211 protein-coding genes, 3 pseudogenes and 1 riboswitch (2 of these 215 only partly in view) are annotated in these 225404 nt (G+C 63.5%); of the genes and pseudogenes, 112 read left to right on the top strand and 102 right to left on the bottom strand.

What is annotated here, in order from left to right:
- The 4 genes from ACUXVH_RS02395 to ACUXVH_RS02410 all read left to right on the top strand — a co-directional run.
- On the top strand, window positions 1-658 hold the 3' portion of the coding sequence (locus ACUXVH_RS02395) for a metallophosphoesterase (protein WP_445493784.1). It extends 77 nt beyond the left edge of the window; 658 of the gene's 735 nt are visible here — the last part of the coding sequence; the start codon falls outside the window, past its left edge; it ends in the stop codon at window positions 656-658.
- Window positions 659-733: 75 nt separating this feature from the next.
- Complete coding sequence (locus ACUXVH_RS02400; RefSeq protein ID WP_445493786.1) at window positions 734-1051, top strand: hypothetical protein; 318 nt, start codon at window positions 734-736, stop codon at window positions 1049-1051.
- 97 nt (window positions 1052-1148) lie between these two features.
- The gene (locus tag ACUXVH_RS02405; RefSeq protein ID WP_445493788.1) at window positions 1149-1646 is read left to right on the top strand and encodes a hypothetical protein; all 498 of its coding nucleotides are present in this window, start codon (window positions 1149-1151) and stop codon (window positions 1644-1646) included.
- Window positions 1647-1725: 79 nt separating this feature from the next.
- Window positions 1726-2355 (top strand): HAD family hydrolase, encoded by a 630-nt coding sequence (locus ACUXVH_RS02410; RefSeq protein WP_445493790.1) that lies wholly within the window; start codon window positions 1726-1728, stop codon window positions 2353-2355.
- A 1028-nt stretch (window positions 2356-3383) separates the two neighbouring features.
- Here ACUXVH_RS02410 and ACUXVH_RS02415 read toward each other — a convergent pair.
- Window positions 3384-4679 (bottom strand): ImmA/IrrE family metallo-endopeptidase, encoded by a 1296-nt coding sequence (locus tag ACUXVH_RS02415; RefSeq protein ID WP_445493792.1) that lies wholly within the window; start codon window positions 4677-4679, stop codon window positions 3384-3386.
- Between the two features lie 337 nt (window positions 4680-5016).
- On the opposite strand from ACUXVH_RS02415, the gene ACUXVH_RS02420 reads away from it, so the two are divergent.
- From ACUXVH_RS02420 to ACUXVH_RS02430, 3 genes are read left to right on the top strand one after another with little or no spacing between them, the layout of a single operon-like run.
- Window positions 5017-5709 (top strand): HNH endonuclease, encoded by a 693-nt coding sequence (locus tag ACUXVH_RS02420; protein WP_445493794.1) that lies wholly within the window; start codon window positions 5017-5019, stop codon window positions 5707-5709.
- Window positions 5706-6347, top strand: coding sequence for a hypothetical protein (locus ACUXVH_RS02425; RefSeq protein ID WP_445493796.1), 642 nt, complete (start codon window positions 5706-5708; stop codon window positions 6345-6347). Before ACUXVH_RS02420 ends, ACUXVH_RS02425 begins: the two co-directional genes overlap by 4 nt.
- A complete protein-coding gene (locus ACUXVH_RS02430; RefSeq protein ID WP_445493798.1) occupies window positions 6347-6649 on the top strand; it encodes a hypothetical protein in 303 nt (100 codons plus the stop codon). The genes ACUXVH_RS02425 and ACUXVH_RS02430 overlap by 1 nt, the downstream gene beginning before the upstream one ends.
- 119 nt (window positions 6650-6768) lie before the next feature.
- Here ACUXVH_RS02430 and ACUXVH_RS02435 read toward each other — a convergent pair whose 3' ends face one another.
- The gene (locus ACUXVH_RS02435; protein ID WP_445493800.1) at window positions 6769-7860 is read right to left on the bottom strand and encodes a TauD/TfdA family dioxygenase; all 1092 of its coding nucleotides are present in this window, start codon (window positions 7858-7860) and stop codon (window positions 6769-6771) included.
- Between the two features lie 144 nt (window positions 7861-8004).
- Here ACUXVH_RS02435 and ACUXVH_RS02440 point away from each other — a divergent pair, with 144 nt between their 5' ends.
- The 5 genes from ACUXVH_RS02440 to ACUXVH_RS02460 all read left to right on the top strand — a co-directional run bounded on the left by ACUXVH_RS02440 (window position 8005) and on the right by ACUXVH_RS02460 (window position 15225).
- A complete protein-coding gene (locus ACUXVH_RS02440; RefSeq protein ID WP_445493802.1) occupies window positions 8005-8967 on the top strand; it encodes a hypothetical protein in 963 nt (320 codons plus the stop codon).
- 2 nt (window positions 8968-8969) lie between these two features.
- The gene (locus ACUXVH_RS02445) at window positions 8970-12275 is read left to right on the top strand and encodes a UvrD-helicase domain-containing protein (protein WP_445493804.1); all 3306 of its coding nucleotides are present in this window, start codon (window positions 8970-8972) and stop codon (window positions 12273-12275) included.
- 112 nt (window positions 12276-12387) lie between these two features.
- The gene (locus ACUXVH_RS02450) at window positions 12388-13101 is read left to right on the top strand and encodes a hypothetical protein (RefSeq protein ID WP_445493806.1); all 714 of its coding nucleotides are present in this window, start codon (window positions 12388-12390) and stop codon (window positions 13099-13101) included.
- A 100-nt stretch (window positions 13102-13201) separates the two neighbouring features.
- Window positions 13202-14416 (top strand): HNH endonuclease signature motif containing protein, encoded by a 1215-nt coding sequence (locus ACUXVH_RS02455; protein WP_445493808.1) that lies wholly within the window; start codon window positions 13202-13204, stop codon window positions 14414-14416.
- Window positions 14417-14679: 263 nt separating this feature from the next.
- Entirely contained in the window at window positions 14680-15225 is a 546-nt protein-coding gene (locus tag ACUXVH_RS02460; RefSeq protein ID WP_306407600.1) for a sce7726 family protein, read from the top strand.
- Here the strand turns inward: ACUXVH_RS02460 and ACUXVH_RS02465 are convergent.
- Together ACUXVH_RS02465 and ACUXVH_RS02470 are read right to left on the bottom strand one after the other, a co-directional pair.
- Window positions 15222-16286 (bottom strand): beta family protein, encoded by a 1065-nt coding sequence (locus tag ACUXVH_RS02465; protein WP_445493810.1) that lies wholly within the window; start codon window positions 16284-16286, stop codon window positions 15222-15224. The genes ACUXVH_RS02460 and ACUXVH_RS02465 overlap by 4 nt on opposite strands.
- 270 nt (window positions 16287-16556) lie before the next feature.
- Window positions 16557-17615: a hypothetical protein gene (locus tag ACUXVH_RS02470; protein WP_445493812.1), complete on the bottom strand. Its 1059-nt coding sequence runs from the start codon at window positions 17613-17615 to the stop codon at window positions 16557-16559.
- A 304-nt stretch (window positions 17616-17919) separates the two neighbouring features.
- On the opposite strand from ACUXVH_RS02470, the pseudogene ACUXVH_RS02475 reads away from it, so the two are divergent.
- Together ACUXVH_RS02475 and ACUXVH_RS02480 are read left to right on the top strand one after the other, a co-directional pair.
- Window positions 17920-18234 (top strand): annotated as a pseudogene (locus tag ACUXVH_RS02475) (thymidylate synthase); the annotation flags it as partial.
- Window positions 18235-18410: 176 nt separating this feature from the next.
- Entirely contained in the window at window positions 18411-18998 is a 588-nt protein-coding gene (locus ACUXVH_RS02480) for an undecaprenyl-diphosphatase (RefSeq protein WP_065365074.1), read from the top strand.
- Window positions 18999-19013: 15 nt separating this feature from the next.
- Here the strand turns inward: ACUXVH_RS02480 and cadR are convergent, their stop codons facing one another.
- Complete coding sequence (cadR, locus tag ACUXVH_RS02485; RefSeq protein ID WP_011064066.1) at window positions 19014-19463, bottom strand: Cd(II)/Pb(II)-responsive transcriptional regulator; 450 nt, start codon at window positions 19461-19463, stop codon at window positions 19014-19016.
- Between the two features lie 88 nt (window positions 19464-19551).
- On the opposite strand from cadR, the gene ACUXVH_RS02490 reads away from it, so the two are divergent.
- The 7 genes from ACUXVH_RS02490 to ACUXVH_RS02520 all read left to right on the top strand — a co-directional run bounded on the left by ACUXVH_RS02490 (window position 19552) and on the right by ACUXVH_RS02520 (window position 28620).
- Entirely contained in the window at window positions 19552-21885 is a 2334-nt protein-coding gene (locus ACUXVH_RS02490) for a heavy metal translocating P-type ATPase (RefSeq protein ID WP_065365075.1), read from the top strand.
- Between the two features lie 16 nt (window positions 21886-21901).
- Window positions 21902-22765: a LysR family transcriptional regulator gene (locus tag ACUXVH_RS02495; protein WP_047338070.1), complete on the top strand. Its 864-nt coding sequence runs from the start codon at window positions 21902-21904 to the stop codon at window positions 22763-22765.
- A gap of 232 nt (window positions 22766-22997) precedes the next feature.
- On the top strand, window positions 22998-24074 hold the full coding sequence (locus ACUXVH_RS02500) for a putative 2-aminoethylphosphonate ABC transporter ATP-binding protein (RefSeq protein WP_065365076.1): 1077 nt from the start codon (window positions 22998-23000) through the stop codon (window positions 24072-24074).
- Window position 24075: 1 nt separating this feature from the next.
- Complete coding sequence (locus ACUXVH_RS02505; protein ID WP_065365077.1) at window positions 24076-25800, top strand: putative 2-aminoethylphosphonate ABC transporter permease subunit; 1725 nt, start codon at window positions 24076-24078, stop codon at window positions 25798-25800.
- Between the two features lie 50 nt (window positions 25801-25850).
- Window positions 25851-26876, top strand: a complete 1026-nt coding sequence (locus tag ACUXVH_RS02510; protein WP_011064061.1) for a putative 2-aminoethylphosphonate ABC transporter substrate-binding protein — start codon at window positions 25851-25853, stop codon at window positions 26874-26876.
- Between the two features lie 59 nt (window positions 26877-26935).
- Window positions 26936-28069 (top strand): TIGR03364 family FAD-dependent oxidoreductase, encoded by a 1134-nt coding sequence (locus ACUXVH_RS02515; protein WP_011064060.1) that lies wholly within the window; start codon window positions 26936-26938, stop codon window positions 28067-28069.
- Complete coding sequence (locus tag ACUXVH_RS02520) at window positions 28069-28620, top strand: phosphonate degradation HD-domain oxygenase (protein WP_019095932.1); 552 nt, start codon at window positions 28069-28071, stop codon at window positions 28618-28620. Before ACUXVH_RS02515 ends, ACUXVH_RS02520 begins: the two co-directional genes overlap by 1 nt.
- Before the next feature lie 123 nt (window positions 28621-28743).
- Here ACUXVH_RS02520 and ACUXVH_RS02525 read toward each other — a convergent pair whose 3' ends face one another.
- Together ACUXVH_RS02525 and ACUXVH_RS02530 are read right to left on the bottom strand one after the other, a co-directional pair.
- On the bottom strand, window positions 28744-30123 hold the full coding sequence (locus ACUXVH_RS02525) for a GTPase/DUF3482 domain-containing protein (protein WP_019093440.1): 1380 nt from the start codon (window positions 30121-30123) through the stop codon (window positions 28744-28746).
- On the bottom strand, window positions 30116-31495 hold the full coding sequence (locus tag ACUXVH_RS02530) for a DUF2868 domain-containing protein (protein WP_041120280.1): 1380 nt from the start codon (window positions 31493-31495) through the stop codon (window positions 30116-30118). Before ACUXVH_RS02530 ends, ACUXVH_RS02525 begins: the two co-directional genes overlap by 8 nt.
- A 96-nt stretch (window positions 31496-31591) precedes the next feature.
- On the opposite strand from ACUXVH_RS02530, the gene ACUXVH_RS02535 reads away from it, so the two are divergent.
- On the top strand, window positions 31592-32104 hold the full coding sequence (locus tag ACUXVH_RS02535; RefSeq protein ID WP_015637388.1) for a dihydrofolate reductase: 513 nt from the start codon (window positions 31592-31594) through the stop codon (window positions 32102-32104).
- A 57-nt stretch (window positions 32105-32161) separates the two neighbouring features.
- On the opposite strand, the gene ACUXVH_RS02540 is transcribed toward ACUXVH_RS02535, so the two are convergent.
- Window positions 32162-33553, bottom strand: coding sequence for an L-cystine transporter (locus tag ACUXVH_RS02540; protein WP_065365078.1), 1392 nt, complete (start codon window positions 33551-33553; stop codon window positions 32162-32164).
- 242 nt (window positions 33554-33795) lie between these two features.
- On the opposite strand from ACUXVH_RS02540, the gene ACUXVH_RS02545 reads away from it, so the two are divergent.
- From ACUXVH_RS02545 to ACUXVH_RS02560, 4 genes are all read left to right on the top strand, one after another.
- Window positions 33796-34851, top strand: a complete 1056-nt coding sequence (locus tag ACUXVH_RS02545; RefSeq protein ID WP_011064054.1) for a hypothetical protein — start codon at window positions 33796-33798, stop codon at window positions 34849-34851.
- A gap of 272 nt (window positions 34852-35123) precedes the next feature.
- Window positions 35124-36524, top strand: a complete 1401-nt coding sequence (locus ACUXVH_RS02550) for an MBOAT family O-acyltransferase (RefSeq protein ID WP_065365079.1) — start codon at window positions 35124-35126, stop codon at window positions 36522-36524.
- Window positions 36511-37656, top strand: a complete 1146-nt coding sequence (locus ACUXVH_RS02555; RefSeq protein ID WP_065365080.1) for an SGNH/GDSL hydrolase family protein — start codon at window positions 36511-36513, stop codon at window positions 37654-37656. Before ACUXVH_RS02550 ends, ACUXVH_RS02555 begins: the two co-directional genes overlap by 14 nt.
- Before the next feature lie 2 nt (window positions 37657-37658).
- Complete coding sequence (locus tag ACUXVH_RS02560; RefSeq protein WP_011064051.1) at window positions 37659-38882, top strand: SGNH/GDSL hydrolase family protein; 1224 nt, start codon at window positions 37659-37661, stop codon at window positions 38880-38882.
- A 213-nt stretch (window positions 38883-39095) separates the two neighbouring features.
- Here ACUXVH_RS02560 and ilvD read toward each other — a convergent pair whose 3' ends face one another.
- On the bottom strand, window positions 39096-40937 hold the full coding sequence (gene ilvD / locus ACUXVH_RS02565) for a dihydroxy-acid dehydratase (RefSeq protein WP_019095304.1): 1842 nt from the start codon (window positions 40935-40937) through the stop codon (window positions 39096-39098).
- 301 nt (window positions 40938-41238) lie between these two features.
- Between ilvD and ACUXVH_RS02570 the strand changes: the two genes are divergently transcribed.
- Window positions 41239-41808, top strand: a complete 570-nt coding sequence (locus tag ACUXVH_RS02570; RefSeq protein WP_065365081.1) for a hypothetical protein — start codon at window positions 41239-41241, stop codon at window positions 41806-41808.
- A gap of 28 nt (window positions 41809-41836) precedes the next feature.
- On the opposite strand, the gene ACUXVH_RS02575 is transcribed toward ACUXVH_RS02570, so the two are convergent.
- From ACUXVH_RS02575 to ACUXVH_RS02590, 4 genes are all read right to left on the bottom strand, one after another.
- Window positions 41837-43048 carry a multidrug effflux MFS transporter gene (locus ACUXVH_RS02575; protein ID WP_065365082.1) on the bottom strand — a complete coding sequence of 404 codons (1212 nt, stop codon included), beginning with the start codon at window positions 43046-43048 and terminating at the stop codon, window positions 41837-41839.
- Entirely contained in the window at window positions 43041-44018 is a 978-nt protein-coding gene (locus tag ACUXVH_RS02580) for a diiron oxygenase (RefSeq protein WP_041120270.1), read from the bottom strand. Before ACUXVH_RS02580 ends, ACUXVH_RS02575 begins: the two co-directional genes overlap by 8 nt.
- On the bottom strand, window positions 44018-45097 hold the full coding sequence (locus ACUXVH_RS02585; protein ID WP_065365083.1) for a SagB family peptide dehydrogenase: 1080 nt from the start codon (window positions 45095-45097) through the stop codon (window positions 44018-44020). Before ACUXVH_RS02585 ends, ACUXVH_RS02580 begins: the two co-directional genes overlap by 1 nt.
- A 417-nt stretch (window positions 45098-45514) precedes the next feature.
- Window positions 45515-46711, bottom strand: a complete 1197-nt coding sequence (locus ACUXVH_RS02590) for a class I SAM-dependent rRNA methyltransferase (RefSeq protein ID WP_011064045.1) — start codon at window positions 46709-46711, stop codon at window positions 45515-45517.
- A gap of 227 nt (window positions 46712-46938) precedes the next feature.
- Between ACUXVH_RS02590 and ACUXVH_RS02595 the strand changes: the two genes are divergently transcribed.
- Window positions 46939-47751: an HDOD domain-containing protein gene (locus tag ACUXVH_RS02595; RefSeq protein WP_162865006.1), complete on the top strand. Its 813-nt coding sequence runs from the start codon at window positions 46939-46941 to the stop codon at window positions 47749-47751.
- 33 nt (window positions 47752-47784) lie between these two features.
- Window positions 47785-48597 carry a bifunctional DNA-formamidopyrimidine glycosylase/DNA-(apurinic or apyrimidinic site) lyase gene (gene mutM / locus ACUXVH_RS02600; RefSeq protein ID WP_011064043.1) on the top strand — a complete coding sequence of 271 codons (813 nt, stop codon included), beginning with the start codon at window positions 47785-47787 and terminating at the stop codon, window positions 48595-48597.
- 63 nt (window positions 48598-48660) lie between these two features.
- Here mutM and ACUXVH_RS02605 read toward each other — a convergent pair whose 3' ends face one another.
- The 5 genes from ACUXVH_RS02605 to ACUXVH_RS02625 form a co-directional block, all read right to left on the bottom strand.
- Entirely contained in the window at window positions 48661-48912 is a 252-nt protein-coding gene (locus ACUXVH_RS02605; protein ID WP_011064042.1) for a YfhL family 4Fe-4S dicluster ferredoxin, read from the bottom strand.
- 134 nt (window positions 48913-49046) lie between these two features.
- The gene (gene coaD, locus ACUXVH_RS02610) at window positions 49047-49526 is read right to left on the bottom strand and encodes a pantetheine-phosphate adenylyltransferase (protein ID WP_003176711.1); all 480 of its coding nucleotides are present in this window, start codon (window positions 49524-49526) and stop codon (window positions 49047-49049) included.
- A gap of 115 nt (window positions 49527-49641) precedes the next feature.
- A complete protein-coding gene (locus ACUXVH_RS02615) occupies window positions 49642-51237 on the bottom strand; it encodes a GMC family oxidoreductase (RefSeq protein WP_065365084.1) in 1596 nt (531 codons plus the stop codon).
- A 174-nt stretch (window positions 51238-51411) separates the two neighbouring features.
- Window positions 51412-51957, bottom strand: coding sequence for a hypothetical protein (locus ACUXVH_RS02620; RefSeq protein WP_011064040.1), 546 nt, complete (start codon window positions 51955-51957; stop codon window positions 51412-51414).
- A 27-nt stretch (window positions 51958-51984) separates the two neighbouring features.
- On the bottom strand, window positions 51985-53460 hold the full coding sequence (locus ACUXVH_RS02625) for a coniferyl aldehyde dehydrogenase (protein WP_255313388.1): 1476 nt from the start codon (window positions 53458-53460) through the stop codon (window positions 51985-51987).
- Window positions 53461-53559: 99 nt separating this feature from the next.
- Here ACUXVH_RS02625 and ACUXVH_RS02630 point away from each other — a divergent pair, with 99 nt between their 5' ends.
- Both ACUXVH_RS02630 and ACUXVH_RS02635 read left to right on the top strand, forming a co-directional pair.
- Window positions 53560-54231, top strand: a complete 672-nt coding sequence (locus ACUXVH_RS02630) for a TetR/AcrR family transcriptional regulator (RefSeq protein ID WP_011064038.1) — start codon at window positions 53560-53562, stop codon at window positions 54229-54231.
- 33 nt (window positions 54232-54264) lie between these two features.
- Window positions 54265-55119 carry a sulfurtransferase gene (locus ACUXVH_RS02635; protein WP_053160329.1) on the top strand — a complete coding sequence of 285 codons (855 nt, stop codon included), beginning with the start codon at window positions 54265-54267 and terminating at the stop codon, window positions 55117-55119.
- Window positions 55120-55220: 101 nt separating this feature from the next.
- Here ACUXVH_RS02635 and ACUXVH_RS02640 read toward each other — a convergent pair whose 3' ends face one another.
- The 5 genes from ACUXVH_RS02640 to ACUXVH_RS02660 form a co-directional block, all read right to left on the bottom strand.
- On the bottom strand, window positions 55221-56051 hold the full coding sequence (locus ACUXVH_RS02640) for an AraC family transcriptional regulator (protein ID WP_011064036.1): 831 nt from the start codon (window positions 56049-56051) through the stop codon (window positions 55221-55223).
- The gene (locus tag ACUXVH_RS02645; protein WP_019095297.1) at window positions 56044-57045 is read right to left on the bottom strand and encodes a hydrolase; all 1002 of its coding nucleotides are present in this window, start codon (window positions 57043-57045) and stop codon (window positions 56044-56046) included. The genes ACUXVH_RS02640 and ACUXVH_RS02645 overlap by 8 nt, the downstream gene beginning before the upstream one ends.
- 131 nt (window positions 57046-57176) lie before the next feature.
- Window positions 57177-57797, bottom strand: a complete 621-nt coding sequence (gene rsmD / locus ACUXVH_RS02650; protein ID WP_011064034.1) for a 16S rRNA (guanine(966)-N(2))-methyltransferase RsmD — start codon at window positions 57795-57797, stop codon at window positions 57177-57179.
- Window positions 57797-59287 (bottom strand): M16 family metallopeptidase, encoded by a 1491-nt coding sequence (locus ACUXVH_RS02655; protein WP_065365086.1) that lies wholly within the window; start codon window positions 59285-59287, stop codon window positions 57797-57799. The genes rsmD and ACUXVH_RS02655 overlap by 1 nt, the downstream gene beginning before the upstream one ends.
- Entirely contained in the window at window positions 59280-60635 is a 1356-nt protein-coding gene (locus ACUXVH_RS02660) for a M16 family metallopeptidase (RefSeq protein ID WP_011064032.1), read from the bottom strand. Before ACUXVH_RS02660 ends, ACUXVH_RS02655 begins: the two co-directional genes overlap by 8 nt.
- A gap of 355 nt (window positions 60636-60990) precedes the next feature.
- Here ACUXVH_RS02660 and ftsY point away from each other — a divergent pair, with 355 nt between their 5' ends.
- The 4 genes from ftsY (at window position 60991) to rpoH (ending at window position 65157) form a co-directional block, all read left to right on the top strand.
- Window positions 60991-62502 (top strand): signal recognition particle-docking protein FtsY, encoded by a 1512-nt coding sequence (gene ftsY, locus ACUXVH_RS02665; protein ID WP_445493829.1) that lies wholly within the window; start codon window positions 60991-60993, stop codon window positions 62500-62502.
- A complete protein-coding gene (ftsE, locus tag ACUXVH_RS02670; RefSeq protein ID WP_011064030.1) occupies window positions 62499-63170 on the top strand; it encodes a cell division ATP-binding protein FtsE in 672 nt (223 codons plus the stop codon). Before ftsY ends, ftsE begins: the two co-directional genes overlap by 4 nt.
- A complete protein-coding gene (ftsX, locus tag ACUXVH_RS02675; protein ID WP_015637373.1) occupies window positions 63167-64189 on the top strand; it encodes a permease-like cell division protein FtsX in 1023 nt (340 codons plus the stop codon). The genes ftsE and ftsX overlap by 4 nt, the downstream gene beginning before the upstream one ends.
- Before the next feature lie 113 nt (window positions 64190-64302).
- Window positions 64303-65157, top strand: a complete 855-nt coding sequence (gene rpoH / locus ACUXVH_RS02680) for an RNA polymerase sigma factor RpoH (RefSeq protein ID WP_011064028.1) — start codon at window positions 64303-64305, stop codon at window positions 65155-65157.
- Between the two features lie 146 nt (window positions 65158-65303).
- On the opposite strand, the gene mtgA is transcribed toward rpoH, so the two are convergent.
- On the bottom strand, window positions 65304-66026 hold the full coding sequence (mtgA, locus tag ACUXVH_RS02685; RefSeq protein ID WP_011064027.1) for a monofunctional biosynthetic peptidoglycan transglycosylase: 723 nt from the start codon (window positions 66024-66026) through the stop codon (window positions 65304-65306).
- Window positions 66027-66100: 74 nt separating this feature from the next.
- Here mtgA and ACUXVH_RS02690 point away from each other — a divergent pair, with 74 nt between their 5' ends.
- The 4 genes from ACUXVH_RS02690 (at window position 66101) to trmB (ending at window position 68445) form a co-directional block, all read left to right on the top strand.
- Entirely contained in the window at window positions 66101-66481 is a 381-nt protein-coding gene (locus ACUXVH_RS02690; protein ID WP_011064026.1) for a DUF423 domain-containing protein, read from the top strand.
- A 70-nt stretch (window positions 66482-66551) separates the two neighbouring features.
- Window positions 66552-66752 (top strand): sulfur carrier protein ThiS, encoded by a 201-nt coding sequence (gene thiS / locus ACUXVH_RS02695; RefSeq protein WP_011064025.1) that lies wholly within the window; start codon window positions 66552-66554, stop codon window positions 66750-66752.
- Window positions 66753-66915: 163 nt separating this feature from the next.
- Window positions 66916-67710: a thiazole synthase gene (locus ACUXVH_RS02700; protein WP_011064024.1), complete on the top strand. Its 795-nt coding sequence runs from the start codon at window positions 66916-66918 to the stop codon at window positions 67708-67710.
- 9 nt (window positions 67711-67719) lie between these two features.
- Window positions 67720-68445 carry a tRNA (guanosine(46)-N7)-methyltransferase TrmB gene (gene trmB / locus ACUXVH_RS02705; protein WP_011064023.1) on the top strand — a complete coding sequence of 242 codons (726 nt, stop codon included), beginning with the start codon at window positions 67720-67722 and terminating at the stop codon, window positions 68443-68445.
- A gap of 93 nt (window positions 68446-68538) precedes the next feature.
- On the opposite strand, the gene ACUXVH_RS02710 is transcribed toward trmB, so the two are convergent.
- From ACUXVH_RS02710 to ACUXVH_RS02760, 11 genes are all read right to left on the bottom strand, one after another.
- Window positions 68539-69087 (bottom strand): RNA 2'-phosphotransferase, encoded by a 549-nt coding sequence (locus ACUXVH_RS02710; RefSeq protein WP_011064022.1) that lies wholly within the window; start codon window positions 69085-69087, stop codon window positions 68539-68541.
- Between the two features lie 87 nt (window positions 69088-69174).
- Complete coding sequence (locus ACUXVH_RS02715) at window positions 69175-69498, bottom strand: DUF3392 domain-containing protein (protein ID WP_011064021.1); 324 nt, start codon at window positions 69496-69498, stop codon at window positions 69175-69177.
- Between the two features lie 9 nt (window positions 69499-69507).
- Window positions 69508-70710 carry a radical SAM family heme chaperone HemW gene (gene hemW / locus ACUXVH_RS02720; protein ID WP_011064020.1) on the bottom strand — a complete coding sequence of 401 codons (1203 nt, stop codon included), beginning with the start codon at window positions 70708-70710 and terminating at the stop codon, window positions 69508-69510.
- Window positions 70707-71303, bottom strand: coding sequence for an RdgB/HAM1 family non-canonical purine NTP pyrophosphatase (gene rdgB, locus ACUXVH_RS02725; protein WP_026020234.1), 597 nt, complete (start codon window positions 71301-71303; stop codon window positions 70707-70709). The genes hemW and rdgB overlap by 4 nt, the downstream gene beginning before the upstream one ends.
- Window positions 71300-71734 carry a DUF4426 domain-containing protein gene (locus ACUXVH_RS02730; protein WP_011064018.1) on the bottom strand — a complete coding sequence of 145 codons (435 nt, stop codon included), beginning with the start codon at window positions 71732-71734 and terminating at the stop codon, window positions 71300-71302. Before ACUXVH_RS02730 ends, rdgB begins: the two co-directional genes overlap by 4 nt.
- Window positions 71735-71760: 26 nt before the next feature.
- The gene (gene metW, locus ACUXVH_RS02735) at window positions 71761-72381 is read right to left on the bottom strand and encodes a methionine biosynthesis protein MetW (protein ID WP_011064017.1); all 621 of its coding nucleotides are present in this window, start codon (window positions 72379-72381) and stop codon (window positions 71761-71763) included.
- Between the two features lie 7 nt (window positions 72382-72388).
- Window positions 72389-73528 (bottom strand): homoserine O-succinyltransferase MetX, encoded by a 1140-nt coding sequence (gene metX, locus ACUXVH_RS02740; RefSeq protein ID WP_011064016.1) that lies wholly within the window; start codon window positions 73526-73528, stop codon window positions 72389-72391.
- 163 nt (window positions 73529-73691) lie between these two features.
- Window positions 73692-73985, bottom strand: a complete 294-nt coding sequence (locus ACUXVH_RS02745; protein ID WP_047289741.1) for a DUF167 domain-containing protein — start codon at window positions 73983-73985, stop codon at window positions 73692-73694.
- Between the two features lie 14 nt (window positions 73986-73999).
- Window positions 74000-74590 carry a YggT family protein gene (locus tag ACUXVH_RS02750; RefSeq protein WP_011064014.1) on the bottom strand — a complete coding sequence of 197 codons (591 nt, stop codon included), beginning with the start codon at window positions 74588-74590 and terminating at the stop codon, window positions 74000-74002.
- 10 nt (window positions 74591-74600) lie between these two features.
- Window positions 74601-75419 (bottom strand): pyrroline-5-carboxylate reductase, encoded by an 819-nt coding sequence (proC, locus tag ACUXVH_RS02755; protein ID WP_011064013.1) that lies wholly within the window; start codon window positions 75417-75419, stop codon window positions 74601-74603.
- A 34-nt stretch (window positions 75420-75453) separates the two neighbouring features.
- Window positions 75454-76152, bottom strand: a complete 699-nt coding sequence (locus ACUXVH_RS02760) for a YggS family pyridoxal phosphate-dependent enzyme (protein ID WP_065365088.1) — start codon at window positions 76150-76152, stop codon at window positions 75454-75456.
- A 190-nt stretch (window positions 76153-76342) separates the two neighbouring features.
- On the opposite strand from ACUXVH_RS02760, the gene ACUXVH_RS02765 reads away from it, so the two are divergent.
- Window positions 76343-77377: a type IV pilus twitching motility protein PilT gene (locus ACUXVH_RS02765; protein ID WP_065365089.1), complete on the top strand. Its 1035-nt coding sequence runs from the start codon at window positions 76343-76345 to the stop codon at window positions 77375-77377.
- 78 nt (window positions 77378-77455) lie between these two features.
- On the opposite strand, the gene ACUXVH_RS02770 is transcribed toward ACUXVH_RS02765, so the two are convergent.
- Window positions 77456-78079, bottom strand: a complete 624-nt coding sequence (locus ACUXVH_RS02770; protein WP_011064010.1) for a C40 family peptidase — start codon at window positions 78077-78079, stop codon at window positions 77456-77458.
- 250 nt (window positions 78080-78329) lie between these two features.
- On the opposite strand from ACUXVH_RS02770, the gene ACUXVH_RS02775 reads away from it, so the two are divergent.
- The gene (locus ACUXVH_RS02775; RefSeq protein ID WP_011064009.1) at window positions 78330-78749 is read left to right on the top strand and encodes an NINE protein; all 420 of its coding nucleotides are present in this window, start codon (window positions 78330-78332) and stop codon (window positions 78747-78749) included.
- Window positions 78750-78876: 127 nt separating this feature from the next.
- Here the strand turns inward: ACUXVH_RS02775 and ACUXVH_RS02780 are convergent, their stop codons facing one another.
- The 7 genes from ACUXVH_RS02780 to gshB form a co-directional block, all read right to left on the bottom strand.
- Window positions 78877-80148 carry a dihydroorotase gene (locus ACUXVH_RS02780; RefSeq protein ID WP_065365090.1) on the bottom strand — a complete coding sequence of 424 codons (1272 nt, stop codon included), beginning with the start codon at window positions 80146-80148 and terminating at the stop codon, window positions 78877-78879.
- Entirely contained in the window at window positions 80145-81149 is a 1005-nt protein-coding gene (locus ACUXVH_RS02785; RefSeq protein WP_011064007.1) for an aspartate carbamoyltransferase catalytic subunit, read from the bottom strand. Before ACUXVH_RS02785 ends, ACUXVH_RS02780 begins: the two co-directional genes overlap by 4 nt.
- A 25-nt stretch (window positions 81150-81174) precedes the next feature.
- Window positions 81175-81681 (bottom strand): bifunctional pyr operon transcriptional regulator/uracil phosphoribosyltransferase PyrR, encoded by a 507-nt coding sequence (pyrR, locus tag ACUXVH_RS02790; protein ID WP_445493840.1) that lies wholly within the window; start codon window positions 81679-81681, stop codon window positions 81175-81177.
- A gap of 115 nt (window positions 81682-81796) precedes the next feature.
- Window positions 81797-82234 carry a Holliday junction resolvase RuvX gene (gene ruvX, locus ACUXVH_RS02795; RefSeq protein ID WP_011064005.1) on the bottom strand — a complete coding sequence of 146 codons (438 nt, stop codon included), beginning with the start codon at window positions 82232-82234 and terminating at the stop codon, window positions 81797-81799.
- The gene (locus ACUXVH_RS02800; protein ID WP_011064004.1) at window positions 82234-82803 is read right to left on the bottom strand and encodes a YqgE/AlgH family protein; all 570 of its coding nucleotides are present in this window, start codon (window positions 82801-82803) and stop codon (window positions 82234-82236) included. Before ACUXVH_RS02800 ends, ruvX begins: the two co-directional genes overlap by 1 nt.
- An 85-nt stretch (window positions 82804-82888) precedes the next feature.
- Window positions 82889-83788, bottom strand: coding sequence for an energy transducer TonB (locus tag ACUXVH_RS02805; RefSeq protein WP_011064003.1), 900 nt, complete (start codon window positions 83786-83788; stop codon window positions 82889-82891).
- A 99-nt stretch (window positions 83789-83887) separates the two neighbouring features.
- Entirely contained in the window at window positions 83888-84841 is a 954-nt protein-coding gene (gshB, locus tag ACUXVH_RS02810; protein WP_015637364.1) for a glutathione synthase, read from the bottom strand.
- 236 nt (window positions 84842-85077) lie between these two features.
- Between gshB and pilG the strand changes: the two genes are divergently transcribed.
- From pilG to ACUXVH_RS02840, 6 genes are all read left to right on the top strand, one after another.
- Window positions 85078-85482, top strand: coding sequence for a twitching motility response regulator PilG (gene pilG, locus ACUXVH_RS02815; RefSeq protein WP_011064001.1), 405 nt, complete (start codon window positions 85078-85080; stop codon window positions 85480-85482).
- A 57-nt stretch (window positions 85483-85539) separates the two neighbouring features.
- Entirely contained in the window at window positions 85540-85905 is a 366-nt protein-coding gene (gene pilH, locus ACUXVH_RS02820) for a twitching motility response regulator PilH (RefSeq protein ID WP_011064000.1), read from the top strand.
- A gap of 10 nt (window positions 85906-85915) precedes the next feature.
- The gene (locus tag ACUXVH_RS02825; RefSeq protein ID WP_011063999.1) at window positions 85916-86455 is read left to right on the top strand and encodes a chemotaxis protein CheW; all 540 of its coding nucleotides are present in this window, start codon (window positions 85916-85918) and stop codon (window positions 86453-86455) included.
- A gap of 140 nt (window positions 86456-86595) precedes the next feature.
- The gene (locus tag ACUXVH_RS02830; protein ID WP_011063998.1) at window positions 86596-88659 is read left to right on the top strand and encodes a methyl-accepting chemotaxis protein; all 2064 of its coding nucleotides are present in this window, start codon (window positions 86596-86598) and stop codon (window positions 88657-88659) included.
- A gap of 24 nt (window positions 88660-88683) precedes the next feature.
- The gene (locus tag ACUXVH_RS02835) at window positions 88684-94593 is read left to right on the top strand and encodes an Hpt domain-containing protein (protein WP_445493846.1); all 5910 of its coding nucleotides are present in this window, start codon (window positions 88684-88686) and stop codon (window positions 94591-94593) included.
- Window positions 94586-95035 carry a chemotaxis protein CheW gene (locus ACUXVH_RS02840; protein WP_065365092.1) on the top strand — a complete coding sequence of 150 codons (450 nt, stop codon included), beginning with the start codon at window positions 94586-94588 and terminating at the stop codon, window positions 95033-95035. Before ACUXVH_RS02835 ends, ACUXVH_RS02840 begins: the two co-directional genes overlap by 8 nt.
- A 72-nt stretch (window positions 95036-95107) precedes the next feature.
- On the opposite strand, the gene ACUXVH_RS02845 is transcribed toward ACUXVH_RS02840, so the two are convergent.
- Window positions 95108-95668 (bottom strand): NADAR family protein, encoded by a 561-nt coding sequence (locus ACUXVH_RS02845; RefSeq protein ID WP_072451795.1) that lies wholly within the window; start codon window positions 95666-95668, stop codon window positions 95108-95110.
- 193 nt (window positions 95669-95861) lie between these two features.
- Here ACUXVH_RS02845 and mdcA point away from each other — a divergent pair, with 193 nt between their 5' ends.
- The 9 genes from mdcA to madM all read left to right on the top strand — a co-directional run bounded on the left by mdcA (window position 95862) and on the right by madM (window position 103161).
- Entirely contained in the window at window positions 95862-97538 is a 1677-nt protein-coding gene (gene mdcA, locus ACUXVH_RS02850) for a malonate decarboxylase subunit alpha (protein WP_041120237.1), read from the top strand.
- Window positions 97538-98413, top strand: a complete 876-nt coding sequence (locus ACUXVH_RS02855) for a triphosphoribosyl-dephospho-CoA synthase (protein WP_065365093.1) — start codon at window positions 97538-97540, stop codon at window positions 98411-98413. The genes mdcA and ACUXVH_RS02855 overlap by 1 nt, the downstream gene beginning before the upstream one ends.
- Window positions 98413-98712, top strand: coding sequence for a malonate decarboxylase subunit delta (locus tag ACUXVH_RS02860; protein WP_015637356.1), 300 nt, complete (start codon window positions 98413-98415; stop codon window positions 98710-98712). Before ACUXVH_RS02855 ends, ACUXVH_RS02860 begins: the two co-directional genes overlap by 1 nt.
- Entirely contained in the window at window positions 98705-99556 is an 852-nt protein-coding gene (locus ACUXVH_RS02865; RefSeq protein WP_011063991.1) for a biotin-independent malonate decarboxylase subunit beta, read from the top strand. Before ACUXVH_RS02860 ends, ACUXVH_RS02865 begins: the two co-directional genes overlap by 8 nt.
- A complete protein-coding gene (gene mdcE, locus ACUXVH_RS02870) occupies window positions 99553-100356 on the top strand; it encodes a biotin-independent malonate decarboxylase subunit gamma (protein WP_445493851.1) in 804 nt (267 codons plus the stop codon). The genes ACUXVH_RS02865 and mdcE overlap by 4 nt, the downstream gene beginning before the upstream one ends.
- Complete coding sequence (locus tag ACUXVH_RS02875) at window positions 100353-100979, top strand: malonate decarboxylase holo-ACP synthase (RefSeq protein WP_445493853.1); 627 nt, start codon at window positions 100353-100355, stop codon at window positions 100977-100979. The genes mdcE and ACUXVH_RS02875 overlap by 4 nt, the downstream gene beginning before the upstream one ends.
- Window positions 100976-101911, top strand: coding sequence for a malonate decarboxylase subunit epsilon (mdcH, locus tag ACUXVH_RS02880; protein ID WP_445493855.1), 936 nt, complete (start codon window positions 100976-100978; stop codon window positions 101909-101911). Before ACUXVH_RS02875 ends, mdcH begins: the two co-directional genes overlap by 4 nt.
- Window positions 101912-101978: 67 nt before the next feature.
- Window positions 101979-102395, top strand: a complete 417-nt coding sequence (gene madL, locus ACUXVH_RS02885; RefSeq protein WP_015637351.1) for a malonate transporter subunit MadL — start codon at window positions 101979-101981, stop codon at window positions 102393-102395.
- Window position 102396: 1 nt separating this feature from the next.
- Complete coding sequence (madM, locus tag ACUXVH_RS02890; protein ID WP_011063986.1) at window positions 102397-103161, top strand: malonate transporter subunit MadM; 765 nt, start codon at window positions 102397-102399, stop codon at window positions 103159-103161.
- Between the two features lie 109 nt (window positions 103162-103270).
- Here madM and ACUXVH_RS02895 read toward each other — a convergent pair whose 3' ends face one another.
- Entirely contained in the window at window positions 103271-104188 is a 918-nt protein-coding gene (locus ACUXVH_RS02895) for a LysR family transcriptional regulator (RefSeq protein WP_015637350.1), read from the bottom strand.
- A gap of 155 nt (window positions 104189-104343) precedes the next feature.
- Here ACUXVH_RS02895 and trhA point away from each other — a divergent pair, with 155 nt between their 5' ends.
- Window positions 104344-104961 carry a PAQR family membrane homeostasis protein TrhA gene (gene trhA, locus ACUXVH_RS02900; protein ID WP_011063984.1) on the top strand — a complete coding sequence of 206 codons (618 nt, stop codon included), beginning with the start codon at window positions 104344-104346 and terminating at the stop codon, window positions 104959-104961.
- 180 nt (window positions 104962-105141) lie between these two features.
- Here trhA and ACUXVH_RS02905 read toward each other — a convergent pair whose 3' ends face one another.
- Complete coding sequence (locus ACUXVH_RS02905; RefSeq protein ID WP_011063983.1) at window positions 105142-106047, bottom strand: LysR family transcriptional regulator; 906 nt, start codon at window positions 106045-106047, stop codon at window positions 105142-105144.
- 107 nt (window positions 106048-106154) lie between these two features.
- Between ACUXVH_RS02905 and ACUXVH_RS02910 the strand changes: the two genes are divergently transcribed.
- From ACUXVH_RS02910 to ACUXVH_RS02920, 3 genes are read left to right on the top strand one after another with little or no spacing between them, the layout of a single operon-like run.
- Entirely contained in the window at window positions 106155-107396 is a 1242-nt protein-coding gene (locus tag ACUXVH_RS02910) for a D-amino acid dehydrogenase (protein ID WP_445493859.1), read from the top strand.
- A 20-nt stretch (window positions 107397-107416) separates the two neighbouring features.
- Window positions 107417-107767 (top strand): RidA family protein, encoded by a 351-nt coding sequence (locus ACUXVH_RS02915; RefSeq protein WP_011063981.1) that lies wholly within the window; start codon window positions 107417-107419, stop codon window positions 107765-107767.
- 28 nt (window positions 107768-107795) lie between these two features.
- Window positions 107796-108698: a transporter substrate-binding domain-containing protein gene (locus ACUXVH_RS02920; protein ID WP_125062315.1), complete on the top strand. Its 903-nt coding sequence runs from the start codon at window positions 107796-107798 to the stop codon at window positions 108696-108698.
- Window positions 108699-108714: 16 nt separating this feature from the next.
- On the opposite strand, the gene ACUXVH_RS02925 is transcribed toward ACUXVH_RS02920, so the two are convergent.
- Together ACUXVH_RS02925 and ACUXVH_RS02930 are read right to left on the bottom strand one after the other, a co-directional pair.
- Window positions 108715-109434: a 16S rRNA (uracil(1498)-N(3))-methyltransferase gene (locus ACUXVH_RS02925; RefSeq protein ID WP_053160304.1), complete on the bottom strand. Its 720-nt coding sequence runs from the start codon at window positions 109432-109434 to the stop codon at window positions 108715-108717.
- Window positions 109435-109517: 83 nt separating this feature from the next.
- Window positions 109518-110924 carry an adenosylmethionine--8-amino-7-oxononanoate transaminase gene (locus ACUXVH_RS02930; RefSeq protein ID WP_401333054.1) on the bottom strand — a complete coding sequence of 469 codons (1407 nt, stop codon included), beginning with the start codon at window positions 110922-110924 and terminating at the stop codon, window positions 109518-109520.
- Window positions 110925-111241: 317 nt separating this feature from the next.
- Between ACUXVH_RS02930 and ACUXVH_RS02935 the strand changes: the two genes are divergently transcribed.
- Entirely contained in the window at window positions 111242-111793 is a 552-nt protein-coding gene (locus tag ACUXVH_RS02935) for a cytochrome b (protein WP_011063977.1), read from the top strand.
- Window positions 111794-111825: 32 nt separating this feature from the next.
- Window positions 111826-112422, top strand: a complete 597-nt coding sequence (locus ACUXVH_RS02940; RefSeq protein ID WP_011063976.1) for a YceI family protein — start codon at window positions 111826-111828, stop codon at window positions 112420-112422.
- Window positions 112423-112839: 417 nt separating this feature from the next.
- On the opposite strand, the gene ACUXVH_RS02945 is transcribed toward ACUXVH_RS02940, so the two are convergent.
- The 4 genes from ACUXVH_RS02945 to ahcY all read right to left on the bottom strand — a co-directional run bounded on the left by ACUXVH_RS02945 (window position 112840) and on the right by ahcY (window position 118316).
- Window positions 112840-114708, bottom strand: coding sequence for a DEAD/DEAH box helicase (locus ACUXVH_RS02945; RefSeq protein WP_011063975.1), 1869 nt, complete (start codon window positions 114706-114708; stop codon window positions 112840-112842).
- A 223-nt stretch (window positions 114709-114931) separates the two neighbouring features.
- On the bottom strand, window positions 114932-115747 hold the full coding sequence (locus ACUXVH_RS02950) for a substrate-binding periplasmic protein (RefSeq protein ID WP_011063974.1): 816 nt from the start codon (window positions 115745-115747) through the stop codon (window positions 114932-114934).
- Window positions 115748-115871: 124 nt separating this feature from the next.
- Window positions 115872-116717, bottom strand: a complete 846-nt coding sequence (metF, locus tag ACUXVH_RS02955) for a methylenetetrahydrofolate reductase [NAD(P)H] (RefSeq protein ID WP_053160300.1) — start codon at window positions 116715-116717, stop codon at window positions 115872-115874.
- A gap of 189 nt (window positions 116718-116906) precedes the next feature.
- Window positions 116907-118316 (bottom strand): adenosylhomocysteinase, encoded by a 1410-nt coding sequence (ahcY, locus tag ACUXVH_RS02960; RefSeq protein ID WP_445493865.1) that lies wholly within the window; start codon window positions 118314-118316, stop codon window positions 116907-116909.
- 21 nt (window positions 118317-118337) lie between these two features.
- Window positions 118338-118444, bottom strand: a riboswitch (S-adenosyl-L-homocysteine riboswitch).
- A 199-nt stretch (window positions 118445-118643) separates the two neighbouring features.
- On the opposite strand from ahcY, the gene ACUXVH_RS02965 reads away from it, so the two are divergent.
- Together ACUXVH_RS02965 and ACUXVH_RS02970 are read left to right on the top strand one after the other, a co-directional pair.
- Window positions 118644-119048: an acyl-CoA thioesterase gene (locus ACUXVH_RS02965; protein WP_011063971.1), complete on the top strand. Its 405-nt coding sequence runs from the start codon at window positions 118644-118646 to the stop codon at window positions 119046-119048.
- Window positions 119049-119121: 73 nt separating this feature from the next.
- Entirely contained in the window at window positions 119122-120009 is an 888-nt protein-coding gene (locus ACUXVH_RS02970) for a formate/nitrite transporter family protein (protein WP_125062316.1), read from the top strand.
- On the opposite strand, the gene ACUXVH_RS02975 is transcribed toward ACUXVH_RS02970, so the two are convergent.
- Window positions 120010-121269, bottom strand: coding sequence for a cation:proton antiporter (locus ACUXVH_RS02975; protein ID WP_011063969.1), 1260 nt, complete (start codon window positions 121267-121269; stop codon window positions 120010-120012).
- A 311-nt stretch (window positions 121270-121580) separates the two neighbouring features.
- Between ACUXVH_RS02975 and ACUXVH_RS02980 the strand changes: the two genes are divergently transcribed.
- Complete coding sequence (locus ACUXVH_RS02980; protein ID WP_011063968.1) at window positions 121581-122414, top strand: EamA family transporter; 834 nt, start codon at window positions 121581-121583, stop codon at window positions 122412-122414.
- A gap of 35 nt (window positions 122415-122449) precedes the next feature.
- Window positions 122450-122833, top strand: coding sequence for an MAPEG family protein (locus ACUXVH_RS02985; RefSeq protein ID WP_011063967.1), 384 nt, complete (start codon window positions 122450-122452; stop codon window positions 122831-122833).
- A 43-nt stretch (window positions 122834-122876) separates the two neighbouring features.
- Here the strand turns inward: ACUXVH_RS02985 and mltA are convergent, their stop codons facing one another.
- Entirely contained in the window at window positions 122877-124052 is a 1176-nt protein-coding gene (gene mltA, locus ACUXVH_RS02990; RefSeq protein ID WP_445493869.1) for a murein transglycosylase A, read from the bottom strand.
- Window positions 124053-124184: 132 nt separating this feature from the next.
- On the opposite strand from mltA, the gene ACUXVH_RS02995 reads away from it, so the two are divergent.
- On the top strand, window positions 124185-124634 hold the full coding sequence (locus ACUXVH_RS02995) for a c-type cytochrome (protein ID WP_011063965.1): 450 nt from the start codon (window positions 124185-124187) through the stop codon (window positions 124632-124634).
- A 39-nt stretch (window positions 124635-124673) separates the two neighbouring features.
- Here ACUXVH_RS02995 and ACUXVH_RS03000 read toward each other — a convergent pair whose 3' ends face one another.
- The 4 genes from ACUXVH_RS03000 to ACUXVH_RS03015 form a co-directional block, all read right to left on the bottom strand.
- Entirely contained in the window at window positions 124674-125069 is a 396-nt protein-coding gene (locus ACUXVH_RS03000; protein WP_011063964.1) for a DUF1090 domain-containing protein, read from the bottom strand.
- 113 nt (window positions 125070-125182) lie between these two features.
- Window positions 125183-126853 carry an NAD-dependent DNA ligase LigB gene (gene ligB / locus ACUXVH_RS03005; protein WP_443692391.1) on the bottom strand — a complete coding sequence of 557 codons (1671 nt, stop codon included), beginning with the start codon at window positions 126851-126853 and terminating at the stop codon, window positions 125183-125185.
- A gap of 224 nt (window positions 126854-127077) precedes the next feature.
- Window positions 127078-128268 carry a methionine adenosyltransferase gene (gene metK, locus ACUXVH_RS03010; RefSeq protein WP_015637335.1) on the bottom strand — a complete coding sequence of 397 codons (1191 nt, stop codon included), beginning with the start codon at window positions 128266-128268 and terminating at the stop codon, window positions 127078-127080.
- An 18-nt stretch (window positions 128269-128286) separates the two neighbouring features.
- Window positions 128287-129282, bottom strand: a complete 996-nt coding sequence (locus ACUXVH_RS03015; RefSeq protein WP_445493873.1) for an ArsR/SmtB family transcription factor — start codon at window positions 129280-129282, stop codon at window positions 128287-128289.
- A gap of 258 nt (window positions 129283-129540) precedes the next feature.
- Between ACUXVH_RS03015 and tkt the strand changes: the two genes are divergently transcribed.
- The 6 genes from tkt to fba all read left to right on the top strand — a co-directional run bounded on the left by tkt (window position 129541) and on the right by fba (window position 135871).
- Window positions 129541-131538: a transketolase gene (gene tkt / locus ACUXVH_RS03020; RefSeq protein WP_011063960.1), complete on the top strand. Its 1998-nt coding sequence runs from the start codon at window positions 129541-129543 to the stop codon at window positions 131536-131538.
- 153 nt (window positions 131539-131691) lie between these two features.
- Window positions 131692-132771, top strand: coding sequence for an erythrose-4-phosphate dehydrogenase (gene epd, locus ACUXVH_RS03025; RefSeq protein WP_011063959.1), 1080 nt, complete (start codon window positions 131692-131694; stop codon window positions 132769-132771).
- 17 nt (window positions 132772-132788) lie between these two features.
- Window positions 132789-133952 carry a phosphoglycerate kinase gene (locus tag ACUXVH_RS03030; protein ID WP_194238017.1) on the top strand — a complete coding sequence of 388 codons (1164 nt, stop codon included), beginning with the start codon at window positions 132789-132791 and terminating at the stop codon, window positions 133950-133952.
- 32 nt (window positions 133953-133984) lie between these two features.
- Window positions 133985-134206, top strand: a complete 222-nt coding sequence (locus ACUXVH_RS03035) for a hypothetical protein (protein WP_011063957.1) — start codon at window positions 133985-133987, stop codon at window positions 134204-134206.
- Window positions 134207-134266: 60 nt separating this feature from the next.
- Window positions 134267-134596, top strand: coding sequence for an MliC family protein (locus ACUXVH_RS03040; protein ID WP_011063956.1), 330 nt, complete (start codon window positions 134267-134269; stop codon window positions 134594-134596).
- Between the two features lie 210 nt (window positions 134597-134806).
- Window positions 134807-135871 (top strand): class II fructose-bisphosphate aldolase, encoded by a 1065-nt coding sequence (gene fba, locus ACUXVH_RS03045; RefSeq protein ID WP_003229012.1) that lies wholly within the window; start codon window positions 134807-134809, stop codon window positions 135869-135871.
- Between the two features lie 161 nt (window positions 135872-136032).
- Here the strand turns inward: fba and ACUXVH_RS03050 are convergent, their stop codons facing one another.
- Window positions 136033-136704: a polysaccharide lyase family 7 protein gene (locus ACUXVH_RS03050; protein WP_011063955.1), complete on the bottom strand. Its 672-nt coding sequence runs from the start codon at window positions 136702-136704 to the stop codon at window positions 136033-136035.
- 316 nt (window positions 136705-137020) lie between these two features.
- On the opposite strand from ACUXVH_RS03050, the gene ACUXVH_RS03055 reads away from it, so the two are divergent.
- The 3 genes from ACUXVH_RS03055 to ACUXVH_RS03065 are packed head-to-tail and all read left to right on the top strand — an operon-like array spanning window position 137021 to window position 140019.
- Window positions 137021-139144, top strand: coding sequence for a putative bifunctional diguanylate cyclase/phosphodiesterase (locus tag ACUXVH_RS03055; protein ID WP_011063954.1), 2124 nt, complete (start codon window positions 137021-137023; stop codon window positions 139142-139144).
- Between the two features lie 42 nt (window positions 139145-139186).
- Window positions 139187-139699, top strand: coding sequence for a M48 metallopeptidase family protein (locus ACUXVH_RS03060; RefSeq protein WP_011063953.1), 513 nt, complete (start codon window positions 139187-139189; stop codon window positions 139697-139699).
- A gap of 23 nt (window positions 139700-139722) precedes the next feature.
- Window positions 139723-140019 carry a winged helix-turn-helix domain-containing protein gene (locus tag ACUXVH_RS03065; protein ID WP_011063952.1) on the top strand — a complete coding sequence of 99 codons (297 nt, stop codon included), beginning with the start codon at window positions 139723-139725 and terminating at the stop codon, window positions 140017-140019.
- Between the two features lie 3 nt (window positions 140020-140022).
- On the opposite strand, the gene ACUXVH_RS03070 is transcribed toward ACUXVH_RS03065, so the two are convergent.
- Complete coding sequence (locus ACUXVH_RS03070; RefSeq protein WP_011063951.1) at window positions 140023-140475, bottom strand: GNAT family N-acetyltransferase; 453 nt, start codon at window positions 140473-140475, stop codon at window positions 140023-140025.
- 277 nt (window positions 140476-140752) lie between these two features.
- On the opposite strand from ACUXVH_RS03070, the gene ACUXVH_RS03075 reads away from it, so the two are divergent.
- Window positions 140753-141490 carry a substrate-binding periplasmic protein gene (locus ACUXVH_RS03075; protein WP_011063950.1) on the top strand — a complete coding sequence of 246 codons (738 nt, stop codon included), beginning with the start codon at window positions 140753-140755 and terminating at the stop codon, window positions 141488-141490.
- An 86-nt stretch (window positions 141491-141576) separates the two neighbouring features.
- On the opposite strand, the gene yccS is transcribed toward ACUXVH_RS03075, so the two are convergent.
- The 9 genes from yccS to betI form a co-directional block, all read right to left on the bottom strand.
- On the bottom strand, window positions 141577-143769 hold the full coding sequence (gene yccS, locus ACUXVH_RS03080; RefSeq protein WP_445493881.1) for a YccS family putative transporter: 2193 nt from the start codon (window positions 143767-143769) through the stop codon (window positions 141577-141579).
- Window positions 143770-143893: 124 nt separating this feature from the next.
- Entirely contained in the window at window positions 143894-145072 is a 1179-nt protein-coding gene (locus ACUXVH_RS03085; RefSeq protein WP_445493883.1) for an NAD(P)/FAD-dependent oxidoreductase, read from the bottom strand.
- Between the two features lie 63 nt (window positions 145073-145135).
- The gene (gene dbpA / locus ACUXVH_RS03090; RefSeq protein ID WP_230493580.1) at window positions 145136-146473 is read right to left on the bottom strand and encodes an ATP-dependent RNA helicase DbpA; all 1338 of its coding nucleotides are present in this window, start codon (window positions 146471-146473) and stop codon (window positions 145136-145138) included.
- Window positions 146474-146717: 244 nt separating this feature from the next.
- Complete coding sequence (gene mdtD / locus ACUXVH_RS03095; RefSeq protein WP_015637327.1) at window positions 146718-148148, bottom strand: multidrug transporter subunit MdtD; 1431 nt, start codon at window positions 148146-148148, stop codon at window positions 146718-146720.
- A gap of 36 nt (window positions 148149-148184) precedes the next feature.
- Window positions 148185-149522, bottom strand: coding sequence for a TldD/PmbA family protein (locus ACUXVH_RS03100; RefSeq protein ID WP_053154309.1), 1338 nt, complete (start codon window positions 149520-149522; stop codon window positions 148185-148187).
- A complete protein-coding gene (locus ACUXVH_RS03105; RefSeq protein ID WP_053154306.1) occupies window positions 149522-150964 on the bottom strand; it encodes a TldD/PmbA family protein in 1443 nt (480 codons plus the stop codon). Before ACUXVH_RS03105 ends, ACUXVH_RS03100 begins: the two co-directional genes overlap by 1 nt.
- Window positions 150965-151193: 229 nt before the next feature.
- Window positions 151194-152897 (bottom strand): choline dehydrogenase, encoded by a 1704-nt coding sequence (gene betA, locus ACUXVH_RS03110; protein WP_041120189.1) that lies wholly within the window; start codon window positions 152895-152897, stop codon window positions 151194-151196.
- A 143-nt stretch (window positions 152898-153040) separates the two neighbouring features.
- On the bottom strand, window positions 153041-154513 hold the full coding sequence (gene betB, locus ACUXVH_RS03115) for a betaine-aldehyde dehydrogenase (RefSeq protein WP_011063942.1): 1473 nt from the start codon (window positions 154511-154513) through the stop codon (window positions 153041-153043).
- A 108-nt stretch (window positions 154514-154621) separates the two neighbouring features.
- The gene (betI, locus tag ACUXVH_RS03120) at window positions 154622-155215 is read right to left on the bottom strand and encodes a transcriptional regulator BetI (RefSeq protein ID WP_011063941.1); all 594 of its coding nucleotides are present in this window, start codon (window positions 155213-155215) and stop codon (window positions 154622-154624) included.
- A 486-nt stretch (window positions 155216-155701) separates the two neighbouring features.
- Between betI and ACUXVH_RS03125 the strand changes: the two genes are divergently transcribed.
- Window positions 155702-157654: a BCCT family transporter gene (locus tag ACUXVH_RS03125; protein ID WP_225368821.1), complete on the top strand. Its 1953-nt coding sequence runs from the start codon at window positions 155702-155704 to the stop codon at window positions 157652-157654.
- A 165-nt stretch (window positions 157655-157819) separates the two neighbouring features.
- Here the strand turns inward: ACUXVH_RS03125 and choV are convergent, their stop codons facing one another.
- From choV to ACUXVH_RS03140, 3 genes are all read right to left on the bottom strand, one after another.
- Window positions 157820-158998, bottom strand: a complete 1179-nt coding sequence (gene choV, locus ACUXVH_RS03130; RefSeq protein WP_011063939.1) for a choline ABC transporter ATP-binding protein — start codon at window positions 158996-158998, stop codon at window positions 157820-157822.
- Window positions 158995-159840: a choline ABC transporter permease subunit gene (choW, locus tag ACUXVH_RS03135; RefSeq protein ID WP_019095263.1), complete on the bottom strand. Its 846-nt coding sequence runs from the start codon at window positions 159838-159840 to the stop codon at window positions 158995-158997. Before choW ends, choV begins: the two co-directional genes overlap by 4 nt.
- Window positions 159841-159910: 70 nt before the next feature.
- Window positions 159911-160867, bottom strand: a complete 957-nt coding sequence (locus ACUXVH_RS03140) for a choline ABC transporter substrate-binding protein (RefSeq protein WP_011063937.1) — start codon at window positions 160865-160867, stop codon at window positions 159911-159913.
- A gap of 427 nt (window positions 160868-161294) precedes the next feature.
- Between ACUXVH_RS03140 and ACUXVH_RS03145 the strand changes: the two genes are divergently transcribed.
- Window positions 161295-162671 (top strand): L-serine ammonia-lyase, encoded by a 1377-nt coding sequence (locus ACUXVH_RS03145; protein ID WP_011063936.1) that lies wholly within the window; start codon window positions 161295-161297, stop codon window positions 162669-162671.
- Between the two features lie 412 nt (window positions 162672-163083).
- Window positions 163084-164187, top strand: a complete 1104-nt coding sequence (locus tag ACUXVH_RS03150; RefSeq protein ID WP_011063935.1) for a choline metabolism transcriptional regulator GbdR — start codon at window positions 163084-163086, stop codon at window positions 164185-164187.
- On the opposite strand, the pseudogene aac(6') reads toward ACUXVH_RS03150, so the two are convergent.
- Window positions 164188-164634 (bottom strand): annotated as a pseudogene (aac(6'), locus tag ACUXVH_RS03155) (aminoglycoside 6'-N-acetyltransferase).
- Between the two features lie 62 nt (window positions 164635-164696).
- Entirely contained in the window at window positions 164697-164960 is a 264-nt protein-coding gene (locus ACUXVH_RS03160; RefSeq protein WP_015637320.1) for a hypothetical protein, read from the bottom strand.
- Window positions 164961-165274: 314 nt separating this feature from the next.
- Between ACUXVH_RS03160 and ACUXVH_RS03165 the strand changes: the two genes are divergently transcribed.
- On the top strand, window positions 165275-165520 hold the full coding sequence (locus ACUXVH_RS03165; RefSeq protein WP_445493891.1) for a DUF4952 domain-containing protein: 246 nt from the start codon (window positions 165275-165277) through the stop codon (window positions 165518-165520).
- A 437-nt stretch (window positions 165521-165957) separates the two neighbouring features.
- Here the strand turns inward: ACUXVH_RS03165 and ACUXVH_RS03170 are convergent, their stop codons facing one another.
- The 5 genes from ACUXVH_RS03170 to ACUXVH_RS03190 form a co-directional block, all read right to left on the bottom strand.
- Window positions 165958-167118 (bottom strand): gamma-butyrobetaine dioxygenase, encoded by a 1161-nt coding sequence (locus tag ACUXVH_RS03170; protein ID WP_445493893.1) that lies wholly within the window; start codon window positions 167116-167118, stop codon window positions 165958-165960.
- Window positions 167119-167142: 24 nt separating this feature from the next.
- A complete protein-coding gene (locus ACUXVH_RS03175) occupies window positions 167143-167619 on the bottom strand; it encodes a thioesterase family protein (RefSeq protein ID WP_210457961.1) in 477 nt (158 codons plus the stop codon).
- A gap of 108 nt (window positions 167620-167727) precedes the next feature.
- Window positions 167728-168693 (bottom strand): L-carnitine dehydrogenase, encoded by a 966-nt coding sequence (locus ACUXVH_RS03180; RefSeq protein ID WP_019095258.1) that lies wholly within the window; start codon window positions 168691-168693, stop codon window positions 167728-167730.
- 159 nt (window positions 168694-168852) lie between these two features.
- Window positions 168853-169740, bottom strand: coding sequence for a BKACE family enzyme (locus ACUXVH_RS03185; protein ID WP_019095257.1), 888 nt, complete (start codon window positions 169738-169740; stop codon window positions 168853-168855).
- 88 nt (window positions 169741-169828) lie between these two features.
- Complete coding sequence (locus tag ACUXVH_RS03190; RefSeq protein ID WP_445493896.1) at window positions 169829-170773, bottom strand: choline ABC transporter substrate-binding protein; 945 nt, start codon at window positions 170771-170773, stop codon at window positions 169829-169831.
- A 194-nt stretch (window positions 170774-170967) separates the two neighbouring features.
- Between ACUXVH_RS03190 and ACUXVH_RS03195 the strand changes: the two genes are divergently transcribed.
- Entirely contained in the window at window positions 170968-171912 is a 945-nt protein-coding gene (locus ACUXVH_RS03195; protein ID WP_262213793.1) for a GlxA family transcriptional regulator, read from the top strand.
- An 81-nt stretch (window positions 171913-171993) separates the two neighbouring features.
- On the opposite strand, the gene ACUXVH_RS03200 is transcribed toward ACUXVH_RS03195, so the two are convergent.
- From ACUXVH_RS03200 to ACUXVH_RS03220, 5 genes are all read right to left on the bottom strand, one after another.
- Entirely contained in the window at window positions 171994-172632 is a 639-nt protein-coding gene (locus ACUXVH_RS03200; RefSeq protein WP_262213794.1) for a hypothetical protein, read from the bottom strand.
- 48 nt (window positions 172633-172680) lie between these two features.
- Window positions 172681-173094: a DUF3010 family protein gene (locus tag ACUXVH_RS03205; protein WP_262213795.1), complete on the bottom strand. Its 414-nt coding sequence runs from the start codon at window positions 173092-173094 to the stop codon at window positions 172681-172683.
- A gap of 34 nt (window positions 173095-173128) precedes the next feature.
- Complete coding sequence (locus ACUXVH_RS03210) at window positions 173129-173452, bottom strand: helix-turn-helix domain-containing protein (protein WP_015637312.1); 324 nt, start codon at window positions 173450-173452, stop codon at window positions 173129-173131.
- Complete coding sequence (locus ACUXVH_RS03215; RefSeq protein ID WP_011063923.1) at window positions 173436-173690, bottom strand: type II toxin-antitoxin system RelE family toxin; 255 nt, start codon at window positions 173688-173690, stop codon at window positions 173436-173438. Before ACUXVH_RS03215 ends, ACUXVH_RS03210 begins: the two co-directional genes overlap by 17 nt.
- A 99-nt stretch (window positions 173691-173789) precedes the next feature.
- Window positions 173790-174704: a LysR family transcriptional regulator gene (locus ACUXVH_RS03220; RefSeq protein WP_011063922.1), complete on the bottom strand. Its 915-nt coding sequence runs from the start codon at window positions 174702-174704 to the stop codon at window positions 173790-173792.
- 181 nt (window positions 174705-174885) lie between these two features.
- Here ACUXVH_RS03220 and ACUXVH_RS03225 point away from each other — a divergent pair, with 181 nt between their 5' ends.
- Genes ACUXVH_RS03225 through ACUXVH_RS03235 form a run of 3 tightly spaced genes read left to right on the top strand, consistent with a single transcriptional unit; the run spans window position 174886 to window position 177135 of the window.
- A complete protein-coding gene (locus ACUXVH_RS03225) occupies window positions 174886-176223 on the top strand; it encodes a nucleobase:cation symporter-2 family protein (protein ID WP_011063921.1) in 1338 nt (445 codons plus the stop codon).
- Window positions 176224-176278: 55 nt separating this feature from the next.
- The gene (locus tag ACUXVH_RS03230) at window positions 176279-176788 is read left to right on the top strand and encodes a nucleoside deaminase (protein WP_041120175.1); all 510 of its coding nucleotides are present in this window, start codon (window positions 176279-176281) and stop codon (window positions 176786-176788) included.
- Window positions 176785-177135 carry a hydroxyisourate hydrolase gene (locus tag ACUXVH_RS03235; RefSeq protein WP_220223383.1) on the top strand — a complete coding sequence of 117 codons (351 nt, stop codon included), beginning with the start codon at window positions 176785-176787 and terminating at the stop codon, window positions 177133-177135. Before ACUXVH_RS03230 ends, ACUXVH_RS03235 begins: the two co-directional genes overlap by 4 nt.
- Before the next feature lie 108 nt (window positions 177136-177243).
- Here the strand turns inward: ACUXVH_RS03235 and ACUXVH_RS03240 are convergent, their stop codons facing one another.
- Entirely contained in the window at window positions 177244-177645 is a 402-nt protein-coding gene (locus ACUXVH_RS03240; protein ID WP_019095253.1) for a lysozyme inhibitor LprI family protein, read from the bottom strand.
- A 235-nt stretch (window positions 177646-177880) separates the two neighbouring features.
- On the opposite strand from ACUXVH_RS03240, the gene ACUXVH_RS03245 reads away from it, so the two are divergent.
- From ACUXVH_RS03245 to ACUXVH_RS03275, 7 genes and pseudogenes are all read left to right on the top strand, one after another.
- Window positions 177881-178858 carry a dipeptidase gene (locus ACUXVH_RS03245; protein ID WP_445493901.1) on the top strand — a complete coding sequence of 326 codons (978 nt, stop codon included), beginning with the start codon at window positions 177881-177883 and terminating at the stop codon, window positions 178856-178858.
- Window positions 178859-179019: 161 nt separating this feature from the next.
- Window positions 179020-179550 (top strand): 4-vinyl reductase, encoded by a 531-nt coding sequence (locus ACUXVH_RS03250; protein ID WP_011063916.1) that lies wholly within the window; start codon window positions 179020-179022, stop codon window positions 179548-179550.
- A gap of 15 nt (window positions 179551-179565) precedes the next feature.
- Complete coding sequence (dgcA, locus tag ACUXVH_RS03255; RefSeq protein WP_065365108.1) at window positions 179566-181626, top strand: dimethylglycine demethylation protein DgcA; 2061 nt, start codon at window positions 179566-179568, stop codon at window positions 181624-181626.
- 114 nt (window positions 181627-181740) lie between these two features.
- Window positions 181741-183690 (top strand): dimethylglycine demethylation protein DgcB, encoded by a 1950-nt coding sequence (dgcB, locus tag ACUXVH_RS03260; RefSeq protein ID WP_194238011.1) that lies wholly within the window; start codon window positions 181741-181743, stop codon window positions 183688-183690.
- Window positions 183690-184910, top strand: coding sequence for an electron transfer flavoprotein subunit alpha (gene etfA / locus ACUXVH_RS03265; protein WP_445493905.1), 1221 nt, complete (start codon window positions 183690-183692; stop codon window positions 184908-184910). The genes dgcB and etfA overlap by 1 nt, the downstream gene beginning before the upstream one ends.
- Window positions 184911-184919: 9 nt before the next feature.
- Window positions 184920-185690 (top strand): electron transfer flavoprotein subunit beta, encoded by a 771-nt coding sequence (gene etfB / locus ACUXVH_RS03270; RefSeq protein WP_342402937.1) that lies wholly within the window; start codon window positions 184920-184922, stop codon window positions 185688-185690.
- Window positions 185691-186847: 1157 nt separating this feature from the next.
- A pseudogene (locus ACUXVH_RS03275) lies at window positions 186848-187143 on the top strand (hypothetical protein); the annotation flags it as partial.
- 414 nt (window positions 187144-187557) lie between these two features.
- On the opposite strand, the gene gbcA reads toward ACUXVH_RS03275, so the two are convergent.
- Window positions 187558-188853, bottom strand: a complete 1296-nt coding sequence (gbcA, locus tag ACUXVH_RS03280; protein ID WP_011063910.1) for a glycine-betaine demethylase subunit GbcA — start codon at window positions 188851-188853, stop codon at window positions 187558-187560.
- A 291-nt stretch (window positions 188854-189144) separates the two neighbouring features.
- Here gbcA and gbcB point away from each other — a divergent pair, with 291 nt between their 5' ends.
- Window positions 189145-190245 carry a glycine-betaine demethylase subunit GbcB gene (gbcB, locus tag ACUXVH_RS03285; RefSeq protein ID WP_011063909.1) on the top strand — a complete coding sequence of 367 codons (1101 nt, stop codon included), beginning with the start codon at window positions 189145-189147 and terminating at the stop codon, window positions 190243-190245.
- A gap of 78 nt (window positions 190246-190323) precedes the next feature.
- Here gbcB and ACUXVH_RS03290 read toward each other — a convergent pair whose 3' ends face one another.
- The 3 genes from ACUXVH_RS03290 to ACUXVH_RS03300 form a co-directional block, all read right to left on the bottom strand.
- Window positions 190324-191151, bottom strand: coding sequence for a nitrilase-related carbon-nitrogen hydrolase (locus tag ACUXVH_RS03290; RefSeq protein ID WP_445493908.1), 828 nt, complete (start codon window positions 191149-191151; stop codon window positions 190324-190326).
- Window positions 191148-192593 carry a purine-cytosine permease family protein gene (locus tag ACUXVH_RS03295; RefSeq protein ID WP_370058171.1) on the bottom strand — a complete coding sequence of 482 codons (1446 nt, stop codon included), beginning with the start codon at window positions 192591-192593 and terminating at the stop codon, window positions 191148-191150. The genes ACUXVH_RS03290 and ACUXVH_RS03295 overlap by 4 nt, the downstream gene beginning before the upstream one ends.
- A 273-nt stretch (window positions 192594-192866) precedes the next feature.
- On the bottom strand, window positions 192867-193907 hold the full coding sequence (locus ACUXVH_RS03300) for a threonine aldolase family protein (RefSeq protein ID WP_445493911.1): 1041 nt from the start codon (window positions 193905-193907) through the stop codon (window positions 192867-192869).
- 100 nt (window positions 193908-194007) lie between these two features.
- Here ACUXVH_RS03300 and ACUXVH_RS03305 point away from each other — a divergent pair, with 100 nt between their 5' ends.
- The 8 genes from ACUXVH_RS03305 to fdhA all read left to right on the top strand — a co-directional run bounded on the left by ACUXVH_RS03305 (window position 194008) and on the right by fdhA (window position 204069).
- Complete coding sequence (locus ACUXVH_RS03305; protein ID WP_053160268.1) at window positions 194008-194748, top strand: TraX family protein; 741 nt, start codon at window positions 194008-194010, stop codon at window positions 194746-194748.
- Window positions 194749-195060: 312 nt separating this feature from the next.
- Entirely contained in the window at window positions 195061-196314 is a 1254-nt protein-coding gene (locus ACUXVH_RS03310) for a serine hydroxymethyltransferase (RefSeq protein WP_011063904.1), read from the top strand.
- Window positions 196315-196337: 23 nt separating this feature from the next.
- The gene (locus tag ACUXVH_RS03315) at window positions 196338-197588 is read left to right on the top strand and encodes a sarcosine oxidase subunit beta family protein (RefSeq protein WP_011063903.1); all 1251 of its coding nucleotides are present in this window, start codon (window positions 196338-196340) and stop codon (window positions 197586-197588) included.
- Window positions 197589-197602: 14 nt separating this feature from the next.
- Complete coding sequence (locus ACUXVH_RS03320; protein WP_011063902.1) at window positions 197603-197905, top strand: sarcosine oxidase subunit delta; 303 nt, start codon at window positions 197603-197605, stop codon at window positions 197903-197905.
- The gene (locus ACUXVH_RS03325; protein ID WP_445493915.1) at window positions 197902-200919 is read left to right on the top strand and encodes a sarcosine oxidase subunit alpha; all 3018 of its coding nucleotides are present in this window, start codon (window positions 197902-197904) and stop codon (window positions 200917-200919) included. Before ACUXVH_RS03320 ends, ACUXVH_RS03325 begins: the two co-directional genes overlap by 4 nt.
- A gap of 133 nt (window positions 200920-201052) precedes the next feature.
- Window positions 201053-201685 carry a sarcosine oxidase subunit gamma gene (locus tag ACUXVH_RS03330; RefSeq protein ID WP_011063900.1) on the top strand — a complete coding sequence of 211 codons (633 nt, stop codon included), beginning with the start codon at window positions 201053-201055 and terminating at the stop codon, window positions 201683-201685.
- Between the two features lie 156 nt (window positions 201686-201841).
- Window positions 201842-202699 carry a formyltetrahydrofolate deformylase gene (gene purU, locus ACUXVH_RS03335; RefSeq protein ID WP_011063899.1) on the top strand — a complete coding sequence of 286 codons (858 nt, stop codon included), beginning with the start codon at window positions 201842-201844 and terminating at the stop codon, window positions 202697-202699.
- Between the two features lie 170 nt (window positions 202700-202869).
- Window positions 202870-204069, top strand: a complete 1200-nt coding sequence (fdhA, locus tag ACUXVH_RS03340) for a formaldehyde dehydrogenase, glutathione-independent (protein WP_011063898.1) — start codon at window positions 202870-202872, stop codon at window positions 204067-204069.
- Window positions 204070-204266: 197 nt separating this feature from the next.
- Here the strand turns inward: fdhA and ACUXVH_RS03345 are convergent, their stop codons facing one another.
- The 3 genes from ACUXVH_RS03345 to ACUXVH_RS03355 all read right to left on the bottom strand — a co-directional run bounded on the left by ACUXVH_RS03345 (window position 204267) and on the right by ACUXVH_RS03355 (window position 206324).
- Window positions 204267-204851 carry a hypothetical protein gene (locus tag ACUXVH_RS03345; protein ID WP_401260484.1) on the bottom strand — a complete coding sequence of 195 codons (585 nt, stop codon included), beginning with the start codon at window positions 204849-204851 and terminating at the stop codon, window positions 204267-204269.
- A 157-nt stretch (window positions 204852-205008) separates the two neighbouring features.
- Window positions 205009-205683 carry an anti-sigma factor gene (locus ACUXVH_RS03350; protein WP_401025787.1) on the bottom strand — a complete coding sequence of 225 codons (675 nt, stop codon included), beginning with the start codon at window positions 205681-205683 and terminating at the stop codon, window positions 205009-205011.
- Complete coding sequence (locus ACUXVH_RS03355; RefSeq protein ID WP_011063895.1) at window positions 205680-206324, bottom strand: sigma-70 family RNA polymerase sigma factor; 645 nt, start codon at window positions 206322-206324, stop codon at window positions 205680-205682. The genes ACUXVH_RS03350 and ACUXVH_RS03355 overlap by 4 nt, the downstream gene beginning before the upstream one ends.
- A gap of 223 nt (window positions 206325-206547) precedes the next feature.
- Between ACUXVH_RS03355 and ACUXVH_RS03360 the strand changes: the two genes are divergently transcribed.
- From ACUXVH_RS03360 to ACUXVH_RS03375, 4 genes are all read left to right on the top strand, one after another.
- A complete protein-coding gene (locus ACUXVH_RS03360; RefSeq protein ID WP_011063894.1) occupies window positions 206548-207114 on the top strand; it encodes a DUF2780 domain-containing protein in 567 nt (188 codons plus the stop codon).
- 138 nt (window positions 207115-207252) lie between these two features.
- Entirely contained in the window at window positions 207253-207681 is a 429-nt protein-coding gene (locus ACUXVH_RS03365; RefSeq protein WP_123431061.1) for a DUF350 domain-containing protein, read from the top strand.
- A 10-nt stretch (window positions 207682-207691) separates the two neighbouring features.
- Complete coding sequence (locus tag ACUXVH_RS03370) at window positions 207692-208387, top strand: DUF1190 domain-containing protein (protein WP_123397713.1); 696 nt, start codon at window positions 207692-207694, stop codon at window positions 208385-208387.
- Window positions 208384-209541 carry a glutathionylspermidine synthase family protein gene (locus tag ACUXVH_RS03375; RefSeq protein WP_015637287.1) on the top strand — a complete coding sequence of 386 codons (1158 nt, stop codon included), beginning with the start codon at window positions 208384-208386 and terminating at the stop codon, window positions 209539-209541. Before ACUXVH_RS03370 ends, ACUXVH_RS03375 begins: the two co-directional genes overlap by 4 nt.
- Here ACUXVH_RS03375 and ACUXVH_RS03380 read toward each other — a convergent pair whose 3' ends face one another.
- The gene (locus ACUXVH_RS03380; RefSeq protein ID WP_011063890.1) at window positions 209542-210429 is read right to left on the bottom strand and encodes an acyltransferase; all 888 of its coding nucleotides are present in this window, start codon (window positions 210427-210429) and stop codon (window positions 209542-209544) included.
- Between the two features lie 237 nt (window positions 210430-210666).
- Here ACUXVH_RS03380 and rloA2 point away from each other — a divergent pair, with 237 nt between their 5' ends.
- From rloA2 to ACUXVH_RS03405, 5 genes are all read left to right on the top strand, one after another.
- Entirely contained in the window at window positions 210667-211167 is a 501-nt protein-coding gene (gene rloA2 / locus ACUXVH_RS03385; protein WP_011063889.1) for a retropepsin-like aspartic peptidase RloA2, read from the top strand.
- A gap of 59 nt (window positions 211168-211226) precedes the next feature.
- Window positions 211227-211907 carry a two-component system response regulator CreB gene (gene creB, locus ACUXVH_RS03390; RefSeq protein ID WP_011063888.1) on the top strand — a complete coding sequence of 227 codons (681 nt, stop codon included), beginning with the start codon at window positions 211227-211229 and terminating at the stop codon, window positions 211905-211907.
- Window positions 211907-213325: a two-component system sensor histidine kinase CreC gene (gene creC, locus ACUXVH_RS03395; protein ID WP_019094051.1), complete on the top strand. Its 1419-nt coding sequence runs from the start codon at window positions 211907-211909 to the stop codon at window positions 213323-213325. Before creB ends, creC begins: the two co-directional genes overlap by 1 nt.
- Before the next feature lie 91 nt (window positions 213326-213416).
- Complete coding sequence (gene creD, locus ACUXVH_RS03400; protein ID WP_011063886.1) at window positions 213417-214793, top strand: cell envelope integrity protein CreD; 1377 nt, start codon at window positions 213417-213419, stop codon at window positions 214791-214793.
- Window positions 214786-214956, top strand: a complete 171-nt coding sequence (locus ACUXVH_RS03405) for a hypothetical protein (RefSeq protein WP_158267418.1) — start codon at window positions 214786-214788, stop codon at window positions 214954-214956. Before creD ends, ACUXVH_RS03405 begins: the two co-directional genes overlap by 8 nt.
- Here ACUXVH_RS03405 and ACUXVH_RS03410 read toward each other — a convergent pair.
- Window positions 214953-215582 carry a glutathione S-transferase gene (locus ACUXVH_RS03410; protein WP_011063885.1) on the bottom strand — a complete coding sequence of 210 codons (630 nt, stop codon included), beginning with the start codon at window positions 215580-215582 and terminating at the stop codon, window positions 214953-214955. The genes ACUXVH_RS03405 and ACUXVH_RS03410 overlap by 4 nt on opposite strands.
- Window positions 215583-215682: 100 nt before the next feature.
- Here ACUXVH_RS03410 and ACUXVH_RS03415 point away from each other — a divergent pair, with 100 nt between their 5' ends.
- On the top strand, window positions 215683-216135 hold the full coding sequence (locus tag ACUXVH_RS03415) for a hypothetical protein (RefSeq protein ID WP_401401788.1): 453 nt from the start codon (window positions 215683-215685) through the stop codon (window positions 216133-216135).
- On the opposite strand, the gene ACUXVH_RS03420 is transcribed toward ACUXVH_RS03415, so the two are convergent.
- The 7 genes from ACUXVH_RS03420 to ACUXVH_RS03450 form a co-directional block, all read right to left on the bottom strand.
- Window positions 216082-216270 (bottom strand): hypothetical protein, encoded by a 189-nt coding sequence (locus ACUXVH_RS03420; RefSeq protein ID WP_011063883.1) that lies wholly within the window; start codon window positions 216268-216270, stop codon window positions 216082-216084. The genes ACUXVH_RS03415 and ACUXVH_RS03420 overlap by 54 nt on opposite strands.
- Entirely contained in the window at window positions 216267-217388 is a 1122-nt protein-coding gene (locus tag ACUXVH_RS03425) for a PepSY-associated TM helix domain-containing protein (RefSeq protein ID WP_053154262.1), read from the bottom strand. The genes ACUXVH_RS03420 and ACUXVH_RS03425 overlap by 4 nt, the downstream gene beginning before the upstream one ends.
- Before the next feature lie 63 nt (window positions 217389-217451).
- Window positions 217452-219881, bottom strand: coding sequence for a TonB-dependent siderophore receptor (locus ACUXVH_RS03430; protein ID WP_019095940.1), 2430 nt, complete (start codon window positions 219879-219881; stop codon window positions 217452-217454).
- A 181-nt stretch (window positions 219882-220062) separates the two neighbouring features.
- Complete coding sequence (locus tag ACUXVH_RS03435) at window positions 220063-221040, bottom strand: FecR domain-containing protein (protein WP_445493926.1); 978 nt, start codon at window positions 221038-221040, stop codon at window positions 220063-220065.
- Window positions 221037-221555, bottom strand: a complete 519-nt coding sequence (locus ACUXVH_RS03440) for an RNA polymerase sigma factor (protein WP_011063879.1) — start codon at window positions 221553-221555, stop codon at window positions 221037-221039. Before ACUXVH_RS03440 ends, ACUXVH_RS03435 begins: the two co-directional genes overlap by 4 nt.
- 269 nt (window positions 221556-221824) lie before the next feature.
- Complete coding sequence (locus ACUXVH_RS03445; RefSeq protein ID WP_011063878.1) at window positions 221825-222532, bottom strand: 3'-5' exonuclease; 708 nt, start codon at window positions 222530-222532, stop codon at window positions 221825-221827.
- Window positions 222529-224463 (bottom strand): putative nucleotidyltransferase substrate binding domain-containing protein, encoded by a 1935-nt coding sequence (locus tag ACUXVH_RS03450; protein WP_015637279.1) that lies wholly within the window; start codon window positions 224461-224463, stop codon window positions 222529-222531. The genes ACUXVH_RS03445 and ACUXVH_RS03450 overlap by 4 nt, the downstream gene beginning before the upstream one ends.
- 258 nt (window positions 224464-224721) lie before the next feature.
- Between ACUXVH_RS03450 and ACUXVH_RS03455 the strand changes: the two genes are divergently transcribed.
- Window positions 224722-225168 (top strand): response regulator, encoded by a 447-nt coding sequence (locus ACUXVH_RS03455; RefSeq protein ID WP_015637278.1) that lies wholly within the window; start codon window positions 224722-224724, stop codon window positions 225166-225168.
- 79 nt (window positions 225169-225247) lie between these two features.
- On the opposite strand, the gene ACUXVH_RS03460 is transcribed toward ACUXVH_RS03455, so the two are convergent.
- Window positions 225248-225404, bottom strand: partial view of a malate synthase G gene (locus ACUXVH_RS03460; RefSeq protein ID WP_445493929.1) — the end only. The gene runs 2021 nt beyond the window's last position; only the last 157 of its 2178 coding nucleotides appear in the window; its start codon lies beyond the right edge, outside the window — the gene reads right to left on this strand; it ends in the stop codon at window positions 225248-225250.

The raw sequence follows: 225404 nt of genomic DNA on the forward strand, positions 1-225404 counted from the left end.
CGTACTAGCCGGCGACATCCACGTGAAGTCCAGGGGGGCTAGATGGGCCAGCCTGACCTTCAGCACGCCTGTCATATATGCCATGGGCAATCATGAGCACTACAGCGGGAATATAGATCGAACCCACAGCAAGCTGCTTGACGCTGCTGAGGCGCACGTCCACGTCTTGGAAAATCAGGTTTTAGAACACCGTGACGTGCAGTTTCTCTGCGCTACGGGTTGGACGAGCCTGGCCGCGACCGGAGACCCTGTAGCTGCTTCTTGGTGCGCTCGTAAGTCACTGAATGACTTTCGCGCTATCCGTGTCGGTGAACAGTATCGTCGTTTGCGCCCTGATGACCTGATCGCGAGAAATCGAGAGACGAAGGAGTGGTTAGAGGCTCAGCTGTCGCTGCCATTCAACGGTAAGCGCGTAGTTGTGACTCACCATCCGCCCCTTATGAAGTTCGTGAGTGACCAAGGAGCCGATCCTCACTTGCGAGCAGCCTATGGAAACAATTGGGATGGCCTGATGGATTTCAAGATCGATCTATGGATCTTTGGCCATACCCACGAAGCTGTGGATGAGGTTGTTAATGGCGTCCGGTTTGTGAGTAATCCTCGTGGTTATCCCACTGAAGAAACTGGCTTTCGGCCAGACCTAGTTGTCAGTGTATGAAGACTGATAGGGCTGCTGGCGTTTAGCTTTTTCAGTAAGTGAGTAGGTTTCAAATTCGAACGTGATGGAGAATCCATGAGTTGTCTGAATTCCCAGGACTGGATGGCTGAGGGCGGAATACGATTGCCCAGTTTGGTGTCAGCTAAGTTGGCGGTTGCGCAGGCCCATGATTGGGGTGCGCTAGTGGACGCGTATCTGGTAGATGCGGCTGAAGTTGGTGATCGTTTCGTTGCGTACGTGTATGGCGATCTTTCAGGGCACCTGGTTGATGGGATGACAATTGTCACACCCCCTAGTGAGGTGATAGCGGAGGTCGAGGGCATGGCGTTATTGCGGACAGTGTCAGGCAACGATCATTACGTCATGGTCAGCCGATTGCCTGTCGCTGCTTGAGTGCCCTCGCGTCGTCAAGGACGCTATCTCAGCCTGCTTCATCGATCCGGGCGTCATCAAATTCGCTAATGGTTAATGTGTGTTTAAGGGAAGAAGCATGTCCGATTTAAAAAAGTTGACATTGACTGTTAAGAACTATGATGCTCAGGCGAGCGGTGATCTAGACGCTCTCTATCGACGTGTTAGATATGAAGATGAGCACGGCGCTACGCTCTATTTCAAAGAGGTTGTGATGCTGAAGTATCTAGCGAAACATGGTGCTTTGGCGACTGATGTTCCGCGAACTTGGTACTATAAGCATGCCTCAAAAAAATCGATAATTGTTGTCGCTTTCGAGAAGGCTGGTGGGAAAGTTGAGTGCGACTTAGATGATCTGAGAATTATTGCAAGGTCGACTTTGATAAAGGGTGTGGTTGTATCGCTAGCAGCGGTTCCAGCTGGGCTTATTGCCGCAACAGCCACCTTTGGAGTTGGGCTTGTCATTATTCCTATGTTTTTGTGGTATGGGTACAGGAACGTCTTCAAGCTTCCGAAAATGCTGCGTAGAAAAAGGCTGGTGGATGATTTTTCAAAATTTGGCGTTACCCTTCGATAGCTTGGGTTCTGGTTGTTGAACTAGATTCTCGTCAGAGTGGCTTGGTGTCTTGTGGACGCTGGCCAGCGAAGGAACTCAGATGAAGACCAGTGCCGTAATTTTTGACGCCTTCGGAACGCTGGTCGAGATACAGCAGCCGACACATCCGTTTCGACAGTTGCTTCGAGAGGGGAGACGTCAAGGCCGCTTGCCTCTCGCTGATGACATTCGAACGATCATGACTCGTTGCCTTTCTTTAAGCGAGGCTGCGCTGCACTTTGGTATCAAGATCTCGCCCTCCCAACTTGCATTTCTCGATCAATGCCTGGAGGAAGAGCTGGCAAGCATTCGGCCATATCCAGACGCGGTTGAGGCCGTTGGGCTGCTGCAAGCTGCAGGGTTGAGACTGGCCGTATGTTCCAACCTGGCCATGGCCTACGGCCCCGTAGTTGAAAGAATTTTCCCGCACCTTGGGGCCTATGGTTTTAGCTATCGCATCGGCGTTATGAAGCCGCAAGCCGGCATCTACCTGCACACCTGCGATCTACTTAATGTCCGGCCAGAAAATGAGCTCAGCGGTCAGAGAAGGATCGTCATGATTGGCGACTCAGAAAGGTGTGATCGGGATGGGCCTCGCCAGGTGGGTATCAACGGTTACCTGTTGCGCAGGAATGGAGACGGCGCTTCCAATCTCTCCCATTTTGCACGATCAGTGCTGAGCGATATGTAGCCACGAGCCGATCTTCGATTCGATGGTAAGCGTTGCGTCTGAGCCGAAGGGCCGCGCTAGGAGGCGGCACTGTCCATACGTACGAACGGTGTCAGTGCGTGGGAAGGCTAAGTGCCTAGAACGAAGCTTGGAAGCGCGCTGGTAGCCCCAGGCGTGGATCAGGGCCGCTAGGATGCACACCACTATGACTTCAACGAACAGCGAAAACAGGACAGTGAGTGTGTCTAGACCGCATGCGTGCAGATCATGGCTGTCCGGCACAATCGCTGCAGGTTTGAAGGCGTTGGATAGGGTGCCGGGATTCCCCTGCACAGAGTACGAGAGACGACCAGACCATTATCACAAGAGGCTGAAGCATGAATGAGCTTAAGGTTGTCGGACGATGCTTTCGCTCCCCAATCGGCTGCTGGAGTGCTAGGTATCGCTGTTTTCAGGGGCGTTACGAGCATATTTTCTCGATCGCGTTTGAAGTGTTTGGAAGTCGAAAGAAGGCCCAGCGATGGCTTTTAAGATCTGTAGTAGGTGTAGGCCGTCAGGCGCCCTGCAGGGTGCTGTGCACACCTATAGGATACGCAGATGCCTATGGCGCGCTATTACGGATGGATCACGGTATGTATGCCTAAGCAGGTCTGCCTGTTGCAGACTTGGAACGCTGAGTCAGCGATGGCGCAGGTTTGGGGCACCCAGGTCAGGAGCAGGGGGATTGCCTCACGTGAACAAAGGCCGAACCGCACGGTGCAAAGCTCGGAACCTGGGCGATTTGCAGTTGGCCCAGGTCTTCAGTTAGCCCAGGCGCCTCACCAGATCGTGAAGAATATTTTCCCCAACGCTGCATGGAGGCTGAACAGGCGCGCTTTGAAGGCAACATCATTGGCTAGAACACAGACACCTAGCCCCCAGACAAACCCGTTCACTTGTTGATCGGTCATCAGAGCGGTCGAATGCTGTCCTGGATAACTTGCGCCACCGCGAGAGTGATCGTAGCCGGGAGCATTGCGGGCGATCCTCTAAGTACCCGACCGGCGAAGTCAACTTTCCGTTTCGACTAGCAAGCCTAGTGCCCGCATTCTCAAGCGGATCGCTGTCTTGGAGACTTTGAAGTATCTGCTGAGTGTGGCACACACGGTCTCGAACTGGCTGATGTTGTCGGGCTGGCTATCGAGGTACAGGGGGCCGTGTCCTCGATTACGAATACCCAGCTGCCGCAGTAATAGTCCAAAAGCTATCTGAAAGTCTTCGCCAGGCATCAATAAACAGGAGGCGAACGTATTGGCTTGCCACTCCAACCGCTCGACTTCTCCTTTTGGGATTGTGATGAATTGGGCCTGGTCAATCTCTTGAGCCCGGATGCTTTCCCGGATCATGTAGCGACCGTGGTTGAGAAAGTGGTGTCCCAATTCATGGGCGAGGGTGAAACGTGCCAGTTGGGATTGGCTGTCTTCAGCAAAGACTTTTATTTCCAGAGGGTAGAACGTAATGCTGCCCAACGCAGAAGTTGAGGACTCCAAGTAGCTCACAATTAGTCCACTGGCGGTTGCCTCCTTCTTCACTAGTGCGTCCAGATCCACCGCGCCGTGGACATACGAGATTGATCTCAACGCCTGCGTCGCCGCGCTCTCGATCCTTTCCCGTGAGATGAACGCCACCCTCGGTGCGCTAACAGCTGCTGGTAATCGAATGAGAGGCAAGTCAGCCTCCCGAAACGCGCTCTCTAGGCCCAACCCGCTCCATATACCATCCCAACCGTTGGTGAAGCCCGAGGGAGTCACGGCATACGCGTTGTGTACCGTAGGCTTAAAGCCGGGCTGGGTCAGGGCGTATTCAATCTCGGCGCGCTTGCGGGCTCGCACGTTGCTAGTGCCAGTCAGGAGCGTGCGGGGAAGCTCCCAGCGGAATTCAGACTGATCGAAAAACCGCAGCACACCGAAGCCACGATTGCGAGCAATGTTGAATGTGCCGGATTGGAACGCGCTGGCAGATGCGAAAACTCCCTTGGCATTGAAGCCGGTGACCTGGCTGATCTTCGAGCCGAACTCCTCAATATCACCAACCGGCACGGTGCCGCTGTAATTCTTGCATTCAATGAGCACCAGCAAAGAAGGTGTCTCAAAGCCAGGAAGGAAAATTTCCACCGACACATCAAAAATGATGAAGTCTTCCCGATCGCGAGAGTAATACCCCTTTTTTCTGAAAATATTGCAGCACTCAGGTCGGAAGGCATAAAACCGGCCTTCGCTAATTTCCCTCGAAAGAAAATCAAATACCTGTTCCTCAAAACGATCACCTTTTGCATAGGTGCTTAGTCTTCCGGCATCAGATTTCATCAGTGACGTGTTCCAAGCGTTACGTGTGAGTAGAAGACCCAAACAAGGGCCGCCATCCAAAGGCTAAGCGTTCTTTGCGGGGCAAAGAGATAGCCGCCACACTTGCTCGATCTGTCAGATTCTACGGACGTGGACACGGTGAAGGAAGCCGCTTGTGGAGCACCAGGGAGCTGGAGACGGGGTCGAGCACTGGTTCCGGGTGCATGCCTCCCGAATCATCTGTATACGAAGAACTGGGTCGGGACAATTAAGTAGACTCGAAGGCCACACCTTAGTAGATCTATGAGCCTGTACGTTCGCCGGCTATTCTATGAGCCCGGCCCGTAGACTCAAGAACATGGCAGAACGTAAGCACATCCCCTCCCATACGAAGCTTCGCCTGTTTTCGGCAGCCGCAGGCCACTGCCAGCGTCCTGCGTGCTTGGAAACACTCTTCCCCGATGAGATGGGTGGAGAAAAACACATCGCCGAGATGGCTCATGTAATCCCACACGGTGAAAAAGGCCCCCGTGAAGATGAGCGGCCTGCCGGCGATTTTGAGGTAGACGGTTTCGAGAACCTGCTTCTCCTATGCCCTACCTGCCATACGATTATCGATAAGAATCCTGAGGCGTATAGCCGCAGCACCCTATTAGGATGGAAAAATAACCACCTTTCAGCCTTGGCTCAAAAACAGGGAATTTGCGCTTATGATGACCGCGCAGGCGGTAGACTCGCGATTGTCGGCGCAATGGCTGAAAACAAGGCAATATGGAACGAACTCGCCCCTTTCGAGGGCGCTAACTCCGACCTCGACCCTGAATCCGAAGCTGCGAAGGCCTGGTCACACAGGATGCGCAACGTCATCCTTCCCAATCACTTCCGCATCCAGGCTATCGTCAAAGCGAATTTGCACCACATGACGGATGCGGAATTGGCCACATTTGCGCGTTATCAGGAACACGTCCGTGGGCTCGCGGAGCGTCATGTTTGCGGTATCGCTGGTCGAGCTATTCGATACCCCACGAAAATGGACGAAATACTCGCATGAAGTGGCAAGTGAAGTATGCATTGGAAAACCTTAGCCGTGACCAAGATGTAGCGTCGGCTGCTCATGTTGGCGGCGACGCTATACAAATCGCGGTACATGGGCATCCTGACGTTTTAGCGATAATCTCAGACGCACACATAATAGATAGAGAACTCATTCGGAAATATTTCCTCGAATTCCCCGTTATGGATTTCATGTGCGGCTATCGAAAGGAGTGTATCTGGGAAGGTGGGGCCATCCGATTCCTGAAGGAAAAAAATATCGGATGGGGAAGCGCTGGCACCTTGAGCTCTGCGCTGGGCAAAGATGACATCAGGACAGCTACCCACAAGGAATACCGCTTTGCCTACCGACTGATCGAGCAGTCTCGGTCTATCAGTGATCTGAATCGAGAGTTTGATCGGATCTTCAGCCTCAAGCTTTGGAACGGCAAACCCCTTCGGGTAGGCATGGTGCGGGAGTACGAGCCCACGGCTGATGCCATCCGTACGCTGTGGGAGCGTTTTGGCCCAGTTGATATCGTGTGGTCAATTAATCCCAACGGATTCCCTAGGGCCGATGCGATAGAAGCTGGACGTGAACTTGGATGCGATGTGTTGCAATGGGACGAACTGAAGAGTGTTCTGAAAGGTCGCTAATGAGCGCTGCTCAAGTGGCTATGTACCTCCTTGAGGCCTGCCCATCGCTGGTTGACTTCCAGCCTTTTATGTTTGGCTCATCCCTTTATGGCATCGGATATGACTACGATATTTTGATCGTTGGCCCAGCCGGGGAGCCCTTATCCCGGCTGAAACTGGAGCTGCAGGCTGCAGGCGCAGAACTTCCTCTCGACATCTTGTTCATGCTTCCTACCGAAGCAAGCGATACAAACTTCGTGAACCGTGAAAAATGCACTTCGTTTGTACAGCTCGCAACCGGCCTGAAAAGCCGTGCTCGCTGATTGACATAGCCAATCCACGTCCCAAGGCGCCTGACGCTGATTGTTTACTCTTATCAGCTCCCTAGACGAAATGTGCAGCGAAAGCCTCCTGTGCACATCTGCTGCGAGCGCCTAACCTCTTACGGATACAGCTTGAAAGCGCTGCCTTCATGCCACTGGCTAGGATCTATATCCGTGGTGTCCAGCCCATAGGTACGTAGGAGCCAACGTGTTTGCTCGCCGTATTCACTTCCAGGTTCACTGCGACCGTGCAGCGCAATGCGATTGTTCACCAGGGCGATATCACCTGGCTGCAAAGGTACAGCGATCGCGCAGTCAGCACATGCATGCTTCAGAGCGTCCATCGCCTCCTGCGCGGATTTGTGGCCGACGTCAGCAATCTGGGTGGTGCTATGGCTGAAGCGTATCCACCAGCTTCCATTCATTTGGAAAAGGAGCTGCGCATCATCCACATCGAGCTCGTCGCCCAGGATGTCGACCATTCCATCGCGGAAAGTCAGCTGCGAGCCAATGATGTACTGGGGCTTCTGAAGCTCATCGATATGTTCTTGGCTCAAGCGCGCCATGAGGTGGTCGAGAGGCATCACCGTAGTCGGAACTTGCTTCGGGTTGCGCAGTGCCGATAAACACACAAAGTCTGGAGAGGGTGCGATGCGGTCATTCAGGGGGTCGCGGTACCCCCGCAACGGGAAGGTCACGCCATCCGTGTGCCCGCTCATCTTGTCCGCCGATTTGATTGTGAATTTACCTCGGCCAGGCGGGAATACCACTAAGTTCACGAACAGGTCGCCTCCGTTCTCGGAGCCGTAGGAAACCGTGGCGGAATTGATAGCGGCAAGACACGCGATCGCAGTTACTCGGGCAATGACTGTGCCTTCTGCTTCAGGCACCGGGCAAAAATCAATGGGGGTGTCGGGTAGGTCATCTGGCTGGAAGATACCCTCCAGGGTCAGGCAAGGCTGCGCCCACGCAAAGGCTTGCACCTCTGCACAGGTACTACCCCGGCTATTGAGCTCGCGTTCGATCGCAGGCTGCAGCTCACGCCCCAGATCGCTAGGGCGCTCCAAGTACTCAAGCACTTGCTCAAAGGTCATGTTCGCTCGCCATTCGCTGACTGCGACACGCACTGATTCTGAAAAGATTGCCTGGATCAATTGTGTCCCTACACGCGCGAGTGATATAAAAGTGATGTATGCCAGCGTGATTCTCACGCACGATCTCACCAGCGACCAAATCTGTCTATGAAAATGCCTAAGCTTCAGCCTGCCGATTATCTCCAAGGGTGCGCTAGTTTCCTAGCCTGCCTTAAGCCATTCATGCACCTGCGGGAGACCTCCCAGGGGATTGAGTGCGAGATGACCCTGGCTAATGGCCAGCCTGTGGTGGTCACTGGCAAGGACGAGCCGCATCTGCTGCTTGGCTTGATGTCCGTGCTCGTAGAACTGATTCCTCAAGTTCCTGCTGACGAACGGTCAGCGATGTCACCTGTCTCACGCACAGCGCCTGCGGTTAAGCAGACTTTGGAGACGACCATGCAACCTACCGCTACTACCAAAAATATCGATGAACGAACCCAAGCCCGCTTGCAAATTGGTTTAACAACCAAGGTCTCGCTTCACGAGTTGGTAAGAGACGTAGCTAAACGCCGTGGGGTATCGCTGTCGACCGCTGCGCGAGATCTGGTGCAGGACGGGCTGACTCGGTTCGATAAGGAATCAAGGACAGTAGACCCTTCGGAGCTGCTGACCGATTACGAGCGTACTGCCAATGATTACGCAGGTGCCGACTCGGAGAGTTGGATCATTCGGGCTGACAGGCGTCTGGTGATGAGAACGCGTTTACGCGCAGGCGAATATGAGCGCTCGTTGTCATCATTTGCCAACTTCCTTCTCGCCAACGCGTTGAGCCATTGCCCTCACGCTGCCGCCGTGCGTGAGGAAATGGCTAGTTCGTTTACCAGTGATGAGGCTGTCGAAGAGGCTATCAAGGCGATCGAGCAGGTCAGTGGGGTTAAAGCTCGTGCTCTCGCCCCTCAGATCGATCTAGGTGATCAACGCGGCCTGACCAACATGATCCTCGGTGGTTCGGTACTCGCGCCTACGCGTGTCTTGGCGAAGCTGGCCGTCGTTTTGAAGAAGCCGTTGGACGTTGTGTCGGTAGCCTTGGAGCGGCGGTTCGCCACCCAATGCGTTCCAGCGTTCAAAGCGACTGACGGAAAACCCACTGTGCAAGCGGAACGCAAGACGTGGAGTGTTGCAGTCAAAGAGCTTCAGCTGCCGGCTGAGGAGCAAGAGCGTCTCCTGAACCTAGAGGGCTAACTGTGAATCCATTCGACCGGGCACGTCGGCAAGCATTCGAAACCCGAGAAGCCCTGGTCGGATTGGCCGCCTCTCTAGGTGGGGTTAGCTCCTCTGAGCTCCTGGCTCATGTTGAGGACACGCTCGAAATCGCAATTGAGCGCTTACCTTTCGGGCACCCAGAGCTGGGTGGCGGAAGCGGGGTGCTCAAGCGAGAAATCCAAACCATCTACATCCGCAACGACGTGTCTCCAGGAGAAACGGCCTATCTCATCGCTCATGAGTTGGGTCACTGGTACCTCGACGGCGATCGTCCTGCACAGACGGTCGCTCATCTGACCAGCATGACGGATTCCTATGGGAGTCAGGCTACGGTGGCGGTGGAAGCATACGGTGCTCGTGAGCGCTTGGAGCTTCAAGCCAACGTGTTTGCCCGTGAGCTTCTGTTACCCCGTGGTGTCGCAAGCCAACTGTTCCATGGCGGTAGTGGTGCCACGGTCATCGCGGCCACTCTGGAGGTACCGCTGGAGATCGTTCGCCTTCAGCTCTTCGACGGCATTTTGCTCCCCATATTGCCTCCTGCTCCACCTCCTCCTCTGCCGCTTATGACGCAGGGACAGCAAGATGCTGCTACCGCACCCGAAACCTTCGTCAACGTTGTTGCCGGGCCAGGTACTGGTAAAACGACGACACTGATTCATCGCATCAAACACCTGGTCGAGCGGGGTATACCTCCCAGCCAAATCTTGGTGCTGACCTTCACGAACAAGGCGGCTCATGAATTGGTGGAGCGCCTGAAGGTATCTGGTATCGCCGGAGCCGCCGACGTGTGGGCCGGTACTTTCCATGCATTCGGGCTCGAATTCCTTCGCAAATATCATCAGATTTTCGGCTTGGAGTCCGATGTTCGGCTCGCAGATCCGCTGATGCAAGTTCGCCTGATGGTGAGCACGCTGCCCAAGGTGCGGCTCAAGTACTATCTGAGGCTACAGAACCCGTACGATTGGTTACCTGGCGTCCTGGGCCATATCAAGCGACTCAAGGAAGAATGCCTTACTGTTGCTGACTACCGAGCACGCCTGGCTGCACTGCCGGCCTGCGAGCCGGATGTAGCCAATGAACGCGAAGACATCGCCACCCTGTTTGAAGCCTATGAAGCCGCAATGCGGGCTGAGCATTTGGTCGACTACGTTGACCTTATTGCCCTCCCTGCATCCCAGGCCAAGCGGGATCGAACGAGCGTTGCTCAGTACATCGACCATTTCTCGCACGTGCTAGTGGACGAGTATCAGGATGTCACCGAGGTCATGGTCGACCTCCTTCGGCAATTGGCTCTCAATGCTCAGTCATTCTGGGTCGTTGGTGACGTGCGCCAGGCCATCCACCACTGGCGAGGCGCATCGATCCGTAGCTTGATGAACTTCGGCGCCACCTTCCTGAGCACCATTCCCGGAGCCACGGTGCGCCGTTACGCTCTCGACCTGAACAGGCGAAGCACCCCTGAGATCCTGGAGCTATTCTCCTGCGCTGGCATCCATCATGCACTCAACGACCGGATGCCTCTGGAGCCAGTCGCAGCGTTTCGTCCCTCGATCGGGGTTATACCAACCCTGTATGAATGCGACTCGAAGCCCTCCCAAGCCGTCACGATCGCTCAGCGCATTGATGGGCTGGTGCAGAGGGGTGTCCCGTACAGGGATCAAGTCGTGATCAGCCGTAAATCGGCAAACGTTGAGCAAATTGTTGAAGCACTTGAAAACCTGAATGTGCCGGTGCTGCACATCGGCGATGTCTGTCAGCGCCCTGAGATCAAGAAGCTGCTGTGCCTGATGGAATTGCTGTGCATGCGACAGCCGCGCTCCTTGGTCGGGCTGATCTCTGAGCCAGCATTTCGGATGCCACCCCAAGACATCGAGCACCTCATATTCCTGACCCGCAAAGGCGCGGGATTGAGCATGCAGCGAGGCCGTTGGCTGTGGCTGCCTACGCCAGGCCTATCGCCCGCTGGCCAGCAAGCCAAGTCAAATTTGGCGTCGCTGTTGAAAGGGCTCAAGCGCAATTCAAGGCCTTGGGATTTTGTCTCCAAAGTACTGCTCGATCAGCGCTACGGTCTTCCAAACCCTGCTGATCAGACCATACAAGCCCATACTCAGCGCTTGGCAACATGGCTGTTCGTCTACGCCGTACGCAATGGTGACGGCGATGTCCGCCAGGCACGGCTTTCCCAGTTCCTGCTTCGCGAGGAGCTACGCCGTAGGATCGGAGAAAAGCTAGGGGATCGTGGTTTACCGCCTGAAGCGCGAGTCCTGGATGCGGTGAGCGTCATGACCGTGCATTCCAGCAAGGGGCTTGAGTACCCAGCAGTTCACGTCACCGATGTTGACGACGCGTCATACGGCGCCAATCGACCCTATGCATACGATGTGCGGGGATTAGATCTCATCCCCCCGGAAGTGCTTAACAGCAACGGGGCAGAGTTCATGTTCGAAGAACGGGTGGAGCGCAATAACCTGCTCTATGTCGCTCTGTCTCGGGCCCGTGATTACCTATATCTCTATGAGATCAGCGGGTGGCCACGTCCAGTTCCGCTCAATCGCGCTGCTGCCACGAGTCTGGTTAAGCGCTCGGGGGTGAAGGTACCGCCCGCACCCATCATACCTCTGCCGTTGGCTAGCAGCACCGTGATACCCACTCTGAGCTATGAGGCCTTCCAGGCCTACATGAGCTGTCCCCTCCAGTACCACTATCGCTATGAGCTAGCGCTCACTGCCGAGCAGGAAATCGACGTCTCGATCCGTGCTCGTTGGGCGATTATGGACATGCTGTTGGCCGTGGCGAGGGACGGCACTGATCCCAACACGGCATTTCAAGCCGCATGGGCGTTACAAGGTCTACCAGATAGGGCAGAAGATCCTGGCTTGATGGATGATGCGATTGCCGCCGCCAAACGTGGGCTGGTGGTGGTAAACAGCGTCGGCGGTTCCGTTGAAGAAGGGATGGTTTCCGAAGTCAACGGTGTGCGCATTGAGCTCCCTTGGATGATCGCCGATAAAGGGCAACTGCACTGGATTCGAGCTCAGACGGGGATCCAGTACACCCTTAGTCACCTCCGGCCCATGATGCTTGATATCAATGGCTCTCGAAGGCCGAGTGCGAAGATCTATTCCATTATCACTGACCAGCACGTGATGGATGGCCCTTCCAGGCAGGTCGCAAGTACGTCCGTATACAAGATGGCTCAACGTTTTGCTGCAGGTGATCGCTCTGCTTCCAGAGGTCGCCATTGTGGGCGCTGCGCCTATCTGAGCATCTGTGCCAACATCCCCTGATTAACCTCGTACTCCAGCGCTGTATCGCTGGGCTATCTCTCAAAAGCGCGGAAAGGCGTGTGCTGAGATGAGGCGATTGCTTGGCCACCATTACACAAGGACAGTTTTGGGTATGACCTACATTAACCTGCCGAGTAATCAGCAAGCTGCAATCAGCGACGTCGACGAGACAGCGCTTCGGACAGCAGTGCGCAAGTGCCTGGATGAAGAGCGCATAGGGCCGATTCATGGCCTTGGGCTCAGTGACTGCGGCCCTTACGTGGCTACTAGGCTTCATGGGTTCCAACAAGCGATCGCTGAGTACAGCAAAGCCAAGGCCCATGCCAAGCGCGAACGCACTCGGCAGGATGCGCTGTATGCCGGCGATGACCTCATTCACGCTTTGCAGCAGATGAAAGGGCGGCTCGAAACTGAGCGTAAAGAAGGTGAGCTGTTCTTCATTGATGATCAGATCAGGCCGCCTTTCCATCTCAGCAAGCGGCTATCGGTGTCTGTGTCGTTTCGCTGGCGAGCGTCGCCCTCTGCGGACTGGAAGCACGGGCACCTGACGTTCGTCTACGATTTCTCCCCTCAGCCGAATTACACCTTGCCGCTGCCCAAGCGCAAACCCAGCGCCGCTCAGGTAGAGAGGGAACTAGAAGACAGGCGTTACCGAGAATGGGAGCGCTTGAAGGCCCAGGCGCTCTTTTCTATGAGAGAGTTCTTCCGCGATGGCGGCGATGGGGATGCTGTACCAGAAGTGTTCGCGGTGAGGCCTAGTCCCTACGGCGGTGGCTTGAATAACTTCAGCTGCAATTTTTGGCAGCCCGAGAAGCCGGCACCATAAATTCGAGCAAGCAGCAGCCTCAGTAATGGCGGCTTGCGTAGTTCTCCATCAAGCTAAGAACGGAAGTGAGTATGTGACCCGAAATCGAGTAGAGCTCGCCTTGATTGCGAGAGGTGTAGACAGTGCATTGGCCGAGAAGCTCAGGAAGGAGAAGTGGACGCTTGCGAAGCTTCAATCGCTACCCCCGGAGAAACTGTTGGATCTGGGCATTGGTGAAGTCGCCGTGCCCGTAATCCTTGGGAGTGGAAGGCCACCGATCCCACCTGAGCACTTAATCCGGACGCTTTATGACAATCGCTGGCTTTGCTGTGTTTGTCGAGATGCTAGCCGTCCCATCATCGTTCATCACATCAAACCATGGGCGGAAAGTCGCGACCACTCTCAAGCTAACCTAGCCGTCCTCTGCTCAATCCATCACGGCGAGGCCCACTCCACGCACGCATTGGAGCTTACGCTTACGCCTGACCGGCTTAAGGCTGCAAAAGCCACCTGGGAGCAAGAGGTCAGTCGATTAGACCCTCTTGCCATACTCCAGGCCACTCAGCTGATCAGTTGTCAGTGGTGGTATTTTAACCACCTCAGGGTTTTTGAAATCGCGGAACAGCTTGGGGTGAACGTCTCCGAGCTTGAGGGATTTCAGGACGCCCTGCTCAATGGCGCTTGTGACGAACAAGGCCAGCTTCGCCCCAGGAAAGGCCCTCTGTACGTCGGTTATGCGCTCTCGCATGCTTTGAAGCGATACATGAGCAGCATGCTTGAGGCCGCTATGGGGCATGCCTCTGTGAGGAATATCTCAGATGATTTGGATCGAGGAACACTCGACCGTCTGATCATTGAGGGTGACTTAGTGTTCGTCCAGGGATTGTACAGTTTCACCAATTTGGCTCCTGACGGCTCGGGGGCAGATTTAGTCCGGGGGCGACGGCGCGTCAACAAAGTCGAGGTCACGTTCGTCTTCGATAGGAACGAAGGAACATCTGGCTCAGCACGTTACGAATGGCTTCTTCGCACGCGCGCCTTGGGCTGTCTCCTGCGCGTGAACGGGCTACGAAAAGATGGAAAGGGGGTTTTGCGCATCGAGGCCACAGTCCTGGCAATTCGTAGCGCTAATCAAGAGCTAAAGCTGAGGAGTTACGAGGCTCGGCTGCAGAAAAGCGGTCTGCTTGGGGAGGAGTATGAAGATGAAGATGAAGAGTTCGACGTCGGTGATTACGACGACGATGTGAGTAATGAGTCGGGTGAGAGGTCTGGAACGTTTCGTAGGCTTTTCTTGAAGAGCCAGGGAGTCTGGCGAAAGCTAATAGCGCGGTCTTGACCAATCTGAAGAACCGTCGAGCTCTCCCGATGGGTAGGTGAATGTTCGTCCGCTCACTATGTATGCGCGGACGTCGCTTACCTTGCGTATTAACCACCGTTAGGAGCTGAGGTCGGCCAGGAACGACCAGGCCCCCACATGGCCTTGCGTCAGCTTCTCCACTCGTGCCGGACAGGTATCACACACATGCGGGCCCTGTGGTGATCGACGACTGGGCGCTTTTTTAGCGTGAGAAGCCTCAACTGTCTGTCTATAATCCGCGCATGTTGAATCCAACCGAAATCCGCCCAATCCTCAAGCAGTGGGTCGCGAAAGCGATGTCCCATGAAGAGAGTGACGTCTTCATCGAGGAGCTGTGCTTCATCGATAAGGCCAGACGCGCCGATCTCGTTCATGCCAATGGGAAGCTAACCGCTTTCGAAATCAAGTCCCATGCCGACACCTTGACACGCTGGGAGGGCCAGCAGCAGGCCTATATGGCGTGCTTTGACGAAGTCTGGCTATGCTGTCATTCGAAGCACTTGGTGAAGGCTCTTGAGTCTTGTCTGCCGCATGTTGGCGTACTCGTCGTCGATGACTATTCCGGCATGGCGATGATTCGAAAGGCGAAGCCCAACAAGCTTCAGGATAAATTCCACCTTACAGGATTTTTGTGGCGTAGTGAGTTGGATGCACTCGCCAACCAGCATGGGGTGCCCACGAAAAGTCGCGACCTCATAAAAGAAGTGCGCCGCCAGCTCAGCGACGCCCTTCCCATGGATGTGATCAGGTCACATGTATTGGTCAGCCTGAAACAACGTTATCGTTAGAGTAAGTCATCGGCATCGAGGTCATCGAAGCCGTCAGTATCTAGGATGGACTGGATCATGGCGCAGATATGCTGATTGATCCTGTATCCATTCCATGTTCCGTTGTTCCCGTAGCCGGTAGATGTGGCGACAATTCTGCTGTACTCACGAGTGGCCCAGCAGAAGTCGTCGCCGTGATAACCCGGTAAGCCTCTAATCTCCTGGGCGATTTCAACGTATCGCACAAATTCCTTATCCGAGCCTTTGCGTCGCTGCCACCATTCCGTTGGCGTGTAATAGCAGGCAAAAGGAAGCACAGGCATGCCTCGTATGTATTCCATCGAGGCAGTTGGGTTAGTGGCGGCGTAATCCCCGTAGACAATATCCGACTCTATGCCACTGGTATCGACCCTTGCTTGCCACGCAACGTCGTAACAGGCGGAGGAACGTGAGGTGTTTGAGGCCGGCTTATCGATAGGGAAGGAGGTGCTCATCAGAACCAGATTCCGTATCTGATAGCTGTTGAGTTGACGCAGGGATACATTGAAATCCGACCCTGAGGCAGTATTGGCCGGAGCTGTGGCACCGAAGTCCAAAATCACCGTCGCGGTGTCCGGGCTTTCCAGAGCATCCAGGATCGATAGCAATCTATTCCACGAAGTCGTGGTGGGGTTTTCCGGACAGGTAACCCTGATGGCTATATGGGGGAAGTCGCCCTGGAGAGCGAGTGCACTTTGGATGACTGCTCGTTGGGGGTCGTCATCAACCCAGGAAACCACTGGTATAACGTTCTGGTTGATGCCTGCCACATCGGAGAAAAATCGACGTTTGTTCTCAAACGCGCCATGAGGATTGTGCAGGTCGTTGGTAGTAATGAACTCTTCACCAACGTCCTTCGTTATTCTTGAAACGTCTAGGAAAAAAGGATGCTCAGTCCAACTCGCTAGGAATGTTTGAAGGTGTCTGTCGTCGTCACCTCGCATGTCCAACAGCGGAGCCACGACTTCCCGCCTGTGGTCTTCCAGATTTATCAGCGCCTTAACGTCATTCTGACCAACTCGTAAACAAGCCACGTACTGCATCTTGCACTCCTTGCATGTTGTGAAAACCGGTTTCCCCGTAATGCTGAAGGCATGGCGAGTCACAGGCCCCGGCAATCAGCGAGCGTCGACATACGGAACATGTCGGTTTTGCCCACTGCCACTGGCCGACGTCATGCTTCCAGCGAGACGGCAGATCGAGATTGGCAGGATAGCACTTGGCCACTCAATAGAAGCCTTAATGCGTTGTTTTCTGGGATGCGTTGTTTTTTGGGGGATATGGGGTGCGCCTATGTCTGATTAGTCGGTGGGTTACTCATAGTGGAGTTCACCAAACAGTCCGATCATGAGGTCACCATCCAGGATCTCGAAAGGGAGGGTGACGTACTGGTCAGGATGCCGAGGCAGCGCTTTTCCATCGTGCGGTGCATTCTTCGTGTGCCCTTGAACCTTTTCCCCGCTCTCCTTGATGTAAGGAAGCACGACGATCCGGCCATGGTTCTTAGATAAAATCGTCCCCTCGTGCCACAAGGTGTTTCCTTCATCGCCGCTGGACTCGCCACCCGTGTTTTTCACCACCCACCGTGGCACCCCGTCGTCCTCATACCAGAACACGAAGCCACCGCAGACCAGTACCCTTTGGCCGCGCATCCTGGCCTCGGCGAGCATTTGCTTGAAGCTCGCTAGCTGCAGCAGCTGGTTGGCTCGGGGGAGTAAGAGTGCGCGTATCTGCGCTTTGGTTCTTCCCCAGTGGTCAGCTCCCGAAAGACCAAACCCTTTGGCTGTCACTTCGCGCAGGCAGCTCTGCGAGCGTTTGGGAGACAAGGCTCCGATCTGTTCCCATGTCTGGTCATCAACACGGCGAAGGCACATGTTGAATCTCGGTATGGCAACTATTTCCAGGTAAGGCGCACGCTCAAGTTCCTCGTGGAGCGGTTGCCGCAAGCTCTCCATCGTATTGTGCAGTTTCAGCTCTTGCGCGGAGAGCCGGGGCAGATGGGCGTTCCGCTTGATCGCCTCGCGCTCCATGAGCTCCTCTTCTCCCTGGATGCGGCGCGCCGCCGTCAGTGCTTTCTCGACTTTCAGGGTGGTCGAGCTCTGCAGCACAGGATCTGGTACCGCCTGGACGACCAGTTCACTGGTGCGGCTGTTGAACTCGTCTGCCGCTTCCATGGCCTCCTCGTAGGAGGCGAAAACAGCCACCCTCGCATGGCCACTGCCGTTATCGTAGAAGTAACGCTTCCAGGACAGCTGGGAGTCGGGGAAGAGCTTGAGCGCCCGCAGCTGCCACGTCCATCCGATGCGGAACTGCCGGAACGGAAGGACGGCCAAGGTGGGCATTGAGTGGTATGGCATCTGATCTAGGCGCATCGATTCTCCCTGCTGGTTGCGTCTTAGCGGCTGCGGAAGCGCTGGAGTTGATCCTAGGGAGATTGATTTCCCCGACACCATGGATAGCACATTGCCAGGATGAGTCAATTTCTTGGCTGAAGGCCTCGTATCTCGGGGGGATAAGGAGAAGATGAGCTTTGGAAAGGGCTTTAAAAAACTGGTGGTTTATCCAGTATTAAGGGTTGCGCAGGTAATGTGCAAAAGCTATAATGCACATATACCAAGTTGCTCGGAAGGCATTACAAGTCAACGTAATGTGCAGTAAAGGTGGGGGGTGAAATTGCTGGGCACGCCGTTCAACCTCACCGAGGGTGCTGCGCTGCTGAGCCTGATCGGCCGCCTGACTGGCTACACGCCGCGCTGGTTCACCTATTTCATCGGTGATGCCCACGTCTATGAAAACCATCTGGACATGCTCAACGAACAGCTCAAGCGCGAGCCGTTCCCGATGCCCAAGCTGGTGATTTCCGAGCGTGTGCCGGAGTTCGCCAAAACCGGCGTCTACCAGCCGGAGTGGCTGGAGCTGATCGAACCGAGCGACTTCTCCCTGGAAGGCTATGAGCACCACGCGCCCATGACGGCGCCGATGGCGGTCTGAGCATCCAGCTACTGCAGCAAGGGCCGCGCGGCCCTTGTCGATTGATCCTGTTGCCCTTATCGACCTGTGCCCGGAGCCGTTCCGGGCATTGCTGTGCCCGGCGGCCAGCTACGCTCTGAGTAGCGGCCCTGCCAGGTGCGGGGTGTGGTCCTTGTGACATTCAACGTGAGCCCCGAATGGAAGAACTCAATCACAGCCTGTTCCTGGCCATCAACGCCAGTGCCGGGGCGTCCATGCCGATGCGTGCACTGGCGGTTTTCCTCGCGCAATGGGTGGTACTCAGCGTGCCGCTGCTGCTGGTGGTGTTCTGGGTTTTCGGCGAGCGCCGCCAGCGCATGATCGTGTTGCTCGCCGGCCTGAGCATTGTCCTGGCCCTGGTCTGCAACCTGCTGATCCGTGAGCTGTGGTTCCATCCGCGGCCGTTCATGATCGGCCTGGGGCAGAACTTCCTCGCCCACGCGCCTGGGGCGTCTTTCCCCAGCGACCACGCCAGTGGCATGTTCGCCATGGCTTTCGCGCTGATCCTGGCCAGCCTGCGCAAGACCGGGCTGGTGATGCTGAGCCTGGCGATCCTGGTGAGTTGGGCACGGGTCTACCTGGGCGTGCATTTCCCTTTCGACATTCTGGGTGGCTGCCTGGTGGGGGGGCTCAGCGCCTGGCTGGTGCGCCAGGGGCTGGCCTGGCAGCAACTGGACCAGCGGCTACTGGCAATCCTCGAAGGGGCTTATCTGCGGCTGACGGCCAGCGTTCGGCGCGGCGCCTGAAACCGCGCCAGGGGTTCAATGCCCGTGGCTGCGCCCGACATGGGAGGGCTCGCTCTCATTGGGGGCCACCGAGCCGCTGACTTCCAGGCGCTGGAGAATTCCGCAGTGCTCAAGGTCCGGGCCCTCGCTGCAGCGCTGGCGCAGGTCCAGCAGTTGTTCCTGCAGGGCCAACAAGCCGTCAATGCGCGCCTTGACGTGATGGATATGCTCGTCGATCAGGGCGTTGACGCTGGCGCACTGGTCCTGGGGGCTGTCGCGCAGGTTGAGCAGGCTGCGGATCTCCTCGAGGGTCATGTCCAGGCTGCGGCAATTGCGGATAAAGGTCAGGCGCTCGGTGTGGGCCTGGGTGTAGAGGCGATAGTTGCCTTCACTGCGGGCCGGTTCCGGCAGCAGCCCTTCGCGCTCGTAGTAACGGATGGTCTCGACCTGACAGTCGGTGAGTTTCGCCAGTTCGCCAATCTTCATTGCCGTCGTCTCCGAATGGGTGCTTGACCCTATAGTGGCTACAGGGTGTTCACTTGGCAACAAGCACCTTAATTCGGAAGGGACCCTAATGAGCGATTCTCTCCACAGCCCGCGCAAAACCGCGGATCAGCAGCCCCAGGCTGATCACGATCACGATCACGATCACGATTACAGCCATGGCCACAGCCATTCCCATGCGCCCGCGGGCAAGTTGCAGCCGGTCAAGGCACACGATCATGCCGCCCACGGCGCATCCTGCTGCGGTTCCGCCGACCTGGCGCCGTCCAGGGTCACCCTGAGCGAGACCCCGACCGCCGGCGCGCGCTTGAGCAGCTTTCGCATCGAAGCCATGGACTGCCCCACCGAACAGACCCTGATCCAGAACAAGCTGGGCAAGCTGGCCGGGGTCCAGGCGCTGGAGTTCAACCTGATGAACCGCGTGCTGGGGGTGACCCACGACCTGCCGAGCACCGCGCCTATCATCGAGGCGGTCAAGTCACTGGGCATGCACGCCGAACCCCTGGAACAGGAGGGTGACCAAGCCGCGCCTGCCGCAGCGCCCGTGAAGAAGCCCTGGTGGCCGCTGGCCCTGTCCGGTATCGGCGCGCTGGCTGCCGAGGTCATCCATTTCACCAATGCCGCGCCCGACTGGGTGATTGCCCTGGTGGCCCTGGTGTCGATCCTCAGTGGTGGCCTGACCACCTACAAGAAGGGCTGGATCGCCCTGAAGAACCGCAACCTCAACATCAATGCCCTGATGAGCATCGCCGTGACCGGCGCCGTGCTGATCGGCCAATGGCCGGAAGCGGCGATGGTGATGTTCCTGTTCACCGTGGCGGAATTGATCGAGGCCCGTTCTCTGGATCGGGCGCGCAACGCCATCAGCGGCCTGATGCAGATGACCCCGGAACGGGTCACGGTGCAGCAGGCAGACGGCAACTGGAGCGAACAGGAAGCGAAAAGCGTCGAACTTGGCGCACTGGTGCGGGTGCGTCCCGGCGAGCGCATCGGCCTCGACGGCGAGGTCGTGTCCGGCAACTCCACCATCGACCAGGCGCCGATCACCGGTGAAAGCCTGCCGGTGGAAAAGACTGTGGGCGACAAGGTTTTCGCCGGCACCATCAACCAGGCCGGCTCCCTGGAATACCGAGTGACTGCCGCCGCCAACAACTCGACCCTGGCGCGGATCATCCACGCTGTGGAACAGGCCCAGGGCGCCCGGGCTCCGACCCAGCGCTTCGTTGACAGCTTCTCGAAAATCTACACCCCGGCGGTATTCGCCTTCGCCCTGGCGGTGGCGCTGATTCCGCCGCTATTCATGGGCGGCGTCTGGTTCGACTGGATCTACCGCGCCCTGGTGCTGCTGGTAGTGGCTTGCCCCTGCGCCCTGGTGATCTCCACCCCGGTGAGCATTGTCAGCGGCCTGGCGGCTGCCGCGCGCAAGGGCATCCTGGTCAAGGGCGGGGTCTACCTGGAGGGCGGCTACAAGCTCGACTACCTAGCCCTGGACAAGACCGGCACCATCACCCACGGCAAGCCGGTGCAGACCGACTTCCTGTCCCTGGACCCGCTGGCCCAGGACACCGCCCCGGCCCTGGCCGCAAGCCTGGCAGGGCGTTCCGACCACCCGGTGTCCCTGGCCATTGCCCAGGCGGCTGTGGATAAGCAGTTGGCCATGCACCCTGTGGATAACTTCGAGGCCCTGACCGGCCGAGGCGTACGCGGCGAGATCAACGGCGAGCTGTACCACCTGGGCAACCATCGTCTGGTGGAAGAGCTGGGCCTGTGCTCCCCGGCTTTGGAAGAAAAACTCTTCGCCCTGGAGAAGCAGGGCAAGACCGTGGTCCTGCTGCTGGACCGCAATGGCCCGCTGGCGCTGTTCGCCGTGGCCGATACGGTGAAGGAATCCAGCCGCGAAGCCATCCAGCAATTGCATGAGCTGGGGATCAAGACCCTGATGCTTACCGGTGACAACCCGCATACCGCCCAGGCCATTGCGGCCCAGGTGGGTATCGACCAGGCCCGGGGCGACCTGCTGCCCACCGACAAGCTGCAGGCCATCGAAGACCTGTACGCCCAGGGCCACCGGGTGGGCATGGTGGGCGACGGGATCAACGACGCCCCGGCCCTGGCCCGTGCCGAAATCGGTTTCGCCATGGCTGCGGCGGGCACCGACACCGCCATCGAGACCGCGGATGTGGCCCTGATGGACGATGATCTGCGCAAGATCCCGGCGTTTATCCGCCTGTCGCGCCAGACCTCGGTGGTGCTCAAGCAAAATATCGTCCTGGCCCTGGTCATCAAGGCGATCTTTCTTGGGGTAACCTTTGCCGGGCTGGCCACCATGTGGATGGCAGTATTCGCCGACATGGGCGTGAGCCTGTTGGTGGTGTTCAACGGTCTGCGCCTGCTGCGCAAATAAGCAACGAGAGAACCCTGTGCTGAGTGCCGAGCTGAAGGCTTTTTACATGGTCGCCCGCCTGGGCAGCATCACCCTGGCGGCGAAGAAGCTCGGCCTCAGCCAGCCCACGGTGACTACCCAGGTCCGCAACCTGGAGAGCCAGTACGCGGTGGAGCTGTTCTACCGAGGCGGTCGCCGCCTGAGCCTGAGCGATGAGGGCGCGCGCTTGCTGCCGATGGTCAAGGAGCTGCTGCAGAAAGAGTCGGACATCGAATTCTTCCTGCGCAACTGCGGGCAGGTGCAGGGCACGCTGCGCATCGCCGCCACCGCGCCGTACTACATCCTCGATCTGGTGAAGACTTTCCGCCAGCGCCTGCCCCAGGTGGAGGTCTCGGTGGAAATCGGCAACTCCCAGCAGGTCCTGGAGGCGCTGGAAGACTACCGGGTGGATGTGGCCGCTTCCTCGCAACTGCTGGAGGATTCGCGGTTGGTCCGCCGGGTGCTGGGCAGCGATCCGCTGGTGCTGGCGGTGCATCGCAATCACCCCCTGGCGGCGCTGGATCACGTGCCCCTCAATGCCCTGGCCGGGCATACGCTGCTGATGCGCGAACCCGGCTCCACCACCCGCAGCCTCACCGAAGGTCTGCTGAAGAACGCCAACGTCAGTTTTGGTCCGCTGCTGGAGATCGGCAGCCGTGAATCGATCCGCGAGGCGGTGCTGCGCAATATCGGCATCAGCATCATTGCCCGCCAGGAAGTGCCCCACGACCCGCAGCTGCGGGTACTGACCATCGAAAACGCGCCGCAGATCGCCGAGTACCTGTATTGCCTCAAGGAGCGCAAGAACGCGCGCCTGCCCGCCGCCTTTCTCGGCCTGGCCCAGGAAATGGCTCCCGCCTGAAAGATCTGCATCGGCCATGCCTATGCCTTCGCGAGCAAGCTCGCTCCTGCGTTGAAATGCATTGCCCCTTGGGGGAGCGAGCTTGCTCGCGAAGGCGCCAGATCAGCCAGCACATGATTTACACGTGAACCCAAATCCCTGAATACCACTATCGGTCGTTTTTGCCTTACTGCCATATGACCGACGCATTGCAACTCTAGGATTTGCCTTATCTGCTAGATGAGGTGCGTCCATGAACAACTCCGCTGCAACTGCCCTGAGCAACCCCGGTGCGCCGATGAAGGTGCGCGGTATCCACAAGCGCTTCGGTGCCTTCAACGCGCTGGATAACGTGTCCCTGGACGTCGCCGCCGGGGAGCTGGTGTGCCTGCTGGGGCCGTCCGGCTGCGGCAAGACCACCTTGCTGCGCTGCATCGCCGGCCTGGAACGCCAGGACCAGGGCGAGTTGTACCTCGGGGATCGGGACGTGTCGCTGCTGGCGCCCCAGGCCCGGGACTACGGGATCCTGTTCCAGTCCTACGCGCTGTTCCCCAACCTCACGGTAGAAGCCAACATCGCCTACGGCCTGTCCGGCAGTGGCCGCGAAGAAGCGCGCAAGCGCGTGGCGCAGATGCTGGAACTGGTGGGGCTGACCGGCAGCGAGAAGAAGTACCCCGGCCAGCTGTCCGGCGGCCAGCAGCAGCGCGTGGCCCTGGCCCGTGCCCTGGCACCGGCGCCGTCGTTGCTGCTGCTGGACGAGCCGATGTCGGCGCTGGACGCCCGGGTCCGCGAGCACCTGTGCACCGAGCTGCGCCAGCTGCAGCGGCGTCTGGGGATCACCACCCTGATGGTTACCCACAACCAGGACGAAGCCATGCTGATGGCCGACCGCATTGCCGTGATGAATAACGGCAAGGTCGAGCAGTACGCCACGCCCCAGGAAATCTACGACCGTCCGGCCACGCCGTTCGTCGCCGAATTCGTCGGCCAGGGCAACTGGCTACCCTTCAGCCGCAACAGCGACAGCCATGCCCAGGTTGGCGGCATGAATGTGCGCCTGGCCGACGGCTCGGCCAAGACCGCCTCGGGCCGGCTGTTCTGCCGTCCGGAAGCCATCAGCGTGAATCCGCCGGTGCACGAGGAAAACCTGTTCCCGGCCAAGGTCCGCGAGATCACCTTCCTCGGCAATCGCTGCCGCATGAGCTTCGAACTCAATCAACTGCCGGGGCATGCGCTGCTGGCCGAGCTGGCACCGGAAGCCATGCCGCGCCTGGGGGCCCAGGATATCTGGGTCGCCTTGCCGCCGCGCAGCCTCCAGGTGTTTGCCTAAGATGACTGCGCACATGTCCCTGCCGCTACCCGCCAAGCGGGCGCGCCAGGCTTCTCGTGCCGAGATCGGCGACCGCATTTTTGTCGTCGGCGGCAAGGTCCTGCTCCTGGTCCTGCTGGGTGTAGCGGTGCTGTTGCCCCTGTTGGCGATCTTCTGGCGCGGCTTCAGCGCCGAGGCCGGGCAGGGCGGAGGCTGGCTGGCGGCTCGCGAGCTGGTGGCCAGCGAAAACTTCCACTGGTTGCTGGGCAACAGCCTGAAAGTCTCCCTCAGCGTGGCCGCCATCGTCGTGCCCCTGGCCTACCTGTTCGCCTACGCCCTGCAACGCACGCTGATTCCCGGCAAGGGCATCTGGCGCGGCCTGTCGCTGTTGCCGCTGATGGCGCCGTCGATGCTCCCGGGCATTGCCCTGGTCTATCTGTTTGGCAATCAGGGGATGCTGCGTGGCCTGTTCGCCGAGAACATCTACGGCTTCTGGGGCATCGTCCTCGGCGAGGTCATCTACACCTTTCCCCACGCCCTGATGATCCTGCTCTCGGCGCTGTCCCTGGCGGACGCGCGGCTGTTCGACGCCGCGTCGAGCATGGGCGCCAGCCCCGCCAAGGCCTTTCGCAGCATCACCTGGCCGGCGACCCGGCAGGCGGTGTTCGCCGCCTTCTGCCTGGTGTTCACCCTGACCATCACCGACTTTGGTGTGCCGGTGGTAGTGGGTGGCGACTATCAGGTGCTGGCCCTGGAAGCCTACAAGGCGGTGGTGGGGCAGCAGCAGTTCGGCCGCGGCGCGTTGATCGGCATGGTCCTGCTGTTGCCGGCCCTGTTCAGCTTCGGTGTCGACGCCTGGCTGCGCCGGCGCCATGGCGACTCCATGAGCGGCCGTGCCCAGGTATTCAAGCCTGCGCCGTCGCCACTGCGCGATGGCTGCTACCTGGCCATTGTGCTGCTGATCTGCGCGGCCCTGCTGCTGGTGTTCGGCATGGCGGTGTTTTCGTCGCTGGTGAAATTCTGGCCCTACAACCTGTCGCTGTCGCTGAACCACTACCAGTTCAACGACACCGCCGGCGGTGGCTGGCTGGCCTACCGCAACAGCTTGATCATGGCACTGTGCACGGCGCTGATCGGCAGCGTGGTGATCTTTACCGGCGCCTACCTGATGGAGAAGACCAACGGCCAGCGCGGCTTGAACCTGGCGCTGCGCATGCTCAGTTTCGTGCCCATGGCGGTGCCCGGGCTGGTGCTGGGCCTGGGCTACGTCTTCTTCTTCAACCTCAATGGCAACCCGCTGCATGTGTTCTACGGCACCATGACCCTGCTGGTGGTGTGCACCATCGCCCACTACCTGACCACCGCGCAGATGACCGCCACCACCGCCCTGCGCCAGCTGGATGCCGAGTTCGAGGCCGCCGCGCTGTCGCTCAAGGCGCCGCTGTACCGGCACTACCTGCGGGTTACCGTGCCGATCTGCCTGCCGGCGCTGCTGGACATCGTGCGCTACCTGTTCGTCTCGGCCATGACCACGGTGTCGGCGGCCATCTTTCTCTACAGCCCGGACACCATCCTTGCCGCCGTCGCCGTGCTGAACATGGACGACGCCGGCAACGTCGGCGGCGCCGCGGCCATGTCGACCCTGATCCTGTTCACTTCGGCCGGCGTCTCGCTGCTCCTGGCCTGGGCTTCGCGCGGCCTGCTGCGCCGTTCCCAGGCCTGGCGCCAGGGCACGCCGGGCCACTGATGCGCTTCACCCACCCCCACTTTGATCTGCACTCACTAAGGAACCGCACCATGTTCAAGCCCCTGGCTCTTGCCGCTGCCGTCCTCTCTGCTGTCAGCCTGAACGCCTTTGCTGCGAAGACCGAACTGACGGTCTACACCGCCCTTGAAGCCGAGCAACTGAAGTCCTACAAGCAAGCCTTCGAAAAGGCCAATCCGGACGTGGAGATCAAGTGGGTACGTGATTCCACCGGGATCATCACCGCCAAACTGCTGGCGGAAAAAGCCCGCCCGCAGGCCGATGCGGTCTGGGGCCTGGCCGCGTCCAGCCTGGCGATCCTCGACCAGCAGGGCATGCTGCAAAGCTACGCGCCCAAGGATCTGGGCAAGATCGGCCCGAACTACCGCGACGCCGCCAACCCACCGGCCTGGGTCGGCATGGACGTCTGGGCCGCCACCATCTGCTTCAACACCGTGGAGGCCGAAAAGCAGGGCCTGACCAAGCCGGTGAGCTGGCAGGACCTGACCAAGCCCGAGTACAAGGGCAAGATCGTCATGCCCAACCCGGCCTCCTCGGGCACCGGCTTCCTCGACGTCAGCGCCTGGCTGCAGACCTTCGGCGAGAAGCAGGGCTGGCAGTACATGGATGAGCTGCACCAGAACATCGGCCAGTACGTCCACTCCGGTTCCAAGCCCTGCAAGCTGGCCGCCGCCGGTGAATTCCCGATTGGCATCTCCTTCGAGTACCCGGCCGTGCAGCTCAAGCGCCAGGGCGCGCCGCTGGACATTGTCCTGCCGAAGGAAGGCCTGGGCTGGGAAATCGAAGCCACCGCGGTGATCAAGGGCACGCCTCATGAAGAGGCGGCGAAGAAACTCGCCGACTTCTCCGCCAGCCCCGAGGCCATGGAGCTGTACAAGGAAAACTTCGCCGTGCTGGCCCAGCCGGGCATCGCCAAGCCGCAGACCGAACTGCCGGCCGACTACGAGCAGCGCCTGATCAAGAACGACTTTGCCTGGGCCTCGAAGAACCGCGACGAGATCCTCGCCGAATGGCGCAAGCGCTATGACGGCAAGTCGGAAAAGGTTGCCAAGCAGTAGCCGATCAATCGCCTTCGCCGGCTTGCCGGCGAAGGCGCTCCCCATCCAGGAAACAACTCATGACCAATCACAGCGATCTGCTGATCGTCGGCGCCGGCATCCTGGGCCTGTCCCATGCCTATGCCGCCGCCAAACGCGGTCTGCGGGTGCACGTTTTCGAGCGCAGCGCCACGCCCCTGGGCGCTTCGGTGCGCAACTTCGGCCAGGCCCTGGTCACCGGCCAGCCGCCGGGCACCATGCTGGAGCTGGCCAGGGCCAGCCGCGAGATCTGGGCCGACTGGCAACAGTTGGCGGGCCTGCAACTCAAGCGCAACGGCTCTTTCCTGTTCGCCCGCAGTGAAGCCGAGGAGCAGTTGCTCGAAGCCTTCTGCGCCGGGCGTGCGCTGGAGCACGGCTACCGCGTCGAGCTGCTCCAGGGCGCGGCGCTGAATGATCTGTACGGCGGTCAGTTCCGCCATCACCGGGCGGCCTTGCACGGCCTGGACGACCAGCAGCTGTATTCCCGTGAAGCGATCCCGCAGTTGATCGACTACCTGCGCCGGGACCTGGGGGTGCAGTTTCACTTCTCGACCCTGGTGCGGGATATCCAGCCGGGCCAGTTGCGCAGCACCGCCGGCAACTTCCACGCGCCGCGGATCGTGCTGTGTTCGGGGCACGATTATCAGACCCTGCTGGCGGATCAGATCGCTGCCTTGCAGCCGCAGATCTGCCGCTTGCAGATGCTCCGGGCGCGGCCCGAGGCCAATCTCAACCTGCAACATGCCTTGCTGACCGGTCTGAGTTGCGTGCACTACGGGGCCTTCGCCGACCTGCCGGAAGCCGCCGCGGTGCAAGCGCAGATTCTGCGCGAGGCACCCCATCTGCATGAGCATGGTATCCACCTGTTGATCAGCCCGACTCCCTACGGTGAACTGATCATCGGTGATTCCCACGATTACGGTAGCGATCCTTCACCGTTCAATGCTGAACAGGTGGACAACTGGCTGCTCGAACTGGCCGAGCAGACCCTGGGTTGCAGGGTCCGGGTGGTGGAGCGCTGGCAGGGTGTCTACGGCGCGCGCGGCCCGGCGCCGTTCTCCTTCCTGGAGGCGGCCCCCGGGGTCCATGTGGCCCTGATGCACACCGGGGTCGGCATGAGCGTTGGCCCGGCCATGGCCGAGGGCAATATCGCCCGACTGCTGGAGGAAGCGTGATGGAGCGGCGACAGCAGGTGGTCGACGAGGTCTTCGGCCTGTACGAGCGTTTCGGCGACTGCGACTACATCGGCGAGCCGGTGTCGCAGATCGAGCACATGTCCCAGGCCGCGCAGTTGGCCCTGGCGGAAGGTTATGACGACGAGGTGGTGCTGGCGGCGTTCTTCCACGATATCGGGCATATCTGCCAGCAGGATGCCGAGAACATGGGCGGCTTCGGCGTGGTCAGCCATGAGCGCCTGGGGGCGGACTACCTGCGCCGGGCGGGTTTCAGCGAACGCCTGGCGCGGCTGGTGGAATACCACGTCCAGGCCAAGCGCTACCTGACCTTCAAGGACCCCGGTTATTACCAGCGTCTGAGCGAAGCCAGCCGGCGCACCCTGGAGTACCAGGGTGGGGTGATGAGCGCGGCAGAGGCGGCAGCCTTCGAACTCGACCCGTTGTGGGCGGTGAGTTTGCGCATGCGCCACTGGGACGAGCAGGCCAAGGAAATGTGGGTGCCGGTGATGGATTTGCAGGTGCTCAAGGACAAGGCGCTGGCATTGCTTTAGCGGGTACAGGCTTGGTTTTTGTAGCCGCTGCCGTAGGCTGCGAACGGCTCCGAAGGAGGCGCCGCTTTTGGGGTTGTTGAAGGTCCTGCGGCCCTTTGCGCAGCCTCGCGGGCTCGGCAGCGGCTACAGCAGATGTTGAGCCAGCCCCTCGATCTGCTCCTGGCGCTCGGCCTGGCTCAGGCGCTTCTGCGGATTGAGCGATGACCACTGCGGGTGCGCCCGGGCCTTGTTCAGGGCCTCTGGCAACTTGCCTTCGCGCCAGCTCTTGTCCTCCGGCGTGGCCAGGCGAATGCTGTCCATGGCCGCATGCCCGCGCAGGTTCAGGGCCTGTACCAGCTGGCGCTGACGCAGGGCCAGCAGGCGCAGCACGCTGTCGTCCACGGTCAGCTCGCGCTGGCCCTTGAGTTTGCCCAGCAGGCGGCTGCCATAGCTGCGGGCGGTTTGCAGGGCGCCGCCGGCAATAGCCCCGGCCAGCGCCGCGGCCCCCAGGGTTAAACCACCCACCAGCAAATCCACCCCTGCGCCGGCCGCGGCTCCGGCGGCGATGCCGCTGCCCACCCGCACCCCCAGTTGCTTGAGGGTTTCCGGGTTGAACAGGTCGTCGCCCCAGCGCCCGTCCAGTAGCGGCAGGTCGCTGGCCGACGCATCCTCGGGGCGGAAGGCGTAGAGCTTGAGCAAGGCCTCGACGCAGCGCTGCTCGCGCTGGCGGATGGCCTGGCGCAGTTCGCCTATGGCCTGTTGTTCCTGTTGGGCGTCGCTGGCTACGCTGCGGCGGCAGGCGGCGCAGTCCACCAGCAGCTCGGCAATCAGCCGCGCTGCGCTGTGCTGGCGGGCCAGGCGCTGGGCCTCTTGGTCGTCGATCAAGCGTTGCAGGGCCGGGCGTGCGTGCTCCAGCAGCAGCGCCAGGCTTTCATACAGGCGCCGTTCGCCGTCCTCCGGTGGCGCCACGCTGTCGAAGCGCACCAGGGCGTGCAGCCCCAGGCGGGCCAGGGCATCGCGCCAGTCGCCTTCGCGCTGCTCGGCGCTGCTGACGAAGTTCAGCACTGGCAGCAGCGGCTTGCCGCAACCGGTGAGCACTTCAAGCTCATCGCGGTACTTGGCCAGCACCGGCTCGCGGGCGTCGATCACATACAGGCCGGCGTCCGAGGCCAGCAGCTGGCGCAGGACCTTGGCTTCCTGTTCGAAGCGCTGGCGGGCCTCGCTGCCGTCGAGAAACCGCGCCATCCGCGCCGGGCCGTCCAGGCGTTCGCCCGGGCGCTCCAGGCGCTCCAGGTAATCCAGCAGGGCGATGGCATCTTCCAGGCCGGGGGTGTCGTAGAGCTCCAGCAGGGCTTGGCCATCCACCGAAAGGCGGGCGCCTTCCACGTGCCGGGTGGTGCTGGGGCGATGGGAGACCTCGCCAAAACCCACGTCCCGGGTCAGGGTGCGCAGCAGCGAGGTCTTGCCGACGTTGGTGTGGCCGACCACGGCGAGTTTCAGTGGCTTGTGGCGGGTATCAGTCATGACCGTTCTCCAGCCAGTCGAGGGGGGCGCAATCGGCGAAGGGCAACTGCAGCTGGTGCAGGGCGCTGTGCCAGTCGCCCAGGCGATCGGCGTCCAGGGCCTGGCCGGGCGGGGCTTGCAGCAGCCAGACCCGGGTGGCGCTGGCGTTGCGCGCCAGTTCGGCGATCAGCCCCAGGCTGCCGCGGTCCGGCGAGCGCCGCGGGTCGCAGGCGATCACCAGGCGCGCCGGGGGGAAACGGCTCATCTGCTCCAGCAGGCGGCTGCGCGACTCGCGACTGTCGAGGATGCCGGCGTCCTTGACGCTCTCCGGCAGTTGCGGCGGCCAGGGGCGCTGGTTGTCCAGTTCGATGGCCACCAGCAGGGCGCCGCTGCTGTCCTGGGCACTGACGCCGCCTTCGACCCGGTGCAACTGCTCGGGGGCCGCATCGTTGACCCCCAGGCGCTCGCTGCTGGGCATCAGGCGCTCACGCAATTGGGCGTAGCCCGGCAGGTTGAGGTCCAGTTGCAGGCGCGCCTGCCCGTGTTTCCAGCGCCAGCGGCAGAACAGCATCAGCAGCAGGCGCGGCAGCACGCCGTAGATCGTCACCAGCACCACCAGCCAGATGGCCCAGGACTGGCGGATCAGTTCGGTGTTGTAGACATCCCGGGTGCTGGCCTGGATGCTCGCTACGCTCGGCGCGCCAAAGCCCAGGCCACGGGGCAGGGCACTCAAGGTGTTGGTAATGGCCACGAAGGCATCGCTGCCCAGCAGGGTGCTTTCCCAGACAAAGCTGTAGCGGTGGGTGGTCAGCAGCAACAGCAACATGACCACGGCGCTGAACAGGGCCAGGCACCACAGGCCGTTGATCAGGCTGCCCAGGGCCCAGCGGTTGAGCTTGCGCCGTTGCAGCAACAGCAGCAGGGCCGGCGGCAACTGCGCGGCCTTGGCATCGCGGGAGAATTTCTCGCTGAGCCACAGCCACAGGCGGCCCAGGCTGGCGCCGTGCTCGCCGGCGAACAGTAGGCCTGCCAGCCAGCTCAGCAGCAGGATCAGGTTGATTCCCAGCAGGCTGCCCAGGGCCCAGAACACGTTCACCGGTTGCTGGGTGCTGCCCAGGGCGCTGAATGCCAGGCCGGCACCGCTGATCACCGCCAGAACCGAGAGCGCCAGCAGGGCCAGGCGTGCGCCCTGGTGCCAGTGCAGCAGGGCGCTGTGCAGGCCGTCACGCTGGGCCAGCCACAGGGCGCGGTTCTGGATCCGGGTCGCCAGGTCGCCGCCCTGGTTGCGGGCCAGGCGATTGGCTTCCTGATCTTCCAGCGGGCCGGCGTGTTCCTCGCGCAGGCGCACGGTTTCGGTCAGCCACAGGCGTTGCAGGGGAGTCAGTGCAGTCACGCGTCATTCCATCGCTCAAAAGTGCGCTGAGCATAACTGCTGCAGCGCGGATCGGGGTACGTTGCCAGGTCCTGGTCCTCTGGTATCCTCGCCGGCATGAAAAAATCTCTCCCTCTCAGCCTGATCGCGGCCCTCGCACAAAACCGCGTGATCGGCGTCGACAACAGCATGCCCTGGCATTTGCCGGGGGATTTCAAATTCTTCAAGGCCACTACCCTGGGCAAGCCCATCATCATGGGGCGCAAGACCTGGGACTCTCTCGGCCGGCCGTTGCCGGGGCGGTTGAATATCGTGGTCAGTCGTCAGACCGGCCTGGTGCTCGAAGGTGCCGAGGTCTACCCCTCCCTGGAGGCGGCAGTGGCCCGGGCCGAGGAGTGGGCACTGGAGCAGGGCGCCAGCGAGCTGATGCTGATCGGTGGCGCACAGCTTTACAGCCAGGGGCTGGAGCAGGCGGATCGCCTGTACCTGACGCGGGTAGCCTTGAGCCCGGAAGGCGATGCCTGGTTTCCGGAATTCGATGAGCAACAGTGGAAGCGGGTGTCAGAGGTGCCGAACCCGGCGGAAGGGGACAAGCCGGCGTACAGCTTCGAGGTGTGGGAGAAGCGCTGAGCGCTCCGCCAGCCAGCCGGGCTCCCGAAGGAACCGGCGGGCCGGCGAAGAGATCAATCAGGCCTGAGCCAGTTCTTCGTGCTCATCGGCGTCCAGCAGCGCCTTGTCGGTTTGCTGCATCACCTGGCTGGTGATCGCGCCTGCGGTCATCGAACCGCTGACGTTGAGCGCGGTGCGGCCCATGTCGATCAGCGGCTCCACGGAAATCAGCAGCGCCACCAGCGACACCGGCAGGCCCATGGCCGGCAGCACGATCAGCGCGGCGAAGGTCGCGCCGCCGCCCACGCCTGCAACGCCGGCGGAACTCAGGGTGACGATGGCCACCAGGGTGGCGATCCACAGCGGGTCCAGCGGGTTGATGCCCACGGTCGGGGCAACCATCACCGCCAGCATGGCCGGGTACAGGCCGGCGCAGCCGTTCTGGCCGATGGTGGCGCCGAACGAGGCGGCAAAGCTGGCGATGGACTGGGGAATGCCCAGGCGCCGGGTCTGGGCCTCGATGCTCAGGGGAATGCTGGCGGCGCTGGAGCGGCTGGTGAAGGCGAAGGTCAGCACTGGCCAGACCTTGCGGAAGAAGCGCAGCGGGTTGATCCCGGCCAGTGCCACCAGCAGGCCGTGGACCACGAACATCAGCCCCAGGCCGATATAGGACACCACCACGAAACTGCCCAGCTTGATGATGTCCTGCAGGTTGGAACCGGCCACCACCTTGGTCATCAGCGCCAGCACACCGTAGGGCGTGAGCTTCATCACCAGGTGCACCAGGCGCATCACCCAGGCTTGCAGGGTGTCGATGGCGTTGAGCACTTTCTGGCCCTTGTCGGCGTCATCCTTGAGCAGTTGCAGGGCCGCGACACCGAGGAAGGCGGCGAAGATCACCACGCTGATGATCGAGGTCGGCTTGGCCCGGGCCAGGTCGGCGAAAGGATTCTGCGGGATGAACGACAGCAGCAGCTGCGGCACGTTGAGGTCGGCGACCTTGCCCGCGTAATCGCTCTGGATCACTTGCAGGCGGGCCATTTCCTGGGTGCCGGCCACCAGTCCTTCGGCCGTCAGGCCGAACAGGTTGGTCAGGCCGATGCCCACCAGCGCGGCGATGGCGGTGGTGAACAGCAGGGTGCCGATGGTCAGGAAGCTGATCTTGCCCAGGGACGAAGCATTGTGCAGGCGGGCCACGGCGCTGAGGATCGAGGCGAACACCAGGGGGATGACGATCATCTGCAGCAATTGCACGTAGCCGTTGCCCACCAGGTCGAACCAGGCGATGGAGGCCTTGAGCACCGGGTTGCCGGCGCCGTAGAGGCTGTGCAGGGCGATGCCGAAGACCACGCCCAGCACCAGGGCCAGCAGGACTTTCTTGGCCAGGCTCCAGGTGGTATGGCGGGTTTGTGCCAGGCCCAGCAGCAAGGCCAGGAACACCAGCAGGTTGAGGAACAGCGGCAGATTCATTGGGGCTCCGATAAGGCTTGTGCCAATCGCGGCTCAGGGCGATTGCGAACCGGCAAGCCTAACAGCTTGAAATCTATTGAATTAATAACGATATCGCATGGCAACTGTCGTTTTTGGAATAAGCGATTGACGTTCAGGCGCATGTGGCTGGCGCTTACGGGACGCAAGCGGTCGCGTGGAGACGAGAACTGTCACAGGGATTTGTTAGCGTCGAAGGCTTTCACTCAGGGAGAAAACCGCCGATGAAACTCGCTCCGAAATTGCTCGCAGTCGCACTCTGCCTGGGCCTCGCCGGCCAGGCCCTGGCCACCGAGTTGAAGCACTGGCCCGCGGAACAGGCCAAGCAGCTGGACGCGATGATCGCGGCCAATGCCAACAAGGGTAACTACGCGGTGTTCGACATGGACAACACCAGTTACCGCTACGACCTGGAAGAATCCCTGCTGCCCTTCATGGAAAACAAGGGCCTGATTACCCGCGACACGCTTGACCCGTCGCTCAAGCTGATCCCGTTCAAGGACACCGCCGAGCACAAGGAAAGCCTGTTCAGCTACTACTACCGCCTCTGTGAAATCGACGACATGGTCTGCTACCCCTGGGTCGCCCAGGTGTTCTCCGGCTTTACCCTCAAGGAGCTCAAGGGCTATGTCGATGAGCTGATGGCTTCCGGAAAGCCGGTGCCGAGCACCTATTACGACGGTGATGTGGTCAAGACCATCGAGGTCAACCCGCCCAAGGTCTTCACCGGCCAGGCCGAGCTGTACAACAAGCTGATGGAGAACGGTATCGAGGTCTATGTGATGACCGCCGCCTCCGAAGAGCTGGTGCGCATGGTCGCCGCCGATCCCAAGTACGGCTACAACGTCAAGCCGCAGAACGTCATCGGCGTGACCACCCTGCTCAAGGATCGCAAGACTGGCGCCCTGACCACCGCGCGCAAGCAGATCAGCGAAGGCAAATATGACGAGAAGGCCAACCTCGGCCTTGAACTGACCCCCTACCTGTGGACCCCGGCCACCTGGATGGCGGGCAAGCATGCGGCGATCCTGACCTACATCGACGAGTGGAAGAAACCGGTGCTGGTGGGCGGCGACACCCCCACCAGCGACGGCTACATGCTGTTCCACGATGTTGACGTGGCCAAGGGCGGCATCCACCTGTGGATCAACCGCAAGGACAAGTACATGACCCAGCTCAACGGCATGATCGCCAAGCACGCCGCGGCCCAGGCCAAGGAAGGGTTGCCGGTGACCGCCGACAAGAACTGGGTGATCGTCAAGCCCGAAGACATCCAGTAAGCCTGCCCGCTACACCGCCCCTCTGTAGGAGCCGGCTTGCCGGCGAAGAGGCCTTTGGGCCGGGCGTCGCCCTCGCGGACGCCTTCGCTGGCAAGCCAGCTCCTGCAAGGGGTGTCTGTCGTTCGATGCGGAGCCGGCGTCCGCTATAGGCGGAGAATGTTTCAACTTGTGACTGCCAAACCCCCTCTGCCATAATCGCGTCCGTTTCCCATCCCCCCGCCTGCTCTCCCTTGTGCCGGGTTTGTCCCCGACTGCACGTAATGGACTACGTTGTGAGCTATCTCTCGATCGAATTCGGCCTCTGCTTCATCCTGTTCTTCGTTCTGTACTGGGGCCTGGGCTTCAGCCTGCGCTTGCAGAACGTCCTGCTGCTGGTCGCCAGTTACGCGATCCTTGCCAGCTTCAGCCTGAACTTCCTCTGCATCCTGCTGGGCTACACGGCCCTGGTGTACCTGCTCGGCCTGTTGAGCCAGCGTTACCCCGGGCGCGGCTGGGTCAACGGACTGATGCTGCTGCTGGTGCTCGGGGCGTTCTACCTGTTCAAGTATCAGGATTTCTTCACCAGTACGGTGCAGAACGCCTTCGCCCAGTTCGGTGTCGAGGTGTCGCTGCCGCTGCTGGAGGTGCTGCTGCCGGTGGGGCTGTCGTTCTATGCCTTCCACTCGGTCAGTTACCTGGTGTCGATCAACCGCCGTGAGCTGACCCCCGGCTCGCCCTTCGACCTGGCGCTGTACCTGGCCTTCTTCCCCAGCCTGATCGCCGGTCCGGTGAACCGGGCGATTCCCATGCTGGCGCAGATCAACCCGCCGCAGTTGCGCGAGGTGCTGGAGCCGCAGCGCGCCCTGGGCCTGATCGCGGTGGCGGTGGTCAAGCTGTTCTTCCTCAGTTCCTGGCTGGCCAACGAATGGGTCGACCCGGTATTCGACAGCCCGGTGGCCTATTCTGCCGAGCAGATCCTGCGTGCGGTCTACGGTTATTCGTTCCTGATCTACTTCAACTTCAGCGGCTACACCGACCTGGTGACGGGCATCGCCCTGCTGCTGGGCTTCCGCCTGCCGCAGAACTTCAACTACCCCTACGCGGCGCGCAACCTCAAGGAATTCTGGGGCCGCTGGCACATCAGCCTGTCGACCTTCATCCGGGACTATGTGTACATCCCCCTGGGGGGCAACCGTGGCCCGGTGTGGCGCGGCAACCTGAACATGCTGCTGGCGATGCTGATTTCCGGCCTGTGGCACGGCGCCAGCGCCAACTTCATCATCTGGGGCGCGCTGCACGGTATCGGCCTGGCCCTGTACAAGCTGTGCAGCCCGCTGCTGGCCCGGGGCCCGAGCTGGATCGGCGCCGACCTCATGGCGCGGCTGCTGACCTTCCACTATGTGGCGTTCGCCTGGATCTTCTTCCGCTGCGCGACCCTGTCCGATGCCATGGACATGCTCAAGGGCCTGGGCGAGCTGTCCTTGGGCGGCCTGCTCGGCGGCGGCGCCAGCCTGCTGGGCTGCCTTCTGTTCGTGGCCTTCTACCCACGGATCGTGGCGCTGCTGCGCCGCCTGTTCGATGCTGCCACCGGTTTGCCGTGGCTGTTCTATCCAGTGCCGCTGGGGCTGTTTATCTGCGTGGTCATCTTCGCCTCTCCGTCGGGCGTGCCGGGGTTCATCTATGCCAGTTTCTAACCGTTCGCCCTTGTCGATCAGCCTCGGTAGCGCGGCCAAGGTCTTCTACGCCCTGGTGGTCACCAGCCTGCTGCTGGTGTGGTTCAACCAGCAGTCGATCCGCCTCTACTGCCAGCAGAAGTACCACGACGACTGCGAGGTCCCCGGGTTGTCGCAGAACCCGCAGTGGCGCTTTGGCGCGCAACTCAACCAGGCCCTGGAAAATGCCCGGGTGGCCTTTGTCGGCAGCTTTACCGGCCAGGTGATGGTGGCCGAGGCCGCCGCGGAGCAAGAGCTGCCTCCTTTGCCGACGCTGGCCGAGGAGCCTGCGCCCGTACCTGCGCCGGTTGCGACCGCCCATGCTGCGCCGGTGCATCCGGCCCCCGTGCATCCCGCTCCGCAGGCGTCGGCTGCAGTGCACCCGCAGCCGGTGGCCGTGGCCCCGGTGGTCAGCCATCCGCCCAAGGTCGAGCCGGGGGCAACCACGCCGCTGATGGCCAGCCTGGCCACCGGGGATGAAGTGTTCTTCGTCGGTGATTCCCTGATGCAGGGCGTGGCGCCACACATGGCCAACACCTTGCGCAAACGCTACAACGTCAAGAGCCTGAACCTCAGCAAGCAGAGCACCGGCCTTGCCTACCCGAGCTTCTTCAACTGGCCCAAGACGGTTGAAAGCACCCTGGCCAGCAACCCCAACATTCGCCTGATGGTGATTTTCCTCGGCCCCAACGACCCCTGGGACATGCCGGTGGTCAAGGGCAAGCCGTTCCTGCGCTTCAAGACCCCGGACTGGGAAGAAGCCTATCGCCAGCGCATCGATTCGATCCTCGACACCGCCCAGGCGCATAATGTGCAGGTGATCTGGGTCGGGCCGCCGAACATGGAGAAGCCCAAGCTGTCTACAGCCATGGCCTACCTGAGCCAGCTGTACAAGGGCCAGATCGAGCAGTACCACCAGCACTACGTCTCGGCCAACGAGATTCTCGGTTACCAGAGCGACGAATTCTCCTATTACCGCACCACCGGCGATGGCAAGAAGGTCAAGACCCGGGTCGACGACGGTATCCATTTCACCACTACTGGGCAGAAGCTGATCGCTGAGCGTGTGATCTCGCTGATCAACTTTCCCAGCCAACAATTGACGGAGCACTGACTATGGGGCGACTGCAAGGCATTGCGCTGTTGCTGGGCATCACCTTGCTGAGCAGTTGCAGCCCGACCACCGAGGTCCAGGCCACTCCCGCTTCGGCGCTGGCCAAGTCCGGGATGACGGCGAAAAAAGTCCTGACCACCGGGACCGACCCGAACCTGGCGCTGCTGGCACGCAAATTCAGCACTTCCAACCGCACCCCCATCACCATTGTGCAACTGGGCGACTCCCACACCGCCGCCGACCTGTTCAGCGGTGAGGTGCGGCGCCTGCTGCAGGCGCAATACGGCGATGGCGGCATCGGTTTCGTGGCAGCCACGCCAGTGCCCGGCACCCGCTATGAGCGGGTGATTCTCGGTGCCGCCAAGCGCCAGTGGTCCCTGGTATCGGCACGCAACCAGCAGAGCAACCAGTTTCCCCTGGGCGGCTACCTGTCGCTGCCCCTGACCCCAGGCGCGCGGGTGCATATCGCCGAACGCCAGCCGAGCAACCAGCAGTACCGGATTTCCGCGCTGTACCAGGCGTCCAGCAACAGCACCCTGACCGCCCGGGACAACCTCAACAAAAGCAGCCGCATGCTGGCCGCTACGGGGGGGCAATGGCGCTTCAGCCCGCCGTTCAACAACCTGACCCTGCCCCTGGACCTGAACGTGGCCAATAACCAGGGCCTGGCCCTGGGCGGCTGGAACATCCTCGGGCAGAAGAGTGCCGGGGTGATCTATTCCGCCCTGGGGATCAACGGCGCGCGCCTGGACGTGCTGGACAAGTGGCAGCCCGGCTGGCTGGAAGCCCTCAAGGCCCTGCGCCCGGACATGGTGGTGCTGGCCTACGGCACCAACGAAGCCTTCGACGACGACCTGGATCTGCAGCTGTACCGCAGCCAGTTGCAGGAGAAGGTCGCGCTGTTGCGCAAGAACCTGCCCAAGACCGTGATTTTGCTGGTGGGGCCGCCGGATTCCATCAAGCGTCGCAATGCTGGCAGTTGCGCGGCCTCCCAGCCCCAGCCGTTGCGGCAGATCATCCAGATCCAGAAGGACGTGGCGAAGAACAGTCGCACCCTGTTCTGGGACTGGCAGGCGTTCATGGGGGGGGACTGCTCCATCAGCAAATGGCAGGGCAGCGACCTGGCCCGCAACGACCTGATCCACCTGACCGCCGATGGTTATCGCAAGAGCGCCGATGGCTTGTATCGCTTCCTGCGCGGGCAATTGGGCGAACGCATGCCTTGAGCTCCCGGCGCCGCTTCAGCGGCGGCGCCACCACCTTGAATGCTGCTGTAGGAGCTGGCTTGCCAGCGAAGGCGCGGTCGAGGGCGATGCAAGGTTCAACGCCGCCTTCGCCGGCAAGCCGGCTCCTACGGGGCCAGGCTGCCAGCGCAAGCGCCGGCAAGGTCAAAAAAAATGCCCCGCACTTGGCGGGGCATTTTCATTGGCGGGCTACGATCACAGGCCGTCGAGCATGGCCTTGTTGCGCACCGCACCCTTGTCGGCGCTGGTGGCCAGCAGGGCGTAGGCCTTCAGCGCGGTGGTCACCTTGCGCGGGCGTGCTTCCACCGGTTTCCAGCCTTTCTTGTCCTGCTCGACACGGCGGGCCGCCAGTTCCTCGTCGCTGACCAACAGGTTGATCGAGCGGTTGGGAATGTCGATCAGTACCTTGTCGCCGTCCTGCACCAGGCCGATGGCGCCGCCGGCTGCCGCTTCTGGCGAGGCGTGGCCGATGGACAGGCCCGAAGTACCGCCGGAGAAGCGGCCGTCGGTGAGCAGGGCGCAGGCTTTGCCCAGGCCCTTGGACTTCAGGTAGGAGGTCGGATAGAGCATTTCCTGCATGCCCGGGCCGCCTTTCGGGCCTTCGTAACGGATGATCACGATATCGCCTTCCTTCACTTCGTCGGCGAGGATGCCGCGCACCGCGCTGTCCTGGCTCTCGAAGATCTTGGCGTTGCCTTCGAAGACATGGATCGACTCGTCGACACCGGCGGTCTTCACCACGCAGCCGTCCAGGGCGATGTTGCCGTAGAGCACGGCCAGGCCGCCTTCTTTCGAGTAGGCATGCTCGACACTGCGGATGCAGCCGTTTTCACGGTCATCGTCGAGGCTGTCCCAACGGGTCGACTGGCTGAACGCCGTCTGGGTCGGGATGCCTGCCGGGCCGGCCTTGAAGAAGTGATGCACGGCTTCGTCGCTGGTCTGGGTGATGTCCCACTGGGCGATGCCTTCGGCCATGCTCTTGCTGTGCACGGTGGGCAGGTCGGTGTGCAGCAGGCCGCCACGGGCCAGTTCGCCGAGGATGCTGAAGATGCCGCCGGCGCGGTGCACGTCTTCCATGTGGTACTTCTGGATGTTCGGCGCCACTTTGCACAGCTGCGGCACGTGGCGCGACAGGCGATCGATGTCCCGCAGGTCGAAGTCGATCTCGGCTTCCTGGGCGGCGGCCAGCAGGTGCAGGATGGTGTTGGTGGAACCGCCCATGGCGATATCCAGGGTCATGGCGTTCTCGAACGCCTTGAAGTTGGCGATGTTGCGCGGCAGGACCGACTCGTCGTTGTCGCCGTAGTAGCGCTGGCACAGCTCGACGATGGTGCGCCCGGCCCGCAGGAACAGCTCTTCGCGATCGCTGTGGGTGGCCAGGGTCGAACCGTTGCCCGGCAGGGCGAGCCCCAGGGCTTCGGTCAGGCAGTTCATGGAGTTGGCGGTGAACATGCCGGAGCACGAACCGCAGGTCGGGCAGGCGCTGCGCTCGTACTCGGCAACCTTCTCGTCAGAAGCGCTGGAGTCGGCGGCGATGACCATGGCGTCCACCAGGTCCAGGCCGTGGCTGGCGAGCTTGGTCTTGCCGGCTTCCATCGGGCCGCCGGAAACGAAGATCACCGGGATGTTCAGGCGCAGGGCGGCCATCAGCATGCCGGGGGTGATCTTGTCGCAGTTGGAAATGCACACGATGGCGTCGGCACAGTGGGCGTTGACCATGTATTCCACGGAGTCGGCGATGATCTCGCGGCTCGGCAGGGAATACAGCATGCCGTCGTGGCCCATGGCGATGCCGTCGTCCACGGCGATGGTGTTGAATTCCTTGGCCACGCCACCGGCGCGTTCGATCTCGCGAGCCACCAGCTGGCCCAGGTCCTTCAGGTGCACGTGCCCCGGGACGAACTGGGTGAAGGAGTTGGCAATGGCGATGATCGGCTTCTTGAAGTCGTCATCTTTCATCCCCGTGGCGCGCCACAGGGCGCGAGCACCGGCCATGTTGCGGCCATGGGTGGATGTTTTCGAGCGGTAATCAGGCATGGAGCACTCCGGGCGGCTAATCAGGTAACAAATGGGGAGTGAGCTTCTATTGACCTCGGGAACACTCAGAAATGGCCGTGTGTCCGAAAGCTGCCGATGACGCCGCGGGATCGCCGCGCGCCTCAGCCTGAGCTCATAAACCCGCCGGGGGATGACTGGCGATGAATTCGCCGATTCTACACCGCTGGCGTCAGGAAGGAATGCCGGGGCCGCTCTGTGGCATTGATTGCCTGGATATCACCGGACGCTGCCATCCTGGTTTAGACTCGCCGCCCTTCGATTACCTTCCAATGGAGCTGGAATGTCCGCGACTCTGCAATCCTTCAAGTTCTGCCTGGGCGTCGGCCTGCTGCAGGGGCTGCTGCTGATGTGGCTGTTGTTGTACAGCGATTGGTCCGGCCTGGGCATCGTCGCAACGGGCGCTGCGCTACTGGTGGGCGGCGGGGGGTTGCAAATGCTGGCCGGGCAGCAGCGCCAGTGGCGCACCTGGGGGCTCATGTTGCTGCTGGGCCTGGGGGCGGCGGGGCTGGTACGGCTGTATGACGAGCTACCCTCCAGCCCGCGGATGGAGTACTGCGTGGCGGCCGGGCTGCTGGTCGCCGTGGCCGTGGTGAGCCGGGTGCAAGGGCGGGCACGATTGGGCCGGCGCCTGCTGGGCAATGTGTTCTGGCTGGTGCTGGCCTTGCCATGGCCCTGGCTGGTGCTGAAGCTGTTCGAGCTGTGGCTTGCTTACCGTCATCTCGACCCTTTCAAGAGTGGGTGGATGTCCCTGCTGTTCTTTGCCGGCCCGACCCTGGCCTTCTCCCTTGGCCTGTGCCTGACTGGCCGCGGGCTGGCCCGTTTCAGCGAGGGAGCTGCCACAACCGCCTGATGGCCACCAGGACCCGGGCATCCGGGCTTCAGGCCAGGCGCAGGTTCCGGGCGCGGCGGCTGATGCGCTGGTTGACCAGCAGGCCGACGCTGCTCAGGGCGATGAAACTCAGGGCCAGGGTGGTCTGCAGGTCGCTGGCGCTGAGGTTGATCACGGCGCTGATCAGCCCGCCCATGACGAAAATCAGCGTGTTGCCGGCCGAGGCCGAGGCGCCGGCATTGTCCGGGAACAGTTCCATGGCCCTGGACGTGGCGGCGGGCCGGGTGATGGTGGTGCCGGCGGTGCAGATGATCATCGGCACCAGCACCGTGCTGATGGACAGGCCGAACTGGCTGGCCAACAGCAGCATGACCAGCCCGGCGAGGAAGATCAGGCACAACCCGGTAATGATCTGGGTGCCGGGCTCCAGGTATTTGTTGAGCACCCCGGCTACCACCCCGCCAATCACGTAGGCCGCGCCGTAGAGCAGCAGGGTCAGGGAAAACTCGTAGTTGCTGAGCTGCAGTTGCTCCAGGAAGATCAGCGGCGACACCACGATGAACGAGAAGTGGCAAGCGAAGACGATGGCCGAGATCAGCCAGTAGGCGACGAAACTGAAGTTGCTGCAGACCCGTCGGTAGGCCTGGAGGATGCCGGTGCGCGGGCCGCTCCTGACGATCGGCGGGTTTTCCAGGGTGGCCAGCGCCTTCAGAAACACCAGGACGGCAATCGCGCTGAACACATAGAAGCTGCCTGGCCAGCCCATCAGGCTTTGCAGCAGGGTCCCGGCCAGGGGCGAGAGGGAAATGCACAGGCCGCTGGCGGTGACCATGAGGATCCGCAGGCGGTCGCGCTCCTGGCCGACGAACAGGTCCTGGACCAGCGCCTGGGACAGCACGAAGCAGCCACAGCCCAGTGCCTGGACCACGCGAAACACCAGAAACCAGTTGTAGTCCCTGGCCCAGACGCAGCCCAGAGCGCCGCCGACCGATACGGCCATGCCGGCCAGCAGCAGGGTCTTGCGGCCCAGGGCATCCGACAGCGGGCCGATCAGCAATTGGGAGATCGAGATGCCGATGGCGAACAGGCTGACGGACAGGGCGATGTCGGCGGCGCTGGTAGCAAAGTGTTGGGACAGTGCAGGAAAAGAAGGCAAGAGCACGTCGATCGGGAACACCCCGAGCATGACCATGGCCATGAGCAAGACAATGGCGCCGACCTTCCTGGTCGTGGAGGCAGAGTCATCCCTGATTTCAGGCATCGATCAGTCCTGTCTGGGTGAAGAGTCGGCGGTTGTCATCGTGCTCGAAGAAACCTGCGCGCTTCATGGCTTGCAGGGTGGCGCCGGCGATCGAGCGGGCGCGCAGCACTTCTGCACTCGGCTGAATCAGGCTGTGGATGGCGGCATGTGCCGCGGCGAGGGGAATGCCGGCCTCGTTCAGGCTTGCGCTCAGCCACTCCTGGTCCACGGCAGCGAAGATGAAAATGATATCGATCAGTTGGCTGGCGGAAAAAACCTGCTGCTGCGGCGACAGTCGTGCCCAGACATAGTCGAACACTTCGCTGAAATAACGACTGTGCCGGGCCTCGTCTTCCAGGTGCTCCCTGAACATCTGGTAGACCGTGGACACCAGCCCATCACCGGTGATGCTCAGCAACTCCTTGGCAATGATGGTTTCGGAGACGAAACCCAGCAGGAACCAGACCAGGGGCCGTTGAGAATCGGCGCAGCGGGCCAGCAGGTCGTGCATCAGGCGGATGCGCCTGGGCAGTGGCTGCCAGGCTGGCATGGCGTAACCATTCGCCACCTGCTCCGCCAGCTTGAAGGAGAACAGGGCGTGATAGCCCTCGTCGGTATACAACTGCAGGGCCGCGATTTTCATCGTCTCCGGCAGCTCGATCGCCAGTTCCCCGTGGATCAGGGTTTCCACCGAGCGGTTGACGATCTTGTGCTCCAGGATCGTCGTGTAGTGCAGGAAGTACACCAGGTGGTTGGCCGCCAGGCGCTGCTGTACCGTCCTCCCGGCGTGCTGGATGGCCGGGTCGGCGAAGTAGGGGATGAAGGCCGGCGGAAACCAGTCACGGGTCTGCAGTTCCTGTTCGAGCTCGCTGTGGGGCGGTAGCTGGTAGCTGCTCTTGCGCGAGCGCACCGCGGAGCGGTTGTCCCAGTCGCCGAGGGAGTAGGGACGCCGGCCTGCCGGGGCCTCTTTGGACGATGCGGCGGGGTGCATTACTGTTCGCGCTCCCGCTGTTCGATCAGGGCCTTGAGTTCCTTGCATTGCACCTGGCCATCACCTTGGCCGCAGCCGACAAAGAACAGCGGCTGCTCCGCGGCGTCCTGCAGCCCCAGCAATTGCTCCACGCGCTCGTCGCTCAGGGCTCCCGTCAGCCAGGTGTCCAGGCCCAGGGCAGTGGCCGCGAGCTGGAAGGTTTGCGAGATATGCCCGGCCTCGACATAGGCCATGCGGTAGGCCCGGGAGTGTTCGTATTTCCACCACAGCTTGTCGAAGCGGCAGGTCAGGAACAGGCCCAGGGGCAGTTCGTTGACGAAGTGCTGGCCAGCCAGCAGCAGGCCCAGGGGTTCTTCTGGAAGCGGGTGCACGGGCCGCAAGGCGTGCAGCTCCGGGTGGTAGTAATAGAGGCCCGGCTCCAGGCCGCGGACCCTGGCGGCATAGACATAGCCCTCGCAGGCGTTCAGGCCACCGCCGGAAGGGCTGCTGCGCCTTGGCCGCAGGGCTTCGGGGACGGTCTCGTCCGTGTCGGCTTCCCGTTCCTTGAGGTAGCCCAGGGACAGGTAGAGCAGGGTGCTGAGCTCTTCCAGGGCCACGGCCTGCTGGGAAAAGGAGCGTGAAGTCTTGCGCTGCAGCAGCACCTGGTTCAGGGAGCTGGCGGTTTCCAGTACCGGCGCGGGCAGGCGGATCAGACCATCGTGGGAGGTTTCGGCAAAGCGGGCTGAGGGGGCCGGGGTGTCCAGTACCTGATCGCAATGCTCGAGGTATTGGGCGGACCACTCATGAATATCCTGGGGCACTTGCTCGAAGGGCAGGTTCTTGGTGCCGATGTGGAAGATCCGCGACAGTTCATCCCAGCCCCATTCAAGTGGCTCGAAAGTCTCGTTGGACAGGAGCCCGGCGGCGGCGAATGCACTATCTATTTCATTCTTGTCGTCATACTGCGAAAGGTCTTCGACAAGTTGTATGAGGCGTGTGGAATAGATCGAGTCCAGTTCGAACTGAGTGTGATCTTTATAGTTCCAGATAACAGTGAAGGGCGGGCGGGCAAGTATGAAAAAGTTCGGGTTTATTTGCATGTTCTTTTAAAACTCTGAACTTGACCAAAGATGAAGCTGGGTAGCCGGCACTCCCCAGTTCATCAATTACTTAGCGGGATTTAGCCGCTGCGAGGCAAGCCAGGTTGGCGATCTTTTTCGATTCGAGGGAGATAGCTTTCATTGTTATTGCTCCTAAACGATTTGAATGAATGTCGCTTCCTAAGCGACTTCCGAAGAGTAGACAGCAATAGAGAGGAATCAAGTAGTTATTAGGTAAGTGATTGCCTAGAGCACTGTAGGATATTGGCTAGTTACTTTGATGGATCATAGGTATATAAGCGCGGGTTTCCCTGGGTTATCCAATGGCCCGGGCGGCGAGAGGGGAGAAGCGAGAGGGGAGCGAGGCGCTCGAGCGGTTGCCCAGGGATGCTGTGGCGTCCCTGGGCAGGCAGTGGCTCAGCTGTTGGGCAGCAGGCGGCAGGTGATGCTCTTGATGTAGCGGGTTTCCGGAATGGCCGGGTGCACCGGGTGGTCCGGGCCCTGGCCGCCGCGCTCCAGCAGCTGGATGTTGCGGTCCAGGTGGCGGGCGCTGGTCAGGAGGATGTTCTGCAGGTCGTCCTCGGGCAGGTGCATCGAGCACGAAGCGCTGACCAGGATGCCGTCCTTGTTGAGCAGGCGCATGGCTTGCTCGTTAAGGCGGCGGTAGGCGCCTTCGCCGTTCTTCAGGTCTTTCTTGCGCTTGATGAAGGCGGGCGGGTCGGCAACGATCACGTCGAAGCGCTCTTCGCTGGCCTTGAGTTCCTTCAGGGCTTCGAAGACGTCGCCTTCGATGCAGGTCATTTTCTCGGCAAAGCCGTTCAGCGCGGCGTTGCGCTCCACGCCGTCGAGGGCGAAGGCCGAGGCGTCGACGCAGAACACTTCGCTGGCGCCGAAAGCCGCGGCCTGCACGCCCCAGCCGCCGATGTAGCTGTACAGGTCCAGCACGCGCTTGCCCTTGGCATAAGGCGCCAGGCGGGCACGGTTCATGCGGTGGTCGTAGAACCAGCCGGTTTTCTGGCCCTGGATCACCGGGGCTTCGAACTTCACGCCGTTCTCTTCCAGGGCGACCCACTCCGGCACCAGGCCGAACACGGTTTCGACGTAGCGGCCCAGGCCTTCGGCGTCACGGGCGGCGGAGTCGTTCTTGAACAGGATGCCGCTGGGCTTGAGCACCTGGGTCAGGGCGGCAATGATGTCGTCCTTGTGGGTTTCCATGGTCGCGGAGGCGATCTGTACCACCAGGATGTCGCCGAAACGATCGACCACCAGGCCCGGCAGCAGGTCGGAGTCGCCGTACACCAGGCGGTAGAACGGTTTGTCGAACAGGCGCTCGCGCAGGGACAGGGCCACGTTCAGGCGGTGCACCAGCAGCGACTTGTCCAGGGCCAGCTTGGCATCGCGCGACAGCAGGCGGGCGCAGATCAGGTTGTTCGGGCTCATGGCGACCACGCCCAGGGGCTTGCCGCCGGCGGCTTCCAGCACTGCCTGGTCGCCTGCCTTGAAGCCGTGCAGAGGGGTGGCGGCTACATCGATTTCGTTGCTGTAGACCCACAGGTGGCCGGCGCGCAGGCGGCGATCGGCGTTGGCTTTGAGGCGCAGGCTTGGCAGGGACATGACGTCGCTCCGGAAAAAAGGGCGCGATTATACCCCGTCGCGGGGCGCAAGCGATGGCCAATGGACCTGCGGCGGGAGCCCTTTGCCGCAACCATTGGGTAAAGTTCCTGTCCGGTCGCCCAACATTCCCGTGTTAGAGGTTAGAATCCCCGGCTCACCCAGAGCGTGTACTTATGTCCCAAGAGCTATCAGCCGAACAGATTCAACAGGCCCTGCAAGGCATCAGCGTGCCGCCCCAACCGCAAATCATGGTGGATTTGCAGATGGAGCAGTACATGCCCGATCCCGATCTGGAGGTGATCGCCAAGCTGATCTCCCAGGACCCGGGCCTGTCCGGCGCGTTGCTGAAGATCGTCAATTCACCGTATTACGGGCTGAGCAACAAGATTGCTTCGATCCAGCGGGCGGTGAATCTCCTGGGCAGCCGTTCGATCATCAACCTGATCAATGCGCAGTCGATCAAGGGCGAGATGAGCGATGAAACCATCGTCACCCTCAACCGCTTCTGGGACACCGCCCAGGACGTGGCCATGACCTGCCTGACCCTGGCCAAGCGCACCGGCTCCCAGGCCGTGGACGAGGCCTATGCCCTGGGCCTGTTCCATGACTGCGGCGTGCCGCTGATGCTCAAGCGCTTCCCCGACTACATGACTGTGCTGGAAGAGGCCTACGGCAGCGCCGGCCCGGAGCAGCGGGTGGTGGACACGGAAAACCGTGCCTTCAATACCAACCACGCGGTGGTCGGCTACTACACGGCCAAATCCTGGCGCCTGCCGGAGCACGTGACCAACGCCATTGCCAACCACCACAACGCCCTGGCGATCTTCAGCGACGAATCCTCGCGCAACAGCCAGCTGAAGAACCTGCTGGCGATCCTCAAGATGGCCGAGCACATCTGCGCGTCCTACCGGGTGCTGGGCAACCAGGTGGAAGACCACGAGTGGAACAGCATCGGCCACCTGATTCTCGATTACGTCGGCCTGTCGGACTACGACTTCGAGAACCTCAAGGAAACCGTGCGCGAGCTGGGCGCACACTGATCGTTCATTTCGCGATGAGTACCAGGGGCGCATATGCCTGAATTACCGGAAGTCGAAACCACCCGGCGCGGAATCGCGCCGCATCTGGAAGGCCAGAAGGTCAGCCGGGTCATCGTCCGTGACCGGCGCTTGCGCTGGCCGATCCCCGAAGATCTGGACGTGCGCTTGTCCGGGCAGCGCATTGTGCTGGTGGAGCGGCGGGCCAAATACCTTTTGATCAATGCCGAAGTCGGCACCCTGATCAGCCACCTGGGCATGTCCGGCAACCTGCGTCTGGTGGAGGTTGGGCTGCCGGCGGCCAAGCACGAACATGTGGATATCGAGCTGGAGTCCGGCCTGGCCCTGCGCTACACCGATCCGCGGCGCTTTGGCGCCATGCTCTGGAGCCACGACCCGCTGAATCACGAATTGCTGGTGCGCCTGGGGCCCGAGCCGCTGACCGACCTGTTCGACGGCGAGCGCCTGTATCAGCTGTCCCGCGGACGTTCCATGGCGGTCAAGCCGTTCATCATGGACAACGCGGTGGTGGTGGGGGTGGGCAATATCTATGCGACCGAGGCGCTGTTCGCCGCGGGCATCGACCCGCGCCGCGAAGCCAAGGGGATTTCCCGAGCGCGCTACCTGAAGCTGGCGATCGAGATCAAACGCATCCTGGCGGCCGCCATCGAGCGCGGCGGCACCACCTTGCGCGACTTTATCGGTGGCGATGGCCAGCCGGGCTACTTCCAGCAGGAACTGTTCGTCTACGGGCGTGGCGGGGAGAACTGCAAGGTCTGCGGCACCGGGCTGCGGGAAATCAAGCTGGGCCAGCGGGCCAGTGTCTATTGCCCGCGTTGCCAGAGCTGAGAAGCTTCGCCGGCAAGCCGGCTCCTACAGGTGTTTGTGGGAGCCGAAAGGGCGCCATATCACTCAAGCCTTGCCGGTGATCTTCCGGTACTTGGCCATCAACTCTTCTTCGGTTTCCGGGCGGGCTTCGTCCAGCGGAATGCAATCCACCGGGCACACCTGCTGGCACTGCGGCTCGTCGTAGTGGCCGACGCACTGGGTGCACAGGTTCGGATCGATGACGTAGATCTCTTCGCCTTGGGAAATCGCCGCGTTAGGGCACTCGGGTTCGCAGACGTCGCAGTTGATGCAATCGTCGGTGATGATCAGGGACATGGGGTACTCCGGCCTGGGCGGCAGGCCCGGGCATGTAAAAACGAATGCGCGCAATTGTGCCGTATTGACGCCCACAGTGCACGCGGGCGCGATGGCTGACGTCAGGCGAGGGCCCCGGTGCGGGGCCGCGCGGCTTATTTCTTGAAGCGCAGGGTCAGCGCGTCGGCGACCGCCGGGTGTACGAACTTGGTGATATCACCGCCCAGGGCAGCGATTTCACGGACCAGGGTCGAGGAAATGAACGAGTAGCGCTCCGACGGAGTGAGAAACAGGCTTTCCACGTCCGGGGCCAACTGGCGGTTCATGTTGGCCAGCTGGAATTCGTATTCGAAGTCCGAAACCGCCCGCAGGCCGCGCAGGAAGACATTGGCGTTCTGCTCCTTGGCAAAATGCGCCAGCAGGGTGGAGAAGCCGACGACTTCAACGTTGGGCAGATGCTTGGTCACCTCGCGCGCCAGTTCCACGCGCTGTTCCAGGGGGAACAGCGGGTTTTTCTTGGGGCTGGCGGCAACGGCGATGATCACATGGTCGAACAGGCGCGAGGCGCGTTCGACCAGATCGCCATGGCCCTTGGTAATAGGGTCGAAGGTACCTGGGTACAACACTCGGTTCATCGCGTCGTCCTGGCGGGAATCCGTTGGGGAGTCGGATGGTATCGCAGCCTTCCCGGTCGGCCAAGTCGCCTTTTAGGGAAGAAAGCACTATAGACGACGAGAATATCCCGCTTTTTCACACTGATTTCAGGCGCTCCGCCAAGGCGCTGGCCAATTGCGCCGTGAGCCCATAGACCGACAGCTGCGGGTTGGCGCCGATGCTGGTGGGAAACAGCGAGCCGTCGTGGACCGACAGGTTGTGCAGTTGATGGTGGCGCCCGAGGCTGTCGGTGACCGCGGTTTTCGGATCTTCGCCCATGGCGCAACCGCCCATCACGTGGGCACTGCCCAGGCGGGTGCGGTACAGGGCCAGGTCCAGGCCGTCGATCTGCGCCCGCACTTCGTCGAGGTTCTTGGCGAAGCGTGCATCGCTGTGCAGCGGCTTGACCGCCTTGGCGCCGCCGGCGAACTGGATCTCCGCCATGCTGTGGAAGGCCCGGCGCAGTCCGTCCCAGGCGTAGGGTGAAACCTGATAGTCGAGGACCGGGGTGCCGTCACCCCGCAGTTCGACGTTGCCGCCGGTGCTGTCGGGGTGAAAGCCGTCCCGCAGCAGGGCAAGCATGGCGTGGGTGTGGGGCAGTTGCTCCATGGACAGCCCGCTCTGCGGCCCGAACCCGCCCAGCAGGGTGCTGGCCAGGGCCGGCTGCAGGGGCGGCACTTCAAGTTTGTAGGACATCTTGCCGGTGGTGCCGTCCTGCCACTGGAAGTGGTCGGAATAGATCGACTGCGGCGCGCCGTAGAACGGATTGATCACCTCGTCGAACTGCCCGGCGGAGAAGTTGACCAGGTGCAGGAAGGTGCGTTTGCCCAGCCGCGAATGCGGGTCCGGCGCATCGGAACGCAACAGCAGGGCCGGGCTGTTGATGCCGCCACCGGCCAGCACGTAATGCTTGGCCTTGACCGTGATGGTGCGCCCGGTGGGGGCCACGCAGCGGGCGTCCAGGGCCTGGCATTGCAGGCTGGTGACCTTGTCGTCCTTGATCTGCAGGCGCTCCGCCCGGGCCAGGTACAGCAGCTCGCCACCTTTCTCCAGGGTCGCCGGAATGGTGGTCACCAGCATCGACTGCTTGGCGTTGGTCGGGCAGCCCAGGCCGCAGTAGCCCAGGTTCCAGCAGCCGCGCACGTTGCGCGGAATCACGTGCCAGCTGTAGCCCAGGGCTTCGCAGCCCTTGCGGATCACGTCGTTGTTGGCGTTGGGCGGCATGACCCAGGGCGCGACGCCCAGGCGCTGTTCCATTTTCTCGAACCAGGGCGCCATTTCGGCCGAGCTGTGGCCCACCACCCCGTGCTCACGGGCCCAGTGCTCCAGGGTCGGGTCAGGCGTGCGGAAGCTCGACGTCCAGTTGATCAAGGTAGTGCCGCCCACGGCGCGGCCCTGGAGGATGGTGATGGCGCCATCCTTGCTCATGCGCCCGATGCCCTCCTGATAGAGGCTGGTGTAGGCCTGGTCTTCGAGCATCTTGAAGTCGTCGCTGGTCTTGAGCGGGCCTTCTTCGATCAGCAGCACCTTGTAGCCGGCGGCGCTGAGGATCTCGGCAGTGGTGCCGCCCCCGGCGCCGCTGCCGATGATGGCGACATCGGCTTCCAGGGTCAGGTCCTGCTCCAGCTGCGAGCCGTTGTAGGTTTTCCAGCCACGATTCAGGCCTTCGCGGAACAGATCAGGTACAGGCATATCGGGTGCTCTCTTATTATTGATGGCTCGGCGCGCATCCACTGTAGACGCTGCTGAGCCTGCGAAGCTGCGAAAAGGCCCCCAGGGCCTTGCTTGACGATCTGCAGCCGAACCCCCAGTGCCCCGCGAGCGCCTCGCTCGTTCGCAGCCTGTGGCAGCGGCTACAAAGGCCGGTCAGACCTTCGGTGGCCCGGGATAACCGCAATGTGCCCAGGACTCGGGCCGGGTGTACCAAGCCATCATCACCAATTGCAGCAACGAGGCATGGCCCATGCGCAGCAAGGCCAGGAAGCTGTTTTCCCAGCGGCTGAGGAAATTGCGGATGTCATCCGCGCTGGCGTTTTCCCAACTGCCCCAGATCCCCGTCAGCGGACCGCGGGTGACCGCCATGCCCAGTACATCGAACAGCTGCTGGGTGAGCTTGAACATCTCGGTCGACAGGTGATTGAGGGCGTTGTCCAGGTTGGCCAGGGTGCCTTCGATGGCGGCGGGCATCTTGTCCGCCGGTACGGCGCCTTCGAGCATCACCGGGATCAGCGCCCGCAGGAACGGCAGGTCATTGCTGCGCAGCATGGTGAAACCGCTGGCGGGCGTGCTGGCGGAGCAACCGCTGAGGCTGGCGCCGAGCCCGGCAGTGGCCAGGAAAGCGCTGGCGCAGAGGCCGATTTTCAGCAGGCCGCGCCGTGACAGCGCGGGTGTTTCAGACAGGCTAGGGGTCATTGTTGTTATTACCCGGCGTTGTACTGGTTAACGAATGAACAGCTTCTGGATGAGCTTCTGGATCGATTTGCCATACGGCGGGTAGATCAGGCGGGCGGCGTTGAACCGCTGCTTGATGAACACCCCCTTGGCCTTGCTGAAGGTCAGGAAGCCTTCATGCCCGTGGTAGTGGCCCATGCCGGAAGGGCCGATGCCGCCGAACGGCAGGTCGTCCTGGGCCACATGCAGCAGGGTGTCGTTGAGGCACACGCCGCCGGAGTGGGTTTCGTTGAGCACCCGTTGCTGCTCGGCCTTGTCGTAGCCGAAGTAGTACAGCGCCAGCGGGCGCGGACGCTGGGTGATATAGGCGAAGGCCTGGTCCAGGGTCCGGTAGGGCACGATGGGCAGGATCGGGCCGAAGATCTCGTCCTGCATCACGGTCATGTCATCGCTGACATTGAGCAGCAGGCTGTGGCCCAGGCGGCGTTCCTGGCTCTGCTCGAACAGGGGCACCAGCAGCGCGCCCTTGCTGGTGGCGTCGCTCAGGTAACCGTTGAGCCGTGTCAGTTGGCGCTGGTTGATGATGGCGGTGTAGTCGGGGTTGTCTGCCAGGGTCGGGAAGAAACCGCGTACCACCTGGCGATAGGCGTCGACAAAGGCGCCGACGCGCTCTTCCGGTACCAGTACGTAGTCCGGGGCGACGCAGGTCTGCCCGGCGTTGAGGGTCTTGCCGAAGGCGATGCGTTCGGCAGCGTCCTTGAGGGGCACGGTGCTGGAGACGATGGCCGGGGATTTGCCGCCCAGTTCCAGGGTCACCGGGGTCAGGTTTTCCGCGGCGGCGCGCATCACGTGCTTGCCGATGCTGGTGGCGCCGGTGAACAGCAGGTGGTCGAAGCGCAGCTTGGAAAACGCCATGCCCACCTCGGCCTCGCCCAGCACCACGCACACCAGGTCCTCGGGGAAGACCCGGGCCAGCAGTTGCTTGAGCAGTTGCCCGGTGGCGGGTGTGGACTCACTGAGCTTGAGCATCACTCGGTTGCCGGCGGCCAGCGCCCCCACCAGCGGGCCCATGCACAGGTACAGCGGGTAGTTCCACGGCACTATGATCCCGACCACCCCCAGGGGCTGGTAGACCACCTTGGCCGAGGCCGGCTGGAAGGCCAGGCCCACGGCGCGGCGGGACGGCTTCATCCATTTCTTCAGGTGTTTGCTGGCGTAGTGGATGCCGTGCAGGCTGGGCATCAGCTCGGCCAGCAGGGTTTCGTCGGCGCTGCGGTTGCTGAAGTCCTGGCTGATGGCATCGATCAGGGCCTGGCGCTCGTTGTTAAGCAGCTCCTGCAGTGCCTTCAGCCATTGCTGGCGTTGCGCTGCGGGGGGCATCGGGTTGGCGGCAAAGGCCCGGCGCTGGGCTTCGAACAGCTCAAGCAGCTCGTCCTGTTGCTGAAGGGAATCCTGCAGGTAAGCGATTTCGGCAGACATGGACGGGCTCCGTCTTTGTAAGGTGGCTAGTTTTTTAGAGCTTATGCTCTAAAATGTCAATTGCCCTCCTGCGCCGGTGGCGATTTATCCCCGGGGGGATAGAACGTAAGATGCACGCCAGCCTTCTGATTAAAGCCCACGCCCATGGCCCCACGCATAAAAACCCGCGAACGCATCGTCCAGTTCAGCCTCGAACTCTTCAACCAGCAGGGCGAGCGTAACGTCAGCACCAACCATATTGCGGCGCACATGGAGATTTCCCCGGGCAACCTGTACTACCACTTCCCCAACAAGCAGGCGATCATCGCCGTGCTGTTTGCCGAGTACGAAAGCCTGGTGGACAGCTTCCTTCGACCGCCCCCCGGGCGCGCGGTCACCGTGCAAGACAAGCGCTACTACCTGCAGGCTCTGCTGGCGGCCATGTGGCGCTATCGCTTCCTGCACCGCGACCTGGAGCACCTGCTGGACAGCGACCCCGAGCTGGCTGCGCGCTACCGACGCTTTTCCCAGCGCTGCCTGATCCAGGGCATGGCCATCTACGGGCGTTTCGTCGACGCCGGGATCGTCGCCATGGACAAGGTGCAGATCGAATCCCTGACCCTCAATGCCTGGATCATCCTCACCTCCTGGGTGCGTTTTCTGTGCACGACCCGGGAAAACTCCACGCACCTGAGCGAAGAAGCCATCAAGCGCGGGGTGTACCAGGTGCTGGTGCTGGAGGCCGGTTTCGTCACCGATCAGGCCCGGGAAGCGGTCAACGGCCTGTTCGAAGAGTTTTATGTGCCCTTGGCCCAAGCCTTGGAAGAAGTGCAGTAGGATCAACCTCCAACTTATTCACAGGAGCCCGCCATGCCCCTCGCGCAGTTGATCAGCCCGCTTGCCCTGGACCAGAAGAAACAGCAGCCCGGCCTGGTGATTCTGGATTGTCGCTTTGCTCTGGAAGACCCGGATTACGGCCAGCGCAGTTACGCCGACGGGCATATCGCCGGGGCGCATTTCGCGGACCTGAACCGGGATCTGAGCGCGCCGGTGATCAAGGGCGTGACCGGTCGGCATCCGTTGCCGGAGCCCGCGCAGTTGGTGGCGCGCCTGCAGGCCTGGGGCATCGATAACGACAGCGAGATCGTGCTCTATGACGATGGTCCCGGTGCCTACGCCGCTCGTGCCTGGTGGTTGCTGGCCTGGCTGGGCAAGCGTGATGGCGTTTTCATTCTCGATGGTGGCCTGAAAGCCTGGCACGCCGCTGGCCTGCCGCTGAGCCTGGATGCCCCGGAAAACGCGCCGGGGCAGTTCGTCGGGCACCCTGATCACAGCCTGCTGCTGGATGCCGAGCACCTGGGCAAGCGCCTGGGCCAGGCGGACCTGACCCTGCTGGATGCCCGTGGCCTGCCGCGCTTTCGTGGCGAAGTGGAACCCATCGACCCGGTGGCCGGGCATATTCCCGGGGCGCAATGCGCGGCGTTCACCGACAACCTGGGGGAGGATGGGCGCTTTCTACCGGCCGATCAGCTCAAGCAGCGTTTCGCGCAGAAACTGGCCGGGCGTGACCCGCAGCAACTGGTGGCCTATTGCGGTTCTGGCGTCACCGCCTGCCACAACCTGTTTGCCCTGAGCCTGGCCGGCTACCCCCTGGGGCGGCTGTATGCCGGTTCGTGGAGCGAGTGGATCACCGATGCGCAGCGGCCTGTCGCCACCGGTGACTGACGGCCTTTACCCGTAGCCCCTTCGCTGGCAAGCCAGCTTCTACGGGCGGCAGGGCCGCGCGGACCTGTAGGAGCGAGCTTGCTCGCGAAAGCCGCACCGCCCTACTGCAGAACGGCACTGCGATAAGCCGCCGGCGCTACCCCATACACCTGCTTGAACTGCCGACTGAGGTGACTCTGGTCGGCAAACCCCAGTTGTGTCGCCACTTCCAGGGGCAGGCAGCCATCACGCAGCAAGGCCCGGGCCTTGGCGATGCGCTGTTGCATCAACCAGGTGTGGGGCGGAATCCCTGTAGCCCGGCGAAACACCCGGGCGAAATGGAACGGTGACAGGTTCACCGCTGCTGCCAGTTCCTCCAGTGAAGGCGGCGCCGCCAGCTGCGAGCGCAGCAACTCCTTGGCCTGGACGATGGCACGGTGTTCCTGCCCGGGTTCACCTGGTGCCCGCACTCCGGCGTGCCGTTGCAACAGCAACAGCAGCATTTCTCGCCATTGGGTCTGTTGTTGCAGGGCCGTGGCCGGGCTTTCCAGCAGGTGGTGCAGCCGGGCAAAACCCTGTACCAGGTCCGGATCGCGGTACAAGGTGGCGCCGAAGGCCGGCAGGCTGCCGCTGGGCAGTTCCAGTTCATCCAGCAGGCCGAATATCTGCTGGTTCTCCGGGTAGAAGGCGCGGTACAGCCAGCCGTCTTCCACGCCCTTGGCCCCGGTGTGCAGCTCGTCCGGGTTGATCAGCACCAGGGTGCCACTGCCCGCCAAATGCTCGGCTCCGCGATAGCGGTAGCGCTGGGCACCGGCCATGATCATGCCGATCACATAGCCCTCATGCACATGGGGCACGAAACGCTGCTCGATGTAACGCGCGGCCAGCAACTCGACCCCGGCCAGGGGCGCACTCTGCCAGAAGCGGATCGATTCCCGGGCTGGCTTATCCATGGCGATCCAGGCCAGCCAACCACTGCGGGATCCGCCGCTCCAGGTAATAGCCGGGGTGTTTCAGGCTGCCGTCGACAAAACCCACATGGCCACCCTTGGCCTGCAGCTCGAACTGGGTGCTGGCGGATAGCTCGCTGGCTTCGGGCAGGCTGTGACGGAATACGAAGGGGTCGTCCGCGGCCTGGATGATCAGGGTTGGGGTGCGGATTTGCCCCAGGAAATAGCGGCTGGAGGCGCGGCGGTAATAGTCCTGGGCATCGGCAAAGCCGTGCAGCGGCGCGGTGACCCGGCCGTCGAAGTCCCAGAAGGTGCGCATCTTGGTCAGCGGCCCCAGTTGCGCCAGGGTGGCCAGGCCTTCGTGGCGGCCGTCGTGCTGGAACTGGCGCTGCTTGTCCTTGATGTAGGCCAGCATCTCGCGCATGAAGTGCGCCTGGTAGACCTTGGAAAAACCCTGGCCTATGCGATCGGCGCACTGGTCCAGGCGAAACGGCACCGACACCGCCGTGGCGCCTTGCAACGGGCTGTCGCTGCCGCTTTCCCCTAGGTATTTGAGCAGCACATTGCCCCCCAGGGAGTAGCCCACCGCATAGAGCGGCGCCTGGGGGCGCTTGGCCCGCAGGTGAGCGATGGCTGCAGCCAGGTCTTCGCTGGCCCCGGAGTGGTAGCTGCGGGGCAGCAGGTTGGGCTCGCCGGAACAGCCGCGCCAGTTCAGCGCCGCGCTGGCCCAGCCCCGGGTTGCCAGGGCCTGCTGCAGGCCGGCCACGTAAGGCGAGTTGGAGGAACCGGTCAAACCATGCAGCACCAGCACCAGGGGCGCGTCGGCGCTATGGGGGCCGTGCCAGTCCAGGTCGAGAAAGTCGCCGTCGTCCAGCCACAAGCGTTCGCGCTGGCGCTCAAGATGAGTGGTCGGGCGCCACAGCGGGCCCCACAGGGTCTGCAGGTGCGGGTTGCCAAGGCCGAAGGCGGGGGTGAAGCGATCAGGCGAGTCGGGCACGGGGAGGGTCTCGATGCAGCGGCGCGCAGCCCGGGCGGGCTGCGTACCTTGTTCCGGTCGGCTTGAGAGCCTGACTACGATCTGCTGCGCGGCTCGGGCCTGAGCGTTGCTCGCGAGGTCGTGATCAGGTTCTAGGCGACGTTGTCTGCCATACGTTGCCACAACGAGTAATACACCTGCCCGGATTTTTGTTCACGGTGCAGGCGCCAGCTTCCGGGTAGCCCCAGGGTCGATGGCGCGGTTTCGCTTTCGGTGTAGATCCAGGCGTCGTCCGCCAGCCAGCCGCGCTCTTCCAGCAGGGCGCAGGCGGCGGGCAGCAGGTTCTGATTGAACGGCGGGTCGAGGAAGGCCAGGTCGAACGGCGTGGCCGGCTGGGTTTCCAGGTAGCGCAGGGCGTCGGCGGTCTGGGCCTGGCCGACGGTGCAGCGCAGGGTCCCCAGGTGCTCGCGCAGGCTGGAAATGGCCACGCTGCTGCTGTCCAGGGCCAGGCCCGTGGCGGCGCCACGGGACAGGGCTTCGAGAAACACCGCGCCGCTGCCGGCGAACAGGTCGATGACCTTGGCCCCGGCCACATAGGGCGCCAACCAGTTGAACAGGGTTTCGCGCACCCGGTCCGGGGTCGGCCGTAGCCCCGGCAGGTCGGGGAAGCTCAGCTTGCGGCTGCGCCATTCGCCGCCAATGATGCGCAACTGGCCCACGCCATTGTGCTGGTTGTGGACGGGTTTCTTGCTGGGACGGGCTGGACGGGCCATTAATGCTCCGGAACCCCGAGCGGCTGCTCGGCGGGTTTGTCAGTGGGGGGCGGCAACGGCTTTTGCGCGACGGTGGGGCCGGCGCTGACGATGACCATCTTGTCGACATTCAGGTGCTTGTTCATGGCGGCCTTGACCTGCTCCACCGTCAGCTCCTGGGATTGACGCATGAAGTCTTCCAGGTAGCTCAACGGCAGGTTGTAGAAACCCATGGCGCCCAGCTGGCCGACGATATCGGCGTTGCTGGCGGTGGACAGCGGGAAGCTGCCAGCCAGTTCACGCTTGGCGTCGTCCAGTTCTTTCTGGGTCGGGCCGTTCTTCAGGTACTCGGCGAACACGTCCTGCACCAGCTTCAGGGTGCCTTCGCTCATTTCCGCGCGGGTCTGCAGGTTGATCATGAACGGGCCGCGGGCCTGCATCGGGGTGAAACCCGAGTAGACGCCGTAGGTCAGGCCGCGCTTCTCGCGCACTTCGCTCATCAGCCGGGTGCCGAAGCCGCCACCGCCGAGAATCTGGTTGCCCAGGGAGACAGCGGCGTAGTCCGGGTCGTCACGGTCGATGCCCAGTTGCGCCAGCATCAGGCTGGTCTGGCTCGACGGGAACTCGATATGGCCGATGCTGGCCTTGGGTTCGGCAGGTTGCTCGATCTTCGCCAGCGCCGGGCCTTTTGGCAGGGCGGCGGAGACTTGCGCGGCAATCGCCTCGGCGTCGCTGCGGGACAGGTCGCCGACCAGGGCGATCACCACGTTGCCTGCGGCATAGGCCTTGGCGTGGAAAGCCTTGAGCTGGGCCAGGGTGATCGGCGGGATGCTCTTGGCATCGCCGTCGCTGGCATGGGCGTAAGGGTGGGTGCCATACAGGCGCTTCATCAGCTCCAGGCTGGCCAGCTTGCCGGGGTTCTGCTTCTGGTATTCGAAGCCGGCGAGCATCTGGTTCTTGATCCGCGCCAGGGAGTCGGCGGGGAAGGTCGGCTTGCCCACCACTTCGGCGAACAGCTTCAGCGCCGGTTCGCGCTTATCCACAGCGCTCAGGCTGCGCAGCGAGGCCACGGCCATGTCCTTGTAGGCGCCGTTGCCGAAATCCGCACCCAGGCCTTCGAAGCCCTGGGCGATGGCGCCTACATCCTTGCCGGCCACGCCTTCGTTGAGCATGGCGTTGGTCAGCAGGGCCACGCCCGGCGCGTTGCCGTCCTGGCTGCTGCCGGCGGCGAAGATCAGGCGCAGGTCGAACATCGGCAGCTCGCGGGCTTCGACGAACAGCACCTTGGCGCCTTCGGCGGTGTTCCAGGTCTGCACATTGAGGTTGCGGTGGCTGGGGGCCTTGCCATCCAGCTCGGCCAGGGATTGGAGCTTCTGGCTGGTCTTGGCGTTGTCCAGGGCCTGGCTGGCATTGGATTCGCCGGAACGCGACAGGTACAGGCCGCCGGCGGTGAGCAGGGCCACCAGGGCCAGGCCCAGCAGGACCGGCGAGGCATTCTTGCGCTTACTCATGAGCGGACTCCTCAGGCAGTACATGGGCCACGCTCATACGTTCCCGGGTGAAATAGGTGCGGGCGGCCTTCTGGATGTCTTCCGGGGTCACGCTTTGCAGTTCCGCAAGCTCGGTGTCCATCAGCTTCCACGACAGGCCGACGGTTTCCAGCTGGCCGATGGCGGTGGCCTGGCTGGTGATGGAGTCACGTTCGTAGACCAGCCCGGCGATCACCTGGGCTCGCACCCGCTCCAGTTCCTCGGCGGATGGCGGGGTGGTCTTCAACTGGTCCAGCAGGCGCCACAGCCCGGCTTCGGCCTGGGCGATGGTTTTCTTCTTCTGGCTGTTGGGGGTGGCCGAAAGCATGAACAGGCTGTCGCCCCGGGTGTAGGCGTCGTAGCTGGTGGAGCCGCCGGACAACAACTCTTCGCCGCGCTCCAGCTGGGTCGGGATGCGGGCGCTGTAGCCGCCGTCCAGCAGGGCCGCGGCCAGGCGCAGGGCGTTCACCGCGCGTTTGTCTTCGGCGGTGGCGATGCTCGGCACGTTGAAGGCCAGCATCAGGCTCGGCAGTTGGGTCTTGACGTGCAAGGTGATCAGGCGCTCGCCGGGCTCGGCCAGCTCCATGGGGATCTTCGCCGGTGGCACGTCACGCTTGGGGATCGCGCCGAAGTAGCGTTGGGCCAGGGTTTTCACCTCGTCCGGGGTGACGTCGCCGACTACCACCAGGGTGGCATTGTTCGGCACGTACCAGGCCTGGTACCAGTGGCGCAGTTCCTCGACCTTCATCCGGTTCAGGTCGGCCATCCAGCCGATGGTCGGCGTGTGGTAGCCGCTGGCCGGGTAGGCCATGGCCTTGAAGCGTTCGTAGGCCTTGGACATCGGCTTGTCGTCGGTGCGCAGGCGGCGCTCTTCCTTGATGACCTCGATTTCGCGGCTGAACTCGTCGGCCGGCAGGCGCAGGCTGGCCATGCGGTCGGCTTCCAGCTCCAGGGCCACGCCCAGGCGGTCGCGGGCCAGGACCTGGTAATAGGCCGTGAAGTCGTCGCTGGTGAAGGCGTTCTCTTCGGCGCCCAGGTCCCGCAGGATCAGGGAGGCCTCGCCGGGGCCGACTTTCTCGCTGCCCTTGAACATCATGTGTTCCAGGGCGTGGGACAAACCGGTCTGGCCCGGGGTTTCGTAGCTGGAGCCGACCTTGTACCAGACCTGGGACACCACCACCGGCGCGCGATGATCTTCGCGGACCACGACCTTGAGGCCGTTGTCGAGGGTGAATTCATGGGTGGGTTGAGGGTCGGCAGCCAGGGCTGCAAGGGGCAGACAAACTGTGCTGAGCAGCAGGCCTGCGGCGCGGCGGGCTAGAGCATTCATTCGTTTTTAAACCTGTTGGGCTGCCCGCTTGGTCTTAGCCTGTGCGGGCGAGGAGGTGCTAGGATACTGATCCGTTTTACTGGCGGCCACGCCTATCAGGTCTTCGCGGATCAGCATGTACTTGAGCAGGTTGTATGAGTTACCGGCAAGAAGCCCTGATTTACCAGCTAGACTTCGACTTTTCGCCGATTTTGCCGTTCCAGTCCTTTAGTAAAATCGCTCCTTGAAGTGCTTTTGGGCATTTCGACAACATGTTGCGCGTGAACAAGCTGGATGAAACACAGTCTGTTCTGCATCGAATATTTATTTACCGAGGCGCCCAGTGGCGCATCGCTACCTTGAGATAGCCGTCTCCATGTTTGGTTCCAACGACGACAAAAAGACCCCAGCCGCGGCTGGCGAGAAGAAAGGCCTGTTCGGATGGCTGCGCAAAAAGCCGCAGGAACCCGTCGTCGAACAGCCGCAAGTGCCTGCCGAGCCGGCACCGACCCCGGTCATCGAACCTGCCGCCAGCGTAGCCCCGGCCGAGCCGGTGGTGCTGCCAATGGCCGAGCCGGTGCTGCAACCGCACATCGCGCCTGAACCGGCGGCCCCCGCGGCGCCCGACCTGCCGCTGGCGGCAAGCGCCGAGCACAAGCCCTGGTTGACCCTGCCGGTGGCGGAAGAACCCGTGGCCCTGGTGGAAGACGCCCAGGCCGAGCATGTGGCTCCGCCGATTCCGGCTGTTGCCGTGCACCCTGAGCCGGTGGTCGAAGCCCCGGTGGTTAGCCCGGCCCCCGTGGTCGAGGTGCAAGCCCCGGTTGCCCCGGTATTCGTCGCCCCTGAACCTGTTGCTCCTGCTCCTGCTCCTGCTCCTGCTCCTGTAGCCGAGCCGGTTGTGGCGGCGGCAGAGCCCGAGCCTGTGACCGAGCCCGTCCGTCCCGCCGAAGAGAGCAAGATCGGCTTCTTCGCTCGCCTCAAGCAGGGCCTGTCCAAGACCAGCGCCAGCATTGGCGAAGGCATGGCCAGCCTGTTCCTGGGCAAGAAGGCCATCGATGACGAATTGCTGGAAGACCTGGAAACCCGCCTGCTGACCGCAGACGTCGGGGTCGAGGCGACTTCGGTGATCATCCAGAACCTGACCCAGAAGGTGGCACGCAAGCAGCTCACCGACTCCGATGCGCTGTATGCCTCGCTGCAGGCCGAACTCACCAGCATGCTCAAGCCGGTGGAACAACCACTGCAGATCGTCGCCCAGAACAAGCCGTTCGTGATCCTGGTGGTGGGCGTCAACGGCGCCGGCAAGACCACCACCATCGGCAAGCTGGCGAAGAAGCTGCAGTTGGAAGGCAAGAAAGTCATGCTGGCCGCTGGCGACACCTTCCGCGCCGCGGCAGTGGAGCAGCTGCAAGTCTGGGGCGAGCGCAACAAGATCCCGGTCATCGCCCAGCACACCGGTGCCGATTCGGCCTCGGTGATCTTCGATGCGGTGCAAGCGGCCAAGGCCCGTGGCATTGACGTGCTGATCGCCGACACGGCGGGGCGCCTGCACACCAAAGACAACCTGATGGAAGAGCTGAAGAAAGTCCGTCGGGTCATCGGCAAGCTCGATGCCGACGCGCCCCATGAGGTGCTGCTGGTGCTGGACGCCGGTACTGGCCAGAACGCCATCAACCAGGCCAAGCAGTTCAACCAGACGGTGCAGTTGTCCGGCCTGGCCCTGACCAAGCTCGACGGTACCGCCAAGGGGGGAGTGATCTTCGCCCTGGCCAAGCAGTTCGGCCTGCCGATCCGTTATATCGGCGTCGGTGAAGGCATCGACGACTTGCGTACCTTTGAAGCCGAACCCTTTGTCCAGGCATTGTTTGCCGAGCGGGAGCGTTCATGATTCGTTTCGAACAGGTCGGTAAGCGCTACCCCAACGGTCACGTTGGCCTGCATGAGCTGAGCTTTCGCGTGCGTCGCGGCGAATTCCTGTTTGTCACCGGCCATTCCGGCGCTGGTAAGAGCACCTTGCTGCGCCTGCTGCTGGCCATGGAGCGTCCCACCACCGGCAAGCTGCTGCTGGCCGGGCAGGACCTGGGGCAGATCAGCAATGCGCAGATCCCGTTCCTGCGGCGGCAGATCGGCGTGGTGTTCCAGAACCACCAGTTGCTGTTCGACCGCACCGTATTCAACAACGTCGCCCTGCCGCTGCAGATCCTCGGCCTGTCCAAGGCGGAAATCGCCAAGCGGGTGGACTCGGCCCTGGAGCGCGTAGCGCTGTCGGACAAGACCGATCTGTACCCCGGCGACCTGTCCACCGGTCAGCAGCAGCGCGTGGGCATCGCCCGGGCCATCGTCCACCGCCCGGCTCTGCTGCTGGCGGACGAACCCACCGGTAACCTCGACCCGCGTCTTGCGGCGGAAATCATGGGCGTGTTCGAAGACATCAACCGCCTGGGCACCAGCGTGCTGATCGCCAGCCACGACCTGGCACTGATCGCCCGCATGCGCCACCGCATGCTGACCTTGCAACGCGGACGCTTGATCGGCGACGGGGAGGCCGGCGTATGAGTGCTACACGTACCCCTAAAGTGGCGGAGCGCGTAGCGCCCAAGGCTTCCGAAGCACCACCGCCGAAGAAAAAGCGTGACGAGGACGACGGCCCGGATTTCGGCACCCTGCTACACGCCTGGATCGAAAGCCATCGCGCCAGCCTGCTGGACAGCCTGCGGCGCCTGGGCAAACAGCCCATCGGCAGCTTCTTTACCTGCCTGGTGATGGCCGTGGCCTTGAGCCTGCCCATGGGCTTGTCGCTGTTGCTCAATAATGTCGAGCGCCTGGGCGGTTCCTGGCAGCGCGCGGCGCAGATCTCGCTGTACCTGGATCTGGGGGCTTCTGCCACCGAGGGCGAGAAGCTCAGTGAAGAGATCAAGGGCCTGCCCGGTGTGGCGGATGCCGAGTTCATCAGCAAGGAAAAGGCCCTGGAGGAGTTCCAGCAGCAGTCCGGGCTGGGCGAGGCCTTGCGCGAACTGCCCCATAACCCGCTGCCGGGTGTAGTGCTGGTCACACCGAACGAAGTGGACAAGGCGACCCTGGAAGCCCTGCGCCAGCGGTTGTCGGAAATGCCCAAGGTGCAACTGGCGCAACTGGACCTGGTATGGGTCGAGCGGCTGGCGGCGATCCTCAAGCTGGGGGACCGCTTTGTCTTCGGCCTGACGGTGCTGCTGGTTTCTGCATTACTTTTGGTGATAGGCAATACCATTCGTCTTCATATTGAAAACCGCCGCACCGAGATAGAAGTGATTAAACTCGTCGGCGGCACGGACAGTTATGTTCGTCGGCCCTTCCTCTATATGGGGGCGCTGTATGGTTTCGGCGCGGGGATCCTGTCCTGGGGTGTATTGGCGTTTGGCCTGAACTGGCTGAACGATGCGGTAATCGGTCTGGCTGGCTTGTATGGCAGCGATTTTGCCCTCGCGGGGGTGCCGGTTGCCGATGGTCTGTCGCTCTTGCTAGGGGCGGTGCTGTTGGGTTATATCGGTGCGTGGATTGCGGTGGCCCGTCACCTGAGGGAACTGGCACCGAAGTAATATCTTTTTGCTTGTATTGACCTTTCAGCATTTTTGGGAACTTGTTTCGCGGTTTCCGGTCAATTTTCGCAGTGCTGAACGGCACGAGTTATGTGAGTCGGAGGTTTTTTCGTATGACCACTTCTTTGCAACCTGCTTACGCATTGGTTCCAGGCGCAAACCTGGAGGCTTATGTGCACACGGTGAACAGCATTCCATTGCTGACACCCGAGCAGGAGCGTGAACTGGCCGAGAGTCTCTACTATGAGCAGGATCTTGAGGCGGCTCGGCAGATGGTGCTCGCCCACCTGCGTTTTGTCGTACATATCGCCCGTAGCTATTCCGGCTACGGGTTGGCCCAGGCTGACCTGATCCAGGAAGGCAACGTTGGCCTGATGAAAGCCGTGAAGCGCTTCAACCCTGAAATGGGTGTGCGCCTGGTGTCCTTTGCCGTGCACTGGATCAAGGCGGAAATTCACGAGTTCATCCTGCGTAACTGGCGGATTGTGAAGGTTGCTACCACCAAGGCGCAGCGCAAGCTGTTCTTCAACCTGCGCAGCCAGAAGAAGCGTCTGGCCTGGCTGAACAACGAAGAAGTTCACCGCGTGGCGGAAAGCCTGGGCGTGGAGCCTCGTGAAGTGCGGGAAATGGAAAGCCGGCTGACCGGCCAGGACATGGCGTTCGATCCGGCTGCGGAAGCGGACGACGACAGCGCCTTCCAGTCGCCAGCCAACTACCTGGAAGACCACCGCTACGACCCGGCGCTGCAACTTGAGGATGCCGACTGGAGCGACAACTCCACCAGCAACCTGCACGAAGCCCTGGAAGTGCTGGACGAACGCAGCCGTGACATCCTCTACCAGCGCTGGCTGGCCGAAGAGAAAGCCACGCTGCACGACCTGGCGCAGAAGTACAACGTTTCGGCCGAGCGGATTCGCCAGCTGGAAAAAAGCGCGATGAACAAGCTGAAACTGTCCATCGCCGCTTAAGCCTGAAGCGTCATGCAAAACGCCCCGATTACCTCGGGGCGTTTTTGTTTGTGCGGTTGGCGTAGGAGCCGGCTTGCCGGCGAATCCCCAGCCCAGCACCCATCTCGAACATGCTCAAGAAGAACCGGCGCAAAGCCAAATCCGGGTTACTCCGCCCAGGGCGCCCTGCGCGACTCGTTCAGCCGATTCAAGTAATCGGCTCCACCCAACTGGCTCATCTGCCGCCGAACCCAGCCCGCCCGCTGCATCACATAAGTGCTGGGACGTGCTGCGCTCCACACCCTTGGATTGGGCAGGACAGCGGCTAGCAGGCTGGCTTGCTGGCGTGACAGATTGGCCGCGCTGACGCCGAAGTGATGGCGCGCCGCGGCTTCTGCCCCGAACACCCCTTCATCCCATTCGACACTGTTGAGGTAGACCTCAAGAATCCGCTGCTTGGGCCAGAACACTTCGATCAGCGCGGTGAACCAGGCTTCCAGTCCCTTGCGCAGGTAGCTGCGGCCGGACCACAGGAACAGGTTTTTCGACACTTGCTGGCTCAGGGTACTGGCGCCACGGATCGAGCCGCCCCTTTCGTTGTGGATCAACGCTGCCTGGATTGCATCGATATCGAAGCCCCAGTGCTCGGGGAATTTCTGATCCTCGCCGGCGATCACCGCCACCTTGAGGTTGTCGGAGATTTCATCCCAAGGCTTCCAGGTGCGCTGCAGGTCGATGGGGTCGTTGTCGACCCAGGACTCGATCTTGCGCTCTACCATCAGGGCGGTGCCCGGTGGCGGTACGAAACGCAACAGCAGCACCAGCAGGACGCTGCCGACCATGAACCACATCAAGGCTTTTACAAGACGACGAAACAGATAACGCAGCATAGAGATGGCTTGGCCGAACCCGTTGAGCGCGCCATTATACAGACCCTTTGTGCTGAATCTGACTGGAGTTCCTCATGTTGCGTGGCTTCCTGATGCTGGCCGCCTTTTTCGGTTTCACCGGGGTTGCCCTTGGCGCTTTCGCCGCCCACGGTCTTAAAAACCGCCTGAGCACGGACTACCTGGCTATTTTTCATACAGGTGTTACCTATCAACTGGTGCATGCCCTGGCGTTGTTCGGCGTCGCTTTGCTGGCGGCTCATATTCCCGGGCGGCTGGTGACCTGGGCCGGCGCTGCCTTCACCCTGGGCATCCTGCTGTTCTCCGGTAGCCTGTACCTGCTGACCCTGACTGGCACCAGCAAGCTGGGGATCATCACCCCCTTCGGCGGTGTGGCCTTCCTGGTCGGCTGGTTCCTGCTGGGGCTTGCCGCCTGGCGCCTGCAAGTTGCCGGCTGACGCTTGTAGCTGACCTTTAGGTCATGATCGGGCTAGAATGCTGGCCCCTAAAAATGATGGCGGCCTTGGCATGCGCATTCAGTTGAACGGTGAATCCTTTGAACTGCCCGACGGCTCGACCGTTGCGGCCCTGCTGAGCCATCTGGAACTCACCGGACGGCGGATCGCGGTGGAACTCAACCTGGATATCGTTCCGCGCAGCCAGCACGCCGAAACCGCCCTCAACGAAGGTGACCAGGTTGAAGTGGTCCACGCCATCGGCGGCGGCTAGTCACTGGCTTCAACCGCGCTGCTGTCCATCTGCGCAGCGCCCTGGCCCGGCTCCGGGCCCTCTCATGGACGACATGCTTTCACCGGCCCCGGATCGAGGGTCACCAGCGCCCCGGGCCTGATAAAGAATTCTGCAAGAACCTCACCCCAACAGAGGATTTCCGATGAGCAACGTTCGTAGTGACAAGCCTTTCGTCCTGGCCGGTCGGACGTACCAGTCGCGTTTGCTGGTAGGCACCGGCAAGTACCGCGACATGGAAGAAACCCGCCTGGCCATCGAGGCCTCGGGTGCCGAGATCGTGACCGTTGCCGTGCGCCGGACCAATATCGGCCAGAACCCGGGCGAACCGAACCTGCTGGATATCCTGCCGCCGGATCGCTACACCATCCTGCCCAACACCGCCGGCTGCTATGACGCGGTCGAGGCCGTGCGCACCTGCCGCCTGGCCCGTGAGCTGCTCGATGGCCACAACCTGGTGAAGCTGGAAGTCCTGGCCGACCAGAAGACCCTGTTCCCCAACGTGCTGGAAACCCTCAAGGCCGCCGAAGTGCTGGTCAAGGAAGGTTTCGACGTGATGGTCTACACCAGCGATGATCCGATCATCGCCCGCCAGCTGGCGGAAATGGGCTGCATCGCGGTCATGCCCCTGGCGGGCCTGATTGGCACCGGGCTGGGGATCTGCAACCCGTACAACCTGCAGATCATCCTTGAAGAAGCCAAGGTTCCGGTACTGGTGGATGCCGGTGTCGGTACCGCTTCCGACGCCACCATCGCCATGGAACTGGGGTGTGAGGCGGTGCTGATGAACTCGGCCATCGCCCACGCGCAGCAGCCGGTGATGATGGCCGAAGCCATGAAACACGCAATTGTCGCGGGCCGCCTGGCGTACCTCGCCGGTCGCATGCCGAAGAAACTCTATGCCAGCGCCTCTTCGCCGCTGGATGGTCTGATCAAGTAAGAGCCATTGATGACTGAATCAAACGACACGCCAATCCAGCCGGAAGCCGGCGACGAGCGCCAACACCGCCGCATCAAGAGTTTCGTGATGCGCGCCGGGCGCATGACCGAAGGCCAGCAACGCGGCCTGGACCAGGGCGCGCCGCTGTACGTGCTGCCCTTGGCCGACGCCCCGGTGGATTACGACCAGGTGTTCGGCCGTTCGGCACCACGCTCCCTGGAAATCGGCTTCGGCATGGGTCACTCGCTGCTGGAAATGGCGGCGGCGGCTCCGGAACAGGATTTCATCGGCGTTGAGGTTCACCGCCCGGGTGTCGGCGCGCTGCTCAATGGCGTGCTGACCCAGGGCCTGACCAACCTGCGGGTCTACGATTGCGATGCCATCGAGGTGCTCAACCGCTGCATCGCCGACAACAGCCTGGACCGGCTGATGCTGTTCTTCCCCGATCCGTGGCACAAGAGCCGGCACCACAAGCGCCGCATCGTCCAGGCCTCCTTCGCCGAACTGGTGCGCAGCAAGCTCAAGGTTGGCGGCATTCTGCACATGGCCACCGACTGGGAGCCCTATGCCGAATACATGCTGGAGGTGATGAACGTCGCCCCGGGTTATCGCAACCTGGCCGAAGACGGCAAGTGTGTACCGCGCCCGGCCGAACGCCCGATCACCAAGTTCGAGCGTCGCGGCGAGCGCCTGGGCCACGGCGTGTGGGATTTGAAGTTCGAAAAGCTCGCCTGAGCCCCGCGGACACGCTGCTGTAGGAGCTGCCGGGCGGCGTTCCGCTTGCCAGCGAAGAGGCCTTCAAGGTCGCCTTCGCCAACCAGCTGGCTCCTACAGGGCTTTGATGAAGCCGACCGGCACCTGGTCGGTCAGCCACACCCCATTCTCTGCCTGATAGAAGGTGAAACCCTGGGCCTGCATGGCCTGGGCGTCGATCTGCAGGATCACCACCTTGCCATAGCGCTGGCCCACGGCCCGGGCGGTGTCGATTTCCTGGGACAGGTGCACGTGGTGCCGTGAACCCGGGATCAGCCCCTTTTCGTTGATCGAATCCATGAAGCGCGTGGCGGTGCCGTGGAAGAGCACGGCGGGCGGTTGCTTTGCCTCAAGCTGCAATTGCACGGCCTTGTTGGAATGCCCCTGAACGGCACGAATCCGCCGGCTGTCAGCCGAGAGGGCGAAGCGCTTCTTGTCGTTGCCTTCGACCACCAGCTCGATCAGTTCCCGGCTCAGTTGCCGGCCGTTCTTGGCCGCACCGCTGATCAGCGCGTCGATATCGCCCCAGCCTTCGCTGTCCAGTTCCAGGCCGATGGCCTGGGGCTCGTGGCGCAGCACATAGCTGAGGAACTTGCTGGTGTCCTCGATGACTTTCTTGCTCATGTTCTTCCTTGATAACGGGGGCAGCCGTTGGATTGCGTTCGCCGGCTTGGTGTAGGAGCCGGCTTGCCGGCGAAGGGGCCCTGCGAATTAACGACGATCAGCGACCACGCCAATCAGCACCAGCACCACCAACAGCACTGGCGCCAGGCTGTAGTTGTTGAACTGGCTCAGGCCGCGGACGATCCACGGTGTGGCGTAGATCAGCGCCAGGCCGCTGCCGACCATGCACAGCAGGGCCATCAGCGGCACCCGCAGGGCGCCGGCGATGCCGCCCAGGCGCTGTTCGACCCAGCCCTTGATGTCCGCGCCGAACAGCACCAGCAGGCAGCCCACCAGTGCCAGGGCGATTTCCGAGAGGTTGCTGCGACTCCAGCGGGACACGGTGGCGAGCAGGTCGAGTACCAGATCCATGTGATTTCCTTAGATCAGAAAGTATTGCAGCAGGTCATTGAGAAACAGTTGCCCGCGGGCCGTGGCCGCCAGGCGTGACGGTTCGACCTGCAACAAGCCGCTTTGTTCGGCCTGGCGCCGACCTTCGGCGAGGCTGACCAGGTCCAGGCCGGTGCGTTGGGCGAACAGCGCAGCGTCCACGCCATCGGTGAGGCGCAGGGCGTTCATCAGGAACTCGAACGGCAGCTCTTCGTTGCCCAGGGCCTTCTCGCCCGCCTTGAACTGCTTGGCCGGGTTCAGGTAGTCCTTGGGCAGGCGGGTCTTCCAGGTGCGCAGGATGCGCCCGTCCGGGTGGCTGAGTTTGCCGTGGGCACCGGCGCCGATCCCGATGAAGTCGCCAAAGCTCCAGTAGTTCAGGTTGTGCCGCGCCGCGCGCCCGGGCTGGGCGTAGGCCGAGACTTCGTACTGGGCATAGCCGTGTTCGGCCAGCAGGGCCTGTCCGGCTTCCTGGATGTCCCACAGGGTGTCGTCTTCCGGCAGTACCGGTGGCTGGTTCCAGAACACCGTATTGGGCTCCAGGGTCAGCTGGTACCAGGACAGGTGGGTCGGCTTCATCGCAATGGCCTGGCGCAGGTCGCCCAGGGCATCGTCCAGGGACTGGTCCGGCAGGCCGTGCATCAGGTCCAGGTTGAAGTTGTCGAACCCGGCCTGGCGCGCCATGCCAGCGGCGCGAATCGCTTCATCGCCGTTGTGGATGCGGCCCAGGGCCTTGAGCTTCTGTTCCTGGAAACTCTGGATGCCGATGGACAGGCGGTTGATGCCCAGGGCGCGGTAGGCGGTGAATTTTTCCTGCTCGAAGGTCCCGGGGTTGGCTTCCAGGGTGATTTCGATGTCGGGGGCAAACCGGATGCGCTGTTCCACGCCCTTGAGCAGCCGACCCAGGGCCTGGGCGCTGAACAGGCTCGGGGTGCCGCCGCCGAAGAAGATCGAGCTCAGCTCGCGACCGTGCACGGCGTGCAGGTCCTGGTCGAGGTCGGCCAGCAGGGCGTCGACGTACTCCTCTTCCGGTAGCGTCGGGCTGGCCGCGTGGGAGTTGAAGTCGCAGTAGGGGCATTTGCGTACACACCACGGGATGTGGATGTACAGCGCCAGGGGCGGCAACTGGGGCAGCGCCGCCCGGGGCGTATGCGCGCCGCCGAGAATCAGCGGCGACGCGGAGGGCTCGTGGCTCATTTCAGGCCCAGGCGTTGCCGCAGAATGGCCATGGCGCGGGCGCGGTGGCTGAGCTGGTTTTTCTCCTCGGGGCCCAGTTCGGCGCTGGAGCAGTTGCGTTCCGGCACCCAGAACAGCGGGTCGTAGCCGAAGCCGTGCTCGCCGCTGGCGGCGGTAAGGATGCGCCCGTGCCACAGGCCTTCGCAGAGGATCGGCAGCGGATCGTCGGCGTGCCGTACCAGTGCCAGGACGCAGACGAACTGCGCACCGCGCTCGGCTTGCGGGACATCCTTGAGGGCTTCGAGCAGCTTGGCGTTGTTCGCCGCGTCGCCCTGGCCGTCGGCGTAGCGGGCCGAGTAGATGCCCGGGGCGCCACCGAGGAAGTCCACTGCCAGGCCGGAGTCGTCGGCCAGTGCCGGCAAGCCGGAAATGCGTGCGGCATTGCGCGCCTTGAGGATGGCGTTTTCGACGAACGACAGGCCGGTTTCTTCCGGCTCGACGCTGCTGAACTCGCCGATCGAGCGCAATTGCACCGAAGCGCCGAGCATGGCCTGGAGTTCTTTGAGTTTGCCGGCGTTATGGCTGGCCAGTACGAGTTGCGTGAGGTTCATTATTCGCCCGGGAATAGCTCTTGGTTGAAGCTGAAGCTGTTGGTGTCACCGCCAGTCTGCACATTGATGGTGAACGTACGGTTTTCCTGCTGCTCCACCGGGAACTGGGCGATGTAGTAGATCGCGCCCTGCTCGGTGATCTGGCGGAATTTCAGCGGGATGCTCTTGCTGGTCAGGTCCTTGACCGTGCCACTGACCTGGCCGACCAGCGGCTTGCCGTCCTTGATCAGGGAAACGTTGATCACGCCCTGGTTCTTGCTGCGGACCAGCTCCGCCGCCCTGGCGATATCAGGCTGCAGGTAGGTGGAGTTGAAGGTGTTGTAGTGCACGGTGATGTCACCGAACACTTCCTGGCGTTCGCCCTTGATCGGGTCCGCCGCCAGGGCGCTGACGCTCAGGCAGGCAGCCAGTAGAAATGTAACCAGACGTCCCATGATGGTTCTCCTCGATGCAACGTGGTTTATACCGCGACCTTGTGATCTTGCAGGCCGGGACTGCTGACGCGGTAGATGCCGATCTCTCCTAAGAGATTAGGCCATAGCTTACTGGCCCACCCATGGCGGTGTTGTTGATCGACGGCAAGGCGGTTGATCACCCGGGCTTGCCGCTCGCGGCACAGTTCTTCGAAGTCCTCGAAGGTGCAGAAGTGGATGTTCGGCGTGTTGTACCAGGTGTACGGGAGGAACTCCGAGACCGGCATCCGCCCCTTGCTGGCCAGGTACCAGCGGCAGCGCCAGTGACCGAAATTGGGGAAGGTGATGATGCACTGGCGGCCGACCCGGAGCATTTCGTCGAGGATCTTGTCCGGGTAGTGCACGGCTTGCAGGGCCTGGGTCATGACCACGATGTCGAAGCTGTTGCTGGCAAAGTTGCCCAGGCCCTTGTCCAGGTCCTGCTCGATCACGTTGATGCCCTTGGCCACGCACTCGGCGATGTTGTCCGGGTCGTTTTCCAGGCCATAGCCGGTGACCTGCTTGTGCTCCTGCAGCCAGCTCAGCAGCTCGCCGTTACCGCAGCCCAGGTCGAGGACGCGGCTGCCGGCGGGGATCCATTCCTGGATGATTTCCAGATCGGCTCTCATCGTGTCCTCACAAGGTAATGCGGTTCATGTAATGGCTGAACGCCTGCAGGTAGCGCGGGATCGGGATCAGGAAGGCGTCATGCCCCTGCGGTGCGTCGATCTCCAGGTAGCAGACGTCCTTGCGCGCGGCCATCAATGCATCCACCAGTTCCCGGGAGCGGGCCGGGGAGAAGCGCCAGTCGGTGGTGAAGGACATCACGCAGAACTTGGCGGTGGCATGGGCGAAGGTCTTGGCCAGGTCGTCGTCGCAGTTGGCCGCCGGGTCGAAGTAGTCCAGGGCCTTGGTCATCAGCAGGTAGGTGTTGGCATCGAAACGCCCGGAGAACTCCTCGCCCTGGTAGCGCAGGTAGCTTTCCACCTGGAACTCGACGCTGTGGAAGTCGTAGTTGAGCTTCTCGCTCTTGAGCCCACGGCCGAATTTCTCGCCCATGGAGTCATCGGACAGGTAAGTGATATGGCCCACCATTCGCGCCAGCATCAGCCCGCGCTTGGGGATCACCCCCTGTTCCTGGAACGAGCCGCCGTGGAATTCCGGGTCGGTGAGGATCGCCTGGCGCGCCACTTCGTTGAAGGCAATGTTCTGCGCCGAGAGCTTGGGCGCCGAGGCGATGGCCAGGCAGTGCCGTACACGGTCCGGGTAGGTGATGGTCCATTGCAGGGCCTGCATGCCGCCGAGGCTGCCGCCGATCACTGCAGCCCACTGGCTGATGCCCAGGCGATCCGCCAGGCGCGCCTGGCTGTGTACCCAGTCTTCCACGGTGAGCACCGGGAAGTCGGCGCCGAACGGCTTGCCGGTGTCCGGGTTGAGGCTGCTGGGGCCGGTGGAGCCGTTGCAACCGCCGAGGTTGTTGAGGCTGACCACGAAGAACCTGTTGGTGTCGATCGGCTTGCCCGGGCCGATGCAGCTGTCCCACCAACCGGGCTTGCGGTCGTCGACGCTGTGGTAACCGGCGGCGTGATGATGGCCGGACAGGGCGTGGCAGATCAGCACCGCGTTGCTGGCGCTGGCGTTGAGCTGACCGTAGGTTTCGTAGATCAGGTCGTAGGCCGGCAGCGCGCGCCCGCAGGCCAGGGCCAGGGGTTCGCTGAAGTGCGCTATTTGTGGCGTGACCAGACCAACAGAATCGGGGGGAAAGGCAGTTGGCATCGACCCTGCTCTCATTTAAATGAGGCGTAAGTCTAAAGACCGCTGCCCCCAGCGGCAAGCAAAGCCCGGGGCTGTGTTTCGTTGCGGGAAATGATGTGGGAGGTTCGCTGGCAAGCCAGCTCCTGCAGTGAACATGGCGCGCAGGAGCCGGCTTGCCGGCGAATCAGGCGGGGCGAGCCAGCCCCGGCAGGTCCGGCAGCTTCTTCGGCGCTTGCAGGCGCACGCGCTTCTGCCGGTTCAGCTCGCCGCTGACCAGGCTGACGTTGCTCTTGGGAATGCCAAAGGCCTTGGCCAGGAACGCCATCAGGTGCGCATTGGCCTTGCCTTCCACCGGTGGCGCGGTGAGGCGGATCTTCAACCGCTCGCCGTGCAGGCCAGCGAACTCGTCGCTGCTGGCCTTGGGTTGCAGGTGGCAATCGAGGATCAGATCGTCACCGTCCCAGCGGAAATAACTCATGCAGGCCGCCCGGGTCAGATCAGCAGGCGCAGGATGTCCGGCATCATGGTCATGGCCGCCAGGTTGTTGATCACCAGCATGTCCAGCAGCTTGAGCACCATGAATGCCAGGATCGGCGAGATATCCAGGCCGCCCATGCTCGGCAGGATGCGACGGAACGGGGCCAGGGCGGGTTCGCAGATCTGGTTCACCAGTTCGGCGCCGGGGTTGTGGCTGCCAGGGGCGACCCAGGACAGGATCACGCTGATGATCAGGGCGAAGAAGAAGATCTTCAGGAACAGCGCGGTGACGCCGATGATCGACCAGATCAGCAGTTGCAGCGGGTTGCCGGTGGTGCCGTAGGTCAGCAGCAGGGTCAGGGCCATCAGGGCCAGTTGCACCAGGATCGCCAGCAGCAGCGAGGACATGTCCAGGCCGCCGATGCTCGGGATGACCCGGCGCATCGGCTTGAGCAGCGGCTGGGTGGCCCGCACGATGAACTGGCACAGCGGGTTGTAGAAGTTGGCGCGCACCAGTTGCAGGACGAAACGCATCAGCACGATCAGCAGGTACAGGCTGCCCAGGGTTTGCAGCACATACACCGCAGCGGTGTTCAATCCAATCATCATTGGCTCCTTATTGGCCCAGTTGTTCGGCCATTTCGGCCGAGCGGTGCGCAGCGGCACCCAATGCTTTTTCCACCAGGGCTTCAAAGCCACCGGCCTGGAATGACTTGATGGCCGCTTCCGTGGTGCCTGCCGGTGAAGTCACGCGGCGGCGCAGCTCGGCGGCGTCAACGTCACTGGAGACCGCCATGTGGGCGGCGCCCAGGGCGGTCTGCAGAGTCAGCTGGGCGGCGGTTTCCCGGGGCAGGCCGAGCTTCTCGCCGGCGGCGGTCATGGCTTCGATCAGCAGGAAGAAATACGCCGGACCACTGCCGGAGACGGCAGTCACTGCGTCCAGTTGCTGCTCCTGGTCCAGCCACAGGGCGATACCCACGGCGGACAGCAGTTCCTCGGCCTGCTGGCGTTGCTGGGCGCTGACTTCGGCGGTGGCGTACAGGCCGCTGACACCCTGGCGCAGCAGTGCCGGGGTATTGGGCATGCAGCGCACGATGGGCTGGGCGCCGAGCCAGCTGTTCATGCTCGAACAGGTGATGCCGGCGGCGATGGACACCACCAGCTGTTGCGGCTTCAGGCTCGGGCGCAGGGCTTGGCACACGGCTTTCATGGCCTGGGGCTTGACCGCCAGGACGATCACGTCGACGCCTTCGATGGCCTCGGCGTTATCGGCAAATACCTGGATGCCATGTTCGGCCGCGACTTTCGCTCGGGTCTGCTCGCCCGGGTCGCTGGCGCGGATCTGCGAGGCCTCCAGGCCTTTGGCCCGCAGGCCGCCGATGAGACTGGCCGCCATGTTGCCGGCACCGATAAAAGCGATACGAGTCGTGTTCATGACAGGTCCTTACAAGAGGTCGGGGTCAGTCGCATCAGGACTGACTGTAGTCGCGGGCACCAAACAGCGCGGTACCGATCCGCACCCAGGTGGCGCCTTGGGCAATGGCCGCTTCGAGGTCGTGGCTCATGCCCATGGAAAGGGTATCCAGGGGCAGCTTGAGGCTGTCCCGCAGGTCGTTGTTCAGGCGTTGTACCGCGGCGAAGGCGGCGTCCTGGGCAGCGCGGTCCTCGGTAGGCTCGGGAATCGCCATCAACCCCCGTAGTTGCAGGCGTGGCAAGGCACCGATGGCGCAGGCCAGGGCCGGCAGGTCGGCCGGGGCGCAGCCGGACTTGCTGGCTTCGCCACTGACGTTCACCTGGATGCAGATGTTCAGTGGCGGCAACTCGGCCGGGCGTTGTTCGGACAGGCGTTGGGCGATTTTCAAGCGATCCACGGAGTGCACCCAGTCAAAATGCTCGGCAATGGCACGAGTCTTGTTCGACTGAATGGGGCCGATGAAGTGCCAACTCAAGGGCAGGTCGGCCAGTTCCTGCTGTTTGCCCAGGGCTTCCTGCAGGTAGTTCTCGCCGAAATCCCGCAGGCCGGCGGCATGGGCCTCGCGCAGGGCGGCGGCGGGCTTGGTCTTGCTCACGGCCAGCAGCTGGACGCTGTGCGGGTCGCGCTGTACGGCCTGGCAGGCGTTGCGGATGCGCTCGGCTACCTGGGCAATGTTGTCTGCTATCGTGGACATTCGATTTCGTCTCAAAAGTACCGGCGGCCCTGGCCACCGGCTGCCGCGTGAATCCACCAGACCTCGATTCTCCGCCGGCCCGAGCCACGCTCAAGGGTCGCGCCGGGCATCGTCCGCGGCCTGGCCATTGAATCTGCCAGGCGCGGGCGGGTCTGAAGCTCGCGGCATTCTACTGGAATTGGGGGGCACTATGGACATCACCGAACTCTTGCGCTTGAGCGCTTCCCGGGGCGCTTCGGACCTGCATCTGTCCGCCGGGCTGGCGCCGATGTTGCGCATCGATGGCGATATTCGCCCGCTGCCGGGCCCGGCCCTGGAAGGGCCACAGGTGCAGGCGCTGATCCATGAACTGATGAGCGAAGCACAGCGCCAGGCGTTCGCCGCCTGCAATGACCTGGATTTCGCCCATGAACTGCCGGGTGTGGCGCGATTTCGGGTCAATGCCTTCCGGCACGCCCGGGGCGTCGGTGCGGTGCTGCGCCTGATTCCCGCGCGGGTACAGAGCCTGGAGGAGCTGGGGCTGGGGGAAGTGTTTCGGCAGATTACCGAGGCGCCCCGCGGGCTGGTGCTGGTGACCGGGCCCACCGGCAGCGGCAAGTCCACCACACTGGCGGCGATGATCGATCACCTGAACCAGCACCGCCAGCAGCACATCCTGACCATCGAAGACCCTATCGAATTCGTGCATCCGCAGAAGAACTGTCTGGTGCACCAGCGCGAAGTGCAGCGCGATACCCGGAGCTTCGCCACGGCCTTGCGTGCGGCGCTGCGGGAAGATCCCGACGTGATCCTGCTGGGCGAACTGCGGGACCTGGAAACCATCCGCCTGGCCCTGACCGCCGCGGAAACCGGGCACCTGGTACTGGCCACCCTGCACACCTCGTCGGCGGCCAAGACCATCGACCGGCTGGTGGACGTGTTTCCGGGGGAGGAAAAGGCCCTGGTGCGCTCGATGCTGGCCGAGTCGCTGCAGGCAGTGGTCGCGCAAGTGCTGGTGAAGAAGGTGGGCGGTGGCCGGGTAGCGGCGCACGAGATCATGCTGGGCAGCCCGGCGATCCGTAACCTGATCCGCGAGGACAAGGTGGCGCAGATGTATTCGGCGATCCAGACGGGCGGCGCCCAAGGCATGCGCACCCTGGACATGAGCCTCAAGGCATTGCTCGCTCAAGGGTTGATCAGCCGCGATCAGGCCCGGGAGCAGGCGCGGATGCCGGAGAGCTTTTGACGGGGCTGGAAATGCATTCGCCGGCAAGCCGGTTCCTACAGGTGGGTGTAGGAGCCGGCTTGCCGGCGAAGCGGCGTATCAGCGTTGCACGACCCGCAGGGGCGCGTGCTCCTTGGGCAGGACCCGCTTGGCAACCACGTAGTGGCTCTGCCAGTAGGGCTTCTTCAGGGTGTCGATGGTCACTGCCTTGCCGCGCCGCGGGGCGTGGATAAAGCGGTCTTCGCCCAGGTAGATGGCGACGTGGTTGACCTTGCGGCTCTTGATGTTGAAGAACAGCAGGTCGCCCGGCTTCAGGTCCTTGCGCTCGACCTTCTGCCCGTGGCCGCTGGCCATGGCGTTGGAGGTGCGTGGCAGGTCCACGGCGGCGACATCGTTGAAGGCGTAGCGCACCAGGCCGCTGCAGTCGAAGCCTTTGCTTGGGCTGCTGCCGCCCCAACGATAGGGTGTCCCGAGGACATTGACCGCGCGGCTGAGAACCGTGGTGCTCGGCCGGCCGGCGTTGTTGGCCACCAGCTTGCTGTCGGCCTTGCTCAGGCGGGTGGGGTGCTTGATGGTGCTCTTGTTCTTGGCGGTGACCGTCGAAACGTGCGGTTTCGGGGTGTAGCCATTAACGTTGGGAAGTCGTTGCTCACGGTTGGTGGCGTGGGCGGCCAGTGGCATTAATAGGCAAATGGTTAGCCATGTCTTGAAAAATGGACGCATTAGGCAAGGCTCTTATTGGTTAGCGCGCAACTTTATAACAGCTTTCAGGTCACTTCCGTGGCCGTTTGTCGATTCAACCTTGGGGTCAACTTCGGCAAAGAGGTGGCAACTTGACGCAGAAAACCGTCAGAAGTCAGGCAGTACAAGGCTTTGGCGGAACAGAAGGTAACATTGCCCGCACGTCGAATGCCTGTAAAAAAGTCACAAAGTTTTTAAGAATATTTATCTATCACCTGCAAAGAGGCACTTAATGAACACCTATCGTCAGGATGCATCCACCCATGACACCCACAGCAAGGTGATCGGTTACCTGTTGTGGATTTTCGGTTTTACCGGGGCCCACCGCTTCTATTACGGCAAGCCGGTGACCGGGACTATCTGGTTCTTCACCTTCGGTCTGCTGGGCATTGGCTGGCTGATCGACTTGTTCCTGATCCCGTCCATGGACCGGGAAGCGGACCTTCGCTTTACCGCAGGTCCGGTGGAATACAGCGTGGCCTGGATTCTGCTGACCTTCCTCGGGGTTTTCGGCGTGCACCGCATGTACCAGGGTAAATGGCTGAGCGGGGTGATCTACCTGTTCACCGGCGGCCTGTTCTTCCTGGGGGTGCTGTACGACTTCTGGACCCTGAACGATCAGGTATCGCTGGAGAACGCCAAGCGCCGTTGATCCCGTCATCGGCGCAGGCGGTGATGGCGCAGCCTGTAGCCACTGCCGCAGGGCGCCATCAGGAGCGGCGGCTCCTTCGGCGCCGTTCGCAGCCTGCGGCAGTGGCTACAGGGTGTTTGCCAGGCGATCAGCCCTGATAGCTGATATGCCCGTCCACCAGGGTGTAGCGCACCGCGCCCGGCAGGCTATGGCCGAGGAACGGGCAGTTTTCGCCCTTGGACAGCCAGCGCTCGCCGGCCACGGTGGAACTGGCCGGGTCGAACAGCACCAGGTCCGCCGCACCACCGGCTGCCAGCTTGCCTGCCGGCAGGCGCAAGGCCGCGGCGGGGCCGGCACTCAGGCGTGCCAGCAGGGTCGGCAGGTCCAGCAGGCCGTCCTGCACCAGGGTCAGGGCCAGGGGCAGCAACAGCTCGACGCTGCTGATGCCCGGCTCGGTGGCGCCGAACGGCGCCAGCTTGGCGTCCCGCTCATGGGGCTGGTGATGGCTGGAAATGGCTTGCACCACCCCGGACTTCACCGCTTCGCGCAGGGCATCGCGGTCGGCCCGCGAGCGCAGCGGCGGCTGCACGTGGTACAGGCTGGAGAAGTCGATCAGCGCCTCGTCGGTCAGGATCAGCTGGTACAGCGCCACATCGGCGGTGACCGGCAGGCCGCGGGCCTGGGCCTGGGCGATCAGCTCCACGCCGCGGGCGCTGGTCAGCTGGCTGAAGTGGGCGCGCACGCCGCTCTGTTCCACCAGCAGCAGGTCCCGGGCCAGGGCCACGGTCTCCGCGCTTTCCGGGATACCCGGCAGGCCGAGGAAGCTGGCGGTGGCGCCTTCGTGGGCCAGGCCGCCTTCGGCCAGGTCGCGGTCCTGGGAGTGGAAGAGCACCGTCAGGTCGAAGGTGGCGGCGTATTCCAGGGCGCGGCACAGGGTGCGGGTGCTGCGGAAACCTTCCAGGCCGTTGCCGAAGGCCACGCAACCGGCGTCACGCAATGCGATCAGCTCCGCAAGCTGCTCGCCTTCCAGGCCCTTGCTCAAGGCGCCAATGGGGAACACTTTGCTGTTGCCGGCCTCGCGGGCGCGGTCGAGGATCAGTTCGGCCACCGCCGAGGTGTCCAGTACTGGCTTGGTGCGCGGCGGGCAGCACAGGCTGGTGACGCCCCCGGCGGCTGCGGCGCGGGTTTCGCTGGCAATGCTGCCCTTGCGGCTGTAGCCCGGCTCGCGCAGGGCGACGCTCAGGTCCACCAGGCCGGGTGCGGCCACCAGGCCCTTGGCGTCGATGGTGGTAACGGCATTGAAGCCGCCAGGCGCGGCGCCGATGGCGACGATCTTGCCGGCTTCCAGGTGCAGATCGGTGGTTTGATCCAGGCCGCTGCTTGGATCGATGACGCGGGCGCCGAGAATGCTGAGCTTCACTGGGCGTTCTCCTGCTCGAATTGTCGCTGGGCGGTCTGCCCGCTCATGGCCATGGACAGTACCGCCATGCGCACTGCAATGCCGTAGGTCACCTGGTTGAGGATCACCGAGTGCGGGCCGTCGGCTACCGCCGATTCGATCTCCACGCCGCGGTTGATCGGGCCCGGGTGCATGACGATGGCGTCGGGCTTGGCCCCGGCCAGGCGCGCGGTGGTCAGGCCGAACAGGCGGTAGAACTCGCCTTCGCTGGGCAACAGGCCGCCCTGCATGCGTTCACGCTGCAGGCGCAGCATGATCACCACGTCCACGTCCTTCAGGCCTTCGGTCATGTCGGTGTAGACCTTGACCCCGTACTGCTCGATGCCGATGGGCAGCAGGGTTTTCGGTGCAATCACGCGAATGTCCGGGCAGCCGAGGGTCTTGAGTGCCAGCATGTTGGAGCGCGCCACCCGCGAGTGCAGGATGTCGCCGACGATGGCTACCGAGAGGTTCTCGAAGCCGCCCTTGTGCCGGCGAATGGTCAGCATGTCGAGCATGCCCTGGGTCGGGTGGGCGTGACGGCCGTCGCCGCCGTTGATGATCGCCACTTGCGGGCACACGTGTTCGGCGATGAAGTGCGCGGCGCCGGAATCGCCGTGGCGCACCACGAACATGTCGGCGGCCATGGCTTCCAGGTTGCGCAGGGTGTCCAGCAGGGTTTCACCCTTGCTCGCCGAAGAGGTCGAGACATTCAGGGTGATCACGTCCGCCGACAGCCGCTGGGCGGCCAGTTCGAAGGTGGTGCGGGTTCGGGTGGAGTTCTCGAAGAACACATTGCACACGGTCTTGCCGCGCAGCAGCGGGACTTTCTTCACCGCCCGGGCGCCGACTTCGAGGAACGAGTCGGCGGTGTCGAGGATTTCCGTCAGCAGCTCGCGGTTCAGGCCGTCGAGGGACAGGAAGTGGCGCAGCTGGCCCTGATCGTTGAGCTGCAGCGGGCGCTTGGCGTCTAGAGGCGTCATCGCAATGGACTCTTAAAAGGGCGAGTTAGAGGGCGAGGTCTTGGAGCTCGAGTTGAAGCGGCGCAGGACCGGACAATTTTACCCGCTCGTGGGCGGCCAGCGACAGGGTCGCGCCCACCACATTCGGACGGATCGGCAGTTCAGCGGCGTTCAGGTCCAGCAGGCAGACCAGGGTCACGCTGGCCGGCCGGCCGTAGTCGAACAGTTCGTTGAGGGCGGCGCGGATGGTCCGGCCGCTCATCAGCACGTCGTCGATCAGCACCAGGTGCTGGCCTTCGATCTCGAACGGCAGCTCCGAAGGACGCACCTGCGGGTGCAGGCCGTTCTGGCTGAAGTCGTCGCGGTAGAAGGACACGTCCAGGGTACCCAGGGGCGAATCGCTGCCCAGGGCTTCCAGCAGGGCCTGGGCCATCCAGACGCCGCCGGTACGGATACCGATGAAACGTGGCTCGCTGATGGCGCGCTGGGCCAGGTGGGCGTTGAGATCAGCGGCCATCTGGCTGATCAGGGCGGCGGGATTGGGCAGGCTCATGGTGGCTCCTTCGTGGGCTCGCGCCTGCTGCCGGGCAGCTGGGCGCGGGAACTTACGGCTGGTGTTGGGCCAGGAGGCGCGCAGCCCCGGGGCCGCGCATCTTCAGGATGTGGTCTCAGGTGTTCAACAGGCCGGCGTTTTCATCGAGCCAGCCTTGCAGCAGCAGGGCGGCGGCGATGGCGTCCACCGGGTTGTCGCGGTAACTGCCTTTCTGGCCGCCCCGGGCCAGGCGTTCACCCTTGGCCTCGAAGGTGGTCAGGCGTTCGTCGTGGGTATAGAAGGGCACATTGAAGCGGCCGTTCAGGCGCCGGGCGAACTTTTCGGCGCGCACGCACATGTCGCTGGGGCTGCCGTCCATGTTCAGGGGCAGGCCCACCACCACGGCGTCGGGCTTCCATTCCTTGATGAGGGCTTCCACCTGGTTCCAGTCGGGCACCCCGTTTTGCGCCTTGAGGGTGCACAGCTCCCGGGCCTGGCCGGTGATGGCCTGGCCCACGGCAACGCCGATCTGCTTGGTGCCGTAGTCGAAGCCGAGGATCAGTCGCAGGGCCATCAGGCGTGGCCCGCCTGGCTGGTGAGCAGGCTGAGGTTGACCCCCAGGTGCCGGGCGGCGGCTTCCAGGCGCAGTTCGCTGCTGGTGTTGAACAGGATGTCGGCGTCGAAGGGGCAGGTCAGCCAGGCGTTGTCCGCCAGTTCGGCTTCCAGCTGCCCGGCTTCCCAGCCGGCATAGCCCAGGGCGATCAGGCTCTTGGCCGGGCCCACGCCATCGGCGATGGCGAACAGCACGTCCTGGGACGTGGACAGGGACAGCCCCTCGAGTTCCACCGTGGCCTGGTAGACCGGGCCGTTGGGGTGCAGGACGAAGCCGCGATCGGTTTGCACCGGGCCACCGCTGAAAATGGGCACGTGCTGGCACAGCAGGGACGGCTCTTGGTCAGGGCGCAATTGTTCGAGGATATCGGCCAGGTTCAGGTCCTGGGGGCGGTTGACCACCAGGCCCATGGCGCCACTGGCGTTGTGCTCGACGATGTAGGTCAAGGTCTGCGCAAAGTTCGGGTCGGCCATATGGGGCATGGCGATCAGGAAATGATGCTTGAGATAGCTTGGGCTGACATTTTTCATGAGCGCTAGTGTGGCGGTGGCGGGCCCGGCTGACAAGCTGGCGATGTGCGGCCATGGCGCTGTTGCGCGGACGATTGCCGGCCGATCAGTTGCTGGAAAGCTTGTCGCCCCGGGCGAAGCGCCAGGTGCGGATGATTTCCAGGCGATCGATGTCCGACAGGTCGCCGGTAAAGGGGGCGAACGGCGCCGCCAGGCGCACGATGCGCTGGGCCGCCTGGTCCAGCAGCGGTTGACCGGAGGACTCCAGCACCAGCACTTCATACAGCGAGCCGTCACGGTTGATCGAGACCATCAGCCGCAAGTTGCCGTAGATCTGCTTGCGCCGGGCTTCCTCGGGGTAGTTGAGGTTGCCGATGCGCTCGACCTTCTTGCGCCATTCGTCCTTATACCAGGCGCCCTTGTCGCGCATGGTAGAGGCGGCGCTGAGGCGGTGGATGCGCGGGCGTTTGGCATACAACTGCTGTTCGTTGGCCAGCTCGGCTTCCAGGCTGGAAATCTCGCTGGACAGTTGCGAGCTGTCGAACGTCGGAGTGGGGGCCTTGGGCGTCGGGTCTTTCTTGACCTCTTCACGCTGGGTGACGGTCTTTTTCGGCTTGGGCGCGGTGGTGGCCACGGCGGCCTTGGGCGCGGTGTCCTTGACCTCGGGCTTGACCGAGGGCGGCGGCGTGACCTTCTTCACCGAGTTGTCCTGGAACGGTGCGACTTCGGTGGTTTTCGGAATGGCCTTTTTGTCCAGGGTGCCGCTGCCCTGCTGGTTGTCCTGGGCGAGGAAGTCGGCCTTCTTCGGCTTGGTCTCGCTCTTGAAGGTGGCCAGGGTGATTTCCAGGGTCTTGCTGATGGCCTTGGGCTCGGCGAAGGAAAAGCCCAGGCCGAGGATCAGTGCCAGGTGCAGGAGCGCCGCCAGGAACAGGGTAAAACCCAGGCGATCGGCCGCACGCACGCCGCTATGGGCAAGCTCGGGGGGCAGATCGGACGGGAGGCTCATCGGCAGTTCGACATCACAGGAGGCATCACACAACCAACATCACGGTTTCACAGGCGGCGCATGATAACGCAATGTTGGTTTGTGCTTGGTTGTTCTACATCACTTGGCCTTGAGCTTCTGATCGATGGCATCCATCAGCATCGCGCCGATGTTGGTGCCGAAGGCGTTGTCGATTTCACGGATGCAGGTGGGGCTGGTGACGTTGATTTCCGTCAGGTGTTCGCCGATCACGTCGAGGCCGACGAACAGCAGGCCCTTGGCCCGCAGGGTCGGGCCGACCTGGGCGGCGATCCAGCGGTCCTTGTCGCTCAGCGGGCGGGCTTCGCCACGACCGCCGGCCGCCAGGTTGCCGCGGGTTTCACCGGCGGCGGGGATGCGCGCCAGGCAGTAATCCACCGGTTCGCCGTCGATCATCAGGATGCGCTTGTCACCGTCCTTGATCGCCGGCAGGTAGGCCTGGGCCATGATCTGCTGGCTGCCGAGCACGGTCAGGGTTTCCAGGATCACCGACAGGTTCGGATCACCCGCGCGGTGGCGGAAGATCGAGGTGCCGCCCATGCCATCCAAGGGCTTGAGGATCACATCGCCATGCTGGGCCGCGAACTCGCGCAGCACGTCGGCGCGGCGGCTGACCACGGTGGGCGGGGTGCACTGGGGGAACAGCGTGGCAAACAGCTTTTCGTTGCAGTCACGCAGGCTCTGGGGCTTGTTGACCACCAGCACGCCAGCGCTTTCGGCCTGTTCCAGCAGGTAGGTGGAGTAGACGAACTCCATGTCGAAGGGCGGGTCCTTGCGCATCAGGATCACGTCCAGATCGCTCAGCGGGCAGTCGATCTCGGCGTCCAGCTCGAACCACTTCTGCGGGTTGGCGAACACCTGCAGCGGGCGCATGCGGGCCCGGGCCACGCCGTCGCCCTGGTACAGGTCGCGCTGCTCCATATAGAAGAGGGTCCAGCCGCGCTCCTGGGCGGCCAGCAGCATGGCCAGCGAGCTGTCCTTCTTGTAGGAGATGCTGGCGATAGGGTCCATGACAATCCCGACGCGAACGCTCATGGGTGGATTCCTTTAAGAAAATGAGTGGGAGCGAGGCAAAAAAAGTGGCGTCAGAGTGGCGCTGACAGGGGCCTGGGTCAAGGAAAAACCACTGCCTGGCGTGGTCCATAGATTGCAGGGGGGAGAGTGTGCTAAAAAGGCTCGCAGGCCGGGCCCAAGCCTTGAAGTTCAAGGGTTTCACCCATTGCCCGGCGGTACCGGACCAAATCATTCGCTGGGGCGATGGCAGAGCAGATATGGAACAGCATTCCAACGCCTTGAAGGTGATGGTGATCGATGATTCGAAGACGATTCGCCGCACGGCCGAAATGCTGCTGAAGAACGTCGGTTGCGAGGTTATCACCGCAGTGGACGGCTTCGAAGCCCTGTCGAAGATCGTCGACCATCACCCCGGCATCATCTTCGTCGACATCATGATGCCGCGGCTCGACGGCTATCAGACCTGTGCGCTGGTGAAGAACAACAGCGCGTTCAAGTCCATCCCGGTGATCATGCTGTCTTCCAAGGATGGCCTGTTCGACAAGGCCAAGGGGCGCATCGTCGGCTCCGACCAGTTTTTGACCAAACCCTTCAGCAAGGAAGAACTGCTGAGCGCGATCAAGGCCCATGTCCCGGACTTTGTCGCGCTTGCGCCACAGTAGACACGCACAGCGACGCCCGGCCAGCAGGCCGCGCGCCTATACCGTATGGGGAAGACCATGGCTCGTATTCTGATCGTCGATGACTCGCCGACTGAAATGTACAAACTCACCGGCATGCTGGAAAAGCACGGCCATGAAGTGCTCAAGGCCGAGAACGGTGCCGACGGCGTGGCCCTGGCCCGGGAAGAAAAGCCCGACGCGGTGCTGATGGACATCGTCATGCCCGGCCTCAACGGTTTCCAGGCGACCCGCCAGTTGACCAAGGATGCCGAGACCAGCCATATCCCGGTGATCATCATCACCACCAAGGATCAGGAAACCGACAAGGTCTGGGGCACCCGCCAGGGCGCCAAGGACTACCTGACCAAACCGGTGGACGAAGAGACCCTGATCAAGACCCTGAACAACGTCCTGGCCGGCTGACAGCCGCGCCATGAGCCAATCCCAGACCGCCTTCGAGCTGCTGCTGGAGATCGACCAGCGCTGCCGCTTGCTGGCCGCCGACCTGCCGTCCCAGGAAACCCGCCAGCACAGCTGGAGCGGCATCGGCTTTCGCCTGGGCGAGCATTGGTACGTGGCCGCCATGGGCGAGATCAGCGAAGTCCTGCACGAGCCGCGCTACACCCTGCTGCCCGGGGTCAAGCCCTGGGTCAAGGGCGTAGCCAACCTGCGCGGGCGGCTGCTGCCGATCATGGACCTGTGCGGTTTCTTCGGCCATGAGCTGTCGCCCCTGCGCAAGCAGCGGCGGGTCCTGGTGGTGGAGTACAAGGAGCTGTTCGCCGGCCTGCTGGTGGACGAGGTGGCCGGGCTGCAGCACTTTGCCCAGGACAGCCTGGAGCCCGGCATCACCGACTTTGCCGACGCCGCGGTCAACCCCTACCTGCAGGGCCAGTTCCGCCGCGATCAGGTCTGGCAGGTCTTCAGCCCCTTCGCCCTGGCCCGTTCGCCGGGGTTCCTGGAGGTGGCAGCGTGAAGGGCGCCCCGGCGCCTGGGCAACCCGTTGGCCGTGCCACGGGAAGCGCGTGTTTCCCGGGATCAACCCATGCTGCCCCGGCGTTGCGCGCGCCCCGGGCACTCGAATGCGGGACCGCCCGCTCGCCACAGGCCTGATCGATGACCAAAGCCAAAACCGGCAAGCCCCTGGAAGGCTCCCGCAGTCGCTCGCAGATCATCGTGCTGTTCATCGCACTGATCGTGTTCATCATGCTGTTGTTCGCCAACTTCGCTTACCTCAATACCCAGGCCACCTACGACAAACAGTACATCGGCCATGCCGGCGAGCTGCGGGTGCTGTCCCAGCGCATTGCCAAGAACGCCACCGAAGCGGCGGCGGGCAAGGCTGCGGCGTTCAAGCTGCTGGGGGATGCGCGCAACGATTTCGCCCGGCGCTGGGGCTACCTGAAAAAGGGTGACCCGGACACCGGGCTGCCCGGGGCCCCGGTGGCCTTGCGCCAGGAAATGCGCGCGGTGCAGCTGGACTGGGAAAAACTGCTGAAAAACACCGACGCGATTCTCGCCAGCGAGCAGACCGTGCTGTCCCTGCACCAGGTGGCGGCAACCCTGGCGGAAACCGTGCCGCAATTGCAGGTGGAGTATGAAAAGGTCGTCGAGATCCTGCTCCAGCGTGGCGCCCCGGCGGCCCAGGTGGCCATGGCCCAGCGCCAGTCGCTGCTGGCCGAGCGGATTCTCGGCGCGGTCAACACGGTGCTGGCCGGGGACGAAAACGCGGTCCAGGCCGCCGATGCCTTCGGTCGCGATGCCGCGCGCTTCGGCCAGGTGCTCAACGGCATGTTGCAGGGCAACCCGGGGCTGAAGATCAGCCAGGTGGAAGACCCGGATGCCCGGGGGCGGCTGGCGGAGATTTCCGAATTGTTCGAGTTCGTCTCCGGCTCCGTGGACGAGATCCTCGAAACCTCCCCCGAGCTGTTCCAGGTCCGCGAGTCGGCGAGCAACATCTTCAGCCTGTCCCAGACCCTGCTGGACGAAGCTTCGCTGCTGGCCAGCGGCTTCGAGAACCTGGCCGGCAGCCGCAAGCTGGACACCATCGGCGGCTACGTCCTGGGCCTGCTGGCCCTGGCCTCGATCATCCTCATCGGCCTGGTGATGGTGCGCGAGACCAACCGCCAGTTACGCGAGACCGCAGAGAAGAACGAGCGCAATCAGAACGCGATCATGCGTTTGCTGGACGAGATCGAGGACCTGGCCGACGGCGACCTCACGGTCACCGCTTCGGTGACCGAGGACTTCACCGGCACCATTGCCGACTCCATCAATTATTCCGTCGACCAGCTGCGTGACCTGGTGGCCACCATCAACCTCACCGCCGGCCAGGTGGCCGGCGCAGTGCAGGAAACCCAGGCCACCGCCATGCAACTGGCCGAAGCCTCGGAGCATCAGGCCCAGCAGATTTCCGAAGCCTCCACGGCGATCAACGAAATGGCCCAGTCCATCGACCAGGTATCGGCCAACGCCGCGGAATCCTCGGCGGTGGCCGAGCGCTCGGTGGAAATCGCCAACAAGGGTAACGAGGTGGTGCACAACACCATTCACGGCATGGACAACATCCGTGAGCAGATCCAGGACACCGCCAAGCGGATCAAGCGTCTGGGCGAGTCTTCCCAGGAGATCGGCGATATCGTCAGCCTGATCGACGACATTGCCGACCAGACCAACATCCTCGCCCTCAACGCGGCGATCCAGGCCTCCATGGCCGGTGACGCCGGGCGCGGCTTTGCCGTGGTGGCCGACGAGGTGCAGCGGCTGGCGGAGCGTTCCTCGGCGGCCACGCGGCAGATCGAGACCCTGGTGCGGGCGATCCAGACCGACACCAACGAGGCGGTGATCTCCATGGAGCAGACCACCACCGAAGTGGTGCGCGGCGCGCGCCTGGCCCAGGACGCCGGGGTGGCCCTGGAAGAGATCGAAGGGGTGTCCAAGACCCTGGCGGCGCTGATCCAGAGCATCTCCAACGCGGCCCAGCAGCAGACCTCTTCGGCCGGGCAGATTTCCCTGACCATGAACGTGATCCAGCAGATCACCTCGCAGACTTCGTCCGGTTCCACCGCCACCGCCGAGAGCATCGGCAACCTGGCGAAGATGGCCAGCCAGCTGCGCCGCTCGGTGTCCGGCTTCACCCTGCCGGCCACCCGGGGCCCGGCCCCGAATGACAACCGCTGACACAAGGCTTTGACTGGAGTGGTTATGGTTGATCGGCACGACTATGTAGCCCTGGAGTGGGTCAAGGGCGAAATTGCCGAGACCCTGAAGCAGGCGCATCAGGCGCTGGAGCATCTGGCGGACGATCCCCAGGCCCTGGAGGCCATCGACCAGTGCCTGGAAGGCATTCACCTGGTCCATGGCAGCCTGCAGATGGTGGAGTTCTACGGCGCCGCGCTGCTGGCTGAAGAAATGGAAAAGCTCGCCCTGGCCCTGCAGCAGGGGCGCGTGGCCCAGCGCGACGAAGCCCTGCGCCTGCTGCGCCAGGCCATCGGCCAGTTGCCCCAGTACCTGGACCGGGTGCAGAGCGCGCGGCGCGACCTGCCGCTGGTGGTGCTGCCGCTGCTCAACGACCTGCGCAGTGCCCGGGGCGAGAGCCTGCTCTCGGAAACCAGCTTGTTCAGCCCGCAACTGCCCAGCCTGCCGCCCCTGAGCGACAAGGCCCTGGCGGCTTTGGAACCCCTGGAATTGCCCAACCAGTTGCGCAAGCTGCGACACATGTTGCAGACCGCCCTGGTGGATCTGCTGCGCGAGCAGGATGACGAGCAGAGCCTGGGCTACATGGCCAAGGTCTTCGAACGCCTGGAAGCCTTGTGCCAGGACGCCCCGCTGGCGCCCTTGTGGCATATCGCCTCGGCCCTGGTGGAAGGCATGCGCCACGACGAGATCGCCAACAGCCCGGCGGTGCGCAGCCTGCTCAAGGATGCCGACAAGGAGCTCAAGCGCCTGCTGGAACAGGGCATGGCCGGGATCAACCGGCCGGCCCCCGATGAATTGCTCAAGAGCCTGCTGTTCTATATCGCCAAGGCGCGCCATCCCACCCCATTGATGCTGACCATGAAAGAACGTTACGGACTGGATGACGCCTTGCCCGACAGCGCAGTGGTGGACGAGGAGCGGGCCCGCCTGGCCGGCCCCGACCGGGATGCCATGCGTTCGGTGCTGACTGCGGTGTGCGATGGCCTGGTGCGGGTCAAGGAACGCCTCGACCTGTTCGTGCGCAGCGACCGCCAGCACACCGACGACCTCGAAGGGCTGCTGTCGCCCCTGCGGCAGATCGCCGACACCCTGGCGGTGCTGGGCTTCGGCCAGCCGCGCAAGGTCATCATCGATCAGTTGGCGGTGGTCCAGAGCCTGGCCCAGGGCCAGCGCGCGCCGGACGACGCGGTGCTGATGGATGTGGCGGGGGCCCTGCTGTACGTGGAAGCGACCCTGGCCGGCATGGCCGGCACCGTGGAGCCCGAAAGCCGTGAGGAAAGCCGCCTGCCCACCACCGACCTGACCCAGATCCACCAGTTGGTGATCCAGGAGGCGCGGGTTTGCCTGCACCAGGCCAAGGACTTGATCGCCGAGTGCATCGAGGCCGACTGGGACGCCGAACACCTGCAGGCGCTGCCCGAGCTGCTGACCCAGGTGCGCGGCGCCCTGGCGATGATCCCGCTGCCCCGCGCGGCGGGGCTGATGCAGGCCTGCCAGCAGTTTGTCGTCGAACACCTGCTGGCGGCCCGTTCCCGGCCCGACTGGCAGCAACTGGACCACCTGGCGGATGTGCTCACCAGCCTGGAGTACTACCTGGAACGCCTGAGCGAGGACCACGAGGCGCCGGGGGAGAAGATCCTCGATGTGGCCCAGCAGGGCCTGCTCGCCCTGGGTTATGTGCCGGTGGAGCAGGTGCCGTTGCTCGATCAGCCCCTGAGCCCCAGCGAAGCCCTGGTGATGCAGGACCTGCAAGAGCTGGACGATCCCCGGGTGGCGCAGTCCCTGGCGGATGTCCTGGCGGTGCCGGTCTCGGCCCTCAACCCGCCGGCCCTGATCACCCCGGGCAGCCTGTTGCCGCCGCCAGGGGACGAGGAGCCGGTGGACGATGAACTGCGGGAAGTCTTCCTCGAAGAAACCGAGGAAGTGCTGGAGATGCTGCGCGAGTACCTGCCGCGCTGGGCCGCGGACCCCCATGGCACATCTGCCCTGAGCGAACTGCGCCGGGCCTTCCACACCCTCAAGGGCAGCGGGCGCATGGTGCGCGCGCTGGTGCTGGGGGAGCTGGCCTGGGCGGTGGAAAACCTCCTCAACCGGGTGCTGGAGCACAGCGTGGAGCCCGGTGTCGAAGCCCGGCAACTGGTGGCCGACACCCTGCAACTGTTGCCGGAACTGATCGCCGAGTTCGCCCAGCAGGCCCAGCGCCAGCGCGACGATGTCGACCGCCTGGCCGCCCGGGCCCATGCCCTGGCCAATGGTGCGCAAGGCTCGGCGCCAGTGCCGGCCGAGGCCTTGGACCCGCAGTTGCTGGAGATCTTCCGCACCGAGGCCCAGACCCACCTGGACAGCATCAACCGCTTTCTCGAGCAGGCCGCCGAACACGTACCGCTGCAGGCCAGCGACGAACTGCAACGGGCCCTGCACACCCTCAAGGGCAGCGCCTCCATGGCCGGAGTGCTGCCGATTGCCGAGCTGGCCGGCCCTCTGGACCAATTGGCCCGGGAATACCGGGCGCACTTGATCCCCCTGGACCTGGACGAGGTGGAGCTGCTGCTGGAAGCCGAAGGCCTGCTGCGCCGGGGCCTGCGGCAGCTTGACAGCGACCCGCTGGCGCCTATCGATGGCGCCCGCTCCCTGGTGGGGCGCGCCCTGGCCCTGCTGGGGGAGCGCCTGGAAACCCTGCTCAGCGCCCCGGACAGCGCGCCCCGGGCCAAGCGCGACCCGCAGTTGATCAACAACTTCCTGGCCCAGGGCATGGACATCCTGCTGGATGCCGAAAGCCTGCTGCGCCGTTGGCAGCAGCACCCGGGCGAGCGTCAGGAACTCAGCGCCCTGCTGGATGAGTTGACCACCCTGGGCGAGGGCGCGCACCTGGCCGACCTGTACCCGGTGGACGAGCTGTGCGAAGCCTTGCTCGATCTCTATGGCGCGGTGGAAGAGAGCAGCCTGGCCGTCAGCGAGCGTTTCTTCCACGAAGCCGAAAGCGCCCATGATGCCTTGATCAACATGCTCGACGAGCTGGCCGCAGGCCAGGAAGTCAGCCCGCGCCCGGAACGGGTGCAGGCCTTGCGCGAGCTGCTGGATGAAGGTCTGGACCCTTCTGCCACGGGCCTGATCAAGAGCGATGGCAGCCGCGCCCTGAGCATCAGCGAACTGGGCGCGGCCACGGCTCGCCTGGAGCAGGCCGAGGCCCCGTTGCAGGCGGACGACGAAATTGTCGAGATCTTCCTCGAAGAAGCGGTGGATATCCTCGAAAGCGCCGACCAGGCCCTGCAGCGCTGGCTGGCCGACCCGGACAATGGCGCGCCACTGTCTTCCCTCCAGCGAGACCTGCACACCCTCAAGGGCGGCGCACGGATGGCCGAAGTGGCACCGGTGGCGGAACTGGCCCAGGAGCTGGAGTCGCTGTACGAGGGGCTGGTGGACCGGCGCTACAGCCACAGCCAGCACCTGGGCCTGCTGTTGCGCAGCAGCCACGAGCAACTGGCACTGCTGCTGGAACAGTTGCAGGGGCAGCATCCCCTGGACGAATCCCGGGCGCAGATCGAGGCCGTGCGGTCGTACCGGCAGCAGGCCGCCAGCACCGGCGAAGTGGCCCAGGGCACGGTCGAGGCAGACCGCGCGGCCCAGGACCCGGAGCTGCTGGAAATCTTCCTCGAAGAAGGTTTCGACATCATCGACAGCTCTGCCGCGGCCCTGGCCCGCTGGCAGGCCGAGCCCCAGGGTCGCCAGGAAGTAGAAACCCTGCTGCGCGACCTGCACACCCTCAAGGGCGGTGCGCGCATGGTGGAAATCGCCCCCATCGGCGATCTGGCCCATGAACTGGAATTTCTCTTCGAAGGCCTGTCCGCCGGCCTGCTGCAACCCAGCTCGGTGCTGTTCACCCTGTTGCAGAAGAGCCACGACCGCCTGGCCCAGATGCTCGATGCGGCCCGTGCCGGCCAGCCCATCGAGCCGGCCCAGAAGCTCATCGATGCGATCCACGACCTGAGCCATCCGCGGGTAGCGACCGGCGTTGCCGCAGAAGCAGCACTGCCCAGCACCAAGCCCGAGCCCGCTGCGCCCGCGGTGGAAGCGGCAGTGGCGGGGGACATGGTCAAGGTCTCGGCAGAGCTGCTGGACGACCTGGTGAACCTGGCCGGGGAAACCTCGATCTTCCGTGGCCGTATCGAACAGCAGGTCAACGATGCGCGCACGGCATTGGGCGAGATGGAAACCACCATCGAGCGCATGCGCGACCAGTTGCGCCGCCTGGACACCGAAACCCAGGGGCGGATTCTCAGCCGCCAGCAGGTGGAGGCCGAGCGCCTGGGCTACGAAGAGTTCGACCCCCTGGAAATGGACCGCCACTCGCAGTTGCAGCAGCTGTCCCGGGCCCTGTTCGAATCGGCTTCGGACCTGCTGGATCTCAAGGAAACCCTGGACCGGCGCAACCACGACGCCGAGAACCTGTTGCAGCAGCAGGGCCGGATCAACACCGAATTGCAGGAAGGCCTGATGCGCACGCGCATGGTGCCGTTCGAGCGCATGGTGCCCAGGCTCAAGCGCATCGTCCGCCAGGTGGCCGAAGAGCTGGGCAAGGACGTGGAGTTCGTGGTCGGCAACGCCGAAGGGGAAATGGACCGCAACGTTCTCGAACGCATGGTCGCGCCCCTGGAACACATGCTGCGCAACGCCGTGGACCACGGCCTGGAATCGGCCGAGGCGCGCCTTGCGGCAGGCAAGCCGGCACAGGGGCGGATCAGCCTGGACCTGTCCCGCGAGGGCGGCGACATGATTTTCGACATGCGCGACGACGGCGCCGGGGTGCCCCTGGAAGCCGTGCGCAAAAAAGCCATCAAGCGCGGCCTGCTGGACCCCGAGGCGCAGCTCAGCGACCGCGAAGTGTTGCAATTCATCATGCAGCCGGGGTTTTCCACTGCCGAGAAGATCACCCAGATTTCCGGGCGCGGGGTGGGCATGGACGTGGTCCATGAAGAGGTGCGCCAGTTGGGCGGCAGCATGAGCATCGACTCGGTTGCCGGCCAGGGCGTGCATTTTCGCATTCGCCTGCCGTTCACCGTGTCGGTCAACCGCGCGCTGATGGTGCAGTGCGCCGACGAGCAGTACGCGATTCCGCTGAATACCGTGGAGGGCATTGTCCGGGTGCTGCCCGCAGAGCTGGACGGCTACTACCAGCTCGACCCACCGCGCTATGAGTACGCCGGCCAGTCTTATCAGCTGTGCTACCTGGGGGAGCTGCTGCACACCGTGCCACGGCCGAAGCTGCTGGGCCAGGTGCAGCCGCTGCCGGTGCTGCTGGTGCACTGCAACGAGCAGCGCATCGCGGTGCAGGTGGATGCCACCGCCGGCACCCGGGAAATCGTGGTCAAGAGCCTGGGGCCGCAGTTCGCCGCGGTCCAGGGGCTGTCCGGGGCGACGATTCTCGGCGATGGTCGGGTGGTGCTGATTCTCGATTTGCTGGCGCATATCCGCGCCTTGCAGGCCCAGGCACCGCTGCCGCGCCTGGCGGGCGACGAGCCGGCCAGCGAGGTGCAACCGCCGCGGCCGATGCTGGTGCTGGTGGTGGACGACTCGGTCACGGTGCGCAAGGTCACCAGCCGCCTGCTGGAGCGCCACGGCATGAATGTGCTCACCGCCAAGGATGGGGTCGACGCCATGGCGCTGCTGGCCGAGCACACCCCGGACCTGATGCTGCTGGACATCGAAATGCCGCGCATGGATGGCTTCGAGGTAGCGATCCAGGTACGCAACGACCCGCGCCTGCAACACCTGCCGATCATCATGATCACCTCCCGCACCGGCCAGAAACACCGCGACCGGGCCATGGCCATCGGCGTCAACGACTACCTCGGCAAGCCCTATCAAGAGTCGGTGCTGCTGGAAAGCATCGCCCTGTGGAGCAAGACCCATGCTTGATCACCGCGCCAGCACTCTCACCGGGCTGCTGCTGCCCCTGGCCGACCGTACCCTGATCCTGCCCAACGTGGCCGTGGCCGAGCTGATCGACTATCAGCAGGGCACCTTCGACCTGGATTCACCGCCCTGGTACCTGGGCCGGGTGCTGTGGCGCGAGCGGCGGATTCCGCTGATCAGCTTCGAGTCGGCCTGCGGTGGCAGGACCGTGATTGGCGAGCGGGCGCGGATCGTCGTGCTCAATGCCCTGGGCGGGCGCCCGGAGCTGAAGTTCATGGCCCTGCTGGTGCAGGGCATTCCCCGCTCCTGCAAGCTCGACAGCCAGTTGAGCTATGTCGACGTGCCCCTGGCTGCGCTGGAAAAGGCCGCGGTGCAGGTGGCCGAGCAGGTGGCCAAGGTGCCGGACCTGCTGGCCCTGGAAGAGCTGCTGGTGACGGGGCTCTAGGCCTCTTGGCCGGCAAGCCGGCCGCTACACAACACCGCCGGTAGGAGCTGGCTTGCCAGCGAAGGCAGCCCCTCAGCCAATGCGCAACCTGTCCCGCACCTCCATCAGCGCATAGCCCAGCAGATTCAGGCCGCGCCACTGCTCCGGCTGGCTGGCCCTGGCATCCTCGGCGGCCAGGCCGATGCCCCAGATCCGGTCCACCGGGCTGGCTTCCACCAGTACCTGGTCGCCTGTGGACAGCAGGTATTCACCCAGCGCCTGATGTTGGCTGAACTTGGCCAGGTTGCCCTGCACCACGATATCCAGGCGTGCTTCGGTCCAGCGGGCGTCATCGAAGCCGCGCACCTCGCGACCCAGTTGCTTCACGTCGGCGGGCGTCACGGCCTTGAGGATCCGCCCGTGGGTTTCCTGGTCGCCGAACAGCAGGGCCTTGCCGGCCATCATGAAATGCTCGGCGCTGGGGTATTGAATGCCATCGAGTTCCAGACCTGCGTCGAACCACTGGCTGAAACAGCTCTGGGAGATGCGTCCGTCCCGGGTGGGCTGGTGCCCCCAGAACATCAGGTAGTCGGGCTTCAGGCCATGCTTGAGCTGCTCCAGCAGCGCCTGGTTCGAGCGAATCGGTGTGTCCATGCTGACTCTCATCTTGGTCTGCCCAGGCCGCTCATGGGCCGGTACGGCGGGCATTGTGTACCGAGAGAACATGAGAGTGCCATTGCTCCGCAAATCATTACGCTGAGCGTAACGATCCAACGCCGTGCTTGATTGATGCTCCTTGTTTTCACTCCTAAGGTGACTGCCACGACAGCGAACCCGTGGAGTGAGCATGACAACAATAATTTCCCCCGACGCGCGCTGGTCGCGGCGGCGCAGCGAAAAGCAGCGGCGCCTCGAGCAGGTGCGGGCCATCGCCGATGGCGTGGTGTTGCCGACCGACAAGATCGTCGCGGCCCTGGAAGCGCTGATCCTGCCCGGCGACCGGGTGGTTCTGGAAGGCAACAACCAGAAACAGGCGGACTTTCTCTCCCGCTCCCTGGCCAAGGCCGACCCGGCCAGGCTGCATGACCTGCACATGATCATGCCCAGCGTCGGCCGTTCCGAGCACCTGGACCTGTTCGAGCGCGGCATCGCCCGCAAGCTGGACTTTTCCTTTGCCGGCACCCAGAGCCTGCGCATCAGCCAGTTGCTGGAAGACGGGCTGCTGGAAATCGGCGCCATCCATACCTACATCGAACTCTATGCGCGGCTGGTGGTGGACCTGATCCCCAATGTGGTGCTCTCTGCCGGGTTCATGGCCGACCGCGCCGGCAACATCTACACCGGCCCCAGTACCGAGGACACGCCCGCGCTGATCGAGCCGGCGGCCTTCAGCGACGGCATTGTCATCGTCCAGGTCAACCAGCTGGTGGACGATGTCAGCGAGCTGCCCCGGGTCGACATTCCCGCGTCCTGGGTGGATTTCGTGGTGGTGGCCGACAAGCCGTTCTATATCGAGCCGCTGTTCACCCGCGACCCGCGCCATATCAAGCCGGTGCACGTGCTGATGGCGATGATGGCGATTCGCGGCATCTACGAAAAACACAACGTGCAGTCGCTGAACCATGGCATCGGTTTCAACACTGCGGCCATCGAGCTGATCCTGCCCACCTACGGCCAATCCCTGGGGCTCAAGGGCAAGATCTGCCGCAACTGGACCCTCAATCCTCACCCAACCCTGATTCCGGCCATTGAAAGTGGCTGGGTGGACAGCGTGCATTGCTTCGGCACCGAACTGGGCATGGAAAACTACATCGCCGCGCGTCCGGACGTGTTCTTCACCGGTCGCGACGGTTCCCTGCGTTCCAACCGGATGTTCTGCCAGTTGGCCGGGCAGTACGCGGTGGACCTGTTTATCGGCGCCACCTTGCAGGTGGATGGCGACGGCCATTCCTCCACCGTGACCCGTGGCCGCCTGGCCGGTTTCGGCGGGGCGCCGAACATGGGTCACGACCCCCGCGGGCGCCGCCACGGCACCCCGGCCTGGCTCGATATGCGCCAGGATCAGAGCGATGCACCCCAGGCCATGCTCGAACGCGGCAAGAAGCTGGTGGTGCAGATGGTGGAAACCTTCCAGGAAGGCGGCAAACCGACCTTCGTCGAAACCCTCGACGCGGTGGACGTGGCGCGCAAGAGCGGCATGCCCCTGGCGCCGATCATGATCTACGGCGACGACGTCACCCACCTGCTGACCGAGGAAGGCATCGCCTACCTGTACAAGGCCCGTTCCCTGGAAGAGCGCCAGGCGATGATCGCCGCCGTGGCCGGGGTTACCGCCATCGGCTTGCGCCACAACCCCAAGGACACCGCGCGCATGCGCCGTGAAGGCCTGATTGCCCTGCCGGAAGACCTGGGCATCCGCCGCACCGACGCCAGCCGCGAGCTGCTGGCGGCGAAAAGCGTGGCCGACCTGGTGGAGTGGTCCGGTGGCCTGTACAACCCGCCCGCCAAGTTCAGGAGCTGGTAATGCACGCATTCAACCTGCAATCACCCACCCCGAGCCTGGCCGAGCGCCTGGCGGACCTGGCGGTGGACGCGCTGATCGACGAGGCCGACCTGTCGCCCAAGCCGGCCCTGGTGGACCACCGTGGCAATGGCGCCCACACCGACCTGCACCTGGGCCTGATGCATGCCTCGGCGCTGTCGCTGTGGCCGGCCTTCAAGGAAATGGCCGACGCTGCCCTGCTGCTCGGGGAAGTGGGCCTGCCCCTGCGTGAAGCCCTGGGGCGCATTGGCCGAGAAGGCGAGCAGGCCATGCTCGCCACCACTGGTGGGGTGAATACCCATCGCGGGGCGATCTGGGCCCTGGGGCTGCTGGTGGCCGCCGCCGCGCTGGAACCTCAAGCCACGAGTGCCGGCAGTGTCGCGCTGCGGGCCGCGCGCCTGGCCTTGCTCGAAGACCGTTATGCACCACGCCCCTTGAGCCATGGCGCCCAGGTGGCGCTGCGCTACGGCGTGCGCGGTGCCCGCGAAGAAGCCCAGCAAGGCTTTCCCGCCGTGCTGCAACTGGGGCTGCCGCAGCTCAAGCGCAGCCGCGCCCAGGGCCATGGCGAACAGAATGCCCGGCTCGATGCCTTGCTGGCGATCATGAGCCGGCTGGCGGACACCTGCGTGCTCTATCGCGCCGGTGAGCTTGGCCTGCAGGCCATGCAGCAGGGGGCCCGGGCGGTGCTCGATGCTGGTGGCAGCGCCACCCTGGCCGGGCGTCGTCGCCTGCATGAACTGGATCTGCAACTACTGACCTTGAATGCCTCGCCCGGCGGCGCTGCCGACTTGCTGGCGGCCAGCCTGCTGCTGGACCGGATCGAATCCGGCGATGCTGTTAACCAGGGAGCGAACTGATGGAAACCTTGTCCTTTGAATTCCCCGCCGGCCAGCCCGGCCGTGGCCGCGCCCTGGTGGGCTGTGTCGGCTCCGGCGACCTGGAAGTGCTGCTGGAGCCGGGGCAGCCCGGCAAATTGAGCATCCAGGTACAGACCTCGGTAAACGGCAGCGCATCGCGCTGGCAGCACCTGTTCGAGCGCATGTTCGACGGCCAGACGCCGCCGGCGCTGTTGATCGACATCCATGATTTCGGCGCCACCCCCGGGGTGGTGCGCCTGCGCCTGGAACAGGGCTTCGAGGAGATCGGCCATGACTGACAGCGCACGCTTGTTGAACAAGCACAGCTTCGTCGAGCTGGGTGCTCGGCAGCGGGCCCGGGCACTCCTGGATGCCGGCAGCTTTCGTGAGTTGCTGGACCCGTTCCAGCGGGTCATGTCGCCCTGGCTGGAGCGCCAGGGCGTAGTGCCCCAGGCTGATGACGGGGTGGTGATCGCCAAGGGCAGCATCGCGGGTTCGCCGGTGGTGATTGCTGCCATCGAAGGCGCTTTCCAGGGCGGCAGCCTCGGTGAAGTGGGCGGGGCGAAGATTGCCGGCGCCCTGGAGCTGGCCGCCGAGGACAACCGCAACGGCATCCCGACCCGCGCCGTGTTGCTGCTGGAAACCGGCGGCGTGCGCCTGCAGGAAGCCAACCTCGGGCTGGCGGCGATTGCCGACATTCATGCGGCGATTGTCGACCTGCGCCAGTATCAGCCGGTGGTCGGCGTGGTGGCCGGCAGCGTCGGCTGCTTTGGCGGCATGTCGATTGCCGCCGGTTTGTGCAGTTATCTGCTGGTCACCCAGGAAGCGCGCCTGGGGCTCAACGGCCCGCAGGTGATCGAGCAGGAAGCGGGCCTTGAGGAATACGACTCCCGGGACCGGCCTTTCATCTGGAGCCTGACCGGCGGCGAGCAGCGTTTCGCCAGTGGCCTGGTGGACCGCTACGTGGCTGACGATGTGGCACTGATCCAGGCCCAGGTCCGTGAGCTGCTGGCCCTGGGCTTGCCGTCGCGGCAACGCAGCCGCGAGGCCGAGCTGTACCTGCAACGTCTGTCCCGCCTGGACACGACGCCGCAAATCGATGCGGCGACGGTTCGCGACCTGTATCAAGGAGACCGCCCATGACTGCTAGTTCCCTGCGGGGCCTGAACTGGTTCGACGCCTTGAGTGGCGATGCGACCCCCGTGAGCGGCCTGCCACCTTCCTTGAAAGTGGCCGACTGCCAGTTGGACGGGCAGCCGGCGCGCTTCATTGCGGTAGTGCCTGACCCCGACAACCGTTTTCCCCGCGCCCGCCAGGGCGAGGTCGGCCTGCTGGAAGGCTGGGGGCTGGCCAAGGCAGTGGATGAGGTGATCCGCGCCGATCAGGACCAGGAGCACAAGCGGGCGCTGATCGCCATTGTCGATGTGCCGAGCCAGGCCTATGGCCGGCGCGAAGAGGCGCTGGGCATTCATCAGGCCTTGGCGAGCGCCGCCGACAGCTATGCCCGGGCCCGCCTGGCCGGGCACCCGGTGATCGCCCTGCTGGTGGGCAAGGCCATGTCCGGGGCCTTTCTGGCCCATGGGTATCAGGCCAACCGCTTGATCGCCCTGCGTGACCCGGGGGTGATGGTGCACGCCATGGGCAAGGCCTCGGCGGCGCGGGTGACCCTGCGCAGCGTCGAGGAGCTGGAAGCCCTGGCCGCCAGCGTGCCGCCCATGGCCTATGACATCGACAGCTACGCGGGCCTGGGCCTGCTGTGGGAAACCCTGTCGGTGCGGCAGATCGAACAACCGACGGCGGAGGATCTGGCCCGGGTCAATCAATGCCTGTTGGCGGCGATTGCCGATGTGCGGGCCAAGGGCGTCGACCTCGGTAGCCGTCTGGGCGCGGTGAACCGGGCGGCGTCGAGCCGAGTCCGGCAGTTGCTGCGGGAGCAGTGGTGAGCGGGTGCGGCCCCTGGCTGCCCCACGACCTGCTGTGGGGCATGACCCCGGCGCAGTTGCCGGGCGATGCGCCGGCCTGGGCCCATGCGGTGCTGGAGGCCGGGCAGCCGGTGGTGGTGCGCCGGGCCCTGACTGCACCGGGGCAGGTTGCGGTGGGTTTGCGCGGTATTTCCCGGGAACAGCGCTATCCGGCGCTGCTGGATCTGCAAGCCGTGCAGCGCGGGGTGCGCCCCGAGCAGCTGTGTCATGTACCGCCCCAGGGCCCATGGCCGGCGTTGCAGGCGTTGCAGCATTTGCGCGATGAGCTGGATGCCCTGGAGTGGATCTGGGGCGTGAGTGGCAGTGCCGGTTTCGAGCTGGCCAGCGGCGTGGCGGCCTTGCATCAGCACAGCGACCTGGACCTGATCCTGCGTACCCCGGAGCTTCTGCCACGGGCCCGGGCCCGTGAATTGCTGGCGCTGCTGGACGGCGCCGGTTGCCAGGTGGATATGCAATTGCAGGTGCCCGGCGGCGCCCTGGCCCTGCGCGAATGGGCCGGGCCGGCTGCCCGGGTTCTGCTCAAGAGCGCCAGTGGCGCGCGCCTGGTCAGCGACCCCTGGAACCCTCAGGAGCAGGCGGCATGAGCAGCCTGCTGGTGTTTCCGGGCCAGGGCGCGCAGCAGCCGGGGATGCTCCAGCATCTGCCGCAAAGCCCGCAAGCGCGGGCCTGCCTGCAAGAGGCCAGCGATGTGTTGGGGCAGGACGTACTGACGCTGGATTCACCCCAAGCCCTGGCCAGCACCCGGGCGGTGCAGCTGTGCCTGCTGATCGCCGGCGTGGCGGCGGCGCGCACTCTGTTGCAGCCCGATACTCGGGTGAACTACGTGGCGGGCCTGTCCATCGGCGCCTATCCGGCGGCGGTGGTGGCCGGGGCCCTGGAGTTTGCCGACGCCTTGCGCCTGGTGAGCCTGCGGGGTGAGTTGATGCAGCAGGCTTATCCACAGGGCTATGGCATGACCGCATTGATCGGCCTGGAACTGGCGGCGGTGGAAGGGCTGCTGGCCCAGGTCCACAGCCCGCAGAGGCCGGTGTACCTGGCCAATATCAACGCCGACAACCAGGTGGTGATCGCCGGCAGCGATGCCGCGATGCATGCCGTGGCCGAGTTGGCCCGGGGTTGCGGGGTCGGCGTGGCCAAGCGCCTGGCGGTCAGCGTGCCGTCCCATTGCCCACTGCTGGAACAACCGGCCCAGGCCCTGGCTGCCGCCTTTGCCGAGGTACCCCTGCAACTGCCGAAGCTGGCCTACCTCAGTGGCAGCCGAGCGCGGCCCATGCGCTCCGTGGAAGCGTTGCGCGACGACCTGGCCTTCAACATGTGCCGCGTCGTCGATTGGCGCGGCACGGTGCAAAGCGCCTACGAGCGCGGGGTGCGCCTGCAGATCGAATTGCCTCCCGGCGCGGTACTGACCGGGCTGGCCCGCCGGGTGTTTGCCCAAGGGACGGTGATCGCCTTCGACGGCGCGCGCCTGGACACCCTGCAAGCCCTGTTGAGTGAGGAGGGAAGCCGCGACCGATAGAGCACCGACTCAGGCTGACGAAGCACAAGAACAACAACTTCGACGATGCACTTTGAGGACTACGACAATGATTATCTACGGTGTGGCATTGCTGGCGATCTGTACGCTAGCGGGTGTGATTATCGGCGACATGCTCGGCGTGTTGCTGGGGGTGAAATCCAATGTCGGCGGAGTCGGCATCGCCATGATCCTGCTGATCTGCGCCCGTTTGTGGATGCACAGGCACGGCGGCATGACCAAGGATTGCGAGATGGGCGTGGGTTTCTGGGGCGCCATGTACATTCCGGTGGTGGTGGCCATGGCCGCCCAGCAGAACGTGGTGACGGCGCTGCACGGCGGGCCGGTGGCGGTGCTGGCGGCCATCGGTTCGGTGGTGCTCTGCGGATGCACCATCGCCCTTATCAGCCGCACCCACAAGGGCGAGCCACTGCCGGCCGAGCCGCTGGAGCCGGGTGTGAAAGCCGCACCGGCAGGAGGGCGCTGAGATGTGGGATCTGATCGAGAAAGGCCTGGAGCACAACGGTCTGGTCACCGCCTTCGCCTTCGTCGGAGTGATCATGTGGGTCTCGGTGCTGCTGTCCAAGCGCCTGACGTTCGGCCGGGTACACGGATCGGCCATTGCCATTGTCATCGGCCTGGTCCTGGCCTGGGTTGGCGGCACCCTGACCGGTGGTCAGAAGGGCCTGGCGGACCTGGCGCTGTTTTCCGGCATCGGCCTGATGGGGGGCGCCATGCTGCGGGACTTCGCCATCGTCGCCACGGCCTTTGAAGTACAAGCCACCGAGGCGCGCAAGGCCGGGATGATCGGTGCCGTGGCGCTGCTGCTGGGTACGGTACTGCCGTTCATTGTCGGCGCGAGCATCGCCTGGGCCTTCGGCTATCGCGATGCGGTGAGCATGACCACCATTGGTGCCGGCGCGGTGACTTATATCGTCGGCCCGGTGACCGGCGCAGCCATTGGTGCCAGCTCCGACGTGGTGGCCCTGTCGATTGCCACGGGCCTGATCAAGGCGATCCTGGTGATGGTGGGTACGCCCATGGCCGCGCGCTGGATGGGCCTGGACAATCCGCGTTCGGCGATGGTCTTCGGTGGCCTGGCCGGCACCGTCAGCGGCGTGACCGCGGGGCTGGCAGCCACGGACCGGCGGCTGGTGCCCTACGGCGCCCTGACCGCCACCTTCCACACCGGGCTGGGCTGCCTGCTGGGGCCATCGCTGCTGTTCTTCATCGTCCGCGGCCTGGTGGGCTAACCCCTGCAGGAGCCGGCTTGCCGGCGAAGAGGCCCGTGAGGCATGCGCTGTTCTTGCGCACGCCCTCGCTGGCAAGCCAGCTCCTACAAAAGGCCGGGCCGGCCGGCTTCTAGGGGGTTTGGCGGTTGGCGTACATCCGGCATTCGGCCAGCAGCGCCAACAGGTTCGGGTCGCGCTCCTTGGCTTTGAGAAACACCACGCCGATATGCTGCTGCAGGCGGTAGCGCGCCTGCAGCGGTATCAGTTTCACGCGGTTCTCATACACCGCCGCGATCCTCCCCGGCAGCAACGCATAACCGACCCCGGAGCTGACCATGCTCAGCAGGGTGAAGATGTCGTTGACCTGCATCGCCACCTTGGGTTCGAACCCCGCCTGCTTGAACACTCGCACCCCGTCCTGATGGGTGGCAAAGCCCTGGGTCAGGGTGATGAAGGTGGCGTCGCGCACGTCGGCCAGGTCCACTTCGCTCTGCTGGGCAAAGGGCGAATCGGCGGGGGTGGCGAGAAAAATGTCATCGGAAAACAACGGCAGTTGCTCGCAGTCCGGGTCATGGGCGCTGTCGTCCAGGGAAATCAGGATGGCGTCCACTTCCATGTTCTTGAGCTTGTACAGCAAGTCGATGTTGGAGCCCAGGATCAGGTCGATGTTCAGCTCGCTGCGGCGCAGCTTGAGGCCCATGATCAGCTGCGGCACGGTTTTCACCGTCAGCGAGTAAAGTGCGCCGAGCTTGAAGCGTTCTGCTGAAAAGCCCGCCGCTTCGCGGGTCAGGCGCACGCTCTCGACCACGTCCTGCACCAGCTTCTGTGCCCGTTCCTCCAGGACGAAGGCGCTTTCCAGGGGCGTCAGGTTGCGCCCTTCATGCTTGAACAGCGGGCAGCGCAGGGCATTTTCCAGGGAGTGAATGGCCCGGTGCACGCTGACATTGCTGGTCTGCAACTCGGCGGCGGCGCGGGCCAGGTTGCCGGTGCGCATGAAGGCCAGAAACACTTCGAGCTTTTTCAGGGTCAACTCTTCGTCGATGAGCATGGTCCGGACTCTGCTGAGGAGGGGCTGATGATGCCCGATCGGTCAGGACGTGGCCGCTGGTTTTTTCTCGGCCGCGCCCCAATAGACATATTGCGCTTTCAAGCTGCAGGCCTGAGCCTTGCGTGTTTTTTCAATGTTTCAAGGGTGAGCGACTGATGTATCACGGAGAAAGATTCAACGCCTGGACCCACCTGCTGGGGGCAATCGCGGCGTTTATCGGCGGCATCTGGCTGGTGGTGTTGGCCAGCCTGGATGGCAGCCCGTGGAAGATCGTCAGCGTGGCGATCTATTCCTTCACCTTGCTGGTGCTCTACAGCGTGTCCACGGTCTACCACAGCGTGCGCGGACGGGCGAAGAACATCATGCAGAAGGTTGATCATTTTTCGATCTACCTGCTGATTGCCGGCAGTTACACGCCGTTCTGTCTGGTGACCCTGCGCGGGCCCTGGGGCTGGACCCTGTTCGGCATCGTCTGGGGGCTGGCGCTGATCGGCATCCTCCAGGAGATCAAGCCGCGCTCCGAGGCGCGGATTCTCTCCATCGTGATCTACGCGGTGATGGGCTGGATCGTCCTGGTGGCGGTCAAGCCGCTGCTGGCGGCCCTGGGGCCAGCCGGCTTCGCCTGGCTGGCCACGGGCGGGGTGCTGTACACCGTGGGCATCATCTTCTTTGCCCTCGACAGCCGCCTGCGCCATGCCCACGGCATCTGGCACCTGTTCGTGATCGCCGGCAGCCTGCTGCATTTCGTCGCGATCCTGTTCTACGTCCTGTAGGGGCCGGCTGGCCGGCGCAGCGGGTCCTCTGGATTAGCACCGTGCTGGCGGACGCCTTCGCTGGCAAGCCAGCTCCTACGGGGCGGGGCGTTGTGGATTGGTTCAGGAGCCGGCTTGCCGGCGAAGGGGCCCTCTGGATTTGCGCCGGGCTGGCGGACGCTTTCGCTGGCAAGCCAGCTCCTACAAGGGGCGGTCGAGCTGGGCCTGGGCCTGGTGGGCGAAGATTTCCAGCAGGCTGGCCAGGGTGTGGGGCGGCGGTTCTGCGGCGCGGGTCACGGCGTACAGGGTGATCGGCAGCGGCGGGCTCAAGGGGCGGATGGCGGTGTTGGCCGTTGAGGCGCCCAGGGCGGTGAAGGGGTCGATCAGGGCCAGCCCGGCGCCGGACTCGACCATGGCCCGGGCCAGGGAATAGGTCTGCACGGCAATGCTCACCCGCGGCGGCGGCTCCACCGACTTGAGGTAGCTGTCGAGCCGGGCCGACAACGGGTCGGCGCTGCTCAGGCCAATCAGTGGCGCGTCCGCCAGCTCCTGCAGCGCCAGGGGCTGGCCGCGGCTGTGCTCGGGCCAGAAGCCCAGCGGCGCCATGGCCACCAGCACACCCTGGGCCAGGGGTTGGGCGCTCAGGCCCGGGTGATCCGGGGGTTGCAGGGTCAGCGCCAGGTCGATTTCGCGCATCAGCAGGTTCTGTACCAGCTCGCGGCTATGGGCGCTGGACAGTTCGCACAGGCTGTCCGGGTAAAGGCGGGTCCATTCACTGATGGCGGGCGGCAGCAAGGCCAGGGCCAGGGCCGGTGTGGCGCCGATGCGCAGGCTGTGGCCCGGCGCCCGGCGCAGGTTCTGGGCCAGGCGCCGTACCCCTTGCAGGCTCTCGCTAACCTTGTCCACTTCGCGCTCCAGCTCCAGGGCTTCCGGGGTTGGCTGCAACTTGCCCCGCACCCGCAGGAACAACGGGAAACCCAGCTGCAGTTCGGCGTGCTGCAAAACCTTGGTCACTGCCGGCTGGGAGACATGCAGCAACTGCGCTGCGCCGCTGATGGAGCCGGTCTGGCGGATGGCCTGGAAAATCTCGATATGACGAAGGCGCATGGGGCAGTCCATAACCTTTGTTTATGGGAGGTCCATCTTTATTCATTGTCCGGCGCCTGTCACCTGCCCCTAACCTTGGGCCATCGACCAACAGGCCAGGGGCAGTCATGAGTCAGCGGGTTTGCATCATTGGAGGGGGCGTCATCGGCTTGGCCAGTGCCTACGCCCTGGTCCGCCAGGGCTTTGAGGTGACCCTGGTGGAGGCTCAGGAGTCCCTGGGCAGCCAGACCAGTTTCGCCAACGGCGGGCAGTTGTCCTATCGCTATGTGGCGCCTCTGGCCGATGCCGGGGTGCCCTGGCAGGCCCTGGGCTGGATGCTCAAGGGCGACTCTCCGCTCAAGCTGCGGCCACGCCTGGACCCGGCGCAGTGGCGCTGGCTGGCGGGGTTCCTCGGTGCTTGCCGGCACTCGGTGAACCGGCGCAATGGCGCGCACCTGCTGCGCCTGGCGCTGCTCAGCCAGAGCACCCTGCAAAGCTGGCGCGAAGAGGATGGCCTACAAGGCTTCGACTGGCGGCGCAACGGCAAGCTGGTGACTTTCCGCGAGCAAAAAAGCTTCGAGCACGCCCGCCACAACCTGGCGGACAGCGGCCAGCAACAGGTGCTTTCCGCTGTCGAATGCACGGCCCTGGAACCGGCCCTGGGGGATACGCCCTTCGTCGGCGGTATCTATACCCCGGATGAAGAAGTGGCCGACTGCCACGCCTTCTGCCAGCAACTGGCCACGCGGCTGCGCGCTTCCGGGCGCTGCGAAATCCTACTGGGCCAGCGGGTGCGGGGCATTCACCATGGGGGGGATAAGGTCCAGGCCATCGACCTGGGGGAGCGCGTGTTGCCGGTGGACCAACTGGTGCTGGCGGCCGGGCACCGCAGCGCCGAACTGCGCCTGCCCGGGCTCCAACTGCCGCTGTATCCGCTCAAGGGCTACAGCCTCAGCGTGCCCATCGGCCCGCAGCACCGGGCGCCGGACATCAGCATCACCGACTACAACCGCAAGATCGTCTATGCGCGTATCGGCCAGCAACTGCGGGTGGCGGCCATGGTCGACATCGTCGGTTTCGACCCGGCGCCAGACCCCGGCCGCCTGGCCCTGATGCGCCGTCAAGCGGCCCAGACCTTCGCCGAGGCCGGTGACTATCAGGCAGCCGTGGAATGGGCCGGCATGCGTCCGGCTACCCCCAGCGGCGTGCCGCTGATCGGGGCCACCGCCTACCGCAACCTGTGGCTCAACCTTGGCCACGGCGCGCTGGGGTTCACCCTGGCCTGTGGCAGCGGCCAGTTGCTGGGCGAACTGATCGGCCAGCGTTGCACCAGTATCGACATGCAGGGCCTGACGCCCCGCGTTGCCTGAACGTTAAAAGGAGTCTTCAGATGAGTATCCAGCGTATCCACAGCAACGAGCGCCTGAGTGGCGCGGTGAGCTTTGCCGGACTGGTGTTTCTTTCCGGGCAGGTGCCGGGGGCCAGCAGCGATATCGGCGGCCAGACCCGCGAGGTGCTGGAGAAGATCGACGCCTTGCTGGCCGAGGCCGGCAGCGACAAGGAGCACCTGCTCAGCGCGACGATCTACCTCAAGGACATCCAGGCCGATTTTGCGGTGATGAACGAAGTCTGGTCGGCCTGGCTGTCCCCCGGCCAGGCGCCGGCGCGCACCACCTTGCAGGCGGCCCTGGCGCGCCCGCAGATCCTTGTCGAAATCAGCATCATCGCGGCCCGCCGCTAACTGCCCTTACCCACAACGGAGAATAACAATGCATAAGATCACGTTGCTCGGCTGCACCTTGGGGCTGCTGTTCAGCGCCCTGTCCCAGGCCAATGAAGCGCCTCTGCAGGGCACCCTGGCGAAGATCGCCAACAGCGCCAGTATTACCTTGGGTTATCGCGATGCCTCGGTGCCCTTTTCCTACGTGGGGGATAACAGCGGCAAGCCCATGGGCTATTCCGTGGAGCTGGCGAGCAAGGTGGTGGAGCGCATCCAGCAGCAGTTGCACCTGCCCGACCTGAAGGTGAAATACAACCTGGTGACCTCGCAGACCCGCATTCCCCTGGTGCAGAACGGCACCGTGGACCTGGAGTGCGGTTCCACCGGGGTGACGGCCGAGCGGCAGAAGCAGGTGGCGTTTTCCTACGGTTTCATCTACGTCAAAGGCCAGTTGCTGACCGCCAAGGACAGCGGGATCAAGAGCTTCGCCGACCTGCGGGGCAAGAACGTGGTGACCACGGCGGGGACCACCAACGAGCGCTTTCTCAAGAGCTACAACGTCGAGCACAAGATCGACATGTTCGTGATCAGCGCCAAGGACCACGGCGAGGCCTTCCAGATGCTCCAGTCGGGGCGTGCGGCGGCGTTCTACATGGACGATGCGTTGCTGTACGGCGAGCGGGCCAAGGCCCGGGATCCGCACAACTGGGTGGTGGTGGGGGAAGAACAGTCGCGGGAGATCTACAGCTGCATGGTGCGCAAGGATGACCCCCAGTTCTTGGCCCTGGTCAATGGCGCCCTGGCGGACCTGTACCGCTCCGGGGAGATCAACGGCATTTACCAGCGCTGGTTCCAGCAGCCGATTCCGCCCAAGGGCCTGAACCTGGAATTCCCCATGACCAGTGAACTCAAAGCGATCATCGCCCAGCCCACCAGCGATCCGGTGCAATAGCCACCACCAGGAGGGGTTAGAAGTCGCCCCACAGTTGCTGGGCCACGGCCAGGGCCACCACCGGGGCGGTTTCGGTACGCAGCACCCGCGGCCCCAGGCGTGCGGGGAGGAAACCGGCGCTGTGGGACAACTCCACTTCGGCGTCTGTCAGGCCGCCTTCAGGGCCAATGAGGAACGCCAGGCTGGCAGGCTTGGCGTGGCTTTCCAGGGGCTGGGCCACGGGGTGCAGCACCAGCTTCAGGTCGGCCCGGGCCTGCGTGATCCAGTCCGCCAGCAGCACGGGTGGGTGGATCACCGGGACCTGTGAGCGGCCGCACTGTTCGCAGGCGCTGATGGCCACCTGGCGCCAGTGCAGCAGGCGCTTGTCGGCGCGCTCGTCCTTGAGCCGCACTTCGCAGCGCTCGCTGAAGATCGGGGTGATTTCGCTGACCCCAAGCTCCGTGGCCTTCTGGATCGCCCAGTCCATGCGCTCGCCCCGGGACAGGCCCTGGCCCAGGTGAATCCGCAGCGGTGATTCTGCCTGGCCGGCGAAGCTTTCATTCAGCTGGACCCGAACCCGCTTCTTGCCCACTTCCACCAGAGCCCCGCGAAACTCGGTGCCCGAGCCATCGAACACCTGCAGGGCAGCACCTTCGGCCATGCGCAGTACGCGCCCGATGTAGTGTGCCTGGGCTTCCGGCAACTCGTGTTCGCCTAGGCTCAGGGGGGCGTCGATAAAGAAGCGGGACAATCTCATCTGGGTTCTCTGTTGAATGTGAATCGGTGGAAAGCGTTCTGTGGCGAGGGAGCAAGCTCCCTCGCCACAACTAACGACCTGCTCTAGCCCGGATCGCGAAAGCCGGGGTGGAAGTCCTTGGGCACCGCCACGCTGACCTGGTCGCGGGTGGCGATATCGATGCCTTCACTGGCGACTTCGGCGAGGAAGTCGATCTGTTCCGGGGTGATCACGTACGGCGGCAGGAAATACACCACGCTGCCCAGGGGACGCAACAGGGCGCCGCGTTCCAGGGCGTGCTGGAAGACTTTCAGGCCGCGGCGTTCCTGCCAGGGGTAGGCGGTCTTGCTGGCCTTGTCCTGGACCATCTCGATGGCCAGGACCATGCCGGTCTGGCGTACTTCGGCAACGTGGGGGTGGTCCACCAGGTGCGCGGTGGCGCTGGCCATGCGCCGGGCAAGCGCGTGGTTGTTCTCCACCACATTGTCCTGCTCGAAGATATCCAGGGTCGCCAGGGCCGCGGCACAGGCCAGCGGGTTACCGGTGTAGCTGTGGGAGTGGAGGAAGGCGCGCAGGGTCGGGTAGTCGTCGTAGAAGGCGCTGTAGACATCGTCGGTGGTCATGCACGCGGCCAGGGGCAGGTAGCCGCCGGTCAGGGCTTTGGACAGGCACAGGAAATCCGGGCGGATGTCGGCCTGCTCGCAGGCGAACATCGTGCCGGTGCGGCCGAAACCCACGGCGATCTCGTCATGGATCAGGTGCACGCCATAGCGGTCGCAGGCTTCGCGCAGCAACTTGAGGTACACCGGGTGATACATGCGCATGCCGCCGGCGCCCTGGATCAGCGGCTCGACTATGACCGCGGCCACTGTTTCGTGGTGCTCGGCCAGGGTCTGCTCCATGGCGGCGAACATGTTCCGCGAGTGTTCTTCCCAGCTCATGCCTTCGGGCCGCAGGTAGCAGTCCGGGCTCGGCACCTTGAGGGTGTCCAGCAGCAGGGCCTTGTAGGTCTCGGTGAACAGCGGCACATCGCCCACTGACATGGCGGCGATGGTTTCGCCGTGGTAGCTGTTGCTCAGGGTGACGAAGCGCTTCTTGTTCGGTTGGCCGCGGTTGATCCAGTAGTGAAAGCTCATCTTCATCGCCACTTCGATGCATGACGAACCGTTGTCGGCGTAGAAGCAGCGGGTCAGGCCTTCGGGGGTGATCTTGACCAGGCGCTCGGACAACTCGATCACCGGCTGGTGGCTGAAGCCGGCGAGGATCACGTGTTCCAGCTGGTCCACCTGGTCCTTGATGCGCTGGTTGATGCGCGGGTTGGCGTGGCCGAACACATTGACCCACCAGGAGCTGACCGCATCCAGGTAGCGTTTGCCTTCGAAGTCTTCCAGCCAGACGCCTTCGCCTCGCTTGATGGGGATCAACGGCAGCTGTTCGTGGTCTTTCATCTGGGTGCAGGGATGCCACAGCACCGCAAGATCGCGTTGCATCCACTGGTTATTCAGGCCCATGTACAGTCTCCTGGAAGCGGCCCGCCAACGGCGCGGGCGAACAATCGGGCAAGCCTATGCAATGCATGGCCGCGGGACAACCTATTGTGCAAGACGCGCCACGGCGTGATGCGTCAGGTGCAAAGACGCCGCCTGCAAGACCCAGGGCACGGCACGAGGGAGCAAGGAGGCTGGCTTGGCGTGAGGCTTAATCTTTTCTTAACGCGCTCGGTCCAGACTACTGATCGTATTTCTCGATATTTCAAAGCAAAAAATTCCGCTTTAATTCGATAGGTAAATCGCTAGTCTTGATCTGCGTTTCTTACAGGATGCAACTGATGCAGTTACGTAATTCTTCTTCTCGCTATGGTTGGGTCAGCATTGTTCTGCACTGGGGCGTGGCCCTGGCGGTGTTTGGTCTGTTCGCCCTGGGCCTGTGGATGGTCGGCCTCGACTACTACAGCACCTGGCGCAAAGACGCGCCGGACCTGCACAAGAGTATCGGCCTGACACTGTTTGCAATCATGCTGCTGCGGGTGTTGTGGCGGTGGGTCAGCCCACCGCCGCCGGCCCCGGCCAACCATGGGCCGCTGACCCGCCTGGGGGCCAAGCTGGGGCATGCGTTCCTCTACCTCGGCCTGTTCGCGGTCATGATTGCCGGTTACCTGATCTCCACCGCCGACGGCGTGGGTATCCCGGTGTTCGGCTTGTTTGAAGTTCCTGCCCTGATCTCCGGACTACCGGACCAGGCAGATGTAGCAGGTGTGGTGCATCTGTACCTGGCCTGGGCACTGGTGATCTTTGCCGGTATCCATGGCCTGGCTGCGCTGAAGCACCACTTTATCGATCGTGATGCGACCCTTACCCGTATGCTGGGTCGCAAAGCCTGATGTTCAACCTTGACTCAAAAGGAATAGAAAGCATGTTGAAAAAGACTCTCGCCGCTCTGGCAATCGGATCTGCTGTATTGGCGGCCGGTCAAGTGATGGCAGCGGACTACGTGATCGACAAGGAAGGCCAGCACGCCTTCGTCGACTTCAAGATCAGCCACCTGGGCTACAGCTTCATCACCGGTACCTTCAAGGACCTGGACGGCAAGTTCAGCTTTGACGCGGCCAAGCCGGAAGACGCCAAGATCGAAGTCAACGTGCGCACCGCCAGCGTGTTCACCAACCACGCCGAACGTGACAAGCACATCACCAGCAAGGACTTCCTGGACGCTGGCAAGTTTGCCGACGCCAAGTTCGTCTCCACCAGCGTCAAGCCCACCGGCAAGAACGCCGACGGCAAGCTGACCGCTGACGTGGCCGGCGACCTGACCCTGCACGGCGTGACCAAGCCGGTCGTGGTCAAGGCCACCTTCCTGGGTGAAGGCAAGGACCCATGGGGCGGCTACCGTGCCGGCTTCGAAGGTACCACCAGCATCAATCGCCAGGATTTCGGCAAGATGATGGACCTGGGCCCGGCCTCCAACAATGTTGACCTGTACATCAGCTTCGAAGGCGTGAAAGCGAAGTAATGCTTCGTCTGTAGCCGCTGCCGCAGGCTGCGACAAGGCCCGCAGGGCCTTCGCGATCTCCCCCGCACAGCCCTTATAGGACTGATCGCAACCTGCGAAAGCAAAAAAACGCCCCCGACCACAAACCGGGGGCGTTTTTTATTGCCCGTCATGAAATGCGGTAAACCGGTCAGATCCTGGCGCCGGGTTCCCCGTCGTTCGCAGCCTTCGGCAGCGGCTACAGAGAGCGTTCTCGGCCACAAACCGGGGGCGTTTTTTATTGCCCGTCATGAAATGCGGTAAACCGGTCAGGTCCTGGCGCCGGGTTCCCCGTCGTTCGCAGCCTTCGGCAGCGGCTACAGAAACGCCCTCGACCAGCCACCATGAAAAACGCCCCGGGCCTTGCGGCCAGGGGCGTTTTTCATTTCAGCGCGAGGCTCAGCGGTTGCGGGTCAGCAGCGCCGGCTTTTCGCCCCGTGGACGGCTTGGCAACTGATCCAGCTGCTCAGGCGTCGGGAAACGATCGGCCTTGGATTCCTTGTGCATGATCTTCGGCTGGTTGCCCCGAGGATTCTGCACGGCCGGTTCCTGGCGTGGCTGATCGTCACGGTTCGGGCGGCGATTGCGCGGCTCGTCGCGACGGCCCTGGCTGTCACGAGGGGCGCCGTTGCGCGGGCCGCCACTGCGCTTGGCCGGCGCGGTGCCGGTGGTGCTGCCGTTGCTGTTGCGCGGGTTGCCGGAACGACCCTGGCCACCACCGGCACCGCCGCGTGGCGGATTGCCAGCGCCCGCACCCTGGGCCGGAGCCCCTGGACGGCGGCCGCGGCCCTGGTTGTTCTTGTTCTGGTACGGGCTGACGTAGTCAGCGCGGTTACCGAAGTTGTCCACGTCGTCGTCGAGGAACTCGTCCGGTGCGCGATCGGCACGGGGCGTCGGTTGACGCTGTTCGCGGGCCGGGGTGCCTTCACGAGGCTTCTGCTCGCGGGCCGGGCGTTCGCCACGGGCGGGTTTTTCCTTGCCGCCCTTGTCCTTGCCCTTGTCCTTGCGACCGCCACCACCGCCACCACCGTTCGGGCCATCGCCGCGTGGGCCACGGGGATTGCGCGGGTTGCGCACATCCGGACGCTCGCGCACTTCCGGCTTCTCGGCTTCCACTGCGCTGGCATCGAAGCCCATCAGGTCACCGTCGGCGATCTTCTGCTTGGTCATGCGCTCGATGCTTTTCAGCAGTTTCTCTTCGTCCGGAGCCACCAGGGAGATGGCTTCGCCGGAGCGACCGGCACGGCCGGTACGGCCAATACGGTGCACGTAGTCTTCGTCGACGTTAGGCAGTTCGAAGTTGACCACGTGAGGCAGTTGGTCGATATCCAGGCCGCGAGCGGCGATATCGGTGGCGACCAGGATCCGCACTTCGCCAGCCTTGAAGTCGGCCAGCGCTTTGGTACGGGCGTTCTGGCTCTTGTTGCCGTGGATCGCCACAGCGCTCAGGCCGTGCTTGTCCAGGTACTCGGCCAGGCGGTTGGCGCCGTGCTTGGTCCGGGTGAACACCAGGACCTGTTCCCAGGCGCCGGCGGTGATCAGGTGCGCCAGCAGGGCACGCTTGTGGCTGGCCGGCAGGCGGAAGACCCGCTGCTCGATACGCTCCACCGTGGTGTTCGGCGGGGTCACTTCGATGCGCTCGGGGTTGTGCAGCAGCTTGCCGGCCAGGTCCGTGATGTCCTTGGAGAAGGTCGCGGAGAACAGCAGGTTCTGGCGCTTGGCCGGCAGGCGGGCGAGGACTTTCTTGACGTCATGGACGAAGCCCATGTCGAGCATGCGGTCGGCTTCGTCGAGAACCAGGATTTCCACGTGGGACAGGTCGACGCTGCCCTGGCCAGCCAGGTCCAGCAGACGGCCGGGGCACGCCACCAGCACATCGACGCCACGGGCCATGGCCTGAACCTGCGGGTTCATGCCGACGCCGCCGAAGATGCAGGCGCTGACGAACTTCAGGTCGCGGGCGTACAGCTTGAAGCTGTCATGCACTTGCGCGGCCAGCTCGCGAGTGGGGGTCAGGACCAGTACGCGGGGTTGGCGCGGGCCATGACGCTGGGATTTGTCCGGATGACCGTTGGGAAACAACCGTTCCAGGATCGGAAGGGCGAAACCGCCGGTTTTACCAGTACCTGTCTGTGCCGCGACCATCAGATCGCGACCTTGCAACACGGCGGGAATGGCCCGCTGTTGCACCGGAGTAGGCTGGGTGTAGCCGGCGGCTTCGATGGCGCCGACTAAAGCCTCGGAGAGACCGAGGGAAGCAAAGGACATGAGTAATCCTGTTTTAGTGAGGGCTTGGCCCAAAGGGATAATCTTGCCGGGCGTGAATGGCGTTTAAGAGGACGCAATCCCGTCCGGTCCTGCTGGCCTGAAGGGTCATTCACCGGCGGCTCGCGCGGGCCGGTTGGCTGCGCCGTAGCGGGGTGGAGAGGCCTTGAACAGGGTCCAGCGTCCGGGCGTGAGCCTGGCGGGAGGCCGGAGTATAACAGAGCAATCAGTGTGCGCTGCTTTCCTGCTGCTCAACGGTTTTTTCTGACTCGCGGGTTGATGAAGACCTGACCGGCGGCAGGGCAGGTTCAGCACCGTACTTGGCGCTCAGTTGGGCGTAGGCCGGTTCGCGCTTGAAGCGCTTCAGTTCGGCGCCGAAGCGCTGTACCAGCAGGTCCATACCGGCATTGCGGCGCACGGCCAGGTATTGGCTCTGGCGGCTGATGACAGTGGGGTTCTGGCTGACCTGGTCACGCAGCCCCAGGCTGTCCAACAGGTGCTGGCCGACCCGTTTGTCGGTAATCAGCAGGTCGATCCGCCCCAGCAGCAGCTTGCCGAAATTGGCTTCGTGGGTGGGGGCCGGCTCGCGGTTGAACAGGGTCGAGTTGCTGAAATCGTCGCTGTACAGATAGCCGGGGGAAGTGCCGATGGTCAGGCCCTTGAGTTCGTTCAGGCGCTTGAACGGGTGCGGGCGCTGGTTGGCATAGAACATCACGAACTCCACGTCCGAGAGCGGCTCGTTGGGGTAGAGCAGGGTGCCGTCGCGCTGGTCGCTGTGGAAGATGTCCAGGGCGCCATCGGCCTGGCCGGTTTCCAGCATCGCCAGGCAGCGTTTCCAGGGCAGGAACTGCCACTGCACCTCTATGCCCAGGCGCTGGAAGACAATGGCGGTGGTTTCGTAGTCCAGGCCCTTGGCCGTGCCATTTTCCTCATAGACATAGGGCGCCCAGGGTTCGGTGACAATGCGCAGCTTCTCGCCATGGGCGGCAAGGCTCAGGCAAGTGCAGAGAAAGGTGGTCAGCAACCGGGCTATGACGGACATTGCTGGAGATTACGACGAGAGATCATGCAATTGCTAGAGGCAGTTCCGGACGCTCTAGCTCAAGGCTGCTGCAAACAAAAAGGCCCCGGTTTTCACCAGGGCCCGGAGCTTGGGTTGCAGCCTGTCAGCGTGGCAGCTGGAGGTTGTTCCAGATCGCCAGGCTCGGGTCGGCCTGGTTCAAGGTATAGAAGTGCAGCCCGGGTGCGCCGCCCTGGAGCAGGCGTTCGCACATGTCACTGATTACCTGTTCACCGAAGGCCTGGATGCTGGCGCTGTCATCGCCATAGGCTTCCAGCTGCTTGCGGATCCAGCGCGGAATCTCTGCGCCGCAGGCGTCGGAGAAGCGCGCCAGCTTGCTGTAGTTGGTGATGGGCATGATGCCCGGCACGATCGGGATGTTCACGCCCATCTTGCGCACGCGCTCGACGAAGTAGAAGTAGCTGTCGGCGTTGAAGAAGTACTGGGTGATCGCACTGTCGGCACCGGCATTGGCCTTGCGCACGAAGTTGACCAGGTCTTCCTCGAAGTTGCGCGCTTGCGGGTGCATTTCCGGGTAGGCGGCGACTTCGATATGGAAGTGGCTGCCGGTTTCCTCGCGGATGAAGCTCACCAGGTCATTGGCGTAGCGCAGTTCACCGCTGGCCATGCCCATGCCCGAAGGCAGGTCGCCACGCAGGGCGACGATGCGCTTGATGCCGGCTGCCTGGTACTGCTGCAGCAGGCCGCGCAGGTCGTCCTTGCTGTCGCCGACGCAGGACAGGTGCGGCGCCGCAGGGACTTTAACTTCGCTCTCCAGTTGTAGCACGGTGTTGACCGTGCGATCACGGGTCGAGCCGCCGGCACCGTAGGTGCAGGAAAAGAAATCGGGGTTGTAGCCGGCCAGCTGACGGGCAGTGGCGAGCAGTTTTTCATGCCCAGCATCGGTCTTGGTGGGGAAGAACTCGAAGCTGTAGCGACGATCTTTGGACATGGAGGGGACCTCCAGTTGCAAGTAACAGGCGGCAAGCGCCAAGAAAAAGCGGAGGTGCGCTGGTTTCTCGTGCCTGCAGCCTGCTGCTTGAAACTGCTATAGCGATTAGGGCAAGCACCAGGTCAGTTGCAGCAAGCAGAGCTTTTGGCTCTTTGCTTGCCGCTGATGACTTGCCGCCTGCAGCTGCTCTTAGTAGCGGTAGGCGTCTGGCTTGAACGGGCCTTCGACGGTTACGCCGATGTATTCAGCCTGTTGCTTGGTCAGTTGAGTGACCACGCCGCCGAAGCCGCGAACCATTTCCAGGGCCACTTCTTCGTCGAGTTTCTTCGGCAGTACTTCAACAGTCAGGCGCTCGGCTTTCTGGGCCGGCGACAGGTCGGCGTACTTCTGGCCGAACAGGAAGATCTGTGCCAGGACCTGGTTGGCGAACGAACCGTCCATGATGCGGCTTGGGTGACCGGTGGCGTTGCCCAGGTTCACCAGGCGGCCTTCGGCCAGCAGGATCAGGTAGTCGTCGTTCTGTGCATCGAAATCGCCAGGGCCGGTGCGGTGGATCTTGTGCACCTGTGGCTTCACTTCTTCCCATGCCCAGTTCTTGCGCATGAAAGCGGTGTCGATTTCGTTGTCGAAGTGGCCGATGTTGCAGACCACGGCACGCTTTTTCAGGGCCTTGAGCATGTTTGCGTCGCAAACATTGACGTTACCGGTGGTGGTCACGATCAGGTCGATCTTGCCCAGCAGGGCTTTGTCGATGCTGGCTTCGGTGCCGTGGTTGATACCCTCGATGAACGGCGAAACCAGCTCGAAACCGTCCATGCAGGCTTGCATGGCGCAGATCGGGTCCACTTCCGAAACCTTGACGATCATGCCTTCCTGACGCAGGGACTGGGCCGAGCCCTTGCCCACGTCACCGTAGCCGATGACCAGCGCTTGCTTGCCGGACAGCAGGTGGTCGGTGCCGCGCTTGATGGCGTCGTTCAGGCTGTGACGGCAGCCGTACTTGTTGTCGTTCTTGCTCTTGGTCACCGAGTCGTTGACGTTGATCGCAGGAACCTTCAGCTCGCCCTTGGCCAGCATGTCCAGCAGGCGGTGCACGCCGGTGGTGGTTTCTTCGGTCACGCCGTGAACGCGGTCCAGTACCTGTGGGTACTTGTCGTGCAGCAGCTGGGTCAGGTCGCCGCCGTCGTCGAGGACCATGTTGGCGTCCCAAGGCTTGCCATCCTTGAGGATGGTCTGCTCCAGGCACCACTCGTACTCTTCTTCGGTCTCGCCTTTCCAGGCGAACACAGGAATGCCGGCAGCGGCGATGGAGGCTGCGGCCTGGTCTTGAGTCGAGAAAATGTTGCAGGACGACCAGCGTACTTCGGCACCCAGGGCAACCAGGGTTTCGATCAGCACGGCGGTCTGGATGGTCATGTGGATGCAGCCGAGGATCTTGGCGCCCTTGAGTGGCTGTTCAGCCAGGTACTTGCGGCGCAGACCCATCAGGGCCGGCATTTCCGATTCGGCGATGATGGTTTCGCGACGACCCCAGGCAGCCAGGGAGATGTCGGCGACTTTGTAGTCGGTAAAACCTGCAGGCGTGTTTACAGCGCTCATCAAGAGCCTCCATTCGTAGTGTGCGAATGGGCGCCGTTGTGCGTTTAGTGTCCATACAGGGAGCCCTGTACCAACAACGCCCCATCCGAGCCTGACAGGTCATGCCTGCTGCAGCGCCCCTCGGACAGGTGGCGGGAAAACGGTATCAAATGCAGATGACCGTTTTGAAACGGTGGCGATTATAGCCGCCTGAGCCAGACTTCCAAAAGTGTTTATGTCACCTGGATGAAGATCGTTAATCGCGACCATAGTCGATGTTGCATAGAGCATGACTGCCCGGTCTGCCATTATGCCGGGCATCAATTGGCAGGACGGTCAGGAGTGCATATGAATTTCCACACCCGCAAGTGGGTAAAACCCGAAGACCTCAACCCCAACGGCACGCTGTTCGGCGGCAGCCTGTTGCGCTGGATCGACGAAGAAGCGGCGATCTACGCCATTGTCCAGCTGGGCAACCAGCGAGTCGTGACCAAGTACATCTCGGAAATCAACTTCGTCAGCGCCTCGCGCCAGGGCGACATCATCGAGCTGGGTATCACCGCCACCGAGTTCGGTCGCACCTCGATCACCCTGACGTGCGAAGTGCGCAACAAGATCACTCGCAAATCCATTCTCACGGTGGAGAAGATGGTCTTCGTCAACCTGGGGGAAGACGGCCTGCCGGCGCCTCACGGCCGCACCGAAATCAAATACGTCAAAGACCAGTTCAAGGATGACGCTTCCGACGCCTGATGCCTTGCGCAGAAAGGAACAGCCCTGAGCCCAGCGTGTCGTAGCTAAATGACCCGCCTGGTTCAGGAGCCTTATGGACGCGCAAAAAGATGGCAAGACCCCCGGCCTCTCTGCTCAAGAGCAGCATGAGGTCGACCAGAACCAGCCGCCCCGCGCGGCGGTCCTGCATGAAATCATCCGCACCCAGGGCGACCAGGAACTGGAGCGCAGTGTCGCAGCCCTCTGGTGGTCGGCCCTGGCTGCCGGCCTGACCATGGGCCTGTCGCTGATGGGCATGGGCCTGCTCAACTCCCGCCTGCCCGACGGCGAGGCCTTCAAGGTCATTGCCAGCTTTGGCTACTGCGCGGGCTTTCTGGCGGTGATTCTGGCGCGCCAGCAACTGTTCACGGAAAACACCCTGACTGCCGTGCTGCCGGTGATGAGCAAGCCGAGCCTGAACAACTTCGGGCGCTTGCTGCGCTTGTGGGGCGTGGTGCTGGTGGGCAACCTGTGCGGCACCCTGCTGGTGGCCTATGTGATGCTGCACTTGCCGATTTTCGACGGCAAGACCGATCAGGCCTTTCTGGAAATCGGCCGCAAGGTCATGGAGAACGACAGAGCGCAGATGTTCGCCAAGGGCATCATCTCCGGCTGGATGATTGCCACCATGGTCTGGATGATCCCGTCCATGGAGAGCGCCAAGCTGTGGATCATCATCCTGATCACCTATCTGATGGCGCTGGGGGATTTCACTCACATCGTGGTGGGCTCGGCGGAAGTGTCCTACCTGGTATTTGCCGGCGAGTTGCCGTGGCGGGATTTCTGGATGGTGTTCGCCGGGCCGACCCTGGCCGGGAATATCATTGGAGGCAGTTTCATCTTCGCCCTGATCAGCCATGCCCAGGTGCGTAGTGAAAGTGGCAAGCCGAACAGGAACGCGGACCGGGCACCGGCGCCCGATCCGCGGCAGATCAAGAAATGATCAGTGGGCCTCGGCCTTGGCCGCCGGGGCATCCTGGGTGACATGGCGCACCAGTTTGCCGATGGTCAGACCCTGCAGCAGGATCGACGACAACACCACGATGTAGGTGATGCTCAGCACCAGGTCACGCTCCGGCCCCAGGGGCAGGGCCAGCGCCAGCGCCACCGAGACGCCACCGCGCAAGCCGCCCCAGGTCAGCACGCGGATAGTGCCCCGGGGCACGCTGCGCCAGCGCCGCAACAGGAGGATTGCCGGGGCCACGGTGAGCACGCGAGAGAGCACGATGGCCACGGCCAGCAGGCTGGCGGCCGCCAGGTGCAGCCAGTTGAATGGCAGCAGCAACAGCTCCAGGCCGATCAGGGCGAACAGCAGGGCATTGAGCATGTCGTCGAGCAACTCCCAGAAACCGTCCAGGTAGCGCCGGGTCATGTCGTTCATCGCCAGGTTGCGTCCCAGGTTGCCGATGATCAGGCCGGCCACCACCATGGCAATCGGCGCCGAGACGTGCAGCTCGCTGGCCATCGCCGAACCACCGATGACCAGGGCCAGGGTCAGCATCACTTCGATCTGGTGCTGCTCGATGCTCTTGATCATCAGATACACCAGGTAGCCGATCAGCCCGCCGAACAGTACGCCGCCAATGGCCTCATGCACGAACAGCCAGGCCGTGGCAGCCACGGTCGGGGTTTCCCCCAGTTGAGCGATGCCCAGCAGCACGGTGAACACCACTACCGCGGTGCCGTCGTTGAACAGCGATTCGCCGACGATGGTGGTCTTCAGTGGCTTGGAAGCGTTGGCGGTACGCAGCACGCCCAGCACGGCAATCGGGTCGGTGGGGGAAATCAGCGCGCCGAACAGCAGGCAGTAGAGAAAGCTCACGTGCCAGCCGAACAGGCCGAAGATCCAGTAGGCCAGGCTGCCGATGACGAAGGTGGCGATCAGCACGCCGACCGTGGCCAGCAGGCCGATGGGCCAGCGGTAGCTGCGCAGGTCGTTGAGGTTGACGTGCAGGGCGCCGGCGAACAGCAGGAACGACAGCATCCAGTTCATCAGCAGATCGCCGAAGTCGATCTTGCCAATCAATTCTTCCACATGTTCTTCCAGGCCGGGGTAGCCCAGGTAGCTCAGGCCTTGCAGCAGCAGCGAGAACAGCAGGGCGGTGACCATCACGCCGATGGTCGGTGGCAGGCCGATAAAGCGGAAGTTGACGTAGGTGAGCAGCGTCGTCAGGCAGATAAAGGCAGCGACAAGTTCAAGCATCCGGACTCCTTTGGATGATTACAGAAAAAGCGACCTGAATGCTTTCAGGCTAAGGGTTTGATGTACCGGCGTCGGCGAGGGACACAGTTTTCGCCATCGTCGCCTGACCGCAGCCATTGACCACAGCCTCGACCCGACGTTGCAGGCACTTGGGGAAAAGTACCTCGAACATGCCCATGTTGCCGAATTGGCTGCTGGCACTGCCAAATGCGCCGGTAGCCCGTGCAAGCAGGGCCGCAGGCATGCGAGGATTCCCGGCTTCTGCCCGGATGTGCGGTATCCGGCTTTTTCAGGCAACCAGGGAGTGCAAGGTGCTGGCGACAAGTCTGGTTTTGGTGGCGGCGTTGTTGCACGCAGCCTGGAACACCCTGATCAAGTTCAGTGGCGAGCGCTTGCTGGTGGTGGCCTGCATGGACACCGTGGCCCTGCTGTTCGTGGCCATCATGCTGTTTTTTCTCGAATCCCCACCACTGGAGATCTGGCCCTGGATCATCGCCTCGGCGGCATTCGAGCTCTTGTATCGCTATCTGCTGATCCAGGCCTATCGCGTGGGGGATCTCGGGCTGGTGTACCCGTTGATGCGCGGACTTTCGCCATTGGTGGTGCTGGCGTTGACCCTGGTCTTCGCCGGCGAGGCGCTGAGCACTCAGCAGGTCCTAGGCATTCTGCTGATTCCCTTCGGCATGCTCTGCCTGCTCTGGCAGGGCGGCGGTGGGGCGCGGTTGCCCTGGTCGATGCTGCCGGTGGTGGCGCTGATCGGCCTGTGCATCGGTTGCTACACCTATATTGACGGCCAGGCGCTGCGCCGCTGGTCGCACCCGCTGGATTATCTGACCTGGGTCACGCTGCTCAGCGCCTGGCCCTTTCCGCTGGTGGCGGTGGTCTGGAAGCGCCCGGCCTTTGCCCTGTTCTGGCGCGAGCAGTGGCGCCTGGGGCTGAGCGTCGGGTTTTGCGTGTTGTTCAGCTACGCTCTGGTGCTTTGGGCCATGCAACTGGGATCGATCGCCGAAGCGGCTGCGTTGCGTGAAATCAGTGTGATCCTGGTGGTGCTGTTCGGCATGCGCTACCTGAAAGAACCTTTCGGCCGGCCACGGCTCTTAGCCTGTGGACTGGTGCTGATTGGCATGTTGGTGATGAAGTTCTGAAGGCTCCCTAAAAACTCTAAAAAAGGATTTGCTCCATGACTGTCGCTTTCTGGTGTGTGTTGATTGCAATCATCCTGCCCTATCTCTGTACTGCCATCGCCAAGGGCGCCGGCAAATACGGGCTTCGCTACAACCATGACCCACGGGCGTTCCTGAGTACTCTGGAGGGTTTGCCCAAGCGTGCCCACAACGCGCAGCTCAACGGTTTCGAGGTGACCCCGGCATTCGCTGCGGCGGTGATCATCGCCCATGTAGCAGGTAACGCCGAGCTGGTGACGATCAACGTGCTGGCGGTGCTGTTTATCACCAGCCGCCTGCTGTACATGATCTGCTACCTGGCGGACTGGGCGATCCTGCGGTCCCTGGTGTGGTTCGTGGGCATGGGCCTGATCGCCAGTTTCTTCTTCGTTTCAGTCTGAGACACCCTTTTGCAGGAGCCGGCAAGCCGGCTCCCGCAGGGGCTCAAGGGGCGTCGGGCACTTCCGGCACCTTGGGCAGCGCTACGCCCTTGGGCCAGAGCATCCAGATCTGGCCCTGCTGCTTCATGTCTCCGGCCAGCTGCCCCGCCGCATCGCCCGTGCCCCAGAACAGATCGGCGCGCACCTCACCGGTGATTGCGCCGCCCGTGTCCTGGGCGGCTACCGGCCGTATCAGGCTGCTGCCATCCGGGCGGGTGGTGGACAACCACAGCAGGCTGCCCAGCGGGATCACCTTGCGGTCCACGGCCACGCTATAGCCTGACGTCAGCGGTACGTTCAACGAGCCCCGCGGGCCTTCATTGCTATCCGGGTTGCGGTTGAAGAACACGTAGCTGGGGTTGCTGCCCAGCAGCTCGGGAATCCGTGCCGGGTGGGCCTTGGCCCAGGCGGCAATGGTGCCCATGGTCACGTCCTCTTTCTTCAGCTCGCCCTGATCCACCAGCCAGCGGCCGATGGGACGGTAGGGGTGGCCGTTCTGGTCGGCATAGCCGATCCGCAATTGGCGCCCGTCATCCAGCTGGATTCGCCCGGAACCCTGGATCTGCAGGAATTGCAGGTCCATGGCGTCGGTCAGCCAGGCAATCACCGGGGCCTTGGTTCCCTTGCTTTCGATGGTCGCCGCATCGTCATAGGGCTTGAGTACCCGGCCTTCGAGCCGGCCACGCAGGCGCTTGCCCTTGAGCTCCGGGTAGAGGCTGTCCAGGGCGACGATGATCATGTCCTCCGGCACGCCGTATACCGGCACATTGGCCACCTGGGTCTGGGTCAGGCTGCCGGGATAGACCGGTTCGTAGTAGCCGGTGATCAGGCCGGTACTGCTGCCGTTGCCCGAGCGCAGGCCGTAGACCTGCAGGTGCTCCTTAAGAAAGCCGCGGATGGCCTCGGGGGTTTGCGGCACCGTCGCGGCTGCGGCGCAGGTGGCGCCCCACACCGGGTCGGCCTTGAGGCGGGTGCAGGCGCTGCGCCAGGAGCCGAAACCGGCCAGCAGGTCGTTGTCGGCGACGTTGGGCAGGGCGTCCCAGGTGGCGCTGTTGTAGGTGGCCAGGGCGTGGGTGGGGGCTGGCTTGGTATTGTCGCCGCCGTTGCAGCCAGCGAGCAGCGCCAGGGCCGGCAGGGCCCAGAGCAGATGGCGAGGCCAGCGGAGCGGGCTCGGGTTCATGCTGTATTTCCTTGAGAGGCTGCCCGCCGCATTGGTGATGGGGGACAACCCATATTATTAATAGGGCTATTGGTCTTTGCCGGGGAGGCGAGGATACTGGCCGCCGTTTCCGTGACCAGACCTGAAGCCACCATGACGCTAAAAAGACTTTCTGTTGTATTGCTGGCCTGCCTGACGCTTTCCGCCTGTGGCGGTGTCGATCCCAATTCTCCCCTGGGCCAGCGCAAGGCGATCTTCAAGCAGATGCTCAAGACCGGCGAGGACCTGGGGGGCATGCTGCGTGGGCGGATTCCTTTCGACGGCGCGCGCTTTGCCGAAGGCGCGGTGAAACTCGACAGCCTGTCCCATGAGCCGTGGAAGCACTTCCCCGAGGTCAAGGAAGAGGATCACAGCAGCGCCACCGATGACGTCTGGCGCAAGCAGGCGCGTTTCCAGGAGTTGGCCCGCACCCTGGAAGCCGCCACCGGTGAGCTGGTGACGATCAGCCAGGTCCAGCCCTACAAGGCCAGCAATCTGGGGCCGGCGGTGCAGAAGGTCGAGGATGCTTGCAGCGCCTGCCACAAAGAGTTCCGCAATCACTGATTGGCGGCTCTGCTGAGCAGGGCCGCGGCATCAGGTTGCTTACTTGTCCAGTTCGTCCAGGGCTTGCTGCAGTTCCTTGCGCGACTCGGCAAGCTTGTCCTTGCGCTTGTTGATCTTCTCCGAGTCACCTTTCTTCATGGCTTTTTCCAGGTCGGCCTGGCGTCGGCTGACCTCATGCTTGGCCTCAAGCACTTTGTTTTCCCGCTCTTTCTTCAGCGAGGCGTCGGTGCAGTGGGCGGTCACTTCGCTCAGGGCGCGCTCCAGGCCGGCCTGCTGATTGCTGTTGCCGTGGGCCTTGGCCTGTTCGATCTGGTTCATGATGGCCTGGCGCTTGGCGGCGCAGCCGGTCAGCTCGGGGGCCTGCTCGGCGGCCAGCAGTGGCGCGCTCATCAGGCTGCAGAGGGTCAGGGTGGCGAGCGATGGAAAAAGTTTCATTGAAGGCTCCAGGTGAAAAAGATCAAGAAATAAACAATAAAAATACTGACTGTTGTACCGGGAATGGGCTGTTGGAGCGTATTCCGGCTTGGGTGGTTCCACGTGCCATCGGGCTAAAAACCTTCGATACCGGCGCTGTTCAGGGCGCCTTGCAAGGCCAGGACCTCTGGCGCGCGAAAAAACGCCACCAGTTGTGCGGCCCGCTCCGCTCCGATACCGGCTTCATTCTGCCAGTCCAGGCTGCTTTTCATGGCCAGGGCCTGCCATGGCCCGCTCAGGTCGGCCGAGCCACTGGGCGGGATGCCGAGGGCTTTGAGCCAGCGAGGGAAGGGCTGTTGCCTGGCGCTGTGCAGACTCTCGAGCAAACGCTTGCTGCTGCGATCACCAAAGCCGGCAATGTTAGCAAGCTCTGCCTGATCCAGGGTCAGCCAATCCAGCAGGCCTTTGATACGGCCTGTTTCAACCAGCCGGGCCCAGGTCCGGCTGCCGATATTCTGCAGGTTCAGGCCTTGTTTGCTGCTGAGCCAGGTCAGTCGGGCCAGAAATTGTTCCTCGCAGCCGGGTGATGGCTGCCAGCAACTCAGGAAGTGAAAGTCGGCTTCTCGCGGGGGCTGGATGCTCTGGCGCAGGGTGCTTCTGAGTACCACTTCATCCAGGTGCGGGATGCTCAACCCGGCGAGACTGATGGCTACCTGATCGCCGGGAACTATATCCAGGGATCGCCAGCGTTGCAGCGAGCCGAGACTGACACGGCGGATCTGCCGGTCGTCCAGGGTCACCGGCTCGATCTCCAGCAGGGGCGTGATGCGCCCCGTGCGGCCGATACGAAAATCGACTTGACGAACGCTGGCCAGCACCTGGGCGTAGGGGTACTTCCAGGCGGCAATCCAGTATGGGGCCTTGGCCTGCCAGCGTTCGGCGGCGGGACGCCGGCTTTGCCGCAGGATGATGCCGTCACTGGCAAAGGGCAGTGGCGAGCGATACCAGCGGGCCCGCCACTGTTGTGCATCGGCGAAGCCGCCTACGGGCCGGCTGTACTCGCGGGGTTCGACAAAGCCCAGGTCTGCCAGTTGCTCCAGGCGTTCGCTCAACGTAGCCGGGCCCTGGGGCCAGTCCCAGACAAACAGCCCGATCTGCGCCGCCTCCGCCGCCGTCAGCTGTTTGCGCGCCATCCAGCCTGCCACCCGGTTGCGCGCCTTGAGGCTGCCGGAGCGAGCCTGGACATGCTGCTCCAGGCGCAGATAGAGCTCTCCTTGCAGCAACAGGTCGACGGGCCGTGGCAGTCGTTTGGGTATGGCCTCGATTTGCCAGGCTGCACGGGTCCAGTCATGGCCATGCACGCCGTCGCCACGGCTGAGTGCTTGCTGGAACTGCCCCTGGTGGTAGATCAGGGTCACCGCTACGCCGTCGACCTTGGGTTGCGCCCAGATGTCGTCGCGGCCCTTGAACCACCCCGTCACGGCATTGGCATCGGCGAGTTTTTCCACTCCTGTGTGGGGGATGGGGTGGCGGATGCTGCCCCCGGCGCCGAGCAGGGGCTGGTCCATTGCACGGGGAGCCTGGGGGAAGCACTGGCGCCAGGTGAGCAGGCGCTGGCGGGCCTGATCGTAGAGCTCATCCGCCACCAGTGATCGGCCGTCACGGTAATAGCTGCTATCCCAGCGCTGCAGTTGCTGCTGCAGGGCGGTGATTTCATCGGTGGCACGGGGAACCGGCCAGTCGGGGCAGGCGGCCTGGGCGAAGAATGGAGTGAGGCTCAGCAGCACAACGGCTCTTGGCAGCATGGGGAGCATCCTTGCTCTGTGGGTCATGCGCTAAAGGCTAGAGGGGATTGGCTGAAGGCCGGGACGAAGGTGGTTGCGAGGTGTTTCCCCGTCAGCGAGCACCTGTGTCCTTGCTCGCTCGGCCCCGTACCAGCGCCGGTTTGCGGGATGTGCAAGAAACTTCAGGCGACAAAAAAGCCCCGCCGGGCGAGCCGGGCGGGGCTTTGGATGTTGCCAGGTGAAGCTTACAGGCCGGCAGCGGCGCGCAGGGTGTCGGCGCGGTCGGTCTTTTCCCAAGTGAAGGTGGTGAAGGTGTCGTCACCCACGGTCTTGGTTTGCGGAGCCCGGCCGAAGTGACCGTAGGCAGCGGTTTCCTGGTACATCGGGTGCAGCAGGTCGAGCATGGTGGTGATTGCGTAGGGGCGAAGGTCGAACACTTCGCGTACCAGCTTGATGATCTTGTCGTCGCTGATCTTGCCGGTGCCGAAGGTGTTCAGCGAGATCGAGGTCGGTTGGGCCACGCCGATGGCGTAGGACACCTGGATCTCGCAGCGCTCGGCCAGGCCGGCGGCAACGATGTTCTTGGCCACGTAGCGACCGGCGTAAGCGGCGGAACGGTCGACCTTGGATGGATCCTTGCCGGAGAACGCGCCACCGCCGTGACGGGCCATGCCGCCGTAGCTGTCGACGATGATCTTGCGGCCGGTCAGGCCGCAGTCACCTACCGGGCCACCGATGATGAACTGGCCGGTCGGGTTGATGTGGAACTGGGTGTCCTTGCTCAGCAACTCGGCAGGCAGCACGTGCTTGACGATCAGCTCCATCACGCCTTCGCGCAGGTCGTTGTAGGACACCTCGGGGTTGTGCTGGGTCGACAGCACCACGGCATCGATACCGACCACCTTGCCGCCTTCGTAGCGGCAGGTGACCTGGGATTTGGCGTCCGGGCGCAGCCAAGGCAGCAGGCCCGATTTGCGGGCTTCGGCCTGGCGCTGGACCAGTTGGTGCGAGAAGGTGATCGGCGCCGGCATCAGCACCTCGGTTTCGTTGCTGGCGTAGCCGAACATCAGGCCCTGGTCGCCAGCGCCCTGATCTTCCGGCTTGGCGCGGTCGACGCCCTGGTTGATGTCGGGGGACTGCTTGCCAATGATGTTCATCACGCCGCAGGTAGCACCGTCGAAGCCGACGTCGGAGCTGGTGTAGCCGATATCGCAGATCACATCGCGAACGATCTGTTCCAGGTCGACCCAGGCGCTGGTGGTGACTTCGCCGGCAACAATGGCCACGCCAGTCTTGACCAGGGTCTCGACCGCTACGCGGGCGTGCTTGTCCTGGGCAATGATGGCGTCCAGCACCGCATCGGAAATCTGGTCAGCGATTTTATCCGGATGCCCTTCAGACACGGACTCGGAGGTGAAAAGGGAGTATTCGCTCATCTTGAAGGTTTCCTAAATTTACCGATGGTGAGTGTCGCCAGCCGGTCGCTGAAAATGGCGAACCTGGATCTGGAAACCATTACGTAAGCCTACATACAGGCTTTCCCCGGGAGTCAGTCCCGCAGCGGTGGCCCAACGGGCCAAATCATCTTGTTCGAACCCTAGCCAGAGATCGCCGCAAGCCTCTTTGGCCCAACTCTGGTTGTGGCTGCACAAGTCTGTCACTAACAGGCTGCCGCCTGGTTGCAGCAATTGGGCCATCTGCTTGAGGGCCTCGGCCGGCGCGGCGAAATGGTGCAGGACCATGTTCAGCACCACGCAATCGGCCTGCAGCTGTACACCGTTCAGTGCATCGGCCAATTGCAGGCTGACGTTAGCCAATGTATCGCGTTCGCACAGCTGGCGTGCCAGCTCCAGCATCGCCGGGCTGTTGTCCAGCGCGGTAACCCGGGCAAAGCGTCGGGCCAGCTCGGGGAGAAATCCACCGTCGCCGGGGCCGACTTCAATGGCCGTGGCCACTGGGTCGAAACTCAGTTTGTCCAGCAGCGCCAGCACACTGTCGCGATACTGGGGCAGTCCTGCGATCAGGTCCTGCTGGGCGCGGAATTTTTCCGCCACCCGGGAAAAGAAGTCCTGGCTGGCTGCAGCCCGCTGCCGGTGCACCAGGCTGATCCGGGCCTGTACCTCGCCCGGCAGGTTCAGCTGGTCGACCTCTTCCAGCAAGGCTGCGTGTAGTTTGCCGCCCAGGAGCCCGGTATGGGGCAGGGCGCGGCGATAGAAAATCGCATTGCCTTCACGGCGGGTTGCCACCAGGCTGGCCTGGGCCAGGACCTTCAGGTGGTGGCTCATGCCCGACTGGCCGATGGCGAAGATCTGCGCCAGCTCCAGCACACCAAACGAATCGTTGCTCAGCGCGCGCAATACATTCAGCCGCAGGGGGTCGCCGCCGGCCTTGCACAGGGCCGCCAGTTCGTCGCAATCGTCATGGCTGATGGCAGGCGCGGGCAGGTTCATGGGGCAGCAGTCTAGAGATGCCCGCAAATGCTCGCAAGGCCAATATCAAAAAGTTTTGATATTGGAGTCTGCAGGGGCTTTTCCAGAGCCTCTGCTTCTACAGTCAACGAGTGGCGAAGGGGTTTCATCAATGGATTGTGTCTTCAGCAGGGGAAAAACATGCCTGAGTGACTATCTGTCATTGCCCCCGCCTGACGCCTGAGGGAAAATGCAGGCCTTTTTTCCGTTTCGTTTTATTCAATCCCCAGGAGATCAGCGATGCCAAGCCGTCGTGAGCGTGCCAACGCCATTCGTGCCCTCAGCATGGATGCCGTGCAAAAAGCCAACAGCGGCCATCCAGGTGCCCCTATGGGTATGGCGGATATCGCCGAAGTACTTTGGCGTGACTACCTGAAGCACAACCCGAGCAACCCATCCTTCGCCGACCGCGACCGCTTCGTGCTGTCCAATGGCCACGGCTCGATGTTGATCTACTCGCTGCTGCACCTGACCGGCTACGACCTGTCGATCGATGACCTGAAGAACTTCCGCCAACTGCACAGCCGCACCCCGGGCCACCCGGAGTTCGGTTACACCCCAGGCGTGGAAACCACCACCGGCCCGCTGGGCCAGGGCCTGGCCAACGCTGTGGGCTTTGCCCTGGCGGAGAAAGTCCTGGCGGCGCAGTTCAACCGTCCAGGCCACAACATCGTCGACCATCACACTTACGTGTTCCTGGGTGATGGCTGCATGATGGAAGGCATTTCCCACGAAGTCGCTTCCCTGGCCGGCACCCTGGGCCTGGGCAAGCTGATCGCCTTCTACGATGACAACGGCATCTCCATCGACGGCGAAGTCGAAGGCTGGTTCACCGACGACACGCCCAAGCGTTTCGAAGCCTATAACTGGCAAGTGATCCGCAACGTCGACGGCCACGATCCGGAAGAGATCAAGACCGCCATCGACACCGCGCGCAAGAGCCCGCTGCCGACCCTGATCTGCTGCAAGACCACCATCGGTTTCGGTTCGCCGAACAAGCAGGGCAAGGAAGATTGCCACGGCGCGCCACTGGGCGACGCGGAAATCGCCCTGACCCGCCAGGCGCTGAACTGGAACTATGGCCCGTTCGAAATCCCGGCCGACATTTATGCCGAGTGGGATGCCAAGGAAAAAGGTCGCGCTGCCGAAGCCGAGTGGGACCAGCGTTTCGCGGCCTATTCCGCTGCCTTCCCAACCGAAGCCAACGAACTGGTACGTCGCCTGAGCGGTGACCTGCCTGCCGACTTCGCCGAGAAGGCCGACGCCTACATCGCCGAAGTAGCCGCCAAGGGCGAAACCATCGCCAGCCGCAAGGCCAGCCAGAACACCCTGAATGCTTTCGGCCCCCTGCTGCCGGAAGTGCTCGGTGGGTCGGCCGACCTGGCCGGTTCCAACCTGACCCTGTGGAAAGGTTGCAAGGGTGTCAGCGCTGAAGATGCCAGCGGCAACTACATGTACTACGGCGTGCGCGAGTTCGGCATGACCGCCATCATGAACGGCGTTGCCCTGCACGGCGGCCTGGTGCCTTACGGCGCGACCTTCCTGATGTTCATGGAATACGCCCGCAACGCAGTGCGCATGTCGGCGCTGATGAAGAAGCGTGTGATCCATGTCTACACCCACGACTCCATCGGTCTGGGCGAAGACGGCCCGACGCACCAGCCGATCGAGCAACTGACCAGCCTGCGTACCACGCCGAACCTCGACACCTGGCGTCCAGCCGATGCCGTTGAATCGGCGGTGGCCTGGAAAAACGCGCTGGAGCGTAAAGACGGCCCTTCGGCGCTGATCTTCTCGCGCCAGAACCTGCAGCACCAAACCCGCGATGCCGGCCAGATCGCCGACATCAGCCGCGGTGGCTATGTGTTGAAGGACTGCGCAGGCGAGCCTGAACTGATCCTGATCTCCACCGGTTCGGAAGTCGGCCTGGCCGTTCAGGCCTACGACAAACTGACCGAGCAAGGCCGCAAGGTGCGCGTGGTTTCCATGCCTTGCACCAGCGTGTTCGATGCTCAGGACGCTGGCTACAAGCAATCGGTTCTGCCGCTGCAGGTCAGCGCACGTATCGCGATCGAAGCGGCTCATGCCGACTTCTGGTTCAAGTACGTGGGTCTGGAAGGTCGCGTGATCGGCATGACCACCTACGGCGAATCGGCTCCGGCTTCGGCACTGTTCGAAGAGTTCGGCTTCACCCTGGACAACATCCTGGGCCAGGCTGAAGAGTTGCTGGAAGACTAAACCCGGAAGCCGGGTTGTCTGTACTGACGCAATCGCGAGCAAGCTCGCTCCTGCAGGGATGTATACCGTCCTTGTGGGGGCGAGCTTGCTCGCGATGACGATGGCGCAGGCAGCACGAAGCTGATGGTTTCACCACCGGTCATTGAGAACCCCATGCCTCAACCGCGTCCCTACAAAGTTGCACTCAACGGCTACGGCCGGATTGGTCGTTGCGTCTTGCGTGCTCTGTTCGAGCGAGGGGCTGCGGCCGGGTTCGAGATCGTTGCCATCAACGATCTGGCCGACATGGCCAGCGTTGAATACCTGACACGCTTCGATTCCACCCACGGGCGTTTTCCCGGTGAGGTGAAGGTCGATGGCGATTGTCTGCATATCAATGGCAACTGCGTGAAAGTGTTGCGCAGTGCCACCCCCGAAGGCATCGATTGGGCGTCCCTGGGCGTCGATCTGGTGCTGGAATGCTCCGGTGCCTACCACACCCGCGAAGACGGCCAGCGTTTTCTCGACGCCGGCGCGCCGCGGGTGCTGTTCTCCCAGCCGATGGCCAGCGAGGCGGATGTCGACGCCACCATCGTCTATGGGGTGAACCAGGACTGCCTGAGCGGCGACGAACGGCTGGTGTCCAACGCCTCCTGCACCACCAACTGCGGCGTGCCGCTGTTGCGCCTGCTGGATCAGGCCATTGGCCTGGAGTACGTATCGATCACCACCATTCACTCGGCGATGAACGACCAGCCGGTGATCGACGCCTATCACCATGAAGACCTGCGGCGTACCCGTTCGGCCTTCCAGTCGGTGATCCCGGTGTCCACCGGTCTGGCGCGGGGTATCGAGCGCCTGTTGCCGGAACTTGCCGGGCGAATTCAGGCCAAAGCAGTGCGGGTGCCGACGGTGAACGTGTCCTGCCTGGACATCACCATGCAGACCGTGAGCGATACCGACGCCACCGAGGTCAACCGGATCCTGCGCGAGGCCGCCACCAGCGGTCCGCTCAAGGGCCTGCTGGCCTACACCGAGCTGCCGCATGCCAGCTGTGATTTCAATCATGATCCCCATTCGGCGATCGTCGATGCCAGTCAGACCCGTGTTTCCGGCCCCCGGCTGGTGAACATCCTGGCCTGGTTCGACAACGAATGGGGCTTTGCCAACCGAATGCTGGACGTAGCTGGGCACTACCTGCACACAGCCGCTCCACGCACTGACACTCAACTCTCTGTTTCTGAAGAACAGTAACCCAGGAATTGCGACCCATGACCGTGTTGAAGATGACCGACCTCGATCTGCAAGGTAAGCGCGTGCTGATCCGTGAAGACCTCAACGTCCCAGTCAAGGACGGTGTTGTCACCAGCGATGCGCGAATCCTGGCTTCGCTGCCGACCATCAAGCTGGCCCTGGAAAAAGGCGCGGCAGTGATGGTCTGCTCGCACCTGGGCCGCCCGACCGAAGGCGAGTTTTCCGCCGAGAACAGCCTCAAGCCGGTGGCCGACTACCTGAGCCGCGCCCTGGGTCGCGAAGTACCGCTGGTGGCCGATTACCTGGGTGGTGTCGAGGTCAAGGCCGGCGACATCGTGCTGTTCGAGAACGTGCGCTTCAACAAGGGCGAGAAAAAGAACGCCGACGAGCTGGCCCAGCAATACGCTGCCCTGTGCGACGTGTTCGTGATGGACGCCTTCGGCACCGCGCACCGCGCCGAGGGTTCGACCCATGGCGTGGCCAAGTTCGCCAAAGTGGCTGCTGCTGGTCCTTTGCTGGCCGCTGAGCTGGACGCGCTGGGCAAGGCCCTGGGCGACCCGGCCAAGCCGATGGCGGCCATCGTTGCCGGCTCCAAGGTGTCGACCAAGCTGGACGTGCTCAATAGCCTGAGCCAGATCTGCGACCAGTTGATCGTCGGTGGCGGCATCGCCAATACCTTCCTCGCCGCTGCCGGGCATCCGGTGGGCAAGTCGCTGTACGAGCCGGACCTGCTGGACACCGCTCGCGCCATCGCCGCCAAGGTCAGCGTACCGCTGCCGGTGGACGTGGTGGTGGCCAAGGAATTTGCCGAGAGCGCTGCGGCCACCGTCAAGCTGATCGCCGATGTGGCCGATGACGACATGATTCTCGACATCGGCCCGCAGACTGCCGCGCAGTTCGCCGAACTGCTGAAATCCTCCAGGACCATCCTCTGGAACGGTCCGGTGGGCGTGTTCGAATTCGACCAGTTCGGCAATGGCACCAAGGTCCTGGCCCAGGCCATCGCTGACAGCGCCGCGTTCTCCATTGCCGGCGGCGGCGATACCCTGGCAGCCATCGACAAATATGGCGTAGCCCAGCAGATCTCCTACATTTCTACCGGTGGCGGCGCCTTCCTCGAGTTCGTCGAGGGCAAGGTGCTGCCGGCGGTTGAAGTCCTGGAAGCCCGGGCCAAGGCCTGAGGCCTCGATTGGCCGGGCAAAGGAGTGTTCTGATGGTCAAGACGTTGCCACTGTTGATCGCCGTGGCGTTGCTGGCGGGCTGTTCCAGTGCCCCCAAGGCAACGCCTGCGGAGGATGCCGGCGAGGTGCAGAAAGGCTGCTACCAGGCTGACTGGCAGGCCGAGACGGCTCCGGTGATCAACAAGCGCCTGGGCCCTGAGGGCCTGGAGAAGTACGAGACGCCGTCAAAGGCCAGGGAACAGGGTTGCCCTTGACGGGTCAGATGGGTTAACGCAACGCGCCGGGGCCTGTTGGCCGCCCGCCGAGGAACATTGATGAAAGGTTTGATCGCCGTGGCGATGCTGGGCTTGTTGGCAGGTTGTGCCAACCTGAACCTGCTCAAGTCGCCGACCACTGACAACTGGACCACCTGGACCTGCGACAGCCAGGCCCAGGTGCTCTGGCGCTACACCGACGACAGCCGCAAGGCCGTCGACGTGCGCCTGGGGGGCGACGACCAGGTACGCCGCCTGAAGCTTGAGCCCAGCGGTTCGGGCTCGCTGTACAGCGACGACATGCTGGCGTTTCACGTCAAGGGCGAGGAGGGCCTGGTCTACTGGGTCGCCACCAATGACCTGATCGGCCGCGGCTGCAAGGCCATGTAGGGGCAGGCTTGCCAGCGGAGGCGGCCTCCAGACCTGTGCAAGGTTCAAGGCCCCTTTCACTGGCGAGCCGGCTCCTGCGTGGCTGTAGAGATTTGGTTTTAACGAATGGAACAGAGCGGGTTGACCCCCGATCTGCAATCACTTGAATAGCAGTCGCCGCTACGGCAGGCTTGCACGATTAACGACCCTCGACCGGGAGAGACACACACAATGGCACTCATCAGCATGCGCCAGATGCTGGACCACGCAGCCGAGTTCGGCTACGGCGTTCCAGCCTTCAACGTCAACAACCTTGAGCAGATGCGCGCCATCATGGAAGCCGCTGACAAGACTGACTCCCCGGTGATCGTCCAGGCTTCGGCCGGCGCCCGCAAATACGCCGGCGCGCCTTTCCTGCGTCACCTGATTCTGGCTGCCATCGAAGAGTTTCCGCATATCCCGGTGTGCATGCACCAGGACCACGGCACCAGCCCTGACGTCTGCCAGCGCTCCATCCAACTGGGCTTTTCCTCGGTGATGATGGACGGCTCCCTTGGTGAAGACGGCAAGACCCCGACCGACTACGAATACAACGTCCGTGTTACCCAGCAAACCGTAGCCATGGCCCACGCCTGCGGCGTGTCGGTAGAAGGCGAACTGGGCTGCCTGGGTTCGTTGGAAACCGGCATGGCCGGTGAAGAAGACGGTATTGGCGCCGAAGGCGTGCTGGACCACAGTCAGATGCTGACCGACCCGGAAGAAGCCGCGGACTTCGTCAAGAAGACCCAGGTGGATGCCCTGGCCATCGCCATCGGTACCAGCCACGGCGCCTACAAGTTCACCAAGCCGCCTACCGGCGACGTACTGGCCATCGACCGCATCAAGGAAATCCACAAACGCATCCCCAACACTCACCTGGTGATGCACGGTTCCTCTTCGGTGCCGCAAGAGTGGCTGGCGATCATCAACCAGTACGGTGGCGACATCAAGGAAACCTACGGCGTGCCGGTTGAAGAAATCGTCGAAGGCATCAAGTACGGCGTGCGCAAGGTCAACATCGACACCGACCTGCGCCTGGCGTCCACCGGTGCCATGCGCCGCCTGATGGCCACCAACCCCAGCGAGTTCGACCCGCGCAAGTTCTTCGGCGCCACCGTGACCGCCATGCGCGATGTCTGCATCGCCCGTTACGAAGCCTTCGGCACCGCCGGCAACGCCTCGAAGATCAAGCCGATCTCCCTGGAAGCCATGTTCCAGCGTTACCTCAAGGGTGAGCTGAACGCCAAGGTCAACTGAGCCTAAGCGTCGAACGAAGAAGCCCGCAGCGATGCGGGCTTTTTTGTATCCGGAACTCTTGCCTTCGTAGGCGCTGGCTTGCCAGCGAAGAGCGCCTTTGGGCGGATGCCGGGCTCAAGGGCGCCTTCGCCGGCAAGCCGGTTCTCACGCAGGGCGGGGTGTCAGGTCTTGTTGTGGTCGATGTCCAGCTTTGAAAAGGTCACCTTGCCGCCTTCGCTGGTATAGCCGGTGTTGTCCTGCACATAAACCCCGGCCTTGAAGTACAGCGGCTTGTCGCGCCAGGTCGCGCTCAACTGGCTGTCCCACTGATAGCCGGCAGCGCTGACGCCCAGGGCGCCGCCCGGGCTCAGGTGGATCAGGTAGGAAAACTCCCGGTCCATGGGCACGTTCTCGGCGATGGTGATGACACGGCCTTCCTCGTCGTCCGGGTGCAGGCGCACCTTGGCCACGATGTTGCCGCTGCCCTTGCTGGTCTTGTACTGGTACTCGACCTTCACCAGCGGCTTGGTGCTGTTGTAGGCGTGGATCTGGCCGATGACGATCTTGCCCGAGGAGGGCACCTGGTTCACCGCCAGGGTCGCGTACAGCAGGTTGTCCGCTTCGGGGTAGGTCCAGTTGCGCAAGGTGCCGTTGGAGTAGGTCTCGCGCAGCTCGGTGCGCGGGTAGATGGCGTTCTCGGTTTTCGAGCCGGTCACCGGCGACCAGAAGAACAGGGTGCCGGTATCGGAGTGGAAATACTGGTCCTTGAACCCCTTGACCAGTGTCGGGGTGTCGATGGTCGCCGGCGGGCTGCCGACGGGAACGCTGAGGTTCCAGGTTGCCAGGTCGATCATGGTGGTTTTCCGCAAGGCATGACTGATGCAGGTGGCCGAAGGCTTTAGCCTGCGCTTCTTAGGGGGTCTTTATAGCGCAGAAGCGGTGCTTGGCGAGGCCCGTATGGCGGATATATGGCGTCAGCAAAATGTCGAAATGCCATCTATCCCGGTTTTTATGCGGCAACTCTGTGACCGTTAGTCGGGAGTCGTGCCCATTGGCGAAGTGATGGCGTGTTGGCAGCTTCTGCTTTTGAGGATCCGGGTCTAGAGTGAAACCTTAGGTTTTACCGGGTTTTTACACCCGTTCAGTCTTATTACAGACAAGAGAAGCAGCATGGAATGCGTGCAACCAGAGCCAGCCGAAGGCCACTCCACTCTTCTGATCGTCGATGACTATCCTGAAAACCTCCTCAGCATGCGTGCTCTGTTGCAGCGCCAGGACTGGCAGGTGATGACCGCCGCCTCGGGGGTCGAGGCCCTGGGCCTGCTGCTCGAACATGAAGTGGACCTGGTGTTGCTGGATGTACAGATGCCCGGCATGGATGGCTTCGAAGTCGCCCGCCTGATGCGTGGCAGCCAACGTACCCGGCTGACCCCGATCATCTTTCTCACCGCCAACGAACAGTCTCAGGACGCTGTGATCAAGGGCTATGCCAGTGGCGCCGTGGACTACCTGTTCAAGCCGTTCGACCCACAGATTCTCAAGCCCAAGGTCCAGGCCCTGCTGGAGCATCAGCGCAACCGCCGGGCCCTGCAGCACCTCAGCCACGACCTGGAGGTGGCACGGGCCTTCAATGCCTCGGTGCTGGACAACGCTGCCGAGGGCATCCTGGTGGTGGACGAGGGCGGGTGCGTGCGTTTCGCCAATCCGGCGGTCTCGCGCCTGCTCAATGCCCAGGTCAAGGAGCTGGAAGGCTCGCCCTTTCTCGACTACCTGCAAAAGCCCCACGTTCCCGACTGGAGCGGCTCCGAGCTCTACGCCTGTTATCGCCGGGGCGAAACCTATCGCCTGCACGACGCTCAGATGCGCACCGTGCCCGGCCAGTTGATCAGCGTGGCCTTGTCCTGTGCGCCCTTGCCCAGTGACCAGAAGGCAATGGTGGTCACCCTGCTGGACATGTCCGAAGTGCGTCACCTGCACCAGCAACTGGAATACCAGGCCGTGACCGACCCGCTGACCGGCCTGCTCAACCGCCGCGGCTTCTATCAGACGGTGGAAAACATCCTGCTGCGCAGCGACCGCTCGGGAAAGTCCCTGGTCCTGCTCTACCTGGACCTCGACGGCTTCAAGCGGGTCAACGACTCCCTGGGGCACGACGCCGGCGACCGGGTGCTGCGCTGGGTTTCCGAGCAATTGAAGGACTGCCTGCACTCCTTCGACATTCTCGGGCGCATGGGCGGCGACGAATTCACCGCGCTGCTGGAACTGAGCTTCCCCGAGCAGGCGGCGAAGATCGCCGAGAAGCTGATCGAACGCCTGTCCATCAACCAGCAGATCGATGGCCTGGAGGTGGTGCTGGGGGCGAGTATCGGCATCGCCATCTACCCCGACTGCGGCTCCAACCTGGACGGCCTGTTGCGGGCGGCGGACATCGCCATGTACGAAGCCAAGCGCGCCGGCCGCCAGCAGTACCGCTACTACGATCATGAGATGAATGGCCGCGCCCGTTCGCGGCTGATGCTCGAGGAAAGCGTGCGCAGCGCCGTGGAGCGCAAGGAATTCACCCTGGTGTACCAGCCCCAGGTGGCCATTGCCGACGGGCGCCTGCGCGGTTTCGAAGCCTTGCTGCGCTGGCGTCATCCGAGTGTGGGCGACGTGCCTCCGGGGCTGTTCCTGCCCCTGCTTGAGGAGGCACGGCTGATCAGCCGCCTGGGCAGTTGGATCTATCAACAGGGCGCGGCCCAGCGCAAGGACTGGGAGCAGGTGTTCAGCCCCGACCTGGTGCTGGGCGTCAGCCTCAGTGCCACCCAGTTCAACATGCCCAACCTGGTGGCCGAGCTGCGCCAGGTGCTGTCGCGCCATGGCCTGCAACCGCGCCAACTGGAGGTGGAGGTTACCGAGGCCGCCTTGACCCAGAACCTGGATGACACCCGCAAACAGTTGCAGCTCCTGCGTCAGCTGGGGGTGCGGGTGGCCCTGGATGACTTCGGCTCGGGCAGTTGTTGCCTGGCCTACCTGCGTGACCTGCAACTGGACACCCTCAAGCTCGATCGCCACCTGATTGCCCGCCTACTGACCTCGCCAAGGGATGCCGCCATTGCCCGCTGCGTGATCGACCTGTGCAAGCAGTTCGACCTGCTGGTGATCGCCGAGGGCGTGGAAACCCTCGAGCAATACCAGTGGCTCAAGGCCAATGGCTGCGAGTATGTGCAAGGTTTCCTGGTGGCTCGGCCGCTGACCGCCAGTATCGCCAGCCAGTTTGCCCAGCCCTTTGACTGGAGCGCGCTACAGGCCTGAATTCGCTACACTGGCGCCTTTTATGCCCTGCGTTGCCCCTTCATGACCGCACTCAAATACCTCCAGGCCTATCCCGTTGCCTTGCAGCAGCAAGTGCGCCAGTTGATCGATGAACAGCGCCTGGGCGACTACCTGAGCCAGCGTTACCCGGGCCGGCACGCCGTACAGAGCGACAAGGCGCTGTACAGCTACGCTCTGGAGCTCAAGCAGGAATACCTGCGCAATGCGCCGGCCATCGACAAGGTGCTGTTCGACAACCGTCTGGACCTGACCCACCGTGCCCTGGGCCTGCATACCACGGTTTCCCGGGTGCAGGGCGGCAAGCTCAAGGCCAAGAAAGAGATCCGCATCGCTTCGCTGTTCAAGGAGGCGGCGCCGGAATTCCTGCGGATGATCGTGGTGCACGAGCTGGCCCACTTCAAGGAATCGGATCACAACAAGGCGTTCTACAAGCTCTGCGAGCATATGCTGCCGGGCTATCACCAGCTGGAGTTCGACCTGCGGGTCTACCTGACCTGGCGCGACCTGCAAGGCAAGGCGGGAGCGCCGGATTAACCCCTGAAGGCAAGGAGTGGGCGATGGATGTGAGCAAGACCAAGAGCAGTTTCTACCGCCGCCTGTATGTGGCGTACCTGATCGACAGCGGCCTGGCCAGCAGCGTGCCGGCGCTGACCGAGGTCACCGGCATGCCGCGGCGCACCGCCCAGGACACCATCGCGGCCCTGGCGGACCTGGACATCCTCTGCGAGTTCGAGCAGCAGGACGGCGCGCGCAACCATGCCGGGCGTTACCGGATCCACAACTGGGGCGCCATCGACAAGGGCTGGATCGAGCCCAACCTGCGGCAGATCAAGGCCGTGCTGGGCTATCCCTGAGGCTCAGGAGCGACGCATGCCGATGTGAGGAATACCGTCCTCCAGGTATGCTTCGCCCGCCACCACGAAACCGTAGCGGCCGTAATAGGCCTGCAGATGAGCCTGGGCCGAGAGGTAGATCGGCGTTTGCGGCCAGTGCCGCTCGGCCTGCTTCAGCGCCTGCTCCATCAGGGTGTGGCCCAGGCCCTGGCCACGGGCCTGTTCAGCGATGACCACGCGGCCGATGACCACGTCGCCGCCCTGGGAAGTCGGGTCCAGCAGGCGCAGGTAGGCCAGCAACCGGTCGCCGTCCCAGGCCATCAGGTGGCAGGTATCGCCTTCAAGGTCGCGGCCGTCGACTTCCTGATAAGGGCATTTCTGTTCCACCACGAAGACTTCGGTGCGCAATTGCAGAATCGCGTACAACTGTTCCTTGCCCAGGTCGGTGTGGTGTTTGCAGACCCATTCGATGGTCATCTTCATATCCTGTATTGAGTGCTGCGCGAAATAGTAAGCACATCGCCACGGGATGTCTTGCCGGTTGTCACGCAGAAATTGTTTCTGTGAGATGGGTCAAAATGCCACTACTGAGATCACTGGTATTTGTCTTCTTTGTGTAATCTGTTTTCAAGACCTGTGCATGGGTTCTGATGAGCTAATGTTAGGAGCTGGGCCGACCTGTGCCGCACAGGCCGCGACCCTGGAGTATGGGCTGGAACGCGCTGGGCCCAGGGCCCGCTAAGGATCTATTAGCATGCTGCGACTGCATCGAGCTTTGGCTTTGATCGGATTGCTGTTGCTGGGCCAGAGCGCTTTTGCCGAAAGGCTGCGGCTGGTCGCCGATGCCTGGCCACCCTTTACCGACGCGACCCTGGTCAATGGCGGCGTGGCCACCGACATTGTCAGCACCGCCCTGTCCCGCGCCGGCTATTCCAGCGAATTCGAGCAGGTGCCCTGGGCCCGGGCCCTGCTGGGCATCGGCGAGGGGCGCTACGACGTGCTGGTGAATGCCTGGTACAACGAAGAGCGCACCCAGTTGGGGCAGTTCTCCGCGGAATACATGGTCAACCGCGTGCGCTTCATCAAGCGCAAGGACGCGCCGCTGGAATACAGCAACCTCAAGCAGCTGCATGAGTACCCGGTGGCAGTGGTGCGTGGCTACGCCTATTCCCCCGAATTCGACAATGACCCCGACCTGCAGAAGGTGCCGGTGCACAACTTCGCCATGGCGGTGCGCATGCTGGCGGCGGATCGGGTCAAGCTGACCCTGGAGGACGAATACGTGGCCCGCTACTACTTGGCCCGGGAGTCACCGCGGGTACGCAATGCGGTGGAGTTCCTGCCCAAGCCCCTGAGCGAGAACAGCCTGCATATCCTGGTCAGCCTGAAGAACCCCGAGCATGCGCAGATCGTGGCCAGGTTCGACAAGGAAATCGCTGCCATGAAAGCTGACGGCAGCTACGACCGCCTGCTGCGCCAGCACGGCATGTAACCGAAGGTGCAGGAGCTGGCTTGCCAGCGAAAGCGACTCCGGACCGTGCATGAGTCTTGCGGCCCCTTTCGCCGGCAAGCCGGCTCCTACGGTTTTGCGTTGTCGCTGGTGTCCTTGATCAGATGCGCCGCCAGGGTCCGCAACGGGCCCAGCTGACGGCAGATCAGCGCCAGTTGGGTCTGCACCAGGCGCTGGCCTTCGTCGACCTCGTCGGGCATTTGCTCCAGCTCATTGGCCAGGGCTTCTTCGGCATCGCTCTGGATATCGATCGGGGTCTTGTTGGCCAGACCCTGGGCAATCTCGTCGATGCTGGCCGCCAGGCTGACCCCGGCGCCTTCGATCAAGTGCTCGCGAACCTCGTCCGGCAGCCGGGTTTCGCGGTGTGCGCCCAGGCCCGAGAGGTAGCTGAGCAAGGTGTGGGACAGCACCAGGAAGCGGAAGCCCACGTCCGCTTCCTTACGGAAATGCCCGGGTTCCATGAGCATGTTGGCCAGGGTGGTGGACAGCGCGGCGTCGGCGTTGTGGGCGTTGCGCCGGGCCAGGCGGTAGGCCAGGTCGTCGCTCTTGCCGGCGGCGTACTGCTGCATGATCTGGCGCAGGTAGATGCTGTTGCAGGTCAGGGTGTTGGCCAGCACCTTGTTCAGGCGCCGGCCCTGCCAGTCCGGCAGGAACAGGAACACCGCCAGCCCGGCGATCAGGCTGCCCAGCAGCGTATCGAACAGCCGCGGCAGGAACAGCCCATAACCGTCGCCCACCTGGTTGAAGCAGAACAGCACCATCAGGGTGATGGCCGCCGTGGCCAGGGTGTAGCGGGTGGTGCGGTTGGTGAAGAACACCACCCCGGCGGCAATGGCGAACAGCGACTGCACCAAGGGGCTGGGGAACAGGTCGAACAGCGCCCAGGCAATGGTCAGGCCGATAGCGGTGCCGATGATCCGCTGGCCCAGCTTGCGCCGGGTAGCGCCGTAGTTGGGCTGGCAGACGAACAGGGTGGTGAGGATGATCCAGTAACCCTGGGAAGGGTGGATCAAATGCACCATGCCGTAGCCGATGCTCAGCGCCAGGGGCAGGCGCAGGGCATGGCGGAACAGCAGCGAGGTTGGCGTCAGCTGGGTGCGCAGGCGGGTCCAGACATCCTTGAAGTTGCGTGGCGAACGGTCCAGCAGGCTGCTGTCGGTGGCGTCCGCCAGGGCGTCGGGGTTGCTGGCGTCGCTGAGCAGGCGGTCGAGGGTGCCGAGGTTGGCCGCCAGGGCTCGCAATGAGCGCAACAGCCCGCGCCAGGCCGGGTTGCTCTGGATCCGCAGGTGTTCCAGGGAAGCGTGCAGGTCGCCCAGGGCCTCGGCGAAGGTGGCGTCATAGACGAACGGCTGGCGCAACTGGATGGATTCGGCCAGGGCACGGCAGGCCTTGCCCTGCTGGCGCAGCAGGCGCTGGCAGCGGAACAGCACGTCGCTGTGGAAAAACGCCTCGGTCAGGGCGTTGTACGGGTAGTGGGAAGAGCTGGCACGCTCGTGAATGTCCTGGGCCAGGAAGTACAGCTTCAGGTAGCGGCTGACCTTCGACCCCGGCCGGCCGTTGCCCACCCGGTGCAGGATGATTTCCTTGGCGACGTTGAGGGCCGCCACCACCTTGCCGTTCTGCTTGGCCAGTTCCAGGCGCCGGGCCTCCACGTCCAGCTGGCGGATGGGCTCGAACAGCGAGGACTTGAGCTTGAGGTAGTAACCCAGTTCGCGAAACAGCCGGGCCAGGCTCTGCTGCACCGGCTGGTTGGAAAACAGCGCTTGCCACAGCACCGACAGCAGGCCGTACCAGGTGGCGCCGGCCACCAGCAGCAGCGGCTCGTGCCAGAAATCGATCACCGCGCCGCCGCGCTGGTCGACGCCGATCATGGTGTAGACCGAGAGGATCAGGGTCGCCGAGGCGATGGCGCCATAGCGTTCGCCCAGCGCCCCCAGCATGGTCAGGCCGAAGCTGGCCAGGGCCAGGGCGATGGCGAAGATCCAGGGGTAGGGGAACAGCAGTTCCACCGACAGCGCGGCAATGCTGAAGCACACCAGGGTCACGGCCAGGGAATTGAGCCGGCCTTGCCAGCTGTCATCGGTTTCCGCCAGGGCGCTGGCGATGATGCCGAGGAACAGCGGGATCAGCAGGGCCATTTCATCCTGATACCAGCACAGCGCCATGCTGCCGGTCAGGGCGATGAACACCCGCACGCTGTAGCTGAATTTATCCAGCGCCCAGAGGCGGCGCAGGGATTGGCGAAAAGAGGTCGAGGACATGGAGTAGGGCAGGCCTTCCGGGGCGATGCAGCTAAATTGAGCCAGTATTGACGACGGCGCAATGCCGTCGTCACATCCTTGAGCAAAATCTGTTCCTCTTTCCTACGGCGCCCTGGCCACAGGCTCAGACGTACTGCGCCGCCGCGTAGCCCGAGGCCCAGGCCCACTGGAAGTTGAAGCCGCCCAAGTGGCCGGTGACGTCCAGCACTTCACCGATGAAATACAGCCCCGGGCTCTTCAGCGATTCCATGGTCTTGGACGAAACTTCCCGGGTGTCGACGCCGCCCAGGGTCACTTCGGCGGTGCGGTAGCCCTCGGTGCCCGCCGGTACCAGTTGCCAGCTGCCGAGTTTCTGCGCCACTTCCGCCAGCTCCGCCGGGGTGTACTGCTTCATCGGCTTGGAGACGAACCAGTGGTCGGCCAGCAGGCCGGCCATCTTCTTGGTGAAAATCTCCCCCAGGAGGGTCTTGAGCTCGCTGTTGGGGCGCTCGGCCTGCTGCTGTTGCAGCCAGCCCAGGGCGTCGTGGTCCGGCAGCAGGTTGATCTCGACGCTGTCGCCGGGCTGCCAGTAGGAGGAAATCTGCAGGATCGCCGGGCCGCTGAGGCCGCGGTGGGTGAACAGGATGTTCTCGCGAAAGCTCTGGTCGTTGCAGCTCACCAGGCAATCCACCGAGGTCCCCGACAGCTCGCTGCACAGTTCCTTGAGCTGGTCGGTGATGGTGAACGGCACCAGGCCGGCACGGGTCGGCAGCAGTTCGTGGCCGAACTGTTTGGCCACCTGATAACCGAAGCCGGTGGCGCCCAGCGTCGGGATCGACAGCCCGCCGGTGGCGATCACCAGCGATTGGCACTGAACCTGGCCGAGGGTGGTGTCGAGCAGGTAGCCGCTTTCGACCTTTTCGATGGTCTGGATCGAGGTGTCCAGGCGCAGCTCCACGCCGACCTGATCGCACTCGTCGAGCAGCATGCCGAGGATGTCGCTGGACTTGTTATCGCAGAACAGCTGGCCGAGTTTCTTCTCGTGGTAGGGCACGCCGTGCTTGGCCACCAGGCCGATGAAATCCCACTGGGTGTAGCGCGCCAGGGCCGATTTGCAGAAATGCGGGTTCTGCGACAGGAAGTTGGCCGGTTCGGTGTACATGTTGGTGAAATTACAGCGGCCACCGCCGGACATCAGGATTTTCTTGCCGGCCTTGTTGGCGTGGTCCAGCAGCAACACCTGGCGGCCCCGGCCGGCCGCGGTCAGGGCGCACATCAGGCCGGCGGCGCCGGCGCCAATGATCACGACTTCGGTAGAACGCAAAACGGTGTCCTCGCACAAAATTCTGTAGGAGCGAGCTTGCTCGCTCCTACAGGGACGGTGGGGTTAGAGGACGCGCACGCGCAGCGAACGGCCCTTGATCTTGCCGTTGTTCAGGCGCTGCAGCGCCTGCATGACCACGGTGCGTTCAACCGCCACATACGACTGGAAGTCGAAGATCGCGATCTTGCCGACCTGGGCGCCCGGGATGCCGGCGTCGCCGGTCAGTGCGCCGAGAATATCCCCCGGACGTACCTTGTCCTTGCGCCCGCCGGCGATGCACAACGTGCTCATCGGTGGCTGCAGCGGGGCGCCGCCCTGGGACTTGAGGTTATCGACCTGATCCCAGTTCAACGGGGCTTTCTGCAGTTGTTCGATGGCTTGCGCGCGATGGGCTTCGGACGGTGCGACGAGGCTGACCGCGATGCCTTTCTCGCCAGCGCGACCGGTACGGCCAACGCGGTGAATGTGGATTTCCGAATCGCGGGCCAGCTCGACGTTGATCACCATGTCCAGCGCATCGATGTCCAGACCACGGGCGGCGACGTCGGTGGCGACCAGTACCGATGTGCTGCGGTTGGCAAACATCGCCAGCACCTGATCGCGGTCACGCTGCTCCAGGTCGCCGTGCAGGCCGACGGCGGAGATGCCTTTGGCGGTCAGGTGATCGACGGTTTCCTGCACTTGCTGCTTGGTGAAGCAGAACGCCACACAGGAGGCCGGGCGGAAGTGGTGCAGGACTTTGGTCACTGCGCTCATGCGCTCTTCCGGTGAAATCTCGTAGAAGCGCTGCTCGATCTGCGTATCGTCGTGGAACGCTTCGGCTTTCACCGTTTGCGGATCGCGCATGAATTTCGACGCCAGTTGCTTGATGCCCACCGGATACGTGGCGGAGAACAGCAGGGTCTGGCGGCGCGACGGGGTCTTTTCGATGATGTCTTCGATGGCGTCGTAGAAGCCCATGTCGAGCATGCGGTCGGCTTCGTCGAGCACCAGCGTGTTCAGGCCGTCGAGCACCAGCGAACCCTTGCGCAGATGCTGCTGGATACGCCCTGGGGTGCCGACGATGATATGCGCACCGTGCTCCAGGGAGGCGATCTGTGGCCCGAACGACACGCCGCCGCACAGGGTCAGGACCTTGATGTTGTCTTCGGCGCGAGCCAGCCGGCGCACTTCCTTGGCCACCTGGTCGGCCAGCTCGCGAGTCGGGCAGATCACCAGGGCCTGGCAGCCGAAGTAGCGCGGGTTGATCGGGTTCAGCAGGCCGATGCCAAAGGCCGCGGTCTTGCCGCTGCCGGTCTTGGCCTGGGCGATCAGGTCCATGCCCTTGAGGATCACCGGTAAGCTCTGCGCCTGGATCGGCGTCATCTGGGCATAACCGAGGGAGTCGAGGTTAGCCAGCATGGCGGGAGACAGGGGCAAAGTATTAAAAGCGGTGGCAATGGTGGTCACGGGACTGGCCTGCAAAACAAAATGTCGCGCAGTGTATCAGTCCCGCTCCCACAACCTGCAAATTCTGGACGAGCAGCCTTGCAGGGGCGGTTTTGTGTAGGCGCTGGCTTGCCAGCGAAAGCGGCCGCGAGGTTGGCGTAGGGCTCGGGGGCCTCTTCGCCGGCAAGCCTGCTTCTACGGGGTGAGGTGCGTGGGTTCAGTGTTCGATGTGCTGCTCCTCGAGCTTGCGCGCGCGCCGGCCATCGGTGGGCGACAGCTGGAGGAAGATCGCCGCCGCCAGCATCGCCATGATGCCTACCGTGAGGAAGGTCAGTTGGAAGGCGCCGAGCACGGTGTCCACGCCATCGTTGCCCAACTCAGCGGTAAAGCCGCCCAGCAGCGCGCCGGCACAGGCTACCCCAAGGCTCAGGGACAGTTGCGCCACCACCGACAGCAGGCTGTTGCCGCTGCTGGCGGCGGCATCGTCGAGGTCGATCAGGGTAACGGTGTTCATCGCCGTGAACTGCAGCGAGTTGATCGCCCCCAGAACCGCCAGCATGCCCAGCAGCAGCGGGTAGGGCGTCTGTTCGCTGACCAGCCCCATGCTGGCCAGCATGATGCCCAGGGCCAGGGTGTTGCCGGTGAGCACGATGCGGTAGCCCAGGCGCTCGATCAGTGGCCGGGCGATGGATTTGGCCAGCATTGCCGCGGCCGCCAGGGGCAGCATGCTCATCCCCGCCTGGGACGGTGAATAGCCCAGGGCCACTTGCAGCAGCAGGGGCACCAGGAACGGCAGGGCGCCGCTGCCCAGGCGGGCGAACAGGTTGCCCAGAATGCCCACGGCAAAGGTCCTGACCTTGAACAGTGACGGGGCGAACAGCGGGTTGTCGGTGTGCACGGCCCGCAGCCAGTAGGCCGCCAGGCAGGCCAGCCCGCCGAACAGCAGCAACATCACCCGCAAGTGCGGCAGGTGCAGTTCCCCCAGGCCTTCCATGGCGATGGTGATCAGCACCATCGCCGCGCCGAACAGCACAAAGCCCAGGCTGTCGAAGCGTGTGCGCTCGCTGCCGCGCAGGTCGGGAATGAAACGCCACACCGCATAGCAGCCAACGGCGCCTACCGGCAGGTTGATCAGGAAGATCCAGTGCCAGGTCAGGTACTGCACCATCCAGCCGCCCATGGTCGGGCCGATCAGCGGCCCCAGAAGCCCGGGAATGGTGATGAAGCCCATGATCCGCACCAGTTCCGAACGCGGGTAGGCACGCAGCACCACCAGCCGTCCCACCGGCAGCATCAGCGCACCGCCCAGGCCCTGGATCACCCGGGCGCCAATCAGCTGGGTCAGGGTGTTGGACAGGGCGCAGAGCAGGGAACCGATGCTGAACAGCAAGATGGCGCCGAAGAAGATCCGCTTGGTGCCGAAGCGGTCGGCGATCCAGCCCGAGGCCGGGATCAAGAGGGCCACAGTGAGCATGTAGGCGATGATCACCCCCTGCATGCGCAGCGGGTTTTCCGCCAGGTCCTGGGCCATGGCCGGCAGGGCGGTATTGAGGATGGTGCCGTCCAGGGACTGCATGAAGAAGGCGATGGCCACCACCCAGGGCAGCCAGCGGGCGGTGGTGGCATCGAGTGGCGCGCGTTCGGGCATGGGACCTCTGGGTGAGTTCAGGTTTGAGGGCGGTTTCTACAGGGTCAGGGTCAGGCGGCTGACCAGCGCTCCGGGCAAGTGCATCGAAGCGGTCTGGCGCTGGCCGTAGGTACTGGCCGACAGCAGCAGCTCGCGTTGCTCGGTCAGGGCCTCCAGCTGCGAGCCCAGCAGGCTGTAGACGCTGTCATCGAAGCGCATAGTGCTCACCGGCGCCTGGATCTCGCCGTTCTCCACCCAGAAGGTGGCGAAGCGGGTCATGCCGGTCAGGCGCGCCGCCGGCAGGTCCGAGTAGTTCAGGTACCACAGGTTGCTGATGTACAGCCCGGTGCCCAGTTGTTTGAGGATCTCCTGCTGGGACAACTGCCCCGCGGCCATGTTCAGCGCGCTGGGGTACTCGCCGCTGCCGGCACCATTGGTGGTCAGGCCGTATTCGGCGGCGCTGCGGGAGTTGATCAGTTGGGCATTGGCGCTGCCCGCGGCGATCAGTGACAGGTCGCTGCGCGGGTAGCCTTCGTCGGAAAACGCCGGGCTCAGGGAGCCACTGACCTGTTCGTCGAGCGACACCAGCGGGTTCAGCGCGGCATCACCGGCATAGAGCTTCTGCAACGGGCTGTGCTTGCTGGCGATCGACTGGGCCGAGAAGCCGCCCCAGGCCAGCATGCCCATGATCTCCTCCAGGGCTGCCGGCGCCAGGTAGGCCCGGTACTGCCCGGGCGCCAGGGTGCGCAGTGGCCGGCCAAGGAATTCCAGTTGTTCCCGGGCCTGCTGGAAGCGCAGGGCGAAGGCCTGGCTGTCCCAGGCGTGCCCGGCGTAGCTGGCCTTCACCGCCTCGCCGTTTTCGTGGAACAGGCTGAAATCGAAGTTGAAGCTGTTGGCCTGGTGCCAGCCGAAGGCCCCACCGGAACTGGCGAAGCCACGGCTGATGGGGCCGGCAGCGTAGATGCCCACCAAGTCCAGGCCGGCGCCGGCGCGACCGATTTCTTCCACCACCTGCTCACTGCCGGGCAGCGGCTGGTCCTGCACGTGATGGCTTTGCCAATGGGTGTGGTTGAGCATCAGGTACGGGTCGGCCGGCAGCAGCGGCAGGGTCTCGCGCAGTTGTTGCAGGCCATCGGCCAGGCGCTGGCGATCCACCTCGGGGTCATTGCTCAGGGTGATGCTGAGGTCGGCGTGGCGGCCATTGTCGATCAGCTTGAAATGCACGCTGGCCTGTTGCACCTGCCCGGCCTGGCGCACCTTGGCGTGGTTGAAGCGAATGAACTCCGAGGCTTCGGCGGCGTAGCTCAGGGTGAACTGCTCGGTCTCGCGCAGTGCGTCTTTGAGCCACTGCACCAAGGCCTTGAATGGCTGGGCCTGATCGGCTGTCCTGGTCATCAGGCGTCTCCTCCAAATACATCAATCTTGCTGAATACGCAGGCCGGCGAAGCATGGCCGACGCGAATCACCTGGTTGGGCTCGCCCTTGCCGCAGTTGGGTGTGCCCAGCACCTGGAAGGTGCTGCGGTCGCCGACCGCGCTGAGGTTGCGCCAGAACTGCGCGGAAATCCCCCGGTAGTTGGGGTTCTTGACCACGCCGCGGAGTTCGCCGTTCTCGATCAACTGGCCCCATTCGCAGCCGAACTGGAACTTGTTGCGCGCATCGTCGATGGACCAGGAACGGTTGGTGGACATCAGGATGCCGTGCTCGATGTGCCCGATCAGTTGCTCCAGGGGCTGGTCGCCGGGCTCGATGTTGAGGTTGGCCATGCGGTCGATCGGTGCACGGTTCCAACTGCTGGCGCGGCTGTTGGCGACGCCGTCGAGGCCGCTGCGGTATTGCGACAGGGCGCTGCCCAGGGGGCGTACCAGCAGGCCCTCGCGAATCAGGAACTGCTTGCTGGCCGCGGTGCCGTCGTCGTCGTGACTGTAGCTGGCCAGTTCCTCGGGGATCTGCGGGTCGAAAGTCACGTTGAGCAGCGAGGAGCCGTATTGCAGGCGGCCGAAATCCTGCTGTTTGACGAAGCTGGTGCCGGCGTAATTGCGCTCGTCGCCGAGAATGCGGTCCAGCTCCAGGGGATGGCCGATGGATTCGTGGATCTGCAGCATCATCTGGTCCGGCATCAGCAGCAGGTCCCGCGGGCCCTGGGGTGTATTGGGCGCCAGCAGCAGTTGCAGGGCCTGGTCGGCGACCCGCGGTGCGGCCCCCAGCAGGCCGCAGCGGCTGATCACATCGCCGGCGCCCTGCTGGCCGAAGTTCTCCCGGCCGAGGCTGCGGGTCTGGCTGTCGCTGCCGTCGTAGGCGGTCACGTCCAGGCCCGGGTAGACGAAACGCTGGGCCTGGCGCAGCTCGGCGCCGGCGCTGTTGAGGTAGATCTGTTCGACCTGGGTCACGCCGATGCCCACCTGCCAGTTCACCAGGCGTTCATCCTTGGGCACCGAGGCCGACTCATCGCCCAGCAGCTGATAGCAGTCGCTGAGGGAGGGGAAGGGCTGCTCCAGGTTGGGCGAGAAATAGTCCGCGCGGTGGCTGGAGACCGGTTGCTCACGCAGGTCCAGCAGGGCATGGGCGGCGATGACCCGGGCCTGCTGCTCGGCGCGGTCAAGGGCGGCCTGCAGGCCGCTTTGCGACAGGTCGTTGGTGGCAGCGTAGGCTTCCACGCCGCGCACCCGCACGGTCAGCATCGCCCCTTCGTCTCGGCCCAGGCTCGGCGGCTCGGCGACGTTCTTGCGCACCGACAGGTACTGGTCCGATTCGCGGACATAACGCAGGGAAAAGAATTCGGCGCCCGTGCGCAAGGCAGCGAAGCGCTGCTTGAGCTGGGGGTGAAAGTCGAACATGGAGGACCTCCTTGTGAGGCGCGATAGCGGGTCGACGCGTTTCGCCAGCAAACGGAACACCGCCCGGCGGTTCCTACAGGTATAGGTGCTGATGGGCGCGGGGGCGAAAGGGGATGTGCAAGTTGCAGAACTGTAGCCGCTGCCGAAGGCTGCGATCAAGGAAGTAGTTCTGAGGGAGTGAAGGGAAGAGAAAAAGGGCGCCGACCCTTGCGGTCGGCGCCCGTCAGGCTTACTGCGCGGCGGGAGTCACATCGCGCATCGGCTTGCCACGTACCGGGGCTTCACCGGCTACGTAGTAGGCCGCGGTGCTGCGTGGCAGTGGCTGGCGGCCACGGATCTTGTCGGCGATTTTCTCGGCCATCATGATCGTCGGCGCGTTGAGGTTGCCGGTGGTGATGATCGGCATGATCGAGGCATCCACCACGCGCAGGCCTTGCATGCCATGCACGCGACCCTGGCCATCCACTACAGCCATGTCGTCGGTGCCCATCTTGCACGAGCAGGATGGGTGGAAGGCGGTCTCGGCGTGCTCGCGGACGAACTTGTCCAGTTGCTCGTCGGTCTGCACCTCGATGCCCGGGCTGATCTCGCGGCCGCGGAAAGGGTCCAGGGCCGGCTGCTGCATGATTTCACGGGTCAGGCGGATGCCGTCGCGGAATTCCTGCCAGTCCTGCTCGGTGGCCATGTAGTTGAAGAGGATGCTCGGGTGCTGGCGCGGGTCCTTGGACTTGAGCTGCACGCGGCCACGGCTCGGCGAGCGCATGGAGCCCATGTGCGCCTGGAAGCCGTGCTCTTTCACACCATTGCTGCCGTTGTAGTTAATCGCCACCGGCAGGAAGTGGTACTGGATATTCGGCCATTCGAACTCTTCGCGGGTACGGATGAAACCGCCGGCTTCGAACTGGTTGCTGGCGCCGATGCCGGTGCCGTTGAACAGCCACTCGGCACCGATGGCCGGCTGGTTCCACCACAGCAGCGATGGATACAGCGACACCGGCTGGGTGCAGGCGTACTGCAGGTACAGTTCCAGGTGGTCCTGAAGGTTCTCGCCCACGCCCGGCAGGTCGTGAACCACCGGGATGTCCAGGCTTTCCAGGAGGGCGCGGGGGCCTACGCCGGAACGTTGCAGCAATTGCGGCGACGCGATGGCGCCGGAGCTGACGATGACTTCCTTGCGCGCACGGGCTTCCACGCGCTCTTCAGTGCTGCCTTGCAGGTAGCTCACGCCCACGGCGCGCTTGCCTTCGAAGAGGATCTTGTCGGTCAGGGCGTGGGTGACGATGGTCAGGGTCGAACGCTTTTTCGCGGTGTCCAGGTAACCGCGGGCGGTGCTGGCGCGACGACCTTTAGGGGTGACGGTACGGTCCATCGGGCCGAAGCCTTCCTGCTGGTAGCCGTTCAGGTCTTCGGTACGCGGGTAACCGGCCTGCACGCCGGCTTCGACCATGGCGTGGAACAACGGGTTGTTGCCGGCCTTGGGCGTGGTCACGCTGACCGGGCCTTCGCCGCCGTGGTAGTCGTTGGGGCCGATGTCACGGGTTTCCGCCTTGCGGAAATACGGCAGGCAATCCAGGTAGGTCCAGTCTTCCAGGCCTGGCAGCTTGGCCCAGCCGTCGTAGTCCATGGCGTTGCCGCGGATGTAGCACATGCCGTTGATCAGCGACGAGCCGCCCAGGCCCTTGCCGCGACCGCACTCCATGCGACGACCGTTCATGTGTGGCTCTGGATCGGTCTCGTAGGCCCAGTTGTAGCGACGGCCTTGCAGGGGGAACGCCAGTGCCGCCGGCATCTGGGTGCGGAAGTCGAAACGGTAGTCCGGGCCGCCGGCTTCCAGCAGCAGGACGGTGACGCCTTCGTCTTCAGTCAGACGGGTCGCCAGGGTGTTACCGGCAGAGCCGGCACCGATGATGATGTAATCGAATTCTTGGGCCATTGGAGCCTCCGTGGAGAGCTGCAAGCCTCAAGCTTCAAGCTGCGGGAAAAGGCAGCGAAGCGGGCTTGGCGTTGAATGAGGAGCAGGCGGCAAGCCAGGCTGTTGCCCTGGCTTGCCGCTTGTAGCTGGCTGCTAGCGGCTGCTTAGAACACCGAGGCGTAGTCGCCCAGCTCGACCTGCACCGACTTGATGCGGGTGAAGTTGTTCAGCGAGCTGATGCCGTTCTCACGGCCCACGCCCGACTGCTTGTAGCCGCCAACCGGCATCTTGGCGTCGGACTCGCCCCAGGCGTTGATCCAGCAGATACCGGCTTCGAGCTGATGAATCACGCGGTGAGCGCGGTTCAGATCCTTGGTGACCAGGCCGGCAGCCAGGCCGAAGTCGGTGTCGTTGGCGCGGCGGATCACTTCTTCTTCGGTTTCGTAGGTCAGGATCGCCATGACCGGGCCGAAGATTTCTTCACGGACGATGGTCATGTCGTCGGTGCAGTCGGTGAACACGGTCGGTGCAACGAAGGCGCCCTTGGCGAATTCGCCGTCGGTCAGGCGCTCGCCGCCGCACAGTACGCGGGCACCTTCTTCTTTACCCTTGGCGATGTAGCCCAGCACGCTTTCCATGTGCGGGAAGCTGACCAGCGGGCCGAAGTTGGTGTTTTCGTCTTCCGGGTTGCCGATGCGGATGCGTGCAACGCGCTCGGCGATCTTGGCTTCGAAAGCGGCTTTCAGGTGGCTCGGCACGAACACGCGAGTGCCGTTGGTGCAGACCTGACCGGAGCTGTAGAAGTTGGCCATCATGGCGGTGTCGGCGGCGCGATCCAGGTCGGCGTCGTCGAAGATGATCAGTGGCGACTTGCCGCCCAGTTCCATGGTCACGTCTTTCAGCGAGGAGCTGGAAGCGCTGGCCATGACCTTCTTGCCAGTGTCGGTGCCGCCGGTGAAGGAGACCTTCTCGATGCGCGGGTGCTCGGTCAGCCAGGTGCCGACTTCGCGGCCGCTGCCGGTCAGGACGTTGAACACGCCATCCGGCAGGCCGGCTTCGGTGTAGATCTCGGCCAGTTTCAGGGTGGTCAGCGAGGTCACTTCGCTCGGCTTGAAGATCATCGCGTTACCGGCCGCCAGGGCCGGTGCGGATTTCCACAGGGCGATCTGGATCGGGTAGTTCCACGCGCCGATACCAGCCACTACGCCCAGGGGCTCGCGACGGGTGTAGACGAAGGAAGTGGTGCGCAGCGGGATCTGCTCGCCTTCGATGGCTGGCACCAGGCCTGCGTAGTATTCCAGCACGTCGGCGCCGGTGACGATGTCCACGTACTTGGTTTCGGAGAACGCCTTGCCGGTGTCCAGGGTTTCCAGGGCGGCCAGTTCGTCGTTGCGCTCGCGGAGGATTTCCACGGCGCGGCGCAGGATGCGCGAACGCTCCATGGCGGTCATGGCGGCCCAGATCTTCTGGCCTTTCTCGGCGCTGACCACGGCGCGTTCAACGTCTTCCTTGGTCGCACGCTGCACTTGTGCGAGAACTTCACCGTTGGCCGGGTTGATGGCATCGAAAGTGGCGTCGCTGCCGGCATCGGTGTAGCCGCCGTCGATGTAGAGTTTTTGCAGTTCGAAACGGGCCATAGTGTCCTCGCAAGTGCATTAAGTAGTGGGCTTGACCACCGGGCATGCCCCTAAGTTCGGGGCGCGCTGATCAGTGGCGGTTCAGGGGCCGAGCGTCTCTTTTGTGCTCTAGCGCTCCTGCTTAGCCAGTTGTAGATCCATGTATTCGTAAGCGATCCGTATCGCCTGGTCGGTGTCGAATGCATCACCCGACAAGGCACCACGCAGCCACAAACCGTCGATCAAGGCCGCCAGGCCGCGGGCTGCCTTGCGCGCATGGTAGAGCGGCAGGGCACGGCGGAACTGGCAACACAGGTTGGAATACAAGCGGTGGTCGTTGATCCGCTGCAACCTGTGCAAATCGGGCTGGTGCATGCTGGAAGCCCAGAAGGCCAACCAGGTTTTCATTGCCGGGCCGTTCACCTGGCTGGCATCGAAGTTGCCCTCGATGATCACTTTCAGATGAGCGCGCGGGCTGTCGTCCGTCAGGGCCTGGCGGCGTGCTCTGACGCCTTCGTTGAGCATGCTCATGATGTAACCCATCGTCGCTGCGATCAGGCCGTTCTTGTCCCGAAAGTAGTGACTGATGATGCCGTTCGAGACACCGGCCAAACGGGCGATCAGCGCAATGCTGGCGTCCCCCATTCCGACCTGATCGACCGCTTGCAGCGTGGCTTCGATCAATTGCTGGCGGCGTATGGGTTGCATACCGACCTTGGGCATCTGATACCTCTCCTTAGGCCTGTCGATTGGCGTATGACGCCCGTCGACTTGTGGGCCAGTCTATTTTGTTTTGATTGAACGTTCAATCAACAAAGAATAAGATCTGCGACAAATCGTCGCTGCCTGGGGAGTTTCTCCTGCTCGCAGATGGCGGAAAAACGACCTCCGAAAATGCCCGAAACTTACACGCGGCATAGCGTGGACCGGCAAGAGAGCACACGTGTTGAAGGGGCAGGACGCTCCGGGTTCCAGGCGACGAACTGCAGGTTCGTCACCGGCCCCGGATGCGGTTGCGCAACGCGGCTTTTGCGGTTTCGGGTGTTTTCGGGGTGTCTTTATAACACCCGATGATCGGCTGCCAACTAACCGATTGGTCGGGTGCCGTGTTGCCTTGTGTCCTTCTCTCGCACTGCCCGGAGCATCTGCGCAATGAGTTCTGCCTCTCTTATAAAGACCCCACCGGAGAAGGTGCGGGTCAACGGTTGGGTGTTCTACACCTCCACCGCGCTGATCCTGTTGTTGACCGCCATTCTGATCATCGCCCCGCAAGAGGCCGGCCGACTGCTGGGCATTGCCCAGGCCTGGTTGTCCCGCAGCTTCGGCTGGTACTACATGGTGGTGATCGCCGCTTACCTGGTGTTCGTGGTGGGCCTGGCGTTCTCCTCCTACGGCAAGCTCAAGCTGGGGACCAAGCAGGACACCCCGGACTTCAGTTACGGCGCCTGGGCGGGGATGCTGTTTTCCTCCGGCATCGGCATCTCGCTGCTGTACTTCGGTGCTTCCGAGCCCCTGGACCACTACTTCAACCCGCCGGAAGGCGTACCGGGCAGCAACCTGGCCGCACGCCAGGCGCTGCAGCTGACGTTCCTGCACTGGGGCCTGCACGGCTGGGCCATCTATGCCCTGGTGGGCCTGGCGGTGGCGTACTTCGCCTATCGGCATAACCAGCCACTGGCGCTGCGTTCGGCGTTGTACCCGCTGGTGGGCGAGCGCTGGGTCAAGGGCGCGGCCGGCCACGCGGTGGACGGCTTCGGCATGTTCGTGACCCTGCTGGGCCTGGTGACCAACCTCGGGATTGGTTCGATGCAGGTGTCTTCCGGCCTGGAAAACCTGTTCGGCATGGAGCACAGCAACACCAACCTGCTGATCGTGATCATCGTCATGAGCACGGTGGCCACCATCGCCGCGGTGTCCGGCGTGGAAAACGGCATCCGCCGCCTGTCCAACCTGAACATCGTGCTGTTCAGCGGCCTGCTGATCTTCGTCCTGCTGTTCGGCCCGACCCTGCACCTGCTCAACGGCTTCGTGCAGAACATCGGCGACTACCTGAACGGTGTAGTGCTCAAGACCTTCGACCTCTATGTGTATGAGGGCGACAGCGCCAAGTCCGATCGCTGGCTGGGCCTGTGGACCCTGTTCTACTGGGCCTGGTGGATTTCCTGGGCGCCATTTGTAGGCATGTTCATCGCGCGTATTTCCCGTGGTCGCACCGTGCGTGAACTGGTGGCCGGCGTACTGTTGATTCCCCTGGGCTTCACCCTGGCCTGGCTGTCGATCTTCGGTAACTCGGCCCTGGATCTGGTGGTCAATCAGGGAGCCGTGGAGTTGGGCAAGACGGCGTTGGAACAGCCGTCCATGGCGATCTACCAACTGCTCGAGCACTACCCGGCCTCGAAGATTGTCATCGGTGTGTCGATCTTCGTCGGCTTCGTGCTGTTCCTGACCCCCGCCGACTCCGGGGCGGTGATGATGGCCAACCTTTCGTGCAAGGGCGGCAACGTCGACGAAGACGCCCCGCACTGGCTGCGGATCTTCTGGTCGGTGGTGATCACCCTGGTGACCATCGGCCTGCTGTTCGCCGGCAACTTCGAAGCCATGCAGACCATGGTGGTGCTGGCCGGCCTGCCGTTCTCGGTGGTGCTGATCTGCTTCATGTTCGGTTTGCACAAGGCCATGCGCCAGGACGTGCAGATCGAGCAGGAGCAGGCGCAACTGGCCGAGCGTGGCCGCCGCGGTTTCAGCGAGCGCCTGAGCCAGCTGGACCTGCAACCGACCCAGTCGGTGGTGCAGCGCTACATGGACAAGCACGTCAGCCCGGCCTTGCAGGAAGCGGCGGCGCAGTTGCGCAACCTGAGCCTGGAAGTGCAGACCAACCTGGGCAAGTCGAAGAACCTGTTGGGCCTGCGCGTGGAAATGGATGAAGGCAATCCCTTCGTCTATGAAGTGAGCCTGGACGGCTACCTGGCGACGCCTAGCGAATCGACCCAGCCGGAAGGGGCCGACAGCGAAGTGCGCAGCCGTTTCTACCGCGCCGAGGTGTATCTGCACAACGGCAGCCAGGAATACGACTTGATGGGCTTCACCCAGGAGCAGATCACCCGGGATGTGCTCGATCAGTTCGAAAGCCATCGGCAGCTCCTTGGCCGTGTCTATAGCTGAGTGAAAACGGCCCCATCCTTGTAGGAGCCGGCTTGCCGGCGAAGACGTCCTCAAGGGCACTGCAAGGCTTCAGGGCCTGTTCGCTGGCAAGCCAGCTCCTGCAGAAGGGGGTGTGTCGTCAAAGCAAAACGCCGCGATTGCTCGCGGCGTTTTTGTGTCTGCTGCTTAACCCAGGTTCTTGCCGAGCAGCGCGTGGTAGAGCTCGCTGTCGCCAAGGATGCCCACCACTTTCTGGTTGTCGTGGAGCACCAGTTTGTTGCCGGTCTGGTAGCGGATCTGCAGGGCATCGCGCATGCCGATGCTGGAGTCTACCAGGGTCGGGCGTCGGCCCAGTTCTTCCACGGCTTGCCCCGGAACCCAGTTCTGCAGGTCCAGCTGCGAGCCGTTGCGGCGTGCGCCCTTGATGGTGTTGCCTTCGGCCAGGTCGAGCCAGGAATCGCCGCCCGGGTCCAGGCATACCGAGCCGTTGACCCGCTTGCAGTTGTCCAGGCTGCGCATCAGGCTGCGCCCGCACAGCACGTTCAGTGGGTTGGTGTGGGCAACGAAAGTCCGTACATAGTCGTCCGCCGGGTTGAGCACGATTTCTTCCGGGTTGCTGTACTGGATGATCCGTCCGTCTTTCATGATGGCGATGCGGCTGCCCAGCTTCAGGGCCTCATCCAGGTCGTGGCTGACGAAGACGATGGTCTTGCTCAGCTTGCGCTGCAGCTCCAGCAGTTCGTCCTGCAGGCCCTGGCGGATCAGCGGGTCGAGGGCCGAGAAGGGTTCGTCCATCAGCAGGATATCGGCGTCCATGGCCAGGGCACGGGCCAGGCCCACGCGCTGCTGCATGCCGCCTGAGAGTTCGTCGGGCTTCTTGTTGCGCCACTGGGTCAGGCCCACCAGCTCAAGCTTCTCGTCCACCAGCTTGCGCCGTTCCTTTTCCGGGCGGCCCTGCATCTCCAGGCCGAAGCTGATGTTTTCGCGCACGGTCAGCCAGGGCATCAGGGCGAACTTTTGGAACACCATGGCGATGCGCTTGGTGCGCATCATCTTCAGCTCGGCGGGGCTGCAGGAGGCGATGTCGATCTGCTTGCCTTCATGCTCGACGAACAGCTTGCCGCGGCTCACGGTGTTCAGGCCGTTGATGCAGCGCAGCAGGCTCGACTTGCCGGAACCGGAGAGGCCCATCAGCACGCAGATCTCGCCTTTCTCGATGTCCAGGCTGGCATTCTCGACGCCGACGATCTGCCCGGTCTTCTTCAGGATCTCGTTGCGGGTCATGCCCTGGTCCAGCAGCTTGAGGGGCTCGCGCGGGTCCTTGGAGAAAATCACGTCGACCTTGTCGAAGCGGATAATGCTCATGCGTCACCTCCTACTTTGGCTTCAGGTTGCTTGCAGATGCGGTCGAGCATGATCGCCAGCAGCACAATGGCCAGGCCGGCTTCGAAGCCCAGGGCGATATCCGCGGTATTGAGGGCGTTGACCACCGGCTTGCCCAGGCCATCGGCGCCCACCAGGGCGGCGATCACCACCATCGACAGCGACAGCATGATGCATTGGGTAATGCCGGCGGCGATGCTCGGCATGGCGTGGGGCAGTTCAATGCGCGACAACAACTGACGGCGCGAGCAGCCAAAGGCCTTGCCGGCGTCCATCAACTCTTGTGGAACATCGCGAATGCCCAGGTAGGTCAGGCGGATCGGCGCGGCGATGGCGAACACCACCGTGGAAATCAAGCCGGGCACCACCCCCAGGCCGAACAGGGTCAGGGTCGGGATCAGGTAGACGAAGGTGGGCACGGTCTGCATCAGGTCCAGCACCGGCCGCATCATGGTGTAGAACAGCGGCTTGTGCGCCGCGACTATGCCCAGCGGTACGCCGATGAGCACGCAGACCAGGGTGGCGAACAGCACCTGGGCCAGGGTTTCCATGGTTTCCTGCCAGTACCCCAGGTTGAGGATCAGCAGGAAGGACAGCACGACAAAGGCGGTCAGGCCCCATTTGCGCTGGATCAGGTGCGCCAGCAGGGCAATCAGGCCGATCAGGGCCAGGGGGTTGAACCAGGTCAGCGCGAACGTCACGCCGTGGATCATGGTTTCCAGGGTGGTAGCGATCGCGTCGAAGGTGCTGGCGCCGTGCTTCGTCAACCACTCGACGAAAGCCGCGATGTACTGGCCCAGGGGGATTTTCTGATCAGTGAGCATGGTATTGAACGTCCGCATGCAAGGGAAAAACAGCCCGGGCGGGCGAGCCCGCCCGGCGTAAGCGCACTACTTAATTTGAAGCTTGTGCAAGCTTGGCTTTCACGGCCTCCAGGCCAGGTTTACCGTCAATGGTGGTCACGCCGGCGAGCCAGGTATCGAGCACCTGAGGGTTCTGCTTCAGCCAGGCCTTGGCGGCCGCCTCAGGCTTCATCTTGTCGTCCAGCACGTTGCCCATCAGGGTGCTTTCCATGTTCAAGGTGAACGACAGGTTCTTCAGCAACTGGCCGACGTTGCTGCACTCTTCGGCATAGCCCTTGCGGGTGTTGGTGTAGATGGTGGCCTGGCCGAAGTTGGGGCCGAAGAACTCGTCGCCGCCGGTCAGGTACTTCATCTTGAAACGGGTGTTCATCGGGTGCGGTTCCCAGCCCAGGAACACCACCGCGGTGTCACGGCGCTGTGCGCGCTCGACCTGGGACAGCATGCCTGCCTCGCTGGATTCCACCACCTTGAAGCCGGCGTCCTTCAGGCCGAAGGCATTCTTGTCGATCATGGTCTGGATGGTGCGGTTGCCGTCGTTGCCCGGCTCGATGCCGTAGATCTTGCCGTCCAGTTCCTTCTTGAACTTGACGATGTCGGCGAAGTCCTTCAGGCCCTTGTCGTACAGCGACTCGGGCACCGCCAGTGTGTACTTGGCGTTTTCCAGGTTGGCCCGCAGGGTGGCCACGGTCCCGGCGTCGCGGTAGGGCTTGATGTCGTTTTCCATGGTCGGCATCCAGTTGCCGAGGAACACGTCCATGTTCTTGCCGTCGGCCAGGGACTTGTAGGTCACGGGCACGGAAATCATGGTGGTCTTGGTCTTGTAGCCTAGGGCGTTGAGCACGACGCTGGTGGTGGCGGTGGTCACGGTGATATCGGTCCAGCCGACATCGGAGAAGTTTACGGTGCTGCATTGTGCCGGTTCTGCGGCTTGTGCCAGAAGCGGCAGACTCAGCATGGCGGCCAACAACAACGACGGGGAACCTTTCATAGGGGGGACTCCTGGATGTTTTTTTGGCGGCGTTTGGACCGCGCTTATAAGTGTGGCGGTTGGTGTGTCGGGAACAGCTCTACCACCGTGCCTTGCAATCGAGTCGAGACTGATCATGTACCAGTGAAAATCTGTCGCCTACAGGGTGCGTCGTATCCAGTACAGGGAGGGTCGCATCCAGTGTCGGTGAGGTCGCTTACAGTGTTTTCGAGCGATTTTTCCTACAACTGAGCCGCAAAAAACGCCCAAAACCCCTGCGTTGCGCCTGGCGGCGTTAGTGGGCATGAGTGAGTCGGTGTCAGACGTCGTGGGCCTTGGCAAAAGCCTGATGATGCGCCCTTCTCGGCGGATTGCAGCTTGAGCGTAGCAGCTCCGTCAGAGGGCGTTTCCGGCGCCCGGACAGTGCTCAACCAGGAGTTACGCAGCAATGGCTATCAGTGTTTTCGACCTGTTCAAGATCGGCATCGGCCCCTCCAGTTCCCACACGGTCGGGCCCATGCGCGCAGCGGCTTTGTTCGTCCAGGTATTAAAGGAAAGGCAACTGCTGGAGCAGGTACGCCGGGTCGAGGTGCAGCTCTTCGGTTCGCTGTCCGCCACCGGCATCGGCCATGGCAGCGACAACGCGGTGATCATGGGCTTGATGGGGGAGTGGCCGGACGCGATCGACCCGTCGCTGATCGGCACGCGCATCGAGCTGCTGCGGGAAACCGACACCCTGTTGCTGGACGGGCGGCTGCCAGTGCCTTTCATCTGGGCCCGGGACATGCAGCTGGTGGACCGCAACCTGCCATTCCATCCCAACGCCATGACCCTGGTGGCCGCGGGCGAAGAGGGTGAGCTGCACCGCGATACCTACTATTCGGTGGGCGGCGGTTTTGTCGTCGACCAGGCCCAGGCCGACAGCGGTGTGGCGGACCTGGACCGCAGCGAGCTGCCTTACGATTTTTCCAGTGCGGTGGAACTGCTGGGCCTGTGCCAGAAGCACAACCTGCGGGTCGCCGAACTGATGCTGGCCAACGAGAAGGTCTGGCGTTCGGAAGAGGAAATCCGCAGCGGCCTGATGGCGCTCTGGCGTGCCATGCAGGACTGCGTGGAGCAGGGGCTCAAGCACGAGGGCATCCTGCCTGGCGGGCTCAATGTGCGTCGCCGCGCGGCCAAGTTGCACCGTAGCCTGCAGGAACTGAACAAGCCCAATGTGATCGGCTCCACCCTCAGCGCCATGGAGTGGGTCAACCTGTTTGCCCTGGCGGTGAACGAAGAGAACGCCGCCGGCGGACGCATGGTCACCGCCCCCACCAACGGCGCGGCGGGGATCATTCCGGCGGTGCTGCATTACTTCATGAAGTTCAGCGAAGACGTCACCGACGCCAACGTGGTGGATTTCTTTCTCGGCGCGGCGGCCATCGGCATCCTGTGCAAGAAGAACGCCTCCATCTCCGGTGCCGAAGTCGGCTGCCAGGGTGAGGTGGGTTCGGCCTGCGCCATGGCGGCGGCCGGGCTGGCGGAAATTCTCGGGGCGACCCCGGAGCAGTTGTGCAACGCCGCGGAGATCGGCCTGGAGCACAACCTCGGCCTGACCTGTGATCCGGTGGGCGGGCTGGTGCAGGTGCCGTGCATCGAGCGCAACGCGATTGCCGCGGTGAAGGCGATCAATGCCGCGCAAATGGCCTTGCGCGGCGATGGCCAGCATTTCATTTCCCTGGACCGGGTAATTCGCACCATGCGTGATACCGGCGCCGACATGCACGACAAATACAAGGAAACCTCCCGTGGCGGCCTGGCGGTCAGCGCCGTGGAGTGCTGATTGCCGGCGCGCACAAATCGCTCACATGCCCAGGGGCGCGCCACCTTTTAGCGCGTCGTGAATAGACAAGTCGCCAACCGGGCCGGGCAGCCCCCGTGCCCGTGGCCCGGTTGTGCTTTGAGTGACACTCGCCCGCCCCTGTGCGAAGTGCCTGCCGCGCAAGTGCTACCTAACTGCTCACAGCTCTCTGGGCCTGGCCATCGCACGCCGACGGCGGCGCTTCTTATCCGCACATTGACAAGGGCTATGTAGACACGTCGCGACGTCGTTTTCAGGAGTTATTGAATGCCCATTCAACTTTAGGCATGGCAATTGCTCTGTGAATATCAAGCCCGTCTCCCTTGAGGAACAGGGCACATAAAAAGAGCCTCCGCCTGAGGCCATCACCAGCTTTGTGTGAGGAGATATCGCGATGACGTCGTTCAACTCCGGGGCCCAACCCCAGAACCGTGCGCCTCAATCCATCGGCTTTCTGCTGCTGGACAATTTCACGCTGATTTCCCTGGCCTCCGCAGTCGAACCCCTGCGCATGGCCAACCAACTGTCCGGTCGCGAGCTGTATCGCTGGACCACCCTCAGCGTCGATGGTGGCCAGGTCTGGGCCAGTGACGGTCTGCAGATCACCCCCGATGCCGCGATGCACAAAGCTCCCAGCCTCGATACCGTGATTGTCTGCGGCGGTATCGGCATCCAGCGCACCGTCACCCGCGAACATGTGTCCTGGCTGCAGAGCCAGGCCCGCCAGTCGCGCCGTCTGGGCGCGGTGTGTACCGGCAGCTGGGCCCTGGCCTGCGCCGGCCTGCTGGACGGCTTCGATTGCAGCGTGCACTGGGAATGCCTGGCGTCGATGCAGGAAGCCTTTCCCCGGGTGGCCATGAGCACCCGCCTGTTCACCCTCGACCGCAACCGCTTCACCAGCTCCGGCGGCACCGCGCCGCTGGACATGATGCTGCACCTGATCAGCCGCGATCATGGCCGCGAGCTGTCGGCGGCGATCTCGGAAATGTTCGTCTACGAGCGCATCCGCAACGAGCAGGATCACCAGCGCGTACCCCTCAAGCACATGCTGGGCACCAACCAGCCCAAGCTGCAGGAAATCGTCGCCCTGATGGAAGCCAACCTCGAAGAGCCGATCGACCTCGACGAACTGGCGGTGTACGTCGCCGTGTCCCGGCGACAGCTGGAGCGGCTGTTCCAGAAGTACCTGCATTGCTCGCCGTCGCGCTACTACCTCAAGCTGCGGCTGATCCGCGCCCGGCAACTGCTCAAGCAGACTCCCATGTCGATCATCGAAGTGGCGTCGGTCTGTGGTTTTGTCTCCACGCCGCACTTCTCCAAGTGCTACCGCGAGTACTTCGGTATTCCACCGCGTGACGAGCGCATCGGTTCCAACACCACCCAGCAGGTGGCGATGATGCCGCTGCCGCAAGCCATGGTTTTGGCGCCGCTGTCCGGGCCATTGTCGGCCCTGAGCCAGGCACGCAACGAATCGACCTTCGCCAGCGTGCGCCTGTAGTCACAGGCGTTTCTTGAAATACACCACGCGCTCGGTTTCCTCGAAACCCAGCGCGTGGTGCAGATCCTGGCTGGCCAGGTTGTCGAGGCTGGTGTCCGAGGCCATTTCCACGCATCCCTGTTGTTGCCCCCAATAGGCGACCTGCTCGATCAGGCGCTGGGCAATGCCCTGGCGACGATGCCCGGGGGCCACATAGATGCCTTAAAGAAAGACCACGGGGGAGCTGTCGGTGCCGTTGACGTAGTCGTGGCGCAATGCAGCCTCGGCCAGGCCCACGGCCTCACCGTTCTCGGTGCAGGCCAGCCAGCAGCCGTAGCGCTGGGGCTCGGCCAGAATCTGCTGGATTTCGGCCTGGTGTTCATCCTGCGGGCAATCGGGCCACAGGCCCTGGCGCAATTGCAGCCACCCGCCAGCGTTGGCGGATGAACCAGGTTCAATGGGGGTCATGAGCGGGCCTGTGGTTTGTGGAGGAAACCCACTTTAGCAACCCGCCCGGGCCCCGGGGGCGTTCACGCGCGTTTTTGCTGCTGGTACTCGGCCAGGGCCGGCAGCAGTTGGCGGTCGATGGCCTGGCGTACGGCAGGCAGGATGGTCGCATTGCCGGTGAGCATCTGCTCGACCATGCCCTTGAGCGCCTTGGCCCGTGCATCGCTCAAGCCCCTTACCGCACATTCGCAGGCCTGCTCGGCGCTGGCGCCTGCGGGCATTTCGAAACCCAGGGCCCGGAGTTGTCCCAGCAGGTCGTCCTGGTCAATCAGATCCGCGTGCATCATGACTCTTATCCTTGTTCAGGGAGCGTGGTCGTGAGCCGATTCTGGTAGGGCGTCCGGGTGGCGGCAAGGGCAGATTGTCGCGATGGCCCGTTTACCTATGAACAGGTCGTTTTCGGCTAAGTCGATGGCCATGGCCGGTTGCCACAGCGTTGGGAAAAGGCGGCGCAATCAAGTCTTGCGGCGCTTGCTTGTGAGGCCTCGGGCTTGCCTGAAGGGTGGGGTAATGAGCGTTCCTGCCGCGCAAAGACTTTCTGTGCCAGCGCTGGGTGTTCGGTAGGATGGCCGCCGAGTGGCAAGGCATGGAGCTGGAGTGGATGAAAGTGATGTTCAGAATGGGGTTCGCCTGTTTGTTGTTGATGGTTTCCGGCGCCGCTCTGGCCGCTCCCGAGTGCGACGATTTTCTGAAGGCCATGACCGATCCACCGAAGTCCCTGGAGTTTTTCCGTTGTGAGTCGAGGCCCCAGGATCAGGGCGCACCGCTGACTGCCAGTTACCGGGTCAAAGGTAAGGACGCCCATGAGGTAGAGCGCTATCTGCAGCGGGAGTTGGGGGGGCAGTAGGGGCTCAGGTTTGTCTGCTGCGGCTGGGAAACGAAGGGCTTCATTTCCTATAGGGATAGAAAGACCGGGCGTAATTACCAGATTGGCATGGGCTCTGAAGAGACGCCCTACAACCAGCGCCAGGATTGGCACAAGATCGGCTATTTCTATGTGACGGTGGTGCTGTATACCGAGGACATCTGAAGGCGTGGCAGTGGCCCTATTACCTATGAGCAGGTCGCTCTCGGCTAACTCGCGGGAAGGCAGAGTGGGCAGACTGAAACCAGCTCGCGTCGTGTCGGTTTGGTCACCTTCTCACCGCAGCTCCTCAGAAGTAGTCCCTGCCTCGATCCTGTCACGGCTTGATCGGGGCTTTTTTTTGCCTGTGGAAAGCTCTCCGGCAAGTTTCGCCGGCAAGCCGGCTCCTACAGGGGAGCCGGGGGCGGGAGGGGTGAGGATCAGCGCTGCAGCACCAGGATTCTGGAGAGCAGTTCGTCGCGGTCGATGTAGCAGCCCTGGAAGTGCCGGGCGCCGCTGGCCGGGTCGAAGGCGTTGCGCGCGTGCAGGGTGCGGCGGTTGTCGAAGCACCAGAGCTGGCCCGGGTCCAGGCGGCGAATGACCCGGAACCGGGCTTCGCGGGTCAGGGCGATAAAGCGCCGGTAGGCGCGGTACAGCCGGGGCATCTGTTCTTCCGTGGTGTCGAAGGGGCCACGCAGGAAATTGGCCATGCGGATTTCCGCGACCTGGCCCCGGGCATCCAGGGCGATGACCGGTGCCAGGCAGCGGTAGTCGCTGTGGCGGTCCTTGTTGCGAAACTCCACGGGAATTTCGCACAGGGCGCGGAACGCCTCGGGGTCTTCCCGGCGCAAGGCGTCGGCAATGGCGAAGCCGTCGACGAAAATGCTTTCGCCGCCTACCGCGTCATTCACCAGGCAATGCAGGAATTGCAGCCCCGGTTGCAGCTCGCGGGTCGGCAAGTCGCTGTGCAGCGGCAGATTGAAGGCGGTGTAGGCGTTGCTGTCGGCATCGGCCTTGGACTGCACGTTGAACAGCACGCCGAAATTGCTTTCGCGGATAAACGAAATACGCCGCGCAATCAGGGCCAGCGAGCCGGGTTCGGTGGGCGCGCCACGGACCTGGGTCAGGCCGGTATCGCGCAGGGCCAGCAGCCATTGCAGCAGCACCTGGGGGTCCTCCATCAGCGCCTGGTACTGGAACACGGGCAGTTGCAGGCTGGCGTCCCACAGCGAGTGCCGGGCCTTGACGGCCTGCCGTTCTTCGCGCGACTGTCGATCATAGGCATGGGCCCGCAGCCAGCCGGGGTCGAAGCGGCTGCGGTGGCCGTCCGCCCAGTCGAGGTTCAGGCAGCCGTCGGCATCAATGCGTGCGGCGTTGCACTCGAGGTCTTCGGCAACATCGACGATTTCCAGCACCTGTTCGCGGGTCACGCTGTAGACGCATTGCGGGCAAGGGCAGTTGTCCCGCAGCCATTGATGGTGAAAAGGGCTGAGACGGCCGTCGGCCCAGTGCACCTGGAGCCGGTCCGGCAGGACCTGGACAGTGGCCAGTGCGCTGATCAACGGGTAACTGCGGTAGTCGGCAAGGGCGGCGGTGTTCACGGCGATCTCCTTTTATTCTGAGGGCTATTTTTCCGCGGGCAGGGCGATCACCCGGCCGAGGCAGGCCGGGCGCGGCAGGTCCGCCTGCTCGGCGGCCAGGGTTTGCAGGCGTTGCAGCACCGGCTCGCTGAACGGCGCCGAACGCGGCCCGGCCAGGTCGACGTGGAGCAGCATCTGTTCGTTGCCGGCCAGCTCCTGGGGATCACCGACCTTGTGCAGGCTGTGGTAGAGGTGCAGGCGCTTGCGGTCGTGGCCGATGATCTGGGTGCGCACTTCGACCTCGGTGTCGAGCTTCACCTCGTGCAGGTAGTTCAGGTGCAGTTCCAGGGTGAACAGCGAGTGGCCGCTGGCTTCGCGGTTATCGCTGTCGAGCCCCAGGCGATCCATCAGGGCGTCAGTGGCATAGCTGAAGATCAGCAGGTAGAAGGCATCGCGCAGATGGCCGTTGTAATCGACCCAGTCGCTGATGATGCGGGTGCTGTAGGTGGTCAGGGCAGGCATAAGGTCACCGGATAACGGTAGGAGCCGGCTTGCCGGCGAAGGCGTCCGTTGGGTTTGCGCCTGGCTTGGCGGCCCGTTCGCCGGCAAGCCAGTTCCTACGGGGTTGGGTTAGTCGTGAAAGTGCATGCCGTGCTTGGCCTTGGTGGTTTTCACCGCCTCCAGCACCGCCAGCAGGCAGTCATCACGATAGCGCTCCAGGGCCGCAATGCTGTGGGTGCCCAGTTGCTCGGCGGTGCCTTCGACCACGTCGTCGATCAGCTTGTCGGTCAGCTCCGGGGCCGGCAGGTAGGTCCAGGGCAGTTGCAGCGCCGGGCCGAACTGGGCCATGAAGTGGCGCATGCCGGCGTCGCCGCCCGCCAGGGTATAGGTGAGGAAGGTGCCCATGAACGACCAGCGCAGGCCGGCACCAAAGCGGATCGCATCGTCGATTTCCCCGGTGGTCGCCACGCCGTCGTTGACCAGGTGCAGGGCCTCGCGCCACAGCGCTTCGAGAAGACGGTCGGCGATGAACCCGGGTACTTCCTTGCGCACGTGAAGGGCGCGCATCCCCAGGGATTCATAGACCTTGATCGCGGCCTGGACCGCTTCGGGCGCGGTGCGCTTGCCGCCCACCACCTCCACCAGTGGCAGCAGGTACACCGGGTTGAACGGGTGGCCCACCACGCAGCGTTCCGGGTGGGTCGAGCCCTCGTAGAATTCGCTGGGCAAAAGGCCCGAGGTGCTGGAGCCGATCAGCGCCTCAGGCTTGGCCGCGGCGCTGATTCTGCTGTGCAGTTCCAGCTTGAGCTCCAGGCGTTCGGGAGCGCTTTCCTGGATGAAGTCGGCATCCTTCACGCATTCCTCGATGGTGTCGACGAAGCGCAGGCGCTGTTGTGATGCTCCGGGGGCCAGCCCTTGTTTTTCCAGCGCGCCCCAGGCGTTGGCGACGCGCTTGCGCAGGGCCGCTTCGGCGCCAGGCGCCGGGTCCCAGGCCACTACGTCGAGGCCGTGGGCCAGGGCACGGGCCACCCAGCCGCTGCCGATCACGCCACTGCCCAGGGCGGCGAAAGTTTTGATGTCGGTAATAAAAGTCATCGCGTCTTCCTGGATAAAGAGTTCGTAGGAGCTGGCTTGCCAGCGAAGCTATTGTCGGCCTTGCGGGCCCCTTCGCCGGCACGCCGGCTGCTATGAGCTCGGATGTGACGGCCTCTTCGCGAGCAAGCTCGCTCCTACGGGGGGAGAGGTGGATTGGGGTTAGCCGCGTTGCTTCAGGCCCATCTTCTGGCGGCCTTCGGCCGGGGTCAGGACCCGGGCGCCGAGGCGGCTGAGGATTTCCGTGGCCCGTTCCACCAGTTGGCCGTTGGTGGCGAGCACGCCGCGATCCAGCCACAGGTTGTCTTCCAGGCCGACCCGCACGTTGCCCCCCAGCAGCACCGCTTGCGCAGCCATGGGCATCTGCATGCGGCCAATCCCGAAGCCGGCCCAGACCGCGTCCGCCGGCAGGTTGTCGACCATGGCCTTCATGGTGGTGGTGTCCGCCGGGGCGCCCCAGGGAATGCCCAGGCACAGCTGGAACAGCGGGTTGTCCAGCAGGCCTTCCTTGATCATCTGCTTGGCGAACCACAGGTGCCCGGTGTCGAAGATTTCCAGCTCGGCCTTCACTCCCAGCTCCTGGATACGCTTGGCGCCGGCCCGCAGCTGGGCCGGGGTGGAGACGTAGATGGTGTCGCCGTCGCCGAAGTTCAGGGTGCCGCAGTCCAGGGTGCAGATCTCCGGCAGCAGTTCCTCGACGTGGGCCAGGCGGGTCAAGGGGCCGACCAGGTCGGTGTTGGGGCCGAACTCCATGGGGTTCTCGCCGCCGCCGATCTCCAGGTCGCCGCCCATGCCGGCGGTGAGGTTGACGATGATGTCGATGTCGGCCTCGCGGATCCGCTCCATCACTTCGCGGTACAGCGCCACATCGCGGCTGAACTTGCCGGTGGCGGGGTCGCGCACATGGCAGTGCACCACGGTGGCGCCGGCCTTGGCGGCTTCTACGGCGGCCGCGGCGATCTGTTTCGGGGTGACCGGCACGTGCGGGCTCTTGGCGGTCGTGTCGCCAGCACCGGTGAGTGCGCAGGTGATGATGACGTCGTGGTTCATGGTGCGGTTCCTTACAGGCGTGTTTGCTGAGGGCGTGAGGTGGCCGTGCGCAGCCCAGGGCGGGCTGCGGGGCGGCAGTGGCGGTGGCTTATTTGCTGGTCAGTTGCAGGTGTTCGGCGGCCGGCTTGCCATCGAAGGTGGTGACCCCTTCCAGCCAGCGCTGCTGGTCCTGCGGGTGGTCCTTGAGCCATTGCCGCGCGGATTCCAGGGCATCCTTGTGATCCAGCAGCGGCTGCATCATGCGGCTCTCGTCTTCGGCGCTGAAGGTCAGGTTGGTCAACAGACGGTGCACGTTCGGGCACTGCTCGGCGTAGTTAGGCGCGGTGACGGTCCACACCGTGGCCTGGCCTTCGTTGGGCCCCAGGGCGTTTTCGCTGCCGCTGAGGTAGGTCATCTTGAAGTTGACGTTCATCGGGTGCGGCGCCCAACCGAAGAACACGATGGCTTCGTTGCGTTTCACCGCCCGGGCCACCGCCGACAACATGCCCGCCTCACTGGACTCCACCAACTGGAACTTGCCCAGGCCGAACTGGTTCTTGGCGATCATTTCCTTGATCTGGGTATTGGCTCCCGAACCCGGTTCGATGCCGTAGATCTTGCCCCCCAGTTCCTTCTGGAACCTGGCGATGTCGGCAAAGGTCTTCAGCCCCTTGTCCGCCAGGTAGGCCGGCACGGCCAGGGTGGCGCGGGCGTCCTTGAGGCTCGGTTCGGCCAGGACCTTGACCTGGTTGGCGTCTACGAAGGGGGTGATGGTCTGGGTCATCAGCGGGTTCCAGTAGCCCAGGAACAGGTCCAGGCGCTGGTCACGGATGCCGGCAAAGATGATCTGCTGGGAAGCACTGGTCTGCTTGGTCTTGTAGCCGAGGCCGTCGAGCAGGACCTGGGTCAGGGCGCTGGTGGCGATCACGTCGGTCCAGTTGACCACGCCCAGGCGCACGTTCTGGCAACTGGCGGCATCGGCGGCCAGGGCCCCGCTGCTCAGAAAAACGCTACTACTAAGCGCAAGCACACAGCTGCTGATCAGTCGTTTCATGATGCTTTCCTCGGCAGGTCGTTATTGTCGGTCCCGGCGTCTTTGTGCGCAGGTGTTGCCAAGGTACGCAGGCGCCGCCGGTGGCAAGCGCACAGCGGCGACCGACTCTTGCACTGCAGCGACCTGCCCCCTTGTGGCACGGGGGCATTTGGCGTATCAAAAGGCCCACGCTGGCCGTCACCGGAGTGCGTTGCATGTCCCAGGACTTCTATTTCCTGCTGATGCCGGGGTTTTCCGCCATCGGTTTCATCTCGGCCATCGAGCCGCTACGGGTGGCCAACCGCTTTCGTGGCGAGCTGTACCGCTGGCATGTGCTGAGCGCCGACGGCGGCGCGGTGCTGGCCAGCAATGGCATGTCGGTGAATGTCGATGCGGCCCTGGAGCCGCTGAAGAAAGGCGCAACCTTGTGGGTGGTGGCCGGTTTCGAGCCGCTGAAGTTTCTCACCCCGGCCCTGGAGCACTGGTTGCGGCGGCTGGAGGTGGAGGGCGTGACCCTGGGCGGGATCGACACCGGTAGCGTGATCCTCGCCGAGAGCGGTTTGCTGGAGGGGCACCGGGTGACTTTGCACTGGGAGGCCATCGAGGCCTTCAAGGAGTCCTACCCGCAACTGAGCGTGACCCAGGAGCTGTTCGAGATCGATCGACGGCGCATCACCTGTGCCGGCGGCACGGCGTCCATCGACATGATGCTCGACCTGATCGCCCAGGCCCACGGCCCGCAACTGGCGGTCCAGGTCAGCGAGCAGTTCGTGCTGGGGCGCATCCGCCCGCGCAAGGATCACCAGCGCATGGAAGTCGCCAGCCGCTACGGCATCAGCAACAAGAAGCTGGTGCAGGTGATCGGCGAAATGGAACAGCACAGTGAACCGCCCCTGAGCACCCTGGCCCTGGCCGAGTCGATCAAGGTCACCCGGCGCCAGCTGGAGCGCCTGTTCCGCCTGCACCTCAACGACACCCCGAGCAATTTCTACCTGGGCCTGCGCCTGGAGAAAGCCCGCAAACTGCTGCGCCAGACCGACATGAGCGTGCTGGAGGTGAGCATTGCCTGTGGGTTTGAATCGCCGTCCTACTTCACCCGCAGTTACCGCGCGCGTTTCGTGAATTGTCCCCGGGAAGACCGTAGGGTCTCGATTAGTTGAAAAAACAAACTCGCTTTTGAGGATAGTTCGATAGCGCTTTCGGTGAGCTTAAGCTTTAAGGGGCTAGGTTATAAATATAAGCTATCCGAAATAGACATACTGGATGTTTTGGATCAGTAGGAAGGCTAGGCAAATAAAGCCAAATGCATAAAACGTCATAATGATTTTTGTGATGGTGGGGCGCTCAACATTGAAGGCGCCTTTAATGTTGGAGAAAGCGTCAGCGTGATGTTCTGTACTCACAGTACATGCATCAAACCTATTCCTAAGGTTACTGATGTAGCTTTTTTCAGCTTCGTTGCTAGTCACATGTCCGAAAAAATCTTTTATGAGTGTATCTTGGTAATCGGCGGAACTTCTCTCTAGTAACTCTTCGAACATTTGCTTTAGTGACTCGAAGCTGCCTTCTTTTTCTTTGAACTCAGCAAAGGTCTTATAATCTTTTATTATTTTTGGTGCGTATAAAGAGTATAAAATATTTGCGGTTGTGAACAGAAGAGTAGCGCCATATAAGACTTTTAAGCTGAATGGAATGTCCCAGTTCAATAAGATTGGGGTTTGAAAAATTCCTAGGTTTATTTCTGAAGGAAATTTCTCGGTTAGTTTTGCAAGTATTGGTATCGCAATAAACCAGAAGCTGATCGATTTAATTGCCTTGGAGTTGCCTAGACCACTCAGGGTGGTCCATGTAATTGGGTTTTTTTTGATGCTGTATTTCATTTTCTTTCCTTGAAGTGTCTTTCTAGTTTCTAAAGCGATTCGTTGCTTTTAAATCTTGAGTGCTGTGCAGGCTACCTTATAGGCTTCGTGCTGGTATTTGTTGAGGCTCGCGGCCAGAGCGAAGCCGTGCTTCTTGTACTGGGCGTTGATGGTCTGGGGCGACAGCAGGGTCACCTCGCAATTCTCCAGCAACTGAAACACGCCTTCGATCTTGAAGGTGGTGGGGCCGCCGGCGAACTCGCCTTTCTTGCTGCGCTTCTTGATGGCGATGCGGGTGATCCCGTGTTCGCGCACGAAGGCCCCGACCTGGCTGGCGAAGGCCCTGACGTTGGCGGCCTCGTCATCGTCTTCCAGGGCGATTTTCTTGGTGGCCAGCGGCTGGTGTTGCACCGCGCCGTCTTGCAGGGTGGCGAGGGCGAAGATGGCTTCGCTGCCTTTGATCTCGATACCGCAGATGCTCATGGGGAACCCTTTCAATCAGTGAGTGAGGCGCAGCTTACAGCTCCAGCTGGTCGGCGCGTATGCCGAAGGCGGCGGCGATCTTTTCCCGGGTGGCCCGGCGCGGCCGGGCGACGCTTTCCTGCTGGGCAAAGGCCGGCTGGGAGATCCCCAGGCGCCTGGCGACTTCGTCCTGGGTGAGGTGCAGGTGCTCGCGCCAGGCGCGGATCGGCGTGGCGCCGTCGACCATGCGGCTGACCACGTCATGGGGTATCAGATCGGCTTCCTTGTACTGCGCCATGTACTGCGCGTAGGGAATCACCACGAATGCCGGGCTGCCGTCCGGGCCGTGGATGATCTGGATGTCAGTAGGTACGTTCATCACGTTTCTTGACCTCTTGAACACTGACGATGTGTATGGCTCCGTCCCAGTCGAACAGGACCCGGTACTGCCCGACCCGAAGACGATAGGCATAAGTGTGGCCGGACAGGGCTTTGACGTTGCCACTGGCGGGCATGTCGGCCAGCAGGGCAATCGCATCGCGAACCTGGACCTGATGCTCGTGGTGCAGTCGCATCAACTGCTTGACCGCTTTTCTACTCCAGAGGATCTCGTTCATGGCGGACTATATAAGTCTTTTATAAGGAATGCGAATCCTTGCTTATATTTCCTGCCCGGCCAAGTGCAGAACCTTGTCCCTTTGTTGCCCGCGCCAGCATTACCAGGTCGTGGACTGCCCGCGCCGGTCCACCTCGTACACCTTCTGGCGCAGCAGCCGCTCCTTGAGCCAGCGCTCGGCCTTGCCCATCACCCGTTGTCGGGCCCAGAGCAGGTCGACGCCGATCAGCCAGTCGGTATGGGGGTAGGCCCCCAGTTGCAGTTCCACCAGCTCGCCCTTGGCCAGTTCACGCTGGATCAGTTGCCGCGGCAGGGTGGCCCAGCCCAGGCCGGCGCGGACCATTTCCAGCAGCGCCAGGTAGTTTTCCGCCTGCCACAGCTGGGTGGAGCGCAGGTATTCGCTGCTGGGCAGCTTGTTGGCGTGGGCGCTGAAGGCCAGGCGCCGGTGCACATGCAGGTCGTCGAAGGTCACGCTGTCGAGCTGCGCCAGCGGGTGGTCCGGGTGGCAGACGTGCAACATGATCAGCTTGCCCAATTGCTGGAACTCCAGCTCCTGGGGGTAGCCCGGTTGCGAGAAGGCGATGCCCAGCACCGCCTCACCCCGGGCCACCAGCTCGCTGGCGTCCCCGGACAGCGGGTGGCGGATCAGCAGGTCGACATAGGGAAAGGCCTGTTCGAACTCCCGCAGGGCCGGCATCAGCGGGCCATAGGGGGTTTCGATGACGATCGACAGGTGTGGCTCCACCACCTGCGACAGGCAGTCGGCGTTGGCCTGCAGGGTCAGGCAGCGCTCCAGCACCGCCTCGGCCTGCAGCAGCATCTTCTGCCCGGTGGCCGTCAGCACCGGGCTGCGAGCGCTGCGGTCGAACAGCTCGACCCCCAGGTCCGCCTCCAGGTTGCCGATGGCCACGCTGACCGTGGACTGGGTCTTGCCCAGCTTGCGTGCGGCGGCCGAGAACGAGCCGCTTTGCGCGGCCTGTACGAACATCTGCAGTTGATCCAGCGAAAAGCGCATCGCGGCTCCCGGCCCTGGAAGAGGGCTGTCTGATCCATCGTTAAAAACGATGGCTGCTCATTTGTTTCATCGTATTCAAGCACAGATCATGGCCCCGACGTCCGTACTTCCTGCCGGCGGCGCTTGCCCCGGATGCCTGCCAAAACAAAAGCAAAAGCTGCACCTTCAGGAGACCTGCGACATGACAATTTCCCGCGTGCATCCCGTGGACGAGGTCCTGCCCGTCCGCCAGCTGTTCACCTTCGGCCTGCAGCATGTGCTGGTGATGTATGCCGGTGCGGTGGCGGTGCCGTTGATTCTAGGCAATGCCCTGGGCCTGACCCCGGCGCAGGTGGTGCTATTGATCAACGCCAACCTGCTGACCTCGGGCATCGCCACCCTGGTCCAGACCCTGGGGTTCTGGCGTTTTGGCGCGCGGCTGCCGTTGATCCAGGGCTGTTCGTTCATCGCCCTGGCACCGATGATCATGATCGGCAAGCAGTTCGGCCTGACCGAGGTGTTCGGCGCGGTGATCGCCGCAGGCGTCATCACCATTGCCCTGGCGCCGCTGTTCAGCCGTCTGCTGCGGTTTTTCCCGCCCGTAGTGATCGGCAGCCTGATCACCATCATCGGCATTTCCCTGATGCCGGCAGCGGCGATCTGGCTCGGCGGCGGCAACCCCGCGGCGGACGATTTCGGCGCGCCGGCCAACCTGCTGCTGGGGCTGGCCACGGTAGCGGTGACGCTGGTGATCTACGGCAAGTTCTCGGGCTTTATCGGCAACCTCAGCGTGCTCATCGGCTTGCTGGTGGGCAGCCTGATCGCCGCGGCGTTCGGCATGACCGACTTTGCCCAGGTGAGCCAGGCGGCCTGGTTCGAACTGAGCCGGCCCATGGCGTTTGGGGCTCCACAGTTTTCCCTGGTGCCGATCCTGATCATGACCCTGGCGATGCTGGTGATCATGGCCGAGACCACCGGCAACTGCCTGGCCATCGGCAAGCTCACCGGCAAGCCGACCACTCAGCGCACCCTGGGCGATGCGTTCCGCGCCGATGGCCTGTCGACCCTGCTCGGCGGCCTGTTCAACAGCTTTCCCTACAACGCCTTTACCCAGAACACCGGGCTGATCGCGCTGTCCAGGGTCAAGAGCCGCTTCGTGGTGGCTGCGGCCGGGGCAATCATGGTGCTCATGGGGCTGTTTCCCAAGCTGGGTGCCCTGGTGGCCGCGGTGCCGACCCCGGTGCTTGGCGGTTGCGCCATCGTGATGTTCGGCATGACTACAGTGGCCGGCATCCAGGAACTGTCGCGGGTGCCGTTCGAAGGTACGCGCAACGCCATCGTGGTGGCGGTGTCGGTCAGCGTCGGGGTGCTGCCGATGTCCTTCCCGGCGCTGTTCGCCCATCTGCACGGTCCCCTCAGGCTGGTGCTGGAAAGCGGCATCTTCCTTGGCGCCATCACCGCCATCGTTCTCAACCTGCTGCTCAATCCCCGTGAGGCCGCCGCCCAGGTGCTGGCAGCCCATGTCGAGCTCAATGACTGACGTTTTTCTCGCCGCCATTGCTGTGGCGGCTCCTGCCCATGAAAAGGAGGTCAAGATGACCCAGATTCTTTCTTCCATCCCTGCCGGTGTCACCGAACTGGACCTGCACTTGCTGCGCCAGAGCATCCAGCTCGCCGAAGAGGCCAAGGCCCGCGGCCGTCATCCGTTCGCGGCCCTGGTGGCCGATCGCGACGGCAAGGTCATCGCCAGCGCCGGCAACAACTCGATGCCCCCCGAAGGCGACCCGACCCAGCACGCCGAACTGGCGGCAGCGGCGCTGGCGGCCAAGCGCCTCAGCCCCCAGGCCCTGGCCGAGTGCACCCTGTACACCAGCGCCGAGCCCTGCTGCATGTGCGCCGGGGCCATCTACTGGACCGGCATTGGTCGGGTGGTCTACGCCTTGTCCGAACATGAGCTGCTGGAGTTGACCGGCGACCACCCGGAAAACCCGACCTTTTCCCTGCCGTGCCGCGAAGTGTTCGCCCGTGGGCAGCGGCAGATCCCGGTGTTCGGGCCGATGCTTGAGAGCGAGGCCGCGCTGGCGCACAAGGGCTTCTGGAAATGAACGGCGGCCTATCCATCCATGTGGTGGACGTCGCCAGCGGCAAGGTGGCCGAAGGCATGGCGGTGCGGGTGCGCCGCCTGGACGGCGAGCTGCTCTGCGCAGGGCGAATTGCCGGCAACGGCTTGCTGAGCGAGCTTGCCGAGCGCTCGGCGAGCTTCGGCCAGGGCGTCTACGAAGTGGAGCTGGACGTGGCGGCGTTCTATCGCGAGCAAGGCCAGGCGCTGCCGCCGGTGCCCTTCCTCGAGGTGCTGGTGTACCGCTTCGGCCTGGATGATCCGCGCCAGCACTACCACCTGCCGTTCAAGCTCACCGCCTGGGGCGTCTCGTGCTTTCGCGGTGGCGCCTGACCCGGCGCTGACCTGTAGGAGCGAGCTTGCTCGCGAAACGCTCGCAGCCACCACAACCGGTTCGCCAGAGCGCTTTTCGCGGGCCGGCCCGCTCCTAGCGGTGGCGGGTCATTCCTGGGCGATGGATTCGATGAACTCCGAGCGTTCGTCGCTCATGCGCGCCAGGCAGTCATTGGTGGCGATGGTGTAGGCCTTGGTGCCGGGCTTGGCCGGAAAGGACTCCATCGCGCAGTCGGCGTCGCGCTGCTTCTGCCACAGTTGCTGGGCATTTTTGACCTTGGCGCTGATGTCGGCCAGTTGCCCTTTGTCGCTGCCATAGAGGGTACCCAGGCGTTCCAGCAGGCTCTGCACGTTGTCGCCCAGCAGCTGTTCGGCGGTGGTCCTGTTGTAGGTCGCGCATTCCAGGGTCTGCACGTCGTTTTCCACGCCGTCGCAGGGCGTGTTGTCGGCCTCTTCGGCCGCCTGTACGCCTGTCGTTATCAGTAACAAGGCCAGGAAGATCGGTTTCATTGCAGCGCTGCCCTCATCCAGTGACGCTTTCGTTGAAGCGGCGAATTCTGGCGCAAGCCCCGGGCAAAGAACAGAGGCCACCCATGCCCTCCGTCCGGCCCTTTGTCGGCGCTTGACGCTTTCGGCAATTCCCCTGTCGTTTTTGCACCCAGGCGCCCCGGCCCTCAAGCATATGCTGACCCCAAAGCGCCGGCAGACGATTCGGCGCATGAATCGCCAATAAGGGGACAGCCTGATGAGCCCAGCCGAACTACACGCCGACAGCATCGTTATCGACGGGCTGATCATTGCCAAGTGGAACCGCGAGCTGTTCGAGGACATGCGCAAGGGCGGCCTGACCGCAGCCAACTGCACCGTGTCGGTTTGGGAAGGTTTCCAGGCCACGGTCAACAACATTGCCTCCAGCCAGAAGCTGATACGCGAAAACAGCGACCTGGTGATGCCCGTGCGCACCACCGCGGACATTCGCAAGGCCAAGGAGCTGGGCAAGACCGGCATCCTCTTCGGCTTCCAGAATGCCCATGCCTTCGAAGACCAGATCGGCTACGTCGAGGTGTTCAAACAGCTGGGCGTGGGCATCGTGCAGATGTGCTACAACACCCAGAATCTGGTGGGCACCGGCTGCTACGAGCGTGATGGCGGGCTCTCCGGGTTCGGCCGCGAGATCGTCGCCGAGATGAACCGCGTCGGGGTCATGTGCGACCTGTCCCACGTTGGTTCCAAGACCAGCGAGGAAGTGATCCTCGAATCCAAGAAGCCGGTCTGCTACTCCCACTGCCTGCCGTCGGGCCTCAAGGAGCACCCGCGCAACAAGTCCGATGCCGAACTGAAATTCATCGCCGACCACGGCGGTTTCGTCGGCGTGACCATGTTCGCGCCGTTCCTGGCCAAGGGCATCGACTCCACTATCGACGACTACGCCGAAGCCATCGAATACACCATGAACATCGTCGGTGAAGATTCGATTGGCATCGGCACCGACTTCACCCAGGGCCATGGCCAGGACTTCTTCGAATACCTGACCCACGACAAGGGCTACGCCCGGCGCCTGACCAACTTCGGCAAGATCATCAATCCCCTGGGCATTCGCACCGTGGGCGAGTTCCCCAACCTCACCGAGACCCTAATCAAGCGCGGCCACAGCGAGCGCGTGGTGCGCAAGATCATGGGCGAGAACTGGGTCAGCGTCCTGAAGGACGTCTGGGGCGAATAAGGCCACCCCCCACAGCACATTCCTGTAGCCGCTGCCGCAGGCTGCGATCGGCTCCGAAGGAGACGCGCTCTTGCGGCCCTCGGAAGGCTCTTCGAGCCTTTTCGCAGCCTGCGGCAGCGGCTACAGACGTACTTATCCACAGAATCCCGGAGTTTTGAAACATGGCCAAGATCGCCCCGCAATTGCCTATCGAAGTCGACAGCGAAACCGGTGTCTGGACCTCCGACGCCCTGCCGATGCTCTACGTGCCACGGCATTTCTTCGTCAACAACCACATGGGCATCGAGGAGGTATTGGGCGCCGATGCCTACGCCGAGATCCTCTACAAGGCCGGCTACAAGTCCGCCTGGCACTGGTGTGAAAAAGAAGCCGAATGCCATGGCCTGGAAGGCGTCGCGGTGTTCGAGCACTACATGAAGCGCCTGTCCCAGCGCGGCTGGGGCCTGTTCAAGATCCAGGACATCGACCTGGATAAAGGCACCGCCAGCGTCAAGCTCGAACACTCGGCCTTCGTCTACGTGTACGGCAAGGTCGGGCGCAAGGTGGACTACATGTTCACCGGCTGGTTCGCCGGTGCCATGGACCAGATCCTGGCGGCCCGTGGCAGCAAGATCCGCACCGTGGCAGAGCAGGTTTACGGTGGTTCCGAAGAAGGCCACGACGATGGCCTGTTCGTCGTCAAACCGTTGTAAGCGGAGTTAAGAAAAATGGCTTTCGAAGCGATGTTCCAGCCGATCCAGATCGGCAAACTGACCATCCGCAACCGTGTGCTGAGCACTGCGCACGCCGAGGTCTACGCCACCGACGGCGGCATGACGACTGAACGGTATGTGAAGTACTACGAGGAAAAGGCCAAGGGCGGCATCGGCCTGGCGATCTGTGGTGGTTCCTCGGTGGTGGCCATCGACAGCCCCCAGGAGTGGTGGAGCTCGGTGAACCTGTCCACCGACCGCATCATCCCGCATTTCCAGAACCTGGCCGACGCCATGCACAAGCACGGCGCCAAGATCATGATCCAGATTACCCACATGGGCCGGCGCTCGCGCTGGGACGGTTTCAACTGGCCGACCCTGATGTCGCCGTCCGGGGTGCGCGAGCCAGTGCACCGCGCCACCTGCAAGACCATCGAGCCGGAGGAGATCTGGCGGGTGATCGGCAACTACGCCCAGGCCGCGCGCCGGGCCAAGGCCGGTGGCCTGGACGGTGTCGAGCTGTCGGCGGTGCACCAGCACATGATCGACCAGTTCTGGAGCCCACGGGTCAACAAGCGCACCGACGAATGGGGCGGCACCTTCGAGAAACGCATGCGTTTCGGCCTGGAAGTGCTCAAGGCGGTACGCGCTGAAGTGGGCGACGATTTCTGCGTGGGCATGCGCCTGTGCGGCGACGAGTTCCACCCGGACGGCCTGTCCCATGAGGACATGAAGCAGATCGCCAAGTACTACGACGACACCGGCATGCTGGACTTCATCGGCGTGGTGGGTTCGGGCTGCGACACCCACAACACCCTGGCCAACGTGATCCCCAACATGAGCTTCCCGCCGGAGCCGTTCCTGCACCTGGCGGCGGGCATCAAGGAAGTGGTCAAGGTCCCGGTGCTGCACGCACAGAACATCAAGGACCCGAACCAGGCCACGCGGATTCTCGAAGGCGGTTACGTCGACATGGTGGGCATGACCCGCGCGCACATGGCCGACCCGCACCTGATCGCCAAGATCAAGATGGGCCAGATCGACCAGATCAAGCAGTGCGTCGGCGCCAACTACTGCATCGACCGCCAGTACCAGGGCCTGGACGTGCTGTGCATCCAGAACGCCGCCACGTCCCGTGAATACATGGGCGTGCCGCACATCATCGAGAAAACCACCGGCATCAAGCGCAAGGTGGTGGTGGTCGGTGCCGGTCCTGCCGGTATGGAAGCCGCTCGCGTCGCCGCCGAACGCGGCCATGACGTGACCCTGTTCGAGAAGAAGGAAGCCATTGGCGGGCAGATCACCACGGCCTCCAAGGCGCCGCAACGGGACCAGATCGCCGGTATCACCCGCTGGTACCAGCTGGAGCTGGCGCGCCTGAAAGTCGACCTGCGCCTGGGCACCGCGGCGGACAGCGCGACCATCCTCGACCTGCGCCCCGACGTGGTGGTGCTGGCCGTGGGCGGCCATCCGTTCATCGAGCAGAACGAGCACTGGGGCGCCGCCGAAGGGTTGGTGGTCAGCAGTTGGGACATCCTCGACGGCAAGGTGGCGCCGGGCAAGAACGTGCTGGTGTACGACACCATCTGTGAGTTCACCGGCATGTCGGTCACCGACTTCATCGCCGACAAGGGTTCGCAAGTGGAAATCGTCACCGACGACATCAAGCCGGGCATCGCCGTGGGCGGCACCTCGTTCCCTACCTACTACCGCAGCCTGTACCCCAAGGAAGTGATCATGACCGGGGACCTGACCCTGGAGAAGGTGTACCGCGAGGGCGACAAGCTGGTGGCGGTGCTGGAAAACGAATACACCGGCGCCCGGGAAGAACGGGTGGTGGACCAGGTGGTGGTGGAAAACGGCGTGCGTCCTGACGAAGAGCTCTACTACGGGCTCAAGGAAGGTTCGCGCAACAAGGGCCAGATGGACGTCGAGGCGCTGTTTGCGATCAAGCCGCAGCCGTGCCTGAGCGAGACGGGGGAGGGCTACCTGTTGTTCCGCATCGGCGACTGCGTGTCCCAGCGCAACACCCATGCCGCGATCTACGACGCACTGCGCCTGTGCAAGGATTTCTAAGCCACTTCCTGTAGGAGCCGGCTTGCCGGCGATCGGCACTGGCGAGATACCGCGTGCTGCCTGATCGCTGGCAAGCCAGCTCCTACAAGGCCCCAGGTCTTTGGGAGCTCCACCATGTTGAACACCCTTCTTCCCATTCTGTTGTTCGCCGCCATCGGCCTTGCGGTCCTTGGCGCGCTGCGACGCGTGGCCATGTGGCGCCGGGGGCGAGCCTCCAAGGTCGATCTGATTGGCGGCCTGCTGGCCATGCCCAAGCGCTACATGGTGGATCTGCACCACGTGGTGGCCCGGGACAAATACATGGCCAACACCCACGTGGCCACGGCGGGGGGCTTTGTCCTGGCCGCCGTGCTGGCGATCCTGGTGCACGGTTTCGGCCTGCACAACCGCATCCTGGGTTATGCCTTGCTGCTGGCCACCACGCTGATGTTCGTCGGCGCGCTGTTCGTCGCCAAGCGCCGGCGCAACCCGCCGGCGCGGCTGTCCAAAGGGCCGTGGATGCGCCTGCCCAAAAGCCTGCTGGCATTCTCCGTGAGCTTCTTCGTGGCGACCCTGCCGGTGGCCGGGATCCTTCCGGAAAACTTCGGTGGCTGGCTGCTGGCGGCGCTGCTTGCGCTGGGTGTGCTCTGGGGCGTGTCCGAGCTGTTCTTCGGCATGACCTGGGGCGGGCCGATGAAGCACGCCTTCGCTGGTGCCCTGCACCTGGCCTGGCACCGGCGCGCCGAGCGCTTTGGTGGCGGACGCTCCACCGGCCTCAAACCGTTGGACCTGGAAGACCCGAACGCGCCTTTGGGGGTGGAAAAGCCCAAGGACTTCACCTGGAACCAGTTGCTGGGCTTCGACGCCTGCGTGCAGTGCGGCAAGTGCGAGGCGGCATGCCCGGCCTTCGCCGCCGGCCAGCCGCTGAACCCGAAGAAACTGATCCAGGACATGGTGGTCGGCCTGGCCGGCGGTACCGATGCGCAGTTCGCTGGCAGCCCGTACCCTGGCAAGGCCATCGGCGAACACGGCGGCAACCCGCACCAGCCCATCGTCAACGGCCTGGTGGACGCCGAGACCCTGTGGTCCTGCACCACCTGCCGGGCCTGTGTCGAGGAATGCCCGATGATGATCGAACACGTCGATGCCATCGTCGACATGCGTCGCCACCTGACCCTGGAGAAGGGCGCCACGCCGAACAAGGGCGCCGAGGTCCTGGAAAACCTCATTGCCACCGACAACCCCGGCGGCTTCAACCCCGGCGGGCGGATGAACTGGGCGGCGGACCTGAACCTGTCCCTGCTCAGCGACAAACAAAGCACCGACGTGCTGTTCTGGGTCGGCGACGGCGCCTTCGACATGCGCAACCAGCGCACCCTGCGGGCCTTCGTCAAAGTGCTCAAGGCGGCCAAGGTGGACTTCGCCGTGCTCGGCCTGGAAGAGCGCGACAGCGGTGACGTGGCCCGGCGCCTGGGCGACGAAGCGACTTTCCAGCTGCTGGCCAAGCGCAACATCCAGACCCTGGCCAAGTACCGCTTCAAGCGCATCGTCACCTGCGATCCCCACAGTTTCCATGTGCTGAAGAACGAGTACGGCGCCTTCGATGGCAACTACCTGGTGCAGCACCACAGCACCTACCTGGCCGAGCTGATTGGTGCCGGTGCCCTCAATCTGGGCCAGCACAAAGGCAATAGCGTTACCTACCACGACCCGTGCTACCTGGGCCGTTACAACGGTGAATACGAAGCGCCGCGCGAGGTACTGCGGGCCCTGGGCATCGAGATCAAGGAAATGCAGCGCTCGGGCTTCCGTTCCCGTTGCTGCGGCGGTGGCGGCGGCGCGCCGATCACCGACATTCCGGGCAAGCAACGGATTCCCGACATGCGCATGCAGGACATCCGCGAAACCGGCGCCGAGCTGGTGGCCGTGGGTTGTCCACAGTGCACGGCGATGCTCGAAGGGGTGGTGGAGCCGCGGCCGATGATCAAGGACATCGCCGAACTGGTAGCCGATGCCTTGCTCGAAGACGCCGCCCCGAGCAAAGCGCCGGCGTCGGTGAAACCTGAACCTGCGGAGGTGCACTGATGAGCGACATTATCCGCCGCGATCCCCGGGCCGAGTGGATCGCCCGCAACCGCCTGCACCCGCTGCACGCGGCCATGCAGCCGGCGCAACACAGCTGGATGGGGCCCAATGGCCTGATCCGCAAGAACCCCCACGGCATCGGTTTCATCGGCCCCAACGGCCTCAAGCGCATCGACCGCAGTGGCGCCCAGCAGGGCGGCAGCGCCAAGCGCACGGCAGCGGCCGAGGTGCAGTTGCCGCTGCATCAAGTGGCGCAGCCGGCGTTCTACATCAGCGTGGTGCCGGACATGGTCGGTGGCCGCCTGAGCAGCCACGACCGCGACCTGCTGGGCCTGGCCCATCAGTTGGCGGGCCAGGACGGCGCGGTGCTGGCGGTGGTGTTCGGCGAACACAAGGAATCGGCCTTCGCCATCGCGGGTGTCGACCGCCTGCTGGTGCTGCAAGGCAGCGAGTTCGAAGGTTATGCACCGGAGCAACGGGTGCAGGGCCTGCGGGCTGTGGATAACCAGTTCAGCCCGCGCCACTGGCTGCTGCCCGACAGCCGCACCGGCGGCGGCGAACTGGGCCGGCGCCTTGCCGCGGCCCTGGGCGAACGCCCGGCGACCCGGGTCTGGCAGGTCAAGGACGGGCAGTGCATCGGCCGTGCTGGCGCGGGCCTGCAGGACTTGGCGCGGCCGGTGGCGCGCTTGATCCTGGCCGCCGCCGAATGCGCGGAGCCGGTCAGCGAAACCCGCCACGAAGCCTTGCCGGTGGAGTTATCCACAAGCGTGGCCCGCAGCCTGGCGCGGATCGAAGACCTGGGCGCAGTGGCGGTGGACCCGGCGGCGATTCCCATGGCCGAGGCCGAGTTCATCTTTTCCGGGGGCAACGGGGTCAAGGACTGGCCGCTGTTTCACCAGACCGCCGCCGCCCTGGGGGCCACCGAAGGCGCTTCGCGGGTGGCGGTGGACGACGGCTTCATGGCCCGCGACCGGCAAGTGGGGGCCAGTGGTATCTGGGTCACCGCGCGGGTCTATGTGGCGGTGGGGATTTCCGGAGCGATCCAGCACCTGCAAGGCATTGGTGCCTGCGACAAGGTGGTGGCGATCAACCTCGACCCGGGTTGCGACATGATCAAGCGTGCCGACCTGTCGGTGATTGGCGACAGCGCGGAGATTCTCAAGGCCTTGATCGCGGCGGTAGCGGCCTACCGCAACGACGCCAAGCGCGATGCGGCTTAAGGGGATGTTATGCACAGCAATGTAATCAGCCTGATTTCGATTGGCGCCCACCCCACCTCCGGCCGCCCGCGGCGTGCCGAACAGGATGCCCGGGCAGTGGAACTGGGCCTGCAACTGGCCGGTGCGCAGTTGCAGGTGCTGCATGCCGGCGATGTAGCCGAACCGGCCCTGCGCGCCTACCTGGGCATGGGCCTGGAACAGCTGCATGTGCTGGAGCAGCCGGCGGGCGCCGATGCCCTGCCGGCACTGACCCAGTACCTGCGTCATGCCGGCGCCCAGGTGGTGCTCACCGGCAGCCAGGCGGAAACCGGCGAGGGCTCGGGGATGCTGCCATTCCTGCTGGCGGAAAACCTCGGCTGGCCGCTGGTGGTGGGGCTGGCCCAGGTCGAGTCCCTGGGCGATGGCGTGGCCCATGTCCTGCAAGCCTTGCCTCGCGGCCAGCGACGCCGGCTCAAGGTGCGCCTGCCATTCCTCGCCACTGTGGATAACGCCGCACCCAAGCCGCGCCAGAGCGCCTACGGCCCGGCGCGCCGGGGCCTGCTCGAAACCGACCAGGTGCTGGTGGTGGAGGACGAGTTGTTCACAGGCTCCAGCCTGCAGCCGGCCAAGCCGCGCCCCAAGCGCCTGAAAGTGATCAAGGCCAAGAGCGGCGCCGACCGCATGAAAGCCGCTACCGCCAAGGCCAGCGGCGGCACCGGCCAGGTACTCAAGGGCGTCAGCCCTGAGGCGGGTGCCGAAGCCATTCTCAAATTGCTCATCGAAGAAGGCGTAGTGCGCTGACCTCAGGGTTATGCACAACCCCTGGCACCGCTGTTCGCTGGCAAGCCAGCTCCTACGGGGGAAATGCACCCATGTCCTGTAGGAGCCGGCTTGCCGGCGAAGAGGCCAGCGCGGTTTTGCACAATTCCCGGGCGCAGCCGTGCGCTGGCAAGCCAGTTCCCACAAGGGGAAATGCACCGATGCCTTGTAGGAGCCGGCTTACCGGCGAAGAGGCCGCCGCGGTTTTGCACAATTCCCGGCCGTCTTTCGCGACAGGGGGGTAGGGTTACTCACAATCCCTGTGTGCGGACCTGTGGATAAGGTGTTCGCGCCTCGCTCCAGCCCTTGTGCAGCGGGCCCTGGCGCCGCCTGTACGATTTTTGATCAGGCTAAGTCGGCGTTTTTTATGGCGTTTTTTCCATGATGGGAAAACCCTCGGGCAGACTTTTGCACAGCAGTTGCCCCCAAAGTCTGTTGGCGCTTCTGTGGATAAGATGTTCGCTTAGCGCTGTATCCCTTGCAGAACGGGGCTTTCAAGCTTTTGTTCAAAAAACGACCAAATGCTGGTTTTTCCGCAGAATATCCTGGCGTGCCCCTGATAATGCGCGGCTTCTGGCGGTTTTCCACAGTGCATGACTCGTGCACCCGAGTTGCCCCCAAAGTCTGTTGGCCGTTCTGTGGATAAGGTGTTCGCCTTCCTCTGTAGCCCTCTGAATACGTGGCTTTGATGGCTATGTTCAAAAAATGATCAATGTCTTGTAAAACAGCACTTTCTACATAAGTCACGGATTTTATTGCCATTGCCCGGCGAAATATCCCCATGCCAGAGGAACTTGCCCACAGTTGCTGTGGGCCAAGGTGTGGATAAGGTGTTCGTCGAAGGCTGCACCCCTTGTAATCCATGGCTTGCACGGCAATAGATCAAATTTCATACAGCTCTAATGGCTGCCTTGACACTGGCAAGTGGCCTGTCTTCACTGATGCCACAAGGACTTGGCAGTTACTTATCCACATCCGGTTCTCGGGAGCTCAGGCAATGGACTGTCGTTTATCGCAGGCTTCTGCGATCCGCGCCTTTCTCCCTCGACGCACCCGCCGCCGCGCCACCAACCAGCGCGCCCGCCTATAGCTGCACCCCCGGGCTGCCGCCGGTTGGCACTTTTTCCACAGTTTGTGTTTCCCTGGCCAAGCTCCAGGCCAACCAGAAGTCCGCGGACTTTCTCAAGCAGGAGGCGCGTTTCTACAAGCCGCCGATCAACGTGATCTTCGCCAAGTTGCCCAACAACCTCAACCACGTCGGGGGCGAGCAACTGCCGTGCAACCACTGTGGCGACTGCGTCTGGGGCTGTAACAACAAGGCCAAGAACACCACCGCAATCACGGTGCGCAGATTTTCTGCCAGGCCCAGGTGCGCCATCTGGAGCGTGACGGCGACGGCTGGATCGTGCGCTTCCAGTACCTGGACAGCGCCCAGGGACGGCATGTATGGGCGCTGCATCGGCCATGGGGCGATTCCCTATGGCGTTACCAGCGAACTGAAGGGCAACACCCAGGTGCAATGGTCGGAAACCCTTTCGGCAGACGATCCGAACTACCCGCTACGGGTGCGCAATGGCTATGTGAAGGTGAGGCTGGACGGCCCGCAGATCAGCGAGACCTTCATCGGCGAGACCGGCGCGGTCAGCTGGTCGCGGCCCTGAAGGCCCTGTAGCCGCTGCCGAGCCCGCGAGGCTGCGACAAGGTCCGCAGGACCTTGCTTGACGGTTTTCCGCCGGACCTCAGGCGCTCTCAAGATCGCTGCGCCTGCTGCGTCGGAATGCCGCCCAAGCCGTTCGCAGCCTGCGGCAGCGGCTACATAAGCCTTGTAGCCGCTGCGGTGCTTGCAGTGTCAGCCGGTGACCGGAACACCCTTGAGGTAAGGCGCCGGTTCCGCCCCCAGGTTGCTCAGCATGCGCTCGCTGTACCAGTCGACGAAGTTGACCACGCCGAACTCGTAGGTCTTGGAGTACGGGCCGGGCTGGTAGGCGGTGGAGTTGATGCCGCGCTGGTTCTCTTCCGCCAGGCGCCGGTCCTGGGCGTTGGTGGCGTCCCACACCTGGCGCATGCGCTCGACGTCGTAGTCCACGCCTTCCACGGCGTCCTTGTGCACGATCCACTTGGTGGTGACGATGGTTTCCTGGGCGCTGATGGGCCACACGGTGAACACGATGATGTGGTCGCCCATGCAGTGGTTCCACGAGTGGGGCAGGTGCAGGATGCGCATCGAGCCCAGGTCCGGGTTCTTGATCCGGCCCATGAGTTTGGCGCAGCCCTGCTTGCCGTCCAGGGTCATGGACACGGTGCCCTTGAGCAGCGGCATGCGCACGATGCGGTTGCGCAGGCCGAAGCTGGCGTGGGCGTAAGGGATCTTCTCGGCTTCCCAGGCGGCAGCGGAGGCGGCCACGTGGTCCTTGAACGCCTGGTCGGCCCGCGGGTCGGTGACGTCGTCCCATTCCAGCAGGGTTTTCAGCAATTCGGGGTGCGAGCCGCCGCAGTGGTAGCACTCGCGGTTGTTCTCCAGCACCAGCTTCCAGTTGGCCTTTTCATGCAAGGTGGTCTGCACCGCCACCTTGGTGTTCTCCATGTCGTAGGGCTCCATGTAATGGGCCAGGGTCGCCAGGAAGTCGTCGATGGCCGGCGGGTTCTCGGCCAGGGAGATGAAGATGTAGCCGCCGGCGGTCTTCACGTTCACCGGTTTCAGGCCGTATTGCTTCATGTCGAAGTCGGCGCCCATTTCGGTGCCGGCGAACAGCAGGCGGCCGTCCAGTTCGTAGGTCCACTGGTGGTAGTGGCAGACCAGCTTGGCGACCTTGCCCTTGTCGCTGGTGCACAGCCGTGAGCCGCGGTGGCGGCAGACGTTGTGGAAGGCGTGGACCACGCCGTCGGCGCCGCGGATGACGATGATCGGGTTCTTGCCGATCTGCAGGGTGATGTAGTTGCCCTTGGTAGGGATCTCGCAGGTCATGCCGGCGATCAGCCATTCCTTCTGGAAGATCTCCTGCATGTCGATATCGAACAGCCTTTCATCGCAGTAGAACGGCTGCGGCAGGGAAAAGGTCCGCTCACGTTCCTGCAGCATCTGTGCAGTGGCCTTGCGTGCAGGTTCCAGCGGATCGCCCAAGCTCAGGGTTGCGGTGACGTCCATCGTTCAAGTCCTCATGGCCGTTCAGTGCGGCCGGCGAATTAATTAGTGGCTACGGTGGGTGCTACGCAAGTCACGAAAAAAACGGCTGTTGTCGTTGAGGCGAGTGTGGGTCCGCAGGCGCCAAGAACCTTATCCATGGGCGACATGGCCCAATCTGTTCCCGACGCGCCAGCCCCGGCAGCTGGGGGCTGGTCGCGATAAGCATGTGAATGTCGCAGATAGGTAAATGGGCGCGAGAAGCCTTACGCAGAATCGCTGACAAGACGCCGACCGTCGGCCGTGGAGAACAGCATGTCCAACACCTTCCTCAACCCGGTAACCACCCAGACCTGGGCCAATGGCCGTCACATCGTCCGTTGCGTCAAAGTCATCCAGGAAACCTGGGACGTGCGGACCTTCTGCTTCATGGCCGACCAGCCGATCATGTTCTTCTTCAAACCGGGGCAGTTCGTCACCCTGGAGCTGGAGATCGAGGGCCAGCCGGTGATGCGTTCCTACACCATCTCCAGCTCGCCCTCGGTGCCCTACAGCTTCTCGGTGACCATCAAGCGCGTGCCCGGCGGCAAGGTCTCCAACTGGCTGCACGACACCCTGCACGAAGGCCAGGAACTGGCGGTGCACGGGCCGGTGGGGCTGTTCAACGCCATCGACTTTCCGGCGCCGAAGATCCTCTACCTCAGCGGCGGCGTCGGCATTACCCCGGTGATGTCCATGGCGCGCTGGTTCTACGACACCAACGCCAACGTCGACATGGTGTTCATCCACAGCGCCCGTTCCCCCAAGGACATCATTTACCACCGCGAGCTGGAGCACATGGCCTCGCGGATCGACAACTTCAGCCTGCACCTGATCTGCGAAAAGCACGGCCTGGGCGAGCCCTGGGCCGGTTATCGCGGCTACCTGAACCACAAGATGCTGGAGTTGATGGCCCCGGATTTCCTGGAGCGGGAAGTGTTTTGCTGCGGCCCCACGCCCTATATGAGCGCGGTCAAGCGGCTGCTGGAAGCCGCCGGTTTCGACATGGCTCGCTACCACGAGGAATCCTTCGGCGCGACCCCGGCCGAAGCCCGGGCCGATGCGGTGGAACACGCCGAACAGGCGGCCGAGGCGCCGGAGCCGGACCTGGCGGACCTGCATCAGGTGGAGTTCACCGCTTCGGGCAAGAGCATCCGCGTGGCCCCCGGGGAAACCGTGCACGCGGCGGCGGCCAAGCTTGGCCTGATGATTCCCAAGGCCTGCGGCATGGGCATCTGCGGCACCTGCAAGGTGCTCAAGCTGGGGGGCGAGGTGGAGATGGAGCACAACGGCGGGATCACCGAGGAAGACGAAGCCGAAGGCTACATCCTGTCCTGCTGCAGCGTGCCCAAGGGCGACGTGCGCGTGGAGTTCTGATCGCCGGCAAACCGGCCCCTGCATCCGTTTGCTGTAGGAGCCGGCTTGCCAGCGAACAGGTGCAACCTGATCCTTCGGTTACTGATACAACGCCGGGCGCCGATCCAGGTGCACATGGTTATGTTCACTGATGGACTTGTGCCAGGCCTGGGTCAGGTCCAGCTCCGCCAGCAGCAACTGCTCGGCGCTTTCCCGATCCCTGCCCGCCAGTGGATAACCGTCGGCATCGACAATGGTCGAGCCGCCCACCCAGTTCACTTCACGTTCCTCGCCGCAACGGTCGCAGGCGGCGATGAACATCCGGTTGACCGCCGCATTGGCCTGCACCCGGACCATCTCCGCCGGCCGCTCGCCCAGCGGGCGCGGGCCATCCGGCCAGTTCACCGGGGCGCACAGCAGGGCCGCGCCGGCCAGGGCTGGCAGGCGCACCCACTCGGGAAACTCCAGGTCGTAGCAGATCATCATGGCGATCGGCCCGAAGCGGGTCGGCACCACCGGCGGCGGTTCGTCGCCTGGGGTGAAGATTAGGTTTTCCCGATCCCACAGGTGGGCCTTGCGGTACAGCGTCAGCCTGCCTTCGGGTTCGACCAGCGCCGCGCTGTTGGCCACGCGCTCCTGGTCCAGGCGCTCGCAGAAGCCGCCGACGATCACCACCTGCAGCTCTTCGGCCAGGGTTTTCCACAGGCTCAGGGTCGGCCCGTCGAGGCTTTCCGAGAGTGCCAGGGCTTCATTGCGGTCGCTGAACACATAGCCGCTCTGCACCAGTTCCGGCAGCACTACCACCTGGGCGCCGCGGGCGGCGGCCTGGCGTATCGCCTCGGCGCCCAGGGCGCGGTTGTACTTAAGGTCGCCGATGCGCGGGGCCACTTGCTGGCAGGCCACCTTGAGGGATGCCTGAGGAATCATTGCGCGCCTCCTTCCAGTTGCTGCTCGCTGGCCTGGATGGCCAGGCGCTCCGCGTCCAGGTCCAGGTTGCGGGTCAGCGCCCAGTAGACCAGCGCGGCCACGGCAAGGCCAACCACGAAGGCAATGTCGGCGCCGCCCAGGGCCTGGGACAGCGGGCCCTGGAAGAAACTCAGGGACATGAACGGCACCATCGCCAGCAGGCCGAGGAAATACGCCAGCAGCCCGGCGCTGGACCAGCGGCCATAGATCCCGGTGTGATTGAAGATGTCGCTGATGGCATAGCGACCTTTGCGCACCAGGTAGAAGTCCGCCAGGTTGACTGCGGTCCAGGGCACCAGGAAATACAGCATCAGCAGCACGAAAGTGTTGAAGCTGCCCAGGTAGCTCTCGGGAATGTTCATGGCGATGAGAAAGATCACCACCGCCACCAGCACGATTCCGCAGACCCGGCTCTTGAGGTTGGGCTTGATCGACTTGAAGCCGTCGATGGCGCTGATGCCGGTGAGCATGGCGCCGTAGCAGTTGACCGCCATGATGCCCACCAGCGCCGGCACTGCGATCAGCACGGTGAAGGTGCCGAAGCCGGGGATCACCCGGTTGCCCACTTCGCGCACGCTGGCGATGGCATCGGGGGAGGGCAGGGCCGAGGCCAGGAACGCCCCCAGGGACATCAGCCACAGGGCCGAACCGGCGGCGCCCAGGTAGGTCCAGAAGATCACCTGGCGCGACGGCGTCTTGTGCGGCAGGTAGCGTGAGTAGTCGGAGACGTACACCGAATAGCTGATCTGGTAGCCGGCGGCGGCCGACAGCTGGATCAGGAACGCCGACCAGGAGAACTGCGGGTCGGCCAGGGCCGAGTCGGCCTGCAGGGTCAGCAGGGCACTGACGGTGAGCACCGCGAACACGCTGATCATCACGTAGGTCAGCCAGCGCTGCACGGTGTGCAGCAGGTCATGGCCGATCACCGCGATCAGCACCGCCACGGCGATCATCAGGGTGTACCAGGGCGCCCGGGCGCCGGGCATCACGGTGTTGATGGCATCGGTGGCGAGAATCACGTTGAACACGTTGAAGCCGATGTAGACGAACACCACGGCGGTGAACGGCACGATGGCGCCACGCAGGCCGAACTGGGCGCGGGACTGGATCATCTGCGGCAGCCCCATGCGCGGGCCCTGGTTGGCGTGGAAAGCCATGCAGAAGGTGCCCAGGCAGACGCCGATGACGATCGCCAGGATGGCGTATTGCAGGGCGAGGCCCAGGGCTGCGCCGGTGAAACCGGTGACCATGGTGGTGAGCACGAAGTTGCCGGTGAACCAGAAGGGGCCCTGGTGCCAGACCTTGCCGTGGCGCTCGTTGCGCGGCACGTAGTCGATGGAACGGGTTTCGATCTTCAGGCCGGGAGGCTGGGCGTTCTCGGTGACGCAAGAAGAAGTCGTCATGGGGTACAGCCTTATTTTTATAGGTCGACCCCGGAGTCTCGGACAAACGCTGCGGTTGTTGAATCAGTGGGGGCAAATAATCAGTTCAGGAATTTGTGAACTGATGAAGGGGGCGTGCTTGACGGGCCTCTTCGCTGGCAAGCCGGCTCCTACGGGGTGGGAGGTGCGCTGGCCATTGTAGGAGCCGGCTTGCCGGCGAAGGCGTCGGTGAGCGCGGCGCTTGGGTTGCGGGCCTCTTCGCTGGCAAGCCAGCTCCTACAGGCGGGGGGTGGGTCAGGCGCTCATGACGGTGCGGATTTCGGCTGCCAGTTCGCGCACGCGGTCTTCCTCGGTGTCCCAGGAGCACATGAAGCGCGCGCCACCCTTGCCGATGAAGGTGTAGAAGCGCCAGCCCTTGGCCGTCAGTGCGGCAATGGCCGGTTCCGAAAGTTGCAGGAACACGCCGTTGGCCTGCACCGGGAACATCAGTTCCACGCCAGGGATGTCGGCCACCAGTTGGGCCAGCAGCTGCGCGCAGTGGTTGGCGTGGCGGGCGTGCTTGAGCCAGGCGTCGTTTTCCAGGAGGCCGACCCAGGGCGCGGAGAGAAAGCGCATTTTCGAGGCCAGCTGGCCAGCCTGCTTGCAGCGGTAGTCGAAGTCTTCCGCCAGCTTGTGGTTGAAGAACAGGATCGCTTCACCCACCGCCATGCCGTTTTTCGTGCCGCCAAAGCACAGCACGTCCACGCCGGCCTTCCAGGTCAGCTCCGCCGGGGTACAGCCGAGGAAGGCGCAGGCGTTGGAGAAGCGCGCGCCGTCCATGTGCAGGTTCAGCCCCAGTTCCTTGCAGGTGGCACTGATGGCGCGAACTTCTTCCGGGGTGTAGACACTGCCCACCTCGGTGGCCTGGGTCAGGGTTACCACCCGCGGCTTGGGATAGTGGATGTCCTGGCGCTTGAGGGCGATCTCGCGGATCGATTCCGGGGTCAGCTTGCCGTTCTGGGTGCCGGCGATCAGCAGCTTGGAGCCGTTGGAGAAGAACTCCGGGGCGCCGCACTCGTCGGTTTCGACGTGGGCGGTTTCCGAGCAGATCACGCTGTGGTAACTCTGGCACAGCGACGACAGGGCCAGGGAGTTGGCGGCGGTGCCGTTGAAGGCGAAGAACACTTCGCAATCGGTTTCGAACAGTTTGCGGAAATGATCCGAGGCGCGAGCGGTCCACTGGTCGTCGCCGTAAGCGCGCTCGTGGCCGTGGTTGGCCTGCTCCATGGCGGCCCAGGCTTCGGGGCAGATGCCGGAGTAGTTGTCGCTGGCGAATTGTTGGCTCTTGTCGGTCATGGCCGGCTCCGTGGTCGATGATGGTGCGCACTTTAACCAAGAATAATGGCCCAGCACACGCTCTGTTTATGCCGGAATAATGCATGGCCCATAAGGATTTATGCGTGACGCGATGCTGAAACCCGACACTGCCCGGCGCGACGGGGCGCTGGATGCGCTGAAATGGCTGGCGCTGCTGAGCATGGTCCTCGATCACCTGCGTTATGTGGGCCTGAGCCTGGACTGGCTTTACGTACCCGGGCGCCTGGCGTTTCCCTGGTTCTGCCTGGCCATGGCGGTGAACCTGACCCGGGCCAGGGATGAAATCGACCGCCGGCCCGGCCCATGGCGCTACCTGGGCTGGTTGCTGCTGTTCAGCCTGCTGAGCGAGATTCCCTATCGCCTGTTCATTCCCGACCCCGATACCTTGAATGTGTTGCCCACCCTGGCCCTGGGCCTGCTGGTGGCTCGCGGCTGGCAGCGGCGCAGAGGCCTGGACCTGGGGCTTGGCCTGCTGGCCTTGCTGCTGGCGGTGGTTTTCAGCGAGCGGCTGATGTTCGGCGCCTTCGGGGTGTTGCTGCCGCTGGCCCTGGTACTGGTGTTGCGCCGGCCCTGGTATTTCAGCCTGCTGCCTGGGGCGCTGTGCCTGGCGGCCAATCAATGGGAAACCTTGTTCCCGGCGGCGCGCCTGGGCAATCAGGTGGCGACCTGCGGTATTGCCGCTTGTCTGCTGGCGCCGTGGCTGGGGCTGATGCTGCTGCGGGGGCTTCGTGGCAGGTCGGTGCCGGCCATGCGCCGCTGGGCCTACCTGCTGTACCCGGCGCACTTTCTCCTGCTGCTGGCCCTGCGCGCAGCCCTGTAGGAGCCGGCTTGCCGGCGAAGGCGCCCCTGAGGATTTGCGCCCGGCTTGCGGGCCTCTTCGCTGGCAAGCCGGCTCCTACGGCAGAGAGCGTTGCGTTGCGGGGGAAGGACAGGCCCGATCCAGAGCCGTTGGCGGGTGGTGCGGGCAGGCATTTATCTCCGCACGCCAGGGCATGTCGTAAACGCACCTTTGCGTGGCGTCCATAGGCATTTGAGTTCCCCTTCCCGGTCATACCATCGCATCCAAAGGGCGTAGCTGTAAGGCTCGCCTCACCGAGACGAAAGGCGCACCGCCGCCGCTGGGAGAGACGTGATGTTCAGCAAGCAAGACCAGATCCAGGGTTACGACGATGCACTGCTGGCGGCGATCAATGCCGAGGAACAACGCCAGGAAGATCACATCGAGCTGATCGCGTCGGAAAACTACACCAGCAAGCGGGTGATGCAGGCGCAAGGCAGCGGGCTGACCAACAAGTACGCCGAAGGCTATCCGGGCAAGCGCTACTACGGTGGCTGCGAGCACGTGGACAAGGTCGAGGCCCTGGCCATCGAGCGCGCCAAGCAACTGTTCGGTGCCGACTACGCCAACGTCCAGCCGCACTCCGGTTCTTCGGCCAACAGCGAGGTGTACCTGGCCCTGCTGCAGGCCGGCGATACCATCCTCGGCATGAGCCTGGCCCATGGCGGCCACCTGACCCACGGGGCCAAGGTGTCGTCCTCGGGCAAGCTGTACAACGCGGTGCAGTACGGCATCGACACCCGCACCGGGTTGATCGACTACGACGAAGTCGAGCGCCTGGCCGTGGAACACAAGCCGAAGATGATCGTCGCCGGCTTCTCGGCCTACTCCAAGACCCTGGACTTCCCGCGCTTCCGGCAGATCGCCGACAAGGTCGGGGCGCTGCTGTTCGTCGACATGGCCCACGTCGCCGGGCTGGTGGCCGCCGGTCTGTATCCCAACCCGCTGCCCTATGCCGACGTGGTCACTACCACCACCCACAAGACCCTGCGCGGTCCCCGTGGCGGGCTGATCCTGGCCAAGGCCAACGAAGAGATCGAGAAGAAACTCAACGCCGCGGTATTCCCCGGCGCCCAGGGCGGTCCGCTGATGCATGTGATTGCGGCCAAGGCGGTGTGCTTCAAGGAAGCGCTGGAGCCCGGTTTCAAGGCTTATCAGCAGCAAGTGATCGACAACGCCCAGGCCATGGCCGGCGTGTTTATCAAGCGCGGCTACGATGTAGTGTCCGGCGGCACCGACAACCACCTGTTCCTGGTCAGCCTGATTCGCCAGGGCCTGACCGGCAAGGATGCCGATGCCGCCCTGGGCCGCGCCCACATCACCGTGAACAAGAACGCCGTGCCCAACGACCCGCAGTCGCCGTTTGTCACGTCCGGCCTGCGCATCGGCACCCCGGCGGTCACCACCCGCGGTTTCAAGGTCACCCAGTGCACCGAACTGGCGGGCTGGATCTGCGACATTCTCGACCACCTCGGCGATGCCGACGTCGAGGCCAATGTCGCCCGTCAGGTGGCGGCCCTGTGTGCTGATTTCCCGGTTTACCGCTGAGAGCCGCAACTGGAGCAATGACTATGCAACGCTATTCGGGCTTCGGCCTCTTCAAGCACTCTCTCAGCCACCATGAAAACTGGCAGCGCATGTGGCGCACCCCGACCCCGAAGAAGGTCTACGACGTGGTCATAGTCGGCGGTGGCGGGCATGGCCTGGCCACGGCCTACTACCTGGCCAAGGAACACGGCATCACCAATGTCGCGGTGGTGGAAAAGGGCTGGCTGGGTGGCGGCAACACTGCGCGCAACACCACCATCGTGCGTTCCAACTACCTGTGGGACGAGTCGGCGCAGCTCTACGAGCATGCGATGAAGTTGTGGGAAGGCCTGTCCCAGGACCTCAACTACAACGTGATGTTCTCCCAGCGCGGGGTCTACAACCTGTGCCATACCCTGCAGGACATCCGTGATTCCGAGCGCCGGGTCAGCGCCAACCGGCTCAACGGCATCGACGGCGAACTGCTCAACACCCAGCAGGTGGCGGACGAGATCCCCTACCTGGACTGCTCGAAGAACACTCGCTACCCGGTGCTTGGCGCCACAGTCCAGCGCCGTGGCGGCGTGGCCCGTCACGACGCCGTGGCCTGGGGCTTTGCCCGCGCCGCCGACGCCCTGGGCGTGGACCTGATCCAGCAGACCGAAGTCATTGGTTTTCGCAAGGAAAACGGCGTGTGCATCGGCGTCGAGACCAACAAGGGCTTTATCGGTGCCAAGCGCGTCGGGGTGGTCACCGCCGGCAACTCCGGGCACATGGCCAAGCTCGCGGGTTTTCGCCTGCCGATCGAATCCCACCCGCTGCAGGCGCTGGTGTCGGAGCCGATCAAACCGATCATCGACAGCGTGATCATGTCCAACGCGGTGCACGGCTACATCAGCCAGTCGGACAAGGGCGACCTGGTGATCGGCGCCGGTATCGACGGCTGGGTCGGCTACGGCCAGCGCGGTTCCTACCCGGTGATCGAGCACACCATCCAGGCCATCGTCGAGATGTTCCCGGTCCTCTCCCGTGTGCGCATGAACCGCCAGTGGGGCGGCATCGTCGACACTAGCCCGGACGCCTGCCCGATCATTTCCAAGACCCCGGTGCCGAACATGTTCTTCAACTGCGGGTGGGGCACCGGCGGCTTCAAGGCCACCCCGGGCTCGGGCAACGTGTTTGCCGCGAGCCTCGCCAAGGGCGAGATGCATCCTCTGGCCGCCCCTTTCTCCATCGACCGTTTCCACAACGGCGCGCTGATCGACGAACACGGCGCTGCTGCGGTCGCCCACTAAAAGGACAACTCCCTATGTTGCATATCTTCTGTCCTCACTGCGGCGAGCTGCGCTCCGAAGAGGAATTCCATTCGTCCGGCCAGGCGCATATTCCACGGCCCCTGGACCCCAACGCCTGCACCGACGAGGAGTGGGGCGACTACATGTTCTTCCGCGACAACCCTCGCGGCCTGCACCACGAGTTGTGGATCCACGCCGCCGGTTGCCGCCAGTACTTCAACGCTACCCGCGACACCGTGACCTACGAAATTCTTGAGACCTACAAGATCGGCACCAAGCCGCAATTCACCGCCAAGGCTGCTGGAGAGAAGGTATGAGCCAGACCAATCGCCTGTCCAACGGCGGACGCATCGACCGCAACAAGGTCCTGACCTTCACCTTCAACGGCCAGAGCTACAAGGGTTTTGAGGGCGACACCCTGGCCTCGGCGCTACTGGCCAACGGCGTGGACATCATCGGCCGCAGCTTCAAGTACTCCCGGCCCCGGGGCATCTTCGCCGCAGGCTGCGAGGAGCCCAACGCGGTGCTGCAGATCGGTGCCACCGAAGCCACCCAGATCCCCAACGTGCGCGCCACCCAGCAGGCGCTGTACCAGGGCCTGGTGGCCACCAGCACCAACGGCTGGCCCAGCGTCAACAACGACATGATGGGGATTCTCGGCAAGGTCGGCGGCAAGCTGATGCCGCCGGGCTTCTACTACAAGACCTTCATGTACCCGCAATCGTTCTGGATGACCTACGAGAAGTACATCCGCAAGGCGGCGGGCCTCGGTCGCTCGCCCACCGAGAACGATCCGGACACCTACGACAACATGAACCAGCACTGCGACGTGCTGATCGTCGGCGCCGGCCCCGCGGGCCTTGCCGCTGCCCTGGCAGCGGCCCGCAGTGGCGCCCGGGTGATCCTGGCCGACGAGCAGGAAGAGTTCGGCGGTACCCTGCTGGACAGCCGCGAGAGCCTGGACGGCAAGCCGGCGGTGGAGTGGGTGGCCAGTGTGGTTGCCGAACTCCAGTCGCTGCCGGATGTATTGCTGCTGCCGCGGGCCACGGTCAACGGCTACCACGACCACAACTTCCTGACCATTCACGAGCGCCTCACCGATCACCTCGGCGACCGCGCGCCCATCGGCCAGGTACGCCAGCGCATCCACCGGGTACGCGCCAAGCGCGTGGTGCTGGCCACCGGCGCCCACGAGCGGCCGCTGGTCTACGGCAACAACGACGTGCCGGGCAACATGCTGGCCGGTGCCGTCTCCACCTATGTGCGGCGCTACGGCGTGGCCCCGGGCAAGAAACTGGTGCTGTCCACCAATAACGACCACGCCTACCGTGTGGCCCTGGACTGGCTCGACGCCAGCCTGCAAGTGGTGGCCATCGCCGATGCGCGGCACAACCCGCGCGGCGCCCTGGTGGAAGAAGCCCGGGCCAAGGGTATTCGCATCCTCACCTCCAGCGCGGTGATCGAGGCCCGTGGCAGCAAGCACGTGACCGGCGCGCGTGTAGCGGCCATCGACGTCAAGGCACACAAGGTCACCAGCCCCGGCGAATGGCTCGACTGCGACCTGATCGCCAGCTCCGGCGGCTACAGCCCGGTGGTGCACCTGGCCTCGCACCTGGGCGGCAAGCCGGTGTGGCGCGAAGACATCCTCGGTTTCGTGCCCGGTGAAGCGCCGCAGAAACGTGTGTGCGTCGGTGGCATCAACGGCGTCTACAGCCTCGGCGATACCCTGGCCGACGGTTTCGAAGGCGGTGTGCGCGCCGCCAGCGAAGCCGGTTTCCAGGCCGTTGAGGGCGTTCTGCCCAAGGCCCTGGCCCGTCTTGAAGAACCGACCCTGGCGCTGTTCCAGGTGCCCCACGAAAAAGGCACGGCGCGTGCGCCGAAGCAATTCGTCGACCTGCAGAACGACGTCACTGCGGCCGCCATCGAACTGGCGACCCGCGAGGGCTTCGAGTCGGTGGAACACGTCAAGCGCTACACCGCCCTGGGCTTCGGCACCGACCAGGGCAAGCTGGGCAACGTCAACGGCCTGGCCATTGCCGCCCGTTCGCTGAACGTCAGCATTCCGCAGATGGGCACCACCATGTTCCGTCCGAACTACACGCCGATCACCTTCGGCGCCGTGGCTGGCCGGCACTGCGGGCACATCTTCGAGCCGGTGCGCTTCACCGCGCTGCATGCCTGGCATGTGAAGAATGGCGCCGAGTTCGAAGACGTCGGCCAGTGGAAACGCCCCTGGTACTTCCCGAAAAACGGCGAAGACCTGCATGCCGCGGTCAAGCGCGAATGCCAGGCCGTGCGCGACAGCGTCGGCCTGCTGGACGCCTCGACCCTGGGCAAGATCGACATCCAGGGCCCGGACGCCCGGGAGTTTCTCAACCGCATCTACACCAACGCCTGGACCAAGCTCGACGTGGGCAAGGCCCGCTACGGCCTGATGTGCAAGGAAGACGGCATGGTCTTCGACGACGGCGTCACTGCCTGTCTGGCCGACAACCACTTCCTGATGACCACCACCACCGGCGGCGCGGCTCGCGTGCTGCAGTGGCTGGAGATCTACCAGCAGACCGAATGGCCGGACCTCAAGGTGTACTTCACCTCGGTCACCGACCACTGGGCCACCATGACCCTGTCCGGGCCCAACAGCCGCAAGCTGCTGAGCGAAGTCACCGACATCGACCTGGACAAGGACGGCTTCCCGTTCATGACCTGGAAGGAAGGCCTGGTGGGTGGCGTACCGGCGCGGGTGTTCCGTATCTCGTTCACCGGCGAGCTGTCCTACGAGGTCAACGTCCAGGCCGACTACGCCATGGGCGTGCTGAAGCAGATCGTCGAGGCCGGCAAGAAGTACAACCTGACCCCCTATGGCACCGAGACCATGCACGTGCTGCGGGCCGAGAAAGGCTTCATCATCGTCGGCCAGGACACCGACGGTTCCATGACCCCGGACGACCTGAACATGGGCTGGTGCGTGGGCCGGACCAAGCCGTTCTCCTGGATCGGCTGGCGCGGCATGAACCGTGAAGACTGCGTGCGTGAGCAGCGCAAGCAACTGGTGGGCCTCAAGCCGATCGACCCGACCCAGTGGCTGCCGGAAGGTGCGCAACTGGTGTTCAACCCCAAGCAGGCGATCCCGATGAGCATGGTGGGCCACGTGACCTCCAGCTATGCCCACAACTCCCTGGGTTATTCCTTCGCCCTGGGTGTGGTCAAGGGGGGGCTCAAGCGCCTGGGCGAGCGGGTCTTCGCACCGCTGGCCGATGGCCGGGTGATCGAGGCGGAAATCGTTTCCTCGGTGTTCTTCGACCCCAAAGGCGACCGCCAGAACATCTAAGGCACAACACGCTCATGTAGGAGCTGGCTTGCCAGCGAAGGCGGCCTCAAGGCTGCCACAAGGCCCAAGGGCCTCTTCGCCGGCAAGCCGGCTCCTACAGGGTGTTATCAATAGAATTCAGGACAGGTGCTCTATGACCGCAGTCAACGTTTACCAACAGCGCCCCACCACCGGGGCCAAGGCCGAGTCGTCGTTGCACCACGCCGACCTGCCGAGCCTGGTGGGCAAGGGCCGCAAGAACGCCGGGGTGACCCTGCGCGAGAAAAAACTCCTCGGCCACCTGACGATCCGTGGCGACGGCCACGATCCGGCCTTCGCCGCCGGCGTGCACAAGGCCCTGGGCATCGAACTGCCGGGCGCCCTGAGCGTAGTGGTCAAGGGCGAGACCAGCCTGCAATGGCTGGGCCCGGATGAGTGGCTGCTGATCGTGCCCAGCGGCGAAGAGTTCGCCGCCGAGCAGAACCTGCGGGCCGCCCTGGGCGACCTGCATATCCAGATCGTCAACGTCAGCGGCGGCCAGCAGATTCTCGAATTGTCCGGGCCCAACGTGCGCCAGGTGCTGATGAAGTCCACCAGCTACGACGTGCACCCCAACAACTTCCCGGTGGGCAAGGCCGTGGGCACGGTGTTCGCCAAGTCGCAACTGGTGATCCGCCGTACCGGCGAAGACACCTGGGAGCTGCTGGTGCGCCGCAGCTTTTCCGATTACTGGTGGATGTGGCTGCAGGATGCCGCGGCCGAATATGGCCTGAGCGTCCAGGCCTGAGCCCAGCTTGGCCTGGTAGGAGCGAGCTGGCTCGCGAACTCGCGAAGGATGGATTTTCCGGAAGACCACAGCGCCCTTGGATTTTTCGCGAGCAAGCTCGCTCCTACAGAGAACCGACCGCGCTGCGGTTGCCCCAACGAACAGGAGTTATCCCGCATGAGCCGCGCCCCCGACACATGGATCCTCACCGCCGACTGCCCCAGCGTGCTCGGCACGGTGGACGCGGTGACCCGCTTTCTGTTCGAGCAGGGCTGCTACGTCACCGAGCACCATTCCTTCGATGACCGGCTCTCGGGCCGCTTCTTCATTCGCGTGGAGTTCCGCCAGCCCGATGGCCTGAACGAGCAGGGTTTTCGCGAGGGCCTGGCACAGCGGGCCAAGGCCTTCGAGATGAACTTCGAACTGACCGCGCCGCACTACCGGCCGAAGGTGGTGATCATGGTCTCCAAGGCCGACCACTGCCTCAACGACCTGCTCTACCGCCAGCGCATCGGCCAGTTGCCCATGGACGTGGTGGCGGTGGTGTCCAACCACCCGGACCTCAAGCCCCTGGCCGACTGGCACCAGATTCCCTACCACCACTTCCCCCTCGATCCCAACGACAAGCCGTCCCAGGAGCGCCAGGTGTGGCAGGTGATCGAGGACTCCGGCGCCGAACTGGTGATCCTTGCCCGCTACATGCAGGTGCTGTCGCCGGAGCTGTGCCGCAAGCTCGATGGCAAGGCCATCAACATCCACCACTCGCTGCTGCCGGGCTTCAAGGGCGCCAAGCCTTATCACCAGGCCTACAACAAGGGGGTGAAACTGGTGGGAGCCACGGCGCACTACATCAACAACGACCTGGACGAAGGCCCGATCATCGCCCAGGGCGTGGAAGTGGTGGACCACAGTTACTACCCCGAAGACCTGATCGCCAAGGGCCGGGACATTGAAGGCCTGACCCTGGCCCGGGCGGTGGGTTATCACATCGAGCGGCGGGTGTTCCTGAACGGCAACCGGACGGTGGTGCTCTGAGGATTCCCGGGGCTGCTGCGCAGCCCTTCGCGAGCAAGCTCGCTCCTACAGGCGTTGCGCCTGTTCGCGCGAAAGCGATTTTGAAAACGAAACAGCATCTGTACCCGAGCAATCCACGTGTTTCCCCTTTGGGTTACGCGGTTCCATAACAACAACAGCGAGGTGAAAGCATGTCTGGTAATCGTGGTGTCGTGTATCTGGGCAGCGGCAAGGTCGAGGTACAGAAAATCGACTATCCAAAAATGCAGGACCCGCGCGGCAGGAAGATTGAGCACGGCGTCATCCTGCGCGTGGTCTCCACCAACATCTGCGGTTCGGACCAGCACATGGTCCGTGGTCGTACCACCGCCCAGGTCGGCCTGGTGCTGGGCCATGAAATCACCGGCGAGGTGATCGAGAAGGGCAGTGACGTCGAGAACCTGAAGATCGGCGACCTGGTCTCGGTGCCCTTCAACGTGGCGTGCGGGCGCTGCCGCTCCTGCAAGGAACAGCACACCGGGGTCTGCCTGACCGTCAACCCGGCTCGCGCCGGCGGTGCCTATGGCTACGTCGACATGGGCGATTGGACCGGCGGCCAGGCCGAATACGTGCTGGTGCCTTACGCCGACTTCAACCTGCTGAAACTGCCGAACCGCGACAAGGCCATGGAGAAGATCCGCGACCTGACCTGCCTTTCCGACATCCTGCCCACCGGTTATCACGGCGCCGTCACCGCCGGTGTCGGCCCTGGCAGCACCGTCTACGTGGCCGGTGCCGGTCCGGTGGGCCTGGCGGCCGCTGCTTCGGCGCGCCTGCTGGGGGCCGCGGTGGTGATCGTCGGTGACGTCAACCCGGTACGCCTGGCCCACGCCAAGGCCCAGGGTTTTGAAATTGCCGACCTGTCCAAGGACACCCCGCTGCACGAGCAGATCGCCGATTTGCTGGGCGAGCCGGAAGTGGATTGCGCCGTGGACGCCGTGGGCTTCGAAGCCCGGGGCCACGGCCATGCCGGTGCCCAGCACGAAGCACCGGCCACCGTGCTCAACTCCCTGATGGGCGTAGTGCGGGTGGCGGGCAAGATCGGTATCCCCGGCCTGTACGTCACCGAAGACCCGGGCGCCGTGGACGCCGCGGCGAAGATGGGCAGCCTGAGCATTCGCTTCGGCCTGGGCTGGGCCAAGTCCCATAGCTTCCACACCGGCCAGACCCCGGTGATGAAGTACAACCGCCAACTGATGCAGGCCATCATGTGGGACCGCATCAACATTGCCGACGTGGTAGGGGTTGAAGTCATCAGCCTCGACGACGCCCCGCGCGGCTATGGCGAGTTCGATGCCGGCGTGCCGAAGAAATTCGTCATCGATCCGCACAAGCTGTTCAGTGCTGCCTGAGACTTGAGGCGATAGAAGAAAAAGGGCGACCCACGGGTCGCCCTTTTGCGTTGTGGCATAAGCCCGAGACCGCCGCGAGCACTTCGTACCCTGTGGCTAAAAACACCCCCCAGTAGCCGCTGTCGAGTTTGCGAGGCTGCGCAAAGGTCCGCAGGACCTTGCTTGGCGATCTTGCGTCGGGCGCTGCCGATACCGAGTCAGAAACCCTTGCCCGGGTAGTCGACCCAGTGTTCTCCACTGAGGATGTACTGCGCGGCGGCCTCGCTAAACACACCTGGCGCATCCCGCTGGAAACGCGATCGCCACTGGGGCAGCCACCAGTAGTTGAGCGCCGTGCCTCTTGGGAAAAGCACCATGCTCAGGACGGATTGGTCGATGAGCCCGCGCTGATACAACTGGTGAATGCGGTCCATGAAATCCAGGTAGTAGCCGATGGGCAGCGAGAGCATCAGCACGGCGGTATGGAATTTTTCCGTGGGCGCTCGTTGCGGGTTTTCCAGCAGGCCCAGGGCTTCGCAGTAATGGACCTGGGGCTGGCGAGCCAGGGTCTGGGCCGCCGGGACTTCGAGAATGATCAGTGAGTGGATCTCCTCTTGCCAGTCGGCGCCGTGGGTCTCCTGGAAGTACTGGCTGATGACCTCGGTCAGGGGGCCGGTGGCATGGGCTGCGTCCGAGCAACGGTTGCCGTCGATGGGGCGGCCGATGATCCAGATGACGAGGGGGATGGCCAGGGCCAGGGCGATGCAGCTGTAGAGGGCCGTTCTGATTGGAGATCGTTTCACTGCAAGTGCCGGAAGGTGCGGGGGGCTTGCGCGGCAACCCGGGGCTGGCGCAGACCCTGTTGGTGAGTGGGCAGGGCAGTTTAGCGTTGGCGGCTTCGCTGGCAAGCCAGCTCCTACACAAGCCTTGCAGGAGCCGGCTTGCCGGCGAAGATTGCCGTCAGAGCGCCGCCAATTGCCCCTGGTACAACACCGGCCCGGTGGGCTGGCCGGTAGGTGAGCCGCCGTGGGGTTCCAGGCTCACGGCCAGGGCGATCGGGGTGCCCAGCAGTTCGCGTTGGGCCGGGCTCAGGTTGATCTTGCCTTGGCCGCCTACCGGCACCACGCCCAGGGAAATAGGCTTGCCATCGGCAGGAATCGCCCAGAGTTCCAGGCTGCGGTCCAGGCCGATGGCGGCCAGGGTCAGGGGTTCCACCTGCAGGTACTGGGCGTGGGCCTTGATCTGCAAGGCCGGTTGCTGGTCGGCGCTGAGCAGGGTGGCGCTGTAGCGCACCTGGTCGTCCTGCCGGATAAAGCCGATGTACAGGGTGGCCAGCACGGCGCAGGCGGCGATCGCCAGGCGCAGGCGCATCCACAGCGGGTTTTTCTGCGGCATGTGCAGGACCTGGGGCTGGATACGCGCCTGGATGCCTTGCCACACATGCTCCGGCACTTCCTGCTCGGGCAGGCCTGCGGTCAGGCTGGCGAGGCTCTCCTGCCACTGCGCCAGTTCCTCGCGCAGGGCCGGGTCGTCCAGCAGGAGCATGTCGAAGCGCCGGCGCGCGGCGCCCTGCATCAGGCCGATGGCGTAGTCGGCGGCGAGGGCGCGGCGCCGTTCGGGAGTTCGATAATTCATGATTCAAGGCACCTGCGCAGGCGTTCCATGCCGCGGCGGATCCAGGACTTGACCGAGCCCAGGGGCGCGGCCAGCTGCTCGGCCAGTTCGGAGCAGGACAGGCCCTGGAAGTAGGCCACGGTGATGGACTGGCGTTGCATGCCCTCCAGGCTTTCCAGGCAGCGGTTCAGGGCCCGGGCCTGGCGGGCGCTGTCCAGTTGTTCGTGGGCCGAGGGGGCGTCGTCCATCAGTTGCTGCTGCTCCCCCTCGCCCAGGGGCCGCTCGCGGTGCTTGCGCAGTTGGTCGATGGCCTGGTTGCGGGTGATGTTGATCATCCAGGTCAGGGGGGCGGACAGGTGCGGCTGGTAGCGCACGGCGTTGTTCCAGATGCGCACGAAGCTTTCCTGCAGCACCTCCTCGGCCAGGTCGCGGCGGCCCATGAAGCGCAGGGCCACCCCATTCAGGTACGGGGCAACGCTGCGGTACAGGGTTTCGAAGGCGCGGCGATCGCCCAGTGAGCACTGGGCCAGCAAGTGCCGCAGTTGATCGGGGTCGAGAGCGGAAATGGCGGTTCTCCAGGCAGGTGGCAAATGAATGGACCACGGCTGGCAACGGTCGATCCAGCCAGAGGGTAGTCCAGGGTGGGCGGTTGTTCCATTCACGGGTTGCGACCTCCTGCTACGGCCGGTGCCGATGTGCCTGCGCCGGTCGTCGTTGCTGCATATACGCAGAGCGGCGAGCCGTGGATGCGTGATTCTCGACTAAAATCCACAGGGTGCGGGCGCCGCTGCGTCACTTTCGGAACATTCGCCCGAAGCTTCAGTCAAAAGGCTGTTTTCCAGCCATCCGAACACGGGTGGTTTCCTGCCCCATGAGGTTGTTTCGATGAATATTCCACGCGGTTTCGCCTTGGCTACCCTGATGACCCTGGCAGCCGGTTCGGCCCTGGCCGGCGGTTTCAGCCTGAACGACGCGGCCAATGCCATTTCCGGCATGCAGGGCGGCGACAAGGCTGCCGCCGCGGCCCCCACTTCCCAGACCGCCGGCCTGCTCGGAGCCCTGGGTTCGCAACTGAATGTCACTCCCCAGCAAGCCATCGGCGGTACGGGCGCCATGCTTGGCCTGGCGAAGAACCAGTTGAGCAGCACCGACTATTCCCAGTTGAGCAAAAGTGTCCCGGGCCTGGACAAGCTCTCGGGCAGCAACGCCCTGGGCAGCCTGGGTGCCCTGAGCGGCCTGCTGGGCCAGTCGTCCGGGCAGACCAAGGGCCTGGACAGCGCCTTGGGCGACGTCAAGGACACCAATGACCTGAACAACGCCTTCGGCGCCCTGGGCATGGACAGCGGCATGATCGGCCAGTTTGCGCCGGTGATCCTGCAGTACCTGGGCCAGCAGGGCGTTGGCGGCTCCCTGCTGCAAAGCCTGAGCGGCATCTGGGGCGTGGCCAAGTAGCGCGCTCCGGCCCCGGCGCCTGGCGCGCCGGGGCCCTCCCAGTTTCCTGCAATCCTGGTCTTTACCTTTCCCGGAGTTTTCGCCGAATCGGGCCTGTGCTATATCTCGCGCCCCGTTTTCCAAGGAAGCTTGAACGCGATGTTCATGGATGCACTGAAGATGTCTCTGCCCGCCGATGCGGTGCTCGGTTTCATGCTCTACATGCTGGGCGCGGCCCTGGTCTTTGCCCTCTATGCGTTCATCTATACGCGCCTGACCCCCTATAACGAATTCGCCCTGATCCGCGAGGGCAACAGCGCGGCTTCCATCGCCCTGTCCGGTGCCTTGCTGGGTTTTGCCATTCCGGTGGCCAGCGCTATTTCCCATTCAATCTCGATCATCGACTTCCTGCTCTGGGCCGGCATCGCCGCGGTGGTGCAGCTGCTGGCGTTCTTTGTGGTCAGCCTGACCCTCAAGGGCCTGTCCCAGCGCATTGCCAGCCAGGAGTACGCGGCGGCCATCCTGGTGGCATCGGTTTCTGTCGGTGTCGGCCTGCTGAACGCGGCCTGCATGACCCCTTCGGTCTGAGGGCGCGGCCATGAAACGCAGCAAGAGCGTGCGCCTGGTGTTGCTGGGCAGCGTGCCGTTTGCCCTGGCCGCCTGTGACGGCCAGTCCCAGGCGACCCGGGAAGTGCGCCAGACCCAGAATTTCAGCAGCGTCAGCGAATGCGAACGGGCACAGATTCCGTCCGCCATTTGCCAGGCCGCCCGCGATGACGCCCGCGAGCGTGGGGAGCGTGTGGCCCCGCGTTACCTGGACCTGCAACGTTGCGAGGAGGATTTCGTCACCGCCAACTGCATGGTCTCGCGCGATAACCGAGCCTATGTACCGATTTCCAGCGGTTTTGCCCTGACCTCCCAGCGCACGGTGCCGGACAAGCCCGAAGAAGAACAACAGACCAGCTCCAGTGGTGGTGGTGGTGGTGGTGGTGGTGGCTCTAGCTCGGGCTCGCGCTTCTGGCGCTGGATCGGCCTGGATTCGACCCCTGAACCGCGCTATTTCAGCGAGGCCCTGTACAAGCAGCGCGATGGTCGTGGCGGTACCCAGCTGAGCACCCTCAGCCAGCAGGTGGAGGCCGGCAAGACCTTCTCCGGCGCCAGTGGCGGGCGCTTCGGGATATCCAGCCCGGAACACTTCACCAGCGCCGGCAACCCGCTGGCCGGCGCCCATGAAGTGGTCAGCCGCAGCGGCTTCGGTTCCTCCAGCCGCAGCAGTTGGAGCTTCGGTTCTTGAAACGCATCCCCAGCACCCCGCGTGCGGACTGGCAAGCCACGGCGGAGCAACTGGGTTTTGCCTTCCACACCTTCGACGGTGAGCCTTACTGGGACGAGTCGGCCTACTACCGCTTCAGCCTGCGGCAGATCGAGGACGACCTGGAAGACCCGACCCAGGAACTGCACGAGCTGTGCATGGCCCTGGTGGCCGAGGTGGTGGACAGCGAGGAACTGCTGGAGCGCCTGGCTATCCCTGCGGCCTTTCATGAGTTGATCCGCCAGTCATGGAAGCAGGGCGACCCCCACCTCTATGGGCGCATGGACCTGTGCTACGACGGCACCGGCCCGGCCAAGCTCCTGGAAACCAACTACGACACGCCGACCTCGCTGTACGAGGCGAGCTTCTTCCAGTACGTCTGGCTCGAACAGCAGATGCAGCGCGGGCAATTGCCGGCCGGCTGCGACCAGTTCAACAGCATCGAGGACAAGCTGCTCCAGGCCTTCGTCCAGGGCGGCTTCAAGTCGCCGATGCACTTTGCCTCGGTCAGGGATTCGCTCGAAGACCGCGGCACGGTCGAATACCTGCGCGACATTGCCCGTCAGGCTGGCCTGGGGACGCGGTTGCTCGACATCGAGGACATCGGTCTGAATGCCGGCGGGCGTTTCGTCGACCTGCTGGGCACCCCCATCGACAGCCTGTTCAAGCTCTACCCCTGGGAGCACCTGTTCAACGAAGCCTTTGGCCCGGCCATTGCCGGCAGCCGCACGCAGTTTGTCGAGCCGCCGTGGAAAGCCATTCTCTCCAACAAGGGCGCGCTGGCCCTGCTCTGGGAACGGCATGCGGGGCACCCGAACCTGCTGCCGGCGTTTATCGACGACGACCCCGCCGCCAGCCTGGGCCCGGGGTGGGTGCGCAAGCCGTTCTTTTCCCGAGAGGGCGCCAATGTGGAAATCTGCACCGAAGGCGGCGAGCATTTGATCGAGGCCGGGCCCTACGGCGGCGGGCCCTGCATCCGCCAGCAGTTCCACCCCTTGCCGGTGTTTGCCGGCAACCACACGGTGATCGGCAGTTGGGTGATCGGGGACCAGCCGGCGGGTATCGGCATTCGTGAGGACAACTCGCCGATCACCAAGGACAGCAGCCGCTTCCTGCCCCACGTGATCAGCGATTGATCAGCGGCTTTCGCCCAGCAACTCGCTGATGCGCTGGTCCTTGTCGGTCCACAGCCGGTTGACCCAGTCCTGCACCTGCTGGCGGAACGCCGGGTCGTTTTCGTAATCGCCCTGCCACAGCGCGGGGTCCAGTTCGCGGGTGCGGATGTCGATGATCACCTTGGGCACGCTGCCGCAGATCAGGTCCCAGAAACCGGGAATGCGTTCCTGGGGATAGACCACGGTGACATCCAGCATGGCGTCCAGCTGTTCGCCCATGGCCGCGAGGACAAAGGCCACGCCGCCAGCCTTGGGCTTGAGCAGGTGCTGGAAGGGCGAGCCCTGCTGCTGGCGCTTGGCCGGGGTGAAGCGGGTGCCCTCCAGGTAGTTGACCACGGTCACCGGCTGGCGCTTGAACAGCTCGCAGGCAGCCTTGGTGATTTCCAGGTCCTTGCCTTGCAGTTCCGGGTGCTTGGCCAGGAAGGCCTTGCTGTAGCGCTTCATGAAGGGGTAGTCCAGGGCCCACCAGGCCAGCCCCAGGAACGGCACCCAGATCAGTTCCTTCTTGAGGAAGAACTTGAAGAACGGCGTGCGCCGGTTGAGGGTCTGGATCAGGGCCGGGATGTCGACCCAGGATTGGTGGTTGCTCACCACCAGGTAGGAGGTGTCGACCCGCAGGCCCTCGCCGCCGCGTATGTCCCAGCGGGTGGGGATGCACAGGGCGAAGATCAGCTTGTCGATCTCGGCCCAGGTCTCGGCGATCCACATCACCGCGGCCGAGGCGTAGTCGCGCAGGCGCCCGGGCAGGACCAGCTTGAGCAGGGCGAACACCATCAACGGGCCGAACAGCACCAGGGTGTTGAGCAGCAGGAGCAGGGTGACGAAACAGCCGGTGAGCAGGCGGCGCATAGGGCACTCTTTGCAATCTTTTGGGCGCGCCATGATAAGCAGCTTCGGCGGGCAGGCCAAATTCTAGTGTGCTGACGAATGTTTCACCTGGGGGCGGGTAGGGTGGGTGGCAATTGGCTGGGGTGTCTATCGGGGCCCTTTCGCCGGCAAGCCGACTCCTACGGGGCTCGGGTAGAACCAATTCGTTGGCTGCGGTCTAAAATCCCGCTGCCCACTTTCTTCAAGGAATCCACCGTCGTGAAATCTGTCCTTGCTCTCGTGTCTCTGTTGGCGCTGCCGGTGATGGCTGCCGAGCCGACCCTGTATGGCCGTTACGAATACATCCGCCTGCCGGAAATCGGCGAAACCCTGCAAGCCAAGATGGACACCGGGGCCCTGACCGCTTCGCTGTCGGCCAAGGATATCCAGACCTTCACCCGCGATGGCGAGGACTGGGTGCGCTTCCGCCTGGCCACCAAGGACGCTGGCAGCAAGGTCTACGAACACAAGGTGGCGCGCATCAGCAAGATCAAGAGCCGTTCCGACGAGGACGATGACCGGGAAGAGCCGCAGGCGGCCAAGCGCCCGGTGGTGGAACTGGAAATGTGCCTGGGCAACGTCAAGCGCACGGTGGAGGTCAACCTCACCGACCGCAGCAGCTTCAACTACCCGCTGCTGATTGGCGCCAAGGCCCTGCGCGAATTCGGTGCGGCGGTGAACCCGGCGCGGCGTTATACCGCCGATAAACCCGACTGCTGATTGACGACTTACCAGGCATCCGGCACCGTTCGCCCACTGAATTTGCGTGCTTGGATGCCATGCCCCATATCCTGATTGTCGAAGACGAAGCGGCGATTGCCGACACCCTGATCTTTGCCCTGCAAGGCGAAGGCTTCACTACCACCTGGCTGAGCCTGGGCCGTGCGGCCCTGGAGCATCAACAGGCGAGCCCGGCGGACCTGATCATCCTCGACATCGGCCTGCCGGATATCAGCGGCTTTGAAACCTGCAAGCAACTGCGGCGCTTCAGCGAGGTGCCGGTGATGTTCCTCAGTGCCCGGGACGGCGAGATCGACCGGGTGGTGGGCCTGGAAATCGGTGCCGACGATTATGTGGTCAAGCCCTTCAGCCCGCGGGAAGTGGCGGCGCGGGTCAAGGCGATCCTCAAGCGCATGGTCCCGCGGGTGGCTCCCGAGGCGGTCGCGGCGTTGTTCGTGATTGACCCTGAGCGGGTGCAGATCAGTTACCGTGGCCAGCCCCTGAGCCTGACCCGGCATGAGTTCCGCCTGCTGCAATGCCTGCTGGAACAGCCCGAGCGGGTGTTCAGCCGCGAGCAGTTGCTGGACGCCCTGGGGGTAATGGCGGATGTGGGCTATGAGCGCAACATCGACAGCCATATCAAAAGCCTGCGGGCCAAGCTGCGCCTGGTGGCGGCCCAGGCCGAGCCGATCCAGACCCATCGCGGCCTGGGCTACAGCTACAGCCCGAGCCACGCCTGATGACCTTGGGGCTGCGGATCTTCCTGGTCTATTTGCTGTTCATCAGCCTGACCGGCTATTTCGTGCTGAGCACGGTGATGAAGGAGATTCGTCCCGGGGTCCGCCAGTCCACCGAGGAAACCCTGGTGGACACCGCTAACCTGCTGGCGGAGATCCTGCGGGATGACTTCAAGGCCGGCACCCTCAGCGAGAACCGCTGGCCGCAGCTGTTGCGTGCCTATGGCGAGCGGCAACCGGCGGCGACCATCTGGGGCCTGCCGAAGAATCAGGTCAACCACCGCATCTACGTGACCGACGCCAAGGGCATCGTGGTCCTGGATTCCAGCGGCCTGGCGGTGGGCCAGGACTATTCGCGCTGGAACGACGTGTACCTGACCCTGCGCGGCCAGTACGGCGCGCGCTCGTCGCGCTCGCTGGCCGACGATCCCAATTCCTCGGTGATGCACGTGGGTGCGCCGATCCGCGACAACGGCCAGATCATCGGCGTGGTCACTGTGGCCAAGCCCAACAGTTCCCTGCAGCCCTATGTCGACCGCACCGAGCGGCGCCTGCTGTGGTACGGCGCCGGGCTGATCGCCATGGGCCTGCTGTTCGGTGCCTTGCTGTCCTGGTGGCTGAGCGCCGCGCTGCGGCGCATGACCGCCTATGCCCTGGCGGTAAGCGAAGGGCGCCGGGCCGAGTTGCCGCACTATCGCGGCGGTGAAATGGAACAGTTGGCCACGGCGGTGGAACACATGCGCACCCAGCTCGAAGGCAAGGCCTACGTCGAGCGCTACGTGCATACCCTGACCCACGAACTGAAAAGCCCCCTGGCGGCGATTCGCGGGGCGGCGGAGCTGCTGCAGGGCGAAATGCCCCTGGAACAGCGCCAGCGTTTCGTCGGCAATATCGACAGCGAAAGCGCGCGCATGCAGCAGTTGATCGAGCGCCTGCTGAACCTGGCGCAGGTGGAGCAGCGCCAGGGCCTGGAAGAGCGGGTGAATGTGCCCCTGGCGCCGTTGTGCAAGGAGCTGCTGAACAGCCAGCACGGGCGTATCGAAGGCAAGCAACTGCAGGTGGAACTTCGGGTGCCGGCGGACCTGGCCTGGTCCGGCGAGCCGTTCCTGCTGCGCCAGGCCCTGGGCAACCTGCTGACCAATGCCCTGGACTTCAGCCCCGTGGGCGGCCTGTTGCGTTGCAGCGCGCAACCTGTGGAGGAGGGCGTGGAGCTGGTGCTGTTCAACCAGGGCGAGCCGATTCCGGACTATGCCCTGCCGCGCCTGTGCGAGCGGTTCTATTCCCTGCCGCGCCCGGACAGCGGACGCAAGAGCACCGGCCTGGGGCTGAACTTCGTCGAGGAAGTGGTGCAGTTGCATGGCGGCCAGATGCGTATCGACAACGTTCCGGGCGGGGTGCAGGTGACCTTGCGCCTGCCCTGAGCGGGGATTCTCCACAGACTCTCCACATTGCTTCCATAAAACCCCCATAGCCGCGTTCCAGACTCTCCTCCATTCGAACCGGGAGAGCCTCATGAACCGCAACCTGACCTTCAAACTCGGGGCCATTGGCCTGTTGATCCTGCTGTTGCTGATACCGCTGCTGATGATCAGCGGCCTGATCAGCGAGCGCCAGAGCCTGCGCGACGGCGTGCTCGACGATATTGCCCGCAGCTCCAGCACCCAGCAGCAGATCCGCGGCCCGGTGATGGTGGTGGATTACCGCAAGACCGTGCGCACCTGGAAGACCGACGAAAAGACCAAGAAGCGCTATCAGGACATCGGCGAGGAGCAAGGGCGCATGTTCTTCCTGCCGGAACACTTCGAGCTGGACGGCAAGGCCCAGACCGAGCTGCGTGCCCGGGGCATCTACGAGGCTCGGCTGTTCCACGCCGACAACCACATCAGCGGCCATTTCGCCGTGCCCGAGCAATACGGGATCAAGGAAGATTTTGCCGACTACCAGTTCGACCAGCCCTTCCTGGCGGTGGGCATCAGCGATATCCGCGGCATCGAGAACGCCCTGCAACTGCAACTCAACGGCCAGACCCTGGACTTCGCCCCGGGCACCTTTGTCAGTTGGCTGGATGAAGGCGTGCATGTGCTGCTGCCGCCCCTGGACCTGAAAAAGAACACCCGCCTGGATTTCGCCTTCGACCTGCGCCTGCAGGGCACCGGCCAGTTGCAGGTGCTGCCGGTGGGCAAGACCAGCAAGGTCCTGCTGACGGCCAACTGGCCGCACCCGAGCTTTATCGGCAACTACCTGCCGGTGCAACGTGAAGTGACCGAGCAGGGCTTTTCAGCCATCTGGCAGACCTCGTTCTTCTCCACCAACCTGGAACAGGCCATGGAGCGTTGCGCATTCGGCACGCAATGCCAGGACTTCAACGGCCGCAGCTTCGGCGTGAGTTTCATCGACCCGGTGGACCAGTACCTGAAGAGCGACCGGGCCATCAAATACGCCTTGCTGTTCATCGGCCTGACCTTCGCCGGCTTCTTTCTCTTCGAGGTACTCAAGAGCCTGTCGGTGCACCCGATCCAGTACGGGTTGGTGGGCGTGGCCCTGGCGTTCTTCTACCTGTTGCTGCTCTCGCTATCGGAGCACCTGGGCTTTGCGCTGGCCTATGGCGTGTCGGCGGCAGCCTGTGTGGGGCTGATCGGCTTCTATGTCAGCCATGTGCTGCACAGCTGGCGTAACGGCGCGCTGTTCGCGATCGCGCTGGCGGCCTTGTACGGCCTGCTCTATGGCCTGCTCAGCGCCGAGGATTACGCGCTGCTGATGGGCTCGCTGCTGCTGTTCGGGCTGTTGGGCGTGTTCATGGTGCTGACCCGCAAGCTGGACTGGTATGGCATTGGCCAGCGCAAGGCAGCGCAGCCTTTGCAGTTCGATCTGGAGGCCGTCCATGAGTAGGTCATTGGGTTTGCGTGAGGATCAGCGCCAGCGGGAGCATCTGGCGCAGCGCATCGGCCAGTTGTTTCCGCTCGATGCCTGGTGGCTGGTACGCCAGCAAGCCATGCCCCGTGCTGCAGGAGCCGGCTTGCCGGCGAAGAGGCCCGATCGCCTGACCGATTAGACCGGCGGCCGGGTCGCCAGCATCGACGGGCGCTGGCTGATCTCGAAGTACCAGGCGGCCAGCTGGGGATGGTCCTGGCGCCATTCCAGGTCGGGGTGGCGGAAATCCAGGTAGCCCAGGGCGCAGGCAACGCTGATGGCGGCAATATCGAAGTGGCTGGCCAGTTCGGCAATCGCTTCGGCTTCCAGCACCGCCAGGGCTCGGCGGATCTTGTCGCGCTGGCCGTCGAGCCACTGTTCCCAGTGTTTTTCCGGGGCACGCAGGGCCAGCTCGTAGCGCACCAGTACCGAGGCGTCCATGATCCCGTCGGCCAGGGCCGCGAGCGTCAGGCGCCGCCAGCGGGCCGAGCCGTCCCGGGGGATCAGCGGGTTGCCGACGTGCTGCTGGTCCAGGTAGTCGAGGATTACCCGGCTGTCGTACAGCACCTGGCCGTTGTCCAGGCGCAGGGCGGGGATCTTGCCCAGGGGGTTGTCCTGGTTCAGCGCGGCGTCCGGAGCTACCGGGCTCAACTGGCTGGCTTGCAGGGCGACCCGGTTCAACTGCCCGGTTTCATGCAGCAGCACCATGACTTTGCGTACGTAAGGTGATGCCGGGTTGTGGAACAGCGTCATGCTTGGGGTGGACATGAATATTCCTCGCGGGTGGAAGTCTCGCAGCCCGGGGATCTTAGCGCAGCCTGTGGCATTGGCCACAGGGGCGATTGGCGATACAGACGAGGAGTGATGAGTGCGCAGGTCCTATCTTCTACACGGGTTGTACAGCCTGGCCCTGACTCTGTTGGGCGCGCTGGCGGTGTATCTGGCCTTGCAATACGAGTTCCGCCGCAAGGGTGAAGGGGAGCCGGAGCTGGTCATGGCGTTCGCCTACATGGCCTGGTACTGGGCCCTGCCGGCACTGGCCCTGCCGGGCCTGGGCTGCGCACTGCTGGCCTGGCGCGGGCCCGACCCGGTGACCCAGCCCTGGCGCTGGAGCCTGGCGGCCAGCTATGTGCCGCTGCTGGGGCTGGCGTTGTTCAGCGTGCTGGTGGCCATCGAGGCGCTGCTGGAAAATCGCCTGTTCATCCCGGTGATGCTGATCGGCCTCGGGCTCTCGATGTACCTGTGGCGTGGTTTCCCGGCGCCAGGTTCAGGCCGCCGGTTTGCGCCGCAACAGGCCGCGCAGGGCGATCAGCGTCGGTAGGCCCAGGCCCAGCCAGCTCAGGCTGTCCCAGGCCCCGTCTCCCAGTAGCGCCGCGAACAACCCGGCGGCGCAGAGCAGGCCAATGCCCAGGGGCGCGGCGAAGACCTTCCAGAAGTTCGATTGCCGGGGTTTCATGGGCGCACCTGCGGCATCGACTTGCCGGCTCGCCGGCGGGCTAGCCACAGGTACAGGCCGCTGCCCAGGACAATGATGGTCAGCACGTCCATCGCCGCCCACAGCACCTTCATCGGCATGCCGCCGTAGTCGCCGAAATGCAGCGGCTGGGACATGCCCATGGCGTCCATGTACCAGGGCCGCCCGGCCACGGCGGTGACCTGCAGGCTACTGGCGTCGATCAGCACCGGGGTCAGCAGGTGCGAAGTCAGGTGGCTGCTGCCCTTGAGGAACACCGCGTAGTGATGCTCGCTGGAAAAGCGTGTGCCGGGGAAGGCGATGAAGTCCGGCTGCATGCCCGGGGCGGCTTCCCTGGCGATATCCAGCAGGCGGCTGGCCGGCGCCAGTGAGGTCAGTGGCGGCGCGTCGCGGTAGGGCGCGACCATGGCGCTGAGGCTGTCGTTGCGCCAGGCGGCGATGATCAGGTCGGCACAAGCGCTGATCACGCCGGTAACGCCCACCACCAGGGCCCAGGTCAGGGTTACCACGCCGATCAGGTTGTGCAGGTCGAGCCAGCGCAGGCGGCTGGACTTGTCCTGGCGCACCGTGGCGAACTTCAGGCGGCGCATGAACGGCAGGTAGAGCACCGTGCCGGAGATGATCGCCAGCACGAAGAGGATGCCCATGAAGGCCAGCAGCAGCTTGCCCGGCAGCCCGGCGAACATGTCCACATGCAGGCGCAGCATGACCATCATCAACCCGCCATTGGCTGAGGGCATGGCCACGGCCTCGCCGGTGCGGGCGTCGAGCATGAAGGTGTGGGAGGCGTTGGGCTCGGTGCCGGCGGTCCTGGCCATGATGGTCATCACGCCATTGGGTTCGTCCTCGTCCCAGCCGAAGTACTGCATGACCTCGCCCGGGCGATGAGCCTCGGCGGCCTTGACCAGCTGTTGCAGGTCCAGGTGCGGGGTGTCGGCAGGCATCTCCCGCAGTTCGGGGGAATCCCCCAGCAGGTGGTCGATCTCGTGGTGGAAGATCAGCGGCAGGCCGGTGAGCGCCAGCATCAGCAGGAACACCGTGCAGATCAGGCTGGTCCAGGTGTGGATAAAGGACCAGCGGCGGATTGTCTTGCTTTTCATTTCTTAGCCTTCAGACACACCAAGGCCGCCCTTGTCGGACGGCCTGGTTGTTAACTCAGCTGGTTACCATTGATAGGTGGCGCTGGCGACCACGCTACGCTGATCGCCGAAATAGCAGTAGGAACCATCGCAAGTGGAAAGGTAATCCTTGTCGAACAGGTTCGTGGCGTTGAGTTTCAGCGACGCTCCTTTGAGGCTGTTGTCCAGGCGGCCGAGGTCGTAATGCACGGCGGCATCGAACACCGTGTAGGCGTCGGCCTTGCCCAGCCAGGTGTTGGCTTGGTCGCCATAGGTATTGCCGGTGTAGCGGGCGCCCGCACCGATGCCGAAACCATCGAGTACGCCGGAATGCCAGGTGTAGTCAGTCCACAGGGAGGCTTGCTGGTTTGGCATCAGTTGCAAGCGGTTGCCTTTGTAGATGCCTTTTTGCACCTCAGACTTAGCCAGGGTATACGCGGCGATGACCTTGAGGTTTTCGGTTACGTCAGACACCGCCTCCAGTTCCAGGCCTTTGACCTTCACTTCGCCGGTCTGGTTGGTGATCGATTCGCCACCGGCGCCAATGCTGGTCACCAGGACATTTTTCTGTGTCAGGTCGTAGACCGCCGCGCTCAGCAGAGTGTTCGAACCTGGTGGCTGATATTTGACCCCCAGCTCCCATTGTTTGCCTTCCGTGGGTTTATACGATTCGGTCGGTGAAACGCTGGCGTTGCTCGCTGGCTGGAACGATTCGGCGTAGGAGATGTACGGCACAACACCCGAGTCGAACACATAGCTCAGCGCCGCATTGCCACTGAAGTTCTTGCTGCGATCAGTGTTGGTCACGTCTTTCTTGTTGAGGTAGGTGGTGCCTTGGTGCACCCAGTCCTCACGGCCACCCAGGGTCAGGCGCCAGTTGTCCAGGGCCATCTGGTCCTGGACGTAGAGGCCGGTCTGAATGGTCTTCTGGTCGTAGTCGTAATAGGCGTCGGCGCGCGACGGACGAACAATCGACTGTCCATAGACCGGGTTGAAGATGTTGGTGGTTCCCCCGTTACCGTAGATCGACAGGTAGGAGGTATCGGTACGTTGGTGGTCCAGGCCAAGCAGCACGGTGTGGCTGATGTCGCCAGTGGTGAAGTCCGCTTGGAAATTGTTGTCGACCGCGAACTGGCCGATGTCTTCGTCGACGTTGGTCGAGGTACGGCTGATGTTGCCTGCTGCATCAGCCGGGGAGTAGGCGTAAGAACCAACGGTCAACTGTTGGAAGGACAGCTCCGATTTGGTGTAGCGCAGGTTCTGACGGAACTGCCAGACATCGTTGAGGCGGTGCTCGAAGGCGTAGCCTAGCGCGTAGTAGGTCCGATCGTAGAACTCGTAGTCCGGGTCACCCAGGTTCTTGTGATGGGAAACGTCGCCCAGTGGCGACTTGATCTTGGTGCCCTGGATCGGCATGAACTGGCTGGTGGCACCCGTATCGTCACGGGTGAACTGCGTGAGCAGGGTCAGCTTGGTATCGGTATCGATGTTCCAGGTCAGGCTGGGAGCGATGTTGTAACGCTTGTTGTCGATGTGGTCGACCTGGGTGCCGGCGTCGCGAACGACACCGCTGAGCCCATAAAGAAACTGGCCTTCATCGTCGATCTTGCCGGTGCTGGCGAAGTTGATCTGGCGGTAGTTGTCACTGCCGTACTGAATCTGGACGGCGTGGCTGGTGTCTGCGCTTGGGCGCCGGCTGACCATATCCAGCAGGCCGCCCGGTGGGGTCTGCCCATACACCGAGGACGCCGGGCCGCGCAGCAGGGCAAGGCGGTCGAGGTTCCAGGTTTCCGCTTTCGGATTGGCATACACACCGCGGGGCAGGGGCAGGCCGTCGAGAAATTGTGTGGGTTCAAAGCCACGTACACGCATCCAGTCATAGCGGGTGTCGCTGCCATAGCTGGCAGAAACAATCCCGGGCATGTAGCGCACGGCATCGTCTAGATTCTGAACGTTGCGGTCTTCCATCTGTTGGCGGGTAGCGACGGAAATCGAGCGCGGAGCTTCAACCAGCGAGGTATCGGTCTTGGTGCCGGCGGCGGTACGTGTGGCGAGGTAACCGTCGACCGGGCCCCAGGCGCTCTCGCCAGCTTGCTGGCCGGTGATATTGGTTTGCGGCAAGGCCACCACGCCTTCCGGCGTGGCCACCAGGCTGTAGGTGCCGGCGCTGCTGTGCTCCAGTTGCAGGCCGGTGCCACGCAGGGCCTCACGCAGGGCGCCCGGTGCATCGAACTGGCCCTTGACCGGGGCCGAAGTCTTGCCCGCCGCCAGGGACGGATTCAGGCTCAGGGCCAGGCCGGCCTGGCTGGCGATCTGGTTCAGGGTGCTGGCCAGCGGTGCGGCCGGCAGGTTGTAGGCGCGCACGCTGGTGGACTGTTCGGCAGCCATCAGCGCCGGGCTGGCCAGGGGGGCGCAGAGGGCGATGGCAACGGCCAAGAGACTGGGGCGCAACAGGGTGTCTAGAGGGCGGGACATACGGCGGCTCCTGAATGGAAATGTTTCGCAATTGCCTAGGTGCCGGACGAGATTGGAAAAGTGATAGGGGCGGATTGAAAATAATTTAGATTTAGACTGATTGAGGCTAATTCGCCGGCAAGCCAGCTCCTACGGGATCGGTGCAGGAGCCAGCTTGCCGGCGAAGGCTGCGACACCGACCTCAGTGCTTGGCGTCGGCCTTGGCCACCACCGTCACCCACCAGGGGGTGTGCCGTTCGATCTTCACCGGCAGGCTCGGCAGCAGGGCATTGAGCGCGAGGTCCGTGTCCTGCAACGGGAAACTGCCGGTGATCCGCAGGTCGGCCAGTTCCGGTGCGACGCCCAGGTGACCACGGCGGTAACGGCCCAGCTCATCGATCAGGTCACCGAGCCGGGCGTTGTCCACCACCAGCATGCCCCGGGTCCAGGCGTCGGCCCCCAGGTTCAGGGCCTGCAGCGGGCCGAGGCCATCGCGGCGCATCAGCACTTGCTGGCCTTCCTTGAACACGTGCTCGTCCTGACCGGCTTGCGGCCGCGCCGCCACCGCCGATTGCAGCACCCCGAGGCGGGTGCCCTGGTCCTCGCGCTTGACCAGGAACCGCGTGCCCAGGGCGCGCATGCGGCCGTCGCGGGTTTCGACGATGAACGGCCGGCTGTCGTTGTGCCCGGTCTCGATCAGGATCTCGCCTTCCTGAAGCACGATCCGCCGCTGCTTCTCGTCGAAGCGCACATCCAGCGCACTGTGGGTATTGAGGTTGATCACCGTGCCGTCGGCCAGGCGCAGGGTGCGCTGCTCGCCGGTGGCGGTGCGCTGGTCTGCCAGCCAGTAGTCCATCGGCAGGTAGCGTTCCCCGGCAAACAGCGCCAGGCCGCCGAACAGCACGACGCTGGCGACCCCGCGACCCAGCTTGCGTACCCGCCGGCGCAAGCCTTCGCGCGATTGCAGCAAGGCGTTGCGGGCCGGGCCGGTGGCCACGCCAAAGCGCTGGTCGAGCATGCCCAGCTGGCGCCAGGCGCGGGCGTGTTCTTCATGGGCAGCGTGCCACTTGGCAAACTCTTCGCGCTCCACGGCACTGGCGCCGCCATCCAGCGACAGCTGCCAGGCGATGGCGGCATCCAGCACCTGGGCCGACACCGGCTTGGAACTCATGGGGGTCATAGCGGCTCCCCGTATAGGGCGATGTAGCACTGGCGGATGCCCTGGGCCAGGTATTGGCGCACCCTTGGCACCGAGACCCCCAGGCGTTCGGCGATCTCGGCGTGGCTCAGGCCGTCGAGGCGGTTATAGAGGAAGGCCATGCGCGCCTTGCTGGAGAGCTTGCCCAGCAGGCGGTCGATGGCCTTGAGGTCTTCGAGGATCATCTGCTGTTCTTCGGGCGACGGTTGTTCGCCTTCGGGGATCAGCATCAGTTCGCTGAGGTAAGCCTGTTCCAGTGCGGCGCGCCGGAAATAGTCGAACAGCAGCCCCTTGGCGATGGCCACCAGAAACGCCCGGGGCTCCCGGGGCGCCTTGAGTTCGTCGCGGCCCAGCAGGCGCACGAAGGTGTCCTGGCTCAGGTCCTCGGCCCGCTGGCTGCAGGCAACGTTGCGCCGTAGCCAGGCCAACAGCCAACCACGATGGTCGCGATACAACGCACCAACCAGCTCATTGTGAGGGCTTTGGACTGACGACAACGGAACTCACCAATCGAGAAGTTTAAACTAACGAGAATTATTCGCGATTGTGGCAGAGGCGAAACAGTGGCGCAATTGACGCTGGTCGGCTGCCTTGTGGCTGAAAGAGGGCGGGTGCCCAAGACAAGGAACCAGTTGTGTCGAGGGAACTGGCTCCCGTTGGCGTGCGCAGCACGCCCAAGGCGTTGTATCTGTTAGATCCAGGACTCAGGTTCTACGGCCGCGGCGCGGCCGAGCGGGAGCAAGCTCCTTCGCCACAGTGCGGCTGCTCAGAACGAAGGGGCCTGCTGCCGGCGTTTCCACTGGCCCAGGCGCTGTTGCAGGTTCAGCGGGCTGTGGATCTGCTGCTGGCGGGCGCGGTTGAACAGGATCAGCGCCAGCTCCGCGGTGGCCAGGGCATCGGCCGCCGCGTTATGGCGCTCCACCACTTGCAGGTTGAACCAGCGCACCCAGTCGTCCAGCCCGGCTTCGCGGATCTGGGCCTGGGGGCACAGCAACGGCGCCATGTCCGCTACATCGAGGAAGCTGTGTTGCAGGCGGTAGCCCAGGCTGTCCTTCAGCGCCCGGCCGAGCATGTGCTGGTCGAACGGGGCATGAAAGGCCAGCAGCGGGCTGTCGCCGACGAACTCCATGAAATCCAGCAGGGCCTCCACCGGATCACAGCCGGCGGCGATGGCGCTGGGCCCCAGGCCGTGGATCAGTACGCTGGGGCTGAGCTTGTGGCCCTGGCGTTGCAGGGTGCGCTCGAACTGCTGGCTGAAGTCGATGGCACCGTCTTCGATCACCACCGCGCCAATGGACAGCACCTGGTCGCGGTTGAGGTTGAGGCCGGTGGTTTCCACGTCCACCACTACCCAGCGCTGCTCTCGCAGGCTGCTTTCATTCAGCTCGGTGAAGGCCGGTAGCCGATCGCGACGCTGTTGCTGCTCGGCACTCAGCAGGCTGACTGCGGGGCGGAACCAGGCAAACAGGCTCATAGCTGGTACCGCAAGGCCAGGCTGCTTTGCAGGCGCTGGGCCTGGCGCAGGGATTCACGCAGGATGCGCCGGTCCAGGTGGTTCAGGCTGTCCGGGTCGACCCGGTTGGAATAGGGCTGGTTCTCCCGGGTCTGGCGCTGGTGCTGCTGCATGCGGGTCTGCTGGATGAAGTGATAGGCCTCTTCATAGGCGGCGCCGTCCAGGGGCTCGATCACTTGTTTGGACACCAGCTGGCGCAGGCGCTCCAGGGTATTGATCGCGCCGATGCCGTTGGCCAGGGCCAGCAACCGGGCACCGTCGACGAAGGGGGTGAGGCCCTGGACCTTGAGGTCCAGGGTGGCCTTTTCGCCATTTTTCCTGGCCAGCACGAACTCGCGAAAACGCCCCACGGGCGGGCGCTGGCGCAGGGCGTTTTCCGCCATCATGCGTTGGAACAGACGGTTGTCCGCCACCTGGTCGAGGATGCCCCGACGCAGTTGTTCGGCGCTCTGTTCATCGCCCCAGACCACCCGCAGGTCGAAATAGATGCTCGAACCCAGCAGGTTTTCCGGGGTGGCCTCACGGATGAAGGCCGCGAAGCGCCGGGCCCATTCAGCACGGGACAGGCACAGCTCGGGGTTGCCGGCCATGATGTTGCCCTTGCACAGGGTGAAACCGCACATGGCCAGGCTTTGGTTGATCTGCTGGGCAATGGGTAGCAGCTTGCCGCGGATTTCTGCCGCGTGGGCCGCGTCCCGGGCCTCGAACAGGATGCCGTTGTCCTGGTCGGTGTGCAGGGTCTGTTCGCGTCGGCCTTCACTGCCAAAGCACAGCCAGCTGAAAGGCACGCCGGGGTCGCCCTTGTCGGCCAGGGTCAGTTCGATGACCCGGCACACGGTGTGATCGTTGAGCAGGGTGATGATATGGGTGATCTGGGTCGAGGAGGCGCCGTGGGCCAGCATGCGCTCCACCAACTGGCCGATCTCGCCCCGCAGCGCCACCAGGTGTTCGACCCGGGGCGCGTTGCGGATGGTCCGCGCCAGGTGCACCAGGTCGACCCGCTGCAGGGAAAACAGATCGCGCTCGGAAACCACCCCGCACAGGCGCTGTTCTTTCACCAGGCAGACGTGGGCGATATGCCGCTCGGTCATGGCGATGGCGGCGTCGAAGGCGCTGTGGTCCGGGCTGAGGAAGAACGGCGCCTGGGTCATGTGCTGTTCGATGGGCTGGTTGAGGTCCTGGGTGCCGTCGGCCACCACCTGGCGCAGGTCGCGCAGGGTGAAGATCCCCAGCGGGGCCTTGCGTTCGTCCACCACGACGATGCTGCCTACCTGCTGCTCATGCATCAGCGCCACGGCTTCGCGCAGCGGCGTCTGCGGTGAACAGGCCACCGGATGACGCATGGCCAGCTCGCCCAGGCGGGTGTTCAGCGAATACTGGGTGCCGAGGGTTTCCACGGCTTTCTGTTTGACTTGCTGGTTGACCTGGTCCAGCAGGCTGCTGACTCCACGCAGGGCGAAGTCGCGAAACTCCGCGGACAGGGCGAACAGCTTGATGAAAGCGCCCTTGTTCAGTTGCAGGCAGAACGTATCTTCGGCGGCGCGATGCTCGGTGCGGGTCGCGCGCTCGCCCAGCAGCGCGGCCAGGGGGAAACACTCGCCGGAAGTGATTTCGAAGGTGGTCTCGGTGCTGCCCTTGGCGGCGTGTGTGCGTTCGCCCACCACGCGGCCCTGCTTGACGATATAGAAGTGCTCGACCGGGCCGTCGGCCGGCTTGATGATGCTGTCGCCGGGGCCGTAGAAGCGCAGTTGGCATTGTTCTACCAGGTAGGCCAGATGCAGCTGCTCCATCTGGTTGAACGGCGGGAACCGTTGCAGGAACTGCACGGTCCCCTGGATGTTCTGCAACACCGCGGTCTTCCCGGCCTGGGTGAAGGCGTCCGCTTTACTCATAACGATTACCGCAGTCTTTTTGGATTTGTTGTGGTCGGATCACGGCATGGTCGGCTGCAACGTCTGGGGTGCCCATTGGACGTAAGTCTAGGTAGCGCCCTAGGGGCCGGACATTTGGCTTTGAAGCGTCGGCAATCAATGCGAAAAAGCTCTGATCAAGACTCTTGGCAATTTTTCCGACGAAGTGCACATTGGAGGCCTGCTTAGCGATGTCTGACCACTGTGCTAGGGGATTGATCTGTTCATGTAGAGAAATGTATGCCCGACCACGATATTTTGAGTGACGCCGAGCGCGAGGCCCTGAGTGCGGTCATGCTGGAACCGGATCTGCCGCCCCAGCGGGTGCTGATCGCCGATGACGACAAGGATGCACGGGAGCTGCTTGCGGAGATTCTTGGCCTGGATGGCATCCGTTGCATCACGGCGGCCAGTGGCAAGGCCGCACTTGAGTTGCTTGAATCGAATAAATCCATCGGCCTGTTGATCACCGATCTGCGCATGGCGCCCTGCAATGGCCTGGACCTGATCCGCCAGGTGCGTGAATCGGAGCGGGCGGCGCTGCCGATCATCATCATTTCCGGCGACGCCGATGTCCGCGATGCCATCGCCGCCATGCACCTGAGCGTGGTGGACTTCCTGCTCAAGCCGATCGACACCACCAAGCTGCTGGCCCTGGTCAAGCACGAGCTGGGCGTGGTGCTCTAGCCGATCCCTTGCCACACAGGCGAAAAAAAGCCCCGGCCTTGCGACCGGGGCTTTTTTAATTACTGCTGGTTACGCGGGCTTACAGACCGTTCTTGGCCTTGAACTCGCGACGCCGGCGGTGCAGGACCGGCTCGGTGTAGCCGTTTGGCTGCTTGGTGCCTTCGATCACCAGTTCCAGGGCGGCCTGGAAGGCGATGTTGCTGTCGAAGTCCGGTGCCAGGGGGCGGTACAGCGGG

Source organism: Pseudomonas sp. 8(2025) (assembly GCF_052665325.1).

Coding starts and splice junctions, on each gene's coding strand:
- ACUXVH_RS02400 (WP_445493786.1), top strand. CDS start 734: ATGAGTTGTCTGAATTCCCAGGACTGGATGGCTGAGGGCGGAATACGA.
- ACUXVH_RS02405 (WP_445493788.1), top strand. CDS start 1,149: ATGTCCGATTTAAAAAAGTTGACATTGACTGTTAAGAACTATGATGCT.
- ACUXVH_RS02410 (WP_445493790.1), top strand. CDS start 1,726: ATGAAGACCAGTGCCGTAATTTTTGACGCCTTCGGAACGCTGGTCGAG.
- ACUXVH_RS02415 (WP_445493792.1), bottom strand. CDS start 4,679: ATGAAATCTGATGCCGGAAGACTAAGCACCTATGCAAAAGGTGATCGT.
- ACUXVH_RS02420 (WP_445493794.1), top strand. CDS start 5,017: ATGGCAGAACGTAAGCACATCCCCTCCCATACGAAGCTTCGCCTGTTT.
- ACUXVH_RS02425 (WP_445493796.1), top strand. CDS start 5,706: ATGAAGTGGCAAGTGAAGTATGCATTGGAAAACCTTAGCCGTGACCAA.
- ACUXVH_RS02430 (WP_445493798.1), top strand. CDS start 6,347: ATGAGCGCTGCTCAAGTGGCTATGTACCTCCTTGAGGCCTGCCCATCG.
- ACUXVH_RS02440 (WP_445493802.1), top strand. CDS start 8,005: ATGACCCTGGCTAATGGCCAGCCTGTGGTGGTCACTGGCAAGGACGAG.
- ACUXVH_RS02450 (WP_445493806.1), top strand. CDS start 12,388: ATGACCTACATTAACCTGCCGAGTAATCAGCAAGCTGCAATCAGCGAC.
- ACUXVH_RS02460 (WP_306407600.1), top strand. CDS start 14,680: ATGTTGAATCCAACCGAAATCCGCCCAATCCTCAAGCAGTGGGTCGCG.
- ACUXVH_RS02465 (WP_445493810.1), bottom strand. CDS start 16,286: ATGCAGTACGTGGCTTGTTTACGAGTTGGTCAGAATGACGTTAAGGCG.
- ACUXVH_RS02470 (WP_445493812.1), bottom strand. CDS start 17,615: ATGCGCCTAGATCAGATGCCATACCACTCAATGCCCACCTTGGCCGTC.
- ACUXVH_RS02480 (WP_065365074.1), top strand. CDS start 18,411: ATGGAAGAACTCAATCACAGCCTGTTCCTGGCCATCAACGCCAGTGCC.
- cadR (WP_011064066.1), bottom strand. CDS start 19,463: ATGAAGATTGGCGAACTGGCGAAACTCACCGACTGTCAGGTCGAGACC.
- ACUXVH_RS02490 (WP_065365075.1), top strand. CDS start 19,552: ATGAGCGATTCTCTCCACAGCCCGCGCAAAACCGCGGATCAGCAGCCC.
- ACUXVH_RS02500 (WP_065365076.1), top strand. CDS start 22,998: ATGAACAACTCCGCTGCAACTGCCCTGAGCAACCCCGGTGCGCCGATG.
- ACUXVH_RS02505 (WP_065365077.1), top strand. CDS start 24,076: ATGACTGCGCACATGTCCCTGCCGCTACCCGCCAAGCGGGCGCGCCAG.
- ACUXVH_RS02510 (WP_011064061.1), top strand. CDS start 25,851: ATGTTCAAGCCCCTGGCTCTTGCCGCTGCCGTCCTCTCTGCTGTCAGC.
- ACUXVH_RS02515 (WP_011064060.1), top strand. CDS start 26,936: ATGACCAATCACAGCGATCTGCTGATCGTCGGCGCCGGCATCCTGGGC.
- ACUXVH_RS02520 (WP_019095932.1), top strand. CDS start 28,069: ATGGAGCGGCGACAGCAGGTGGTCGACGAGGTCTTCGGCCTGTACGAG.
- ACUXVH_RS02525 (WP_019093440.1), bottom strand. CDS start 30,123: ATGACTGATACCCGCCACAAGCCACTGAAACTCGCCGTGGTCGGCCAC.
- ACUXVH_RS02535 (WP_015637388.1), top strand. CDS start 31,592: ATGAAAAAATCTCTCCCTCTCAGCCTGATCGCGGCCCTCGCACAAAAC.
- ACUXVH_RS02540 (WP_065365078.1), bottom strand. CDS start 33,553: ATGAATCTGCCGCTGTTCCTCAACCTGCTGGTGTTCCTGGCCTTGCTG.
- ACUXVH_RS02545 (WP_011064054.1), top strand. CDS start 33,796: ATGAAACTCGCTCCGAAATTGCTCGCAGTCGCACTCTGCCTGGGCCTC.
- ACUXVH_RS02555 (WP_065365080.1), top strand. CDS start 36,511: ATGCCAGTTTCTAACCGTTCGCCCTTGTCGATCAGCCTCGGTAGCGCG.
- ACUXVH_RS02560 (WP_011064051.1), top strand. CDS start 37,659: ATGGGGCGACTGCAAGGCATTGCGCTGTTGCTGGGCATCACCTTGCTG.
- ilvD (WP_019095304.1), bottom strand. CDS start 40,937: ATGCCTGATTACCGCTCGAAAACATCCACCCATGGCCGCAACATGGCC.
- ACUXVH_RS02570 (WP_065365081.1), top strand. CDS start 41,239: ATGTCCGCGACTCTGCAATCCTTCAAGTTCTGCCTGGGCGTCGGCCTG.
- ACUXVH_RS02575 (WP_065365082.1), bottom strand. CDS start 43,048: ATGCCTGAAATCAGGGATGACTCTGCCTCCACGACCAGGAAGGTCGGC.
- ACUXVH_RS02580 (WP_041120270.1), bottom strand. CDS start 44,018: ATGCACCCCGCCGCATCGTCCAAAGAGGCCCCGGCAGGCCGGCGTCCC.
- ACUXVH_RS02585 (WP_065365083.1), bottom strand. CDS start 45,097: ATGCAAATAAACCCGAACTTTTTCATACTTGCCCGCCCGCCCTTCACT.
- ACUXVH_RS02590 (WP_011064045.1), bottom strand. CDS start 46,711: ATGTCCCTGCCAAGCCTGCGCCTCAAAGCCAACGCCGATCGCCGCCTG.
- mutM (WP_011064043.1), top strand. CDS start 47,785: ATGCCTGAATTACCGGAAGTCGAAACCACCCGGCGCGGAATCGCGCCG.
- ACUXVH_RS02605 (WP_011064042.1), bottom strand. CDS start 48,912: ATGTCCCTGATCATCACCGACGATTGCATCAACTGCGACGTCTGCGAA.
- coaD (WP_003176711.1), bottom strand. CDS start 49,526: ATGAACCGAGTGTTGTACCCAGGTACCTTCGACCCTATTACCAAGGGC.
- ACUXVH_RS02615 (WP_065365084.1), bottom strand. CDS start 51,237: ATGCCTGTACCTGATCTGTTCCGCGAAGGCCTGAATCGTGGCTGGAAA.
- ACUXVH_RS02620 (WP_011064040.1), bottom strand. CDS start 51,957: ATGACCCCTAGCCTGTCTGAAACACCCGCGCTGTCACGGCGCGGCCTG.
- ACUXVH_RS02630 (WP_011064038.1), top strand. CDS start 53,560: ATGGCCCCACGCATAAAAACCCGCGAACGCATCGTCCAGTTCAGCCTC.
- ACUXVH_RS02635 (WP_053160329.1), top strand. CDS start 54,265: ATGCCCCTCGCGCAGTTGATCAGCCCGCTTGCCCTGGACCAGAAGAAA.
- ACUXVH_RS02640 (WP_011064036.1), bottom strand. CDS start 56,051: ATGGATAAGCCAGCCCGGGAATCGATCCGCTTCTGGCAGAGTGCGCCC.
- rsmD (WP_011064034.1), bottom strand. CDS start 57,797: ATGGCCCGTCCAGCCCGTCCCAGCAAGAAACCCGTCCACAACCAGCAC.
- ACUXVH_RS02655 (WP_065365086.1), bottom strand. CDS start 59,287: ATGAGTAAGCGCAAGAATGCCTCGCCGGTCCTGCTGGGCCTGGCCCTG.
- ACUXVH_RS02660 (WP_011064032.1), bottom strand. CDS start 60,635: ATGAATGCTCTAGCCCGCCGCGCCGCAGGCCTGCTGCTCAGCACAGTT.
- ftsY (WP_445493829.1), top strand. CDS start 60,991: ATGTTTGGTTCCAACGACGACAAAAAGACCCCAGCCGCGGCTGGCGAG.
- ftsE (WP_011064030.1), top strand. CDS start 62,499: ATGATTCGTTTCGAACAGGTCGGTAAGCGCTACCCCAACGGTCACGTT.
- ftsX (WP_015637373.1), top strand. CDS start 63,167: ATGAGTGCTACACGTACCCCTAAAGTGGCGGAGCGCGTAGCGCCCAAG.
- rpoH (WP_011064028.1), top strand. CDS start 64,303: ATGACCACTTCTTTGCAACCTGCTTACGCATTGGTTCCAGGCGCAAAC.
- mtgA (WP_011064027.1), bottom strand. CDS start 66,026: ATGCTGCGTTATCTGTTTCGTCGTCTTGTAAAAGCCTTGATGTGGTTC.
- ACUXVH_RS02690 (WP_011064026.1), top strand. CDS start 66,101: ATGTTGCGTGGCTTCCTGATGCTGGCCGCCTTTTTCGGTTTCACCGGG.
- thiS (WP_011064025.1), top strand. CDS start 66,552: ATGCGCATTCAGTTGAACGGTGAATCCTTTGAACTGCCCGACGGCTCG.
- ACUXVH_RS02700 (WP_011064024.1), top strand. CDS start 66,916: ATGAGCAACGTTCGTAGTGACAAGCCTTTCGTCCTGGCCGGTCGGACG.
- trmB (WP_011064023.1), top strand. CDS start 67,720: ATGACTGAATCAAACGACACGCCAATCCAGCCGGAAGCCGGCGACGAG.
- ACUXVH_RS02710 (WP_011064022.1), bottom strand. CDS start 69,087: ATGAGCAAGAAAGTCATCGAGGACACCAGCAAGTTCCTCAGCTATGTG.
- ACUXVH_RS02715 (WP_011064021.1), bottom strand. CDS start 69,498: ATGGATCTGGTACTCGACCTGCTCGCCACCGTGTCCCGCTGGAGTCGC.
- hemW (WP_011064020.1), bottom strand. CDS start 70,710: ATGAGCCACGAGCCCTCCGCGTCGCCGCTGATTCTCGGCGGCGCGCAT.
- ACUXVH_RS02730 (WP_011064018.1), bottom strand. CDS start 71,734: ATGGGACGTCTGGTTACATTTCTACTGGCTGCCTGCCTGAGCGTCAGC.
- metW (WP_011064017.1), bottom strand. CDS start 72,381: ATGAGAGCCGATCTGGAAATCATCCAGGAATGGATCCCCGCCGGCAGC.
- metX (WP_011064016.1), bottom strand. CDS start 73,528: ATGCCAACTGCCTTTCCCCCCGATTCTGTTGGTCTGGTCACGCCACAA.
- ACUXVH_RS02745 (WP_047289741.1), bottom strand. CDS start 73,985: ATGAGTTATTTCCGCTGGGACGGTGACGATCTGATCCTCGATTGCCAC.
- ACUXVH_RS02750 (WP_011064014.1), bottom strand. CDS start 74,590: ATGATTGGATTGAACACCGCTGCGGTGTATGTGCTGCAAACCCTGGGC.
- proC (WP_011064013.1), bottom strand. CDS start 75,419: ATGAACACGACTCGTATCGCTTTTATCGGTGCCGGCAACATGGCGGCC.
- ACUXVH_RS02760 (WP_065365088.1), bottom strand. CDS start 76,152: ATGTCCACGATAGCAGACAACATTGCCCAGGTAGCCGAGCGCATCCGC.
- ACUXVH_RS02765 (WP_065365089.1), top strand. CDS start 76,343: ATGGACATCACCGAACTCTTGCGCTTGAGCGCTTCCCGGGGCGCTTCG.
- ACUXVH_RS02770 (WP_011064010.1), bottom strand. CDS start 78,079: ATGCGTCCATTTTTCAAGACATGGCTAACCATTTGCCTATTAATGCCA.
- ACUXVH_RS02775 (WP_011064009.1), top strand. CDS start 78,330: ATGAACACCTATCGTCAGGATGCATCCACCCATGACACCCACAGCAAG.
- ACUXVH_RS02785 (WP_011064007.1), bottom strand. CDS start 81,149: ATGACGCCTCTAGACGCCAAGCGCCCGCTGCAGCTCAACGATCAGGGC.
- pyrR (WP_445493840.1), bottom strand. CDS start 81,681: ATGAGCCTGCCCAATCCCGCCGCCCTGATCAGCCAGATGGCCGCTGAT.
- ruvX (WP_011064005.1), bottom strand. CDS start 82,234: ATGGCCCTGCGACTGATCCTCGGCTTCGACTACGGCACCAAGCAGATC.
- ACUXVH_RS02800 (WP_011064004.1), bottom strand. CDS start 82,803: ATGAAAAATGTCAGCCCAAGCTATCTCAAGCATCATTTCCTGATCGCC.
- ACUXVH_RS02805 (WP_011064003.1), bottom strand. CDS start 83,788: ATGAGCCTCCCGTCCGATCTGCCCCCCGAGCTTGCCCATAGCGGCGTG.
- gshB (WP_015637364.1), bottom strand. CDS start 84,841: ATGAGCGTTCGCGTCGGGATTGTCATGGACCCTATCGCCAGCATCTCC.
- pilG (WP_011064001.1), top strand. CDS start 85,078: ATGGAACAGCATTCCAACGCCTTGAAGGTGATGGTGATCGATGATTCG.
- pilH (WP_011064000.1), top strand. CDS start 85,540: ATGGCTCGTATTCTGATCGTCGATGACTCGCCGACTGAAATGTACAAA.
- ACUXVH_RS02825 (WP_011063999.1), top strand. CDS start 85,916: ATGAGCCAATCCCAGACCGCCTTCGAGCTGCTGCTGGAGATCGACCAG.
- ACUXVH_RS02830 (WP_011063998.1), top strand. CDS start 86,596: ATGACCAAAGCCAAAACCGGCAAGCCCCTGGAAGGCTCCCGCAGTCGC.
- ACUXVH_RS02835 (WP_445493846.1), top strand. CDS start 88,684: ATGGTTGATCGGCACGACTATGTAGCCCTGGAGTGGGTCAAGGGCGAA.
- ACUXVH_RS02840 (WP_065365092.1), top strand. CDS start 94,586: ATGCTTGATCACCGCGCCAGCACTCTCACCGGGCTGCTGCTGCCCCTG.
- ACUXVH_RS02845 (WP_072451795.1), bottom strand. CDS start 95,668: ATGGACACACCGATTCGCTCGAACCAGGCGCTGCTGGAGCAGCTCAAG.
- mdcA (WP_041120237.1), top strand. CDS start 95,862: ATGACAACAATAATTTCCCCCGACGCGCGCTGGTCGCGGCGGCGCAGC.
- ACUXVH_RS02855 (WP_065365093.1), top strand. CDS start 97,538: ATGCACGCATTCAACCTGCAATCACCCACCCCGAGCCTGGCCGAGCGC.
- ACUXVH_RS02860 (WP_015637356.1), top strand. CDS start 98,413: ATGGAAACCTTGTCCTTTGAATTCCCCGCCGGCCAGCCCGGCCGTGGC.
- ACUXVH_RS02865 (WP_011063991.1), top strand. CDS start 98,705: ATGACTGACAGCGCACGCTTGTTGAACAAGCACAGCTTCGTCGAGCTG.
- mdcE (WP_445493851.1), top strand. CDS start 99,553: ATGACTGCTAGTTCCCTGCGGGGCCTGAACTGGTTCGACGCCTTGAGT.
- mdcH (WP_445493855.1), top strand. CDS start 100,976: ATGAGCAGCCTGCTGGTGTTTCCGGGCCAGGGCGCGCAGCAGCCGGGG.
- madL (WP_015637351.1), top strand. CDS start 101,979: ATGATTATCTACGGTGTGGCATTGCTGGCGATCTGTACGCTAGCGGGT.
- madM (WP_011063986.1), top strand. CDS start 102,397: ATGTGGGATCTGATCGAGAAAGGCCTGGAGCACAACGGTCTGGTCACC.
- ACUXVH_RS02895 (WP_015637350.1), bottom strand. CDS start 104,188: ATGCTCATCGACGAAGAGTTGACCCTGAAAAAGCTCGAAGTGTTTCTG.
- trhA (WP_011063984.1), top strand. CDS start 104,344: ATGTATCACGGAGAAAGATTCAACGCCTGGACCCACCTGCTGGGGGCA.
- ACUXVH_RS02905 (WP_011063983.1), bottom strand. CDS start 106,047: ATGCGCCTTCGTCATATCGAGATTTTCCAGGCCATCCGCCAGACCGGC.
- ACUXVH_RS02910 (WP_445493859.1), top strand. CDS start 106,155: ATGAGTCAGCGGGTTTGCATCATTGGAGGGGGCGTCATCGGCTTGGCC.
- ACUXVH_RS02915 (WP_011063981.1), top strand. CDS start 107,417: ATGAGTATCCAGCGTATCCACAGCAACGAGCGCCTGAGTGGCGCGGTG.
- ACUXVH_RS02920 (WP_125062315.1), top strand. CDS start 107,796: ATGCATAAGATCACGTTGCTCGGCTGCACCTTGGGGCTGCTGTTCAGC.
- ACUXVH_RS02925 (WP_053160304.1), bottom strand. CDS start 109,434: ATGAGATTGTCCCGCTTCTTTATCGACGCCCCCCTGAGCCTAGGCGAA.
- ACUXVH_RS02930 (WP_401333054.1), bottom strand. CDS start 110,924: ATGGGCCTGAATAACCAGTGGATGCAACGCGATCTTGCGGTGCTGTGG.
- ACUXVH_RS02935 (WP_011063977.1), top strand. CDS start 111,242: ATGCAGTTACGTAATTCTTCTTCTCGCTATGGTTGGGTCAGCATTGTT.
- ACUXVH_RS02940 (WP_011063976.1), top strand. CDS start 111,826: ATGTTGAAAAAGACTCTCGCCGCTCTGGCAATCGGATCTGCTGTATTG.
- ACUXVH_RS02945 (WP_011063975.1), bottom strand. CDS start 114,708: ATGTCCTTTGCTTCCCTCGGTCTCTCCGAGGCTTTAGTCGGCGCCATC.
- ACUXVH_RS02950 (WP_011063974.1), bottom strand. CDS start 115,747: ATGTCCGTCATAGCCCGGTTGCTGACCACCTTTCTCTGCACTTGCCTG.
- metF (WP_053160300.1), bottom strand. CDS start 116,717: ATGTCCAAAGATCGTCGCTACAGCTTCGAGTTCTTCCCCACCAAGACC.
- ahcY (WP_445493865.1), bottom strand. CDS start 118,316: ATGAGCGCTGTAAACACGCCTGCAGGTTTTACCGACTACAAAGTCGCC.
- ACUXVH_RS02965 (WP_011063971.1), top strand. CDS start 118,644: ATGAATTTCCACACCCGCAAGTGGGTAAAACCCGAAGACCTCAACCCC.
- ACUXVH_RS02970 (WP_125062316.1), top strand. CDS start 119,122: ATGGACGCGCAAAAAGATGGCAAGACCCCCGGCCTCTCTGCTCAAGAG.
- ACUXVH_RS02975 (WP_011063969.1), bottom strand. CDS start 121,269: ATGCTTGAACTTGTCGCTGCCTTTATCTGCCTGACGACGCTGCTCACC.
- ACUXVH_RS02985 (WP_011063967.1), top strand. CDS start 122,450: ATGACTGTCGCTTTCTGGTGTGTGTTGATTGCAATCATCCTGCCCTAT.
- mltA (WP_445493869.1), bottom strand. CDS start 124,052: ATGAACCCGAGCCCGCTCCGCTGGCCTCGCCATCTGCTCTGGGCCCTG.
- ACUXVH_RS02995 (WP_011063965.1), top strand. CDS start 124,185: ATGACGCTAAAAAGACTTTCTGTTGTATTGCTGGCCTGCCTGACGCTT.
- ACUXVH_RS03000 (WP_011063964.1), bottom strand. CDS start 125,069: ATGAAACTTTTTCCATCGCTCGCCACCCTGACCCTCTGCAGCCTGATG.
- ligB (WP_443692391.1), bottom strand. CDS start 126,853: ATGCTGCCAAGAGCCGTTGTGCTGCTGAGCCTCACTCCATTCTTCGCC.
- metK (WP_015637335.1), bottom strand. CDS start 128,268: ATGAGCGAATACTCCCTTTTCACCTCCGAGTCCGTGTCTGAAGGGCAT.
- ACUXVH_RS03015 (WP_445493873.1), bottom strand. CDS start 129,282: ATGAACCTGCCCGCGCCTGCCATCAGCCATGACGATTGCGACGAACTG.
- tkt (WP_011063960.1), top strand. CDS start 129,541: ATGCCAAGCCGTCGTGAGCGTGCCAACGCCATTCGTGCCCTCAGCATG.
- epd (WP_011063959.1), top strand. CDS start 131,692: ATGCCTCAACCGCGTCCCTACAAAGTTGCACTCAACGGCTACGGCCGG.
- ACUXVH_RS03030 (WP_194238017.1), top strand. CDS start 132,789: ATGACCGTGTTGAAGATGACCGACCTCGATCTGCAAGGTAAGCGCGTG.
- ACUXVH_RS03035 (WP_011063957.1), top strand. CDS start 133,985: ATGGTCAAGACGTTGCCACTGTTGATCGCCGTGGCGTTGCTGGCGGGC.
- ACUXVH_RS03040 (WP_011063956.1), top strand. CDS start 134,267: ATGAAAGGTTTGATCGCCGTGGCGATGCTGGGCTTGTTGGCAGGTTGT.
- fba (WP_003229012.1), top strand. CDS start 134,807: ATGGCACTCATCAGCATGCGCCAGATGCTGGACCACGCAGCCGAGTTC.
- ACUXVH_RS03050 (WP_011063955.1), bottom strand. CDS start 136,704: ATGATCGACCTGGCAACCTGGAACCTCAGCGTTCCCGTCGGCAGCCCG.
- ACUXVH_RS03055 (WP_011063954.1), top strand. CDS start 137,021: ATGGAATGCGTGCAACCAGAGCCAGCCGAAGGCCACTCCACTCTTCTG.
- ACUXVH_RS03060 (WP_011063953.1), top strand. CDS start 139,187: ATGACCGCACTCAAATACCTCCAGGCCTATCCCGTTGCCTTGCAGCAG.
- ACUXVH_RS03065 (WP_011063952.1), top strand. CDS start 139,723: ATGGATGTGAGCAAGACCAAGAGCAGTTTCTACCGCCGCCTGTATGTG.
- ACUXVH_RS03070 (WP_011063951.1), bottom strand. CDS start 140,475: ATGACCATCGAATGGGTCTGCAAACACCACACCGACCTGGGCAAGGAA.
- ACUXVH_RS03075 (WP_011063950.1), top strand. CDS start 140,753: ATGCTGCGACTGCATCGAGCTTTGGCTTTGATCGGATTGCTGTTGCTG.
- yccS (WP_445493881.1), bottom strand. CDS start 143,769: ATGTCCTCGACCTCTTTTCGCCAATCCCTGCGCCGCCTCTGGGCGCTG.
- dbpA (WP_230493580.1), bottom strand. CDS start 146,473: ATGCTGGCTAACCTCGACTCCCTCGGTTATGCCCAGATGACGCCGATC.
- mdtD (WP_015637327.1), bottom strand. CDS start 148,148: ATGCCCGAACGCGCGCCACTCGATGCCACCACCGCCCGCTGGCTGCCC.
- ACUXVH_RS03100 (WP_053154309.1), bottom strand. CDS start 149,522: ATGACCAGGACAGCCGATCAGGCCCAGCCATTCAAGGCCTTGGTGCAG.
- ACUXVH_RS03105 (WP_053154306.1), bottom strand. CDS start 150,964: ATGTTCGACTTTCACCCCCAGCTCAAGCAGCGCTTCGCTGCCTTGCGC.
- betA (WP_041120189.1), bottom strand. CDS start 152,897: ATGGCCCAAGAATTCGATTACATCATCATCGGTGCCGGCTCTGCCGGT.
- betB (WP_011063942.1), bottom strand. CDS start 154,513: ATGGCCCGTTTCGAACTGCAAAAACTCTACATCGACGGCGGCTACACC.
- betI (WP_011063941.1), bottom strand. CDS start 155,215: ATGCCCAAGGTCGGTATGCAACCCATACGCCGCCAGCAATTGATCGAA.
- choV (WP_011063939.1), bottom strand. CDS start 158,998: ATGAGCATTATCCGCTTCGACAAGGTCGACGTGATTTTCTCCAAGGAC.
- choW (WP_019095263.1), bottom strand. CDS start 159,840: ATGCTCACTGATCAGAAAATCCCCCTGGGCCAGTACATCGCGGCTTTC.
- ACUXVH_RS03140 (WP_011063937.1), bottom strand. CDS start 160,867: ATGAAAGGTTCCCCGTCGTTGTTGTTGGCCGCCATGCTGAGTCTGCCG.
- ACUXVH_RS03145 (WP_011063936.1), top strand. CDS start 161,295: ATGGCTATCAGTGTTTTCGACCTGTTCAAGATCGGCATCGGCCCCTCC.
- ACUXVH_RS03150 (WP_011063935.1), top strand. CDS start 163,084: ATGACGTCGTTCAACTCCGGGGCCCAACCCCAGAACCGTGCGCCTCAA.
- ACUXVH_RS03160 (WP_015637320.1), bottom strand. CDS start 164,960: ATGATGCACGCGGATCTGATTGACCAGGACGACCTGCTGGGACAACTC.
- ACUXVH_RS03165 (WP_445493891.1), top strand. CDS start 165,275: ATGAAAGTGATGTTCAGAATGGGGTTCGCCTGTTTGTTGTTGATGGTT.
- ACUXVH_RS03175 (WP_210457961.1), bottom strand. CDS start 167,619: ATGCCTGCCCTGACCACCTACAGCACCCGCATCATCAGCGACTGGGTC.
- ACUXVH_RS03180 (WP_019095258.1), bottom strand. CDS start 168,693: ATGACTTTTATTACCGACATCAAAACTTTCGCCGCCCTGGGCAGTGGC.
- ACUXVH_RS03185 (WP_019095257.1), bottom strand. CDS start 169,740: ATGAACCACGACGTCATCATCACCTGCGCACTCACCGGTGCTGGCGAC.
- ACUXVH_RS03190 (WP_445493896.1), bottom strand. CDS start 170,773: ATGAAACGACTGATCAGCAGCTGTGTGCTTGCGCTTAGTAGTAGCGTT.
- ACUXVH_RS03195 (WP_262213793.1), top strand. CDS start 170,968: ATGTCCCAGGACTTCTATTTCCTGCTGATGCCGGGGTTTTCCGCCATC.
- ACUXVH_RS03200 (WP_262213794.1), bottom strand. CDS start 172,632: ATGAAATACAGCATCAAAAAAAACCCAATTACATGGACCACCCTGAGT.
- ACUXVH_RS03205 (WP_262213795.1), bottom strand. CDS start 173,094: ATGAGCATCTGCGGTATCGAGATCAAAGGCAGCGAAGCCATCTTCGCC.
- ACUXVH_RS03210 (WP_015637312.1), bottom strand. CDS start 173,452: ATGAACGTACCTACTGACATCCAGATCATCCACGGCCCGGACGGCAGC.
- ACUXVH_RS03215 (WP_011063923.1), bottom strand. CDS start 173,690: ATGAACGAGATCCTCTGGAGTAGAAAAGCGGTCAAGCAGTTGATGCGA.
- ACUXVH_RS03220 (WP_011063922.1), bottom strand. CDS start 174,704: ATGCGCTTTTCGCTGGATCAACTGCAGATGTTCGTACAGGCCGCGCAA.
- ACUXVH_RS03225 (WP_011063921.1), top strand. CDS start 174,886: ATGACAATTTCCCGCGTGCATCCCGTGGACGAGGTCCTGCCCGTCCGC.
- ACUXVH_RS03230 (WP_041120175.1), top strand. CDS start 176,279: ATGACCCAGATTCTTTCTTCCATCCCTGCCGGTGTCACCGAACTGGAC.
- ACUXVH_RS03235 (WP_220223383.1), top strand. CDS start 176,785: ATGAACGGCGGCCTATCCATCCATGTGGTGGACGTCGCCAGCGGCAAG.
- ACUXVH_RS03240 (WP_019095253.1), bottom strand. CDS start 177,645: ATGAAACCGATCTTCCTGGCCTTGTTACTGATAACGACAGGCGTACAG.
- ACUXVH_RS03245 (WP_445493901.1), top strand. CDS start 177,881: ATGAGCCCAGCCGAACTACACGCCGACAGCATCGTTATCGACGGGCTG.
- ACUXVH_RS03250 (WP_011063916.1), top strand. CDS start 179,020: ATGGCCAAGATCGCCCCGCAATTGCCTATCGAAGTCGACAGCGAAACC.
- dgcA (WP_065365108.1), top strand. CDS start 179,566: ATGGCTTTCGAAGCGATGTTCCAGCCGATCCAGATCGGCAAACTGACC.
- dgcB (WP_194238011.1), top strand. CDS start 181,741: ATGTTGAACACCCTTCTTCCCATTCTGTTGTTCGCCGCCATCGGCCTT.
- etfA (WP_445493905.1), top strand. CDS start 183,690: ATGAGCGACATTATCCGCCGCGATCCCCGGGCCGAGTGGATCGCCCGC.
- etfB (WP_342402937.1), top strand. CDS start 184,920: ATGCACAGCAATGTAATCAGCCTGATTTCGATTGGCGCCCACCCCACC.
- gbcA (WP_011063910.1), bottom strand. CDS start 188,853: ATGGACGTCACCGCAACCCTGAGCTTGGGCGATCCGCTGGAACCTGCA.
- gbcB (WP_011063909.1), top strand. CDS start 189,145: ATGTCCAACACCTTCCTCAACCCGGTAACCACCCAGACCTGGGCCAAT.
- ACUXVH_RS03290 (WP_445493908.1), bottom strand. CDS start 191,151: ATGATTCCTCAGGCATCCCTCAAGGTGGCCTGCCAGCAAGTGGCCCCG.
- ACUXVH_RS03295 (WP_370058171.1), bottom strand. CDS start 192,593: ATGACGACTTCTTCTTGCGTCACCGAGAACGCCCAGCCTCCCGGCCTG.
- ACUXVH_RS03300 (WP_445493911.1), bottom strand. CDS start 193,907: ATGACCGACAAGAGCCAACAATTCGCCAGCGACAACTACTCCGGCATC.
- ACUXVH_RS03305 (WP_053160268.1), top strand. CDS start 194,008: ATGCGTGACGCGATGCTGAAACCCGACACTGCCCGGCGCGACGGGGCG.
- ACUXVH_RS03310 (WP_011063904.1), top strand. CDS start 195,061: ATGTTCAGCAAGCAAGACCAGATCCAGGGTTACGACGATGCACTGCTG.
- ACUXVH_RS03315 (WP_011063903.1), top strand. CDS start 196,338: ATGCAACGCTATTCGGGCTTCGGCCTCTTCAAGCACTCTCTCAGCCAC.
- ACUXVH_RS03320 (WP_011063902.1), top strand. CDS start 197,603: ATGTTGCATATCTTCTGTCCTCACTGCGGCGAGCTGCGCTCCGAAGAG.
- ACUXVH_RS03325 (WP_445493915.1), top strand. CDS start 197,902: ATGAGCCAGACCAATCGCCTGTCCAACGGCGGACGCATCGACCGCAAC.
- ACUXVH_RS03330 (WP_011063900.1), top strand. CDS start 201,053: ATGACCGCAGTCAACGTTTACCAACAGCGCCCCACCACCGGGGCCAAG.
- purU (WP_011063899.1), top strand. CDS start 201,842: ATGAGCCGCGCCCCCGACACATGGATCCTCACCGCCGACTGCCCCAGC.
- fdhA (WP_011063898.1), top strand. CDS start 202,870: ATGTCTGGTAATCGTGGTGTCGTGTATCTGGGCAGCGGCAAGGTCGAG.
- ACUXVH_RS03350 (WP_401025787.1), bottom strand. CDS start 205,683: ATGAATTATCGAACTCCCGAACGGCGCCGCGCCCTCGCCGCCGACTAC.
- ACUXVH_RS03360 (WP_011063894.1), top strand. CDS start 206,548: ATGAATATTCCACGCGGTTTCGCCTTGGCTACCCTGATGACCCTGGCA.
- ACUXVH_RS03365 (WP_123431061.1), top strand. CDS start 207,253: ATGTTCATGGATGCACTGAAGATGTCTCTGCCCGCCGATGCGGTGCTC.
- ACUXVH_RS03370 (WP_123397713.1), top strand. CDS start 207,692: ATGAAACGCAGCAAGAGCGTGCGCCTGGTGTTGCTGGGCAGCGTGCCG.
- ACUXVH_RS03380 (WP_011063890.1), bottom strand. CDS start 210,429: ATGCGCCGCCTGCTCACCGGCTGTTTCGTCACCCTGCTCCTGCTGCTC.
- creB (WP_011063888.1), top strand. CDS start 211,227: ATGCCCCATATCCTGATTGTCGAAGACGAAGCGGCGATTGCCGACACC.
- creC (WP_019094051.1), top strand. CDS start 211,907: ATGACCTTGGGGCTGCGGATCTTCCTGGTCTATTTGCTGTTCATCAGC.
- creD (WP_011063886.1), top strand. CDS start 213,417: ATGAACCGCAACCTGACCTTCAAACTCGGGGCCATTGGCCTGTTGATC.
- ACUXVH_RS03405 (WP_158267418.1), top strand. CDS start 214,786: ATGAGTAGGTCATTGGGTTTGCGTGAGGATCAGCGCCAGCGGGAGCAT.
- ACUXVH_RS03410 (WP_011063885.1), bottom strand. CDS start 215,582: ATGTCCACCCCAAGCATGACGCTGTTCCACAACCCGGCATCACCTTAC.
- ACUXVH_RS03420 (WP_011063883.1), bottom strand. CDS start 216,270: ATGAAACCCCGGCAATCGAACTTCTGGAAGGTCTTCGCCGCGCCCCTG.
- ACUXVH_RS03425 (WP_053154262.1), bottom strand. CDS start 217,388: ATGAAAAGCAAGACAATCCGCCGCTGGTCCTTTATCCACACCTGGACC.
- ACUXVH_RS03430 (WP_019095940.1), bottom strand. CDS start 219,881: ATGTCCCGCCCTCTAGACACCCTGTTGCGCCCCAGTCTCTTGGCCGTT.
- ACUXVH_RS03435 (WP_445493926.1), bottom strand. CDS start 221,040: ATGACCCCCATGAGTTCCAAGCCGGTGTCGGCCCAGGTGCTGGATGCC.
- ACUXVH_RS03445 (WP_011063878.1), bottom strand. CDS start 222,532: ATGAGCCTGTTTGCCTGGTTCCGCCCCGCAGTCAGCCTGCTGAGTGCC.
- ACUXVH_RS03450 (WP_015637279.1), bottom strand. CDS start 224,463: ATGAGTAAAGCGGACGCCTTCACCCAGGCCGGGAAGACCGCGGTGTTG.
- ACUXVH_RS03455 (WP_015637278.1), top strand. CDS start 224,722: ATGCCCGACCACGATATTTTGAGTGACGCCGAGCGCGAGGCCCTGAGT.